Below are 224,982 nucleotides of genomic sequence, written 5' to 3' on the forward strand. Positions count from 1 at the left end.
CTTCGCCAACGTTGACCTGGAAACGGATGTAGCCTTCGATCTTGAGGCAGGTTTCGGTGCCCGGGATGTAGAAGTAGCCGGTGCCGTAAGCGTCGCAGACGCGAACATATTCAACCGGTTCCGGCTCAGCAGCAACAATAGCGTCAGCTGCAAGAACCGGCGTCGATGCAGCAAATGCTGCTGCTGATGCAAGCAAAACCATTCTGATGTTCATTTACCAATCCATTCCTTTGTCGATCGGGGCTGGCTTCAGATCGGGTAGTCGATTTGAAGCCGGCCCAGTTTGAACAGCCATCTCGGCGTGCGGATCGATCGAACCGCCAAACCGTCATCACATACAAGGCTCTATCAAGCAATTGCCGATATACGCCAGATGGGTTCTCACGGGCTACTTTCCCCGGCAACGTGATTTTTATACAACAATTTCAATTATTTATACGAAAAACATGCAAAACGGCTCCGCGACGGAGAACCTCCATCGCAAGCCGCACACGCTACACCCATTGTCAAATTCTCCACCGTCCGACCCCGTCGAACATACTGGTGAAGCGCATAAACTCTACCGCCGGCTAACAAGCACAAACAAGGTGGCGGTTTAGAACATAGTGTTCCGAATTCGATACCAATGAGACAAAATTATGACATATCGCCCACTGGTTTTATCGACCATAACCCCAGAATCCTTACCAGGCTATTCATTTTTCCAGGAATTTGGTTCGATTTGAGCGTTTTTTCGCTATTTTTGAGGCTTTTTCTTAGTCGGGGGACCGCACATCCCCAAACTCGGCCTTGCTAACTGGCATTCCACGTGCGGCCAGGATGTCACAAGTCGCCTCCAACGGGCATATCCGAGGTCGCAGACTCACGCCTGGCATGAGGCCGCGCTGGACTTTGCAGTGTCGCGTGCGGTCACGGCCGCAGGCTTGACCTCAATCCTCGTTGGATTTGGCATTATCGAGAATCATGTAGTCGAGCGGCAGCTGCGTCGAATACTTGATCTGCTCCATCGCAAAGGCGGAGGAAACGTCGCGAATCTCGATCTTGGCGATCATCCGCTTATAAAAGGCGTCATAGGCGGCAATATCGGGCACGACGACTCGCAAGAGATAATCGACATCACCGCTCATCCGGTAGAATTCCACCACTTCGGGGAATTCGGCGACCACCTCGGAAAAGCGGCGCAGCCATTCGATCGAATGGGTGGCAGTGCGAATCGACACGAAGACGGTGACCTTGGTGTTGACCTTCTCCGGATCGAGGATGGCGACTCGGCGCTTGATGACGCCGTCTTCTTCCATCTTCTGGATGCGCCGCCAGCATGGCGTCGTCGAGAGACCCACTTTCTTGGCGAGATCGGCAACGGCAAGTGTCGAATCTTCTTGCAGAAGACGCAGTATTTTTCGGTCGAGGCGGTCCATGCGCACAACAGTCCTTTCGAATTATTTTCTTTGTATAACTCGATTCCGCGCAACCAAAAGAATTTTGTTTCAGGAAAGCAGCGTTTTCGCCCGTTCCTGCAAGACCGGGAGTAATTCCTTCTCGAACCAGGGATTGCGCTTCAGCCAGCCGCTGTTGCGCCAGCTCGGATGCGGCAGCGGCAGCACGGCCGGCGATCGGTCGGACAGAAGGCAGTCACGCCATGCCCGCACCGTCTCGGTCATATTGTCCCGCTTTTCACCGGCCATATGCCAGGCCTGCGCATATTGGCCGATGACCAGCACCAGTTCGATTTGCGGCATGGCTGAGATCACCCTTTGCCGCCAGAACGGCGCACATTCGCGCCGCGGCGGCAGATCGGCGCCCTTGTCGTCATAGCCAGGAAAGCAGAAGCCCATGGGCACGATGGCGAATCGGCCGCGGTCGTAGAAGCTTGCCCTGTCAACGCCGAGCCATGACCGCAACCGGTCGCCCGAGGCATCGTCGAATGGCAGGCCGCTCTCATGCACCCGAAGCCCCGGCGCCTGCCCGGCGATCAGGATGCGCGCGCTCGACGAGATCACCGCCACCGGCCGCGGCTCGTGCGGCAGCCGGTGTTCAGGGCCTTTCGCCGGCGTGTCACAACAGATCCGACAGGAGGCGATCTCCCGCCGGAGCGTCTCTAGCATGGCTTCGTCGGTCATGACTTTACTCCCATCCGACGATCTGCGCGATGGAACGCAGGGCGCCGTCGAAACCCGACCTCTGATGCGCATGATTGCGCACGTCGCGCGGCCGCTCGAAAGTTCCGGCCCAGAGGCCTATCTTCTGAGCCCTCGCCTCGGCCTCCTCTTTGCCATAATCGCCATAGGAAATGGCCATGCCCCGCCGCACCATGGTGGCATTGATGTCATCGCCTGCCCCGCTCCGGCAGATGACGAGCAGCCTGTCGTAGCGGTCACGCCGGCTGCCCCGACAGAGTGTTCCCGATGCCAGCACCATGTCCTGCAGCGCCTCGCGCGCCGCGCGCCCGCAGGCCCAGGCTTTCCCCGCCCGCTCGCAGCTCTGGTTGAGCTCCGGCGCATCGATGCCTTCGAGGCGCAAACGTTCGTCTCCCGATGTCAAACTGTCACCGTCGGCAGCATGAAAGGCGCCGGCGTGCTCGATTTTTGCTGCATCGTTGAGCTTGGCGGCGATCAGCGCCACGAGCGCCAGCAGGGCAAAAGCGGTCACGCCGTCGCGAATCAGGCGCAGGCACCGTGTCACGCTTTCGCCTCCTTAAAAAACAAATCCTTGGCAAAGATGGCAAACATCTTCTTAAGAATTGTCGGTTAAGCTCTTATCCACCCTGGGATGAAGTTTCAACGTGCACATGAGTACCGGCGTAAGCACATCGACCGACAAAATCATCGTCGACAGGTCGCGCAGCCACCGCAACAAGGCCGTTTCCAAGGCCGTGCGGCAGACGCGCGAACGTCTTCAGTCCGGTCACGCGTCCAATTCCTCCTTCGATCTTGACGTGCTCAAGATGTATGTGGCGTCGGTGCTGCAGAGCGCGACGATCATGCCCCTCTTCGTCGTCATCATCACCGCGCTTGGCGTCTATTTCACCCAGAACACGCAATTGCTCTTCTGGGCGCTGCTGACGCTCACCTGTCACGCCGGCAATATCCTGCTCGCAAGGCGCGCGCGCCGGCAGGAGATTACCTCCGAGAGCGCCCGCAAATGGCGCCGGCTGCTGCTGCTCGGCCAGTTCCTCCTCGGCTGCTGCTGGGCCGTCTTTGCGCTGCAGGGCTGCGATACCTGCGAGCCGTCGAGCTTCATCCTCTATAAGGGCGCGACGCTGCTGATTGCGCTCTCCGTCACGGCGATGTCGAACTTCATGCTGACGCCGGCCGTGCTCGCCGCCTTTTCACCTGCGGTCCTGGCACTCGTCGCCAAGAGCGGCCTGTCACGTGACCTCCTCGAAATCAGCCTGACGGGGGCCTTCACCACCACCCTCGTCTTCTTCAATTATATCAGCGACCGGCTCTTCAAGTCGAACCTCAGGATTCTCTCCTACCAGTCGGAGAAGGACGACCTGATCGCCGAGCTGGAAGTGGCGAAATCGATGTCGGACGAGGCTCGCCGCCGCGCCGAAGAGGCAAACCTCGCCAAGTCGCGCTTCCTTGCCTCGATGTCGCACGAGCTCAGGACGCCGCTCAACGCCATCCTCGGCTTTTCCGAGGTGATGTCGGCCGAAGTCATGGGACCGCTCGCCAATCCGACCTACAAGGAATATGCCGGCGATATCCACCGCTCCGGCCAGCATTTGCTCGATCTCATCAACGAGATCCTCGACCTGTCGCGCATCGAGGCTGGCAAATACGAACTGAGCGAAGAGGCGATTTCGCTGCTCGATATCACCGAAGATTGCATCGGCATGGTCCAGCTGCGCGCCCGCGCCAAGAACATTGCCATTTCGGACCAGTTCGAGCGGCAGCTGCCGGCCATCTGGGCGGATGAGAAGTCGATGCGCCAGGTGGTGCTCAACCTTCTATCCAATGCCGTCAAGTTCACGCCGCAGGGCGGCGAGATCCACGTCAAGGTCGGCTGGACAGCTGGCGGCGGACAGTACATCTCGATCAAGGACAACGGCCCCGGTATTCCGGAAGAAGAGATTCCCGTCGTCCTGTCGGCCTTTGGCCAAGGCTCGATCGCCATCAAGAGCGCCGAACAGGGTACAGGCCTCGGCCTGCCGATCGTCCAGGCGATCCTTGCCAAGCATGACGGACAGTTCCTGCTGAAATCGAAGCTACGCGAAGGCACCGAAGTTATCGCCATCCTGCCCGGCAAACGCGTGCTCCAGAGCCTGCCGGCCGTCGAGGAGGCCCAGGCCGTCGCGCGCAAGCGCAAGAGTTTTGCCTGATTCAGCTGAAGCATGATGCCGAAAAGTGTGAGCAGTTTTCGGGCAACATCATGCTCCAATTTTTAGACTTGGATCCGCATGACTACGGGCGGATCCAGCGTGAAATCATCCAGATCCAAAGAACAGGTGCTTGCCGAGGACGAAGCCGAGATAAAGGCAGCAGGCGGCGATCATGCAGGACACCGCGAAGGAGCCGAGATCCTTGGCATGTTTGCCGACGATTGAAATTTCCGGCGAAATCCGGTCAATCACCTCTTCAACGGCGGTATTCATCGCCTCCATCGAAAAGAGCCCGAGAAACAGAAGTACCGCGACGACGATCTCGCCCGCAGTGGCTCCCACCAGCGCCAGCGCCGCGATCGAAACGATGAAGAAGCCAAGTTCCTGGCGGAAGGCCGCCTCTTTCAGCACCCGCAGGAAGCCCGCCCAGGAATAGCTGGCGGCGGCGATGAAATGCCGAAGTCCGGTCTCTTTCGTCACCGCAGGCTTCGTCAAGATGCCCTCTCCTCTTCCCGTTGCATCACCGACCGGGAGAGGCTTTGCCGTCTCCTCTTTGATGAGCGAATACGCAAATACCGAATCCACTTGAGGCGCGCAAGCGAAGGCGTACGGATCGACGGCGCCCACCGCGACCTTAATGCTTATTCGACACACCGGCCTGAGCGAAGGTCGCCATGCCGGAATGACAGGCCGCAGCCGCCTTGACGATACCGGCGGCAAGCGCCGCACCGGTGCCTTCGCCGAGCCGCATGCCGAGCGCCAGAAGCGGCGTCTTGCCGAGCATCTCGATCGAACGCAAATGTCCGGGCTCGCCGGAGACATGGCCGATCAGGCAATGATCGAGCGCCGATGGATTGGCGGCTTTCAGGATCGCCGCCGCCGCGGTCGCGACATAACCGTCGATCAGTACCGGGATGCGCTCCATGCGGGCGGCAAGAATGGCGCCGGCCATCGCCGCGATCTCACGGCCGCCGAGCCGGCGCATGATCTCAAGCGGATCATCGAGATGGTCACCATGCAGTGCCACCGCCTTTTCCACCGCCGCGATCTTGCGCTCCAGCATCTCGCCTTCCGAACCGGTGCCGGGTCCCACCCAGTCGCGCGCCGAACCGCCGTACAGCGCATAGTTGATCGCCGCCGCAATCGTCGTATTGCCGATGCCCATCTCGCCGATGCAAAGCAGGTCGGTGCCGCCGGCAATCGCCTCCATGCCGAAGGCCATGGTGGCGGCGCAATCGCGCTCGGAAAGCGCTGCCTCTTCGGTAATGTCGCCGGTGGGATAATCGAGCGCCAGGTCGAAGACTTTCAGCCCGAGATCATAGGCAACACAGATCTGGTTGATCGCAGCACCGCCGGCCGCGAAGTTCTCGACCATCTGTTGCGTCACCGTGGGCGGAAAGGGCGTGATGCCCTGTTTGGTGACACCGTGATTGCCGGCAAATATCGCTACCAGCGGCCGATTGACGGCGGGTGTGCGGCCCGTCCAGGCGGCAAGCCAGAAGGCAATCTCCTCGAGCCGTCCGAGCGCGCCCGGCGGCTTGGTCAGCTGCGCGTCGCGTTCGCGGGCAGCCACCAGCGCGCGGGCATCCGGCCCCGGCAGGTCGCGGAGCAGGGTACGGAAATCGTCGAACGGCAGGCCTGAAACGCTCATTTGTGCGGTTTTCCTATGAATCCGGGTATTCTTGTCTTTTCCACGCAAATCAGCTTCCTTGCGGGTGGCAACTCTCTTAAAGCGGGCGGACGAGGCGAACAACTCCAAAAGCGCCGCCGCGACCATAAGCCGAGGCCTCCGGCCGGAACGAAGTAGAATGAAGATCAAGGATCATGCGGTCGATACCGCCCGCGCCGTCGCCTTCCTGAGCCGCATTCCCCTGCCGCAATCGCTGTTCAAAGGCTATGACGGCAGGCTTGGCCGGCTGGTGCGCGCCTTTCCCCTCGCAGGCATCGTCATCGGTTTCGTCCCCGCGCTCGCCCTCCTCCTGCTTTTGGGGCTGCGCGCCGATCCGCTGATGGCGGCCCTGATCGCGCTTTCCGTTCAGGTCATCGTCACCGGGGCGCTGCACGAGGACGGCCTGGCCGATGCGGCCGATGGCATTGGCGGCGGCAAGAGCCGCGAGCAGAGCCTCCTCATCATGAAGGATAGCCGGATCGGCACCTATGGCGCGATAGCGCTGATCCTCTCCTTCGCGATCCGTGCAGCCGCGCTTGCCGCTATCGCCGGCCATTCCTCGCCGCTCGCTGCCGCCCTTGCCATTCCCGCCGTCGCGGCCCTCAGTCGCGGCGCCATCGCCTGGCACTGGCAACGGCTGCCGCCGGCAAAGGCCGATGGCGTAGCCGCCTCGACCGGCCAGCCGGACGAAGCGGCGATGCAGTTTGCGCTCGCCTCGGCCGGCCTCGTCGCAGCGCTTCTGATCTGGCCGGCTTTCGGCCTGCGGCCGCTTATCGCAAGCCTGCTCGCCACCGGTATCGCAGGTCTTGCCTTCACCGCTTTCATCCGCCGCAAGCTTGCCGGCCACACCGGCGATACGCTGGGCGCGACACAGCAGATTTGCGAGATCGCCACTCTTTGCGCCCTTGCCACGGCTCTTTGAAATTCCGATATATCCTTCATGCAAACACCCTGCATTCACCTCTGCTCCCTCGTTTCCGCCACCGGATTTTGCGCCGGATGCGGCCGGACTCTTCAGGAAATCGGCAGCTGGATGAGCTACTCCGACACCGAGCGAAGACGGATCATGGCACTGCTGCCGGCAAGGCTTGCAGGTCCCGCCACGGTGTCGAACCATATGAAATCAAGCCTCGTCGCCGGGCCGGAGCGGCCTTTATGATTCGTTTGACTGTCTTCCTCGTCGTAATCGGCATCGGCCTTGCCGTGCTGATCGTCAACAATGACAGCAGCCGCATCCTCGGCCTGCAGACTGATGACTTCGGCCGTGTCGTCTACCTGCTGCCGATCGCGCTGATGCTATCGGCCGGCATCTGGGCGAGCCGGCGCAGCGTCGGCGAAACGATGCGATATATGATGATCTGGCTGGTCATCATCCTGGCACTCGTGACCGTCTATCTCTATCGCCAGGAAGCGCTCGGCGTCGGCAACAGGCTGCTCGCCGGCCTCGTTCCCGGCCGTGCCGTTGTCGTCACGACAAGCGAGGGCGGCCAGGAAATCATTCTGCACAAGCTGCTGAACGGCCATTTCGAAGCCGATGTCGCTGTCAACGGCCAGACGATCGAGATGCTCGTCGATACCGGCGCCAGCATGGTGGCGCTGTCGCGCGAAGATGCCGAACGGATCGGCATCGATCTCTCCCGCCTCACCTATTCCATGACCGTCATGACCGCCAACGGCCGCGGCCGCGCAGCACCCGTCACCCTCGACCAGGTGGCGATCGGCCCGATCGTCCGCAACAATGTCGCAGCCAGCGTCGCCGAGGACGGCCGGCTCGACCAGAGCCTGCTCGGCATGAGCTTCCTGGAAACGCTGGGCTCGCTGCAGATACAGACCGACGAACTCCGCATGCGCGACTAATTGCGGCTCCGCCGATTTACGACAGCAGGCGGATCTGTCACCTTCAAGCGCAACAACAAGACCACAAAGAGCAAAAAGAAACTCCTGCCGCATAATTCCTTAAATCGGAATCGATTTAAAGAATTATGCAACAATTCAAAGTGCTGCAGCGTCCTTTGCGCGTCTGAAGAGACGCGCGGCGCTGTAGTCTGGTGGCACCGCATGTTCGGCCGGCCTTTGCCCGAGCCGAGGCCTTGACCCATGGGTGCGACAGGAGCTTCTCAATGAATTCACTCTGGCCGATTGTTATCGGCGGCGTTCTGCCCGGGCATCACCGCCATCTTCTAGAAGCAGAGCGCCACGTCAGCCACCGGCTCCGCCGTCTATCTGATCGCCTTCGGCGCCGCCTGCGCTCTCGCCGGCCTGATCGCCGCCCTGATCTGGCGCCCAGCCTCCTGGACCGCCGAGGGCTTTGGCTTTGCCGCCACATCAGGCGCCTGTTTTGCCGTCGGCACCGGCCTCATCAGCTTTACGCTTTTCACTTATGGTGTCCCCGTCTCGAAACTCGCCCCAATCTGGAGCTGCAACGTGCTGGTGACACTGGCGATCGGCGCCGTCTTTCTCGGCGAAGCCTCCGAGCTCGACATGGTGAAGCTCGTCGCCGGCACGCTGCTCATCATATCGGGCGCGTTGCTCGTCAGCAGCGCCTGAGCGGAATCAGTAAGAGATGAGGACTTCACCGATCCTCGGGCGTCGCCTCACAACCAGCAGAGTCGTGATACCAGAGTCAGCCTCACCGGACAAAATATCGACAGTCGCTCGCCGACCGGAGAAATCGATTCGCGATCGCGAGTTCTGAAAGGAGCAAGGATTGGGCGAGCAATAGATGCCCAATTCACCATGCGCTCCTGATCCCGAATACAACGTGATCGTGAGTTCGATGCTGGGATCGGTTTGGTCGGCGAGGTGGCAGGGGCTATCTGGAAGGCATGACACCTCGGCAGAAAAAGGCCCCTTTCGCTCGACCACCACAGCAAAGGTAACCTTGATGGGGTGGGCGGCCTCCTTCGACAGACTTTGCTGCGGGGCTAGGCAATGGACGGAGGCGATTGCGAGACATCCAAGCACATTGCTGTTGACCATTGATTGCCCCTTGACCGATGACGTCTTGCTGAGCAATCTTTCATGTTGAAATTGCGGCGTTCTTCAGGGCCGGCTCAGTTCCGCAGCCGGTAGCCGGTCTTGAATATCCAGCCGAGTGTTCCCAAGCATATCATCAGGAACACCGTGATCATCGCCAGGCTGATCGCCGGGTTGACGTCGGCGATCCCGTAAAAACTCCAGCGGAAGCCGCTGACGAGATAAAGCACCGGGTTGAGGTGGCTGACCGCCTGCCAGAACGGCGGCAGCATGCTGACGGAATAGAAGCTCCCGCCGAGGAAGGTCAGCGGCGGCACGACCAGCATGGGAATGAGGTTCAGCTGCTCGAAATTACCGGCCCAGATGCCGATCATGAAGCCGAACAGGCTGAAGGTGATCGCCGTCAACAAGAAAAATAGGATCATCATGAAGGGATGCTCGATCCTGACGTCGACGAAGAGATTGGCAGTCAGGAGGATGATGAAGCCGATGATCATGCCCTTGGTCGCCGCAGCCCCGACATAACCGAGCAGGATCTCAGTCATCGCCACCGGCGCCGAAAGCACCTCGTAGATGGTGCCGGTGAATTTAGGGAAATAGATGCCGAAGGAGCCGTTGCTGATGCACTGGCCAAGCAGCGTCAGCATGATCAGGCCGGGCGTGATGAAGGCGCCGTAGGACACGCCCTCCACCTCCTGGATGCGTGATCCCACAGCGGCACCGAAGACGATGAAATAGAGCGAGGTTGAGATCACGGGCGAGATGACGCTCTGCAGCAGCGTGCGGCGCGTGCGCGCCATCTCGAAGAAATAGATGGATTTGACGGCCTCGATGTTCATTTGCTCGCTCCCACCAGCGCCACGAAGATGTCCTCGAGCGAGCTTTGCCGCGTCGAGAGATCCTTGAAATGGATATTGTTCTCGCCGAGCCGGGTCAGCAGAGCTGCAATGCTTTCCTGCTCGTCGTCAGTGTCGAAATCATAGGTCAGCCGGTTGCCGTCTGCTTCCAGCGTCAGTCCATTGCCGGCAAAACAATCCGGCAGCCGGTTGAGCGGTTCGGTGAGATCGAGGATGAGCTGCTTGCGGCCGAGCTTGGCCATCAGCGCCGCCTTGTCCTCAACGAGCAGCAATTCGCCGCCATTGATGACGCCGACGCGGTCAGCGATTTCCTCGGCCTCTTCGATATAATGGGTGGTCAGGATGATGGTGACGCCGGAGGCCCGAAGCTCTTCGACGACATGCCACATGTCCTTGCGCAGCGTCACGTCTACGCCGGCGGTCGGCTCGTCGAGGAAAAGAATATCCGGCTCATGGGATAGCGCCTTAGCGATCAGCACCCGCCGCTTCATGCCGCCTGAGAGCTGGCGCAGCATATTGTCCTTCTTGTCCCACAGCGAGAGCGCGCGCAGCACCTTCTCGATATGGGCAGGATTGGCTTTCTTGCCGTGCAGACCGCGCGAAAAGCTCACCGTATTGAACACCGTTTCGAACTGATCGGTGGTCAGCTCCTGCGGCACCAGCCCGATCATCCCGCGGGTGGCGCGGAAATCCTTCACGACGTCGTGGCCGGCGACCAGCACCCGGCCGCCGCTCGGATTGGCGATGCCGCAGATGATCGAGATCAGCGTCGTCTTGCCGGCACCGTTCGGCCCGAGCAGCGCCAGAATCTCACCCTTTTCGACGTCGAGATTGATGCCCTTCAGGGCCTCGAACCCATTGGAGTAGGTCTTGGTGAGGTTCTGAACGGAAATGATGGGGGCCATGCGGGACTCTTGCGGATTCTCGGAAGTTACTTCGGCCCGCTATATAGTCCCTTTGTAACGCTTTAACATCCTTAAGCGCATGAACACTGCATTCGCGTGCTGCTAACACAGTTGGCCCGCCGAAGCGGTCGGCGAAAGAAAAGCAGCGACCGGCTTCAGATGTCATCATCCGTCCGATAAGAGAGCCGAGGTCAGCACCGGCATCCGCCCCGCCGCCCACCCCTTTGCGGAGCCGTCTCGGGTGTTCTCGTTGCGCCCCTTTTTTGCTGCCTCGGCTTATAGTGAAAGTTATTGTTCAGTCACGAAGTGCTTCGAACCGGCCAGTATCCCCTGTTCAGCCGCGTTCGTCTTAGCCGGCCCTGTGCCGGCTTCTTTTTTTCGTATCTTCCGCACCTCGCTCTTTCCGTAGCTCGCTGCGGATGAAAGTGACCAAGGGTATGCCTCACAGCTCGTCGTAATTGAACCAGTCGAAATCCGCAGCCTTCGCCCGACCTGACGTATCGAAGGCAAACACGCCGGCGAAGGCGCCGGTGAAGGAGCCGTGTTCGCCGCGTCCGCCCTCGTCTGAGATCACGCCGGCATCGAGGACCGGGCCGATCGGTTGCCAGGCGCCCCTGCCTTCGGTCTGCCAGAAGAATTGCAGGTCGTTCTCCCGGATTTCCATGGCGAGCTGGACACGGCCCTCAGCGGCAATCGCCACGCCGCTGTCGGCGGGAAAGCTCAGGCGTCCGTTCGGGTAGTCGCCGTTGCAGGAGAGGATCGTCACACAGCGACCGAGTGTCTCGTGCAGCGTCACGGCGACGGCGTGGAATTTGTGGCGGTTGTAGTAATGCGTCAGCCCCGCCACCTGCTGGTAGGTGTCGGGCGAGAATTCGACCACGGTCTCGGCACGGAAACTGTGATGCTCCTGGCGGCGGGCAACCAGCGACTGTTCGAACCAGGAGCCGATGCTTTCGCGCGCAATCAGGCGCAGATGGCCGGGACGATCCGTCAGGTTGAAGATGCGCGCGGACTCTGGCGTGCGCAGCCACTGGAAATCGGCGGGCAGCGTGCCGCCATCGAAGCCGTAGTCGCTGCGCATCGGCTTTTCCACCGGCACCGCGCCAAAGAGACCCGGCACATCAACATCGGGCACTGAGGTGCCGTTTTCAAGATAGAGCCAGTCATCGTCGCGCCAGAGGCACTTCTGTAAGGACGTCTCGCGCCCCAGCGTACAGCGCCGTTTGGGTGGCAGCGGCCGGCCGCAAAGATGGGTGTGATAGGCCTCCCCCTCCGGCGTCTCAACATATTGGCCATGCCCTGCCCGCTGCAGCACTGCGCCCGGATGATCCTTGGAGGTGATGAGATGCAGGTTCGGATGCATCTCATAGGGTCCGTCGATATCACGCGACCGCGCCATGGTGACGGCATGGTCGTAGCCGGTGCCGCCCTCGGCGGTGGTCAGATAGTACCAGCCGTTGCGCTTGAAGAGATGCGGGCCTTCGACGAGGCCGAGCGGGCTGCCGGCGAAGATGTTCTTGATCGGACCCTTCAGCGCCTTTGTCGCCGGATCCCATTCCTGCAGCAGGATGCCGTCGAAGGCCGGCGATTTCGGCGAGCCGCCATAGCTTTCGGTGCGGTGGTTCCACTGCATGTTGATGAACCATTTCCGGCCGTCATCGTCGTGGAAGAGCGAAGGGTCGAAGCCGGAGGAATTGACATAGACCGGCTCGGACCATTCGGCCTCGATCGTGGGCGCCGTGACGATATAGTTCGGCGCATCCTTGAAATTGCCGTCGTAGCGCTTGACGTCGGTATAGACCAGCCAGAACTGCCCGTCGGCATGGGACAGGCACGGCGCCCAGATTCCGCAGCTATCCGGATTGCCGCGCATGTCGAGCTGCGATCTGCGCTCCAGCGGCCGGCGCACCAGTGTCCAGTTCACCAGGTCGCGCGAATGGTGGATTTGTACACCCGGAAACCATTCGAAGGTGGAGGTGGCAATGTAATAATCAGCGCCGACGCGGCAGATCGACGGATCGGGGTTGAACCCGGGCAGGATGGGATTGCGGATCATGACAGGGTCTCCTCCGAGCGGCGGTGCTTCTTTGCTGTACGTACATCAGATTATAGCAGAAAAAGGCCCGGAAGACCTTGCCACCGGGCCGACGTGACTATTCGCGTTCGGCGGACTTGGCCCAGAGGTTGATGTCTGCCTCGCGGGCATAGACGTCGATCTCGGCAAGCTCCTCGACGCTGAAGTCGAGATTGTCGAGCGCCTTGACGCAATCGACGATCTGCGATGAGCGGCTGGCGCCGATCAGCGCCGAAGTCACACGGCCGCCGCGCAGTACCCAGGCGATCGCCATCTGCGCCAGAGTCTGGCCGCGCCTTTCGGCGATCTCGTTGAGCTTGCGGATATTGTCGATGATCGAGGGGCGGATGTAGTCGCGCTTGAGAAAGTGGTTCTGCGCCGCGCGGCTGTCTTCGGGAATGCCGCTGAGATATTTCGTCGTCAGCATGCCCTGGGCAAGCGGCGAGAAGACGATGGAGCCCATGCCGACATCATCCAGCGTATCGAGCAGCCTGTCGTCCTCGACCCACCGGTTGAGCATCGAATAGCTCGGCTGGTGGATCAGGCACGGCGTACCGAGCTCCTTGAGGATTGCGGCGGCTTCGCGCGAGCGCTGCGAATTATAGGAGGAGATGCCGACATAGAGTGCCCGGCCGGAACGGACGATATGGTCGAGAGCGCCGCAGGTCTCTTCCAGCGGTGTTTCCGGGTCGAAGCGGTGCGAATAGAAGATGTCGACATAGTCGAGGCCCATCCGCTTCAGGCTCTGGTCGCAGGAGGCGATCAGATACTTGCGGCTGCCCCATTCGCCGTAAGGGCCCGGCCACATGTCGTAGCCGGCCTTGGATGAGATGATCAACTCGTCGCGAAGCCCGACGAATTCGGTGCGCATGATTTCGCCGAAAGCGGTCTCGGCACTGCCGGGAGGCGGGCCGTAATTGTTGGCGAGGTCGAAATGGGTGATGCCGAGGTCGAAGGCCGTGCGGCACATATCAATCTTGCGGTCATGCGGCGTGTCGCCGCCGAAATTGTGCCAAAGGCCGAGGGAGACGGCCGGCAGCTTCAGGCCGGAACGGCCCGTGCGGTTATATTTCATTTTCGAATAGCGGTCTGCGGCCGGTTGCCAGCTCATCTGAATGTCTCCTCAACTTATAAAAATTGCTTCTCTTTCGTATCCGCCTAGAGCGGCGGTCGAAAGCTAAAAACGTCACCGCCCTCATGTCAGGCCGAGCGCGTCGGCACTATTGGATCAAGCGCATCCGTACGGCAAGCATATGGCGCATGTTCTCGACAACTTCGCGTACTGACATTGCCTGGTGGCAGGCCCTGCCCTCAAACACCGTCATCCCCGGGCTTGTCCCGAGGATCTGCCGCGCCATCAGTAGATCCTCGGGACAAGCCCGAGGATGACGACATTGGCGTGGTGCCCTGATGATGATCCGGGACCGGCTTTAGCCAAGCCCCAAACCAAGCCTCACCTTACTTCAAAAGCGCCTGCGCTTCTTCGATGCCGAGGGCGGCCGGTTGCGTGCAGGTCGTGATCAGTTCGATGAAACGGCCCTCTTCGCCCGATTTCAGGATCGAGGTCATGACGTCGACGCCGTGCAGCGTGCGGTCGAGCGAGCAGCGCGCATCGCGGCCCTCGATCAGCGACATCGCCATATCGGCAAGGCCGGCGGTGCGGTAATTGGCGCGCGATCCGTTCGGGCTTTCCTGATTGATCTTGCCGAATGGATGCTCCCAGGCATCGAGCGGCTTGATGTCCTTGTCGCGGCCGCTTGCCTCGACGGTGCCGCCGAAGAAGTTCGGATCCGGCACGTAGAGCGAACCGTCGGTGCCATAGAGTTCCATATTGGCATGGCGGTGCGACCACACGTCCCAGCTCGCCGTCAGCGTCACTGTGGCGCCGTTGACGAATTCGAGCAGCGCCTGGATCGTCGTCGGCGTCTTGACCGGGATGATCTCGCCGTTGCGCGGCTGGCTGGTGATGGTGCGGGTCGGCGACGCCATCGAGGTCATGCCGCCGACACGTTTGACCGGGCCGATCAAGTTGATCAGGTTGGCGATGTAATAGGGGCCGAGATCGAGGATCGGGCCGCCGCCCTGCAGGAAGAAGAAATCCGGGTTCGGATGCCACATCTCCATGCCGGGGCTCATCACGTAGCAGGCGCCCGAAGTCACCCGGCCGATGCCGCCGTCATCGAGGAACTTGCGGGCAAGCTGATGGGCGCCGCCGAGGAAAGTGTCGGGCGCGCAGCCGACGGCAAGGTTCTTTTCCTTGGCGATGCGGCGAAGCTCCTCGCCCTCTTCGAGCGAAAGCACCAGCGGCTTTTCGGAATAGACGTGTTTTCCGGCCTCGAGGATCGCCTTCGATACCCGGAAATGCGCATCCGGGATCGTCAGGTTGACGACGACGTCGATCTCGTCATTGACGAGAAGCTCGTCGATCGTCTGCGCTTTGACGCCATATTCCTTGGCGCGCGCCTCGGCCGCCTGCACATTGATATCGGCGCAAGCCAGCACCTTCAGCCCCTTGAAGAGCGGTGCCAGCGAAAAGTAAGTGGTGGAGATGTTCCCGCATCCGATGATGCCGACGCCAAGTTCCCTGGTCATGATGAAGCCTCAGTAGGTCTGGAAGGATGCGATCGAGCGGCTGATATTGCGGTCGATGTCATTCGGGTTGTCATGTTCGACGACGTAGTGCTTGGCCTTGGTGGCGCGCAATGCCGTCATCAGCCTGGCCCACTCGACCTTGCCGTGACCGACATCGGCCCAGCCGTCCTCGTCCTTCGCTTCGCCGGCCGGCGCGATGTCCTTGACGTGCACGGCGGTGATGCGGGACCCAAGCTTCTCGATCCAGGCGAAGGGATCGGCGCCGCCGCGGATAACCCAGGCGATGTCGGCTTCCCAGGAAATATCGGACGCGCCTTCGAAGATACGCTCGATCGGCCGCGAGCCGTCCTGCAGCTTGAAGAATTCGAAATCATGATTGTGCCAGCCGAATTCGTAGCCGGCAGCCTTGTAGGGCTTGGCTATCTCCTGCAGACGCTTGCCGAAGGCGACCCAGCCGGCGGCGTCGGAGGGCCGCTGGTCAGCGGCTAAATGCGGCGCATAGATCGAATCCATGCCGAGAATCTTGGCAATGTTCAGCGACTTCTCGACTTCCTTCTCCAGAAAATCGGGGCTGAAATGGCCGGTCGCCATGACCAGGCCATTCTTGTCGAGGTCGGCGCGAAGGCTCTTCAGCCCGGCATCGTCGAGATCGGCATAGATGCCGCCGAAGCCCTCGACTTCGGCATAGCCAGCCTTGCCGAGCTTTTCGAAGATCGCCGAATAGGGCTGGAAGTTGCGGGCGCTATAGAGCTGGTAGCTGAGTTTCGTCATCATGTTCTCCTTGGGCCTCGTGCCCATTCTTGCAAGATCAATCCGCCGACTGGCAGGAATACAAATCGTAGAACCGGAACTCCGGCAGCGCGCCGCGATCAAGCGGCCGCGCCGGGCTAAAGGTGATGCGGCGGCTCTCGCCGGCCGCAAGATCGAAGGCGTTGTCGGAATATTTGCCGTCGGTCTCGGTTTCGATCATCATGAAAAGCGCAAGTCCCCTAGCGGTGACGTTGATGTCGACGGAGCCATTCTCCTCGACATATTCGTGGGTGACAGCAAGCCCCGCAGGTTCCAGCTCCAGCGCCTTGTAGGTACCGTTGACATGGTGCCCCTCGCCGCCCGTGCCGTTCGATGCGGTGAAACGCCAGGCAAGCAACGTTCCCTCGGGAATATCGGAAACGTCGATGCTCGTGGCAGTGACGGCCGCATCCGGCGAACATATGGCCTGTACGTCTCTCAGGTGCCGGCGCTCGCCCTTCGTCGTCAGCAGCGATATCGAAAGGTCGACGCTGACATCGGCAAGTGTGTCGTTGACCAGCGAGAAGCGGATCGTCTTTCCGTCGTCGGAAGGAATGGCCGCGACCGCGACCGGCTGGAAGAAGCGCTTCACGAGATAGTGCATCGCCTTCCAGCGGCCGCCATAATCGAGGCTCGACCAGGAGGCGACCGGCCAGGTGTCGTTGAGCTGCCAGTAGATCGTGCCCATGCAATGCGGTTTGAGCGACCGCCAGTATTCCACCGCCGTCTTGATCGCCAGCCCCTGCTGGATCTGAGAGAGATAGACGAAGTTCGGAAAATCCTTGGGAAATCGGAAATAACGGAACATTGTGCCGGCGATACGCTCGTTGCCGCCGGCATTCTTCTGGTGCAGCTCCATGACCGGGGAAGCGACGTTCATGTCTTTCGCCTCGGCATAGGTCTTGATCACAGGCAGCGACGTATAGGATTGGAAGCCGAATTCCGAGCAAAAGCGCGGACGCACCGAGCGGTAATTGTCGAACGACTTGTTCTCGTGCCAGACCGACCAGTAATGCATGTCGCCGGACCCATCCGCATGCCAGGCATCGCCGAAATCGAGATAGCCGGACGCCGGGCTCGACGGCCACCACAGCGCGCCGGGAAGCGCCTTCTTCACTGCCTGCTCGATCGTGCGGTTGAGGCGATCATAGGAAACGAGATAGCGGTCGCGGTCCTTCCTCGATTCCTCGAACCAGGTGAGCGCTCCGACCAGCTCGTTGTCCCCGCACCAGAGCGCGATCGAGGGATGCGAGGAGAGCCGGCGCACCTGGTAGTCGACCTCGATCGTCACATTGTCGAGAAAGTCCTCGGTCGAGGGATAGAGGTTGCAGGCGAACATGAAGTCCTGCCAGACCATCAGGCCCAGCCGGTCGCAGAGATCGTAGAAATGATCCTGCTCGTAGAAGCCGCCGCCCCAGACACGGATCATGTTCATGTTGGCGGCTTTGGCCGATTGCAGCAGGTCTTCGGTCTTCTCAGGCGAAGACAGCGAAAACAGCGCGTCGGCCGGGATCCAGTTGGCGCCGCGGCAGAAGATCTCGCGGCCGTTGACCTTGAAGGCGAAGCGGCTGCCGGCCGCATCCGGCGTGGTGATCAGCTCGACGGTGCGAAGACCGATCTGCTTGATCACCTCATCCGTCGGCAATTCGACGGAAAGCCTGTAGAGCGCCTGCTCGCCGCTGCCGGAGGGCCACCAGAGGCGTGGATTGTCGATATGGAAGAGGTGGTTGACATGGGTCTCGCCGTTGACGCCGACATCCAGGCGCACGCGTTCGCCATCGAGGTCGAAATAGACCTGGGCAATATCTGGCCCCTTGGAAAACAGCGTCGCCGTCACTTTGAGATCGACCGAACCGTCATTATTGTGGGTCTGGCGGGTGACGACGTGTTCGATCCGCGCCGTTTCGAGCTTTTTCAGCGCGATCGTCCCGTAAAGGCCGAGCGGGGCAATGGCAATGTTCCAGTCCCAGCCGAAATGGCATTGCGGCTTGCGCAGCATGTTGCCGTCGGGGATCGGCGAATTGCCCGTGCTGTAGGGAATGTAGAAGGGCTGCTGCTTCTGTCGCGCAGCGCCGACAGCGATGTTGGAGGCAAAGACGATGCGGATGCTGTTATCGCCTGATTTCAGCATGCTGGAGACATCGGGCCGGTAGCGGCGGAAGCTGTTGTCGGCTTCGAGCGCCAGAAAGCCGTTGACGTGGACGCTGGCGACCGTGTCGAGATAGTCGATATCGAGATACCAGTCGCCCTCGACCTCCTGAAGCGTGAAGCTGCGCTCGACTGCCCATTCACGCTCGGCGACCCACTGCACCTTTTCCTCGTTGCGGCCGAAATAGGGATCGGGGATCAGTCCTGCCCGGTGCAGCGCCGTGTGCACGTCGCCCGGCAGCATGATCGCGGTGCGGATCTCGCCGTCGACGGAGGCGAGCTGCCACGAACCGGAAAGGTCGATGTTGGGAGTAGTTGATCGATGCGTCACGATATCGTTTCCGATTTATGATTTTGAAAGAGACGGCGTTTGGTCGCTGTCCGGTCGTTGTCGTTCGTCAGAGAGGCACCTTCCTCCCGCCCCATCCTCCGTCATCCTCGGGCTTGACCCGAGGATCTACACCGCATCCGCCAGCAGCAGCGGGCATGGATCCTCGGGTCAAGCCCGAGGATGACGGAGAGCGGGGTTGGCCTTTTCGCCAAACTCGCCCTGGCCTAATGGCCCCGCCCTAGAACCTTTCTAGAGACGCAGCTCGCTTTCGGCGTCGAAGACCGAGGCGACCGTCATGTCGAAGCTGAGCTTCACCTTGGCTCCGACATTGAAGCGGCGCGCGCCGTTGACACGTACCGACATCGTGTGACCAGCGTGTTTCAGCCACAGCAGATTGTCCGCGCCCATCGGCTCCTCGATATCGACGGTGGCGTCATGTTCTTCGCCGCCGGTATTCTCGTTGACCTTGATGTGTTCTGGACGAACGCCGAGCACCACCTTGCGGCCGGGTTGCAGCATCTCGCTAGCGTCGTAGGCAGCGAGCGAGAAAATGACGGCGTTGGCCGAAAAGGCAATGCCGTCGCCTGATTTGACCAGCTCGCCGTGCAGGAAATTCATCGACGGCGAGCCGATGAAGCCGGCGACGAACAGATTGCGCGGCCTATTGTAGATCGTCGTCGGATCGTCGAGCTGCTGGATGATGCCGCTCTTCATGATGGCGATGCGGTCGGCAAGGGTCAGCGCCTCGATCTGGTCGTGGGTGACGTAGATCATCGTGTTCTTCAGCGACTGGTGCAGGCGCTTGATCTCGACGCGCAGCTCCGAGCGGAGTTTGGCGTCGAGATTGGACAGCGGCTCGTCGAACAGGAAGACGTCGACATCGCGCACCAGTGCCCGTCCGATCGCCACGCGCTGTCGCTGGCCGCCGGAAAGCTCGGCCGGCTTGCGCTTCAGGAGCGGCTGAATCTGCAGGATTTCGGAGGCACGCGCCACGCGCTTGTCGATCTCTGCCTGCGGCACCTTAGCGACGCGAAGACCGAAGGACAGGTTCTTCTCGACGGTCATCTGCGGATAGAGCGCATAGGACTGGAACACCATGCCGATGCCGCGGTCCTTAGGCTCTTCCCAGGTAACGTTCTTGCCCTTGATGAAGATCTGCCCTTCCGAGGCATCGAGCAGGCCGGCGATGCAATTCAGCAAGGTCGACTTGCCGCAGCCGGACGAGCCGAGCAGCACCAGGAATTCGCCGTCATTGATGTCGAGGTTGAGATCCTTCAGCACGCTGACCGAGCCGAAGTTCAGGGACAGATCCTTGATGGAGACGCTTGCATTCATATTCATGAGATCAACCCTTCACTGCGCCGGCGGCGATGCCGCGGACGAAAAGCCGTCCCGACACGAAGTAGACGATGAGCGGCACGAGACCCGTCAGGATCGTTGCCGCCATGTTGACGTTGTATTCCTTCACGCCCTGGACGGAATTGACGATGTTGTTGAGCTGCACGGTCATCGGATAGGTATCCGGCCGGGTGAAGACCACGCCGAACAGGAAGTCGTTCCAGATGCCGGTCACCTGCAGGATCATCGCGACCACGAAGATCGGCAGCGACATCGGCAGCATGATCCGCAGGAAGATCTGCCAGAAGCCCGCCCCGTCGACACGCGCCGCCTTGAACAGTTCCTCCGGCAGCGACACGAAATAATTGCGGAAGAGCAGCGTCAGGATCGGCATGCCGAAGATCGAATGCACGATGACGAGGCCGGTCAGCGTGCCGTAGATGCCGATTTCGCGCAGGATGATGACTATCGGATAGATCATTACCTGATAGGGAATAAATGCCCCGATGATGAGGATCGAGAAGAAAAGCTCAGAGCCTCTGAAGCGCCAGTTTGCCAGCGCGTAGCCGTTCACCGAGGCGATCGCGATCGAGATGATGACCGACGGCACCGTGATGCGTACCGAATTCCAGAAACCGCGCGACAGGCCATCGCAGTTGAGCCCGGTACAGGCCTGCGCCCAGGCTTTCACCCAGGGTTCGAAGGTGACCTCCACCGGCGGCGAAAAGATGTTGCCGAGCCGGATTTCCGGCATGCCCTTCAGCGAAGTCACCACCATCACATAGAGCGGCAGCAGGTAGTAAAGCGCTGCGACGATCAGCGTGCCGTAGAGCATGATGTTGCGCCCCGACAGTGCCGGGCGTGGCCGGGGGCCGCTGGGGCCTTCGCCGAGTTTAGCCCCGACGGCGTCGATGGCGGCAGCGGTGGTGTTGAGAGTTCCTACTTCAGCCACGCTTGCGCCCTCCGCCGAATTCCAGATAGGCCCACGGAACGATGATGATCGCGACTGTGACGAGCATCATGGTCGAGGCAGCAAAGCCCTGCCCCAGGTTCTGCGCCTGGAACATGTAGTCGTAGACATATTTCGCCGGCACTTCCGAAGAAATGCCCGGTCCGCCCGATGTCTGCGCCACCACGAGGTCGTAGACCTTGACGATGCCGGAGGCGATGATCACGATCGTGGTGATAAAGACCGGCCGCATCATCGGGATCACGATGAAGAGATAGGTCCTCCACATCGGAATGCCGTCCACGCGCGCCGCTTTCCAGATGTCCTCGTCGATCCCACGCAGGCCGGCAAGCATTAGGCACATGACGAGACCCGTTCCCTGCCACAGCGCCGCGATCAGAATGCCGTAGATGACGATTTCAGGCGTATAGAGCGGATTGAAGGTGAAACTCGTCCACCCGATCGAGCGCACCACCGCCTGAATGCCGAAATCGGGGTTCAGAACCCATTGCCAGACGAGGCCCGTCACGATGAAGGACAGTGCGAAGGGATAGAGAAAGATGGTGCGGAAGGTGTTTTCGAAGCGGATTTTCTGGTCCATCAGCGCGGCGAGCATGAAACCGATGACCAGGCTGAAGATCAGCGAGAGGATGCCGTAGACAGCCAGATTCTCGATCGCCGTCACCCAGCGGGGTGCCGCCCAGAGGCGCTGGTACTGATCGAAGCCGACAAAGCTCAACCGCGGAAGGAGCTTGGAATTGGTGAAAGAATAAAAGACCGTCCAAAACGTGCCGCCGACAAAGATCACCAGCGCTGTCAGGATCATCGGGATAGACGCAATCTTGGCATTCAGATTGCGCAGTAACTTGTTTGGCCGGCCTGCTCGCGCTTGACCCGTCATAAACACTTCTCCTCAATCGCACTGCGACAACTAACAGAACGGCAAGGCGCCGCCTGTCGTCTCCACCTCTGAAACCTGCTGAAGATACCAGAGAGACGCCGCCGCCCGCCGGACCATCACCGACCGTTCGGAACGATCCGGCCCCGATGGGAGCCGGACCGCGAGGGCAACGAATCTGCTGATCAGTCAGCAGAAGCGATGATCCCGGCGAAACGCTTCTGAGCGTCTTCCGGCGTCATCGATGGATTGGCGAAGAATTCGGAGAAAAGGTCTTCCTTCTGCTTCTGGCTGTCGGCCGAAAGCAGCTGGTCGGTGCCTTGGATCACGTTGCCCTTGGCCAGGATGTCGAGACCCTTCTTCATGCAGTCGTTGGCGGCGGCGAGATCGACGTCGCTGCGAACAGGCAGCGAACCCTTCTTCAGGTTAAAGGCAACCTGGGTCTTGGGATCGAGCAGGGTCTTGGCAAGCACCGCCTGCGCCTTGGACTTTTCTTCGTCCTTCAGCAGCGGGAAGTAGAAGGCATCGCCGCCGGTCGAGATGATCTCGTTCACGCCGAGGCCCGGCAGGCAAGTATAGTCGGTACCGGCCTTCTGACCGGCGAGCGCGAACTCACCCTGTGCCCAGTCGCCCATGATCTGGCCGCCGGCCTTGCCTGTGATGACAAGGTTGGTGGCCTGGTTCCAATCCTGGACGTTGCTGCCTTTGGCCATGCGCCGAGCGTCGTCGGCCGCCTTGAACACCTTGGCGATTTCAGGACCGGCGGCAACTTCTGCATCCTTGTCCTTGAAGACTTTGTTGAAGGTATCCTTGCCGGCGACCGCAACCATCAGCACGTCGAAAGCGCCTGTCGCCTGCCACGGCTGACCGCCGACGGCCAGCGGAATGATGCCGGCCTTTTCGAGAGCCGGAGCCGCAGCGACAAACTCATCCCAGTTCTTCGGAACTTCGACGCCGGCCTTCTTGAAGGCGGCGTTCGAAAGCCACAACCACTGCCAGGAGTGGATGTTGACGGGAGCGCAGTAGATCTTGCCGTCGATGGTGCAGGAATCGAGCAGGCTCGACGGACGAATGATATCCTTCCAGTGCTCGGCAGTCGCCACATCGGTCAGGTCGCGCATCAGGCCGGCCTGAACGAGTTCCTCGGCCTGGCGGCCATGGTTGAACTGAGTGGCGCCCATCGGATCGCCGCCGGTGATGCGGCTGATCATGATCGGACGGGCAGTGCCGCCGGAACCGGCGATAGCACCGTCGACCCAGTGGTTGCCGGTGGCGTCGAATGCCTTTGCCAGCTCGGCGACGGCAGCGGATTCACCGCCCGAAGTCCACCAGTGCGTGACTTCGAGATCGGTGGCGTTGGCGGCGCCGAACGGAAGCGCGACCGAGGCGGCAAGCACGGCCGCCAATATACGGATTTTCATGAGTTCTCCTCCCTCACTGAAACGTTGCCGGAAAAACTTAGATCAATCGATTTCTCCACGCAACTACCTGCAGGCAAATTTTTCCGCGATGACGGGAATTGCTACTTCTGCCTGTTTCCATCAGAGGCGTCGGATCCCCTGAAGCGATATTCAGTCGGCCGTTCTCGCAAATGCGTTTTCAATTTATCTGTTTGAATTTACATCATAATTTTACATGAAAAATTCAGCCGAGCGATTTGGCCTCTTCGCAATTGCAAAAAAACAGAGCACGAATTGCCGATTCAACCTATGCGTATGATGCTGCAATGCACACAACAAAAACCGCTCGACATTTCTACTGTATCGTTACAGATTGCATTCTTCAGGGAGGTGCGATTTTGGCATGCGGCGGGCTTACGACGCTGGAAAAAGCCTCTATAAGCGACACCAATTCGCGCAGGACGGCCTAAAGGGATGGAAAACAAGGGAAATTTCGGGAACGCGGCATCGACGCCGGCAGCGCGCGAGCGCCCGACGTTGAAGACGATCGCCTTCATGACCGGCCTTGGCGTGACGACGGTGTCGCGCGCGCTGAAGGATGCGCCGGATATTGGGGCGGAAACCAAGGAGCGCGTGCGCATGGTCGCCCGCCAACTCGGCTACCAGCCGAACAGGGCAGGTGTGCGCCTGCGCACCGGCAAGACCAACGTCATCGCCCTCGTTCTCAGCATCGACGAGGAGATCATGGGCTTCTCGAGCCAGATGGTCTTCGGCATTTCCGAGGTGCTATCCGGCACGCCCTATCATATCGTCATCACGCCGCATTCCCACAGCAAGGACCCGATGCTGCCGGTGCGCTATATCCTCGATACCGGTTCGGCCGACGGCGTCATCATCTCCCGCATCGAGCCGGACGATCCGCGCGTGCGGCTGCTGAGCGAGCGCGGCATGCCCTTTGCCACGCATGGGCGCACCGATGCGGGTCTCACGCACCCCTTCCACGATTTCGACAACGAGGCCTTTGCCCACCAGGCCGTGGAAAAGCTGGTCAAGCGCGGCCGGCGCCGCATCGCCCTGCTGCAACCGCCAAGCAAGCTCACCTACTACGCCCATATCCGCATCGGCTTCCAGACCGGCCTGCATGATTACGGCGCCGAGGAAGTGCCGTTGCGCGTCAACACCGACGCACCGCTCGCCGACATCCGCGACATCGTCGAGGTGATGATGCGCTCGGCCAACGCCCCCGACGGCATCGTCTGTTCGGCCGGCAGTGCTGCAATCGCCGTCAATGCCGGCATCGAAGCCGCCGGCAAGGCGCTCGGCCGCGATCTCGACATGGTCTCCAAGCAATCGGTTCCGATCCTGAACTGGATCCGCCCCGAGATCATCACTGCCCAGGAAGACGTGCGCCAAGCCGGCCGCGAAATGGCCAAAGCCGTCATCGCCCGCATCGACGGCGTCGAACCGGAACTGCTGCAGAGCGTAAGCCAGCCGACCTGGCCGGAGAGCGGCAGGTAGGCAGTCGGTTGGGGGAACGGATCGTCGGGCCCAAATCCCGGCGATCGGCTTTGGATCATCACAGGTCGTCGACGACGAAATTCACCAGTCGCCCCGGGACCAGAACTTCCTTGACCACCGTTTTGCCGTCGAGCAAGGCCATGACGGAAGGTTCGGATCGCGCCGCTGCAAGCAGCGCCTCGCCGAGATCGGCGGCGGCTTCGAAGCGGTGGCGAACCTTGCCGTTGATCTGCACGACATATTCGCGGGTCTCCATCTCGATCATTGCAGGATCGAAGGTGGGCCAGGAAACCCATGTCAGTGTTTCCCCGTGACCAACCTTGCTCCATAACTCCTCCGCGATGTGAGGCGCAAAGGGTGCGAGCAACAGCACGAATGTCTCCACCACTTCGCGCGGACGCACTGCTTCCGCCGTCAGTGCGTTGGCCAGTTCCATCAGCCGGGAAACCGCGGTATTGAACCGAATTGCTTCGATATCCGCCGTCACGGTCTTCACCGTCTGGTGGCGCAAGCGCAGAAGCTGCGGGCTGGGGGCCGCCTCCAGCACCAGTGGAGAGAGGCCGTCGCTCTCGTCGCAGACAATACGCCAGGCACGCTCCAGAAACCGACGCACGCCGATCACGCCAGCGGTCTGCCAGGGTTTTGCCGCGTCCAGAGGTCCCATGAACATCTCGTACAGGCGCAAGGCGTCGGCCCCGAACTGATGGACGACATCGTCGGGGTTAACAACGTTCAGCCGGGACTTCGACATCTTCTCGACGGCACGCTGCACTTCGACCGTCTCAGCGAACCATCTGCCCTCCTCTTCGACGACGGAAGACGGCGCGCAATACCTGCCCGCCGCATCGCGGTAGGAATGAGCAAGGATCATGCCTTGGTTGAACAACCGCTGGAACGGCTCTTCCGTCGAAACGACGCCGATGTCGTAGAGCACCTTATGCCAGAAGCGGGCATAGAGCAGATGCAGTACCGCGTGCTCGGCGCCGCCGACATAGAGATCGACCGGCATCCAATAGCGCTCGGCCTCGCGCCCGACGGGTTCGCTGGTGTTCTCCGGATCGAGGAACCTGAGATAATACCAGCAGGAGCCCGCCCATTGCGGCATCGTGTTGGTCTCCCGCCGTGCCGGAATGTCGGTGCCCGGCACGATCGTTTCGACCCAGGCCTGCGCACGGGCAAGCGGCGGTTCGCCATCCGGCGTCGGAGCGTAGTCGTCCAGTTCAGGCGGCAGCAGCGGCAGGCATTCCTCGGGCAGCGGCATCACCGAGCCATCTGCCAGATGCAGCACCGGGATCGGCTCACCCCAGTAGCGCTGGCGGGAAAACAGCCAGTCGCGCAGGCGATACGTGACCTTCGGCCAGCCCGCGCCGTTCGCCTGCAGCCAGGTGATGATGGCGGATCTCGCCTCCGGCGAGCCCAGGCCACTCAGGAAGCCGGAGTTGACCATCGCCCCCTCACCCTCAAACGCCGCCTTTTCAATATCATCCTCGCTGTCGATCACGCGAATGATCGGCAGCTCATGCGCATGGGCAAAAGCGTGGTCGCGCGCGTCATGAGCCGGCACCGCCATCAGGGCGCCGGTGCCGTAGCCAGCCAGCACGTAATCGGCCACCCAAACCGGCAGCCGGGCTCCGTTGGCAGGGTTGATCGCATAGGCGCCGGTGAAGACGCCCGTCTTCTCGCGCCCGGCATCGGCCCGCGCCGTCTCTTCCAATCCTTCAGCCTCGGCAATATAGGCGGCCACCGCCTCGCGCATTTCCGGCTCGACGATGGCGGCAACTGCAGGATGCTCCGGCGCGAGCACGATATAGCTTCCTCCGAAAAGGGTCTCGGGGCGCGTCGTGAAAACGGTAGTGACCTCTTTGCCGTGCTCGAGCGGAAACCGGATTTCGGCGCCTTCGGAGCGTCCGATCCAGTTGCGCTGCATGGCTTTCAGGCTTTCGGGCCAGTCGAGGCCGTCCAGTCCCTGCAGCAGCCGATCGGCATAGGCCGTGATGCGCAGCATCCACTGGCGCATCCTGCGCCGAATGACGGGATCACCGGTCTCGACATAACGCCCGTCCTTGACCTCCTCGTCGGCAAGCACTGCGTTCTGTACCGGGCACCAGTTGACCGCGACCTCGGCCTGATAGGCGAGGCCCGTCTCGAACAGCTTCAGGAATATCCACTGCGTCCAGCGCACATAGGCGGGGTCGGTCGTGGCAAACTCGCGGCTCCAGTCATAGGAGAAACCCAGCCTCTGCACCTGCCCGCGAAACGTCTCGATATTACGCTTCGTCATGATATCGGGATGCACACCAGTCCGCATCGCGTGGCGCTCCGCCGGCAGGCCGAAACTGTCCCATCCCATCGGATGCAAGACATTGAAGCCGCGCATGCGTTTGTAGCGGCACATGATATCAGTGGCCGTATAGCCGAGAGGATGGCCTACATGCAGGCCCGCACCGGACGGATATGGGAACATGTCGAGTGCGTAGAATTTCGGTCTGGCCGGATCGATTTCCGCTCGGAAGATATAGTGGTCGGCCCAATGGGCCTGCCACTTCGGTTCGATCTTTGTGGGATCATATGGCATCAATTACTCCTCGCGCCGACCGGCTTTTGCGGCGGCGTGTCCTGAAAAATGGAGGCGTTCTTTGGTTCAGGAGCAGCTACGGCTGCCGGTGCTCCGGTGACGTCTGGCAGCCGCGGCTAAGTCGAAATCCGCGCGGAGTTGCGGCACGGAATCTCAGTACCGCCTGCAGGACGGAAAAGGCACAATATGGCTTGGGAAACGATCTGATGTCCATGGATGGTAACTCAGGCAAATAAACGGAAAGCAAACGACAGCGTCGACCCGGCTCCGATCAGGAGGCCGTGGTGATAAGTCGTGCACCGCTTCCGCGGGCAATTGGTGCTTGAGTTGCCATGGTCATAGGCCAAGAGTGCCCGATATGATCGCTTATGCCAAGAGAGTATTCGCACGAAAAGCTCCGATCAGATCCCCCAGCGCGTTCCTTACCAGCTGATCGACACCGCCGAGATCTTCGGGTGGCGGCCCTCGCCGTGCCATGTCACGGCATGGATACCGCGATAGGCGGTCGCCAGCGGCTTAACGACCAGGGCGTGCCGCATCGGTTCGAAAAAAGCCAAGATTGCCCGCCATCTCAGAAACGAGCCACGGGGGATTCGACAGGATGCAGCAGAGCGGCGTGCCCTATTTCAGCCAATGGGAAACACCCGGTATGACACTGCCGGTGCTTGCCGAGGGATCGCAGGCGCTGCTTGGCGATCCGCTCTGGCGCCATTCGGGAGCCGCGACGATCGAGGAATATGCGCGCTGGGCGGTCAATGTCTGCGGCATGGCCTGCCTGAAGATGATCCTTGCCGCCCGCGGCGAGATCCATCCGACTCTCGAGCTTGCCCGCGCCTGCACTGCCTATGGCGGTTATGTCGTCAACGAGATCGACGCCTCGATCAAGGGGCTGATTTACGCGCCCTTCGTCCGCTTCGCCGCCGAGCGCTTCGGACTTAGCGCGGAGACGATCACCTGCGTCAAGACGCCAGCCATTCCCGAGCTTCTGTTGAAGCGCCGGTTCTTCATCGCCTCGGTGAACTCGGGCATCCGCTGGCCGGAGCGCGAGCCGCCGTCGAAGGGCGGACACTTGGTGCTGGTGACGGCAGCCAGCGACGAGACAATCCGCTTTCACAACCCGTCCGGTCATGACGAAGCGAGCCAGGCCGATGTGACGCTGCCGCTTGCCATCTTCGACCGTTTCTTCGCCAATCGCGGCATATCGGTCGACGCCTGACCCTTTTCAACACCAGATCGTTTCGGAGGCTTTCATGACCCCATCCCCAAACAGGCTGCGCATTGCCGTGCTCTTCGGCGGCCGCTCGGCCGAGCACGAAGTTTCCGTGCTCTCGGCAACCAATGTCATGGGCGCGCTCAAGCCCGAAAAATACGACGCCATCCCTGTTTTCACCAACCGAAAGGGGCAATGGCTGCTGAGCAGTTTCGAGGACGGCGTGCTGGCGACGCCTTCATCAGGCATGGAAATCTGCCTGGTGCCAGGTGGGCGCGGCCGGGTGCTGGCGATCCCAACTCATGGCACGCCCTATGAGTTGGCGCAGATCGACATCCTGTTTCCCATGCTGCACGGCCAGCATGGCGAGGACGGATCGGTACAGGGCGCGGCGGAGGTGGCCCGCGTTCCACTCGCCGGTTGCGGCATCCTCGGCTCCGCCGCAGCGCTCGACAAGGACATCGCCAAACGCTTGCTAAGGGCGGCGGGCCTGCCGGTGGCGCGCGCGGTGACGATCCATGAGGGTGCCGCCCCTTCACTGGCAGCCTTGGAAGGCGAGCTCGGCCTGCCGCTCTTCATCAAGCCTGCGCGCCAGGGATCGTCGGTCGGCGTTGCCAAGGTCCATGCCAGCCAGGAATTAGCGCCCGCCCTTGCTGAGGCCTTCCGCCACGATCGCACGCTGCTCGCCGAGGAATTCGTGCGCGGCCGTGAGATCGAATTCAGCGTCTTGGAAGATGCCGCAGGAGAACTCTTCGTCTCCCGGCCGGGCGAGATCGTGCCGACCGAAAGCCACGGCTTTTATAGTTACGATGCCAAATATATTGACGAGAAAGGTGCGGCGCTGAAGGTGCCGGCAGAACTGCCGCAGGAGGTCGAGACCGCCATGCGCGACGTAGCCGCAAGAGCCTTCAGGGCGGTCGGCTGCGATGGCATGGCCCGCATTGACTTCTTCCTGACCGACGACATGCAGTTCCTCGTCAATGAAATCAATACCATCCCCGGCTTCACCGATATCAGCATGTATTCCAAAGCGATGGCGGCAAGTGGCGTCACCTACGCCGAAATCATCGACCGCCTGGTGGACCACGGCCTGGCGCGCGCCCGACGGTCCGCCTGAGACCGGAGCTTGATCATGAACAGATCGGTCTTGATTTCCGGATGTTCCGGCGGCGGAAAATCGACGCTGCTTCAGGAGCTTGCCGCCCGCGGTCATGCTGTCGTCGAAGAGCCCGGCCGACGGATCGTCAAGCAGGAACTCGAGGGCGACGGCGCAGCCCTACCCTGGGTCGACATGGTGGCCTTCGCTCGTCGCGCAATTGAGATGGCGATCGCCGATCACGCGGCGGCGCCTGAGCAGTCCAGTTGGACGTTTTTCGATCGCGGGCTGATCGATGCGGCGGCAACGCTGCAGCACCTGACCGGAGAACCGGTCCTGGAAAAATTGAGCGCCGCCCACCGCTATCACCCGAGGATTTTTCTCACGCCGCCATGGCCCGAAATTTACACGACCGACCCCGAGCGGCGCCATGGCTTCGACGAGGCGGTCGCCGAATATGATCGACTTGCCGCCGTCTATCCCATGCTCGGCTACGACGTCGTGATGCTGCCGAAAATCGCGGTCGCCGACCGGGCGGATTTCATCCTCGACTGCCTCTCTCGGGAACCGAGGCAGCAGTAGACGAGATCGTTAGCGCCTGCGAAAGACGCACCACTGGAACGACTGCCGGCCGCCGCCGGGTGTCGTGTGTTCCTCCCGCCAGTCACGCTGAAGCACGAAGGTGGACGAGAATTCGGTCGCAAGCGCCACCGCGTCGTAACGCTGGACCGGCAAGCCGCTGCACCGTTCCGGCCCGTCCGGCGCGAAGGTCGCGATGATCACGACGCTGCCCGGCGCCGTGCCGGTTTCGAGTGCGCGGCGATAGGCCAGCCGCTGCTCTGGTTCGGTGAGGAAGTGAAAGACAGCGCGGTCGTGCCACACATCGTAATGGCGGTCGGGCTGCCACGACGTGACGTCGGCAACCACCCAGGCGATGCGGACGGCTTCATCCCGCAGCCGCGCCTTGGCGACCTCGAGCGCCGCCGCGGCGATGTCAAGGACGGTGAGGTCGGACCACCCGCGCTCAACAAGACGGTCGGCCAGGTTTGATGCGCCGCCACCCACATCGATCAGCGAGGCCGTGACCGGCAGTTGCAGCTCGTCAAGCGCCCATAAGGAAGGCTTAGGTGTCGGCTGATACCAGCTGACACTGTCGGCAGATTTCGTGCGGTAGACCTCGTCCCAGTGTTCCTGTTTCCCGCCTGTCATCCGATATCCCCATCTCTTGCCGAGCCCGATATCCTACAGCGCCAAGCGTCGTTTCAGACGCGCAAAGGACGCTGTAGCGCTTTCAAGTATGCAGTAGCTGATCAACATGTAAGAACTGAGACGTCTGCAACCAATCGCAGTGCGCCCAAGACCATGTTCCGCGTTTCAGGACGCGAGGTGACGGTAAACGAGATCGGCAGGCTCTGTTCGGGGTGCTGCGGGATCGAGACGCGCGCCCAGCCGCTCCGCAACGCCAACGGATGCGGCATTGCCGGGAGCGATATAGCTGACGAGCGACGGCAATTTGAGCGTCGCGAAGGCCCAGTTGCGTAGCGCGAACGCCGCTTCGGTCGCATAACCTCTACCCTCGTATCCCTCGTAGACGAACCAGCCCAGTTCCTTTTCGGGAAAGAGCGGTCCGTGATTGATCCCCACCTGGCCGACGCATTCGCCGGTTTCGCCAAGCTCTATCATCAGCGCTCCGTGCCCGAAAAGCTGCCAGAGCGCGACGTCGTGACAGAACATCCCCCACGCCGCGTGCAGATCGAACGGGCCACCCATTCCGACAGATCGCGGCGACGCCATGATCTCAGCATAGGCGGCGAAATCGCCGATATCAGGCATGCGGAGCTTGAGACGCTCGGTTCGAATGGTCATCGCGCCCGCTTCGGACATGTCGTCGCCTTCCCGGTTAGGTTGGTTTTGAAGTTTCGGCCGTTGAACGGAATATTCTAGCTTTCAAATGCCGGAGCGAATTGCAACGTCCCGCTTGGCGAAGGTCCGCGAAAGACAATCCGCTGCACGAGCGACGTATCGAGGTCGAGATACTTCAGTTGTCCATCGCTGCTGAAACCGACACGGTGGTAGATCTCGGGATTACCGATCAGGGCGCATCCGCTGGCGCCCATCCCCTTCAGCAGTTCGAGACCCCTTGTGATCAGCACCTTGCCGATCCCCTGCCGCTGTCTCTCCGGCTTGACCGAGATTGGACCCAATCCGAACCAGCCTTCATGCATGCCGTTGATCGTCACCGGCGAAAACGCGACATGCCCGAGAATCTCGCCATCCTGCTCGGCGACCAGCGATATCTTGAGATCGCCCGCCGCGCGAAGCCTTCGGACAATCTCCGCTTCCGTACCGTCGCTGTAGGGCATCAGCCTGAAGGCGGTCGAGGTCAGATCATGGATCGCATCGATATCATCAGGCGTTTCGTCTCGGATAAGCATCTCAGTCAATTCCTCAAGCGCGATAGCTCACAGGTGCTATGCAGGGAAAGTCGAAGACCAGCAAGCCGGGCTCCTCCAGCGGCAGCTGCGCCACGACCTGCCCCTCTGGGCTCAGCACGGCGGGCGGTCCCCAGGCGATACGCCCGTCGCGTTCACCGGTTACGTCGGACGATATCAGCCACAGGCCTGTCTCGCGGCATCTTTCACCTCGAACGGCATTATGCAGCTGCTTGAATATTTCCGCCTTTTCCCGTGGCATCATGTTGTTAGACAGGCATAGGATCAGCGACGCGCCAGATGCGGCGACCTTTGCCGCTGCTTCCGGAAAATTGGTCGTAGCAGATGTTGATCCCGAAGCGCAGGGCACCGATCGCAAAGAGCGGACTGTCCTTTCCTGCCTCGAAAGCCCCTTCGCCGCGCAGCAGGTGGGTTTTCCGGTAGCGGCCGAGGAGAACGCCGCGCTCGACGACAACGGCGGTGTTGAACAATCGCCCGCCATCGATCTCGATCAGCCCTACGACCAGCACCGGTCCCGACTTCGGCAATCGATCGAGGACCGCCGCGAACTCGGCCGATGCCAGATCGAGGGCAACGCGCCGCGCTGATGGTTCATCGGTCAAGTAGCCCTGGAGAAAACCTTCGGGAAAGACCAGCAGGGCAACACCCTCAGCTTCGGCACGAGCGGCGATCCCGCAGGCATAATCCAGTGCCGCCTCGACATTCTCCCGAAACTCCGGCGCCTGGGCGGCGGCTATCCGAATGCTATTCACCGTGATCTCCGGGTTCTCGGCCGCGGCATCTCAGCAAAAGGCCCGGCACTGTGGCCGGGCCTCTCCTTGAAAATCGGTAAACCTCAGAAGGTCGACGCACCGCTGCCCCAGGGGCCGTGGTGGAAATCCTTGCCGTCCAGCCGGTCGAAGCCGTGGGCGCCGAAGAAGTCGCGCTGTGCCTGGATGAGGTTTGCCGTTCCCCTGCCCTGGCGATAGGCGTCGAAATAGGTCAGCGCCGAGGTCAGCGCCGGAACCGGCAGGCCAGCGGCAATCGCGGCGCCGGCGACGCGGCGCAGCGCCGGGATCGATTCCTTGACCATGTCGGAGAAGGCAGGCGTGACGATCAGGTTGGCAGCGTCAGGCGCCTTGGTGAAGGCCGAGGTGATCTCGTCGAGGAACTGCGAGCGGATGATGCAGCCGGCGCGCCAGATCCGGGCGATGGTCGGCATCGGAAGCGACCAGTTGAACTCGCGCGAAGCTTCCGCCATCACCGCGAAGCCCTGCGCATAGGCACCGATCTTGGCGGCAAACAACGCCAGTTCCAGATCCTTGTTCAGCGCGGGGCCGTAAGCGATCGGGAAGGACACAGCCTGCGTGCCGAAGATCTTTTCGGCGGCTTCGCGCTGCGACTTCATCGAGGAGAGGCTGCGGGCGGCGACCGCGGCTTCGATCGCCGTTGCCGGAATACCCATGTTCTGCGCCTCGATCGCCGACCACTTGCCGGTACCCTTCTGGCCGGCCTTGTCGAGGATCATGTCGACCATCGGTCCGCCGGAGACCGGATCGGTGGCCGCAAGCACCTTCTCGGAGATTTCGATCAGGTAGGAGTTCAGCCGGCCCTTGTTCCATTCGCCGAAGATGCCGGAGATTTCGGAGGCGCTCTTGCCGAGGCCGTCGCGCAGGATGCCGTAGATTTCGGCGATCATCTGCATGTCTGCATATTCGATGCCGTTGTGGATGGTCTTGACGAAATGGCCGGCGCCGTCATTGCCAAGCCAGGCGACGCAGGGCTCGTCATTGTAGCGGGCGGCAATCGAGGTCAGCACCTTCTCGACGCGCCTCCAGGACTCTTCGGTGCCGCCGACCATGATTGACGGGCCATGGCGCGCACCTTCTTCGCCGCCGGAAACACCCATGCCGATGAAGGTCAGATCGGTATTCTTCAGCCGGTCGAAGCGGGCGACGGTGTCGCGGAAATTGGCGTTGCCGGCATCGATCATGATGTCGCCCTTGGAGAGATGCGGGCGCAGCAGCTCCATCTGCTGGTCGACGGGCTCGCCCGCCTTGATCATGATGATGATCGGACGCGGTGGCCGGATCGCATCGACGAACTCTTCGATGGTTTTGCAGGGAATAATCTGCTTCTTCAGATCGCCGGCGCTTTCGTAGAATTCGTCGGTTTTCTCCGGCGTGCGGTTGAACACCGCGATTTTATTGCCTTTCTCCGCGATGTTGAGCGCCAGGTTGGAGCCCATGACCGCAAGGCCGATCAGTCCGATTTCTGCCTTTTCCACGACAAACCTCCGATGTGTCATTTGGACCGGTGTTGTGGCACTGTCTCGGTCAAACGGCAAGTCTCGCAAGGGTCTAATCGGTTCGCAAAAGCCAATGAAATGAGGCTTGCAATATCCCCGCTTGTCCGACAACCCACCAGCTGCCGCTTAATGCGAAGCCGCAAGTTTTTCGCGCGTCCCGCCCGCAATGCCCTATCTCATGGTATCATCAGTGCCTCGGGAGATATCGCATTGGCATTGGGAAAACGAAAAGAGACGGCTCTCCTGGCGGCCCGCGCCGGCTGCTATCGTGAGTCTATGCCGCCGCCGACGCTGCGACGCCATTTCAGCCGCCTCTGGTCGCATGCGCTCCATGACGGACCGCCGGCAATGGTGGCGATCGTGCCGGACGGTTATTGCGATCTCCTCTGGATCGACGGCCGGCTCGTTGTCGCCGGTCCCGACAGGACGGCGGCCTTTCCCGTCATTCGGCCGGGCGCGACTGTCATAGGCGCACGTTTTGCGCCCGGCGCCGCAGCATCCTGGCTGAAGACGCCGCTCTCTGCGCTGGTCGGCTGCTCGGTACGCCTCGATGACATCGGCCGGAAGGACACTGCCGAATTCGAGGCGCGGCTTGCGGATTGTCCCGACCCCTCAGCCGCCACGGCGCTGTTTGGCCGCTTGCTCGAAGAGGCCGCGCGCCATGAGGAAGAGCCCGCCCGAGAGGCTGCCGTGATCTTCGCCGCCGCCAACAGCGGTCGCCCGGCATCCGGCCTGCTCGACAGGCTCGGCACGAGCGAAAGGCAGCTGCGCCGCCGCTGCCACCACCATTTCGGCTATGGCGCAAAGACGCTGGAACGGATCCGCCGGTTCCAGGGTTTCCTCGACATCTGCCGCAGGTCGGACACGATGCCGCTTGCCCGCCTTGCGCTCGAAGCGGGCTTTGCCGACCAGCCCCACATGACGCGCGAGGTCGGCGAACTCTCGACGCTGACGCCCGCGGTCATTCTCGACCAGCTCAGCATGCGGCGGCAAAGAGCCGACTGACCGTTTTGTTCAAGACGCTGCCGGCAGGTCTGTTATTCTGACGAAACCAAATGACAGGGACCTGCAGCCGATGACGACAATGCCCGCGAAAATCATCCACCTGTCGATCGAGCGCGACTGGCGCGACGTCTATGATTTCGCCGGCAAACCGGAGAACATGCCGCTCTGGGCTTCCGGCCTTGCGACCGGCCTCGAACCGCACGGCGCCGACTGGATTGCCCACGGCACTCTTGGCAGCGTCAAGGTGAGCTTCGTGCCTGCCAATGAATTCGGCGTGATCGACCATACGGTAACGATCGAATCCGGCCTCAGGGTTTATAATGCCTTGCGCATCGTGCCGAACGGCGATGGCTGCGAGGTCATGTTCACGCTGCTGCGTCTGCCCGGCATGACCGACGCGCAGTTTTCCGCCGATGCCGCCCATGTCGAGAAGGATCTCGCCATGCTGAAAGCCCTGATGGAGAGATAGATGGCCGAGAAGACAGAAAACCACGATCGCCGTATCGACTATGTCGAATTCAACGTCGCCGACATCGCTGCCGCCAAAGCCTTTTACGGCTCGGCCTTCGGCTGGCGTTTCACCGATTACGGCCCGAACTATTGCGAATTCGACGATGGCCGGCTGAAGGGAGGCTTTACCGATTTCGGACCGGTGCGAACGGGGGGCGGCCCGCTGGTCGTCGTCTATGCCAATGATCTGGAAGAAGTGCTGACCTCAGTCGAAAGAGCCGGCGGCACGATCTGCAGGCCGATCACCGATTTCCCCGGCGGCCGTCGCTTCCACTTCCTCGACCGCGACGGTTACGAGCTCGCCGTCTGGGCGGCTGCCTAACCAGACTGTCTAAGGCAGCCGAGTTGGTCAGGCTGCCTTAGGCCGCCGACCGGGATCAGGCAGCCTGCGACAGCCGATCGAGATCTTCCATGACGAGCACGGCGCCGATCACCGTGCCGCCCGCATCGCGCAGCGGCGACATGCGACAGCGCACCTGCCGCGACCCGCCGCTGCCGTTTGGGCGCTCATAGGTATAGTCGATCTGGTCACCGGCAAAACAGGCGTCGAGCTTGTGCTTGGCGCATTCGGCAAACCGCTCCTCGCCGATGAACTCGGAAAGGTGGCGGCCGATGAGCTCCATCGGCTTCCTGTTGAGATGGGCGCTGTTGGCCGGATTGGAATAGAGGTAGCGATAGTCCCTGGTCAGCACCGCCACGCGATCCGGCAGGCTTTCGAGGATTACCGCGTTGAGGAACTGGCCATTGTCGGTATCAGGCACATAGGCGGGCGGCGGCTCGATGCGCACATCCTGCGGCGAAGGCACGCGCCAGTCCGGCCCATGCGCCCCGAAATAGCGGTCGAGCAGATAGGAAAGCACCGACGTGTGCTCCGTAACGCTGGCGCTGTCGTCGGCATCCTGGCTAATCAGGTGGCTCACAAACTGCAGTTGCATGTAGACTTCGAGCAGATTGACTGCCCTGCAGGCGAGGATTGCCTCGACCAGCGGCTCGACATGGCGGTCGAGCGCCGTGACGCGCTGGTCGTCGCCCAAGCGTATGGCTACCTCGATTTGCACGCAACGCAAGGAAAAAGCTCGAAAAAGCTCCAGCAAGACGCCACCACTCCCATTGTCCCAAGAGACGAGTCCGAAACCTCACATGGCTGCATTTCCCAAAAATGCGCCTTCCGGTAGACATTATTCGCGTCTTGGTGGTGACGGGTAACATGAAGTGCCCTCAGTTTCAACCCGAGAGCACCTGCCGCTTTTCACCGCTGATAAATGAGGGTGGACGTTTTTGCAGCATGATGCCGAAAGTGTGAGCGGTTTTCGCGCGACATCACGCTCCAACTATTATTTTAGATCATCCTATTCTAAGGCGCGAGCGTCTGTTTGATCTGCCAGCGGTCGTGATACCAGAGCCACTGTTCCGGATATTCCCGCACCCAGCTTTCCACCTTGTCGTTGAGCAGCTGGGCCGCGGCCGGCAGGTCGAGATTGCCTTTAGCGTCGCGCGGCATGTCCAGCCGCGGCTCGATTTCCAGCCGGTAGCGATTTCCGGGCAGACGGATGCAGCGCGCCGGATAGACCTCGCAGTCGAACTGGCGCACCAACTTCGGCAGCAGAGGATTGGTCTTGACCTCGCGTCCGAAGAAGGTGCCCTTCAGCCCTTTCCGGAATTTCTGGTCGACCAGCACGCCCACGCCCTGTCCTGCTTCGAGCTGACGGGCAAGCGCGAAGGAGGAGCCGGCATGCGACGGCACCAGCCTGCCCATGCGGGCGCTTCTGAAGTCGAACACCTTCCTGGCGACATAAGGATTGTTCGGCGGCCGAAAGAGCACGGTCACGGTGAGCCCGAAGGCGGCACCCGCCACCGGAAGCAGCTCGAAATTGGCGGTATGGCCGGTAAAGACGATGAAGGGGCGCGGATTGTCGCGCAGGTCGAGGAAGATCGGGACGCCCGAAACCTCCACCCTGCCCGGCTCCGACTTTTCGGGATCATAGTCGAACAGCTGGTCGAGGAAGACGTATTCGGCCGCAAGCCGGCCCATATTGCCCCAGCTGGCGAGCGCGATCTCCCCGATCTCGGCCTCGCTCTTCTCAGGGAAGGCATTGCGCAGATTGGTCAGCATCAGTCTGTGGCGGCTGGTCAGCCGGCCGAGGCGGCGCATCATCCTGTCGGCGAAGCGGATCGCGCCATCGGCCGGAAACAGCTTCAGGAAATTCAGGAAGCCGAACATCACCTGAGCCACCAGCCATTGCTGGAAATTCCTGAGCGCCAGAACGATCCGGGTGATGAACAGCTTCACGCGGTCAATCCATCTTCAGGATGATCTTGCCGAAGATCTGGCGCGATTCCATCCGCTCCAGCGCCCGATCGATATCGCTGAAGCTGACCTCGGTATCGATGACGGGATGGACGAGCCCGCGGCCCATCTTCTGCATCGCATCCGCCATGTTCTCCATGCGGCAGCCGAAGGAGCCGAAGAGCTTCAGCTGCTGCTGGAACAGCATCATCAGGTTCATCTCTGTGGAAACACCCGAGGTCGAGCCGCAGGTGACGAGGCGTCCGCCGCGCTTCATGCAGAGCATCGAGCCTGCCCAGGTGTCCTTGCCGACATGTTCGAAGACGACGTCGACGCCCTTCTTCTTGGTGAGTTTGCGCACCACGCCTTCGAAACGCTCGGTGCGGTAGTTGATGACGTGATCGGCGCCGAGCGCCTTTGCCTTTTCGATCTTGTCGTCCGAACCGACCGTGGTGATGACGGTGCACCCGATCTTCTTGGCAAGCTGGATCGCAGCCGTGCCGATGCCGGAGCCGCCGGCATGGACGAGGATCGTTTCACCCGGCTCAAGCTTGGCGTTGTCGAACAGCATGTGCTCGACCGTGCCGAAAGTGACCGGAGCAAGCGCCGCGCCGATCGCATCGACACCGGGAGGGGCAGGCACCAATAGGCGCGCCGGCAGGTTGACCTTCTCCTGCGCAAAGCCGTCGAGATGGAAGCCGTGCACGCCGGAGACATGTTCGCAGAGATTGTCGCGGCCTTCGCGGCAGGGGCGGCAGAGGCCACAGGTGCGCGCGCCATAGATCGCCACCAGCTGGCCGGGCAGCACGTTCGCCACGCCGGGTCCGATCGCTTCGACAACGCCGGAAGCTTCCGCACCGATAACCAGCGGCATCTTGCGCTTGGCAAACGCCATGCCGCGCCAGCCCCAGACGTCGATATGGTTGAGCGCCACCGCCTTGACGCGCAGTGTCACCTCGCCGGCACCAGGAGCGTCCGGTTCCGGCAGATCGGTGATCTCAAGCTTGCGGTCGTCGATCAGTTGCAAAGCGCGCATGGCAATATCCTTCGCCTTGAAAGGCGTTCTTCTTGTCATAAAAATTGTCGGGAACCGCTTAAGCCGGTTCGAGCGCCATGACAAGGCTGGCATTCTGCCCGCCGAAGCCGAAGGAGTTGGAAAGCACCGCTGAAACCTGAGCTTCCCGCTTCTTGTTCGGCACGACATCGAGAACGATCGACGGATCGGGGTTGTTGTAGTTGATGGTTGGCGGCAGCGTTCCGGTCAACATCGTCTGCAGCGAGAACACCGCCTCGACGGCGCCCGCCGCCGTCAGAGTGTGGCCGATCATCGACTTGTTCGACGAAACCGGAATGCCGACGATCCGTTCGCCGAAGACGGCCGACATCGCCCCATATTCCATTTTGTCGTTCTCCGGCGTCGAGGTGCCGTGCGCATTGATGTAGCCGATGCCGCTCTCGTCGATGCCGGCATCGGCAAGCGCCGCGCGGATCGTTGCGATCGCCGGGCCACCATCGGGCGAGGACCGGGTGCGGTGGAAGCTGTCGGCTTTGTCGCCGGCGCCCTTCATGATGCCGAGTACCTTGGCGCCGCGGGCGACTGCTGATTCCAGCGATTCCAGCACCAGGGTCGCCGCACCTTCGGCGATGACGAAGCCGTCACGATCCTTGCTGAATGGCTTGGAAGCCTTGGTCGGCGGATCGTTCTGCGTCGAAAGGGCTGAGAGCAGCGAGAAGCGGATCAGCGCTTCGGCACTAAGCGACCCGTCGGTCGCGACCGTCAGCGCGCGATCCGTGCGGCCCTGGCGGATTGCCTCGATGCCGAGCTGGATCGCCGTGACGCCGGAGGCGCAGGCGGTCGACAGCGTGACGGGCAGGCCGCGGGTGCCGAACCGGTCGGCAAGGCGCTCGGAAATCGCGCCGAACAGGGCTGCTTCATGGAAGGCCGGGTCCGGACGCTGGCGCAGCGCCGTCAGGAAGCGCTCGTAGGCGTCACCCGGATGGTCGGAGGCCGGCGAACGATCGGCAAGTTCGAAGCGCGCGCTCCACTCTGGCTCGATCGGCGGAGCGGCGAGGAATAGCGGGCCATTGAAATCGCCGGAAAGGCCGGCATCGGCGAGCGCCTCGATCGTCGTTTCGCGGGCAAAGGCATAGGAGCGCTCGACGGCGTTCGGCACCGGAATTCCGATGAAATCGACGGTGCCGGCGATCCGCGTAGACAGGCCCTCGGTCGGGAAGCGGTTGATCTCGTGGATGCCGGACGTGCCTGACGAAAGCGCTGCCCAGTTGTCGCTGAGGCCCTGGCCGAGCGAGGTGATGATGCCCATGCCGGTAACAGCCACGATCGGCCGGCCGAGGTGATCTCTATAAACGGAAGCTGTCATATCTCTCACTCCTCACGCATCTGCGGAAAGAACGGCAACGCCCTCGCCGCGCTGGTGTCCGACCGTGGTCACGACGGCGGCGGTGGCGCCTGCCCGCATCGGCGCCTCATGGGCGGCATCGAAAGGTGGAACCTTGGCCTTGCCATCGACGGCTAGGGCTGCGAGCGCCAGACCCAGCGTGAACTGCGTCTCGATCGTGTGGCCGGTAACGCCGCCGAAGCCACGGATCGCAACGTCCGGCAATTGATGTTCGAGCACCGCCCGCTCGCGGGCGGCCAGATCGTGCATGCCGGTCGATCCGGAAAAGATCGCCGTGCTCTCAGTGGCAAGCCCGGCAGCCGGTGCCAAAAGCCGCTCCAGCCGGACTTCGAGATTGCCGGAATTGCGGTTGCCGCGATCACCCTCGACCGCGTCTATGACGGCATAGATATGGGCGCCGCGGGCGCTAGCATGTTTGCGCGATTCGAGCACCAGGAAGGCGCCTGCCGAACCGGTGATCATGCCGCCGCCGTCGCTCGACTTGCGCGACCAGAGCGGCACCCAGTCGCCGCGCGCATGGGCGCCGATCGCCTCGGTGAGCAGGATCATGTCCGGCCGTTCGGCCGCGAAGGCGCCTCCAACAAGCGCATGCGAGGATTCGCCTGACTTGATACGGTAAAAGGCGGTCTCGACGGCGGATATGCCGGCTGCTTCCTCGCCCATGAAGGTGCGCGACGAGCCGGTAACCTTGTGCACGATCGAGATATTGCCGGCGAGCAGGTTGGAAAGCTGGGCGAGGAACAACGTCGGCCTCAGCTCGGTCGTCAGCTTCTCGTTGAGCAGCAATTCGCGGTCATTGCGCTTCAGCGCCTCATCGACGATCAGTGTGTCGACATTGATATCGCGCTCGCCGCCGCCGGCTGCCACGATCATGTCCATCGTGCCGCAGGCCTCGATATCGTCCTTGAAGCCGGCATCGTCGAGCGCTAGGCCGGCGGCGAAAACGCCGATGCGCTGCCAGTTCTCCATCTGGCGCTGGTCGCCGCGTTTGGCAATCTGCTGCGACCAGTCGATCTCGGGTAGCGAATGCACCGGATAGGGCTTGAACTTTTCGGTCTCGACGATCGCTTTCGGCGCACTGGCAGCCGAAAGCAGCGCGATATGCGCATCCTTGCCGACGCCCTGACAGGTGACGATGCCGATGCCCGAGATGACGACGTCGTTTGCAGCCTTGCTCATCCAATCACTCCCTGCGCCGCGATCGCTTCGAGAAGCCCGATCTCGCCGGCACGTTTCTTCACGATGTCGCCGAGCGGCACCTCGGAAAACGGCATGGTGCGCAGTTTCAGCTGCGCATCGCAGACCTTCTTGCCGCCGCTGGTGATCTTAGCCTTGGTGACTGCGAAACCAGAACCGTCATGCTCGAGCACCGCCTCGATGTCGAGCACGGCTTCCGGTTCGACGAATGTGCGCATCTTGGCGCCGTCGACTGTCATCAGGAAGGGCATGGCGGCAAAATTGGTGACGGCAAGCACCAGCATGCCGGAGGCCTGCGCCATGGTCTCGATCAGCAGCACGCCGGGAACGAGCGGCAGGCCGGGAAAATGACCCTCGAAGACGGGGCTCTTGGCCGGCACGACGGATCGCGCCTTAAGCGTGCCCTTCTTCAGGTCCACCGCTTCGACGCGGTCAATCATCTGGAAATATTCCAGCAGCATTCGGATCCTCCGGCCCGACAGGCCAGATCCGCCCGCCGGTGACGCCTAAAGCGCGTCTGGTTCGCACTTTAGGTCTTTGTTTTTATGCATGCCGTTGTCCCAAAACCGCTGCGCACTTTTGGGCGGCATGCACTAGTTAGGAACGAAACCGCCCGGCCGCCATATTCAGGGCGGCAGGGCGTTCAAAAAAGACGGTAATGTCGCTCAGGCCTTGGCTGCTTTGAGCTCGTCGATCTTGGCGCAGAGATTCTTCAGCACGAAGTATTCTTCGGTGGAAACCTTGCCTTCGTTGACTTCCTGCGTCCACTTTTCGAGCGGGATCTTGATGCCGAATTCCTTGTCGATCGCAAAGACGATGTCGAGGAAATCAAGGCTGTCGATACCGAGGTCGTCGATCGTATGGCTCTCCGGCGTGATCGTCGCGCGGTCGATCTCGCTGGTTTCTGCAATAATGTCGGCAACTTTATCGAATGTAGCGGTCACGCGCTGTACCTCATGAAATGACGATTTAAACCCCCTCATAGGCAAATCCATTTCAAAAGCCAATGCTTTCGTCCCGGCGTTGCGGCAATTTGCCGGCTGGTGTTGCCTAAACAGCAATGGAATGCCGGCATTTGCCATCACCAGGGCGCGAGGCGATGCCGCTTTAGAAAGCCCGCCCCGCCGACGGGGCGAAGAAGCCGTCCGAATCATAGCCGCGGACGGTCTGGGGTCGACGCAGGCGCTTCAACAACAGCAATGGCACGGAAACTTTGATCTGGATCAAATCGCGATCCCGGCGAAATTGATAATGATCAAGCCGCGCTGGAAGAAATCGGGATAGCCGAACCCGCAATCGCGGCGTAATCGTCTAGGGTATACCCAACATGCCGGCATGCGCAGCTACGCCCGGCATGCGCGGATTTCGAAGGAATCACGATATGGACGTTGCACGCAGTGAGGTTCTTGACGCCGGCACTCTCGTCGCCTGTCGTTCCTGCCAGGCGCGGCACGGCGTCGTCTGCGGCGCCTTGTCCAGCAGCCAGCTCCGGGAGCTCGGCCGCCACTCGCTGCGCCGCACGGTCGACGCCGGCAGCGAGATCATCGCTCAAGGGGCGGAAAGCTCTTTTTATTCGAACATCATGCGCGGGGTGGTGAAGCTCTGCAAGGTGATGCCGGACGGGCGCCAGCAAATCGTCGGCCTGCAATTCGCCCCCGATTTCGTCGGCAGGCCATTCGTGCGCGAAAGCACGCTGTCGGCCGAGGCTGCGACCGATGCTGAAATCTGCGTCTTCCCGCGCAACCTGCTCGACCGGATGATATCGGAGGCGCCGGAACTGCAGCGCAGACTGCACGATCAGGCGCTAAAGGAGCTGGACGCCGCGCGCGAATGGATGCTGACCCTCGGCCGGCGCACCGCAGGCGAGAAAGTCGCAAGCCTGCTTTACCTGATCGCCACACACGCCGAACCGCAGACCGCCACGAGCACCGATTTCGAACTGCCGCTGTCCCGCGCCGAGATCGCCGATTTTCTCGGGATGACGATCGAAACCGTCAGCCGCCAGATGACCAGGCTGCGCAAGAGCGGCGTCATTCGCATCGAGAACTTCCGACATATCATCGTGCCCGACATGGATGAGCTGGAGCGAATGATCAGCGCATAGAGCGGAATCAACTGCGAATATCGGGGTCAGGCGCTGATCCGGGATCAGCGCGTGATCACGACGCGGGTATTGGCGAGGCCAGCCTGTCGCGCCAGCGAGAAGAACTGGGCGGCATTATCGGGATGCAGGCGAACGCAGCCATGCGAGGCTGGCCTGCCCAGACGCTTCAAATCGAAGGTGGCGTGAACAGCGTAACCGCCGTTGAAGAAAACCGCAAACGGCATCGGCGCATTGTCGTATTTGCGCGAGCGATGATCGCGCGACAGCCACTTGGCGCTCCACGAACCGGTCGGCGTGACATAGCCGTTGCGCGCGGTTGAGACCTTCCAGCGATACTTGACAAAGCCGTTCTCGGAAACGGTCATCATCTGCTTGCCGATGCTAATATTGGCGACCAGCGTTGCTGCCTGAGCGGCAACGGGAGAAAACTGCAGCAATAAATTTGCGGCCGCAGCCGCCAAAATCGTCTTCATCATAACCCCTCTTCGAACTCGCGCAGCTTAATTGCGCTCTCACGAAAGAGAGACTACGGCAATACTTATTATATTGCTTTAATCCGAATGGTAATCACAATTTTAACGAGCCAAAGCGGGAGCTGGCGCCGGAAGATAGCGGCACCTGCCTCACTGGAGTTTGCGCGCCGCCGAAGGTTTCTTGAGCCCTTGGTAGGCCTTGTTCATCTTCTCGCGGATCGAGGCCATCGTGCCGAGATTATGCCCGCAGGCCGCACAGGTGATGATGTCGGTCTCCCGGATCTCGGGCCGCTCGAACTTCATCTTGGTGCTCTTGCACTTCGGGCACGGTAATTCAACCTGAACTGTCATCGCTCTGCTTCCGGTCTGATGGAGATATGAGGCGGTCGGAATAAACGTTTGAGTGGGAGCTGTCTACCGGGCAGCTTGGGTGTGCCGTGTCGCCCCCTCTGCCCTGCCGGGCATCTCCCCCACAGGTGGGGAGACTGGCTGGGCGCAACGGTTTCCCCAAACAACGACGGCATTGCCATTCTCTGCCGGCAGAAAGTGACCGACGATCCAACCTCCTGCCGATCTCCCTCCTTGTGGGGGAGATGCCCGGCAGGGCAGAGGGGGGGTGCCGCGGCACAACCCTACATCCCGCCCCATGGATCAAACTACAGAAAACACAAAAACAGCCCGAAGGTGACCCCGGCGAGTACCATGCAACCGGCGTAGAATACCGATACGCCGTCCTCGATGTCGCCCGACGTCGCCATGTCGCGGCCGGTGTCGTTGATCATCGGTTCGCGCACGATGACGCCGCCATAGATGCGCGGCCCGGCGAGTTGGACGTTCAGCGCCCCCGCCATGGCCGCCTCCGGCCGGCCGGAATTCGGCGAGCGGTGCAGGGCCCCGTCGCGCATCGCCACGCGTATCGCCTCACGGCCGGCGCTTGTTCCCCGCCGGATCCAGGCGCCGGCGGCAATCAGCAGGATGGAGAGGCGCGCGGCCGGCCAGTTGGCGACATCGTCGAGTCGGGCGGCAGCCCAGCCGAAGTCGATGTATTTTTCCGACTTATGGCCGATCATCGAATCCGCCGTGTTCAGCATCTTGTAGGCGAAGAGCCCCGGCAGGCCGAAGACGGCATACCAGAGCGCCGGCGCGACGACGCCGTCGGAGAAATTCTCGGCGAGGCTTTCAATCGCCGCGCGGCAGACGGCTGGCTCGTCCAGCGTCTCGGGATCGCGTCCGACGATGCGGGAGACGGCGGCCTGCCCACCGGCAAGCCCCTCGTCGCGTAGCGCGACGACGACGGCCGCGACGTGATCGGCAAGGCTTTTCTGCGCCAGGAAGATCGCCACCAGCCCGGTCTCCAGCAAGATGCCGACAAGGCCAAACAGCGCGAAGAACCGGTTGAACGCGAAGCCTGCGGCCAGCGTCAAAAGAAGCAGCCCCACGATGGCGGCGATACCGTTCATTCGGCGTTGCGAGCCCGAGAGGCTTGCTGGGTTGAGCTGCCGGTCGGCATAGGAGATTGCCGCGCCGAAGACGACGACGGGATGCGGCATCCGCGACCACAGCCATTGCGGATCGCCGGCGATCCGGTCGAGCAGCAGCGCCAGAAGCAGTACGAGAAGGTTTTCGTCGATCGTCATCGCTCAAATCTCTGAAGGGCTTCGCCAAGCCGCCTGTCTGCCGCCGGATCGGGCGTCAGCCCGAAACGCAGCCAATTCGGCGCATAGTCGAACTTGCGGACGAGAATATGATGGCGGCAGAGATGCGTGTAAATGTCGCCGGCTCTCGCATCGGCGACAAGGGTGAAGAGTGCCGTTCCTCCAGCCATCCGCAACCCCGCGCCGTTCAGCATTGCATGCAGGCCGGTGCAACGTTCATTGATGCGGCTGCGGATAGCAGAAACGTCCGATCGCAGCAGCGAACCTGCAATCGAAAGGGCCGGTCCGGAGACCGCCCAAGGTCCGAGCCAGTCTTCGAAACGCGCGAGAATATCGCCGCGCGCAATCGCAAAACCGAGCCGGAGGCCGGCAAGTCCAAAGAACTTGCCAAAGGAGCGGAATATGATGAGGTTCGAAAGCTGCGGCGCACGGGATGCAAGGCTGAGCGCTGGATCGGTATCACCGAAGGCTTCATCGACGACAAGAAACCCGCCTGCTGCCTTCATCCTGCCATGCAGGGCAATCAGCATTTCGGCCCGCCATGCCAGCCCATCAGGATTGTTCGGATTGACGATGACAGCCAGCCTATGCCCGGCTCCGATCGCAGCAATATCGTCGACCGCATCGACGGCAAAACCGGCCGAGGCGAAGGCGCGCGCATACTCGCCATAGGTCGGCGATATCACGGCAACCTTGTTGTCCGTCACGGCGATGCTATCGTCCGTCACGGCGATCCTGTTGTCCGTCATATCGACTCGCTCGCCCGTGACGCCAACCAGCCTGCCCGCCTCGACCAGACGTGGCAGAAGCTGGATCACCGATTGTGTGCCGGGCACTGGTAGTGGCAGAATCTCGCCGCTGCCGTAGTGGTCGCGCGCCGCGCGCCTTGCCTCATCGACGAGGTGCCTGTCCGGCAGGCGGTGCCAGGCTCGCGCCGGAATGTCAGGCAGCGGGACGGGGCACGGATTGATGCCTGTGGAAAGATCGAGCCAGTCTTCCGGGCTGCCGCCGAACGCGGCGGCGGCCACGGCGATGCCACCGCCATGGGTGATCGGTGTGCTCATGCGGAGGCTCCGGCCAGATCGATCAGATGCATGTAGGAGCCCGCCACCTGCTCGCGCCGCAGCCCGGCCATGCCGAGATCGGTTCCGAGCGCATCCTGCACTTGAAAAAGCCGCTTGCCCTCGCCCTCTGAGACGACGCTGGAATAGTGGAATTCATGGGCCGTCATCATCCGCGCGAAGAAGGCGCCGTCGAGCGGCACAACACGGCGATAGCCGAGATGGCGCTTTCGCTCCGCATAACTGGTGACGACGGGCAGCAGGCCGAGCATTTCGTGGCGCTGCCCCTCCGCATCGATCAGCCCGTCGCCAAGCACCATGTAGCCGCCGCACTCGCCATAGATCCGGATGTTGCGCGCTGCCGCATCGAGCATGCCGGCGCGGAAATTCTGCGCCTCTGCAAGTCGTCCGGCATGCAGCTCTGGATAACCGCCGGGCAGATAGATCGCATCAGCATCCAAAGCCGGCGCCTCGTCGGCGAGCGGCGAGAAAAAGGAGATCGCAGCACCCCGGCGGCGCCAGCCGAGCAGCATATGCTCGTAGGAAAAGGCAAAGGCGACATCGCGGGCCACGGCGATGCGTGCGCCCAGCGGCGGCAACCGGTCGATATTGGCGGCCGACGGCCGGTTGAGCCCCTGCTTTGCGATGCGCAGCAGGAACTCAAAATTGCATTCCTCGGAGACCGCATCCGCCGCATGGTCGATGAATGCGTCGAGCCTGGCATGTTCGCCGGCCTGGACCAGCCCGAGATGGCGCTCCGGCAGGGAAAGCCGTTTGTCGTTGCCGATGACGGCGATGACGGGCATGCGGATAGCCTCCAGCGCCTGCCGCAGCATCGCCTCGTGGCGGTCGCTGCCGACCTTGTTGAGGATGACGCCGGCAACGCGGACATCGGCACGGAAACCGGCAAAACCGGAAACCAGCGGCGCCACCGATTGCGACATGCGCGAGGCGTCGACGACGAGCACCACGGAAAGGCCGAGCTGGGCGGCAAGATCGGCTGCCGTGCCCCGCCCGTCGGCTGCTCCGTCGAAAAGCCCCATCATCGCCTCGATGACGAGAATGCGGTCGCCGGAGCGGTGAAGGGCGGCATTGGCCGAGATCAATTCCCCACGCATCGCCCAGGGATCGAAATTCAGGCAGAGCGTGCCACTCGCCGCCGCATGGAAGGCGGGATCGATATAGTCGGGGCCGGCTTTGCCGGGCGCGACCGCAATGCCGCGCCGGCGAAGCGCTCGGAGCAACCCGAGCGTTACCGTCGTCTTGCCGGCACCGGAGGAAGGGGCTGCGATCAGGAGGCCGCTCATGCTCGCACCCTGCCGGACCGGCGAAACGGATCGGGTTGCAGCCGCCGTCCAGCGAGTGCGCCGAGCCAGTCGAGCGAGGCCCTCAGCCGCACCACCTCGCCGACGACGACCACCGCCGGCGGCTCCAGCCCGGAGACAGCAACGGCCTCGGTCGCCTCTCCAAGCGTCGTTTCCAGCACCTGCTGCCGGCCGGTGGCGGCATTGCAGACGAAGGCAACGGGTTCTGACGGCAGCCGGCCGGCGGCCATCAGGCGGGCGCTGATCTCGGCGATATGTTTCATCGCCATGTACATGACGATGACGGGCGAACCGCGGCCGATCGCCTCCCAGTTGATTCTGTCGGGCACGATGCCGGAGGAATCATGACCGGTGAGGAAGGTCACGGCATGGTTGATGTCGCGATGCGTCACCGGAATGCCGGCATAGGCGAGCCCACCGATACCGGCGGTGATGCCGGGCACGATGCGGAAGGGGATATTGTGTTCGACCAGCGTCAGCGCCTCCTCACCGCCGCGGCCGAAGACGAAGGGATCGCCGCCCTTCAGCCGCAGCACCCGCTTGCCGGCGCGCGCCAGTTCCACCAGCCGCAACGAAATGTCGCGCTGTTTCGCCGAAGGCTTGCCGCCGCGCTTGCCGGCATATTCCACCAGCGTTTCCGGCCGCGTCAGCCCCAGGCATTCCTCGTTGACCAGCGCATCGTGGACGATGACGTCGGCCTCGGAAAGCCCCTTGGCGGCAAGCAGCGTCAAAAGGCCGGGATCGCCGGGACCGGCGCCGACGAGCCAGACGTTACCCGGCTCAAGCACCGGAAGATGGGAGAATGCGGCATTGATCATCCCGCTGATCTAGGCCCCGTAAGGGGTAAGGTCAACGCCGTCAGCACCGCCTCACTCGAAGTTGCTGAGATGACCATGACTCACTTTGCGAGGAAGCGGAGTCAAATCCTCGGGAATTTCGAATAACACTATGAATTATTGTGGTATTGTCGCAGAGCCGGCTGCGCCGCAGCCGGCTCCCAAGCGGTCAGGCAGCAAGCAGCGTGTCGCGGATGAGGTCGATGACCTTCTCTGACTCGATGCCGGTGCAGACGATCTGGCTCGGCAAGCCGTCCCAGTCGCCCGGCGGAAAACGCCGGCCGTCCGGCCTGACGATCGTCTGACCGTCGGCGATGCCGCCGCAGACGACGCGCACCGCACCCGATATCGATGAGAACAGCTCCGGCACCACGACATAGACGCAGGCGCAGCTATCATGCACCATCATGCCGTCTTCAACCGCGTGTTTGTAGAAATCGATGTAGGACTGCGAGAGTGCGTCGAGCTGCTTGACTGCCTTGTCACCCCTGGCCGCCATCTCGCCGAGATAGCTGCGGCTCATCGTGGTGATCGCGGTGACGTCGAGGCCAATGACGGCGACCTTCCAGGGCGCGGTCATGACGATGTCGGCAGCCTCAGGATCACCGTGGATATTGGCCTCGGCGACCGGCGAGACATTGCCCGGCACATAGAAATTGCCGCCCATGATGACGACGTCCTTGGCCAGCGTCGCAATCTCGGGATCTTCCTTCAGCGCCAGCGCCAGGTTGGTCATTCGGCCAACGGCGACGAGTCGCACTTCACCCGGATGGGCGCGGACCGTGTCAATGATAAAGCGATGCGCCGGGCGCGGATCGAGCGGCAGGTCGATCATCTCGGGCACGTCGATATCACCGAGGCCGTTGTCGCCATGCACCATGGCCGGCCACGGCCGCTCCGCGCGCGAGGAATCAATGGTGACGCTGGCGCCTTTGGAAACGGGTGCGGGAATATTCCATTCGCGCTTGAGGAAGAGCGCATTGCGCGTCGTCGTCTCGACCGAGGCGTTGCCGAAAACCGTGGTGATGCCGAGAAGGTCGATTTCGGGATGACGATGCAGGAAGAGAAGCGCCATGGCGTCGTCGACGCCAGGGTCAGTGTCATAGATGACCTTGTGCATGAGATATCCTCTAGATGTGAATCGTGAAGCAGCCGGGCGGCGCCGCGAACTGCGCAACCATAACGCCAGAGAATGATGCTGAAAAGTGTGAGCGGTTTTCAGACGACATCATGCTCTATTTTATTGATTTGATACGAATTCCGCGACCCGCTGTGCCAATGCCGCCGTCGCATGCGCAGATTTGATCTTGGCAACCGCAAGCTCGGCCGAGGCGCCCGCTGCCGCTAACGCTGCCGCCTCCGCAACGCCATGGCAGCCGACGCGGGCAAAGACGATCTCCGACGGGTTCTTCAGCCGCGGCGTCTCCCCTTCCAGCCGTGCGGCGCTAAAGAATACCGCCGGCACCGAGAAATGCGCCGCCACCGCAAGCACCGCCGGCTCGCTCCTACGGCTATCGATCGAGGCAACGGCCGCCAGCGCCTCCCCACTGACCCCGGCCCTACGAAGCGCCTGCTCGGCTAGCGCCAGCATCTCCTCTGCCGGCGTGCCACGCTCGCAGCCGAGCCCGAGCACGAGGCGCCGAGCGGTGTCGAATCGGATTTCATCCATGCCGAATAGCCAACCAAAATTCCAACGGACACTCTCTCACGTGAATGTTTAGAGGAGAGCGCGAGGCCCACAACGCTGCTGGCGCGCTTTGCCGACAGGAGCCGATCCTGATGTTCAGAACTCTACACCCGGCTGGCCCTTGATGCCGGAGCGGAAGGGGTGTTTGACGAGTTCCATCTCGGTCACCAGGTCGGCGATCTCGATCAGTTCCTCCTTGGCGTTGCGCCCGGTCAGCACGACATGCGTCATATGGGGCTTCTCGCTCTTCAGGAAAGCGACGACATCGTTGACGTCGAGATAGTCATAGCGTAGCGCGATGTTGATCTCGTCGAGCAGCACCATGGAATTGCGCTCGTCGCGGATCAGCTCCTTGGCCTTTTCCCAGGCGGCCGACGCTGCCGCGACATCGCGAGCGCGGTCCTGGGTTTCCCAGGTGAAGCCCTCGCCCATCGTGTGGAACTGGCAGAGATCGGAGAAATGCTTCTCGATCAGGTCACGCTCGCCAGTCCACATTGCGCCCTTGATGAACTGCACGACGGCCGACGGCTTGCCGTGGGCGATGTGACGGAAGATCATACCGAAGGCGGCGGACGACTTGCCCTTGCCCTTGCCGGTATGGACGATGATCAGCCCCTTGCCGTCCGTTTTGGTCGCCATGATCTTGTCGCGCGCGTTCTTCTTCTTCGCCATCTTCTCGGCATGGCGCGCATCGTCCTTGCCAACTCCGCCTCCTGCGATCTCGCTATCAGGGGTCTCGTCGCTCATTGGGTCACCTCATTCTGTTGTGTAGCAGCCAGGTCGAACCGGGCCGAATTGCTGCGCGGCGTCCAGAGGCTACGGTCGATCGCTTCGAGCAGCCGCTCCTTCATCTCGTCGAACGCCGCCGGGTTCTTCTCGATCATGAAATCGCGCACGCCGGGATCGCCAACGAAAGCCTGGTAAACCGCCTCGAAATGATGTTCGCCGACCGCACCTGTCGTTGCTGCGAAGGCGAAGAGATAATCGACGGTGGCAGCGATCTCGGCGGCACCCTTGTAGCCGTGGCGCATGACGCCCGATATCCACTTCGGATTGACGACGCGGCCGCGCACGACGCGCCCGATCTCCTCTTCCAACGAACGGATCACCGGCTTTTCCGGCCTGGAATGGTCGTTATGATAGATCGAAGGGCGCGCGCCGGCGAGCTGCTCGGCGGCGGCGGCCATGCCGCCCTCGAACTGGTAATAGTCGTCGCTGTCGAGCAGGTCGTGCTCGCGATTGTCCTGGTTCTGGATCACGGCCTGCACCGAGCGCAGCCGCTCCTCGAACAGGCCGCGTTCGGCCCTGCCCTCCTCGCCGGCGCCGTAGGCATAGCTGCCCCAGACGAGATAGGCCTCGGCGAGATCGGCGCGCCGCTCCCAGCCCTTTTCATCGATCAGCGCCTGCAGCCCGGCGCCATAGGCGCCGGGCCTCGAACCGAAAACGCGGTAGCCCGCCCGGCGCTTTGCCGAGACTTCGTCCAGGCCGGCGGCACCAAGCCTTGCCGCCTCGCCGCGCATGCGCTCGGCAATGGGATTGCCGGCAGCATCCTCCTCTAGCGCGCCGACAGCGCGGATCGCCTTGTCGAACAGTGCGATCTGCTCGGGAAAGGCATCCCGGAAGAAGCCGGAAATGCGGAGCGTCACATCAACGCGCGGCCGCCCGAGCATCGCCGGCGGAATGATCTCGTAGCCGGTGACACGGCGCGAGCTCATGTCCCAGAGCGGCTTGACGCCGATCAGCGCCAGGGCTTGGGCGATATCATCGCCGCCGGTGCGCATATTCGACGTGCCCCAGGCCGTCAGCCCGAAGGAAACAGGCCACTCACCGTGATCCTGCACGTAGCGGCGCACCAGCAGCTCCGCGGATTTCTTGCCGAGTTCATAGGCGGCCGGCGTCGGCACCGCACGGCTGTCGACGGAGTAGAAATTCCGTCCGGTCGGCAGTACGTCAGGACGCCCGCGCGTCGGCGCACCGGAGGGTCCGGGCGCGACAAAGCGGCCGTCGAGGCCCTTGAGCAGAGCTTCGATTTCGGCGGGGCCGCAGGCGAGGATGGAAGGCTTGAGGCGGGTTTCGATCTCGGACAGCACCAACCCGGTTTGGGACCAGAAGGCCGGGCACTCTATCTCTCCGGAGACGAACTTTGAGGCGAGCAGTTCGATGCGCTCGACCGTGTCGCCGTTCGTTCGCCATGGGGCATCGAGGATATCGGCGAGAATCTCAGGACGCGGACCGGCCCAAGGAGCGGCCATGTTGCAGTCGAGAGGGTCGAAGATGGAGGCACCCCCCTCTGTCCTGCCGGACATCTCCCCCACAAGGGGGGAGATCCGCAAGTCGCCTGGGTTTCCCGCAAAAAGAACGTTGGAGGATGCCGCAACTTCGGCCGTGGATATGGAGCGAGACCCTTCATCCCCGATCTCCCCCCTTGTGGGGGAGATGTCCGGCAGGACTGAGGGGGGTGACCCCCGCACGCCGCCGCCCACTCCCGCATCCGCCGCAATCGCCCGCTGCAGACTCGCATCCCCACCCTCACCCAGCCCACGCGGTACCCGCGCCAGCGCCACGGTCAGGTCCGTCAAGAGCCGCCCCTCGGGCGACACGCCGAACACATGCAGCCCATCGCGGATCTGCATTTCCTTGAGGTCGCAGAGATAGGCGTCGAGCTTCTTCAGCGCCTCGCCCTCGCTTTCGCCCTTGGCGATACCGGCATCCCGGTCGAGACCGATATCGGTCACGAGATCGAGGATCTGGCGGCTGAGCAGCCGGATGCGGCGGGGATCGCCGCCAGACGCCTCGTAATATTCGTCGACCAGCGCCTCCATATCCTTCAGCGGCCCATAGCTCTCGGCCCGGGTCAAAGGCGGGGTCAGATGATCGATGATCACAGCAGCACTTCGGCGCTTGGCCTGCGTGCCCTCGCCGGGATCGTTGACGATGAAGGGATAAAGGTGCGGCAGCGGCCCGAGAATAGCCTCGGGATAACAGCTTTCCGACAGCGCCAACGCCTTGCCCGGCAGCCATTCGAGGTTGCCGTGCTTGCCCATATGGATGACGGCATGGGCGCCGAATTCGCGGCGCAGGAAAGCGTAGAAGGCGAGATAACCGTGCGGCGGCACGAGATCCGGCGAATGATAGCTCTCTTTCGGATCGATATTATAGCCGCGTGCCGGCTGGATGCCGACGAGTACCTCGCCGAAACGCGCGAAAGGCAGGGCGAAGACGCCCTCGCGAAAATATGGATCGTCTTGCGGATTGCCCCAGCGGGCTCTCACCTCATCCTGAATCTTATTGGGAAGAGATTCCAGGAAGCTGTTGTACAGACTCAGGGAAAGCGTTTCGCGGATGATCTTTCCGTCGGAACCGGAATTGGTCGGCCCTTCCATCAGGTGGCGGATCAGCGCATCGCCGTCGGCGGGAATCTCGGCGACCGGATAACCTGCCGATCGTATGGCGCGAAGCACCTCGATGGTGCCGGCCGGCGTATCCAAGCCGACGCCGTTGCCGAGCCGACCGTCCCGGTTCGGATAATTCGCCATGATGAGCGCGATGCGCCGGTCGCGCGCTGACCTCTTCCGCAGCCGCGCCCAATTGGCGGCAAGCTCCGCAGTATAATGCACCCGGCCAGCATCCGGTTCGCTGGCGACAATATTCGTCTCGACCAGCGCATCGTAGCGCGCCGCCGTCTTGAAGGAGATCGCCCGCGCCAGCACCCGGCCATCGACTTCAGGCAGTGCCACGTTCATGCCGAGATCGCGCGCCGACAAGCCTTGCGAGGAAGAGAGCCATGCCTCCCTCGACGTGGCCGACAGGATCGCCTGCAGCACGACCGCCTCATTCGCCTCCAGCACCGTCGGCTGCCGGTCCGCCCCCGGTGCCGAGACGGCAAAGCCCGTCGTGTTGATGACGACATCAGGTTTCAGCGCCGAAAATACGCTTTCGAGAATGCCTGTGGAAACCGGATCCTTGAGGCTATAGGCAAAGACCGGCAGCGGGCGCAGGCCGAGTGTCGTCAACTCTTCGATCAGAGCTTCGATCGGCCCGGTCTCGCCGCTTTGGACGAGCGCGCGGTAGAAGCTGATGGCGACGATGGGGGAAGACGGTTCGAACGCCACCTCTTCCGCCGAACTTGAGATACCCCCCTCTGTCCTGCCGGACATCTCCCCCACAGTGGGGGAGATCAAGGATGAGAGGCCTCGCTCCATCTCATGCGCCGAAGGTGTTGAGGCATTTTCAAACGGTTCTTGTGCAGGAAGCCCAAGCGACTTGCCGATCTCCCCCCTTGTGGGGGAGATGTCCGGCAGGACAGAGGGGGGTGCCACACCCAAAGACATCTGTGAAGGTGTCGCAGCAACCCGCCGCCACTCCTCAACCCCAATCAACCCCCGCCCCGGCCACCAGATGCCGGCCTTCATCAGCGGCACCGCCGGCGCAGGCTTTTCGCCATCCGCCAGCATCGCCTCGGCATAGTCGAGAAAGGCCTGCGTATTGGCATCGCCGCCCTCGATCAGATAGGCCCAGAGCGCGTTGAGATCGTCCAGATCAACATTGGAGAACGGTACCAGCCCCGCATCCGGCCTGGCATCGCCCGGCAGCACGGCGATCAGCGCACCGGCGCGGGCGGCAGTCGCATGCAGCGCTTCCAGCGCATAGTGGAAATAGCTGGCGCCGCCGAGTGCGCGGACGATGATCAGCTTGGCATGCCGCGCCGTGCGCTCGACATAGGTATCGACCGACATCGGATGCTTGAGGCTCATCAGGCTGGCGAGCCTCAGCGAAGATACTGTCCGGCGATCGCGATGGGCGTCGGCGATCGCGGCAAGCTCGCTGTCGGCCGCCGACAGGAACAGGATGTCGCCCGGCGTCTGCCCGAGGTCGATTGCCTCCTCGCCGTCGCCGATCGTTCCCTGTTGAGCCAGAAGCAGATGCATCGGGTTACGCCAGCGCTTCGATCGCCGCCCTCACCACGCCCTGATCCATTTCGTGCAGGCCGATGACGACGAGGCGCGTGCCGCGCTTTTCACCGGGCGCCCAGGCGCGGTCGAAATAATGGTCGATGCGGCTGCCGACGGCCTGGAGCTGCAGGCGCATCGGCTTGCCTGACACATCGACGAAACCCTTGAGCCGCAGCACGTCATGGGCAGCAATGATACCCTTCAGCGCTTCGACGAAGCCAGCGGGATCGGCAATGGCTCCGAGCTCGACAACGAAGCTGTCGAATTCGTCATGGTCGTGCGGCGCACCGTCCTCGTGCTCCAGCTCGTGATGCGACTTGCGATTGGCGACATCGTCCTCCGTGCCGATGCCGAGGCCGAGCAGAATGCCGGCCGACACCTCGCCGTTCCGTGCCTCGATCATGACCGGCTTGCGGACGGTGCGGGAGGCGACCTCGTCACGCACCCTGATGAGGCCCGCCGCGTCGATCAGGTCGGTCTTGTTGAGCACGATGAGGTCGGCGCAGGTGAGTTGGTCCTCGAACAGCTCCTCGATCGGGCTTTCGTGATCGAGCGATTCATCCTCGGCGCGGCGCGCATCGACGGCATCAGGATCGTCGGCGAAGCGGCCGGCGGCAACGGCAGCACTATCGACCACCGTGATGACGCCATCGACGGTCACCTGGGTGCGAATGTCCGGCCAGTTGAAAGCAGCGACTAGCGGCTGCGGCAAAGCAAGGCCCGAGGTCTCGATGACGATATGGTCGGGCCGATGTTCGCGCTCGAGCAGCTTGGTCATCGTCGGAATGAAATCATCGGCGACGGTGCAGCAGATGCAGCCATTGGTCAGTTCGATGATGTCGTCCTCGGTGCAATTCTCCGCACCGCAGCCCTTCAGCACGTCGCCGTCGACACCGAGATCGCCGAATTCGTTGATGATCAGCGCAATCTTCTTGCCGCCGGCATTGGTGAGCAGATTGCGGATCATCGTCGTCTTGCCGGCGCCGAGGAAGCCGGTGATGACGGTTGCGGGAATCTTCTGCTGGTTCATGGACTTAACCCTTCATTTTCAGCGACAGGCCTGCCGCGATGAAATAAACTTCGGCGGCCTTCGCCGCGATCGATTGGTGCAAGCGGCCGGCATGATCGCGAAAATCCCGCGCCATGCGATTGTCGGGCACGATGCCGAGACCGACCTCATTGGAAACGAAAACGAGGCGCGCCATCGCGGCGGGCAGGAAATCGGCAAGGGCGCCAAACTCCGCCGCCATCTCACGCTCCTCCAGCATCAGATTGGTGACCCAGAGCGTCAGGCAATCAATCAGCACGATGCGGCCTTCGCCGTCGATGGCGGCGAGTTTGCCGACAAGATCGAGCGGCTCTTCATGCGTCGTCCAGGACGGGCCGCGGTCGAATTTGTGTTGGGCGATGCGCGCCTGCATCTCCTCGTCCCAAGCGCGGCCAGTCGCAAGGTAATGGCGGTCGAGTTCGGTAGCCGTCACGAGGTCTTCGGCAAAGCGCGACTTGCCGGAGCGCGCGCCGCCCAGGATGAAGGTGGCGGTCATATTCAAACGCCCCTCAGGGAGAGTGCGTAGCCGTGGCTTTCTCCGAGTGCATCTGTGTCGGTTACTGAGGGTGTGACACCCCCCTCTGTCCTGCCGGACATCTCCCCCACAAAGGGGGAGATTGAATCGCCGAGAGCTTTTCTCCAAACAATTGATGTAGGCCGACGGTCGTGCTGCTTGCCGATCTCCCTCCTTGTGGGGGAGATGTCCGGCAGGACAGAGGGGGGTACCCAGCATTCGACATAAGCGGCCGAAAGCGCTCCTCTTGCAGCGCTGCTTGGAGGCATCGCGCGGCGCCACCCACCACCCTCATTCCTGTGCTTGTCACGGGAATCCAGCCACGGCGCGTCCGCGCCGTGAATGTTTCCGTGCCGCCGAGAAATGATTCTCCTGTGCCCAAGGACTTGGGCACACTGGATTCCTGTGACAAGCACAGGAATGAGGGAGGAGAGGAAAGCGTCCCTCCATCGCGCCGCGCCAGGCCGCGCCGAATTCAATCGTTCAGCCAAGACAACCTCCGTGCTGGCAACGGGCATAGTGCCCAGGTGTGGGCTTCTCGCCCGGCACGCATGGCAGGTCTCCTGGCTCGCGGTTATCGGCCGCGATCGGGGCAGACCGGAAACCGGTCGCCCTGATCGTGCCAGCAGATCATCCTCGCCTTCCCGGCTGCATCAGTGAAAAGGTGGACGATTCGTAGACTTGAGAGGCGTCCGACCCCGGTTGATCACCATGCATATCCAGTGGCTTTTCCGGCATGTCGTCCATCCCGCCCGCTTGCATTATTGCAAGCCGCCGGCCGGAAGGGCTTAGTGCCGGATGGAAGACCCTGACCGCTCTACAGTCGCGGGGTCGGCTGTGATGAAGGCGCCCGGCTTGGGTCCGCCCCGTCACATTCCCTTTTCATCCGGAAGGGCGTAACACCGATCCGGAACCATCCGTTATGTCAGGATGGTCAGTCGACCATCCGTTATCGGGATGGTTAGGCAAGCGCAGGGGTGAAGTCAACCTGCCTTGGCGGTCGACCAGTTGACGGCCAGCCGGTATGCCCGCTCCAACACGACTTACTCTACCTAAAACATCGTCATTTATCAGAGACTTACGTCACAAATATTTATCCAAGCCGCCGGGTTTTCGCCGCAATTGCGTCGCAAGCGGACTGCGCCTTCGCCCTTGACCGGGCCTCTCCCTGCCTAGTTGTCTTGCCATGCTTATGAAATTGGATCGGCGCCGTTTCCGCGCGCTGCGTGTTTTCTTCGATCCGGGACGCCTGCGGGCGCTGACCCGCCGTAGCGAGGTCGGCCTGTCGCTGGCGGGCGCCGTCGTCGGCATCATCTCGGGTCTTGCCGTCACCGGCATGAGCTACGTCTCCAACGAGCTGCATCAGCTGGTCTTCGGCATCGCCGACAGCGAACGGCTGAGCGCGTCCGAGATCGAGAACAAGATGCTGCTGCTCACCGCCCCCGTCATCGGCGGCGCCCTGCTCGGCCTGTTGCTTTTCGTGCTGGCGAAACGGCGCAAGAAGCCGATGGTCGACCCGATCGAAGCCAATGCGCTGCATGGCGGCCGACTGTCCCTGACGGATAGCATCATCGTTGCCGTGCAGAACCTGATCTCCAACGGTTTCGGCGCCTCGGTCGGCCTGGAGGCCGGCTATACCCAGCTTGCCGCCGGCCTCGCCTCGAAATTCGGCCTGAAGCTGCAGCTTCGCCGCTCGGACCTGCGCACCCTCGTTGGCTGCGGCGCGGCGGGCGCTATCGCCGCCGCCTTTAACGCGCCGCTGACCGGTGCTTTCTATGCTTTCGAGCTGATCATCGGCACCTATACGATCGTCTCGCTGACGCCAGTCGTCGTCTCCGCCCTTGTCTCCACCCTGATCGCAAGGCTGCTTGCCGGCAGCGATTTCACCATCGATATCGGCAGCTTCGGCTCGGTCGTGCCGGCAGATTATATCCCGGCGCTGCTGCTCGGCGCTTTCTGCGCCGGTGTCGGCATCCTGATCATGCAGGGCGTCGCCTTTGTCGAGGAGCTGGCGCGCAAGAGTTCGATCGCCCCGCCCTTCCGCCCGGCACTCGGCGGCATCATCGTCGGGCTCTTGGCGATGATCTCGCCGCAGGTACTCTCGGCCGGCCACGGCGCGCTGCATCTCAACCTTTCCCGTGAGGTGGCAATCCCGACGCTGATCGGCCTCTTCCTCTTGAAATCCTTCGCCTCGGCGATCTCGATCGGCTCCGGCTTCAGGGGCGGGCTGTTCTTCGCCTCGCTGTTCATGGGCGCTCTGCTCGGCAAACTCTTCGCCTATTGTGGCCCCTATTTCGCCGATGCGACGCTGACGCCGGTCATCTATGCCGTGGTCGGCATGAGTTCGCTTGCCGTCGCCGTCATCGGCGGGCCGCTAACGATGACGTTCCTGGCCCTCGAAATCACCGGAGATTTTCCGATCACGGCACTGGTGCTCGCTGCCGTTATCACCTCCTCGCTCGTCGTGCGCTCGACCTTCGGCTACTCCTTCGCTACATGGCGCTTTCATCTTCGCGGCGAAAGCATCCGCAGCGCCCATGATGTCGGCTGGATCCGCAATCTGACGGTCGACAAGCTGATGCGCGCCGACGTCAAGACGGCAAGGACGGGCATCTCTCTGGAGGAATTCAAGCAGGCCTTCCCGATCGGTTCGACTCAGCGCGTCATCCTCGTCGAGGAGAGCGACAAATATGCGGGCCTCGTGCTGGTGCCGGAGATCTACGCCAACCCGACCGACGTGCAGGACGAGGGCAAGACGCTTGCCGATTTCATCCACTACCGAAACGATTTCCTGCAGCCGCAGATGAATGCCAGGCAGGCAGCGGCGATCTTCGACAAGAGCGAAAGCGAAGCACTCGCCGTCGTCAACAACCTGATCGAACGCAAGGTGATCGGCCAGCTCAGTGAAAGCTATACGCTGCGCCGCTACAGCGAAGAACTCGACCGTCGCCGCCGTGAGGTGTCAGGCGAGATCTGAGCCGCTATGATCCGGGGCCGGCGAGCTTGAACACCTCTGCTCGCTTCGAAACGCCGCGCAATTCAAACGAACCCAGATACTCGCAGGCCACAGCGCAGGTGGTCGCGAAGCTCTCCGACATCAGCAGGTCTTGCTCAAGCATGCCGCAGAGCTTTTCAAGCCGCGAGGCCTCGTTGACGGCGCTGCCGATGACCGTGAAATCAAGCCTGCCGCGCGCGCCAATATTTCCATAGAAGACCTCACCGAGATGCAGCACGGCATCGATGCCGATGTCAGGACCTCCATCATTCCTCCGCTGACCGTTCAGCACCTTGTTGGCTTCCAGGATATCCCTCGCGGAAGCCAGTGCGGCCATGCACGCCTTTTGCTGGTCTTCGGCATCGGTCGGAAAGATCGCCAACACGCTGTCGCCCATGAACTTGAGGATCTCACCGGAATTCTCCTCGACATGCCGACCGATCAGCTCGAAATGCTCATCCAGAAACCCGGCGATTTCGCCTGGCTGATAGACTTCGGTCAACGCCGTAAAGTTTCGCAGATCCGCAAGCAGGATCGCAGCATTGATGGAGCCACCCTTTCCTCTCTGGATCTCGCCTGCGAGGATGCGCGCGCTCGTCTTGGCGCCCGTATAGACGGCGAGGATATCCGCAGCGGTTTTCGAGGCCGCGATGCGGTAGCAAGCCAACCCCAGCGCCGGGAAGAGCTTCGCCATGATCGCCAGTTGATCGTCAGAAAATCCGCCCGGCCTGTCACTTGTGAGAGACAGACTGACCCCGCGCAGCGCGGCCTCCTTCGGGAACTCGAGCAGGCTGACCAGGTGATCCGTGCCGCCGCCATGCGCGAATTCCGCAAGCTGCGGGTAGTCATCGACACCCTCACCCTTGGCGATGTTCCAGCGACCTGACGTTTCGCCACGGCCCAAAAGAAAATAGATCGGGGTCTTCTCGAAATTCAGCACTCCGGCAGTGCCATATTCGGCATTCTCGATCGTGGTCGCACCGCCTCGCACGAAATTCGCCGAGACGCCGCCATACGTCGGATGAATAGACGGCATCGAAATGCTTCCCCGCCAAATCGGAAAGCCATCCGCGATCAGACGATCGCACAATCCCGCTATCAGCTCGCCAATATGCTCGGCTGTGATTCCTTTTTCTATAAGCCACTGAATATGAACGTTAATTTGAGAGCCTCCACACAGAATCGAGAGCCGCAGATAAGCGCCAAGAGAGCAACATCGCGCATCCCATTCATTAGACTGCTTCGCATCGTTATACCACTCCTGGGCGAGTGGAAGCGATGCGGAATCTATAGATGACAACGGGGAGCGCCAGTGCTTTTCCTCCACCGTTCGGCCTCACTTCGATATCTGAAGGGCTGCTCGGTTAGCGGAATCTGTTCCAGTCTCCGTCTCGCGAGGCGACGAACGGGATCTCGCCTCTCGACACCGCAATGTCCTTCAGCATGTGGTCCGACAACGCGCCAAGCCGATTTTCCACCGATCGCCGTCGTCGCCACAGCATGAGGCTAGGAGCCGGAGAAAACAGCCGCAGCACCGGTTTGCGCAGTCGCAGTTCGAACCCGCCTGACAAGAGCTTCTCGTTCATGATCGTCCCCGTGAAGTCGTGCGCCGATCACAAAGATCGGTGCGCCCTGTGAGCCGGTCGGCGCCTCGTCCGCCGGCCGGCTCCCGCGCCCCAAGCGCAGACCTCGAAATCGAGATCGGTTTGGTGAAAGGGCTATGCGCGGATTGAAAAGCGACAGAGCGTGGTTGGCACGCCCTATCGAACGCGACCTTAACGCGCGGCCGAATGAGGGCCGATGAGCGTGGTGATCTCTGTCACGCGGTCCGCCGGAAAGCCACCCTTTTCAGCGCGCCGATAGACCGCTTCGGCGCTCTCAGCCTCATGAACGCAGTACATCTTGTCCCCGGTCACATAGCTGGTGATCCAGGTATAGGGTTCGCCGAGGGCGGCCACGACGGCGTTGGATTTCGCGGAGATCTCGCGCAGGGTTTCCTTGTCCATGTCCCCAAGACCTGGAATGTTTCGTTCGACAACGAATTGCGGCATTGTTTTATCCTTTTGTCAGGCTCGTACATCACGGCCTCCGGCTTGGAGAGATCAACGGCCTCATTCTTGATGAGGTCGGCATTGACATAGTGGATGCCCATCGCGCCGCCATCGATGCCGCTGGTGCATGGGATCGGCGAATAGCCTTCCTTGACGGCCTGGTTGACGTCACGGAATCGCGCATTGGCCTCCCGGACCTGTTCCGGCAGGCCGGCGCCGAGCGCTGCAGCCGGAAGAACTGCCATAATGAGAGGCGCCGCGATTGGCGCTTTTGTCGCTTTCATAAACATTGCCTCCAATTTCTGGTTGTCCGAGCCGATTGGATTTCGGCTGACAGTGCGTTGTAAAAAATCTGCACGATCAAACATCTCCCGCGTGGGGGATGAAATCACTCGCAAATCCCGGAAATGAAGGCGCCACGGCCGGCAACAATTGACCGCGCAGGCCGGGCTGATGCAGGATTGTGATCATGGAACAGCAGCTGTCGGAAATTATCGGCGCTATTTATGATTGCGTGGCCCGGGAGGATGCCTGACCAAACGCTCTTCGTCTGATCAATGGTCAGGTGAATGGTTTTCTAACCACGCTTGCCGTCTTCGACACCACCACGCGGTCTGCACGGCTGGCCCAGATCGCCTGCGACGACGCAGAGGCCATCCGCACCCTCGTCGCGCATGCGAAGGACGTGCCGTTCTTCCACCTTCTCCACCGAATGGAAATCGATCAGCCGGATACGCTGGAGCGGATGTTTTCCCTCTATGGACCCGATGGCGAAGCCGTCTGGAAGAGCGGTGCGCTATACCGGAACTTTCATGCCAGATATGGGGTTCTAAACTCGATCGACATGGCCGTGCTGAAGCGCCCGACCCGTGTCGGGACGATCAACATTTCAGGGCAATACGAACCGAGCGAACGACGCGTCTTCGACATCGTCGGGCTGCTCGGTCCGCATATCCGCCGTGCCGTAACGATCCACGACATGTTCGAGATGGAGCGCGCCGAAGCCGCCGTCCTCAGGGAGGTCATCGGCGCCCTCGATCATGCGGTCTTCATCGTCGCCGAAGACATGACAATCCTCTTTGCCAATGAAGCCGCCGAAGCACGGCTGCGCGAGCAGCAGGTTGTCCACTCGCTTTCGGGCCGGCTGGCCGCTCGCTACGGATATGCAGGCGCCGCCCTTTCCAATGCCGTGGCGCTTGGCGCGCGCGACGAAATCAGTCTCGCAGCCGCCGGGATCGATGTTCCACTTGCCTCGGCGGAACGCCCCGCCGTCGCTCATGTTCTGCCGTTGCAGCGGCGCACAGAAAGGGGACGCTTTGAAAGCCGGACGGCTGCGGCGATCTTCCTCGCCGCGGCGGGAACGGTGATCCAGTCGGCCGTCGAGGCCGTTGCGGCCCTTTTTGCTCTCACGCCTGCCGAACGGCGCGTGGTCGGCTACGTGTCCGAAGGCATGACGCGATCCGAGATCGCAAATGCACAGGGCGTTGCCGACGGCACCGTGAAATCGCAACTGGCCGCCATCTACGACAAGACGGGAGCGGAAGACCAGCGCAGCCTGCAGCAGCTCGTACGCGAACTCAGCCCGCCTGTCAGGCGTGCGGAAGACGTCGACATTAAACCTCAGCCGATCGGCGGAAGACGCGAAAAGGCGCTGGCGCCGCCGAACCTTCGGGAATCGCCGCTTACATCCTGACCGTCATGCCGCCGCCGACCGTCAGCACATGGCCGTTGACGAAGGAGGCGGCGGCGCTTGCAAGAAACAGCGCCGCGCCGGCGATCTCATCCGGCCGTCCCCAGCGCTGGACCGGGATGCGCTGGCGCATGAAGGGCATCAATTCCTCGTCCGCAGCCATCGCCGCATTCGTCTCGGTGGCAAACCAGCCGGGCGCAATTGCGTTGCTGGTGATGCCGTACGGGCCGAACTCGACCGCCATGCCGCGCATCAGTCCGGTCAGTCCCTGCTTGGCTGCCGGATAGACGCAATCGCCGGGCATGACGACATGGCCGCTGATCGAGGTCACCGCGATCGCGGCCGTGATTGCGTCGCTTCATCAACACGGCAGCGTCGCGCGAAAGCGTCATGGCCGCCGCCAGGTCGGTGCGCAGCAGCTCGATAACAGCATCATCGTCGAATTCGGCCAGCGGCCGCCTGTCGCGGGCGCCGACATTGTTGATAAGAATATCCAGACGACCATGGATCTTGTCGATATCGGCCATCACAGCACGCTGAGCCTCGCGGTCGGCAATGTCGAATGCGGCGGCCTCCGCCGTGCCGGCCGCGGCACGGATGGTCTCTACGGCGCCTTCCAACGTCGCCGCCGTGCGTCCGTTGACGATGACATGCGCACCGGCCTCTGCAAGGGCGCGCGCCATCTCGAAGCCCAGACCACGCCCGCCGCCGGTCACGAGCGCCACCTGCCCTGCCAGTGAAAATCTATCCAATACGCTCATAGTTTTCGTCGCTCTCAGCCGGGTCCGTCGCGACAATTAATGTCAACTAATTTGGCAATAGCCGAACGACGGCGGTTCGAGGTGCGGCCTAACCGAGCAGCCCGGCCAGCCAGTGCGGATCGAGATGACATTCCAATTCCTCGGCGACGTCGTCGAGCGCCTGCTCGACGCTCTCGCGGTAATTCCTCGGCTCGCCTGATAGGCCGAAGCTTTGAAGCAGTCGGGCGCGATAGGCGTCGCTGCCGAAGAGCCCGTGCAGATAGCTGCCCATGATCCTGCCGTCGGCCGAAATCGCCCCGTCGGGCGCGCCGTCGATGATCGCCGAAGGCCGATAGCAATCCGGGCCGCGGGTGATGCCGAGATGGATCTGGTAGCCGGCAAGCGGCGTGTCGTATTCGGTCGAGCGGGCCTGGCTGTTGCGCACGGTTTTCTCCGATGCCATCTCGGTCTCGATGTCGAGCAGCCCAAGCCCCGGCATCTCGAGCGTCCCGCCCTCGATGCCGAGCGGGTCGCGCACCATGCGGCCGAGCATCTGATAGCCGCCGCAGATGCCGATCACCCGGCCGCCGCGCCTGACATGCGCCTGGAGATCTCGATCCCAGCCGTGGGCACGGAAGTCGGCGAGATCCGATATCGTCGATTTCGAGCCGGGAAGCACAACGAGGCTCGCATCGGCAGGTATCCGCTCGCCTGATCGCACGAAGACCAGCTCGACGTCCGGCTCGGTCTTCAGCGGATCGAGATCGTCGAAATTGGCGATACGCGGCAGCACCGGCACGGCGATCTTCAGCGCGCCCGTCCCGCCCCTCGCCAGCCGTTCGAGCACGGCCGAATCTTCGGCCGGCAGGCGCGCAGCCCCCCTCAGCCAGGGCACGACGCCGAAACACCGCCAACCGGTAAAACCTTCGATGGCGCGGATACCGTCGTCAAACAACGAGACGTCGCCGCGGAACTTGTTGATGATATAGCCCGAGATCATCGCCCGGTCGGTACTGTCGAGGATCGCATGCGTGCCGACCAGCGAAGCGATGACGCCGCCGCGGTCGATATCGCCGACAAGCACGACCGGCACGCCGGCGCGCGTCGCAAAGCCCATATTGGCGATATCGCCGGACCTGAGATTGATCTCAGCCGGCGATCCGGCGCCCTCGACGATGACGAGATCGGCGCCATCGGCCACTCTTTCGAAGCTTTCGAGCACAGCGCCGAGCAACTGAGGCTTCAGCCGCTGGTAATCGCGTCCTTTCGCCTGCCCAAATACCCTGCCCTGCACGATGATCTGGCTGCCATTTTCCGATTGCGGCTTGAGCAGCACAGGGTTCATGTGCACTGAGGATGGCGCGCGGGCGGCCAACGACTGCAGCCACTGCGCGCGACCGATCTCGCCGCCATCATCGGCGACCGCCGCATTGTTCGACATGTTCTGTGGCTTGAACGGCCGGACGGTCAGCCCGCGATTGGCCGCCAACCGGCAAAGGCCCGCAACCAGAACCGTCTTGCCGACATCCGAGCCGGTTCCCTGCAGCATGATCGCTCTTGCCATGATGGCCCGCATTCGCCTCTCGTTCAGGCGAGGCCTACAATGGGCGGCAACCTCGGGTCAAGCTTGACCCGGGTCAAGACCTGGCCCGGCGCTAGACTTGGCCCGGCGCTAGACTTAACTCGGTGCAAGTTCCCACACAAACGCGAAAACCGCGCATGGCCTTGGCTCTGCGCGGTTTGCCGAAAACTCAGGCGTCTTCGCCCTTACACGGCGAAGCTCGCTTTCTCCAGTACGCACTACCTGAACCGGAGAAGCGGCGGTCATTGCTGCCACGCCCCAACTGATAACGGCACATTCTTACCGGAGAGTTATTGAAGGCTTACGCAAATGTTAATTTTGATCTTTTTTGACATTCTTGCCAAAATTTCTGTCGAAGATCCGCCGCCGGTCGCGAAAAGCGTGCATTTCGCCGGAGGGCGCCATTTTCGGGATGCCGACATAAATTCTTCGAATTCAATAATTTAGTCACGCAACCATGAGCAGAAGATGGTTGATTTCTGCGAGCGAACGCGTAGGCTTCATCAAAATGCGCCATTGTTGAACAATGGCCTGCCCATGAACCGGAAAGTCTTGCCGTATCGCCCGGCAGGCACTGTCCCTTCGGGTGCCGGAGAGATTTGTCGGTGGATTTCAGAGCCTGCGCGTCCGCCTAAGAAGAATTCGGGGAATGACGATGAAGACGTTTCTGATTCCGGCCGTCTTTGCTGCGGCTCTTTCTACCGTCGCGCCGGCTGAAGCTGCCGAATGCGGCAGCGTTTCGATCGCCGAAATGAAATGGGCCTCGGCAGGCATTGCGGCGAGCTTCGACAAGATCATCCTGGAAAAGGGATACGGCTGTTCGGTCGCCATTGTCGATGGCGACACTCTGCCGACCTTCGCCTCGATGAATGAGAAAGGCACCCCCGACATCGCCTCGGAATACTGGATCAATTCCGTCAGGTCCCTGCTCGATCAGGCCGTCAACAGCGGCCGGTTGGTGCAGGGGGCCGAAATCCTGGCTGACGGCGCCGTCGAGGGTTGGTGGATACCGAAATTCATCGCCGACGCCCACCCCGACATCCGCTCGGTCGAAGGCGCGCTGAAACATCCCGAACTCTTCCCCGCCGAGGACGACCCGTCTAAGGGCGCAGTTTACAACTGTCCCGCCGACTGGAGCTGCCAGATATCAACCACCAACCTGTTCAAGGCGCTTGCCGCCGACAAGAAGAGCTTCGAGCTTGTCGAGACCGGCAGTCCCGAACGGCTCGATGCGTCGATTGCCCGCGCCTTCGACAACAAGATCGGCTGGCTTGGTTATTACTGGGCGCCGACTGCCATCCTCGGCAAATACGACATGACGCGCCTGAGCTTCGGCGTCGGCCACAACAAGAGCGAATGGGACCGCTGTACCGCGGTTGCCGGCTGCGCCAGGCCCGAGCTCAACTCCTACCCGGTCTCGCGCGCCTTCACACTGATGACCAGGTCCTTCGCCAGCCGCGCCGGGCCTGTCACGACCTATCTCAAGACCCGCAAATGGGACAATGCGACGATCAATCAGGTGCTCGCCTGGCAGGACGAAAACCGCGAAAGCAATGAGGATGCCGCGATCTATTTCCTTCGCAATTACGAGAGTCTGTGGACGAAATGGGTGCCAGTCGAGGTAGCCGAGAAGGTCAAGGCGAGCCTATAACGGCAAAAACACGATCAAGCATGGACGATTTGATGATTCCCTTTCCCGACCGCGATACCGTTGCGGAAAAGCTCGCCGCGCTATCGGAGACCGACAAGTCGTATCTGGCGCTACTCATGGAAAACGCTGCCCAGGACGACAACCTGCTCAACGGCCTGCGCCGCCATCTCGATCTTGCCGCCGGATCGCGTTTCCTGAACTCGCTGAAGCTCGAAAATTTGGGATTCTGGCTCGGAACCCAGGCGCCGGACCGGTTGCAGATCCGGCTGACGGAAACTGCCCGCTCCAGCCAGCATCCCGCCCACCAGGCCTTCCGGATCGGTCTCGACCGATCCGGCGGGCTGGAAAAGGCTTATCCCCCGGTCACCCCTTAGGATGATCCGAACTCGGTTATTTGATCCGGCTCCGGCCGATAGCTGATCCCGCGGTCAGTATCTGATCCGGCAATCCTCGGAAGAAAGCTGAACCGTTGTCACTTCTTCGCGGCGCGGTCGACCGAGCGGCCGGCATCCTGCGTGGCGTTCACGGTATTTGCCGTATCCTTTCCTATGCCGCGGATCGTGTTGCCGCAGGAAGAAAGGGCAAGCAGAACCATCAAGGCTGCGGCAATTTTGGCCGTTGTCGTCATCTCGGATATCCTTGTTTGAAATCAACCCCGAACGGCGACAATTGCCGTCCGCGCCGATAACGCGCGACAATCCAAAAGGTTCACTGGCCAAGTCGGCGCCTCAGGCGGCGACGGCCTTCGCTCTCTCGGCAAAGGCGCCGCGAATGCTGTCGGCCACCGTCTCGATCGGGCCTGACACCTGCGAGGCGGTCAGCAGGCGGATATCGAAGGCGCCGAGCTCCGGCAGCCCTTCCTGAGGTCCGAGGATCGCCATGTCCTCGTTGACATAGGACAGCGGCAGCGGCGCGATGGCGAGATCGGAAAGTACGGCCGCGCGCTGCGCCATCGTGTGACCGCTGAGATAGGCGACGCGATAATGCCGCTTGTTGCGTTCGAGCTGCGAGAGCGCTTCCTGGCGCCAGATGCAGCCATCCTCCCAGATCGAGATCGGCAGTGGATCGCGGCGATGCGCCGAGCCGCACTTGGCCCCGGCCCAGACCAGTCGCTCGCGGAACACGACCTCTCCGCCAGTCGGGAACGGCCGTGTCGCACAGTTGATCAACGCCAGGTCGAGCCGTTGCTCCTCCATGCGCTTCTTCAGCCCCATGCTCATGTCGATCGTCACGTCGACCATGATGCCGGGATAGCTCTCGGCGAAACTCTTCAGAATGCTCGGCAGCAGCCGTTCGCCGATATCCTCCGGCGCGCCGAGCCGCACGACGCCGCTGAGCTCCGGCATGATAAACCGCGACACCGCTTCGTTCGACAGCGCCAGGATGTTACGGGCATAAGACAGCAACATCTCGCCGTGGCGCGTCAGCGATACCGAGCGTGCATCGCGCAGAAACAGCGTCGCGCCGAGTTGTTCCTCGAGCTTCTTGATCTGCATCGACACCGCCGACGGTGTGCGGAAGACCGCCTCGGCGGCGGTCGAAAAATTGCCCGTCTCGGCGATAGCGACAAAGGTCCGCAATACATCGTTGTCAAGCAGCGGAATGGGACGGCGAAAGGGAATGCTCATCGTCGCATCTTTCAATTTTTCTGATTTATAACCCCATATCATTTTGTTTGATTGAATGTCAATTGAACCCGATATTTCGCGTGTCGGCAGCTAAATGCAGCCAAGGAGGCCCGACATGTCTCAAACAAGCATCTGGAATATCGTACAGGCCCTTTCCGCATTCAAGGCACAGAGGCGCAGGGATGCCAACCATGAGCATGCGCTTCGGGAGTTGAGGCGCTTCCCGCCACATCTGCTGGCAGATTGCCAGCGCGAGATGGAGTTGACCATCCCGGAGCGCCCCTGCGCCGCAGCGACCGACTGACAGCCGAACTGCGATCACATCCCGCCCAGCAATTTGAACGCGATGACCCACATCGTGAAGGCGACGAGCGTTTCCAGCAAACGCCAGGATGAGGGCTTCGAGAAGATCGGCCGCAGCCGTGTAGCGGCATATCCGAGCGAAAAGAAGAACAGGAAGGAGCCCGTCACCGCGCCTGCTGCAAAAGAAGCCTGCTGTCCCGGATATCGTGTCGATATCGTGCCGAGCAACACCACCGTGTCGAGATAGACGTGCGGGTTGAGCCAGGTGAGAGCGAGGCAGGTCGCGATCGTCTGCCGAAAGCTCGACGTTGTGGCTTCCCCGGCCGTGAGAGCGGCGGACGACCGCAAGGCGGAATAGAGGCTTCTTGCCCCATACCAGACCAGAAATACGGCCCCGCCGTAGCGCATGACAGGATCGAGCCAGGGCATGAACCTGGCGATTTGCTGGAGGCCGGTCACGCCAAGCACGATCAGCGCGGCATCCGATACCGCGCATGCGAGGCAGACGGCGAAGACATGTTCGTTGCGCAAGCCCTGGCGGAGGATGAAGGCGTTCTGCGCGCCGATTGCGACAATCAGGCTGAGGCCCATCATCAGGCCGGTTCCATAAATCGAAAAATTCATCGCTTCGGCCAACGCCCCTCATTTCGGTGAGGTTGCGCTATCGCGATTAGGAGAATTAGGCTAATTAATCCATCTTACTCCAATTAAGCAAAACTAATCCATGATCGACTATCCCGCTCTTCGCGCAGTTGCAACCATTGTCCAGACAGGTAGCTTCGAAAGAGCCGCGACCGTGCTGAACGTGACGCCTTCGGCCATTTCCCAGCGCGTGAAGCAGCTCGAGGAACGTCTCGGCGTCGTCCTCATCGTCAGGGGCGCGCCGTGCACGGCGACGGAAAAGGGAGAATGGCTCTGCCGCCATATGGAGAATGTCGGCATGCTCGAAGCAGAACTCTTCGGGCAACTGCCGGCCCTCGTCGATCCCGACGAACCACGTCAAAGGGTCACGCTTCAAATCGCGACGAATGCCGATAGTCTCGGGACGTGGTTCGTGGAGGCCATGTCGAATTTCGCCCGGGGCTCTTCCTATCTGCTGAACATCGCCGTCGACGATCAGGACCACACAGCCGAATGGCTGCAGCGCGGGCGGGTGATCGCAGCCGTCACCAGCGTGGAAAAGCCGGTCCGCGGATGCCGGCGTTTTGCACTCGGCGTTCTCAGATACCATGCGACGGCAACCCCCGACTTCGTCGCACGTCACTTTCCGCATGGCGTGACATCAGAGGCAATCCGCAGCGCCCCGGCGCTGACCTTCAATCAGAAGGACAGGCTGCAAAGCAGCTGGGTACGGCGGATGTTCGGACACGATCTCGACTACCCAACCCACTGGCTGCCGTCGCCGCAAAGTTTCGTCGAAGCCAGCCTCTCGGGCATGGGCTGGGGAATGAACCCGACCCAGCTGACCCGCGAGCATCTGTTATCGGGACGGCTGGTGGAGCTGGTTCCCGATACGCCGTTGGACGTCCCGCTCTATTGGCAGATAAACCGCCTTGCCGCCGATCGCTTGGCGGAGCTGACGCGTGAGGTCATCAAGATCGCGAAACGCAATCTCTGACGCTTCACTCATCTCGGGGACCGAGTGCGCTTTTGTCAGACGTAAGCCGTGCAGCTGCCGAACTTGCTGGTCTCTACGCGAATGCTCCTATGCGATGGCGATGATCTCCAGTTCCTGGCCCCCTGTCTCGACCATATCCCCAACAGCCTTGCCCATCAGGAGCCGCGCCACCGGGGAGACATAGGAAATGGACCCGGCCTTCGGATCGGCCTCGTCCTCTCCGACAATGCGATAGGTCTGCACACGCCCATCGTCACGACGGAAAGTCACCGTGCTGCCGAAGGCGACGGTATCGATTGACGTGGGGGCAGGCATGAGCTGGGCAGTGCGAAGTCTTGCGGCTAAGTAACGAAGATCACGCAAGGGATTGGCCGTCTGCCGCCGCCGTTCGTTCACGTCTTCGATGGGGCTTGCGGCATCATAGGCTTCGCGAGCCTGCTGGACCTGCAATTCCAGAGCCCTCAATCCCGCTTCCGTGACCAGGTTCGGATGCGGCGAAATCGGACGATCGGGCAGCAGGGTTTCCGAAGCGGTTTCGAAACTCTCTTCCTTGGTGAAAGCGACGGCCAATCTCGGACTCCGATTTAGTGCGATGAGGTCTTGTAGCTGATGGGCATTTGCCCCAGGCCTTTGTCGGAATCATACACCGGCTGCAGAAGAACCGCCAATCTGGCCCCATCGACAGCCGCTTTTACGGTTACCCCCATAGGCTGCGAGCGTTCGGAACGTCCTGCGCCGCGCGGCGTTTATACCACGGTGCGCCGTGGTGCATCCGGGTGCATCCTGGTGCAACGTGGCTGGAGCAGAAGCGAATGCCCGGTGAGAAGCGAGAGAGTCACCACATGATCGGGAAGGGAACATGTCTTCGTTCCTGACGGATGCCATGCCGCTGACACCAAGCTGGTGGGATATCGGCACGCGGATCATTCTGACATTGGTTGCCGGCGGCCTCATCGGCCTCGATCGCGAACGCGGCGGTCATGCGGCAGGCTTCAGGACCACGATCCTGGTGGCGCTTGCCGCCTGCCTGGCGATGATCCAGGCAAACCTTCTTCTGTCAGTATACGGAAAGACGCCCGGCTCGTTCACGCAGATGGATGTGCTGCGCTTTCCGCTCGGTGTCCTGACGGGCGTGGGCTTCATCGGCGGCGGAGCGATCCTCAAACGCGGCGACATGCTGACCGGGGTCACGACGGCGGCGACCTTGTGGTTCATGACGGTGGTCGGCCTCTGCTTCGGCGGCGGCCAGATCCTGACCGGCATCGCGGCGACCGCGGTTGGCTTTATCGTCCTGTCGCCGTTGAAGCGGCTGGACACATGGCTGCGCTGCGAACAGAAGGCAACGCTTGTCGTCCGCGCCTCGAACGGCAATATCCCCGACCTATCGCGAGTACTGAATCCGCTCAGATGCCATGCAGGCTTCCTGTCACGCCACCGAACCGCCGATAGCGGCGCCGAGGTGACGTTCGAGCTGCGATGGCTCGCCAGGGACCCCGACGCGTCGGCACGCGCGATCCTGAACGCGCTTTCCAACACGCATGAGGTCGCGGATTTCTCCATGAAGTCGATGACGACATGAGCTTGGCGGTAACACGCCAGCGGCGGTTCCACATCTCTCATTTCGAAACGTGCTGAGGTTTGCCCTTCCTCTTGGTTGAGGCAAATTCCTCGAGCTGTTTCTCGCTCATGGATTCGACCATCTGTTTCGAGGCGCCTTTGAGTTCGCTCTTGGGCGTCTCGCCACGCTTGGCCGAAAGTGCGGCGCCTGCCGCCTTCTGCTGGGCCTTGGACTTGGCTGGCATATCGATCTCCTTTTTGCTCGAACAACGGCCGCCGGCGTCAAAGCTTCCTGAGCTCGCCAGGTTTGTGGACGGCACGCTTTCCAGACGTGTCGCCCTCGACGATATGTTTCGGCTCGGCCTTCGATGCTTTCACGCTATGGCCTTTGATCTTCGTCGGACTGCTCTGCTTTTTGACCACCCTGCCCTCGGTCCTTCCCTGGCTGGTATTCCAGCTGACCTCATCGCCCCTCTTCAATTGCTTCGACATGGCAGGCTCCTGTCAGAGCATGATGCCGAAAAGTGTGAGCGGTTTTCGCACGACATCATGCTCCAATCATCCTCTTCTAACGAGGCTGCGACACGCAAGCCGCAGCCTCCCCGCTGTCAGTTGATGGTGGCCCACTGGCTTCGGACATCCCTGGCGTTCTTCGATAGGTGGACGTGGGCGTCCACGTGGTCGACCCAATCAAGCGGAATCAAGTGGTGCTTGCCATCCCCCGAGTCGGTCTTCGTCAGCTTGATGCGCGTGGGGCCGTCGAGATGATCGACTGTGCCGACATGGGGGCCGTCGGCAGCCCGAACTTCCATATGTTCACGGATCTGATCTGCGGAAATCATCGTTTCCTCCTTTGCATCATTGTCAGATACGAAGCGGCAACGATGTGGAGCGGACTTGGTTCCAAACACGAGCGACCGTGTTCAATCAGCAGTCACGTCCCAATTGTCGCCCGGGTTGAAGGTCCTGATGCCAGCAGCTATCTTTTCGGTCTCTCTGCCAAGATCGGCTTGGTAGACCGTGCCGTTCGCGTTCACTGCGAAGGTGTGCACGCCGGTTTCGCCATATCGGATCGGCCAGGCGATCAGTGCGAATCCTGCGATCATGTTGCCGTTGATTACATAATCGAACTTTCCGCCCGCGATATTCGACCCCTGGCCGTCCATGATCCTATAGCGATAGCCGTAATAGCCTTCGCCGGCCTTGGCCTTATCAAGGGCCGCATTGTCTTCGAGAGCGTTGCCCGCCGGGCTATCCCCCTCCCCAAGATCAGGCGACCAATAGAGACCATCGGTTTTGCCGTCGCTGCTGATCAGTTTCTGGGCATATTCAAGAACGCCGTCACCGTCGTGGTCAGCGGAAGAATATTCCTTTTGAGCGTCGACATAGGCCCGCATCGTGTCGATGGTCTGCAATTCGTTCTCGCCGACGCGACGATTGATGATCTCCTCAAACCCGGCATAGGTGTCGAAGCCCCATTTGCCATCGTCGCCCTTCGCGATCGGAAATGGCAGAGGCCATAATTTGTCGCCGATCTCGATGATCTTGCGGGCATCGACGTCCTTCACGACGATCTTCTTCTTCGTGCCGTCCCGGATCTGTGCGTAGGTGTCCATCACGCCTTCGTCTGCCTTCGCTTTCGCCGCATCAATTCCCAGCAGCGCCGTAAACTTGTCGAAATCATCAGCCGACAAGGCCGCCTTGAAGGCCTCGACGGCTTGTTCCGGCGTCTCGAATACCGGGGGATCGCTCTGCGAAGCGAAGCCCGAGATGACGGTCGCATCGGATGGCTCTGCCGCAGATGTCGGAACCGGATTGGTGGCGAGAGCCGCAAGAGCGAACACAGAACCCAGAAGCATGTTTCTGACTGACTTGGTCATCACTTTCCTCCTTCTTTCGGTCACCGACGACCGCCGCCGCGGCCACCACCTCCACCACCGCGGCCACCACCACCGCCACCGCGGCCGCCGCCACCGCCGTACATTGCTCTACCGCCGCCGCGATTGCTCCCGGCCATGGCCTGTCTGCCGCGGTTGGACTGCATCTGCGCGCGCCTGCCGCTGTCGACCTGACCGAGGGCTGATGGCTTTCTGGGCCGGTTGTCGACCCGGGCCGCTGGCTTCGGCTTTGCGACCGGACGTTTGGCGTTGGCCCCGGACCTTGCCTTTTCGCCAGCTCTGTTCGTCGTCCTCGCGTCGGGCCTGCGGTTCTGCGCGGCCTGCGCTGCCTTCCCGCCTCCAGGAGCCGCTCCCGTGTTGCCTGCCTTGTTGCGGGCAGCACTGATCCTTTCCGCATCGATCTTGCTCTTGCGGACATCGTTGACACTGATTTTGCCCGGCTGGTCGCGGATCGTGCTCTCACGGTCGTTGCCTCTAGCTCCGACCCTGTTGCCGGGATTCGCCTCGATACTGCTCCGGAAGGAACTGCGGTCCATCTTGTTGAACTGAGCGCCGTCGAACCCGATCTTGCTGCGATCGACATTCTTCCAGTCGACGTCGTTGATATTCACTTTGCCATTGATGTTGTTGAGGCAATTGTTGCAGTCGATGTCGACGTTGCCGTTCCAGCGCCCGCCCCATACGCCCCAGCGGTTCCAGTCGACGGCGGCGGCCCAAACCGCTCCCGTCACCACGCCCGCAAAAAAGGTGGCGGTCGGATAGTAGTAGTTCGGATACGGCTCTGAATAGTAGCCGATAGGCTCAGCCGCATAGCTTGATTCATACAGCATCTCCGGCGCATACTTCGGAACGTAGATCTTGTCAGGACTGGCGGAGACGATCACGACGTTGTCGTTCTCCTGGCTGACCTTGATCTTGTCGTCAGTCTTGATGATGCCGTCGGCGACCGCTTTGTCGCGCAGTTGCTGTATGGCGATCAGAACGTCCTTCTGCTGGACGGAGAGCGCCTCTCCGAGCGACTGCGTCCAGTCCAGATCATCACTCATCATCGTGACGATCTGGGGATAGTTCAGCAGCGATACGATGCTGCCGTCCCACGTCGTCTTCGGCTTGAGCCCGGGCTGCTTCTTCAAGGTTTCGAGAAACCGGGCTGCTTCCACGACCTGCAGCGGATAGAGCGACGCCGACGTGACGAGCGCGACCAGTTCGTCCGGATAAAGTGCAATGCGCGCCACCAGGATTTCGAGTTCGTCCTCGCTCAACGGCGCCGGCGCGTCGTCTTCCGCCGGGACGGGACTGGAAGCAGTCGGCTCCTGCGCGGCGGCGATCGGCGTCGGATGTGGCGAAAACGGGAAACCTGCAAAAGGCAGGAACAGGCCCGTGGCGAGTAACAATGCGTGAGGTCTAGCCATCTCAAATCCTCCTTGCGGTCAGACATGGTGTGTAGGCTGTCGACTATTGTATCTTCGCTCGTGCCGCATACTCCTCCTAGTGGAGGAGGATTGATAGCTAAACATCGGCCAAGCCGTCTTTTGCTCCAAATTTAAAGCAAAGACAGCTCCAGGCGTAGTCGCGGGACTGATTTAGGGCGTATGTTACAGTAACACACTTGCAAAAGCGGAGTTCAGCGCGCAAACTAAAATCGACCGCGGGCCGCTTGATCACGAAGTCATTGGCATGCCGAAAAACGCATCCGCGCCAACAGCATCGCCCCAGGCGCCATTCGCACGCCGACCAAGACCAGCGCGTGGCGAACCTCGGAAACTATGCCGACCTGATGAAGCTCATTCCGTACAAGCGCATCGGCGCGACGGAGGAGATCGGCCGGACGGCGGTGCGGCTTGCGCCTGATTTCACCGACTACATCGTCGCAGCGACGATCTATATCGACGGCGGAATAACGCTCTACCCCGGTTTCGAAACCGGTGCCTAACGTTCCATCTCGGCGCGGTGCCCTGCCGCCCCCGTTTGGCACGTCAATGAGAGATGGAGCCGACACGCTCCTGCTTCATGCATTTCGCTCATGCCGCATACTCATCCCAGTAGGAGGGTGTTGACGGCTAAAATATCGGCAGGCTGTAGGTAACCAGAACCTACAGTATCATATGGTCTAGTTTGACTTATCGATGCTGTAATATTTGGTCTTGGCCTTGGACCACTGGGAGGGAACGTCATGGCTGAAAGTGAAAAATCAAATCCTCAGATGCTTAGCGCGGAAGAATTGAGACAGAAAGCTCTGGAACTGCAGCTGGTAGAAATGCAGCGTGATGACAAAGTCAAAGCGCGTGAAGCAAAAAAACACGCGGAGTTCGTCGACGACTTCTTCCGCAAACACGTCGGCGACAAGGAACGTGACATTATCAGGCGCGTCGTCATGAAGGCAGCCGCCGACGGCAAATCCGAGGCCATGGTCTATAGCTTTCCGTCGAGCTTCTGCACGGATAGCGGCCGTGCAATCAACAGTGCCCGGCCGGAGTGGCCGACGACGCTTCAAGGAAAAGCCAAGGAAATATTTGATCTTTTCGTCGAGGTCGCCCGGCCTCACGGCTACAAGCTGAAAGCGATGGTCATCAGTTTTCCGGGCGGCATGCCGGGCGACATCGGCTTCTTCCTGAATTGGGAGGCACCAGTCGGCTAGGCCGCTGCGCAACTATGCGGTTCGTCAGCCATAGGTTCGGCCGGCGCATCAGCGCCCGCGGTCAACCCTTCGGCTGATGCTGCTGGCAAGACCACCTTCGTCAAAGCCCAAGCTGCGCCCAGTCTGGAGCGATCAGAGGCTACCCCACTGGTAGCCAGCCTGAGTTCGCTTCAGCAGATGAATGAATTCCGGGGGGAGTGGCATGCTTCAAAGTTTTCATATGCCGATATTCAGGGGATTGGAGGGATTTCGCGCGGACTGGCTGCGAAGCGATATTCCTGCGGGGCTGTCGATTGCAGCTGTCGGCCTGCCGAGTGCGATCGCTTATCCCGCCATCGCCGGCCTCCCCCCGGAAACCGGGATATATGCGAGTATCGTCGCGCCCGTTGCCTACGCTCTGTTCGGGCCGTCGCGGCTATTGGTGGTCGGGCCGGACGCCGGGACCATGGCGGTTCTCGCGGCGGTCATAGGAACTGTCATCGCCGCGCAGCCTGCCGGCACATCAGCCGATCCGGTTGCGATCGCGTCTGCCCTGGCGCTCGGCGTCGGAGCCTTCTATTTTGCAGCACGGCTGCTGCGGCTGGGTGTCCTCGCAAGCTTTCTATCCCGCCCGATTCTGGTCGGCTTCTTTGCCGGCGTATCCATCTCCATCCTTGTCGGGCAGATCGGCCGCTTTACCGGGGTGCGTATCGAGTCCGACGGACTCCTGCCGCCGATTGCCGAGATCATTCGCAAGAGTGCCTTGATCCATTGGCCGACATTGCTGTTCGGCCTCGCCATGTTCGCATTGTTGTGGATCGTGAAAGCCACACGGCTGCCTGTACCGGGACCCGTCGTCGTCGTCGTCGTTTCCGTCATTCTCTCCGCCATCTTCAACTTTGAAGCCGCAGGCATCCGCGTCGTTGGCGATCTCCCCACCGGGCTGCCGTCATTTTCCCTCCATGCATTCTCTCAAATGCCCATGGACAGCATCGTCCTTGGGTCGGCAGCCGTCTTTCTGATCAGTTTTGGCTCGAGTATCGTCGCCGCACGAAGCTTTGGGGCGCGCTCCGGCGAGGAGGTCGACGCCAACCAGGAACTGATCGGGCTGGGCGCGGCGAACATCGCCCCCGGTCTGTTTGGTTCATTTCCCATCGCCGTGTCCGACTCGCGTACAGCGATCAATCTTGCAGTCGGCGGCAGATCGCAGGCAGCCGGTCTCGTTTCCGCCGTGACCCTGATGGCGGCGTTGCTGTTCTTGAATGGCGCCCTGCGCATCCTGCCGATCCCTGCCCTGGCGGCGATCCTGGCGGCAGCCGCAATCAGCCTGATCGACGTCAGCGAGTTGAGAAAGATATGGCACATCAGCCGCGCTGAGTTCGTCTTCGCCCTCATCGCCATGTTCGGAGCCATCAGCTTCGGAGTCCTGAACGGCGTCATCGTCGCGATCGCCGCAACCCTGATCTATCTCCTGCGCAAGACGATGTTTCCGAAAGACACGCTTCTCGGCCGCATTGCCGGACGCGATGGCTTCTACGACATGCAGCGCTTTCCGGAGGCCCGGGGCATTCCGGGCATCGCCATATGTCTCGTCCAGGGCAATCTGCTGTTTTACAACGCCGATTATGTCCGGATCCGGTTGCGCACCGTCGCTGACGGCCTGCCAGCCGAAACACGCTGGTTCATCCTCGACGCCAGCGCCATTGCGCATATCGACAGCACCGGGGCCGCAGCACTTGATGCCGTGCAGGCTAACCTCTCCGGGCGGGGCATCGTCTTCGGCGTGGCTCACCTGAACGCCGAGGTCACGGAGCTGCTGGGCCGCGCCGGTGTAGTCGATGGCATCGGAGCCGGAAAGTTCTTTGGCGACACGGAGGACGCGCTGCGTGCCGCGCGCCTGGGGGAAGGAAGCGACCGGCCTTTGGCCGGAGGTCATCAGTAAAGGGTCATGGAGGAAGCGATGAACAAACGGCAGGACGACGACACAGAAGTGGACGACAAGAAAGGCAAGAAGTCCTGGAACTACGACAAGGAAATCGTAAAACTTCAGGTCGAGCTCGCGCATCTGCAGTCCTGGGTGAAGAAATCGGGCGCTCGTATCGTGATCATCTTCGAGGGCCGGGATGCTGCCGGCAAAGGCGGGATGATCAAGCGCATTACCGAGCGCGTCAGTCCACGGGTCTTTCGCGTGGTCGCGCTGCCGGCCCCGACCGATCGCGAAAAGACGCAAATGTACATGCAGCGCTACTTCGCACATATGCCCGCCGCGGGTGAAATCGTCATATTCGATCGCAGCTGGTACAATCGCCCCGGCGTCGACCGGGTGATGGGATTCTGCTCCGAGAAAAAGGCCCGGCGTTTTCTCGAGCTGGCTCCCGGTTTTGAAGCCTCGATCGTCGAAAGCGGCATCACCCTGCTGAAGTACTTCCTGACAGTCGGCGAGAAGGAACAGGATCGGCGCTTCAGGCGGCGGATCGAGGATCCGCTGCGGCAGTGGAAGCTCAGCCCGATGGATGTCGAGTCGTACCAACGGTGGTGGGATTATACGGTTGCTTACGACGAGATGATCCGGGCGACGGACCGCCAGCACGCCCCATGGTGGATCGTGCCCTCGGACGACAAGAAGCGCGCGCGCATCAACTGCATCTCGCACATCCTGAAGTCGATTCCGTACGAAACGATGAAGTTCAACGCACCGGACCTTGGAAAACGTCAAAAGCCGCCCGCTGACTACGTCGAAGACAAAAGCATCCGGCATGTTGTGCCGGATGTGGTCGCCGAGCAGATGCAATAATCGAAGCCGCGCGGGAACGACACCGCAATTTCAGGAGGAAGGCCCGCCCGGAACAGCACCGGCTGTCCGGCGCGGTGATGTCATCAATCAACAGGAGTGTGGGATGATCCATCCATCGATCCGTGTGCTGTCTGTCGCCATTACCTGCATTCTTCCCTTGGCCGGCATATCCGTTTCGCGAGCGCAGGCGGCCGAGCCGTTCGAACAATTTCCGATGGTCATAACCTGCGAATATAAAGGCCTGCACCAAGCCTTCTATTTCACGAGATTGGATGCAGATGGTATGGCCACCTACATCAACCCGAGCAAGCTTGCCGGAACGATATCGGTCGGCGGGACAGCCAAAGCGTTGGGTGAACCAATCGGCGGAAGTTGTTTGGGTAAAACACTTAAGGAGCTCAGGGCGTCGGGACAAGCTCGCGACCTAAAGCCATAGCAATCTTCCCTTCCGGATGTCCTGGATCCGCATGCCGCAATCGACGGCCCGATCCGGCAGGAGGGAGGCTGCACCTGCATACTCAATTCTAAAGATCGGACAGCGGGGCCTGGTCGGGAAGTCCGTCAAGCACCGTCATTGAGGTTCGTTGTGGTACGGAACGACAAAGGAGGGCAAGATGACCGCAGAGATTGAGCGAAAATATCTGGTCGTAAACGATAGCTGGCGGGACCACGCTTCCAAAGGCGCAGCATTCTGCCAGGGCTATCTGCTGGCGAGGAAAAACCGCTTCGTGCGGGTCAGGATCATCGATAAGGCACACGCCGTCCTGACCGTTAAACTCCGGACCGCGCGCCTGCGGCGCGAGGAGTTCGAATATGAGATTCCCTATGCCGATGCCCTCGAAATGATCGCCTTTGCAACGAGCGTGGTGGATAAGACCCGCTATGAGGTGAACCATCGTGGCTGCCTTTGGGAGGTAGACGTCTACAGTGGCGTCCACGACGGATTGGTTGTCGCAGAAATCGAGCTTGCCGACGAAAGCGATCAACCTCCCTGCCCGCCGTGGCTCGGCCCGGAAGTGACCGGAAATGCCGCATTTTCCAATCGTACGCTCGCAATGCTCGTGCAACGCAACGACTACCGCAGCCGGAATGTATCAAGGCTGCAACCTGATAGGCAGCCTTCGCAAAGGAGGGAACAATGAGTGTCTTGGTAACGGGCGGCAGTTCCTCCGTGCCCGGTTGCAAGCAAAGACCTGATGCTAACGCATCGGCAGTCAGCGCTGCAGGTCGTAGCACTGCGCCCTGCGGCTCCCGGTCTGGCAGGTCGGCGAGAAATGGAGGCGATAGCGCCTTTCTTTCATGCATTCGCTGAAGCCATTGGGGTCGGGCGGATCCTTCCACAGATGGGCGAGTTCGCAGTGCTTGCGGACATTGATGAAGTCTTCTGTTCTCTGGGTGGCGTCAGCTGAAGCCGCCGAAGCGGCTAACGCCAAGAACATCGAGGAACTCAAGGCAGCCGACGTCTTCAAGATAAGGTGCTCTCAGAGAACGCCTGAGTCATGCCGATATCCTCTTCGTTTCCCCCGTCCGCGGCCACAGGATGACGGCAAACAGCAGCGCGTAGATCAAGGCTGCTGCGACATAGACGATGCGGGTGGCGAAGGATTCTGCGGCGCTGCCGGGCAGAGGCGAGACCCCGAGGCCGAACAGAATCAGGAAGGTCGTCAGAGCGCCGGCAAATATCGGTGCGTCCTTCGAGCGGGCGGCCGCGCGCCCTCCGATGAGGAGGACCACGATGAGAACGATGAGGAAGATCGAGAAAAGATTGGGGCGCAGCGATAGCGCGGCATACGCAACGGAGGCGAGCACGCCGCCGAAGAGGTTGACGAGCACGAGCCCGATCGCCGCCCGCGCGCTCGCGGCAACGTCGAGCTGCCCGAGCAGCGACGCTACGGTTATCGGAATGACCGCCGCAGCGGTCAGGTTGTCGCTCGTCAGGCAAATCACGACGGAGCCCAGAAGGATGACCGTGTTGGCCAGTGCCCGACCCAAGGCCGGCGGCCGCTCTTCGATCGGCGCGGCCTCGATCTGTGGGGAGAACGGCTCGGGAAAGACCGCATGGGCAAACCACATCAGAACCGTGCCCGACAACACCCCGGCGACCAGGATGGACAGGATGGAGTTGGCGAGTTCCTTGTTGAGGATGCCGAGCAGAGGCACGATAATCGCGACGACGAGCACGAGAAAGACGGCCGGCCCTCCCTTTCCCGTCGACTGCGCGGCAAAACACACAAAATAGGTCAACCCCAGGACCAGAAGGAAGGGTGCGGGACGCTCGCCGAGGACGTCGGTCAGAACCATCATCGCCATCCCGGCGATCAGCATGACCATCGCCGCGCCAACCGTCTTCGCAAGCGGCATGGGCCGCGAACTACCGAGCAGAAACTGGGCGGCAAAGAGCGGACCGAGGAAGGGCACGATAGCTCCCGCATAGACTGCCAGCGTGAAGCCGATGGAGACTGCGAACGCGACCCGCAGCCCCTTGCGTTTCTGTTCCTCGATCGCAGGGCTCCTGTCAGTTGACATAGGTCAATACCGACATGATGCGGATCCAGAGTGATCCCCAGGCATTGGTGACCGGGTTGTCGCCGGTGTAGATGACGACCGTCACCTGCGAGCCGTAGCGCACGCCGCCGCCCTTGGGCCTCTGCGCCTCGTCGATGATGAGGCGCACTGGAAACCGCTGTGCCTCCTGAACCCAGCCGGTATCGCTTCTGATCGTCGGCAATCCCGTGTTCGGGTCCGTGCTGCCTTGCGATACGCCAAAGCCCACACTCTCGACTGTCGCTGGAAACAGTCGACCGGGAAGCGCGTCGAAAAGGATCTCCGCTCTGTTGCCGACGGCGACCTTCTCCAGGCTGTTCTCCTTGAATGCCGCGCTGATCCAGATGGTGCCGGCGTCGATGAAGGTCATCGCCGGCTGGCCGGCTGAGACCACCTTGCCGATGGTCAGCTGAAGGTTGGTGACGACGCCGGCCGAAGGCGCGCGGACGATCGTTCGCACCAGATCGAGCCGGGCCTTCTCCAATCCGGCAAGAGCTGCACGCAGTTCCGGATTATCGTTTCCCGCTGGGCCGAGCTGCTCTTTCGCCTTAGCAAGGTCGGCCTGCGCCCCTGAGACGGAAGCTTCCGCCTGCTCATAGGCGGACTTGGCGGTATCGAACCGGGCTCTGGAGAAGACGCCGCGCTTCACGAGTTCGGTGGCCCGCGCATACTGGTCGCGCAGATTGTCTCTGTCCGCCTGCATCTGGACGAGCTTGGCCTGTGCGGCATCGACTGATGCAGTCGATGCCCCGATCGACTGGCCGACGCTTGCAAGCGCAGCTTCCGCCTCGTCGACGGCGAGTTGATAGCGCTCGGAATCGATACGAAAGAGAACCTGGTCGGCCTCGACCCGCGAATTGTCGGCAACGCCCACTTCCACCACCCGGCCGGTGACTTCGGGCGCGATGCCGACGATATAGGCCTGGACCTGAGCCTGCGAGGTCGATGGCGTGCGCCGTTCCATGAAGATGGAGAGGACGAACAGGACGAGCGCCAGCAGGACGACGATGAGCGCTATCCTGCGGAGTGGATTCCGAGGCGTTGTGGAAATGGCAGGCTCGTCCAAGTTTTCGGAAACCACGGCAATATCCTTCGGAGGCGTTTCGTTTCGTGGAAGCGCAAAGTTTCAGCGCCGGACATCTGTCGCGATGGTCGTTACCCGGCGATGGAACGCAAGTAGGTAACCGTAACATACGCCTCTCGATGGCCTGCCACCGGCCTCGTCGCGTGCATCAGCGAGCCGGAGGCGGTACCGAGGCGTCGTTGAGTGCGCCCTCTATCTCCTTGGAAAGCTCTGCGATCAGCTCCCGGTATTCGGCGACACGCTCGTCGCGCTTCAGATCGGTTGAGAGGTTCCACTTCTCCAGCGCCGATTGGGCGTCGGCAAAGTCCCTGCAGATTTCCCGAAAGTCCTCATTGCGGGCAGAGAGGTCGTCGATCGCCTTGATCCTGGCTGGAAACTGCCGACGGACTGCGGTCACGCCTTCGTCCATGGTTCACTCCTTACCTGCATTCGAGACTTCGCTACTGCAACGTGTGCCAGATCCCGATCTTCATGGACGACGATCGGTTCGTGGAGTATGTTACCGTAACATACGGTCTGGCAGTGATATGACTCCATGGGGGATTGGGGACAGACATGCTGACGTCCATACCAGCAGAGGGGTCTGCGGCACCCATTTCCTCAAGGCCGGCGCCTCACGCCGACGACATCCGGGAACAACTGGAACGTGTCGTCTCCAGCCCTGAATTTCCAGGCGTCGGTCGCGCCGCCACGTTTCTCCGCTATGTCGTCTCGGAAACCCTCGAGGGCCGGGGCAGTCGGATCAAAGCCTATTCGATCGCCATCGAGGTGTTCGGCCGGGATCCCGGCTTCACCCAGGACGATCCGGTGGTCAGGATCGAGGCCGGACGGCTGCGGCGGTCGCTTGAGCGCTATTATCTCGTCGCCGGGCAGCATGACCGCGTCAGGATCGACATTCCCAAAGGCGGGTATGTTCCAACCTTCGCCTGGTTCTGTCCGGCATCGGTCGACATTGGAGGCGAAGACACTGGCGAAACATCGGCCTCTGAGGTCCGTTCCGGACGCTGGTGGCGCGCAACGCGGGTCTTGTGGCCGAGTGCTGCTGCGCTCGCTGCAGTGGCTATTTCGCTATACTGGATCGGGGCGCGATCTCCCGCTCCGTCGCTCGAACGCGCCGCAAGCCTATTGCCCAATCGCCCGGCCCTCGTGGTCGCCCCCTTTGCCAATCTCGGCGAAGGGCCGGAGGCGCAGCTCTACACTGCCGGCCTCACCGAGGAACTGATGACCATCCTGCCACGGTTCAAGGAGATCAAGGTCTTCGGTCGCGAAACGTCCAAGTCACTCCCGGCGGATGTGGGCGCATCGAAGATCCGGGCCGAATTCGGCGCACGCTATCTCCTTGCCGGCGGTGTCCGCACGTCGGGAAAGCGCCTTCGTGTGACGGCCAGATTGCTTGATACGTCGGACGGCGAGATCCTCTGGTCGGAGTATTATGACAACGATCTCGCATCGGGGGACCTGTTTGCGATCCAGACGGATGTCGCCAGAAAGGTCGCGACTACCATCGCCCAACCCTACGGAGTCATGGCACAGATCGACTCCGCCAGTCCGCCGCCTGATGATATCGGTGCGTATGAGTGCACTCTGCGCTTCTATGCCTATCGCTCGGAGCTGAGCGCCGAAGCGCATGCGCGCGTCCGGGATTGCCTCGAGGCTGCACTGGCGCGGTTTCCGAAATACGCGACCGCCTGGGCGATGCTGTCGATCGTCTATCTCGATGAGGACCGGTACAAGTTCAATCCGACAGCAGGCCAGGATACAGCCATACAGCGTGCACTCGATGCCGCCAGGCGCGCAACGCAAATCGATCCGAACAATACGCGCGGACTTCAAGCGCTGATGACGGCGCTGTTCTTCGACAGGCAGCTTGCTGAATCACTTCGCGTTGGCGAGCAGGCGCTCGCCACCAACCCCAACGACACCGAACTGATGGGCGAGTTCGGAACCCGGCTTGCGATCGCTGGCCAGTGGCAGCGCGGAGCAGACCTTCTGGACCAGACCATTGCTCTGAACCCAGGAAGTGGCGGCTTCCACCATGGAACGCGAGCCTTGGCCGCCTACATGCTCCGCGACAACCACACCGCCGTGCTGGAGATCAGACAGGCGAACATGCAGAAGTTCCCTCTCTTCCATGTTGTCGCCGCCATCATCTATGCGGAGGCAGGCATGATGGACGAAGCCCGGCGGGAAGGACAGGTGTTCGTCAGCATGCGTCCTGACTTCCTGCCGAACGTTGTAACGGAACTCGCAATGCGCAACATGCAGCCTGAAGATCGCGACCGTCTGATCGAAGGACTTCGCAAGGCGGGAATGACCGTGCCCGATCCGAATGCAATGGCGTCGACCGCCGACACCTCGGATCTGCAACCCCGCTGATGCTGCCTCCCCGACCGTAACATACCCGATCATACGGGTAAGGCATCTCATCTTCGCATAGTCTCGCCTTAGTGCCGACTTCGACAGCCATAGCGCGCGGCGTCGAGGCCTGCTCAAACTTGACGTGGCTACGAGGAACAGCAGTGAGCACAAGTTGTCGCGATGGCCGATCTCACCAAGGTCAAGGCGGGCGACAGGCTGAACCACGGAAAATTCGCGGAACCGCCTGAGGTCGTGCAGCTCATCGGGGCGCGGTCCTGTGGGTACGCCGCCGAAGGCATCCGAGTGCTCCGCCGCAGGCCGATCGAAGGAGTCGTGCAGGCAATAACGGTTCAGGAACCGGCAAATTGACATTCATAGAGATCAGGATAAACAATGCCCCTACTTTCCAAGATCCGCATGTTTAAACCACTTCTCACGGCGGTTGCCCTGGCTTCCGTTCTCCTTTGTGCGTCGATTGCTGTGGCGCAGAACGTGACGCCTGCGAGCCCACAGCCAGAAAGTGTCCAGCGCTTTATCGGCATGTTCTCGGATCCTGACGTCCAACGCTTCCTGCAGCAGCAGTCGGAAGCAGCCAAGACCGCGGCGGAACCGCCCTTGGAAACCCGGAACGCAGACCCTTCATTCTCGGAATTCACGATGCGATTCCGTGCCCATGCCTCAAGTCTTCTCGGCGCCATCCAGTCTTTTCCCCTGGAGACGATGCGTGGTGCGGCCATACTCGACCAGGACATCCAGGCGAACGGCGGGACGCGGCCGATCTTCCTGGTCGCTGCCTTCGTCGCCGTCGGGCTGGCCGCGCAATGGCTGTTCTGGTGGATCAGCGCCGGCTGGCGCTCATGGATGGCGCGGGCACCCTTTGCCACGGTTCGCGAGAGGATGATCGCACTGGCCGCGAGGCTTCTGTGGGCGGCATGTTACGTCCTTTCCTTCGGCCTCGGCAGCATCGGCTTCTTCCTGATGTTCCAATGGCCGCCTGTTATCAGGGAAATGGTCGTGGGATACCTCTTTGCGATCGTGATCTTCCGTCTGGCGAGCGCTCTTTTCGAGGTGTTTTTGGCACCAAAGGCCGAGGAAGAAAACCGGTTTCGTGTCGTGCCGATCACGAGGGACGCCGCCGGCCATTGGGCAAAACGCCTCGGTTACCTGGTCGGCTGGTATGCCTTTGGCTGGGTGACGATCCGACTGCTCGGCACGCTCGGCTTTTCCGACCCGGCCCGGCAACTCGTGGCCTATTGCCTCGGGCTCGTGCTCCTCGTCATCGGCATCGAAGCCGTCTGGAGACGTCCGTCCCAATTGTCTGCCGGCCAGACCAGCTGGATCGGACTGCGGGCGCGGAACTGGCTCTGGACGGTCTACTTCGCCGGCGTCTGGCTGCTGTGGGTTGTGGGAGCCATGAAGCTGTTTTGGATCGCGGTGGTTTGCGCCGCACTGCCCGGCGCCATCGCCCTCACCAAAGCGTCGGTCGACAATATCCTGCGCTCTTCCACGGACGAAGAGGGCGGCCATAAGAAAGGCACTGTGGTCTCGGTGATCGTGGAGCGCGGCATCAGAGCGGCGCTGATCGTCGGCGCCATCATCCTGCTTGCCGATGCGCTCGATATCAGGCTGACGCAAATGACGATGCAAGATTCGCCGCTTCTACGCCTCGTGCGTGGCCTTCTCAGCGCCGGGATCATTCTGCTTGTCGTCGATCTCGCCTGGAACGTCGTGAAAGTCCTCATCGACCGCAAGCTCGGCGACACCGAAGCCGTCCTCGAAATCGGCAGCGAGCGGGAGCGGCGGCGCACACGTCTCAGAACCCTGCTGCCGATCCTTCGCAATTTCCTCATGATCCTCTTCAGTGCCATCGCGATCATGATGGCACTGTCATCGCTGGGGGTCGAAATCGGTCCGCTGATCGCGGGCGCTGGCGTGGTCGGCGTCGCGATCGGCTTCGGGGCGCAGACTGTCGTCAAGGACGTGATCAGCGGGATGTTCTACCTGCTCGACGACGCCTTCAGAGTGGGCGAATATATCCAAAGCGGCAGCTACAAGGGCACCGTCGAGTCGTTCAGCTTAAGATCCATCAAACTCCGGCACCAGCGCGGCGCGGTCTACATCGTGCCCTTCAGCGAGCTTGGAGCAGTCCAGAATATGAGCCGTGACTGGGCGATCGAGAAGATGACGATCACCATCACCTACGATTCCGACATCGAGAAGGCCCGAAAGATCATCAAGAAGATCGGCCTGGAGCTGTTCGAGGATCCGGAGTTCAAACCGACGACGCTCGAGCCGCTGAAGATGCAGGGGATCGACAGCCTGGGGGACTCTGGCCTGCTCCTGCGCATGAAGGTCATGACCCTTCCCGGCCAGCAGTTCACGCTGAAGCGTCGAGCTCTGCGGATGATCCATGAGGCGTTCAACGAAAACGGCATCAAGCTCGCCGTGCCCACAGTTCAGGTCTCGGGCGGCAAGGACGACGCTGTCGCAGCCGCTGCCCAGCAGACGCTCGCAGCACACAACGCAGCTGCAGCCGCAGACCCGGCCTGAGGGCGGAATCTTCGAGGAAATGAACACACACGAGAGCAATTGGAGGAAATGAAATGAAGATCCTGGTTATCCCTACGCACATGCTGGCGACACTTGCCGTCATCATGACGGTCTGCGCACCCGTCCTCGTTCCTACCACCGCCGAAGCCCGTCGCGGCGTAGCGGCATGCGGCCCGAGAGGCTGCGGTGCTGCGGCCTGCGGACCGCGCGGATGCGCTGCAGTCGGAAGCACCCGTCCCGCCGTCCGGCCGCCCGTCCGGCGCGGCGTCGTGGTCGTCGCCCCTCGCCGCTACTGGCGCCCGGGTACGGCAATCGCCGCAGGTGCTGCCATCGGCTTCGTCGCCGGAGCTGCCGCCGTTTCACTGGCAGGCACGCCGCCGCAGTCCGGTCAATGCTGGTACTACACCTCGCCCGTCAAGACGACGGGCTTCTGGGACGTTTGCCCGCGCTGAGCGATCCGGCAGAAAAACTGCCAGCTCGTTAGGTTCGTCGCCCGCCCTCCCCGAGTGGGGAGGACCTCGATTTCCAGGTCACAAAATTCAGAGGGTACGTTCCATGGATTTCACAGTCATCGATGCCGCACTCGTCGGAAAACTTCTCCTGCTGCTTCTGGTCGGCCTGGGGCCGAAGATCGCCCTGGTGCCTTTTCTGGAGAAGACCCATGCCTTCGATACCGAAACCAAGGCGCGCATCGGCCGCCAGATGGTTTTAGTCGCAGTGGTCACAGCCTTGATCCTTTTTGCCACCGGCGCTCTGCTGATGCGGCTTCTCCATATCACGGGTGGCGCAGTCGCCGTCGCCGGCGGAATCATCCTCGCGCTGATCGCGATCAAAATGGCATCAGGACCAACAGAGAAGCCGCATGACGATATTGCGGCGCCCGTCGATCCCGAAAAGATCGCCGTCTTTCCGCTTGCGGTCCCTTACCTGCTCAATCCTGTCGGCATCACCGTCGTCATCATCGCCTCCGGCGAAGTCGTCTCGATTGCCAGCGCGGCACTCGTCATCGGCCTGATCCTGATCGTCGCTGCGTTGGATTATGTGGTGTTTACCAATATCGACGCGCTCGCCAAGCGCATGAAGCCTGCCAGTCTGATCGTCTCGGAGGTCGTCTTCGGCATTCTGCTGACCGCAGTCGCAGTCCAACTGGTCGTCAGCGGGCTTGGCAATCTTGGCATCATCACCCCGACCGCCGCGCATTAGATGCGGATTTGGGGCCGGCCGGCCCAAAAATCTGAACCCGCATTTAAATCAAAAAATAGCGCCGAAAGCCGCTCGGTTTTCGGCATCGTGCTCAGCGGTGGATTTACTGTCCCCCTGCATGAAAAGCCCGGGGATTAAGGTCGGGAACAGACGACAATGGTGTCGCCACCGACCGCCGGGCGCACCGCGATCATTCAATATCTCTGATGTTATCCATAAGTTCTATTCGTTGGAATGATGAGTTTTCAAAGCCCATATTAGGATCATGGACATGGACGAACCTCCCAATGACGACCATGTCCCTGGCCCAAGAAAGGAACCGGAAAATGACCACGCTCACCTATCGCGGTGGTGGTAAGTCCCTCACCTCCAGCGCAAGCCGCTTCGACCTGGCACATTATGCCCGTAAGCTCGCGCTCGCCTGGACGCGCTGGCAGACGGCCCGCGAAATCGAAGCCATGCCCTTCGACATTCGCAAGGACATCGGCTGGCCGAGCACGGACGACAGCAAACACCGGACCATGTAATGAATGCGACATTCCGCCCAAGATAAGGGGTGGCGTCTGCTATGTGCAACGCCGCCTTTTTCGTCTCTTGCCCCGTGTTTTAGATCTGTTTTCAGCGTTGAATTTCAGCCGTCTATCAGCCCGTCATCTGCCCTATCCGCGGCCATTCCGGTAGTCTGACCGGCCAAATCGCGGGCTATGTCGCATATTTGCTCTTTCCGGCCGCATTTTTCCATGCCAGTGTCGCTTTCAGGACATCGGCGCGACGCATTCCACGCGACGAATGTGTCATCGTCCCTCGAGCATGGATTTCGCTATGAACAGGATGCAGATCAAGAAGCGTTCGGTAGTCTTCTTTATGGTACCGCAATTCACCATGCTGCCCTTTTCGGCGGCCGTGGACACCTTGCGCATCGCCAATCGCATGCTCGGCTATCAGGCCTATACCTGGCGGCTGACCTCCGTCGATGGAGAAAAGGTCTATTCTTCCTGCGGCATCGGCGTCGAGGCCAATTCCTCGCTTGCCGAGGAGCGCCGTCATCTCGGCGGCGAAAACCGGCCGGGCATGGTGCTTGTCTGTTCTGGCATCGATGTCGAGCAGTTCAACAACAAGTCGGTCAATGCCTGGTTGCGTGAATGCTACAATCGCGGCGTCGCCGTCGGCAGCCTCTGTACGGGCGCGCATGTGCTTGCCCAGGCCGGTCTCCTGAACGGCAAGCGCTGCGCCATCCACTGGGAAAACCTGCCGGGCTTTTCGGAAGCCTTTCCGCAGGCGGAGGTCTATGCCGATCTCTACGAGATAGACGGCAATCTCTACACCTGCGCCGGCGGCACCGCCTCGCTCGACATGATGCTCAACCTCGTCGGCGAGGATTTCGGCGAAAGCCTCGTCAACCGCATCTGCGAGCAGCACCTGACCGACCGCGTGCGCAACCCGCACGACCGCCAGCGTCTGCCGCTGCGCGCCCGCCTCGGCGTGCAGAACGCCAAGGTGCTGTCGATCATCGAGCTGATGGAAGGCAATCTCGCCGAGCCGCTGTCACTGATCGAGATCGCTGACGGCGCCGGCCTCTCGCGCCGCCAGATCGAGCGGCTGTTCCGTCAGGAGATGGGCCGCTCGCCGGCCCGCTACTATCTGGAAATCCGCCTCGACCGTGCGCGCCACCTCCTGGTGCAGTCCTCGATGCCCGTCGTCGAGGTTGCCGTCGCCTGCGGCTTCGTCTCAGCCTCGCATTTCTCCAAGTGTTATCGCGAACTCTACCACCGCTCACCGCAGCAGGAGCGCGCCGAGCGCAAGATGACCATGGCGACGGCAAGGCAGGCGGTCGCCGCGTGAGACATTAAGAAAGGTCGTCGCCGCCGGCCACTTGGACCAAGCAACGGTCTAAAGGCAGCAAAAACGTCACTTCGGTTGTTGCTGCCCGGGTAGATCGTCGGGCCGAATGACCGGTGTCTTGCCTTCCTCAGGCGCGGGCTTGCTGAAATCGCTGTCCCCGGTCGGGGGCGGCTTCAGTACACCATTGCAATCGTCCATCTTTTGCGAAAGCGAACTGTCCTTGGCCGCCTTCCCGGCGTCCCCCGTTGCCGACTGATTGTTTTGATCTGCAGGCGATGCAGTGCAACGTTCCGAGTCGGCCGACGGTTGTTCTTTTGTCTGTCCAATAACGTTTGAACTCGAAAATGCGACCATCGCAAAGATCAATGCAGCTTGGATTCGCATTGGCTTTTCCCGTGCCGCTTCAGCCTCTCGCGCCACCGGTCTGGGAATGTGCGCCGCCCGGCCTGGAGATGTGGGAAAGTGCCGATGCTGCGGCACCATCACTGGATGTCACCGCGATGTCTCCAAGCGACAGGATGCCGACGAGCCGCTTGTCGCGATTGACAACCGGCAGGCGACGAATTTGTTGATCGCCGAGGTTCTCAAGCACGTCATTAACATCATCGTCTTCGAAGCAGTATTTCACATCGGCAGTCATCACATCCGCAATCTTGGCATCCGGCCCTTTGCCGCGGGCAACGGCGCGGACGGCAATGTCTCTATCCGTGATCATTCCCACCAGCCGGTCCCGATCGCCAACCGGAACCACACCCGCGTCAATGTCTGCCATCATTTGTGCGGCATCCTGGATTGACTGGTCGGGGCGAGCGACCAGAACGTCGCGCGTCATGGCTTCCCTGACTTGCATGATGAATCCTCCGTTTTTCGGTTGAATCCACTAAACTTGCGGCTCGAGCATTTTGTTCCACGTCGCCATCGTCAACAGGTTTTTGGAAACGAAGCCCAACGCGACGCCACCGGCACCGCCGACGCATTTCAGCTCGCGTTTCGGATAAGCGAGCTGAGAGATGAGGCGCGCGCTATTGCGCCGCCTCCTCCGTCATCTTGGCGTCGGAATAGACCTGGTTGCGGCCCCTATGCTTGGCCATGTAGAGGAACTGGTCGGCGGCGTTGAGGTAATTCTCAAAGGTCTCGTAACCGGCGATCTCGGCGATGCCGATCGAAATTGTGACGCCAAGTTCCTCGTCGTCGGCCGTGACCTTCAGCCGCGAAATGTCCGACCGGATCTCGTCGCAGAGCTTGGTGGCGGCAGCGGAATCCATCTGCGGAAAGAGGATGGCGAATTCCTCGCCCCCGAGCCGCGACAGAAGATTGTCGCTGCCCTCGAAGATCGTAAACAGCCTGTTTGCGACAGCCTTCAGCACCTTGTCGCCGATCTCGTGGCCATAGGTGTCGTTCAGCCTTTTGAAATGGTCGATATCGAGAATGGCGACGGAACTCGGCACCTTCAGCCGCAGGCACTCATTCACCAGCTTCGGGCCGTTGTCGTAGAAATAGCGGCGGTTATAGAGACCAGTCAGGTAATCGCAGGCCGCCGCCGCCCTCAGCTGCCGCATCTGCGCCAGCGTTTCGGCGTTGTTGGCGATGCGGCATTGCAGCTCCTCGGCAACGAAGGGCCGATAGACGAAATCGCTGGCGCCGGCCTTGAGGAAACTCGCCGAAAGCATGCGGTCGTTGGACGAGGAAACGCCGATGACACGCAGCCTGTCCGAACCGAAGCGATGGCGGATGCGCCGCGTCAGCTCATAGCCGCTCATATCGGGCATATGGTGGTCGGTTACGACGAGTTCGATATCGCTGTAGGCCTCGAGCGCCGCCAGCGCCTCGAGCCCGGAATTCGCCTCGACGACGAGATATTGCTGTGCCTTCAGCAGGTCGACGAGCACCTGGCGCGCCGAGACGACGTCGTCGACGACCAGCACCCGCGTCTTGCGGTTGGAGATCGCCCGCCGGACGGTGGCGACCAGATTGTCGAGCGCGAATTCATTGTCCTTCAGCACGTAATCGATGACGTTGCGCTCCATAATCTTGTTGCGCGTGTTGAGATCGAATGTCGCGGTGAAGACGATCGCCGGGATGTCGTGCTCGATCGTGCAGTCGAGCGCTTCACCATAGGGCGAATCCGGCAGGTTGAGGTCGACGACGGCCATGGTGTAGCCGTGACCGTCGTCGGCAAGTTCCTTGCGAAGAGCTTTCAGGGACGGGCAGGATTTGACGGCAAGGCCGAGTTCTGTCTGGAACCGATGACAGAGCACGGCGGAAAACATCCGGGAATCTTCAACCAGAAGTATCTTGAGCCCGCCGGAGCGCAGCCCGATGCCATCTCGCTGGAAATCCGCTTGAAAAGCCACAGCCGCTACTCCCCGATGCGTCCGATGGGCTCGACTCGGCCCGTTCCCCGGCGGGGACGATAACCGAGAGGCGTGTGCGCGTGAAGGGGACAAATAACGGCAACATTACCTGTAATTGCAGAAATCCTGCGACTGTCCCCGATCGTGATATCCGGCCCCCTGGCGATACCGATACTGGAAGAGCCGTCAGGCAACCGCCCGCTCCTTGCGCATCGATTGAATCTGCAGCAGTGTATCGAGGTTCTGGTTGACGCGGCAGTAGAACTCCTCGTCGATGAAGGGACGCAGCATGAAATCATTGCCGCCGGCCTTCAGGAATCGTGCCGAAAGCAGCCGGTTCGAAGAGGAGGAAACGCCGATGATGCGCAGCTCGTGCGAGCCGATATTGGCGCGGATACGCCGCGTCAGCTCGAAGCCGTCGATGTCGGGCATATTGTAGTCGGTGATGACAAGGCCGATATCACGGTTGGCCTTCAGGATTTCCAGCGCCTTGCCGCCGCTCTCGGCGACGCTGACACGGAAATTGTAGCGCTTCAGCCGGCTCGACAGCAGCGCGCGCGCAGTCGCACTATCGTCGACGATCAGCACGTGGTGGCGATGATTGGTGAGGAAGCGGCAGATCGATTCCGCCAGCAGGTCGACGGCGAAGATATTGTCCTTGAGGATATAGTCGACGATATCCTTGGCCATCAGCTTATCGCGCATCTTTTCATGGAAGGTGCCGGTGAAGACGATTGTGGGTATGGAGAGATCGACCAGATATTCGAGCGCTTCGCCATTTTCAGCGCCGGGCAGGTTGATGTTCGAGATCGCCAGCGTGATCGGATCGGCAGACTTGTCGTAGGAAACCTGCAGATCCTCGAAGCTGCGGCAAATCTCGACATCGATGTCGAACAGCTCCTTGAGGCGTTTGCTGATCATCGAGGTGAATACGTTGGAATCTTCCGCGACAAGAATACGCGCACCGGCAAACATTTCCCCGGAATATTGCATCCCCGAAATACCTAGAAACGCCATAGCAAACCTTTGATGTAAAATCTGACCCCGGATCAAGCTGATACATCAATTGATTTGAACAATTATTAATCGTCGCGCCCTGATATAAATGAAGAGCCGGCCCGATGGGGTCGCCTCCAACTTCTTTGCGGATATGATTAAGAAATCAGGCGCGAAGCGCCGCATTCTCGGCATCAACGGGCTCTCGCCGACCGTCGCATTGTGGGTCGACCCGAAGGATTTTGATCTTCAGCTTCGTGCCTTCCCCGGCTAGCGGCCGAACATGGCAAGCGCCAGCGCTTGCCGCGACCGCGTCGGATTTAGACGATTTCTCGCGCACCCCTTCGGCTGGCACCGCTTGGCCGAAGCGATTATAACAAACCATCCACCCCCACCCACCGACAGGTTCGCACCATGATCCAATCCGACTCGGTGATCGAATGGCTTCTCGACTCCGACCCATCGATCCGATGGCAGGTGATGCGCGACCTGCTCGATACCCCGGAGCGGGAGTGGATGGCCGAGCGGGCCAAAGTCGAGACCGAGGGTTGGGGCGCCAGGCTGCTCTCCTGCCAGGACGAAGACGGGCAATGGGCAGGCGGCGCCTTCCTGCCCGCCGGTTTCGACCCGCGCGAGTGGAAGGAGCGTGGCCAGCCGTGGACGGCCACGACCTTCTCGCTGTCGCAATTGCGCGAGTTCGGTCTTGATCCCGCCTGCGGCCGCGCCAGGCGCACCGTCGAACTGGTCGGCGCCAACGCCCGTTGGGAAGAAGGCGGCCAGCCCTATTGGGAAGGCGAAGTCGAGGAGTGCATCAACGGCCGCACCGTTGCCGACGGCGCCTATTTCGGGATCGACGTCTCGCCGATCGTCGACAGGCTGGCCGGCGAGCGTCTCGACGACGGCGGCTGGAACTGCGAGCGGGCTCGCGGCTCTGTCCGCTCGTCTTTCGCCAGCACCATCAACGTGCTGGAAGGTTTGCTGGAATACGAAAGATCGACCGGCGGCACGCATCGGTCTCGAGAGGCGCGCAGGACGGGCGAGGAATTTTTGCTGGCCCGCAACCTCTTCCGCCGCCTCGGCACCGGCGAGCAGGCCGACGTGCGCTTCCTGCGCCTCCTACATCCGAACCGCTGGCGCTACGACATTTTGCGCGCGCTCGATTATTTCCGCTCCAGCGCAATCCTGACCGGAACCGACCCCGATCCGCGCCTCGGCGAGGCAATCGACCACCTTCGTTCCAGACGCTTGCAGGGCGGTAGTTGGCCGCTCGACAACAGGCCTGCGGGTCGGGTGTGGTTCGAGGTCGATGACGGGCAAGGCAAGCCCTCGCGGTGGGTGACGCTCCGGGCGATGCGGGTGCTCAGATGGTGGGATGCCCAGCGCTCAGTCCGTCTCGATGACTGCAACACATCTCCGTGAGCCCGCTTCCAATTCCGGAACCTGCATGCCAGTATCCAGCCCATGATTTTCCGGCGGACCATCCATCGTCTGTTCCTTGCCATCGTTATGCTCGCGATCGTTATCGGTCCGATGAGCATCGGGTTGGCGAGCAGTGCAATGGCGTCTTCTGATCCGGCGATGACCGATGGCATGAGCGGCGCGATGGCCGGCATGCAGATGGCAGAGCAGATGCCGTGCTGCCCCGAACAGCAGCCCGTCAAGCCGGACTGCGCCAAGGGTTGCCCGCTATCCCTGGTCTGCACGACCTCGATCTTCGCCCACGCGCCCGACGTCCACAGCTGGTCATTTGCGATCTCCTGGCTGTCCCATCGCTATGACCTCGTTCTGGCGTCGCAACTGACGCCCGCCCATGTCGAGCCTCCGGCTCGACCTCCGAAAGCCTGATCTCAAGTCATTCCTGAAACACGTCTACGGTTCACGGCGGATGCTTAGCGCATCTTTCAGGGACCTACGAATTTATGACTGAGGATGCGCCCTGAGCGCCTATCCCAATGAGATCAGGTATCATGAACAAGACCGCCTTTTCCGCGGGAGCGATGCTCCTCGCCGGCGTGCTGATTGTCGGTTCCGCCACAGCGTCCTTCGCCGCATCACAAGACTACGAATTCCAGCCGGTTTCGGCCGACGTCAAGCAGGGTCAGGGATCGCCGGTCTCCGTCCGCCTGATCGACAAGCGGACGGGCAAGCCGGTTCCCGACGCCGTCATCTTCACCACCCGCATGGACATGGCTCCCGAGGGCATGGAGATGATGACGACCCCGGTCGAAGCGGCCAGCTCTACGGAACCCGGCGTCTACGCCTTCAAGTCCGACTTCACCATGGCGGGCGGCTGGCGGTTCAAGCTCGCCGCCAAGGTCCAAGGCGAGCTGGACACGGTCGAGGGCGAAGTCGTCCTCAAGGCAGCGCCTTGAACACGCCATTGCGGGTGACAGCCACGCTCTCCCTCGCCGTGTTGGTCGGCGGGGGAGGCTATTGGGCTGGCACGAACAACTTGGCGTCCGTCCTCGGACTCGACCTGGCCGAGAAGGCGCTCGCAACGCCCGCCCCACGCGGCCCCTCCCCGACCGGCGCGGTCATCTACTACCGCCATCCGGACGGCCTCCCGCAGTTCTCGGCGGCACCGAGGAATGCCGCCGACGGACGACCGTTCGTCGCCGTGCATGCGAGCGAGGACGTCAGCTTTGACGGCAATGCGAAGGCATCCGCAGTCGCTGAAGCCCCGCAGCCGGAAACCGAGGCCGCTCCTGCGAAGGGGAATATCCTCTACTACCGCAATCCGATGGGCCTGCCGGACACCTCGAAGGTGCCGAAGAAGGATTCAATGGGCATGGACTACGTTCCTGTCTACGAGGGCGAGCAGTCGGACGCCTCGACCGTCAAGGTCTCGCTCGGCAAGCTGCAGCGCACGGGCGTGAAGACCGCCTCCGCGGAGATGGCCAGCATAAGCCGCAAGATCCAGGTGCCTGGGACCGTCGCCCTGGACGAACGTCTCGTCAGCATCATCTCGATGCGCACGGATTCCTTCGTCGACGACGTCGCCGACGTCACGACGGGCGCCCGCATCGGAAAGGGAGAGAAGCTGTTCCGCTTCTATTCCAAGGAGATCGCCACGGCGGCGTCGTAATACGCCGCCGGCAGGAGCGAAGCGCGCGTCAACGGCGACGCCGGCCCGGCGCTGCGACTGAAGAACCTCGGCGTGCCGCAGGAGGTCGTCGACGATATCGCCCGGACCCGCGAGGTGCCGGCGAGCATGACCTACACCGCCCCGCGCGACGGCGTCGTGCTCGAGCGCTCGGCGACGACCGGGATGATGGCCAAGTCAGGCGACGTGCTGTTCCGCATCGCCGACATCTCCAATGTCTGGGTGATCGCCGACGTCCCCGAATACGATCTGACCTCCGTCCGGATCGGCGCATCGGCCGACGTCGTCGTCCGGAGCCTGCCCGGCAGAACATTCAAGGGCGTGATCGACCTGATCTATCCCGAAGTCGAGACGCAGACGCGGACGACGAAAGTCCGCATCGAGCTTCCCAATCCGGACAGCGTCCTCCTCCCCAACATGTACGCCGAGGTCCGGATCGAGGCCGGTGCGCCAAATCCGGTGGTGGCCGTGCCGAACAGCGCCGTCATCGACACGGGCGACCGCCAGGTCGTGTTCGTCGACAAGGGCGAAGGTCGGTTCGAGCCGAAGGACGTCACGCTCGGCGTCCGCGGCGAAGACAGGACCGAGATCACCAAGGGGATCGCCGCCGGTGACAAGGTGGTCGTGGCCGCCAACTTCCTGCTCGACGCCGAAAGCAATCTCAACTCGGCGCTGAGCGCCATGACTGAGGAGGCCAAGCCATGATCTCGCGTGTCATCGCTTGGTCCGCCCACAACCTCGTGCTAATCTTCGTCGGCGCAGCACTTTCCGTCGCGGGCGGTATCTATGCGTTGCGGTCCCTCCCCCTCGATGCCATCCCCGACCTCTCCGATGTCCAGGTTATCGTCTACACGGAGTTTCCCGGCCAAGCCCCGCAGGTGGTCGAAGACCAGGTCACCTATCCGCTAACTACGTCGATGCTGACCGTTCCAAAGTCAAAGGTCGTGCGCGGCTTCTCCTTCTTCGGGGTCTCATTCGTCTACGTGATCTTCGACGACGGCACCGATCCCTACTGGGCGCGTAGCCGCGCGCTGGAATACCTCAATGCTGCGCAGAGCCGTCTGCCGCAGGGTGTCACGCCGACGCTCGGCCCCGACGCAACGGGCGTTGGCTGGGTCTACCAGTACGCCGTCGTCGCCAAGGAGCTGTCGCTCGCTGAACTTCGGTCGCTGCAGGACTGGGTGGTGCGCTTCGCTGTCTCGAAGTCCGAAGGGGTGTCTGAAGTCGCTAGTGTCGGCGGCTTCGTGAAACAGTATTCTGTCGTCGTCGACCCCGCCCGGCTCAGGGCGCAGGGCATATCACTGAACGGTGTCGCCAACGCCGTCCGCGCTAGTAACACAGATGTCGGCGGCCGTACGGTCGAACTTTCCGAGTTCGAGTTCATGGTGCGTGGTCGCGGCTATCTCAAAGGCATCCCCGACATCGAGAACATCGTCCTGAAGAGTCGGAACGGCGTTCCGCTCAAGATCAGCGACGTTGCCAAGGTGGAGCTGGTTCCGGATGAACGGCGTGGCATCACCGAGCTCAACGGCGAAGGCGAAGTCGCCAGCGGCATCGTCCTGCAGAGGTTCGGGGCAAATGCTCTGACGGTCATCGACAACGCCAAGAAGAGTCTCGATACCATCAAGAGCAGTCTTCCGGCGGGCACGGAGATCGTCCCTGTCTACGACCGCTCGACGCTGATCGAGGCGGCGATCGAGACTCTGAAGGGTACGCTGGTCGAGGAATCCATCGTCGTCGCCCTTGTGACCATCGCCTTCCTTCTGCACGTCCGCAGCGCGCTCGTCGCCATCATCATGCTGCCCGTCGGCATCCTTATGGCCTTCATCGCCATGAAGCTGCTGGGCGTCGGCGCGAACATCATGAGCCTCGGCGGCATCGCCATCGCGATCGGCGCGATGATCGACGCGGCGATCGTCATGATCGAGAACGCCCACAAGCATCTCGAGCGGGCGCCGCCGGACAAGCCTCGGGTGGACATCCTCGTCGAGGCGGCAAGCGAAGTCGGCCCGGCGCTGTTCTTCAGCCTGCTGATCATCACCGTGTCGTTCCTGCCGATCTTCACGCTGGAATCGCAGGAAGGCCGCCTGTTCGGTCCGCTCGCCTTCACCAAGACCTTTGCGATGGCGGCGGCTGCGCTGCTGTCGGTCACGTTAGTGCCGGCGCTGATGATCCTGTTCGTCCGTGGCCGTATCGTCCCCGAGCACAAGAACCCGTTGAACAGGTTCCTGATCTGGATCTACCGCCCCGTCATCTCGGGCGTATTGCGGGTGAAGACGCTGACGATCTTTGCGGCCCTTGCGGTCCTCGTGGTCACCGTCTGGCCCGTGCAGCACATCGGCAGCGAGTTCATGCCCAATCTCGACGAGGGCACGCTGATGTACATGCCGACGACCCTGCCCGGCATCTCCGTCACCAAGGCGGCGGAGCTGATGCAGACGCAGGACCGCATCATCAAGTCCTTTCCCGAGGTCCAGAGCGTCTTCGGCAAGGCCGGCCGTGCTCTCACCGCGACGGATCCTGCTCCGACGGAGATGTTCGAGACGATCATCACCCTGAAGCCGAAATCCGAGTGGCGGCCGGGGGTGACCACCGACAGCCTTAAGCAGGAGATGGACGCCGCTATGCAGTTTCCGCGCGTCGCCAATGCCTGGACGATGCCGATCCGCGCCCGCATCGACATGCTGTCTACCGGGATCAGGACGCCGGTCGGGGTCAAGGTCTATGGCACCGATCTCGGGGAGATGGAGAAAATCGCCCGCCAGATCGAAGGCGTGCTGAAGACGATCCCTGGAACGTCGAGCGCCTATGCGGAACGGGTGATCGGTGGATACTACTTGGACATCGTTCCGGATCGCGTCGCGCTCGGGCGCTATGGGCTGACCATCAACGACATCCAGGACGTCGTCGGCATGGCGCTCGGCTCCGAGGTTGTCACCTCGACCGTCGAAGGCCGCGAACGTTACGGCGTGGCGATCCGCTATCCGCGGGCGTCACGAAGTGATCCGCAATCCATCGCCAGGGATGTGCAGATATCCCTGCCGGGCGGCGGCACCGTTCCTCTCGGCGAAGTCGCGGATGTCAAGCTGACCCGCGGTGCGACCACGATCCGCACGGAAAACGGCCAACTCGCCGTCTACATCTTCGTCGACATCGCCAACCGCGATCTCGGCGGCTATGTGGCGGAAGCCCAGCAGGCCGTCGCCAGGAGCGTGACGATGCCGCCCGGCTATTCCGTCGCCTGGAGCGGCCAGTTCGAATATCTCGAGCGGGCCGAGGCGCGGCTCGCCGTCGTCGTTCCGCTGACGCTGGCGCTGATCTTCCTGCTGCTCTACCTGAACTTCAAGAGGCTGACTGAAACCCTGATCGTCATGCTGTCATTGCCGTTCGCGCTAGTCGGCGGTATCTGGCTGATGTGGTGGATGGGCTTCAACGCATCGGTCGCGGTCGCCGTCGGCTTCATCGCGCTGGCTGGCGTCGCGGCCGAGACGGGGGTGATCATGCTTATCTATCTCGACCACGCGATGAAGGAGCAGCGCGAAGCCTGCGAAAAGGAAGGTCGAGCCTTCTCGAAGCTGGACCTAAACAGGGCGATCATGGTCGGCGCGGTCGAGCGCGTCCGGCCGAAGATGATGACGGTCGTCGCTATCATGGCCGGCCTTGTGCCGATCCTCTGGAGGACCGGGACGGGATCGGAGATCATGCAACGCATCGCCGTGCCGATGATCGGCGGCATGGTGTCGTCGACGCTGCTGACGCTGGTGGTCATCCCGGCGGTCTACGGCATGGTCAAAGGATGGCGGCTGCCGTCGGCATCCCTGTCCGATGCGTCCGTGGAGGAGAGCGACGACAAGCTCGAGGCGGCGGAATGAAAGGAGGATGCAATGATGAACGACATGATGGGCGGCGGCATGATGTGGGGCATGGGGCTGGCGGGTCTTCTCGGACTCATCCTGGTCGTCCTCGTGATCGCCGCGCTGATCAAGTATCTGTTCTACCGCTGAAACTTGCGCCCGCTTCGCGGACAGTCGTTCCACGACATAGGCGTCACGACGCGGCAGACGCCGTCACGGCTTGTGTTCGACGTATTTTAGCGTCATCTTCTCTACTGCCATGAAACGTTGGTCGGCTCGCAAGCTTGTCGCCTTGTTCCTCGCGGTTTTCGTCGCGGTAGGGATGAGCCTGTCCGTCGCTCAGACCGCCGGCATGTCGATGAAGATGGCGGCGGCCTCCGAGATGACCGGTTCGATGCATGACGGCTGCCCGGACTGCCCGGACGGCGGTGACGATGGCATGAAGGCGATGGTGTGCAGCGTCGTTTGCACGACGCCCGTCCTTGCCGTGCTTCCCGAGGGAGCATCCGTTCCGGTCGTCGAACAGCTCGCCTCGTTCCCCATAAGTAACTCGCTCGTCCGTGGCACGAGTGCGCCACCCGATCTCCATCCTCCGCGAACCACCGACATCGGCTGACGTTCCGGCGGTCGCCTGACGCGACCGAGCCGGGCAAGCGAACGCGTATGCGCCGTGTGTGGCACGTGTGTATTCACAACCACGAAGGCAGCGCGTTCCGCCATCAACGGTGATCGGAAGGATCGACTGTGAATACCGAATTCTATGGCCGCCTGTCGCGTCGGGGTTTTCTCCAGGCCGGCGTGGGCATCTTACTGGCCGCCGGGCCGCCGTCATCGCTGGTGCGTGCGGCAGACCCGAACGAGTACCGGATCGTCGCCGCGCAGGCCCGCGCACGTCTCGTAGGCCCGGATCGTCAGGAGACCGGCGTCTGGGCCTACGACGGAACCATACCGGGACCGCACGTGCGCCTGCGGCAAGGCGAACCCGCTCGGCTTGTCGTCGAAAACCGGCTCGACGAGGACACCACCGTGCATTGGCACGGCGTCCGCCTGCCGAACGTGATGGACGGCGTGCCGGGCCTGACGCAGCCTGCGATCAAGCCCGGCGAAAGCTTCGTCTACGCGTTCACGCCGCCGGACGCCGGGACGTTCTGGTACCACCCGCACGCCAACAGTCTCGAGCAGCTCGGCCGCGGCCTCGCCGGAGCCGTGATCGTCGAGGGACGCGACCCGGTCGCCGTCGATCGCGATCTCACGTGGTTCCTCGCCGACTGGCGGCTTAAGGACACGGGCGAGATCGCCTCCGGCTTCGGCAACCGGATGGAGGCTGCGATGTCTGGCCGCGTCGGCAGGACCGTCACCCTGAACGGCCAAGCCTCGGAGGGCGAACCGGTTCGCGCCGGCGAACGCGTCCGCCTCCGCCTTATCAACGGTTCGCTCGCGCGGATCATGGCGCTGCGCTTCGAAGGCCACAGGCCGATGATCGTCGCGATCGACGGCCAGCCCTGCGATCCGCATGAGGCCGGCCGCATTCTGCTCGGTCCGGCCATGCGCGTCGACGTCGTCGTCGACATGCAGGGGAAACCGGCACGGCGCTACGAAGTCGTCGACGACTTCTACGATGGCCTGTCCTATCGACTGACGCAACTCGCCTATGACCAACAGGCGCCCCTTCTCGGGCGTCCTCTCGACACCTCGCTTGACCTTCCGCGCACCCCCCTGCCGGAACCCGACCTCGGTACGGCCGAGCGTCATGACCTGACGCTCCAGGGCGGCATGATGGGCGGAGGAAAGTTGGCGGGAATGGGGGGAAGATGGGTGGTGGAATGATGCAGGGGATGATGGGCACGGACGGCGGCCCGGCCTGGGCGATCAACGGCATGTCGATGACCGGGGACGGCCATGCCGGCATGGAGCCTGCCCTCACGTTCCAGCGCGGACGCAGCGTGGTACTGATCCTGCGCAACCAGACCGCCTGGTGGCATCCGATGCACCTGCACGGCCACAGCATGCGGGTACTAAGCCGCAATGGTGCGCCGGTCCCGCACCGCCAATGGCAGGATACCGTGCTGATGGCGCCGAAGGACGTCGTCGAAGTTGCCTTGGTCGCCGGCAATCCCGGCGACTGGATGCTGCACTGCCACGTCATGGACCACCAGATGACCGGCATGATGACCGTGCTCCGCGTCACCTGAACTCAAACCTGATGAAAGGAAACTCTGATGCAAAGACGAACTTTTCTCCTCGCAGGCACCGCCGTCCTGCTCCTGCCGCTTCCCGCGACCGCGGCCAGCCCTGGTCGCGCAATGCTCTACAAGAACCCTCAATGCAGTTGCTGCGAAGGCTACGCCGCCTATCTGCGTGAGAACGGCTTCGAAGTCGACGTCAAGGCGACCAACGATCTCGCCGAGATCAGCCGCAAGGCCGGCGTGCCCGAAGATCTGGAGGGCTGCCACACCATGTTCATCGACGGCTATGTGATCGACGGGCATGTGCCGGTAAACGTCGTCCGCAAGCTCCTGTCCGAAAAGCCCGCCATTGCCGGCATCACATTGCCGGGAATGCCGATGGGCTCGCCCGGCATGGTCGGCACGAAGACAGGGACGTTCACAATCTACTCCGTCACGAAGGACGGCAAACCTCCGGCCGTCTACGCGACGGAGTGATCGAGGACATCGGAACATGTCCACGAACGATCCCATCGTTACTGGAGAAGCGTCATGAGACGGTTCCTCCTGACAGCGATCTTCATAGCCGCCCTGGCGTCCCCGGCCGCCGCCGGACCGCCGAAGAACTTCGTGTTCCGCGACGCGCCAGAGCCGGTGCCTGCGCTTCAATTCACCGACGACGCCGGCACGCCGCAGACGTTGGACATGTTCCGCGGCAAGGTCGTCCTCCTCAATATATGGGCGACATGGTGCCTGCCCTGTCGGCAGGAGATGCCAACGCTCGACCGAGTTCAGGCCATGCTCGGCGGCAAGGATTTCGAGGTAGTGGCGCTCGCGATCGATCGTGGCGGACCGGAGGCGGTGAAGAAATTCTATGCCGAATCCGGCATCCAGCATCTCGCCATCCACGTGGATGCGACGAGCCAGGCCGGGTTTGCACTTGCTTCCTTCGGCCTGCCGACGACGCTGCTCGTCGACCCGCAGGGGCGGGAGCTTGGAAGGCTCGTCGGACCGGCCGAATGGGACGCGCCGGACATGACTGCGTTCCTCCGATCGGTCATCGCCCTCAGAGAGGACGGACTCGTCCTCAAGCCGCAGAAGGATTAGCTCATGACCACTTCGACTTGGACTGCCGTTTCATTTTCCTCTTCTGCAGGAGCTGCGCAACGGGGCGGCATGACCTTCCTACGCTCCGTCTTGCTGGCAATTGCGCTGATGACAACGCTGATTACTCCCGTGCTCGCGCACTCGCTGGACGACGTCGACCAGAACTTGCGCGACAACGAGAAGTATTTCCAGCCGGCCGACAGCCCGGCGCCCGCCTTCGCGCTGGAGGATTCGGACGGCCGGGCCGTAGGTCTCGCCGATCTCCGCGGCAAGGTCGTGGTGCTCAACTTCATCTATACGAGCTGTCCGGACGTCTGCCCGCTGCACACGGAGCGCATCGGCCAGATCCAGGCCATGGTGAACCTGACGCCGATGAAAACGATGGTCACGTTCGTCACCATCACGACGGATCCGAAGCGCGACACTCCGCAGGTTCTCCGCGACTATGGCTCGGCCCATGGCATTGACCCGGTCAACTGGATCCTCCTCACCACCAAGTCCGACCAGCCGGAGGACGGCACCCGGACGATCGCCGAGGCATACGGTCTGAAGTTCGTTGCGGAGGACGGCGGCATGCAGATGCATGGCATCGTCACCTACGTGATCGACCAGGACGGCCAGTTGAGGGCACGGTTCCATGGCCTGAAGTTCGAACCGGTCAATCTCGTGACGTTCGTCAACGCGCTCACCAACAGATCGCAGAAACCCCATCCACATGGAGAGCCGAGCTTCTGGGACAAGGTCGAGGGATTGTTCAGATGATCGGCGGCGCAGCTTCCTTCGACTGGGAGAGGTCAAGGCAACGAGGAGCAGCATCCCGTTCCGACGTCGGCAGAGATCGGTCTGCTTTTTGAACGCCTCTCGAACCAGCGGCCGTCCCCTAGATTTAGAATTGAGCTGTTCAAAGTCGGGCGCGCCGCTATTTCTACGAAGTTCAAATGGAGAATCGCATGTTCCGCCTGGTAAGCCTCGTCGCCCTCTCCTTCATGCCACCTGGCAACGTCGGCGCTACGGATGACGGAGGCGTCCACACGCCCGGCGTCGTCACCCTGGAACAGGTGGACGTCGAGCGGACGGAAGATCAGAGGGCGGACGCCGCGTACCTCACCATCTGGAATGGCACCGATCAGGACGTTGTGGTGACCAACGTCTCCATGACCGGATACGAAGGCGTCGACATCGTAAGCACCGTGGGCGACGAAGTGCTCGACCAGCCTGCAAATGAGAGCCTGGTGACCATACCCGCCCGCACCGAAATTTCGATGAGCGACGACACCCTGTTCCTGCGCGCGGCACGAGGCAGGAGAAGCGGCGACCAGACGGCGGCGACCGTGTCGCTGTCCGATGGCCGCAAGGTCACCGCTCTGGCAGTCGTACGGGAGCTCCGACCCAATTGACGAGGCTCGCCGTCACGACTGAGACTGACGTGGGCCGGAGAAGTACTCCCCAACGTTTCACCCCCTACTAGACGTTGGCTCATACGGTCGGGTTCAAAATCTCGTGTTCGATCCCGTCGACGGTTACGACCGCATGAAATCGGGGTTTTTGTAAAGCGTTCGGGTTCTCGCGAAATTCCTGCTGACTCTTCTTGTCGTCGTGGTGCTGCTGCTGCAGGTGAAGGGAATGGTCTAGGTGGGAGTTGCGTCGCTTGGGACGACCATGTCGAACACCGACCTTTCGATCTCCGGCGCTCGCTCGTCCTCCATGCCGCTGGTGGCCTCGTCGTACTTGCCCGTGACGACGGCGCTGTCGGTATACAAGCCGCGCGGAGTGACGCGATACGGATGGCGCAGATATTATCGGCCACGACCGGGCGGCTAGTGAGCCGCCATTCCCCCTACTCGGTTCGACGTCCTGGCTGTCTTAGAACCCCAGCGGCGGCGCGTAGAAGCAACGCACCGTGTCTTCGTTGGGGAACAGGCAGAGGTGATAGGAGTCGTCTGGCGACTCCCTGGTTTCCGCTTGCGGAATTAGGAAGACGTGCCTGCGCGTCGCCAGCTTGTGGTCGCCGGGCAGAAGCGTCACTTCGTACCCTTTCTCGCGGAGGTGGACGGTCTTCGACGAAATGCTTTGGCAGTCGCCGCTGTCCCCGTCTCCATTGCAGCAATAGGGCTCGTAGGTGAAGCCCGACGGCGCATGATGGGCGTGGGCCGCAGTGGCGAACGCCATCCCGATCGCCGCTAGTATCATTCGCATGGGGTCCTCGCTTTCATGTCCAGAACGTGGGCAGCGTCCACGATCCGAGACAGGATTCGTCACTTGCTTCCGTCGAACGGATCGGCCAACGCTGCCACCGGGCGGCTGATCGGATACTTGATGACGGAGACCTTCTCCGCGAGCTTGACGTCGCCGTTTTCTTCAAGGAGCGCGCGGAAGCTCGGATGCATGCCTCCGTCCTGGTATGCGAGCGGCGTGTAGCTTTTGGCGGCCAGCTCCAGGTATTTCTGTTGGTCGGCGGACGCCTTCGCGACGACTGCCGGGTCGGATCGATCGAAGCGCTCCGGACACGCTGCGAGCGGATCGGCAGGGTCGCCGTCCTTGAATTCGGCGTCGAAGACGTACTTGCTCCCGCAGACGGCGACCCTCGGCTCGCGACGGCGAACATCGAAGATGTCGTAGCCCTCCTTGAGGTTCTTCCAGAAGGCGACATTCGGATCGTCGCGATGTGCCGCCAGATTCTGCGGCGTCATGCGGAACGGATAGGCCTGAACCTGGAACGCCTGCTGCCCGCCTTTCAAAGCCTTCTCGACGACGGCGTAGATTTCACCTACGCCCTGGTCGGTCAGTGCAAAACAGCCCGAGGACGAGCAGGCGCCATGTACCATGAGGGCTTCGCCGGAATAGCCCAGGGCCGCTTCCAGGCGATTGGGATAGCCGAGGTTGAACGAGAGATAGAACTGTGATTTTGGATTGAGGCCAGCCATGGAAACGCGGTAGAATCCTTCGGGCGCCTGTCGGTCGCCGGTCTTGGTCTTCGGACCGAGCTTGCCGGACCAGCGGCACATCGGATAGATCTTGAGCAGCGCATACCTTCCGCTGCCGTCGACCTTCCAGATCTCGAGCTCGCTTTCCATCTTGAAGATGCGGACGAGGACCGGACTCTCCGGCTTAATGCCCTTGGCCCGCATGCTCGCCAGCAGCTTCGGCGGTATGTCGTGAGAAGCCTCGCCGAGATCGCCGAGCGACTGCACGCAGCCGCTCAGGACCACGGCGACAAGGGCAAGCGCCACCCGGCGAAAGCGACGCCGCGCCCACTCAATTCGATTCAAACGATACAGCAACGAAAATAAACCGCCGACGTGGCTTGCAAACATAGACATGCGCAAGGTCATGCCCTTCCTTTTGGCCTGGATTCGAGCGAGCGGATTCAGACGGAAGCGATGGGAGGACGCTGCTCGACAGGGTCGATAACGCTCGCAAAGGCGACGGACGAGAAGACGCCAAACGCGACGACATCGGACTTCGAAGAACGGACTTCTGGAGCTTGTGCGACGATGCCGTCCTGCTGGCAGTGCGATCCCGAAACAAACCGGCCATCGCCGCGATGATGTCCGTCGGCGGTCGCAGGAACGCTGATGACGGCCGGGCCGGGGTGGCCGTGATCTGCAGGCGCGGCGATGCAGGGCGCGTCAAGCGAACCCAGCAGCATCATGGTCGCGACAAAGACGTTGATCAGTAGGCGCATCGATTCGTTCCTGCGCAGAGTCTTCTCTGTTTCGGCGGCGTCATAATGGTGAACTTCGCCTTTTCGGTCAACGCGAAGGCACTACTTTCCCATCGCGAGCTCTCTTGACCTTCCAACGGTGGCAGGCCTCAACCTGGCCTGATCGTCGTCATAGACGTCGCGGGCGGGCAGACCGGCTGACCGGCTGACCGATATCGCGATCCCCTCGCTTCCCGCCGCTTGCCAACGCGCGCACGGTCTTCCAATGTCTGTCCGCTGGGGCAGCCATGGGAGGATAAGATTTTGACCACAGGTACAGTGAAATGGTTCAATCCGGACAAGGGATTCGGCTTCATCCAGCCGGACGACGGATCGACCGACGCGTTCGTCCACATATCGGCTATTCAGCGTTCGGGTCTCTCCGGACTTCAGGAGGGCCAGAAGGTCAGCTACGAGATCGTTCAGGATCAGCGGTCGGGAAAGTCTTCCGCTGAAAACCTCAAGGTCCTTTAGGCGGGCGGACGTCGGCCGCTGAACGGCCGACGTCTTCCGCTGGGAGGCGGCCGTGTCCGGGAAGAAGAAGCGCGCCCGGGGTGCGCTCGCGTGTGTTGGAATAGGCCAACCGCCAGGTCGCGGTCATCGCGGGGGCCGTCGTCATCGCCTTCATCGCAGCCATCGTGCTTCACGCGCTCTTGCGTGGGTAGAAGCGGCGTCGCGGCGGGGGCGCCTGATGGTCTATTTCGAATAGCCGCGGTGCTTGCCATAGCCGGCGATCTGGCTGGCGTCGAGAAGCCGGGTCACCTCGAGATGCGCCGCAAGGTGAATGAACCTCAGCCGTGACCGGCTCGCCTCTGCAGCGGCGACCAGATCGCGAAGTTCGGATTCGGTAATGGCCCTGCTTCTGAACGCCGCGTCGAGCTCCCGCTCGGCCTCGACGAAGACCTGGCCCTCTTCAGACGCCCGAGCCTGCATGAGGTCGAAAGCCCTCTGCACTTTCAGGAGCTGATCGTCCGTCAGGCCTAGTCGGTCCTTCATCTGAAGCACATGCGAGGGACCGGGATAGCCGTTGAGCTCCGCCGGCTTCGCAAAGCCCCACCCGCCCCCTCTGGTCAGTTCGTCGACGTCCGTTTCCGACAAGGATTTGATATCCCGCGCCGCCTCCTGCGCATATGGGGATGTCACGTGATGCGCTCCCTCAGCCGAGGCCTGCGTCGAGAGAATTGAGAATGTAAAGGCCACGAGCAGGGATTTCATCGATCGGGTTCCAATTGAGGATGTGACCGCCACTATTGCTTGTCGTCCCCGTGTCGGACATGATCGAAATCATGTCCGACACCTTCATGGATTACATTCGCAGCCTGTCGACCAGAAGAAAGCCCTTCGGCTCCGGCCAGGACCTCTTCAACCAAGGCGACGACGTGGAAAGCCTGTATCTCGTGGAGGCGGGCGTCGTTCATCTCGTCCGGCATCAGGCCGACGGCAACGTCGCGGTGCTGCAGCGGGCGTCGCCGGGAGTGATCCTCGCGGAAGCCTCGGTCTTCTCCAGCGTCTACCATTGCGACGCCGTCGCGGTGACCGACGTGAACGCGACGTCGGTACCGGTCCAAGCGATCAGGCGCGCCCTGCGCAGCAATTCAGACTTCGCCGAAGGCTGGGCGTCCTACCTTTCCAGCCAGCTACAGCAGACGAGGAAGCGCGCGGAGATCGCCAGCCTGAAGACCGTCGCCGCTCGTCTCGAATCCTGGCTCGCATGGAACGACGGCGGACTGCCGTCGAAAGGCGACTGGAAGGCGCTGGCGGATGATATTGGGGTATCGCCGGAAGCGCTGTATCGGGAGCTGTCCAAACGGCGAAGGTCTTTCGTGCGGGATCGGCCTTGACCTTCCCATGGTTGGAAGCCCCATATCCGGGCGGTCTAACGATTGGAGACCACGATGTACGAATTCGAAATTCAGAACATGACCTGCGGCCATTGCGCAAGCACCGTGGAGAAGGCGATCAAAGCCGCCGATCCGGAAGCCTCCGCCAGCATCGATCTTGCGGTCAGGACTGCCAAGGTTGAAACCAGGCACGATCCCGCCGCGATCAAAACCGCCATTGAGAAGGCCGGCTATCCGTCCAGTTTCAAACAAGTTTGACCTCGGAGCGGAGCGCCAGCTTTGGCAAGCGTTCCGCGCCCCGCGGTTTCAAACCGTCAGCGCGGAACCTCATACGTCTGAGGCGACCGTCGATCCGCTTCTTCACACCGTGGCGAGCAAAACCACGGCCCGTCGAGGGCTCCCGCCTGTAGGATGAGTACGGCGCTGCATCTTGCACACCGGATCGATCCAGGTTGGTTCAGCAGACGGAGCAAGCTCGATCTCATAGAGAGGGACTTCCCCTGCTACCGATCTAAGCGCCACCATTCCGAGGTCCCGCACCAGGATGCCTCTGGCAATGACCGCCTCGGCAACGGGCCGGGTGGCGAGCAATTGGCCGGGTGATGCGAGCGCGGCGATTCGTGCCGCAACGTTGACCGTCGATCCAAAGAGATCGCCTGCCCTGCGGACGACCGGCCCGTGGTGTAGCGCCGTCCGAGTGAGCGGCAGTCGCGGCTGCTCACGGCAGGCCTGCAGCAGCGGTCCAAGTACCTCGATCGCCGTATCCGGTTCAGGAAATGATAGCATTGCCTCGTCGCCGATCCATTTGATCGGCGATCATAGCCGCTGAGGGCGTCGCGGACCATGCTCTCGAATACCTCAAGCACGTCGAGCGCGGCCTCGTCTCCATAAACGTCCGCAATCGCGCTGAATCCCGCGATGAACGCAACGGTAGCCGGTGCGGTAGCTAGATTCTCTCGCTGCCTCACATCGCTCTCCATCGCTCTCCATGGCTCTCCATGGCTCTCCATGGCTCTCCATGGCTCTCCATGGCTCTCCATGGCTCGAAGAGCTTCCGGCCGTCTACGGATTGGTCAAGGGGTGGCGACTGCCAGCCGCTTCGGAAAGCGCTGCTGCCAGCAGTCAATTGCGAGAACTGCAGGCGGCCGAATGAGATTGGAGGCAGCACCTGGCCGCTCGACGACAGCCCTGCAGGTCGGGTGTGGTTCGAGGTCGATGACGGGCAAGGCAAGCCCTCGCGGTGGGTGACCTCCGGGCTATGCGGGTGCTCAGATGGTGGGATGCCCAGCCCTCAATCAATGCCTGATGGCAGACCCAGCGCGCGCAGGAAATGCACCCATGACTGACTGGTGGTCAGTCAATATGATCCGATCTCACTGCTACCTGCCCTGCGCCGCGATCTTATGTGTCCTTACGCGCAGCAGCCGCTCGTTGCCGCTTGCGGCCCACAGCAGGCGGCCGCCTTGCTGTTTTCCTCCGCCAGCCACCGGTCGCGCGGCTTGCAGCTTGCCGGCCGTTGCGAAAGCGAAACAAGGACGGCACCGGCGCGAAGAATCGGCATCGCCGCGCAATAGAGCTCCATCGGCCGCACGCCGTCGCTGACTTCGAAGGTCAGCTTCGCCGAACCATCCAGTTGCACATGATCGGAAACCTTGCGGATGATGGAATGGAACTTGCCGGCCAGCATATGCGTGCGGTCGCCCTCCTCGATATCCCAGAGCTGGATGAAGATTTCCGCCCACGCTTCGGGATTGGCGCCGCAATCCAGGCCTGAGAATTGGCCGACCTTGACCTCGGTGACATGATAGCCAGGCTTCACCGCCTTGCCGTCATAATAGAAAATCAGCGGAGAATCCTTGGCGCCGGTAAGCACACTGAGCAGCAGGCCGAGATCGATGTCGTTCGCTTGAATTTTGCTGTTGTCGATGACGTTCATTTGCGCTAATCCTCGTTTCAATGATTCAAGGATTATTGAAATATGGATCAACGTCAAGCTCTCATCGCATTCGGCGCGCTCTCGCAGGAAACCCGCCTTCAGATCGTCCGCATGCTCGTGATTTCGGGTCCCGACGGCATGGCGGCAGGCGCGATCGCTGAGAAGGCGGAGGTCTCGCCCTCTAATATCTCCTTCCACCTGAAGGAGCTCGAACGGTCGGGCCTGATCGCGCAACAGCGTGAATCCCGGTCGATCATTTACACCGCGAACTACGAGGCGCTTGGCGGCTTGGTTCGCTTCCTGATGGAGGATTGCTGCGGTGGAAACCCTGAGATCTGCGCACCGGCTGCTGCCGTTGCCGCATGCTGTGCACCTGCAACCAAGGAGGAACTGCGATGACCACAGACCGCGTTTACAACGTGCTTTTTCTCTGCACTGCCAATTCATCCCGCTCGATCCTGGCGGAATCCATCCTGGAAACCGAAGGCAAGGGCCGGTTCAAGGCCTATTCGGCCGGCAGCCAGCCGAAGGGTGAGGTCAATCCCTATGCGCTGAAGGAGCTTGCGGCGCAGGGCTATCCCACGACCGGTTTCCGTCGAAGAGTTGGGACGAGTTCGCCGAACCGGGCGCTCCAGAGATGGACTTCATCTTCACAGTCTGCGACAGCGCCGCCGGAGAGGCCTGCCCGGTCTGGATCGGTCATCCGATGACCGCCCATTGGGGTGTCGAGGATCCCGCTGCCGTCGAGGGCAGCGAAGTCGACAAGGGCCGTGCTTTTGCGCAGGCCGCCCGCTTCCTCAAAAACCGGATCAGCGCCTTTTTGAGCCTGCCTCTTTCCTCGATCGACAAGCTCGCCCTGGAAACGCACCTGCGCCAGATCGGCGCCATGGAAGGCATGTCCACAAACCGGCGACGGCCGACTGATGGGGCCGTTCGATTTGCCGCGCCGTCTGGTCGCTGAGGCCCTCGGCACCGCCATGCTGGTCGCGACCGTCGTCGGGTCCGGCATTATGGCAACATCGCTGACTGAGGATGTGGGACTTGCCCTGCTCGGCAATACGCTGGCGACCGGCGCCATGCTGGTGGTGCTGATCACCGTTTTTGGGCCGATCTCCGGCGCCCACTTCAATCCGGCAGTCTCGCTGATCTTTGCGATGTCGCGCGTACTGCCGAAGCGCAACCTCGGCGGATATATCCTAGCGCAGATTGCCGGCGGCGTGATTGGGACGATCACCGCCCATCTGATGTTCGACCTGCCGCTGATCGAGCTGTCGAGCAAGGTTCGCACCGGTGGCGCGCAATGGTTTTCCGAAGGCGTTGCGACCTTCGGCCTGGTGGCGGTCATTCTTGCCGGCATCAAGTTCGAGCAGAAGGCGGTGCCGTGGCTGGTCGGGCTCTACATCACCGCCGCCTATTGGTTCACCGCCTCGACCTCGTTCGCCAATCCTGCCGTCGCCTTGGCCCGCTCGCTGACCGACACCTTCTCCGGCATTCGCCCGGTCGATCTTCCAGGCTTCTGGATCGCCGAAATCACAGGCGCGGTCACAGCCCTTTTCCTGTTCACCTGGCTGCTGCAGCCGGGCGCGTCTTCAACCCTGTCGTCAGAGGCAAAACTATGAACGTCACCATCTACCACAACCCGGCATGCGGCACCTCCCGCAACACCCTTGCGATGATCCGCAACGCCGGTATCGAACCTGATATTATCGACTATCTGGAAACCCCGCCGTCACGTGAGGAGCTGGTCAGGATGATCTCCGATGCCGGCCTCACCGTGCGCGATGCCGTTCGCCAGAAGGATACACCCTACGCCGAACTCGGCCTCGACAATCCCGATCTGAGCGACGATCAGCTTCTCGACGCGATGCTGAAAAACCCGATCCTGATCAACCGGCCCTTCGTCATCACGCCGCTCGGCACGCGTCTGTCGCGGCCGTCGGAACTTGTTCTCGAAATCCTGCCGGAAACGCATCAGGGCGCCTTCACCAAGGAAGACGGCGAGAAGGTGCTCGATGCCGGAGGCAAGCGCATTGTCTGATTTGCCTGCCATATCACCGATGCATCTGCGTCAACCGGATATGGACGCGCTCAGGCCGGCGTTCTCGACGCACAAGCCGCGCATCCTGATCCTTTATGGCTCGTTGCGAGCAGTGTCCTACAGCCGCTTCCTCGCACAGGAGGCCGCGCGGCTGCTCGAATATTTCGGCTGCGAAGTGCGCATCTTCAATCCGGAAGGTCTGCCGCTGCCTGATGCGGCGCCGGCGAGCCACCCGAAAGTTCAGGAGTTGCGCGAATGGTCGGCATGGTCTGAAGGCCAGGTGTGGGTCAGCCCCGAACGTCATGGCGCGATGACCGGCATCATGAAAGCGCAGATCGACTGGATTCCATTGTCGGTCGGCTCGGTTCGGCCGACGCAAGGCAAGACGCTGGCGGTGATGCAGGTCTCTGGCGGCTCCCAGTCCTTCAATGCGGTAAGCCAGCTCCGCATCCTTGGACGATGGATGCGGATGATCGCAATTCCCAATCAGTCCTCGGTTGCCAAAGCTTTCCAGGAATTCGACGCGGACGGCCGTATGAAACCCTCGTCCTATTACGACCGCGTCGTCGACGTATGCGAGGAATTGGTGAAGTTCACGCTGCTGACCCGTGACGCCTCGAACTATCTGACCGACCGCTACAGCGAGCGGAAGGAAGAAGTCGAAAAGCTCGAACAGCGCGTGAGCCTCAGATCCCTATGACCATCGCCAGCACCGAACGACCGCCGGTAGCGGCCATCGCCGCACTCGGGCTGACGCGGATCATCGGTTATGGATCGCTCTATTACAGCTTCAGCATCCTCGCCCCCGACATGGCCCGTGATTTGGGCTGGTCATCGGAATGGATCTTCGGCGCGCTCTCTGTGGCCCTTCTGATCGGCGGTCTGGCCGCACCTCTCATGGGCACGTGGATCGATGCCTTCGGCGCAGGCAGGATCATGACATCAGGCTCGGCGATTGCCGCCGCCGCCCTCGTCGCCTGCGCCTTCGCGCCGGGAAAGATCGCTTTCGTCGCGGCATTGATCGGTATCGAGATCGCCTCGAACCTGGTGCAATATGGCGCAGCCTTCGCCCTGCTCGTGCAGATCAGGCCGCAGGTCGCCCAGCGTAGCATCACTTATCTGACCCTGATCGCCGGCTTCGCCTCAACCATTTTCTGGCCGATCACCACGGCGCTGCATGCGCATCTCTCATGGCAGAACGTCTATCTGATCTTCGCCGCGCTCAATCTCCTGGTCTGCCTTCCCATTCATGCCTGGCTCTCCCGTGGCATCAGCCAAACCAGGAGACGGACCGGAGAGGAGGCTCCAAAACGCATCGAGCCGAGCCTTCCGCCGTCTGTGCGTAGGCCGGCCTTTATCCTGATGGTGACCGGCTTTGCTTTGGAAAGCTTTGTGAACTCAGCACTTCTGGTTCACATGGTGCCTGTGATGTCGGCCCTCGGCCTCGGCTCCATGGCAGTGGTGGTCGGAACGCTCTTCGGCCCGTCACAGGTGCTGAGCCGCCTCATCAACATGATCTTTGGCGAGAGGTTGTCGCAAGTGATACTGGCGATCATCTGCGCCATCCTGCTGCCGACAGCCCTTGTCATCCTCATTGCCACCGCACCCTCGGTGCCCGGCGCGCTGGTCTTCGCCGTCGTCTTCGGCCTCGGCTCGGGCCTTAATAGCATCGTCTACGGAACCTTGCCGCTCGCGCTCTTCGGAAGCGATGGCTACGGCCGGCGGCAAGGACAAATCATGTCGGTGCGTCTCGTCGTCTCCTCGATGGCGCCGTTCGCGCTCGCCTTCCTGATGGGCAATCTCGGCGTATCGTGGTCACTGTCGATCGCTGCATTGCTCAGCACCGTCGCCGTTGCCACATTCTTCGCCATCATGCGGCTGACGCGCCCGGTTGTTGCCCGGCCGGAAACTGTTCCCAATCCCGGAGAAGCTTGAGCGCATTAATCAGGACAGGCGCTACTTGACGACGGCCGAGCCCTTGACGATGTCGATCGTCTCGCCGCCGTCGAGCCCGATGCGGTCGCCGTCGGGCGTCGTCATAAAGCAGCCGGAACCACAGAGGTTTTCCGAAGCGCCGGCATCGACCACAACCTCGACGCGCTGGCCGCTCTCGGTGATGACGAGCACGACGGCGGCTGGATCGGTGTTGGTGATGGATGCCGCTTCAGCCGCGGGTGCGGCAAGCAGCGGGATAAGCAGAACGGCGGCAAATCTTGCCATCATGCGCGGCGGCGCTGGCGCGCCCTCCCCTCGAACGATCGGTGCTGCCCCCGGCAGCGATCCCGATAGTGGAGATCATGCACATATAGCTGTGAATGATGGCTGAATGACCCGTTCAGCCTTTCCGATTGCCGTCTGCCGTCTTGCTGCGCAATTGCCGCACCGGCTGCTCTTCCTGCTCCATGGGCGTGTCCGCCGCGTTTTCCTGCTCGTTGGGTTGATCCCTGCCCGCATCGGCAAGCGCGGGACGAGCCTCTCGATGGATGGTAAGATCGGTCTGTGGCAGCGGGATCTCGATGCCCTCGGCCTTGAAGCGCTTAAGGATCTCGATCCTGAGATTGTTGCGCACCGCCATGCCGTCACCCATGTCGGCGAGGAAGAAACGCAGCTCGAAATCCAGAGAATAGGGCCCAAAGCGCAGGAATTCGACATGCGGCTCCGGATTGCGCATGACGAGCGGTATCTTGGCCGTCAGTTCCAGCAGGATGTCCATCACCTGCTGCGGATCGGCGTTGTAGGCGACGGAAACCGGAATTTCCGAGCGGCCGATCTTGTTGCGGTGTGTCCAGTTGCCGACGAGGCCGTTGATCAACTCCGAATTCGGCACGATAATCGACTGCTTGCGGAAGGTCTCGATCTCCGTGGCGCGCACCGAAATGCGCTTGACGATGCCTTCGGCCGTGCCGGAAACGACATGGTCGCCGACCTTGAACGGCCGTTCGACGAGCAGGATCAGGCCGGAGACGAAGTTGGAGACGATGTTCTGCAGGCCGAAACCGATACCGACTGAAAGTGCCGAGGCGACGAGCGCGAAGCTCGACAGATCGATGCCGGCCGCCGAAACGCCGATGATCGCGGCGATGCCGACGCCGAGATAGCCGATGCCGGTCTTGACCGAATTGCGCACGCCGAGATCGACATGGCTTCTCGCCATCACATTGCCGTCGAGCCAGCGTTGCAGCCAGCGCGTCAGCAGGTAGACGCCGGCAAACAAGAGAATGCCGGTGCAGATGCCGAGCAGCGAGATGCTGATACCGCCGAGCCTGACCTCGGTGAATAGCCTATAGGCAAGAATCTGCAGGTCCTGCACATGGAAGCCCCACATCAGCAGGATCAGCGGGATGCCGACCAGAAGCGCCACCGCATAGATAGCAAGACCGACAAGCAGGCCGGCCTGGTCGATCGCCACTGGCCCCAGCTTGAAACGGCGCGTCAGGAAGCTTGCGAAGAAGGTGTCGCCGAAGCTTTCCTGCCTGGATATCGCCTTGCCGGAGAGTAGGCCGACATACATGGTGACGACGACGGCACCGGTGATGATGAGCTGCGTGGCGACGAAGCGCGCGAGCCCGACATAACCGGTGAGCGCGGTGAGGATGAGGCCGGCGCCGACGACCCGCAGGATGATCGCCATGCCGCGCGGCCAATGCCTTCCCGGCGCATCGGGATCGCCGTTCTTCGCCAGCATCGGTTTTCCGAACGAGACCGCGATCAGGATCAGGCCGATGATCAGCGCGGCAATCAGGCTTCTGACCACGGTCAGCACCAGCGGCGAGCCCATCGCCTCGCCGATCGTGCCGAACAGATAATCGAGCGCATTGACGATCGCCATCGCCAGCAGGCAGTAGCCGATCGAGCGCGCGCCGAGATTAGAAAGCCGAACGAGGCGCCAGCGCGGTTCGTGCGGCGCGAAGATGGCATTGACGAAGCGGCCGACGAAATAGACGAGGCCGATCGCCCCGAACAGCGCACCGATGACAGGTGCGATATCGGGCCTCAGCACATTGAACCCGTTAAGGAAAAAGAACGAGGTAACGAGTAGCACCGAGAGCGCCAGCGTGCGGATCAGTGTCGACCAGAAAGCGATCGACAACCGGCCGATATAGGACGGGTTCTCCACCGCTTCGTCGCGGCGCAGATACGAGCCGAACAACCTGTAACTGCCAGAGAGCAGGATCAGCGCCGAGGCGAGCGACAGGAAGATTGCGGCAAACATCGGGAAACGCTTGAATTTCCAGACGAAGGTGGCCCAACTGGATAAGGCCTGCGAGAATTCGCTGGCCTCGTGCACGAAGGCGCTGCCGGCATCGTCGAGCACCGAGACCGAAATCTCGGTACGCCTGAGCAGCGTATCGGCAAACAGCCGCCGCCGCATCTCGGTGATCTCGTTGACGAGCTTCGTCACTGTGATCGACAGGCTTTCGGCGTCGCCCGTCAGCGCGTTGATCTGGGCGCGTTCGGCGGCGAGCGCGTTACGCTCCTGGGTGACGATCTCGGCCTCCGGCGGCTGCCCGTCCTTCGGCGGATCGCCGATCTCGGCAAGCCGGTTCTTGATCTGGTCGAAACGCGGCCTGAGATTGACCGATATGGTGATGACGGCGCGGCTGAGCTCATCGGCCTTGGTCGCAAGCCCGACCAGAGCATCGTCATTGTCGGCATTCTGCTTGACGCCGTCCTGAAGCGCCGTCAGTTGGATCTTCGCCTTATCGATCTCCTTTGTCGCCTGGTCGAGCGGCGTATCGGCAAGCGGCGCCTGCGCGGACGCCGGTACCTGCGGCTCCTGTGCCAAGGCCGCAGCACCCTTGAAATGCGCGCCAGCAACCGCCAGCGTCAGCAGAAGAATGGTGCGAAGCAGGATCGGTCTCAGCCGCAAAGGTGCCTCCGGGAAAGGTTGTCATCGGAATAGAATGCCAGCTTGTCTTAGTAAAGAAAGGCGACAGAAAGGCGGAAGCTCCCTGGAAAGACTTAGAAACCAGCGCCGGGCTTGGAGAGATAGTCGCGTTCCCTCGCCGTCGACTCCCGCCCGAGCATGGCATTGCGGTGCGGAAAGCGGCCAAAGGCAGCGATCACGTCGCGGTGGCGGATCGCATAATCGAGATATTCTTCATCGCCAAGCGCGGTGAACAACGCTACCGATCGGTCCTGTTCGCCAAGGTCTTCGGCATGTTCGAAAGGCATGTAGAAAAAGGTGCGGCACGCGGCTTCTACCAACAGATCGGCGCCGGATGCCAGTGCGAGTTTGGCTTCGCGAAGCGCCAACCCGTCGGTCGCAACGGCAAGCGCCGTGCCGCGATAGATATTGCGGGGAAACTGGTCGAGCACGATCACAGCCGCCAGCCGGCTCTCCGCGTCCGCCCGCCATTCGGCGCCAACATCCGCGGCAAGGGCCAGATGGGTATCGCGAAACACTGTGCTGATCTCCGCGTCGAGGTCAGGCGTCGGGTGGAACCACAGCTCCCGGCCGCATCTGACGAACCAGAAATCATAGACTTCGCGTGGCGTACGGATAGTCGTCATGCTTTCTCCCCCCTAGCGTTAGGCTTGATGATGCAGTTTCGGTAAATTATTGTAGAAAAAGGGACAACACCGTACCGGTAGCCTCCTCATCCGGCTGCCGCCACCTTCTCCCCGCTGGGGAGAAGAGATTCGCGGCGACGTCTCCTTGCACCTTCTCTCCTTGGGGAGAAGGTGCCCGTAGGGCAGATGAGGGGGCCACACGACACACCCTAGGCTAAACTTTCTACTTCCCCTCATCCAACGAAAACACCAGCGTCGCCTTGGTTCCGTTGTGGCCTGGGTCATAGGCGAAATCCGATTTCAGGCTGGCGGCCATTGCCGTCAGAATGCGTGTGCCGAGGCCGGTTCCCCTGGCCGGGCTCGACGGGTCGAAACCGGCGCCGTCATCCTCGACGATGACGCGTAATGCGCCATCTGTCTGGTCGACAACGACCCGGATCTCGCCCGGCACGCTGTCCGGATAAGCATATTTGAAGGCATTGGTGACGAGCTCGCTGACGATCAGCCCGAGCGTAATCACCTTGTCGGTCGCCAGATTGACCGGCTGCGCGGTAAGCACGATGCGGTGCGGCCGCTTGTCGTCGCGCATCGAGGTCTCGAGTTCGGTGAGCAGGCTGTTCAGATATTCGTCGACCTGCACCGAGCCGACCTGCCGGTTGGTATAGAGCCGTCGGTGCACGCTGGCGATCGCGTTGATCCGCATCTGCGTTTCGTGCAGCGCGTCGATTGCAACCTGATCCGTGGTCATTGAGGATTGCATGCGGATCAGCGCGCCGACGAGGCCGAGGCTGTTGGCGATACGATGATTGACTTCGGCGAGCAGCATTTCGGCAAGGTCGCGCTGCTGGCGGATCACCTCCTGCGCCTGCACCATCTCGCGGCGAAAACGCGTCCGCTCCAAAGCCTGTTCGAGGGCGGCGGCGAGCAAGTCGAAATAATCGGCTGAGATCCCCTTCAGCATGTAATCATCGGCGCCGGCCTTCAGCGCCGCGACCGCGATGCTGATATCGTCCGAACCCGTCGCATAGATGACCGGCGGGTGATCCGGCATCGCCGCGATGCTGGGCAAAATATCGAGGCCGGTCTCGCCAGCCAGGACATGATCGAGCACGACGGCGTCGATACCGCCCTCGCCCAGTCTCGCAAGGCCTGCAGCGCCGCTCTCCGCACACTCGACCGAAAAGCCCCGCCGACGCAGGTTTTTCTGCATCAGTAGGGCAAGCCCCTCGTCGTCGTCGATATAGAGGATGTGGATCAGGGCATCCGCATCGCCGCTAGAATTGTTCATTCCGTCTCCCGGCGTTCTCTCGCAGCGACGACCGCCCGCAAGCGTCCGAGTCGTCCGCATAGCAATGTCGTATTGCATTGGCCGCCTGGGGTAAACAGCGGTTGTCCCTCGCTTTTGTCTTAGGCGGCGCGGAAGGAGGATGTCGGGAATCCGGCATTTTCAGAACATGACCTGGGCTGGCGAGCATCCCTATGGAAGCCGTTGAAGGAGATGGGAAAACGAAAACCTGAAATGAGATGCATTAACGCCAAGCGACCCGTTTGGTTCCGTGGATAAGCTAATTTTTCTGGAATTTCCGATGGCCCGATACTTCGGCTCCCGCCTCCGCCGGCAATTGCAGGAAGCGCAGCGACGAGACGACGCCGATTACGCCGACTACGATGAAAGCCCAGCGGAAATCGGCAAGGACGGGATTGCCGGCGCCCCTGAGAGCAGAGGCGATGTTGAGCACGGCCGCCGCCACTGCCACGCCGAGCAGCATCGATACCTGCTGCAGCATGCTCGACAGCGTCGAGGCCGAGCTTCGCTGCGCGGGGCCGATATCGGCGAAGGCGAGTGTGTTCAGAGCGGTGAATTCCATCGACCGCGAGAGACCGGCGAGAAAAAGCAGCGCATGGATGAAAAACGGCGGCGTCGCCGGCGACAGGAAACCGCAGGAGACGATCGAAAGCGCGGCGATCAGCCCGTTAACCCCAAGCACGGTGCGAAAGCCGAAGAAGCGCAGCAGCGGCGTCGTCACCGCCTTCATGCTGAAATTGCCGAGGAAATAGACGAGCAGATAGGTGCCGGCGGCAATCGAGCTCAGGCCGAAGCCGAGCTGGAAGAGCAGAGGCAGCAGGAACGGCGTCGCATTGATCGCCATCCGGCAGGCCGTGCCCGCCGACAGCGTCGACATCGAGAAGGTCTGGATGCGGAAGGCTGAAAGATCGAGCAGCGGATTGTCGACGGCGAGGAAATGCCGCGTCGCCATGACCGACAGCACGATGCCCGCCGCCAGCATTGATATGACGGGCAAAAGCCCGCCGTCCCATTTGACCGAGAGTTCGAGGGCGGCGAGCAGGAAGGTCAGCCCCGCGGCGCTCAGCACAAAGCCCACGAGATCCAGCCGCCCGGGATTGGTCTCGCGCTGCTCCGGCACGAAGCGCAGCACCAAGGCCATGCCGACAATGCCGATCGGGATGTTGATCAGGAAGTTCCAGTGCCAGCTGGCATAGGTGGTGATGAAGCCGCCGAGCACCGGGCCGAGCACCGGCGCCGTCAGCGCCGGCCAGGTGATCAGCGCGATCGCCTGGACGAGTTCCGACTTGCGGGCGTTCTTGAGCACGATGATACGCCCGACCGGCGTCATCAGTGCACTGCCCGCGCCCTGGACGGCGCGCCACAGCACGAATTCCGCAAGGCTGCCGGACAGCCCGCAAAACAGCGAGGCGCCGGTGAAGACGGCGATCGACATCAGGAAGATGCGGCGCGCGCCGAACCGATCGCCGAGCCAGCCGGACAGTGGAATGAAGGCGGCCATCGTCAGCATGTAGACGGTGATGCCGATGCTCATCGACACCGGCTGCACGTTAAAGCTTGCCGCCATTTGCGGCAGCGAGGTGGTGACGATCGTGCCGTCGAGGATCTGCATGAAGAAGGAAACGGCAACGACCAGTGCCACGATCTTCGCCTGGCGGCCGCCTGCGGCCTCTTGCACATTCTCGCTCGTCTCTGCCGTGGTCATCGATCTGCCAATAAAAATTCCGGATGACGCGGCAGGGAAACGGGAAGGAAGCCGATCGGAGATCTGCCGCGCGGGCGAGCGCGGACATGGAAAGCCGCGCACTGGCTGAATACGCCCGTTGCATCCGGCCGGAAAGGCTAAATCTCGCACTACGCAGGAATATTCCCGATTCGGCTGGATAGCTGACCGCTATCGACCCAAGAAAGGATTCAAGAAAAAGGCCCCACTGAAGCGAGGCCAAGCTTGAACCGCTCCGGGGAAAAACAGGGGCGGCGTGCAGTCCATACCGTGCGTTCGATGTCGCAGCGAGGCCAGATGTCGCTGCATCGGTACGCTCGCAAAAGAATTTTTCGAGATCTGCCGAAAAAAGATCGGCCCCCAAAACTATCCGCCCATGTAGTGCGACACTGTCGCAATGCAGCAACGATTGGCGCTTGCAATGTTTACAAAAATAGATATCACTAAACATATTGCTAAACATGATGATTGAGGAGTTCATGTGAGCATTCTCTGAAGTGGGTGAACATGCGACGCCGGCGGGGAGCCGGCCCTTGGTTCTGGGAGGAACTTATGCAGAAAACATCGAAAGCCCTTTTCGGGCTGGCCACGGCATTCGTCATGTCGTCGGCATTGCCCAATCTCGCCAAAGCCGATGAACTGACGCTGTGCTGGGCCGCATGGGACCCCGCCAATGCGCTCGTCGAGCTGTCGAAGGATTTCACCGCCAAGACCGGCACGCAGATGAAGTTCGAATTCGTTCCCTGGACGAGTTACGCCGACCGCTTCCTCAACGAGCTGAATTCACACGGCAAGCTCTGTGACCTCATCATCGGCGACAGCCAGTGGATCGGCGGCTCGGCCGAGAATGGCCACTACGTCAAGCTTAACGACTTCTTCGACAAGGAAGGCATCAAGATGGATGACTTCGTGCCGGCGACCGTCGTCGGCTACTCGGAATGGCCGAAGAACACCCCGAACTACTGGGCGCTGCCCGCCATGGGCGACGTCGTCGGCTGGACCTACCGCAAGGACTGGTTCGAAAAGCCGGAACTGCAGAAGGAATTCAAGGAGAAATACGGCCAAGATCTCGCAGCGCCGAAGACCTACGACGAGCTGAAGCAGATCGCCGAGTTCTTCCAGAAACGTCAGATCGACGGCAAGACCGTCTATGGCGCCTCGATCTATACCGAGCGCGGCTCCGAAGGCATTACCATGGGCGTGACCAACGTCCTCTACGACTGGGGCTTCCAGTACGAGAACCCGAAGAAGCCCTATGACATGGAAGGCTTCGTCAACTCGGACGACGCGGTGAAAGGCCTCGAATTCTACAAGTCGCTCTATGATTGCTGCACCCCACCCGGCAGCTCCAACGTCTACATGGTCGAATCCGCCGACGCCTTCAAATCCGGCCAGGTCGCCATGCAGATGAACTTCGCCTTCACCTGGCCCGGCCTTTACAAGGACGAGAAGGTCGGCGGCGACAGGATCGGCTTCTTCCCCAATCCGGCTGGAAAGGCGCACTTCGCTCAGCTCGGCGGTCAGGGCATCTCGGTGGTTTCCTATTCCAACAAGCGCGATGCCGCCCTGCAATACATCAAGTGGTTCGCCCAGCCCGACGTGCAGGCCAAGTGGTGGGAACTTGGCGGTTTTTCATGCCTGAATTCCGTCGTCAACGCGCCGGGCTTCGCCAAGAGCCAGCCCTATGCCCAGGCCTTCCTGGACTCGATGGCGATCGTCAAGGATTTCTGGGCCGAGCCGAGCTACGCCTCGCTGCTGCAGGCCATGCAAAAGCGCGTCCATAACTACGTGGTCGCCGGCAATGGCACCGCCAAGGAAGCGCTCGACGGTCTGGTGAAAGACTGGAGCGACGTCTTCAAGGACGACGGCAAGATCTGACGCGTGGCATCCCTGATGCGCGCCATCCTCGACAGGATGGCGGCCCGGATCGGCAGACGAGCCGGGCCGCCAGATCTCTCATACCCCAAAAGACCCCGTGCCCCAAAAATACCAGGTGAAGACTTGACCATTTCCCATTCCTCCATCGTCGAGAAGGCAGCCGATGCGACTGCAAGGGCAACGCCCTCCACGGTCGCCCGGCGCGTCCGCGGCCTCTCCGATAGGGCGATCGCCTGGCTGTTCATTGCACCTGCCATCACCCTGTTGTTAGCGATCAACATCTTCCCGCTGCTTTGGGCGGTCTATCTCTCCTTCACCAATTACCGCGCCAACCGGCCGAATGCGCCGGTCCTGGGTGTCGGCCTTGGAAATTATCAGCGCGTTCTCAACGATCCCGATATTTGGCAGGCAATGCAGACCACCGCGCATTTCGTCTTCTGGACGATCGTGCTGCAGACGGTGATCGGCTTTACGCTCGCCTATCTGATCGACCGCAAGTTTCGCGGCCATGCCTTCTGGACGACGATCATCCTGATCCCGATGATGCTCTCGCCCGCCGTCGTCGGCAATTTCTGGCGCTTCCTCTACGAGCCGCAGATCGGCCTCTTCGCCTATGCCGTCTCGCTGGTCACAGGCATTCCGACTTCGGATATCCAGATGCTCGGCAATGTTTCGCTGGCGCCCTGGGCGATCATCATCGTCGATACCTGGATGTGGACGCCCTATGTGATGCTGATCTGCCTTGCCGGCCTGCGATCGATCCCCGACTATATCTACGAGGCCGCTGAGGTCGACCGTGCCTCCTCCTGGCGGCAGTTCTGGTCGATCACCGTGCCGATGGCCCTGCCCTTCATCATGCTTGCGGTGCTCTTCCGCGGCATCGAGAATTTCAAGATGTTCGACATGGTGACGCTGCTCACCGGCGGCGGACCGGGCTCGGTCACAGAGGTCGCCTCGATCACGCTGAAACGCGCCGCCTTCGAAAGCTGGGCGACCGGCCGGGCCTCGGCCTTCGCCATCATCCTCTTCGTCGCGGTCTTCGGCCTCGCCAACATCTACGTCAAGGCACTGAACAAGGTGAAGCAACGATGAGCGCCGCCAACTCCGCCCATTCGGTCGTCGAACCGAGCCTGTCCAGCAAGCGCATCGCCGGCACCATCGTCGTCCTCTATGCGCTGATCACCCTGATCCCGCTCGTCTGGATCTTCCTGACCAGCATCAAGTCGCCGCCGGATTCGATCAGCTACCCCCCGAAGATCGTCTTTTCGCCGTCGCTCGAAGGCTATTGCAACCTGTTCACCACGCGCACGCGGCAGACACCTGATTATATCGCCTCGCTGCCGGCGCCGGTCGGCACCTGTGATGAGGTGACCCGCAAGCGCAACATGGTGATCGCCGGCCCGTCGAATTTTCTGCCGCGCTTCGTCAATTCGCTGGTGATTGCCTTCGGCTCCACTTTCCTCGCGGTCTTCCTCGGAACGCTCGCCGCCTATGGTTTTTCCCGCTTCAAGATACCGCTCGCCGACGACCTGATGTTCTTCATCCTGTCGACGCGCATGATGCCGCCGATCGCCGTCGCCATCCCGATCTATCTGATGTATCGCGAGCTAGGCCTGTCGGACACGGCGCTCGGCATGATCCTGCTCTACACAGCCGTCAACGTCTCGCTCGCCGTCTGGCTGCTCAAGGGTTTCATCGACGAAATCCCGCGCGAATACGAGGAAGCGGCGATGATCGACGGCTATACGAGACTGCAGGCCTTCCGCAAGGTCGTGCTGCCGCAGGCAACGACCGGCATTGCCGCGACCGCGATCTTCTGCCTGATCTTTGCCTGGAACGAATATGCCTTCGCCGCGCTTCTGACTTCGGGCGAGGCCCAGACCGCGCCGCCCTTCATCCCGACGATCATCGGCGAAGGCGGGCAGGACTGGCCGGCCGTCGCCGCCGGCACGACGATCTTCCTGATCCCGATCCTCGTCTTCACCATTCTCTTGCGCAAGCAGCTGCTGCGCGGCATCACCTTCGGAGCCGTCCGCAAATGAGCCATCTGATCGAAACATCAACCCCTGCCCGTCCGAAGCGGCCGTTCTTCCTGCGCCGCGGCCCGATGGAAACCATCGCCACCGTGCTGATCGGGCTCGGCTTCCTGATGCTGTTCCAGCCCTTCCTGCTGGTGCTCTACACCTATTCGCTGGTGACCCTGCTCATAGGCACCGTCATGTTCATCATCGTCTCGAAATTCCCGGAGTGAACCATGGCGGACATCCGGATCGAAAATCTGCGCAAGGAGTTCGGCAGCTTCGTCGCCGTCGAGGATTCGAGCTTCACCGTCCATGACGGCGAGTTCCTGGCGCTGCTCGGGCCTTCCGGCTGCGGCAAGACGACGACGCTTCGCATGATCGCTGGCCTCGAGTTGCCGAGCAGCGGCAAGATCTATCTCGACGGCGAGGACGTCACCTTCAACCGCGCCAGCGCCCGCGACATCGCCTTCGTCTTCCAACTCTTCGCGCTCTACCCGCATATGAACGTTCGTAGGAATATCGGTTTCCCGCTGCTGTCGCAGGGCATGCCCAAGGCCGAAATCCGTCAGCGCGTCGAAGAGACCGCGCGCCTGCTGCAGATCGACCATATTCTCAACCGATCGGTCTCCGGCCTTGCCGGCGGCGACCGGCAACGCGTGGCGCTCGGCCGCGCCATTGTCCGGCGTCCGAAATGCTTCCTGATGGACGAGCCGCTCGGCACGCTCGACGCCGAGTTCCGCGAGATCATGGTCCACGAGCTGCGCGAACTGCACAACCGCATCCACGCCACCACCGTCTACGTCACCCACGACCAGCACGAGGCGATGGCGATGGCCGACAAGATCGCCGTCATGAACCATGGCGTCATCGAGCAGTTCGGCACGCCGCAGGAGATCTACGCCAAGCCGGCGACCATGTATGTCGCCGATTTCATCGGCTCGCCGCCGATGAACTTCATGCGCTTCACCTCCGGCCTGAAAAGCGGCGATCGCTCCATCCTGCTCGACGGCGTCGATATCGCCGTTCCCGAGATCCACCAGGACATGGCCGAAAGCGAACTGGCGCTCGGCGTGCGGCCGGAGCATATCCGCTTCAGCGACGCCTCGGCCCTTCGTGGCGCCGTCTATGGCAGTGAATATCTCGGCACCAACCAGGTCGTGGCTGTGGAAACCCAGGGTGGGCTGATCAAGGCCCGGGTTCCCGCCAATCGCAGCTTCCAGATCGGCGAGAGGGTCGGCCTCGAATTCAACCCGGCGAAACTCGCGCTCTTCGACTGCACCTCGGGCCGCGCGGTGCCATCCCATCTCTATCAGGAGAACCGGCATGGCTGATGTCGTCCTCAGGAACCTCGCCAAACGCTTCGGCGACACCCAGGCTTTGGCCGACCTCGATCTTTCGATCCGCGACGGCGAGTTCGTCGTGCTGCTCGGCCCGACTGGCGCCGGCAAGACCACGACGCTGCGGCTAATCGCCGGCCTCGAAAAGCCCGATAGCGGCGGCATCGAGATCGGCGGCCGCAATGTCGCCACTGAGGCACCCGCCGAGCGCGACGTCGCCTTCGTGTTCCAGCAATATTCGCTCTATCCGCACATGACGGTTTACGAAAACCTCGCCTTCCCGCTGAAGGCACCGATCCGCAAGCTGAGTGCGGCGGAGATCGACCGGCGCGTGCGCGAAGTCGCGCGCATGGTGCGGATCGACCACAAGCTGGAGAACCGCTCGACCAGACTTTCCGGCGGCGAGATGCAGCGTGTCGCGATCGGCCGGGCGCTGGTGCGCCGGCCGGCGATCTATCTGATGGACGAGCCGCTGTCCTCGCTCGACGCCAAGCTGCGCGCCGAACTGCGCCTGGAACTGAAGCGCATCCAGAAGGAACTCGGCTCGACGATGCTCTATGTCACTCACGACCAGGTGGAAGCCATGACCATGGCCGACCGCATCGGCATCGTTGCCGAGGGACGGCTGATGCAAGTGGGAACGCCGCGCGAGATCTACGGCAATCCAGCCAACCTGCATGTCGCCGCCCGTCTCGGCCAGCCGCACATCAATCTTCTGCCGGCGGACCTGCTGCCGGGCGGCCAGCCGCCGGCCGGCACGAAGACCGTCGGCGCCCGCACCGAACATCTCGACATCATTGTCGGCAAGGATGCCAATGCCGAGATCGACTGGATCGAGCATCTGGGCGACCAGAACCATCTGCACATCAAGGCTGGCAATCACAAGCTCGTCACACTTGCAGATCCATATCTGGCGATCGCGCCGGGCGACCGGATCAGTCTGACGCTACGTGATCCGCTTTATTTCGATGCGGCTGGACAGCGCCTGTCCTGACCGGCAAACAGACTTGATGACGGCATGAAAAACAAACAGACGGGTCTCAATCGATGAAACATTTCTTCAACCGCAGGGAAAACATCGTCACCGAAGCCTTGGACGGTCTGCTTCTGACGAGCAGCAAGGGTCGTCTTGCCCGCCTCGACAGCTTTCCCGACATCAAGGTGATCCTGCGCGCGGACTGGGACAAGTCGAAGGTGGCGATCATCTCAGGCGGCGGCGCCGGCCATGAGCCCTCCCATGCCGGCTTCGTCGGTAAGGGCATGCTGACGGCTGCCGTATCCGGCGAAATCTTCGCCTCGCCGAGCGTCGATGCCGTGCTGACGGCGATCCGCGCCGTGACCGGCCCGAAGGGCGCCCTGCTGATCGTCAAGAACTACACCGGCGACCGGCTGAATTTCGGCCTCGCCGCCGAAAAGGCGCGCGCCGAGGGCTTCGACGTCGAGATGGTCATCGTTGCCGACGACATCGCCATTCCCGGCATCAACCAGCCGCGCGGCGTCGCCGGCACGCTATTCGTCCACAAGATCGCTGGTTATCATGCTGAAAGGGACGAGGACCTGAAGACCGTCGCAGCCCATGCCGCGGCAGCCGCCGGCGACATCATCTCGCTCGGCATGTCGCTCTCCACCTGCAGCGTGCCCGGCCAGGCGCATGAGGACCGTCTCGGCGCGGACGAAGGCGAACTCGGCCTCGGCATCCATGGCGAGCCCGGCGTCGAGCGCATCACGCTGCAACCGGTCGCCGATATCGTCTCCACCATGGTGGCGCGCCTGTTGCCTGCGCTGCGCGAAGGGGCAAGCCATTGCCTCCTCATCAACAATCTCGGCGCCGTGCCGCCGCTCGAAATGACCGTCATCGCCAAAACAGTGCTGTCTTCGCCGCTTGGCCGCCGCGTCCGGCTGATCATCGGCCCGGCGCCGATGATGACGGCGCTCAACATGAACGGCTTCTCTTTGTCGCTGATCCGGCTGGACGCCCTGCGCGAGGCAGCGCTGACGGCAGCGGTCGAGCCGCATGCCTGGACGCCGGCCGTCGAACGCCACGAGATCGAGGTCATCGCCGCACCGAGAACATCAGGCGGACTGAACGGCGCCAATAGCACGGCCGGAGAAAATGACCGCAACCGGCGCCTGATCACGGCGCTCTGCGAGCATCTGATCTCACAGGAAAGCGAACTCAACCGGCTGGACGGCCGCGTCGGCGATGGCGATACCGGCTCGACGGTAGCCTCAGGCGCCCGCAGCGTGCTGGCCCGCCTCGACACGCTGCCACTCGACCGGCCGGCGGCAACGCTTGCCTCGCTCGGCGATATCCTCGGCACCAGCATGGGCGGATCGAGCGGCGTGCTGCTGTCGATCTTCTTCACCGCCGCAGCAAAGGCGATGGCTGACAAGGCCGATATATCAGCCGCTCTTCTTGCCGGGCTCGACAGGATGACGTTCTATGGCGGAGCCGCGGTCGGCGACCGGACGATGGTCGATGCGTTGTCACCTGCCCTGCAGGCGCTTGCATCCGGCGATGTTGTCGCAGCGGCAAAGGCAGCGGCAGCGGGTGCCGAGTCGACGAAGACGATGATGAAGGCGAGAGCCGGACGCGCCTCCTATGTCGGCGAAAGGGATCTGGCGGGCGTTGCCGATCCCGGCGCCGTGGCGGTTGCCGGCGCGTTTGGCGTGGCGGCAAGCCTCGCCTGACCGGCGTGAAATTCTAGAGCCCGCAGGAGGCGCGGCGACAGGGAGGGATGGCAGTGCAGGCGGAACCGGTGCTTGTGGCAGGATTGATCGAGGTGTGCCGCGCGACGATCGCTGCAAACACCGATCACCTCTGCGCGCTCGATCGCGCGATCGGGGATGGCGATCACGGAACCAATATGCGGCGCGGCTGCGAGGCGGTGAGCGCCGAAGGCGAGAGCCTGTCCAGCCTGCCCTTCCCCGACGCCATGGAAAAGATCGGCCTGACGCTGGTGATGAATGTCGGCGGTGCGGCCGGGCCGCTCTACGGCACGCTGCTGATGGAGATCGGCCGCGAGCTTCGCAAAAGCGACGAGAAGGCCGATTTTTCGCAGGTGCTGAAACAGGCGATCGATGCCGTCGCAAGACGCGGTCGGGCGCATGCCGGCGACAAAACCCTGCTCGACGTGCTCTATCCCGTGCATGCGGCACTCGCCAGCCGCTCGCCGCTCGGCGCAATCGCCCGCAGGGCCGAGCGTTCCGCCAGTCGCACCGCTGACATGAAGGCGATGCGCGGGCGCGCCGCCTATCTCGGCGACCGCTCCATCGGTCATGTCGATCCCGGCGCGTCGAGCTGTGCGCTGCTGACCACGGCGATCTGCCGCTATCTCGGGGAGCACCGTCCGCAATGAATGGAAAGACCACAAATGTGGGCATCGTGATCGTCTCCCACTCGCCGCTGGTGGCAAGGGGGATCGCCGACATGGTGCGGCAGATGGTCGGCGACTGTGTGCCGCTCGCCTGGTCGGGCGGCAATGCCCATGGCGAGCTCGGTACCGATGCCGGCGGCATTCTGAGGGCGATCGAAGCCGCCTGGTCCGATGCCGGCGTCGCCGTCTTCGTCGATCTCGGCGGCGCCGAGACCAACAGCGAAATGGCGATCGAAATGCTGGGCCTTCCCCGCGCGGCTCTCGTCTCCATCTGCAATGCGCCGCTGGTCGAAGGCGCCGTCATCGCCGCCGCCGAGGCGTCGGGGGGTGCGTCGCTGGCCAAGGTCGTCGCCACAGCCGAGGAACTGTCCCCCTGATGACGAGCGGATTGCGTAGTGAAAAACAGGAGCCTCATCCATTGCACGTGAATTGCCAGACGGAGGTAGAAGTCAAGCACGGCGTCGGGCTGCATGCCCGCCCCTCCGTTACCTTCACGCGGCTTGCCAAGTCCTTCCCCTGTTCGATCGAGATCGCTGTCAACGGCAGCGACGTCTGGCTGAACGGCAAGAGCATCATCAAGATCATGGGCGCGAAAATCCGAAAAGGATCGATCCTCCGTATCCGCGCCGACGGCATTCTCGCCGAGGAGGCGATCCGCGCCCTGAAGGAACTCATCGAGCGCAACTTCGATGAGGAAAAGAAACATGGCCGCACCGCTTAGGTTGACAGCAAAGAGCGCATCCCCGGGCATCGCATCTGGCCCGGCCTTTGTGGCCGAGCGGCCGGACGCCCCCGCGCCCAGCACGGCCGGCGGATACGACGCGCTCGAGAAGGCGATCGACATCTCGATCGGCGAACTCGAGCGCCTTGCCGATGGAGCCGATGCCGAAAGCCGGGATATCATCGATTTCCAGATCGAGGTGCTGCGCGATCCGACCATCGCGGAAGCGACCGGCGCGCGCATGGAAGCCGACGAGAATGTCGTGTTTGCCTGGGTCGCCACCCTCGACGCCTATATCGGCGAACTCGAAGCGGCCGATGAAGAGCAGATGCGGGCACGCGCCGTCGATATTCTCGACATCAAGAACCGTGTGCTTGGGGCGCTCGCCGGCACCCCGATCGCCGATTTTCCGCCCGGTTCGATCTTCGTCGGCAAGGATATGGAGCCGAGCCGCTTTCTCGCCCATGACTGGTCGAAAGGCGGCGGCATCGCGCTGTTTTCAGGCAGCGCCGCCGGCCATGTCGCTCTGCTCGCCCGGGCGAAATCGGTACCGATGGTGGTCGGCGCCGGCCGCTTTTCGGCCGCAGACGGAGATCCTGTCAGCGTGGATGGCGACGCCGGTGCGGTCGTACTCAAGGCAGGCGGCATGCTGATCCCGCCACTCGCGCCTGCACAGGCGCCTACCGCCGACACGCAGAACGAAAGCGGCGAACTGCGCACGGCGGACGGCGTGCCGATCCTGCTCTCGATCAACATCAACGACCCCGCCGAGATCGACGCGCTCGATCCGGCAACGGCAGGCGTCGGCCTGATGCGCTCAGAATTTTCAGTCGCCTCGATCGCCGAGGCGGCCAATGAGGAACGGCAGCTGGCGATCTATCGCCGCGTGCTGGAACAGGCGGGCGACAGGCCGGTGATCATAAGAATGCTGGATATCGGGGGCGACAAGCCGCTCGCCGGCCTCGAAGACCTGCCGGCTCTCTCGGCCTCTGGCCTGCGCGGCATCCGACTGCTGCTTGCCCGGCCGGAAATCGCCCGCGTGCAGGCCCGCGCCCTGCTGCGTGCCGCCGTCTTCGGCAGGCTTTCGGTGATGCTGCCGATGGTGACCTTTCCCGACGAGATCGACAGGATGCGCGAATTGTTCCGCGAGGAAGCCGAAAAGCTCGGCCGCCGATCCCTGCTCCACCGGATGCCACCGATCGGCATGATGGTGGAGGTGCCGGCCGCAGCGTTGATGCTCGATACTTTCGGGTCAGCGGCATTCTTTTCGTTTGGCACCAATGATCTTACCCAGTATCTCGCCGCCTCCTCTCGCGACGATATCGACGCGGATGCCGGCAATGCGGCGCCTGCCGTGCTCCGGCTGCTTGCCCAGGCGGTGAAGCTGACCGCCGGCAAGCCAGTCAGCATCTGCGGCGACATGGCCGGCAATCCGCACTATCTGCCCGGGCTGCTCGCCGCCGGCCTCCGGCATTTTTCCGTGGCGCCGGCCCGGCGTCCCGCGATAAGATCGGCGATCATCGGCCTCAACGCCGATGGCACAAGGGCAGCCGGAGAGTAGAATGGCGCGCGAAGACACCGAAGACGCCATTATCGCCTACAAGTCCATTCTGGCGCAGATAATCGACAACAGGCCATCCGGCACGCGCCAGCGCCTGGCGACGGCGCTTGGAAAACATCGCAGTTTCGTCACCCAGATTACTAGCCCGACCTATGCAACGCCGCTGCCGGCGCGCCATCTCGCAACAATCGTCCGCGTCTGCCATTTTAGCGCCGCCGAACAGGAGCGCTTTCTCGAAGCCTATCAGGCCGCCCATCCCGGCAAGCTGCCGGACCTCGGCCATTCCGAGAAATTGCGGCACGTTTCGCTGATGGTGCCCGACTTCGGCGACGACAGGAAAAACCGCCTATTGGAAGAGGCGATCTCCGATCTGGTGCAGAAGATCGTCGCGATATCGGGTGCGGAATGACGAGTGCGCTGGTTGACGTAACGTAATGCTTTTGGCCCTGGGAGGGGCTTGATGAAGAAGTTCATGAACACTGCGGAAACCATGGTCGCCGAAAGCGTCGAAGGCTTCGTGCGCGCTCATGAGGCCTTGGTGGTGTTCGGGCCTGAGCGCAGATGTATCCGCCGCCGCCATCTCACCGCTGGCAAGGTGGCGCTTATATCAGGCGGCGGCGCCGGCCATGAGCCGATGCATATCGGCTTCGTCGGCCACGGCATGCTGGATGCCGCCTGCGTCGGCCATATCTTCACATCTCCGACACCGAGCCAGATCATCGCGGCGATTGAAGAGGCCGATACCGGCGCCGGCTGCATGCTCGTGGTCAAGAATTACGACGGCGATCTGATGAATTTCGAAATGGCGATCGAGATGGCCGGCGACCGCCACAACATCGACATGGTCGTCGTCAGCGACGATATCGAGACATCAAGGTCCGGCGAAGGCAATGGCCGGCGCGGTGTTGCCGGTACGCTAATCGTCGAAAAGCTCCTGGGTGCTGCGGCCGAACGCGGCATGTCGCTTGCCGAATTGAAGCTGCTTGGCCAGGGATTGAACACCCGCATCCGCTCGATGGGTGTCGCGCTGAACGGCGTGACGGTGCCGCAGACCGAACGCACGACATTTTCGCTCGGACCCGGCGAGATGGAAATGGGCGTCGGCATCCATGGCGAGCCCGGCCATGCCAGGCAGCCCTTCGCCGCCTCCGACGCCATCATCGGCCATCTCTGCGAAACCATCGCCGGCGATATCGCGGTGGCGCCGGGTACCCGCGCACTGCTCTTCGTCAACGGCCTCGGCGGCACGCCGCCCGCTGAACTCTACCTCGCCTATAATGGCGCCCGCCGCTTCATCGAGGAAAGAGGCATCCCGATCGCACGCTCGCTTGTGGGAACCTATGTCACCTCACTCGACATGCAGGGGCTGTCGGTCACCCTTGCCTTGCTGAGCGACGAGGAGATCGCGCTCTGGGACGCGCCTGTGGCGACGGCGGCTTTGCGTTGGCCGTGACGGCATCCCGAGGGTGTCAGTTGTAAAGCTTGCCATCTTCCGCCAGGCGCCGGCGCGGTGGGCGCGTCCATCCCAGACATGCAACTGATGGCCGACATTCTTGTCCGCGAGCAGCCGCCTGAGATAGCGGTTGTTGTCGAGGAAAGGGTCGGCGCGCCAATGGTGAGAACGATGTCGCGCTCACGCAGCCTGTCGAGCCGCCAGTCGCAGGCGAGCCCTGGAAGAAAATGCGCCGGCGTGTGGAAATAGACGCTGTCATCGTAATAGCCGTCGAACAGGTCGCCGAAGGATTCCACCTTCATCGTCAGGTCGTAGCGGCCGGAAAAGGCGACGAGCTTGCGGAAGAGATGCGGATGACGAGAGAACAGGTTCGCCGTCTGGAAGGCGCCGAGGCTGCAGCCGTGCACGATGGTGCAGTCACGCGAGTTCTTTGCCACCATCAACGGCAACACTTCGTGCAGGATATAATCCTCGAAGGCGCCATGCCGGCGGATGCGCTCGGCGGGGTGATGGTGGAAGGCATAGAAGGTCTCGGCTGCCAGGCCCTCGATGCAATAGAGCTGAAGTTGGCCAGCCTCGAGCTTGTCGGCAAGGCTTCCGACTAGGCCGAGCTGCTCATATTCGAAGAAGCGCCCGTCCCGCGTCGGAAAGACCAGCACCTTGGCGCCGGCATGGCCGAATACTACAGCGCCGCGCGTCTTCAGACGCGCAAAGGACGCTGTAGCACTTTGAATGGCTGAATAATTTTGTCCTTAAATCGATTCCGACTGAAGGAATTATGCAGCGACATCTCGATGTCTCGATACAGCCGCTGACTGTACCAGCGCCGATATTCGCGGTTCATGGCACCCTGAAAAACTGACCGATCTTGTCGCGGAGAACCGCCTCTTGCTCAGCGCTGCCAGGATAGTCGAAATGCCCCGCGTCCAGGATGAAGATTTCATTAGATTTTGGTAGCGCATTTGCGACAGCGAACTGGCAAGGTGGCGCGACGGAAGGATCGAAAAGGGCGACGGCCGTCAGCATCGGCACCTTGATCCGGCTGGCGGCGGTCGCCGCATCGTAGAAGCGCAGCGTTTCCAGCACGTTTCCATGTTCAGCCTGATATTCCTGCACCGATTCCGCACTGCCGACGCTCGGCAGCATCAGCCGCGGCGGCTGATGCCCGAAACTCGGCAACGCCAGATGGCCGCGATCGATGCGATCGTCGTAGGCGATCGCCATCGCCCCGACACCGCCGCCGAAGCTGATTCCGCTATAGCCGATATGCCCTGAAAGCCAGGGATAAAGTGCCGTAAGCGTCGAAACGGCGAGCCAGGTATCCTCGACGCAGCCGCCGATGATATAGGCCTCCGGCTTATCGATATCGTGCAGCACATGCCAGGACGGGTTCTCGGAGATCGGCGGATGCGCGCTGAGCGACAGCCCCGCGGCAGCAGGGAAAGATGAGCGCCGTTTCCTCGACCGGCAGCTCGAAATCAGGACGATCGCGTCCGCCGTAACCGTGTCGGACGACGAGGCCGCGCCGCACCTCTCCCTGACGCGGCAGGATGAGCCAGCCACCGATCCTGAATGAACCGGTCGAGATATAGACGAGATCAAGCACATGCCAGTCGAGATGGGCGATCTTGCTCCGCCGCAGCACCGGCTGCGGATCGACCGCCAGCGCCTTGAGATAACGCGCCTTCCAGAAATCATCGAAGCCAGCGGGCGCCTCGGGCGGCTTGACCGCGAGAAGCTCCTCGATCTGCATGCCGTAGGTTGGATCGAAGTCGAAGGGATGTGTAGTCGGAATAGTCATCCAAGGCTTTTCTCGTGAAAAAGCCAACGGCGCAAGGCTTCGCCTGCGCCAACCGATAAACCTTGCTTGTATGCCGGACACCTTCACGCCGCATCCGCCGCCTTGGATCGCCCGGATGCCTTGAAGAGTCTGCGGCCGATGGTACGCGCCGCCTCGAGATGGGCGGTCGCTTGGTCCGGTCCGGCTTCGAGCATCAGCTCGGATGTCACAACGCGGGCGCCGCAATAATCGAAGATCCCATGATCGATCTGCGTCTTTATCGCGGCGAAATATTCGTGCCGCGCATAGGTCCCGGCGTCGGCGCCGCCGAGGCCGACCAGATGCACCGGCAGACGGCCAAGTAGCTTCACCACCCCGGCATCCGCACGATCGTCATAAGCCCAGCCATTGGTGAACACCCGATCGATCCATCCCTTGAGCAGCCCCGGCATCGACCACCAGTAGACGGGATAGACAAGCACCAGCGCATCGGCGCGGTCGATCCTTGCCTGCTCGGCGGCAACGTCGGCGGGCAGCACCCCTTCCCTCAGATGCAGGGCGATATCGGCCGCAGTGAACCGGGGATCGAAGCCCTCGGCCGCGAGATCGGCGATCTCGACGGAATGGCCGGCGTCGGAGAGCGTGATACCATCGGCAAGATGCACGGCGACGCCATGGGTGAGCGACCGGGGATCGGGATGCGCGACGACGATGAGCGCGTGCATGGCAAAAACTCCTGCTGAATGATTGCGGACGGAAGACGCAGCCTGTACCTTTGGTAAGCTACTTTCAGTAAGTTACTTTTGGTATATAGTGATGTCAAGCGCCGAAACAACACATCAGCCGACCGATCCGCAGCGGCGCCGCCGCCTGTCGCGACAGGACCGGCTTCGCCAGCTTCTCGACGTCGCCTGGCAGATCGTCCGCGATGAGGGAACGGAAGCGCTGACCCTTGGCCGGCTTTCCGAGCAGGCGGGCGTGACGAAACCCGTGGTCTACGATCATTTTGAAACCCGCCCCGGCCTGCTCGCAGCGCTCTACCGCGAATTCGACGCCCGCCAGACGACAGTGATGGACGCAGCCCTTGCGGCAAGCCAGCCATCTCTCGCCGACCGGGCCGCGGTCATCGCCGCCTCCTATGTCGACTGCGTGCTTCTCCAGGGCCGCGAAATCCCCGGCGTCATTGGCGCGCTCGCTGGCTCGCCGGAACTCGAAAGGATCAAGCGCGAATACGAGGCGGTCTTCATCGAGAAATGCCGCATTGCGCTTTCGCCCTTCGCCGGCGCCGGCACGATCGCCGCAGCCGGCCTCTGGGCCATGCTCGGCGCTGCCGAAGCCCTCTCCTATGCCGCTGCGTCAGGCGATATCACCGCCGTCGAGGCAAAGGACGAACTCTTCGAAACCATCGTCGCGATGGTGACGAGAAGTGCGTGTGGCGGTGCTGGCGGTAATGTTGAAGCGGGTTGATTGCGCGGCTACCGCGCGGCCTTGAACCTCCTGCCTCGCTCCTTGCGTTGGCGGGTTGCTGGCCAATAGCTGCACCGAATCCACCGACCGCTTCGCCATGGAACTCGGCTATCGCGTGACCCTGGTGAGCTACGCGACCGCCGCCTTCTCTCTTACGGATTCCAGCCGCCGCTGCCATAGGGACGCGTGATGATTTCGAGCAGATGGCCGTTCGGATCTTCGAAATAGACGCCGCGCCCACCGTCGTGGTCATTGGTCTCATCAGGCATCCGCTGACCGGGGTCGGCCCAGTAGCTCAGGTTCCGCTCGCGAATTCGATTGAATATCGCCTCGAATTCAGCGTCACCGACCAGGAAGGCGTAGTGTTGGCGGCCGATCTGACCTTCCGTTTCCATATAGTCGAGATTGGCGTCGTTGTCGGTCGTGACCATGTGGAACGGCCCCCAGCGCCGCGGCGCCGGCAACCCTAACATATCGGCCAGGAAATCTGCCGAGGCCTTGCTGTCGTGAGCCGACAGGATGGTATGATTGAAGTAGATGGCTATGGTGGTTTCTCGCAAACGAGGAGCCGCAAACTCGATGCAGGCTCGCCGGGTTAACACCCGCGGCCGCCTCTTGTTCCGAACTTCGACCGCGCCTCTCCGCCTTCAAATCTCTCTCGAAACGAGGTAGACTCCACCGGTGGAGGGGCCGCGACAAATGGTACGAAACACGCTCCCCATGCGCTGGAATTCCAGGGGCTAGGAGACCGGAGGGGGGTAGCATGAACGACGCGAACGGCAATTTGCGCGACAGTTCAGGCGCGGCGGTGCGGCCGCCGATCGCCTGGGCGCTGACCGTCGCCGCCGGGCTTGCGCTCGACTGGCTCTATGCGCTGCCGTTCCTGCCTGCGGCCATGCCTGCCGGCGGGCTGGGCGGCATCGTGTTCCTCGCCGGCCTGGCGCTGCTGATCTGGGCGGCAACAACCTTCCGCCGGGCGGGGACGCAGGTCCACCTCAGCCGTCCGACGACTGCGATCGTCGACGAAGGCCCCTATCGCTTCACGCGCAATCCGATCTATATCGGCATGTTCCTCGGCCTCATCGGCCTCGCCGTCGCTTTCGACAGCCTATGGCTCATCATCCTGTTGGTGCCGTTCTACCTCGTCATCCGCTACGGTGTGGTCGCTCGCGAGGAGGCCTATCTCGAGCGGAAATTCGGTGACGTCTATCTCGCCTACAAGGCCCGCATCAGGCGGTGGCTGTAGCGAGACGAAGAAGCGTCGACCTGCTGAAACCCGAATGACGGAAACGGGTCGAGACACGACCCTCGCGACAGCATGGCATCGCCAAAGCAAGCCGGCGAACGGCATCGCCGCTTTGCCGGCCGCTGGGATCAGTCCGCACTCTGCCCCGCCGCATCGAGGATCAACCGGGCGATCTCGTCGGGGTGGGAGATCAGCGAGAGGTGGCTGGCCTTCACCTCTATCGTCTTCGCCCCCATGCGCTTGGCCATGAAGCGTTCGAGATCGGGATTTATCGTCCGATCCTCGGTTGAAACGGCATACCAACTCGGCTTCGAACGCCAGGCCGCCTGCGTCGTCTTGCCTGTCAGCAGTGCCTTCTGGAACGGTTCCTGCACGGCATAGAGAACTTTCGCCTTTGCCTCCGGCAGGTCGCCGGCGAAATCGTGCAGGAAGGCTTCCTCGCTCAGCCGACCTTCGTCGCCGTCGAAGACGATGCCGGCGGACGCCGGCGGCGTCGGGAAGGTCTTGGCGAGAGCGGTATAATCCTCGCCCGCATCCGGCGCCCGCGCCGCGACATAGACGAGCGCCGAAACGTCGGGGTGCACGCCGGCCTCGGTGACCATCATGCCGGAAAACGAATGTCCGACCAGAACCGTCGGACCATCCTGTCGGTCGAGCACCCGCTTCACGGCAGCGACGGCCTCGGGCAGCGTCGTCAGCGGGTTCTGCACCGCGGTGGCATCGAGCCCGGCCGCCTGCAGGCGCGCGATCACCTCGGTCCAGCACGAGCCGTCGGCAAACAGCCCGTGCGCCAGCACGACGTTGCGCGCTTTAACGGCAGCGGATGTCGCGGCCATACCGCGGGTAGCAAGCAGAGAAGCGGCGGCGCCGGCAACAAGGGCAGCCGAGAAAGTCCGTCTGTTCATCATCATGATCTGGTTCCTTGTGCGTCCAGGAATTGAAGGATCGAAAGCATGCTGGTTCGGGACCGAAGAACCGAAGCCAAGTCAAAATCGGTTGGTCTGTGATGCCAATGTCGGCACGGTTCGCTTTGCCCAGCGCGAGGCACTGGCCTTCGTCGCGTTGCGAGCTCCGGTCGTATTCATATTCGGTATTTGAAGCGGCTTCCTGTATGCAGAAGCCTGCTTGCTGGAGATTTATGTATTCCCATCCGATATAAAGTCAATTATTGAATACGTAACACCTTCGTGATGTCATCAGTGTATACGCGAGGCGGTACGTCAATCGCATTTGCATACACAATCGATCGAGCCGTCGGTGTTGAAACAGATCGGAGATAACGGAATGGCGAGTGGTTTCGAAACCGAGGATGACGGCGATGATCGCGGATTGCTCTCCGATCGCATTCGCAACGCCCTGACGGACGAGATCGCCACCGGCACGCTGGCGGCGGGTGCTGCGCTAGACGAACAGCAGCTCGCCGACCGCTTCGGCGCCTCCCGCACGCCGGTTCGCGAAGCATTGCGTCAGCTGGCGGCGGGCGGCCTCGTCGAGCTTCGCGCCCGGCGCGGCGGCGTCGTCGCCCGTATGACGCCGGAGCGCATCATGGAGATGTTCGAAACGGTGGCCGAGATCGAGGCGGTATGCGTCAGGCTCGCCACCTACCGCATGACACCGCTGGAGCGGAGCCATCTGATCGAACTGCACGATCTCTCCCAGCCGATCGTCGAAGCCGGAGACTTCGATGCCTATGACAGCTTCAACCGCCAATTCCATGAAGCCATCTATCACGCGACCCACAATGGCTTCCTTGCCGAACAGGCGATCGCCGTGCGCAACCGCCTGAACGCCTTCCGGCGCACGCAATTGCGCCAGGGCGAACGGCTGCGCCGATCCCGGGACGAACACGAGGCGATCATGCAGGCGATCGCCGAAGGCGACGGCGAAATGGCATCGCGGCGTATGCGCGCCCACATGCTGAATGCCGCCACCTCGCTACGCCGTTTCATCGAAGCCAACAAGCCGACATAAGTTTGAGGTTCTAACCGCTGATCGGCCGATCATTGCCCAACCGGAACGGCGCCGGAAAGTTAAACTTTGGCAATCATCGCCCTTGTTGGTTCCCTTGCGGTTGCACATGCCGCCGTCGTCGGCTACATCATGCCGTCAATGGCCGGGTCACCCGGCCACGTAAGCGTTAACGTCACTCAACGCGTATGATCGAACGGCTCTGCGGCTGCGATCTGCGCGACTGTGTCCTGCGGATCGAGCTTTGAAGCCCCGGAAGGACACATGGACAACAATCAATTCAAAGATCAGATTTCACCGGCCCCCGGCATCGAACGGGTCCGCCATGACACGCGACGGCGCACCCTGGCGGTCGAAAGCGTCGTCGACATCACCCCCGGCATGCGCCGCATCACATTGTCCGGCGACGTTCTTGCCGATTTCATCAGCCTTGCGCCCGACGACCACATCAAGATTTTCGTACCGGCCGCCGATGGCGGCGAAGAACGCCGTGACTACACGCCGCGACGCTACGACAATGCCGAACAAAAACTGACCATCGACTTCGCCTTGCATGAGGCAGGCCCGGTCACCCAATGGACGATCAATGCGCGCGCCGGCGACAGGCTAGAGATCGGCGGACCAAGGGGCTCCGCCGTAGTGTCGAAGACCGTAAAACGGTGGCTGCTGATCGGCGACGAAACGGCACTGCCGGCGATCGGCCGCCGGATCGAGGAGAGCGGCGCCGGAACCGTCATCACCACAATCGCAGCCGTCACCGGCCCGTTGGAAGAACAACTCTTCGAGACATCAGCCGAGCTGCACCTCCACTGGGCGCACCGGCCTCTTTCTCAAGCAACCGATGCCGCAGCGCTGCTGAAACTGTTGAGTACAGTCGATATCCAACCGGAAACCTTCGTCTGGGTCGCGGCGGAAGCCTCGGTAACACGCGATATCCGCGCCTACCTGCTGGAGCGGGGTTGCCCGCTCGGCTGGATCAAGGCATCCGGCTACTGGGTGTTCGGCAAGGCCGATACAACGGAGAAGTTCGGCTAGGCGGCAAGGCGCCGACACTGACCGCCACTCCGGAAACTGGGGGCGACGGGCCGGATAGGCTGTCCAAAAACAGATGTCGATTCAGTTGCGATTTAATCGTATACGATATATACAAGTCCTAGCATTCAGAGCCTACTAGGATGAACCCATGCCCGCATCTAAAATCGCAAGACAGACTGGCAGCCCCGCGCCCGCCTCCCCGCCAGTGGGCAAGGAAGGCAGGAAACTTTCGAATTTCCTGTGCTTCGCGGTCTATTCGGCAAATCTCGCCTTCGGCCGCGCCTATAAGCCGATCCTGGACGAGCTTGGCCTGACCTATACCCAATATATCACCATGGTGGCTCTCTCCGAAGAGGATGAACAGACCGTCGGCGCATTGGGGGAAAAGATGTTCCTCGAATCCAACACGCTGACGCCCATCCTCAAGAAGCTGGAGTTGAATGGTTATATCACCCGTCACCGCGATCCCGCCGACGAACGGCAGGTGCGGGTCAGCCTGACGCCGGCAGGGCGCCAACTCGTTGAAACCGATCCCGGCGACGCGCTGCTTGGCGCCATCGGCCTTGGCGACGACTTTCCCGTCGTGCAGAAATCGGTGACGACGCTGCGCGACAACCTGCTGCGGTCAACGCAGGGAGAAGCGGAGAAACCGTGATCGCGGCATCAGTCGCCTGAGGCCGCCTGGGTCTACTGCCGCAGCGGCCGGAACGCCGTCCTGAGCTCGGCAGTGAAAGCCATCGGCTGTTCCCAGGCGGCGAAGTGACCGCCCTTCGGCAGCCTGGCGTAGTGGATGAGCTTCGGATAGGCCTTCTCCGCCCAGCTCTGCGGCGCCTGGTAGATCTCATCCGGAAAAGCACTGACGGCAACCGGGATCTTGATGCCCCTGGGGTCGAAGAACCCGCCCGACGGATGGTGCGCGTTGTCCCAATAGAGGCGTGCCGAGGAGATTGCGGTGTTTGTCAGCCAATAGAGCGTGACGTTGTCGAGGATATCGTCCTTCGTCAGCCCCTCGGGCTCTCCGTCGAAAACACGGGCGATCATCCGGTAACTGCGGATGTCGTGATCGAGCATCCACGATGCAAGCCCGACCGGCGAGTCGACAATCCCGTAGAGCGTCTGCGGCCGATTGTTCATCTCGATCGCATAGCCCAGTCCGTTCTTGTAGAAATCGTCGAGCTGATCGAAGGCGCGCCTTTCGTCCGGCGAAAGGTCGGCCGGCGGCATGCCGCCGGCGGCAAGAGCCTTGGCGATGTCAGCCGGAACCGTGGCCGCCATGTTCGTATGGATGCCGAGCAATCCCGGCGGCTCCTGCACCGCCATCAATTCGGTCACCGCATTGCCCCAGTCGCCACCCTGCGCCACGAACTTCGTGTAGCCGAGACGTTCCATCAGCGTCACCCAGGCGTGCGCGATGCGTGGCGGGTTCCAATTCCCCGACCCCGTCGGTTTCCCGGAAAAGCCGTAGCCAGGCAAAGACGGGATCACCACGTCAAATGCGTCCTCTTCGCTCCCGCCATGCGCTGTCGGATCGGTGAGCGGTTCGATGATCTTCAACTGCTCGATGATGGAGCCAGGCCACCCATGTGTGACGATCAGCGGCAGTGCATTTTTATGCTGGGAGCGCACGTGAATGAAGTGGATATCCAGCCCGTCGATCTCGGTGATGAACTGCGGCAGCGCATTGAGCCGCGCCTCCATCTTGCGCCAGTCGTAATCCGTCGCCCAATGCTTCGCGAGTTTCTGGATCGTTGCGAGCTGCACGCCCTGCGTATCATCCGCGACGGTCTCCTCGTCAGGCCAACGGGTGGCCGCGACGCGCCGGCGCAGATCGTCAAGCTGATCCTCGGGGAAATTGACGCTGAAAGGGCTAAGCCCGTCGCCGTTTGCCTGAGCGCTACGCGTCCCGGCAAACATGCTCATGGCTCCGGCGGCGGCCGTGGCCGCAAGCAGTTCGCGCCGCGTGGGCGTTGACAGGGATGTGGGTGGCATGACGCTCTCCTCTCCGTTTGATCTGTTCGGAAACGGACGAAGATCGACTGACCGACCTCGTTCGCATCAGCAGGTCATTCGCGTCTGTCCGGGGACTATGCTCCCGGGCAACGTCGGGGGTCAACCTACACGGTCAGGCTATGCCTCGACTGTCTCGATGGACGACTGGTCATTGCAAAAAGCCGTGGCTGCGGGCAGCATCGGCGCGAGATCGAGGAGGCAGAGGAGAATGCATGCCCGACATCGCGATGGGCGTCTTGAGCCGGAACGGAACCGTTCTTCTGGCCAGGCGCAGTTCCAAGCGCAAGGTGCACCCGGATCGCTGGAGCCTCCCGGGCGGCCATGTCGAAGAGGGCGAAGACGCCGAGACGGCAATGTGCCGGGAACTGATCGAAGAAATAGGCGTGACGCCGGAGTTCTGGCAGTTTGCAGGACGGTTCACCTCGGAAGACCCGCCCGAAGCATCCGCGACATTCCATGTCTATCACGTCATTAAATGGCACGGCTGTCCGCGACTGATCGGTGACGAACACACCGAGCTCAGATGGTTCACCGCCACCGCGATAGAAAAAGAAGCCGAATTGGCGCCGCCTCAGCTCACTGAAATTCTCGCAAACCTCGCCATGCGGGAAACAGGCACGCCCACTTAGGTCCCTTGGCGGTCAAGGCGGTCTCGCCGCCTGAACGGGTCCTCAGAGAACATGATGCTGGACGTCGCCAAGCGCACCAGCCTCCATCATCTCGGCGGCCCTTGCATAACCGCCGCCCATTCCGCCGAGGAAATGCAGGTGCGAATCCGGGCTGCCTGATGGCACGAGGCAGGTCATCAGCGCATGCGATTGGCGGTGCAGTCCGAAGTTGATCTCACCGCGCGCCCTTGCCAGAAGAAGCATGGTTTCGACCCTATCGATCTGTTCGCGCGTGCAGTCCAGCGTCAGGCGCAAACCGTCATCGAATTTGCGGAAATCCGAATGGGAAGCGACCTCCAACCAGCCTTTCGCATCGACCTGCGTCCCGCTGTCCCTGGGGATAGCCATATCGCCTGCAACCGGATGAGACCGATGCGATGGTGCATCAAAAACGCCAAGCACGCGCTTTGCCAGTGCTGCAAAAACCTCCGGGCTCGTATCGTCATTCGGCTCCACCAGCAGCGACAGGATCTCGCCCCGCTGGCTCGGGAACGGCGTCCAGTCGCAGCTCAGTCCGGTCAGATCCGGCTTCGTCGCGTAGCGTCCCGGCTTGACCAGATACCGGCCGCTCTTGATCTGCTGCTCTGCCCACTTGAGCCCTCCCCCTGCAAACATCGCATAGGTCGCGTTTTCCGAAGCCGCATAGAGCGCAACTCTTACGTCGCACCCACTGTTGCGGATTTCGCGCACAGTGAGCAGCCCGATACGAAGGGTGAGATCGAGATCGCTTCTTGCAAAGCTCGCGACCTGCCGCAACGCCGAGGTCGCGGCCATGATGCCGCGCGGCGGCAAGGCGAATGCCGCACCGTCTCCACGAAACACGAAGGGGAAATCGAACGAACCCCAGGCATTGCCGAGAGCGGCGATAACAGATGCGCCTGCGAAGTTGACATCTTCATAGCGCCCCGACTTGATTGCCGGCGTCGAGCTGACGACATCGGTGATGCCGATCAGCCAGTCATCGGGCAACGGCTCATAAACGGCGGGGTCGAGCACGAGCGAAAACTCGTCATAGGCCTGGTGTGGCTGGGCGTGGCTATTGATCACGGCATGTTCTCCAGATCGGCAAGGTTCCGGTGCCTGCTACCTCAGGAAGGGGTCGGCCGGCCGATCGGCAGTCCCTCCGCATCAAATCCTCTGGCGGTGAGGTCCGCCCTTCCCCGCTCAGGCAAGTGTGGCCTCGACGTCGATATTGCCGTGTGTCGCCTTGGAATAAGGGCAGATGCCATGGGCTGCCTCGATCAATTGCTGCGCAACCTCGCGATCGATGCCGGTCAGGCTGACATTGAGGCGCGCCCTGAGGAAGAAGGAGCCGTTGTCGGCGTTGAGAGTGATCTCCGCATCGACCTCGGGGCTGGCGGGCAGCGTGATCTTCCGCTGCGAAGCAGCAAGTTCGATGGCGCCGATATAGCAGGCCGACCAGGCGATGCCGAACAGGTTTTCGGCAGCCGGATGCGGTTGCGGCAGCTTGATCTCGATCATGCCGTCGCTGCTGCGTGCCGAGCCGTTGCGGCCGCCGGAGATGTGGGTTTTGCCGGTAAAGAGAAGCTTCTCGGTCATGGTGATGTCCTTTCGGTTTAATTATCACATGTCCGATTAAATCGGATGCGCTTTAATATGTCACCACAAAACCAATGTCAACAATATTACGATTTAATCGGATGCGATTGGTTTCTTCGGCCAAACCCATCACATCAAGATAATCCTCAACGGAAGCTGTGCGAGCAGGCCGACCCGCTGCGCAAAGTCACGTCTTGCCAGGGAACAGAGCCCTCTATAGGCTCTGCCGGGAAGCGCGAGGTGGCGCCGATGAAAAAGCCCGGAGAGATGCCATGTCCTCCATAACGGCAGACAATGCGGGACAGTATGGCGACAGCCGGAAGCTCGCCGCGCGGGCTCGACTGCATAGCCAACACACCATCGCCGAGACGGCCTGGTTTCCATGGGTTGCAACGCAGTTGTCCCTGAAGCCGGGCGATCGTGTCCTCGACGTCGGCTGCGGACCGGCCTGGTTCTGGGCAGCAACGGCAGGTCTGCTGCCGGAGAATCTTGACCTGGCGCTCGCCGACCTTTCGCAAGGCATGGTCAACGAGGCGGTGGCGCGCTGCAGCACCCTGCCGTTCGGCTCCATCCGGGGTTGCCAGGCCGACGCCGCCGCGCTCCCCTTCAAAGATGACGCCTTCGATGCCGTGGTCGCGATGCATATGCTCTATCACCTGCCCGACCCGGCCGCGGGCATCGCTGACATGTTGAGAGTGCTGAGGCCGGGTGGCTTACTCGCGGTCACAACCAACGGCGCCGGCAATATGCGCGAGATCTACGCGCTGACGACCGTATTCGGCAGTGCCCCATCCGATCCGGCCGCCGAAGCCTTCGGATATGACGCTGCCGAACGATTGATGCGGTCGCAGTTTGGAAACGTGACCATGTCGCAGCATCCGGCAAGCCTGCGGATCTCTGAGCCCGAGGATGTATTCCTGGCGCTCACCTCCTATCCGCCCGGCGATGGCGCCTGCGAAACTCAACTCACCAGGTTCCGTCAAGCCATTGCCGATGCGTTCAGGCAATGCAACGGCGTGCTTGAGGTCCGCAGGGAGACCGCGCTGTTCCTCAGCAGAAAGGCGGCCTGATCCGCATCGCGGTGTCTGCTGCGCCCTTACGACCGCGGCCGGCCGTCGTCGAACAGCGTGGCAAGCCATTGGTAGTATCGTGGCTGCTTCTCCCGCATTTGGTTGCGCGAATAAGGTGGCCGATCGATGTCGCCGAACAGGTAGACGCTGGCCGTGACCGCGAAGTATTCGTGACTATTGCTCATCATGTAGGAATCGCCCGGCCAACCCCGCCTGCCGATATCGAAGAATTGCTCGACATCGGTATTGCCGAATCCGCCCGGAAGCATCCGGTCGTGATAGGCATGCAGAAGTTCGTGCAGGATGATCGGCTTGTCGGGCGCAAGACTTTTGACACGCAGGTCGATCCCGGTCTTGCTGCTGTAGTGGCCGGGCCCCGCTTTAGCGGCGGCGGGGTTGGCCCAGATCCTGATCGTGCGCATGAAGGTGAGGACATCGGGTTTCAGATTGACATGCTCGACGATATCGAGCTGCCGCTTGACGGCCGCGGCCATCTCCCGACCGGGCTCCGCGCCCTTGGCGTTGGTGAGATCGACCTGCCATCCATGATAGTTGAAAACCAGCGGATCGGCCGCCGCCGTTTCCGTGGCCGCGATCATGAAGATAATGGCGGCGCAGAGCGCCAGGATTTTCGAAATCGGTCTCACGGCCCCTTCTCAACATGTCCCAGGCGGACTGTTGCACAGGCAAACTGAAGGCACAATCACATCACGTCGGCGTTGATGTCGTGCGCATAAAGTCGGAAAATGCTGATGTCGCCGGGGGAGCGTTCAGACCTTCTCTTTCTTCCTGATTTTTTCCTTCGGTTCCACCGGCGCATCGGGCGTCGGGGCCAGAAGCTTGCGCAGCGATCCGATCTTGTCCTTCACCAGTGGCCGGAAACGCGTCGCGCGATAGGGCATGTCGGCCGCCCCATAACCTTCCGGCCCGTCGTCATTGCCGCGATGAATTTCAGCGAGCTTCACCCCGATGAACGTGCCGTCGATATAATGGGTATATTCGCCCACCCAGCGGATCGTATAGATCTCGCCTTTGCGGATGAGCTGGTCGATGCTGACATGCTTGAAGGTATCGTTGATGCAGACGACCTTCTGGCCGACATGGAAATCATAACTCATGGATCAAACTCTCGAAACGGCAATCCGCTTGGCCGATCTATAGCGTGCCCTGCGGCGGGGATGAACCGTTTTCTCGCAGCCAGGCCCCGATTGCTGCGGCACCAGCCGCACCCATGCCGCACGCTTTAAGGTGGCATGCATCAGTCGCAATAGGCCTTGCCGCTCTTGCGGGAGCGAAGATCGAAGTGGAAGTGGTTCCAGTGTTCCGGGTTGCTGCCCGGCCCGAGTACGGTGTTGAAATAGCGGCAGCTGTCGCTGCGCACCGCCTTTAGCAGCCGCCCCTCGCGCAGCGAGAACAGGCCCTTCTTGCGCACGTCGATCTCGTGGCCGTTCTTCAGCACGAACTTGCCGACGTCGATGGCGTTGCCGCGAGCGTGTTCCGACATCGGATTGTATTTCTGCCGGCTGTTGTTCATGCGCCGGCAGGAATAGCCGCCGAGCGGCTGGATCGTCTTGATGCCGGACCAGTAGCGATAGCGGGCGGACGGTGCCAGCTCGTTCTTCACCCATTTGGCGAAAGCGAGCGTCACCTGGCAGTTCAACGTCACGGCCGGACGGACGCCGATATTGCCGGAAAGCCCCTTCAGCGACACCGGATAAGGCACCTGGCAGGCCGGCCCGTTCGAAATCGGCGGCTTGTCGTCGAAGAGGACGCCCATGCGTTTCAGCTCGCGCCGGCAGGCAAGCTCGGAGGACGGCATGACGCTGGGATCGACGGGCGCCGCCGGTTCGCTCATCATCGGATTGTTCGGCCGCAGCATCGCGACCTCTTCGCTCTCGTCCTCTTCGGGAACACGGGTCGGCGCCACCACAGGGCTGCCGTCGTTCCAGGCGGGCGCCCGGCTCATCTGTGCCTCGGCCGCCGGCTGCGGCATTGGCTGCTGCGGGGGCTGGCGCATGGGCTGGTTGAGCTGCGTCGGATTATCGGTGCCGATGCCGTCGACAACCGGTTCGGTGGCATTGCCCTCGGCGATCTGTTGCTGTTGTTCCTGCGCCAGCCCGACAACCGGCTCGGCCCCGAGATCGTCATCCATGTTGACGCCGCCGGACGGGATCGCAAGCGCTTGCGTGCCGCCCCAGTTCTGGTTCTGCTGCGCTAACGCCTCGTCGCTGTCGATCATCGGCAGTTTGCCCCGCCGCGCCTGTGGCGCGGCTCGGGCGGCATGGCCGGTGCCGGCAAGGTTTGGCGTGTCGAGATAATCGACGGAGCCCTGGCTATTGCCGACGGGCGCGCTGGAAGCCGGATAGGAGGCCTGGCTCTCCACCGGCACCATGCGCACGGCGGGCGCCATGCGCGCGGCCCCCCGCGACGGCGAGATCGAGCTGACCCTGGTGCCGTTGTCGACATTGGCCGGCGGCACCAGTCCGTCGCTGATCGAACAGGTCGTAAGCGCCGCCGAGAGGATAACGGGCAAAAGGGTTCGCCGAGGAAAGGAAACAAACGCCATACTCTTATCGCTTCCGCAGGCTGGCTGGGCAGTGACCGAAAAAACTCACTCCAAATTTAATAAAAAACGGTGAACGAAAGCTTACCCGCGCAATCTGAAGGCGATGAACGCGAAAAAGGCCGCTTTCGCGGCCTTTTCAAGGTTGAGTCACGAGGCCCAGCGCAGTTTCGCGCTGCGCGAGATCGGCTACCCGTTCGTGAAGTTGATCAGATCGGCCATGGTGAAATGACCCGCCACAGCGCTCGGCAATGTCGGCCGCCACTTCGGCCATTGCGCCAGGAACGAGTGGCGATCCTCGCGGATGAGGCCGGCGATGACCTCGGCAATGATCGTGCCGCCGACCGGTCCGAGATGCTGGCTGTTCCCTGCTATCTCCGCCTCACGCAGGATGTAGAACCAGAGCGGCGCGTTGCCGTTGAAGATGCCGGGATGATCGATCAGCAATTTGCCACGCGCCTCTTTCCTGTCGGCATCCTCGCTGCCGAACAGCTGTTCGTCCGACAGCGCCTCCATTTCCATGTGGCGGGCGACCGCCTGGCCAGAAGGCAGTCCGAGGCGCCAGCCGCGCAAAAGGTTCAAGGCGGCGAGCGCCCTGCGGATCCTGATCGGCTCCCTCTGATGATCCGGCAGGCTGGTCAACGGATCGACCAGCAGCGTATCGAGCTTGTAGGAGGGTTGCGGCAGAATGGCGCCGGCGGGCGGCGCTCCATCCGGAGCGACCCCGTCGAAGAAGAAGGCCCAATCGATCGACCAGAAGTCGGGAAGCTCGCGGAACCCGTTCAAATTCGCCAGCGGCTCCTGCGCCACGCCGGTCAAGGAGAATATCGGAATGCGGTTGAACTTTGCCATTTTTCCATTGAATGGCTGCTCGTCGGGCCTGGCCTTCATCACGATCCTGTTGAGGGAATAGCTCGGCCTCACCATCGTATGGCCATATCGGTAAGCCGCGACCGAGAATTCGACCGGGATAAAGGCATACCGGCCCTGCGGATTATAGAAACGAATGACAGGCTTTTCGCCTCGTCCGACGATGACGCGCTCATAAGTCTCCTGACCGATTATCCTGGGCAGGAAATCATGCAGGACGATCCACTGGTAGTGCCAGCGCACCGTCTGCTGACAGAGCTCGAAATCGTGGGTACCCAGTGTATCCACCACCTTGTTGTGGAATCTGAGGAAGGTGGCGTGGAGCTGCGAGACGATCAGGTTTTCATCATTGCGCTTATCGCCAAGCAGTGCGCGCCGGATCGAGGCATTGTTCCTCGGCAGATCGGGACGGTTGTTTCGCGCCTTGTCGAAATCCTTGTCCGTCCCGAGAAGCATGTGAAGCTCGTCGTCGTCATAGAGGAAAGGCTGGTCGGCCGGGCCGGAGCCATAGACCGAATCCAGGTCGAGACGTGGCGTGCGGAAATCCTGCAGGGCATTGGGATCATTGAATCGATCAAGCGACGAGGCTGGATCGAAGGTGATGTCATGATCGAGAAACTGTCCGAAATAGGTGAAGCCGGCAGGAATCGCCGGGTTTTCGTCTTCAGGCTCCCTCTCGTTGAGCGCAACATCGACGGGCTCGTGATCCTTGATCTTCTCCGCGAACTCCCCCTGGAACATCGTTTTCGCGAGATCGACGAGCGCCGATTCGGTAAATGCGGCGGACGGCAGGTTGCGGAACATCCTCCCGAACCTCTGATCGCGAACACTCGAATGCGCGACGTTATCCATACCTCTCACAGGCGAACCATGCTTGCTCTGAGCCATTTCGGGCCTCCCTCGGTTGCAAAGCTGGAATGCGGTGACGGAAACCCCTTGAGATTTCCGGCAGCGGAGTGATTGAGGGCAGCGGCATTCGATGTGGGCGACTGCAGGCGGCAAAATATCGGTTTCATCGATCCCCCAATGCAGGGGAACGGGCAGCGGCCATGCCAAAGCCGCCGGGACTGTGGTCTCGGATATTCAGAGAAATTGGAGAATTGTGTTGGCTTCCGTTACGGTAGCTATCGCTAGCTTCGAAATGCCCCGTCCCTCAAGTACAACCTGAATGAAGCATATTAGCAGACCAATTGCAATTACATTCGCTTACTGATTGAATCCACTGCTCTTTACCAAGAACTGCCGTAACGTATAGTCCTCTGAAAAGCTTGAGATTGCTGCCAAGCTCGATCGTCTATAGTCGGGAGCGAGTATAGAGGAGAGCTGCAACGACTATGACTGCTGACAAAGTCCGCCTACCCTTCGTCCGTCATCCTCGGCCTTTGTGCCGAGCATCTGCTGCACCCGCTGCAGATGCTCGGGACAAGCCCGAGCATGACGAAAGAGGAGTGGCCGGCTCAACAAAAAAGAGCCGTCGCGACGGCTCTTTTCCTATGCGGTTTAATTTTGAAGTGCGGACCGTTCGACACCGCCGACAGGCCGTCTGTACGTCTCACGCAGCCCGCGTGTAACGCTGGGCCTGAGGTTCGCCGCCGCGCAGGCGGAAATTCGCGAGTAGCGTTTTCAGCTGGGTGCTTTCGTCGGCAAGCGTGCGGCTTGCCGCCGTCGTTTCCTCGACCATGGCGGCGTTCTGCTGTGTCATCTGGTCCATATGGTTGACGGAGCTATTAATCTCGTTCAGCCCGGTCGACTGCTCGCGCGCCGCCGTGGCGATCGACACGACGTGATCGTTGACGCGGTTGACCAGGGCCTCGATCTCCAACAGAGCGTCACCGGTCGAGCGCACCAGCGCCACGCCGCCCTCGACTTCGGCCGCCGAGCGGCTGATCAGCGCCTTGATCTCCTTGGCCGCATTGGCGGAACGCTGCGCGAGTTCGCGCACCTCCTGGGCGACGACGGCAAAGCCTCGACCCGCCTCGCCGGCACGGGCGGCCTCGACACCGGCATTCAGCGCCAGCAGGTTGGTCTGGAAGGCGATTTCGTCGATGACGGAGATGATCTGGCTGATGCGGTTGGAGGATTCTTCGATCCGGCCCATCGCGGTGACCGCATTGCGAACGATCTCGCCGGATTTTCCGGCGCTCGCCTTCGTCTCAGTCACCATCTCGCGGGCCTCGTTTGCGCGCTCGGATGCGGTCTTGACGGTCGCGGTGATCTCGTCGAGCGCTGCCGCGGTCTCTTCGAGTGCGGCCGCCTGCTGTTCCGTACGCTTCGACAGGTTGCCGGTCGCCTCGCTGATGTCGGAAGCACTTTCGTTGACGACATGGCTCGATTCGGCGATCGCATGGATCACGCCGTTCAGCGCGTCGACGGCGGCGTTGAAATCGCCCCTCAGCTTGGCGTAATCCTCGCCGATATCGCCGATCGCAACCGTCAGGTCGCCGCTCGCAAGCTTCTCCAGGCCGACGCCGAGCACCTGCATCGCTCGGGTTTGCCGCTCGGACGCGGAACGCAGGCTTGCCTCGTTGCCGCGACGCTCTTCCTCGATCTGCTGCTGCCTTTCATCTTCCCGCCCGCGCAGCGCGCTACGCTCGTCGACGGAATCACGCAGCACCAGCAGCGCCTTGGCCATCTGGCCGATCTCGTCGCGACGGTCGCTGCCCGCGATCTCCACCGATGCTTCTTCGGCCGCAATCGCGTTCATCGCCGCCTTCAGCCGGGCGATCGGTGACGTGACACTGCGCACGATGGCATAGGCGATGGCAATCGTGGCGGCGGCGCCAAGCAGGCAGAGCAGTGCGGCCCACATCGCGTTCTGGCGATAGAGCGAGGCAAGGTCATCCGCATAGACACCGGTGCCGACGATCCAGCCCCAGGGCTCGAAACCGGCGACATAGGAATATTTCAGCACTGGCTCATCGGCACCCGGCTTCGGCCAAAGATAATCGACGAAACCCTTGCCGTCCTTCTTCACCTTGTTGACGAACTCGACGAACAGGAACTTGCCCGTCGGATCCTTCATCTGGGAGATATCGGTACCATCAAGCTGTGGCTTGATCGGGTGCATCACCATGGTGGGATGCATATCGTTGATCCAGAAATAACCGTCGACGCCGTAGCGCATTGCGCCGATCACATCCTTGGCAGCCGCCTGCGCCTGTTCGCGGGTCATCGTGCCCGCTTGTTCCATCTTGTAATATTTGTCGAAGATGCCGAGCGCCGTCGCCTCCATCTTCTCCAGTCCCGCCTTCCGCTCCGCTTGCAGCTCGGAATAGGAATAGTTCAGAAAAAAGACCATCGTTGCCGCAAGCACGGCAAGCGTGAATCCGACGAGGCAGTAAAGGCGGGTGGAAATCTTGACGTTGCGCATGAGGTTCCCGGCGATTCTTGTATTTGAGATCGATCGCATTCTGAATTGCCGGAATTACTGGAGCGTAAAGCTTATTTAGAAGATTATTAAATAACGTTAGGTAAGGCCTAAACGGCAGAAATCAACTATTTGAAATAAAACGAAATTTCAATCCACAACGGCTGCAACATTTTTCCCGTCGGCTGCCTTCAGCGCCCAGCCTTGCCGTCTTTTACAGCTCAAAGCCTTTGCACTAGGGTGCTCCCCAGTGAATCGCCGGTCCACGGCCCACACCAGATGGAGAAGACTTGATGACCGATGCCGCCAAGCCGAGAGGCGAACTGACGCTCAGGACGCTTGCCATGCCGGGCGATGCCAATCCGGCTGGCGATATCTTCGGTGGCTGGGTCATGGCGCAGATGGACCTTGCCTCAGGCATCCGCGCCGCCGAGCGCGCCAAGGGCCGCGTCGTCACCGCCGCCGTCAAGGAGATGGCCTTCGAGCTGCCGGTCAAGATCGGTGATACGCTTTCCGTTTATACCGATATCGACCGCGTCGGCCGCACCTCGATCACGCTCTGCGTCGAAGCCTGGGCGCACCGCGCGCGTTACGCCAAGATGGAAAAGGTCACGGCCGGCACCTTCATCATGGTAGCGCTCGACGAAGAGGGCAAACCGAAGCAAGTCCCCGAGGAGTGACAGGCCAAGGATCGAAAGCATGGAAACGGTCAGCTCGCCGGAGGTCTTCCTTCATATCAAGGTGGTGATGGGCATGGTCATCAGCCTTTCGCTCGCCAGGGTGCTCACCGGCCTTGCCGGCATCGTCCAGCATCCTGGGAAGGCCAAGGTCTATCCCATCCATCTCGGCTGGGCACTGTCGATGTTCCTGTTCATCATCCATATCTGGTGGTGGGAATATCGCCTGCAGTCCGTGCCGGCCATCGGCTTCGGCATCTATCTCTTCCTCGTCTGCTTCTGCAGTCTGTTCTTCCTGCTCTGCGCCCTGCTCTTTCCTGCCTCGCTCGACGAATATGGCGGCTACGAGGAATATTTCATCTCCCGACGCAAATGGTTCTTCGGCATCCTCGGCCTCACCTACGCCGTCGATATTCTCGACACGGCGATCAAGGGCCATGAGCGCATCCTCTCGCTCGGCTGGGAATACCCAGCCCGCAACATCATCTACCTCGTCCTCTGCGCCATCGCCGCCTGGACTCCCAACCGACGCTTCCACGCGACCTTCGTCATCGCCAACCTGATCTACCAGACAAGCTTCATCTTCAGGCTCTATGATGTGCTGGGGTGAGTTGCGGTCGGGCGCAGCCCGAGCAATCGATCCAGTGAATCGATTGCAGCAACGAACGCCCTGAGCCATGCGAAGGGCCGGGAAGCGGCAAGCTCCCTGGTCAGACAGGAGAGGACCTTATTCTTGCCCTTCGCTTACGCTCCGTGCCTTCGCGGCCCCACCCCTCACGCCTTCAAAAACTGCGATCCCTTGTCGAACCCCAGCCCCGGAAAAATCTTCCCCGTCAAATCATCCGCAGACACATCGAACTGCCGGTAAAGCATCGCCGCGGCGAGCTCGCGCACGTCGGCGGTCGGCATCAGGTCGCGGCCGTCGAGCAGCTGGCCGTCGCCAATGCCCGGCCAACGGCCGAGGATGCGGCCGCCGTTGATCGCGCCCCCTGCAAGCAGCGCGCAGCCGCCGGTGCCGTGGTCGGTGCCGGCTGAGCCGTTCTGGCGGACGGTGCGGCCGAACTCGGTCATAGCAAGCACCACCGTTTTTGCCCAGATCTCGGGCCCGAGCGTGGTCTTCAACATATTGATCGCCTGCGAAAGGTCCTGCACCGGCCGCTTGAACTGGCCGGCCTGGCCGATATGCGTATCCCAGCCTGATATCGAGAAGCTGGCGATGCGATAATCGCCTTTCAGCATGTTGCCGGCGAGCGCCGCCACGTCGGCGATCTTTGCGCCGTGCTCGCCCTCCGGCTCGACCATCATCGAGGCGGTGTCGGCCCGCGTCGCCTCGGCAAGCGCCTCGGCGAACGGCGGATCGCCGGCATAGAGCCGTGCCAGGAACTGCATCTCGTCGCGCGCCGGCGTCAGATTGGAATCCGACGCCCAGACGTCGACATTGTTCGGCCCGGAGAGGATCAGTTCCGTCGAGGTGTTGATGTCGATCGCCTTGCGCCCGTCCGAGCGCGGGATGACGGCGAGCGCCCGGTTCAGCCAGCCGGTCTTTTCCTCGGCGACATGCTCGCCGCCCGATTCCAGCATGTCCTGCCCGTCGAAATGGCTGCGCTGGTCGCGATAGGGCGTCGACACAGCATGCACGAAGGCGAGCTCCCGGTTCTTCCAGAGCGGCATCAGCTCGACCGCCGCTGGATTGAGGCCGAAATGCCCGTCGAGATCGAGAAGCCCGTTATCGGGCGTAAGCGCCAGTATCGGCCTGAGCGCCGCAAAACCGGCATCGCCATAGGGCTGCACCAGATCCAGCCCGTCCATCGCGCCGCGCAGCACGATGGTGACGAAACGGTTGTCACTCGGCATCGCCGCGAAGGTGACGGGCGTGAACACGGGCGCGGCGGCAAGACAGCAGGCCGACGTCAGAAAGCCGCGGCGGGAAAGCGAAATCCGGTTCATGGGCGGGGCCTCCTAAGCAGGTCCTGGAAAAGTGTCCAACGGTTTTCCGGCCAGAACCTGCGATAAAACAAAGGAGCTAAGCAGACGAAGCGATGGCTTGCCAACGAAAGTCTGCTTAGCGGCGGTTGAATTCGGGCGATGCCAGCACCAGCGTCAGCCCGCTGATCTTGTTCGGCGCCTGCGACACCACGCGGATCGTCTCGTCGCGCGCCGCATCGGCAAGCGTCGATTTCAGGAATTCGCGCGGATCTTCGTCCCGGCCGAATTGTGCTGCGGCCCGCCTCGCCCAGGCCAACCGCTCGGCAAGCTGGCTGCCGGTGATCCAGGCGGAGAAGCCTTCCTCGAAACCGGCCGGGCTCGGCGGCAGCCAGGTCGGCTGGCCCATGCGCCTGAGTGCGCCCTGCCCCAGCGCCCGCGCCGTCCGGAAGGCTTTGAGGCGCTTCTCCCTCGCCTCGCCGGCGGGATCCGTCGGCACCGGGGATCCTGCCATGCCAGGCGTGTTCGCCGCCATGTCGCCCTCGTCCGTACCCTGCTGGTTGGCCGCCAGGAAACTGCCGACAACGCCGTTGACGGGTCCCGCATTCAGCGCCCTCAGGCCGGCGACGACATAGTCGAAAGGCTGGCGCGCCTTGGCGCCCTCGTCGCGCCAGGCGGCGGGATGGTCGAGCATCGCGGTGTAGACGGCGGTCAGGTCGCCATCCGTCTTCTTCCAGGCTTCGGCCATATCGGACACCATCCCCTCGTCGGGCTGGTCGGAGATGAAATGCACCGCGAGCTTCCGGCTGATATGCGCCGCCGTCTTCGGATGCAGCGCGAGATCGTCGAGCATGTCGAGATAATCGTCGCGCGAGCGCCTGCGCCCGCCATAGCCGACGCCCAGCACCTCATGCACGCCGGGCTCCGAAATATTCGGCCGGAAGGCGATGTCCATCTCCTTGCGGTCGATGGTGAGGCCTGTCAGCACCATGGCTGCCGCGGTCACATCCGCCTGGGTATAGCCGCTGCCGGAGCCGAGCGTGTGCAGTTCAAGCAGTTCCCGGCCGAGATTTTCGTTCAGTCCCTTGTTGCGCTTGATGCCGCCGGTCGAATCCGGACCGAGCGAATCCGCCTGGTCGAGATAGATCAACATGGCCGGATGGGCGGTGGCACTGCGCAGGAGATCCCCGAACTTGCCTGATATGAAAGGCCGGATCGCCTCCGCCTCGTAGAGCGGCACGATGAGGCGCATCGGCAGGCTCTTGTTGGCGCTGGTGGAGAAATGATCGGTCCAGAAGGTCGCCAGCCGCTCGTAGAAGCCGTACGGCGACAGCACCGCCTGCATCAGCCGCAGGTTCGCATCATGTTGAAACTGCTGCTGCGCCTGGCGCTGGACCCCTTTGCGCATCTCGCGCTGCGTTGCATCGTCGGTTACCGTCTTGGCGTCCTGCCGGATCTGCTGCAACTGCGCCTGCAGGCTGAGAATCGCCTGGTGGCGGGTGTCGGGGCCGCCAAGGGGAAAGTCCGGCGTTGCCGCCACCCCCTTGCGCAGCTGGCCGATGAGCTCGTCCTTGCTGTCCGGCGGCGCCTCACCCGGCCGGAAGCCATAGCCGAACCGGATCGCCACCATCGTCGGGAAAGACAGGCTCATGGCAGATCACCTCCTGATCACTGCTAAGCAATTCCAGCAAAAGTGCGTCGCGGTTTTGCGTCCGGAATTGCGCAAACAAAAAGTCAGAGCATTTCAGTGACTCGGAGAAAACAGAAATGCGTGAGGTGACAGGCTGCCAGCCGATTGCGACGCCAATCTGTAGGAAATGTGGCGATATGTAGACATGGACAATTTGTAATCTATTGAAAAGGCTAAGTTTATGCACGAAAGATGAGGGATGCCCCGATCGCGATCAGGGCGAAGCCGATCGCATGGTTCCAGGTCAGGTTCTCGCCGAGCCAGAAAATCAAGAAGCCGGAAAAGACGATCAGCGTGATCACCTCCTGCATCGTCTTCAGCTGCGCCGTCGTATAAACCGCCGACCCGATCCGCCTGGCCGGCACCGCCAGACAATATTCGAAAAAGGCGATACCCCAGCTGACGATGACGGCGATGAAGATGGCGCTGCTCTTATGCTTGAGATGCCCGTACTAGGCAAAGGTCATGAAAATGCTGGAGGCAAACAGCATGACGACGGGCCAGACGGCGGCGGGAGAAAATAGCATGGGTAACTCGGGGCTGTGGAAGGAACGGTTTATCCGGCAGCAGGGGATCATGCCAGCAGCCCTTACCTAGCATGACGGCGTTCGGCGATAAGTCCCGCGATGCCAGAGAACAGTCGGCATATCGTCACGCCACCGAGGCGAAGCGGATGGCCGGCAGGTTGCGCCGCGGTCGCCGTCCGGCGCAGAAATTGCACTGGGGCTGGACCGGACTCGCAAGATGCTGAAACGAATCGTGCTGGAACATAGAGGGCGACATGGACACCACACTGCAGATGCCGCAAAACGTCACTTTGCCGTCCCACTTCTGGCGACGCTTCGCGGCCTATGCCGCCGACATCATCATCTTTCAGGCTGCCATCCTCATAGCCGTCTACTACTTTTCAACGATTTCCCCCTTGGACTTCCTATTAAACGGCCGGACGTCCATGCAATGCATCGAGGCGGTGCCCGATCAGCTTGCACAGCGAATTGACGCAGGATGGCCGTTGCGACCCACAGAAACTCGCACCAGTGAGATTTGCGAAGTAAGTCGAATTGGCTCGGGAAAGCAGAGATACTTGCAAATAGATGTTGCCAGCGAGCCATGGGATTACGTGACGCCAGCGCAGGTGCTGACCATCCCCGTGGATGCAGACAGCAATCCCGTGACCAAAACCATACCTGGATACACTAGCTTGATGTCAAGCATAGCCAACACCGCGCTCATCGCGCTGGCTTTCGCCGGCTTTTCCGCGAATGACCGCCGCACCTTCGGAAAGGCGGTTTTCTTCCTGAGAGTCCGGTCCGTCGACGGTAAAGATCCCAACTTCGGCACCGCGTTTAAACGCGAGATCCTGAAATTCAGCCCGAATCTCCTTCTCAGCCTTGTCGTTTTCGCAATCTCTCTGTTTCCGGTCTATCCGACGGAAGACTTCGATGCGTTGCTTGGAATGTTCCGGAACGGATACACTCCTGAGGACAATGGCACCGCTATATCGTACTTCATCTGGACGATAGCCGTCATGGCTTGGTGGGGCTGGCCCTTCATCGTCTGGAAGGGGCAGACATTTTACGATCGCATCTGCACCTGCAAGGTAGTGAGTGCCTGAAAGGCATCTCCGATCGGGTGGCAGAACGCAAGGAAAGGCCGGCGACGTCAGCCGCTAGCCTTCATAACCGCGGGCAGCGCTAGATTCGCATCGCGCCATGCGCTTCCCTAGCCTCCTCCGTGCCGAAGCGGACATCCTTCTTCTCGTAGCCGAAGCCGGCAAGGGCCGCGACGATGAGCGCCACCACGGCCGCGACGATCAAGAGCGCATAGGCATAGTCTCCGTCCCAGCGGGCAGCGAGCCCCGCCTGCAGCGTCGCATTGCCTGACGCCAGCAGGTTGCCGAGCTGGTAGGCAAAGCCGGGGAAGGTGCCGCGCACTTCATCCGGCGACAACTCATTCAGATGCACCGGCACGATGCCCCAGGCGCCCTGGACGAAGAACTGCATCAGGAAGGCGCCGATGGCGAGCAGCACCGGCCCGGGCGCATAGGCCCAGAGCGGCGCGACGGGCACGGCGATCAGCGCGGCAATGACGATTGCCTTTTTCCGGCCGATCCGCTGCGACAGCGCCCCGAAGAACAGCCCGCCGCAGATCGCCCCGATATTGTAGACGATAGCGATGGCGCCGACCGTGTAGCTCGAATAGTTGCGCTGCGTCTCAAGGAAGGTCGGGTAGATATCCTGCGTGCCGTGGCTGAAGAAGTTGAACGCCGTCATCAAAAGCACCGCCCAGATGAACAGCGGAATATTCTCGCGCAGCACCGTGAGGAAAGGCCGGCGCCCCGTAGCTTGTCGCTTCAGGAAGGCCGGGCTCTCCTCGACATTGCGCCTGATGTAGAGCACCAGCAGCGCCGGCAGCGCGCCGACGAAAAACATGCCGCGCCAGCCGATCACAGGGAAGAGCAGGAAGAACACGACCGAGGCGATCAGATAGCCGGAGGGATAACCCGCCTGCAGTATGCCCGAGACGATGCCGCGGCTCTGCTCCGGCACCGTCTCCATCACAAGCGAAGCGCCGACGCCCCATTCGCCGCCCATAGCGATGCCGTAGAGCGCGCGGAGGACCAGGAACATGGTGAGCCCGGTGGAGAAGCCGGTCAGAAATTCGAATATCGAATAAAGCAGCACGTCGGCCATCAGCGTGATGCGCCGTCCGTAACGGTCGGCCGCAAGCCCAAAGATCAGCGCGCCGAGCGCCCGCATGGCGAGCGTCAGGAAGATCGCCACCGAGACGGCGGGAACGTCGGTGTGGAATTCCTCGGCAATATATTTGAGAACGAAGACGAGAATGAAGAAATCGAAGGCGTCGAGCGTCCAGCCGAGATAGCTGGCGATGACGGTATTGCACTGCTGCGGCGTCAGCCGGCGCAGGCTTTCCAAAGCGGACATCTGATATTCCTCCGTCCGAAAGCGGCGGCGAGGCGGGCAATTCCGGATGCCGTCGGAAGGGGTGCCCGAACCGGGCGGTGATGCTGTTGCGGCTGCGTTTGCAGTCGGAGACAGCGGGCAATAACGTCAGCAATGCTGCCCGTGTTCCATCACGATTGCCGTGATCGGGTGGCACCTCCAGCGCCACCATTGCGGGCATGGCACTTTCCCCGGCACCGTATCTTGGGCGCGGCATCCTCCAACATCCCTCATCCTGAGGCGCCGAGCCCGTAGGGCGAAGCCTCGAAGGACACGCCGCAATGCCGCTCCTTGCGTCCATTTGACGCCGGCGCGCCCGCCTCCTCCTTCGAGGCCCCTACGGGGCGCCTCAGGATGAGGCTCTCTTGGGCGTGGCGCAAACTCGCTGTCCATCAATAGCAGCCGGCAACACACTGCTATCCGCCGTCCGGCACCCTGCCCCGGCACGCCCACGCCACCGATGCGAACGATCGCGGGCCATTCGGCTCGCCAGCCTCGTAAGCGGCCCTGACGGCGGCATCGACGGCATTTCGCCTCGCAGGGTCCAGACCGGCAACATATTTGCCGAGCGGTCCCTCGCCGGCGGCGATCGGATCCCAATAATCCTCGAAGGAAAGATATTCCATCCGGATCAGCAGCGAGGTCTCCTCGACGTCGGCTAGGCCCTGCGCGATGAAGCTCTCCTTCATTTCCCCCGGCCGCATCATCGGCTGGAAACAATATCTGCGGCGCATTGCCAGCGCGTTCTCGTCGAGCATCGCCACCGTATCCCACATCATCCGCATGCCGGACATGCCGCCATAATGGTCCCAGACGGCGGCCGCGACCACGCCACCCGGGCGCACCACACGACGCATCTCGGATACCGCCTTTCCCGCCTCCGGCACGAAATGCAGCACGAGCAGCGACATCGCCCGGTCGAAGCGGTTATCCTCGAAGGGAAGCACACAGGCATCGGCCTGCCGGATCGTTACGCGCGGATCGGTGTTGCGTCGCGTTGCGGCCTCGACGAAAACCGGCGAATAGTCGACGGCGGCGATCTCCTGCAGGCCCGGCGTTTCCGCCAGCGTAAACGCCAGGCTGCCGGTGCCGCAGCCGACATCAAGCACGCGCTCGCCATCCGCGAGACCAGCGAAATCGACCAGCATCGGCGCCAGCTTCCGGCTCCAGCGCCCCATCAGCCGTTCGTAACCATCTGCACTTTCGACATTGAAACTCGACGGCATTGAAGTCTCCCCTCAAGGACACAGGTCTTCGATCAAACAATAGCGTTCGCCGGCGACTGTGCAAGCGGGATACCATGGGGTGGATCCTCGGCTCGAGGCCAATGATCCCGGGAAGTTGGCTATTGCTGCCTCTTTTCCAACGCGGCTATGAGGCGAGCGCCGGCCGATCCGCCTCCATCAAAAATCACCGGTCGGCGACACGATCACGTCGCCGACGCCAGCACCCCGACCGGCGGCCTGCATGTCGTCTATCCCAGCTGTCGGCACCTGCCGCCCTTGGTCAAGGGCGTTCATCGAACTGGCCGTCAGACGGCTGAACGCGATAACCGGCAACAGCGACGATTACGTGATCGTATCGCGGTAGCTCTCGCGCCGTCACACCTCCTTCAGCACCACCTTGCCGTCGAGGCTTCCGATCAAGGTCGCGCTCGCCTGGTTGAGGCCCGCGACCTCCACGGCGATGCCGTGCGCCCCGAACCGCTGCACGACCTTGTCAAGCGCGGCTACGGCGGTGATGTCCCAGAAATGCGCCTCGGACACGTCGATCAATACGGCCTTGCCGAGTGCATCCCGAACGTCGAAGGCTTCGACGAAGACGTCGGCGGAGGCAAAGAACACCTGGCCGGACACGCGATAGCTCAGCCGTCCGGCGGCTTGGTCGGGCGCCACGTCGACACGCAGCAGGCTGGCGACCTTGAAGGTGAAGAACACGCCGCTGAGCAGCACGCCGACCGTTACCCCGAGCGCCAGGTTGGCAGTGAAGACGGTGACGAGGACGGTTGCCACCATGACGGCGCTCGACATCCGGGGATGGACGATAACCGCTCTCAGCGACGACCAGTCGAACGTATCGATCGACACCATGACCATGATCGCCACCAGCGCAGCGACGGGAACCTCGGAGACCCACGGCTTCAACAGCACCATCAGGATCAGCAAAAAAGCGCCGGCAAACAGGGTGGAGAGCCGGCCGCGCCCGCCATATTTCACGTTGCTCACCGTCTGGCCGATCATGCCGCAGCCGGCGATGCCGCCGAACAGGCTGGCGGCCGCGTTGGCGAGGCCGAGACCGGTGCATTCGCGGTTCTTCGAGCTCGGCGTATCCGTGAGATCGTCGACGACGCTCGCCGTCATCATCGATTCCAGCAGTCCGACCATCGCAATGGCAAGCGCAGGTCCGGCAATGATCCGAAGCGTTTCCAGCGTCAGCGGCACGGCCGGCCAGGCGAAGACGGGCAGCGAATCCGGCAGTTTGCCGAGGTCGGCAACGGTGAGAACGGGGAGCCCGAACGCTATCGAGGCGACGGTCAGGATCAGGATGCAGATCAGCGGCGACGGAATCGCGGTGGTGATCCGCGGCGTCAGGTAAATGATGACGAGCCCGGCTATCAGCATGGCGTATTCCATCCAGCCGGCACCGATAATATGTGGCATCTGCGCGGCAAAGATCAGGATGGCGAGTGCATTGACGAAGCCGGTGCGGACGGATTTCGACACGAAGCGCATCAGCACGCCAAGCCGCAGCAGGCCGAACACGATCTGCAGCAGCCCCGCCAGCAGCCCGGCCGCGAAGAGATAGGGCAAGCCGTGAGCATGCACCAGCGGTGCCGCCACCAGCGCCACCGATCCGGCAGCGGCCGAGATCATCGCCGGGCGTCCGCCGGTAAACGCAATGACGATGCTGATGACGAAAGAGGCGAACAGGCCGACCTCGGGGTCAACCCCCGCCGCAAAAGAAAAGGCAATCACCTCGGGGATGAGGGCGAAGGTCGCCACCGCTCCGGCAAGCATTTCGCGCATGGGATTGGCGGACCAATCACGACGGATGGAGGAAAGCAGCATAGGAAGGATACTCGCAAAGCATGGCCGGACCCACTCTGTCGAGCGGTCGCGTGATGGCATGCGGGTTTTGCGTTGTCTGGCGGATCGGCGGCCAGAAGAGCCACCCGGGATCTCACCGGGTCCGTGGTGAATGCCTGCGGTATAGACGGGATCTTTACTGCAGCGCAACATTCAATTGCGAAGGGACGAAAAAGCGCAAGCAGATACGCAACGCCTTGAGATAATCGGAGCGCACGCACCTTGCGCCCAGGCGGATTGCGGAGCCCCTCACTGCCAGAGGAAGTCCGGCCCCGTGCTCTGGGATGTGAGCTTGAGCGTCCCGTCCGGCTGGACGACATAGGTCTCGAACACACGGTAACCGAAATCGCCAAGGAAGGTATTCTTGACCACCGTTCCCGGACGATAGGGCGAACGCAGGACCTTTCCGCCATAGGTGAGGCTGCCGGGAAGAGGCTGCGGATCCCCTGCGCTGGCGCAGCCCGATAGAGCGAAGAGAGCGAAGAGAACGGCAATGAGCCCGTGTTTCATCCGGACTATCTCCTCGGGTTGGGCACCGGCAGCCTGAATGACGTCGATCTCCTTCTTATCACAACGGCAGCTTGCTGCGGTTCACAAAGCAGCCTTGCTGCTGTCGAAATTTTTACGTCGCTCCTCCGCCCGCGAGAGAGCGCTGGCGATCCTCTCGTCGGTAAAAGGCTTGGAAATCACATCGAGCGCCCCTTCGATACCGTGACCGACGTTCTCGGGACTGCCGGTCACGAAGATGACGTCAACCCCATGGCGGTCGATCAGCCGGCGCGCGAGCAGGGCGCCGCTCAGCCCATCGGAGAGGCTGAGATCGACGAGCGCGACATCGCTTCTTTTTGCGTAGGCGAGAGCCTGCTCCACCGTCGAAACCGGCCCGATGGTCTGGTGTCCTGCCTCTTGCGCAATGCGCTCGAGTTCCAGAGCGATAAAATTTTCATCTTCGACGATCATGACTTTCATGAATAAGCCTCCTCATAGACGGGCGGTCAGACGCACTACCGGTAGTGGGTACAACGCAACCGCCACCGGAATGTTTCCACCTTGAGAAGAATATGTTGGCAACCGGCGAGATATTAATTTGACTTTGGGACGTCAGGCCGCGGCGCTTCGGCCATGCGGCAGCCACTTGAGGTTCAAGGGCCGTCGTGATCGGCAACATTACTCCGCCCGCGAAAACAACGCCCGGTCGCGGGCGCGGATGGGGTCGGTCCAGTCGCGTTCGAACCAGGGTGTGCCGCCGGGCTGGGGCGGGCGTTTGAGCTCCAGCGGGCGGGCGACGCCGTCATTTTCTTCGGAGGCGACGCGGAAGATGTAGTGATCGTACATCCGCAGCGCCTCGATCATGTAGCTGGTCGCCACCGTCCGGTCGCGGACGACGACGAGGTTCTCGCCGTTCTCGTCATCGGCGGGCTCGGAGAAATTGTAGGAGCCGAGATAGACGCGCGCCGTCGGCTTGTCGAAGTCGAGCACGACGAACTTGTGGTGCATGCGCGTGCCGCGCTGGTTGCCGTCGACACCGGCAAGGCCCGAAGGCTCGGTCAGAAATGGCGGCGGCACGTTGCCCGTCAGCGCTGCCGCTCGTACCACCCGCCGGCGATTGTTCGGGGTCAGCACGTTCAGGCCGAGATTGCCGGCGCGCACCTCGGCATCGGCGATGCCCATGACATGCACCTCGGGGCGTTCGAGCGCGCGGCCGAGCGCCGGGCCGATCGCCCCCTTCGTCATCTGGCCGAGGAAGGCGAGCGAGAAGAGCACGCTGGACTTTGCGGCATCGATATCGGCGCCGATCTCGTCCAGCCGGCCATTGATATCGCTGTGCGGGGAGAAAGCGACCTTGGCATCGACGCCGTCGAGGCCGAGGTCGATCCAGCCGGCGGAACTTGGCGAGGTGCGGAAATCGTCGGCGCGTTTGGCTTTGAAATAGCTCTCGAAGGCGGCGAAATAATCGTCGATCGCCTTGTCGCTGTGGACGGCGAGGCTATTGTTCGACTGCACATAGAGGCCGCGCCAGCTGAGATTGGTCGAGCCGTAAAGCACGGTCGAGATGCCGCCGCCGCGGACCGCGATCGATTTCTGGTGCTGCAGGTTGGCCATGTGCTGGCGCTTGACGTTGGTGCCCCCCGCCGAGGCGATCAGCCGCTCCGCCGCCCTCGTCTCCGGCGAATTCGGGCGGCCGTGGCCCTTGGTGTGGTCGCTGTCGTCGATGATGATCTTGAGCTTCGGCCCCAGCGCCTCCAGCCGGGTGACCACCTCGGGCAGGTTGAGGTCATAGGCGATGGCACGCACCTCGGCGCCTGCTGCACGCGCCCTGTCGAGCAGATCGAGCGTTTCGGCCCGCGCCTCGAATCCCATCCAGGCCAGCGCCCGCTCGGCATCGGCATGGGTCGGCACGAAGTCCAGCCCCTGGTCACCATCCGGTGGCGCCAGGGTGCTGATCGTCGGCTCGTCGGGGGCAAAATTGCGCACGAAGGCCTGCGACGAGACGAAGCCGCGGGTGAAGGCGATGTTTAGCTTGCCGGGGATGGTTTCGCGCATCAGCGCCAGCTCCGCCTCCTGCGCCTCGCCCGAGGTCAGCGCGCTAGTTGCGTCCATGAACTTTGGCGTGACGCGATAGGTGAACTTGCCGGGCAGATCGGCGTTGAAGGGAAAATGCACCCAGCGGAACCTCTGGATCGGCGCCTCGGTGGTGCGGATGCCATCTTCCGGAACCGGCTGGCCGGCAAAGCCGATGCGGTTATGCACCGTCTTGAAGAAATCCGTGCCCGGCTCGCGATACTGGATGGCGAAGCCGACGAAATCGACCGGCGGCCGGCCGTCCTTCCAGTCCATGCCGAGCAGCACCATGCCATCGCCGCGATGGATGGTCAGCGCAAAGAGCGCAGCCACATTCCCGCCGGTCACACGAAAATCCGTATCCATGCCCGCCCCCCCTCAAAATCGGAGGAAATCTAGCATGCTTCCATGACAGTAAGGAGATATATCGGTGAAATTTTGCGCGCAGAAGGTGCAGGAGGCGACGGCACGGAGCAAGCGCCAGCGGCGCCACGACCTGCTCAGCTGATGCGTCGTCATGAATGGGGATTTGCGGTTCGCCAGACTTTCAAACGGACCGCCGTACCCTCCTGCCCGGCGGGACGGAGGATACGGCCGGACCAACCCTACGGCTTCTCGTTTGCGCTCTCGGCCCTGAACGCCGCCTCGCCGGCATCGGAGACCTCGACCCATTTCTTGTCGGGCTCGGCGTCCGGCACGTAACTGTCGTGCCAGTTCCACCACTTGTAGGTCGGGGTCTGCGGATAGCCCTCGGGCGAATCCTCCCAGACTTCCTGGCGGCCGAGCGGCGTGATGTCGAGGTAGTTCCAGGTGCCGCCCATCTGCTCGTCGCCGCGGTTGTTGATGAAATAGGTGCGGAAGATGCGCTCGCCGTCGCGGTAGAAGACATTGGTGCCGTGCCACTCGTCGACGCCGAAGCCCTTGTCGAAGCTGTCGGTAATCGTCACCCACGGCATCGTCCAGCCCATCCGGGCCTTCAGCCGTGCAATGTCCGCCTGCGGCGCGCGGGAGGCGAAGACCAGCGTCGTGTCGCGGGCGTTGAGATGGGCGACATGGGCAACCTGATCGGCCACCATCGAGCAACCGCGGCAGGCATGTTCGGGCCAGCCGAACACGCCGGGCTCGTAGAAGGCGCGGTAGAGGATGAGCTGGTGTCTGCCTTCGAACAGGTCGAGCAGGCTGACCTTGCCCCGAGGCCCTTCGAACGCATAGGCCTTCTCCACCGCCATCCACGGCATGCGCCGGCGCTCGGCGGCCAGCGCGTCGCGGGCGCGGGTCTCAGCCTTTTCCTTCACGAGCAGTTGCGCGCGGGCCGCCTCCCAGGCCTGCGGCGACACGACCGGTGGCTTGTGCATGGCTTGTCCGCTTTTTCCATTCTCGGCTGAAGCAGTCATGGTTTTCAATCTCCTCATTGAGGCGATTTCCCAGGCTTGGACGCCCGGTTCATCGCGCATTGGTCTGAGATAGTTTCGCATCGGAAATCGAACAGGGGGAGTAACAAGTGTGACCGTATTCCTTGGAACCGTCGGTCGCAGACTTAGCGCGCGAGTGGTGTTGGCCCGGAGCGCGTCCATTAGCGTAATCTTGTTTACGCATTGCACACGTGCTACAACGCCACAAAACGGCGCATACGAACCCTGATCAAACCGAGATCGTGCCCGTGAATATTTTTATCGCGACTGTTGCTGCGCTTGTCATTGGCGTCCTGCCGGCATCGGCAGGTCCTTTGCATCAGGCGGCCAAGGACGGCGATATTGCCCGTGTCACACAGTTGCTGGACCAGGGCACAGATCTGTCGGAACTCGATGAGGCGGGCGAGCCGGCGCTGATTATCGCGTCATTGGCCGGCCATGCCGATGTCGTCGCTCTTTTTTTGGATCGCGGCGCCGACATCGAAATTCGCAACAAGGGCGGGCTGACGGCACTGCATGCGGCAGCCTATGCAGGAAATCTGGAGGTGGTGAAACGGCTTGTCGCCGAGGGAGCTGATGTCAACGACAGGAAGAATTTCTATCAGATGTCGCCGCTGCACGGCGCCGCCGAAGAGGGCCATACCGAGGTAGTGGCTTTTCTGCTGGCTGCGAATGCGGATGTCGAAGCGACGGAAAGAAATGGGTACACGCCTCTCACTCAAGCCGGGTGGCGGGCGCATTGGGATACGGCCACATTACTCATGGAAGCCGGTGCTGTTTGCCAGAAAGCCGAGCTTGTGGGCGAACCGCTCTACAAGGAATGTACCAAACGGCAATAGCATTTCGCTGGAGTAACGGACCGCGTCCGAGAACGGAGCTTGTTATGTCTTATCGTGTACAAACATGCGGAAGCCGGCTGGGCGTGGCTGTGGGCGCAGCGGTCATGCTGCTCTCCTTCCTTCAGCCTGCGGGAGCCGAGGAATTCGTCAATACCGGCTATTTCGGCGATGTCGCGATCAAGGGTTATGACCCGGTCGCCTACTTCACAGAAAACCAGGCCGTCGAAGGATCCGAGACATATTCCCACCATTGGCTTGGCGCGACCTGGTATTTCGCCAGCGCCGAAAATCGCGATCTCTTCAAGGGCGATCCATCCAAATATGCACCGCAATATGGCGGCTATTGTGCCGATGGCGTGTCTTTCGGGACAGTGACCACCAATATCGATCCCAAAGCCTGGCGGATCATCGATGGCAAACTGTATCTGAGCTATGACCCCGGCGCGGCCGAAGGCATGGAGAAGAATCCGACCAAGGTGACCGACTCGAAGAAACATTGGTCCGAAGTTCAGCAGACCCTGATTTCGGAAAAGATGCACACCGTCTGGCAGCAACCGGCTACGAAATGAGGCCGCAACGCCTGGCCCCTCAGGGTGCGGGTGCAAAGAACGTCAAGGCGCGCGGCGTGACGTGTATGTATGGCCGGTCACGCTGCTCGTCGGATGTATTGCGGTAAACATATCCGCACACCATCCGGTCCAGGAAATAGCCGTCGAATTTTTCGCAGATTCTGTCGCCCCGCACCTCGACGACGCCGGTGATGTTGGTATTTGCGCTGCGATAGGCGGTGTTTCCAGCCTTGTCGAAATACTGGATGAAATCCGTGCCGTTCTTGTGCTTGCCGGTCCACGTCTTGCCGTCGACGAGATTGCGCAGCTCAGCCTCGCCGAGCCGGTCGGTTTGCTTGCCTGTAAAACCGAAGGGCCATTCGGGGATGCCGGCCTTTCGCAATCCGGCCAGATGACGCTGCAGATCGCTGTCCCGCCAGTAATCATAGAGATAGCCGTAATAGGTGAGATTGCTTTCCGGGAACAGCTCCAGCAGCTTTGCCGTCTCCGCTGCAGCCTTGGTTTCATTGCCCCGGTCGGCATAGGCCGCCGCCAGATATTCGCTCGCCGGCTCGACCTTCGGCAGGCTGTCGAGAGTCGGCTCTATCAGGGAAATCGCCCGCCGATCGTCGCCTGCAGTATAGAAGACGATCCCCGCCAGCAGCTGAAAGCTGGACGCCGGTGATGGGTCGAGCCGCAAAGCCCTTTCCATCTCGGCGACGGCCTGCCCGCTGCTTCCGGTGTGGACCAGGATGAGAGCGAGGTTGGCGGCAGCCTCCGCATCGTTCGGCTGCATCGCAACCGCCATGTTGGCGGAGTTTCTGGCCTCCGTCTCGCGCCCATCCACCCATTGCAGTAGCGCAAGGACGGTGTTTGCCCTGGCATTGTTGGGATCGAGCTTGAGCGCCTGCCCGGCGGCGTCATAGGCGATCTTGCGGGCGACGGCGGCCGACCAGAGGTAGTTATAGTCGTTGCGCCAGACATCGACGGCCACGCGGGCGATTCCCGCATGGGCGTTGGCAAAGCCCGGATCGAGGTCGATCGCCTTCTGGTAGAAGGACAGGGTCCGGCGATAGGTATCGACATCCCTGAAGATGAAGCCCTCCTGCTCGGCCCTCATGTAATAATCGTAGGCTTCGAGATTTTCGGTCGGGATCCGGGCAAGCTGGTCGCGCTCGCGCGCGCTGAGCTTGACAGACAGGGCCGAGATGATCTTGCCGATCACATCGTCCTGAACGGCGAAGAGGTCGGCATATTGGCGGTCGTAGCGCTCGGCCCAGAGCGACAGGCCGGTGCCCGCGTCGATCAGTTTGACATTGATCCGCAGCCGCGGACCGGCGCGCTGCAGGGTCCCTTCGAGCACATACTGAACGCCGAGTTCGGCGGCCACATCCTGGATCTTGCCGACGGTGTCCTGGATGGCGAAGACCGAATGGCGGGCAATGACGAAGAGACCCGATACTTTGGACAGCTCGGTGATCAGGTCGTCTGTCAGACCCTCTGCGAGATGGTCGTGCTCGGTGTCGCCGCTGACATTGATGAAGGGCAGAACCGCGACCGAGGGCTTGTCCGGCAGCGGATAGGCGAAACGTTCACTGGGACCCGGCGGTTTTGCCGGCATCCACGGCTGCCACCAGAGTGCTGCGCCGGCAAAAGCAAGGATAACGGCCGCTGCTATGCCGGCAACGAGGCGGCGTCTCGGCAGACGCCTGCGGGTCTTGACGGTTTTGCCGGCGGCAGTCGGGTCAAGCAGGACACGATAGACCCGGATCGGTTCGGCGATGCTCTTCAACCGCTGTTCGCCGAGCGAAGCAAAACCGACCGGGACTTTCGATTTCACCTGGTCGTATGTTGTGCCCGATATAGCGATACCCCCCGGCTCCGCCAGCGCCTGCATTCGATCGGCGATATTGACGCCGTCACCCTGGATGTCTTCGCCCTCGACGATGATATCGCCGAGATTGATGCCGATCCGGAACTCGAGCCGATGCTCCGGCAGCGCCGCGGCACTCTGCGTGGCCTTCAATTGCTGAATCTCCACCGCGCAGCGCAAGGCATCGACGACACTGTGAAATTCGACCAGCAGACCATCGCCCATGGTTTTGACCAGCCGGCCGTGATGACGCTCGATCGCCGGCTCGAAGACGTCATTCTGGTCTGTCTGAAAACGCGCGCGGATGCCCTCTTCGTCGATCTGGCTCAATCGACTGTAACCGACGACATCAGCGATTAGGATTGCTGCAAGACGGCGCTCCATCCCCGGTCTTTCCTGGAGAGCGAATGTATTGTTAACAATATCCTACAGTATGTCCCAGCGCGATGCTATCGTCGGGCGAGGTGATATTCAATTTGGCGGCGATCTGATAAGGATGGCGCCCGACGAAAAATACTTCAACCCATCGTCACACCAGATCATCAGCAGAGTTGCCAAAAGCAGGCAAGTGTCGGAAGCTCATTTTTTGCTATCAGGCGATGGATTGCGAGATATGACGACAGCCTCATCCATAGAGCCGGCCAGGCACGGCAGCGCCAGGATCTGCCGCGGCTGCTGGGACCAGATGCATATGCCGATCCCGATCGGCGGTCCGTTTGCCCTGCCCTTCCGTGCCTTCGGCATCACCCGCAGCAAGATGAACCCCGATATCTGCACGATCTGCGAACGCTCCTTCCAATATGTCAAGAAGCAGCGCCAGATCACCGTCGACGCCACCATCCTGTTTGCCGATATCAGGGGCTTCACGGATCTGTCGGAGCGCATCGAGGCGGTGCAGCTGAGCGAGATCGTCAGCCTGTTCCAGGATCGCTGCGCGCAGGCGATCTGGGCACATGATGGCATCGTCAACAAGCAGATGGGCGACGGCCTGATGGCGATCTTCAATTTCCCGATCGTCAGAAAGGACCACGCCGGCGCTGCGATCCTGGCCGCACGGGAGATCCAGCAAAACTGCGCCGCCGCCCTGAACGGCCTGGCGCTCGAGGCATTGCCCGGCCGCACCCTCGGCGTCGGCGTCGGCATTCATTCCGGCGAGGTCCAGATCGGCGAATTCTCGAGCTTTCGCAGCGATTTCACCGCCATCGGCGGCGTCGTCAACCAAGCCGCAAGGTTGGAATCCCACGCCGCCGCCGGCGAGATCCTGATCTCGGCCGAAACGGCGGCGAAGGCCGTCGACCTCACCGCAGGCGCCGAAGCCCGCATGCTTGTGCTCAAGGGCATCGAGCAGCCGGTGCAGGCACGGGTGCTGGCCAAGCGCTGAGCGATTGCGCCAAGGGCCTTCTTCGAAGCATCATCCCGCCTCAACATGGAAGCTACCGTTTCTCACGCTGCGATTGCCGAACACATCGAATTGCAAGCCGGTTAATCCTCTAGAAACGACCATAGCTTATCTCTATGCCATTCAAATCGTTGGGGTATCTCATGGGTAGTTTTTCTCTCATCCACTGGCTGGTCGTCTTGATAATCCCGGCGGCGTTGATCTTCATCCTCCGAAAACCGCCCGCCGGGCCGAACCGCTTCGGCGGCCCGCCTGACGCAATGGGTTTCGGCCAGGCGATCAGCAGCTATTTCAGGAAATATGTGGATTTCACCGGCAGAGCCAGCCGATCGGAGTTCTGGTTTTCGACGCTCTTCGTCGTTCTCGTTAGCATCGCCTTATACCTTGTTGATCGAACCGCAACATTGAACGGGATCTGGTCGCTGGCAACGTTTGTTCCCTCGATCGCCATGGCCGCCCGGCGTCTCCACGACATCAACCGAAGCGGATGGCACCAGCTTCTTGGGCTGTTATTTCCCATTGGAACGATTGCCGTCCTTGTATGGTATTGCAAAGCGCCGTCCGTGGATGACTCCAGGGCGTCCGTTTTCTGAGTATGGTGCGCCGGCGAGCGTGGGGATGGTTCTCACGGTTTGAGCAGGACGGCGGCCGGAAGGTGATCGCGAGGCTGCCAAGCGCCTCGCCTCTCTCTCAGTATTTCATGTTACGCAATTCCGGAAAATCATAGTAACGCAGCCGTTCGTCGTGGCAGCGATAGTCGTTCTTTTTCAGGTACAGTATCATGTTGTGTTGCAAGCCCAGGCCGATATAGGACCAGTTTGGGTAGGCACGTTCGGTCGTGCGCGTGCAATAAGCATATATCTGCTTTTCCGGATTAAGCAGAACCACGCTGGAAATCTCGGCCTTCACGAAGTTCCCCGCTTTAATGGTTGCCCTCAGAGCGTCGACGTACTCGCGTCGAACCGCGCTGGAAGGCGGCCGCTGGGAATCTAGAACGGACTGCGGCGCCGGAGTCTGGCAGCCAGCCAGTGCCAGCGGGACAGCGCAAACAAGGAATTTGATTTTCATTCAGATGAATCTCCAAAGAATCAGAGCGCCGTAACGTGGCGTATTTCCTACAAACATAGCGGGAATAATATTTGCAATACATGAAAGGAACATGTTGACGCCGCGTGACGCGTGGATATAGCCGGCGTCGCTCCAGCTATACCGCAGGGTTCAAGGCGGAGGCTTCTGCGCCGTCTTCATCATCATTGATCGTAACGCCGGCTTCCAGCGCGGCCAGGATGAAGGCCTGCCGCACCGTCTCGGCCGGCATGCGCCCGGCAAGCCAGGCGCGGCAGAAATCGATCGCCCTCTGCTGATGGACGCCGCCATTGACTGGCCAGTCCGAGACGAGTGCATAAAGCGCATCCTGCGGTGAGCGGAGAACCAGGCGTTCGCCGGTATCAAGGTCGATCGAGATCGTTTTTTTCCAGAAGGCGGAATGGTCGCTAATGGCAGTTGCACCTGAACCTGAAGTTACAGGAAACTAACTGCGGAAGACCAATTTCGGTTCCGATACGAGGGTTCGGACGATCGCGCGCGGCATTTCACGAAGGCCGTCGAGCTTTTGGCGAAGAAACAACGGGTGGTGGCGAATGGATATTGAAAGCGGGATCGCCGGCCAACGCCCCACTTTTGGCCGGGCCGATTTTGATGGTTGCCGCCCCGGCCGTCAGCCGGGCAGCTTGCAGCCCTTGCTCATTCCAGCGGATTGCATGGCCGAAACCTTACCTTTGGACGCGGCAATTTCGCCTTCCTTGTCTCCCCCGGCGACGCTGCCGATCGGGACGCCGACCAGGAAGACACCGAAAGCATCACCGTTCGCTGCGCTGATCTGCTGCTTGGACAGGTCGTCGAGCTTGGCCTTCTCTTTCTTGTGTTCCACTGCGAGCGCCTCGCAACTGAGGTTCGCATAGGCCGCCATCGGAATATCGACCTGGACGATGGCGTCAGGACGCTTGGCGCAGCCGGCCACCGCCGCGGCGGCCGCGAATGCAATGATTATCTTGTTCATGAATGGTCCCCAATTCCCGCAGCAGCTGTAACATCGGCGCCCGCAATGCGGGAGCCGGCAGAGCCTTCAACCACAGACTTTTTTTATCGGGACACTTCCGGTTTCGGATTGGCATTGCTGACATGCCCCCATTGATATCCGGAGTTTGCATGATAGCCGCACGCCGACCGCCGTTAGTTTCCGCGCTTGATCTCCGCGCACGGCCTCTACCTAAAAGTCCGAATGCTATGCAAAGGAGGCTCCGGTGTCGGTACCCATTGAGGACTACGCGCTCATCGGCGATTGCGAAACCGCCGCACTCGTCTCGAAGAACGGCTCGATCGACTGGCTCTGTTTTCCGCGCTTCGATTCCCCCGCCTGTTTTGCCGCCCTGCTCGGCGGCGAGGATAACGGCTTCTGGTCGCTGTCACCGTCAGGTGAAAATGTCCGTGTCACGCGCCGCTACCGCAACGATACGCTCATTCTCGAAACCGAGTTTCAGACCGAGACCGGCACCGCCGTTCTCATCGACTTCATGCCGCTTCGCGATAGCACGAGCGATCTGATGCGCATCGTCGAGGGCAAGAGCGGCACTGTCGCCTTCGATATGGAACTCAACCTTCGCTTCGATTACGGCCGAACCGTTCCCTGGGTCACGCACGGTGAGGATGGTGGCATCACCGCCATTGCCGGCCCGGACAGGCTAACCCTGAATTGCGCCGTCCCGCTCGAAGGCCGCGGCCTGAGCACGGTCGGCTCCTTCCAGGTTGCCGCTGGCGAGAGCCAGATCTTCACCCTGACCTGGTCCCCCTCGCATATTCCGCAGCCGGTTCAGCGGCAGGTGGAATATGCGCTGCCGGACACGGAGGAATTCTGGCAATCCTTTGCCGCTGCCTGCCCGAAAGTGGGCCGGTGGACGGAACAGGTCAAACGCTCGCTGATCACGCTCAAGGCACTGACCTACATGCCGACGGGCGGCATCGTCGCCGCGGCGACGACCTCCCTGCCGGAAAAGATCGGCGGGCCGCGCAACTGGGACTACCGCTATTGCTGGCTGCGCGACGCGACGCTGACCCTGCTCGCCCTGATGAAAATCGGCTATTACGAGGAAGCCAGTGCCTGGCGCAACTGGCTGCTGCGCGCGGTCGCCGGCGTCCCGGCGCAGATGCAGATCATGTATGGCGTCGCCGGCGAGCGTAATCTGCTGGAATGGCAGGTTCCCTGGCTGAGTGGCTACGAGGGCTCGACACCTGTACGCATCGGCAATGCCGCTGCCGAACAGGTGCAGCTCGATGTCTATGGCGAGGTGGCCGACGCCATGCTGCAGGCCCGCAAGGGCGGGCTTCCGCCGCATCACCGCGAACGCGAACTGGCGGCGGCCATTCTGCCCTTTCTCGAAAAAATCTGGGCGGAACCCGATGAAGGCATCTGGGAGGTGCGCGGCCAGCGCCAGCATTTCACCTATTCGAAGGTCATGGCCTGGGTGGCCTTCGACCGCGCCGTCCAGATTGCCGAGGCGGACGGCGAGCCCGAGGCCGCCGCACGTTGGCGCACGCTCGCAGATCACATCCATGCCGAGGTTTGCGAGAAGGCTTTTGATCCCGAACTCGGCTGTTTCGTGCAGGCCTACGGCTCCAAGGCGCTTGATGCCAGCCTGCTTCATCTGGGCATGGTCGGCTTCATCGCGCCTGATGATCCGCGCTATGTCGCGACAGTCGAGGCGATAGAGCGCAAGCTGCTGCGCGATGGCCTGCTGCTGCGCTACGAGACGCAGGAGGTGGACGACGGCCTGCCGCCAGGCGAAGGCGCGTTCCTCGCCTGCAGCTTCTGGCTCGTCGACGCCCTCGGCATGATCGGCCGCCGCGACGATGCGCTGCGCCTGTTCGAGCGGCTGCTTCATATCTGCAACGATGTCGGGCTTCTGGCGGAAGAATATGATCCCGCCACCCGTCGCATGCTCGGCAACTTCCCGCAGGCCTTCAGCCATGTCGGGTTGATCAACAGTGCGTTGAACCTCGCGCCCCTGGAGGGGCCGGCGGACCAGCGTTCGGCTTGTTGAGTGTAGAACCGCAGAAGAAAGCCCCCTCCCCAACCCCTCCCCACAGGTGGGAGGGGCTAATCCGGCGGCACCGCCTTGCCTCTTCCGAAACGTTGAGGATTTGGAAAGCCGGCGCGGCAGGTAACGCCCCTCCCACTTGTGGGTTTGGGCGGGGTCTTTTAGTATCACGCGACCGGCAGACTATTCAAAAATCCGAACGATTCATTCGTTTCCCTTTTGTACTCTTCCCTCTTCACTTTCGCGCTGACTCTCTCCATATTCGCCGCATGGCCAAATCTCCGAAGAAATCCCCCGCCCCGAATGGCTTCGAGGAAGCTCCCCAATCGTCTTTTGAGGGAACCCCCCTCTCAGGCTCGGTTGCCGATTGGGTGAAGCAGCTGGAGGCCGATGCCGAAGCTTCGGGCGTCGAGACCCAACGCCAGATCGCCTCCAAGGCCGGCAAGCACCGCAAGAAGGTGGAAATCGCCGCCAGGGCGAAAACCAGCGACGGCGGCGTTAGCGCCTCGAAATCGGCGCGCGGCACTTCCATGGGCGGCTCGACCGACCCGAAGACGCGCGCGGCGGCCGGCCTCAATCCGGTCTCGGGCATGGATACGACGCTGGAGGAGGCCTCGTCGCTGCAGGCCGGCACCGCCGTCACCGCCACGGTCGAGGCTCTGTCGGCGCTGATCGAGAGCGGCAATCCGCTGCACAAGAACGGCAAGATCTGGACGCCGCACCGCCCTGCCCGCCCCGACAAATCCGAAGGCGGCATCGCCATCCGCATGCAGTCGGATTATGAGCCGGCCGGCGACCAGCCCACAGCCATCCGCGATCTCGTCGAGGGGCTGGAGAATGGCGACCGCAGCCAGGTGCTGCTCGGCGTCACCGGTTCCGGCAAGACCTTCACCATGGCCAAGGTGATCGAAGCAACGCAGCGCCCGGCCGTCATCCTGGCGCCGAACAAGACGCTGGCCGCCCAGCTCTATTCCGAATTCAAGAATTTCTTCCCCGACAATGCGGTGGAATATTTCGTTTCCTACTACGATTATTACCAGCCGGAAGCCTATGTGCCGCGCTCCGACACCTATATCGAGAAGGAATCCTCGATCAACGAGCAGATCGACCGCATGCGCCACTCGGCGACACGCTCGCTGCTCGAACGTGACGACTGCATCATCGTCGCCTCGGTCTCCTGCATCTACGGTATCGGCTCGGTCGAGACCTATACGGCGATGACCTTCCAGATGTCGGTCGGCGACCGGCTTGATCAGCGTCAGCTGCTGGCCGACCTCGTCGCCCAGCAATACAAGCGCCGCGACATGGATTTCACCCGCGGATCCTTCCGCGTGCGCGGCGACACGATTGAGCTCTTCCCCGCCCACTTGGAAGATGCCGCCTGGCGCATCTCGATGTTCGGCGACGAGATCGACGCCATCACAGAATTCGACCCGCTCACCGGCCAGAAGGTCGGCGACCTGAAATCCGTGAAAATCTACGCCAATTCGCACTATGTCACCCCGCGCCCGACGCTGAACGGCGCCATCAAATCGATCAAGGAGGAGCTCAGGCTTCGCCTCGCCGAGCTGGAAAAGGCCGGCCGCCTGCTGGAGGCTCAGCGCCTGGAGCAGCGCACCCGCTACGATATCGAAATGCTCGAAGCCACCGGCTCCTGCCAGGGCATCGAGAACTATTCGCGTTATCTCACCGGCCGCGACCCCGGCGATCCGCCGCCGACGCTGTTCGAATATATCCCCGACAACGCCCTCGTCTTCATCGACGAAAGCCATGTCACCGTGCCGCAGATCGGCGGCATGTACCGGGGCGACTTCAGGCGCAAGGCGACGCTGGCCGAATACGGCTTCCGCCTGCCCTCCTGCATGGACAACCGGCCGCTGCGCTTCGAAGAATGGGACGCCATGCGCCCCGACACCATCGCCGTCTCGGCCACCCCCGGCGGCTGGGAAATGGAGCAGTCCGGCGGCGTCTTCGCCGAACAGGTGATCCGCCCGACCGGCCTGATCGACCCGCCGGTCGAGGTCCGCTCGGCCCGCGCCCAGGTCGACGACGTGCTCGGCGAGATCCGCGAGACATCGGCCAAGGGTTACCGCACGCTCTGCACCGTGCTCACCAAACGCATGGCCGAGGACCTGACCGAATATCTGCATGAGCAGGGCGTGCGCGTCCGCTACATGCACTCCGACATCGACACGCTGGAGCGCATCGAGATCCTCCGCGATCTTCGCCTCGGCGCCTTCGACGTTCTCGTTGGCATCAACCTTCTGCGCGAAGGCCTCGACATTCCCGAATGCGGCTTCGTCGCCATTCTCGACGCCGACAAGGAAGGTTTCCTGCGCTCGGAGACCTCGCTGATCCAGACGATCGGCCGCGCCGCGCGCAACGTCGACGGCAAGGTCATCCTCTATGCCGACCAGGTCACCGGCTCGATGAAGCGGGCAATGGAGGAAACCAGCCGCCGCCGCGAAAAGCAGATGATCTATAACCAGGAACACGGCATCACCCCGGAATCGGTCAAGGCCAGGATCTCCGACATCCTCGACTCCGTCTATGAACGCGACCACGTCCGCGCCGATATATCCGGCGTCTCGGGCAAGGGCTTTGCCGATGGCGGCAACCTCGTCGGCAATAACCTGCAGACCCATCTCAACGCCCTCGAAAAGAGCATGCGCGACGCCGCCGCCGATCTCGACTTCGAAAAAGCCGCCCGCCTCCGCGACGAAATCAAACGCCTCAAGGCCGCCGAACTGGCGGTTATGGATGACCCGATGGCACGCGAGGAGTCGAAGGCGATGGAAGGCGTCAGACGGAACGCCAAAGCGACCCGCGAGTCCCTTCTCCCAGCCGGCGAGAAGGTGCCCGGCAGGGCAGATGAGGGGGCCACCGCCTCCTACTTCTCAAGGCCCAGCCTCGACGACATGGGCCCAGGCACCGACACCACCACTCCTCTCTTCCGCAAACCCGCCTTGGATGAGATGGGCCGCGACATCGCCGACCCCGCCAAGAAGACCCTCTTCCGCAAAAACGACCTCGACGAAATGACGGTCGGCCGAACCGAAAAGCCGGTCATCGGCGCGCTGCCGGAAAAGCCGGAGGCCGCCAAAAGCACGAAGCGGTTTTCACCGCTGCTCGAAGGCCAGCCGGAGCGGGACGACGTGCGGCCGGTCGTGCGCGGGAAGACGGGTGTGGGGAGCTATGAGGACCCGGGCGAGCAGAAGCGCAAGAGCAGGACGAAGGGGAAGACTGGGCGGCCGGGGCGGTAACGACAAACCGCCCAACCAGGCGGGCTGGCTTAAAGTGATTTGTGTGTCACTGGGTCAGCGGCTGCTTCCCAATCGGCGCGGTTGGCGAATCTCGGATGCTAACACCATGGGCGCGTGTCTAGGCAATCGCTTTCGAGACACTATGGGCGATTTTTGGATCAGCCTCTCTGGCTTGCTGCGCCTCACAGAATGGAATTCCAATGCCAGAAATTCGCATTGACCCCTTCCCCTCCGCCACCGAACTGAACGCCCTTTTTTCCGCCGCCTGGGGCAGCCCCCACAGCCGCGATTTCACCGCCATTCTGCCCCGTAGCCTCGCCCATATCGGCGCCTATCAGGACGACCGGCTCGTCGGCTTCGTCAATGTCGCCTGGGATGGCGGCATCCATGCCTTCATCCTCGATATATCGGTCCATCCCGAGATGCAGAGGCAGGGAATCGCGACGCGGCTGGTCGGGGAAGCGACGCGGGTTGCGCGGGAGCGCGGCGCCGAGTGGCTGCATGTCGATTTCGAGCCGCACCTGACCCGCTTCTACCACGCCTGCGGTTTCAGACCGACCAAGGCAGGGATCATCAAGCTCGTGTGAGGCCTCCCGCACGGGAAGCCGGGAACAAGTCGAAGCCACCACCAACCTACGATAGTGGCGAATGGTTGCGCGGCGCAGCATTATCGAAGAACGCGCTGAAAACACAATTTTGGCGAGAGCGTCCCACTATTTACGAAACCAAAGTATGGCTTTGAGTTCTCAAATAAAAATTCGTTTCCTAGTATTTCATCCTTAGTTTTTCATTAAAAAGCAATGAAAAGACACAATTTTGCATTGAAAACTTAATCGAGGATTGGCATAGATCCCCGAGGGGTTGTCGTCCGCTGAGCAATAAAACAGTTCGCGGATGTCTCATATTGCCGAGTACAACGCATCTTTTGGGGAAAGATATATATGGCCTTGAATATTCTGGACACGAACGGCGCCACAGTTACCAAAACCGGCGCTGAGTTCGAAGCCTACGATGTTATCCGCGACTCTGAAACCAGCCCTTCCGCACCTGTCTCTCTCACTGTCTCCGATTCCTCGGCGGCAGATCTGGCCGACGAGTTGGGCTTGGTATCGGCGAACGTGACGGTATCGAGCGGCGGCAGCACGGTCACGACGGGCGCCGGCAACGATGTGATTTCGGGCGGCGACGGCGCAGACACGCTGAGCGGCGGCGGCGGCGACGATACGATCTACGGTAATGCCGGCAACGACAAACTGATCGGCGGTGACGGCAACGACAGGATCACTGATGGTGGTTTTGGCTTTGTGTCCGGACCTGATGGCAGCCTCCAGCCAGAAATCGTCGACATTGACGGCGGCGACGGCGACGATTTGATAGCCATTGAGAGATTCGCTCCACGAATATCGGGAACGATCGATGGCGGTGCCGGGATCGATACGTTGCGTGTCTCGGCGCTCCGGGGCCTGACGATCAAGAACGTCGAAGTGCTTGAATTGGCAGATTTCCAGGTGAGCGGTTCGAGTTCACAGTTCGAAAGCTTCGACAAGATCGCCAGATCAACCGATCCGGTCTTCAGTTTTGATCCCTCGCTGGTAGTGACGGATAGCGCCCACCTCGATCTTTTCGACGAACTGGGAGATCTCGGGACCCTTGTCCGCGGCTTTTCCGGCATTGACGTCAAAACCGGCGACGGCGACGACGAGTTTGCGGGCAGCGACGTCAACGACATTTTCGACGGCAGCGGCGGCAGCGACCTCATCAATGGCAACGACGGCGATGATAAACTGACCGGCGGCGCCGGCAACGACACCATCAATGGCGGCGCGGGCATCGACACGGCTGCATTCACAGGCAATTTTGCCGAATTTTCCTTCGAGATCGACAATGGCAGCCGTGTCGTGACGAGCGCGCTCGAAGGCACCGATAGGCTGGCAGACGTCGAATTCGCGCGCTTTGCCGATGGCGTTTACGACTTCGCGACGGAAACCTTCACGCCCAACAGCACCGAGCCGGGTACTCCGCTGAATATCCTGGACACGAACGGTGCCACGATTACCAAGACCGGCGCTGAGTTCGAAGCTTACGACGTCATCCGCGACTCCGAGGTCAATCCTCTCGTCGCGGTCAACCTGGTCATCTCGGATTCCAGCCCGGTAGACCTTTCCGACGAACTGGGCTCGGGCTCCGCAAATGTGACGGGCTCAAGCGGCGATAATGCGATCACGACAGGCGCAGGCAACGACACCATTGCAGGCGGTGACGGCGCAGACACGCTGAACGGTGGCTCCGGAAACGATGCGATCCAGGGCGGAAATGGCAATGACACGCTGAATGGCGGCGATGGCAACGACCTGCTCTCGGGCGATGTCGGAAACGACGTCATCAGAGGCGGCGCGGGTAACGATACGATCTCCGATGGTCAGCTTTTTGGCCTTGCCTCTGAAGTGGTTGATATCGACGCGGGCGACGGAAACGATGCCGTAACTCTTGAGACATTCGCTCAAATGAATTCCGGAACGATCGATGGCGGCGCCGGGATCGATACGCTGCAGATAAGCTCGCTCCAGGGCCTGACGATCAAGAACGTCGAGATTCTTGAAACGGCCGGATGGTCGGTTGCCGGTTCAAGCGCGCAGCTCGAAAGCTTCGACAAGATCGTCTGGTCGACCGATCCGTTCGGCGATTTTCGCGCCTCAGTGACACTGACGGACAGCGCCCATCTCGATCTCTCCGACGAGCTGGGAGATCTCGGATCTTTCATCGCCGGCAATGCCTTTGGCATCGACGTCAAGACCGGCAACGGCGACGACGAGTTCACAGGCACCGACGGCAACGACATTTTCGACGGCAGCGGTGGCAACGACATCCTCAATGGCAATGCCGGCAATGACAAATTGACCGGTGGCGCCGGCGACGACACCATCAATGGCGGCGACGGCATCGATACGGCAATCTTCTCCGGCAATTTCGCCAATTATTTCTTCGCGCTGAATAATGGCGATCACATCCTGACGAGCGCTGGGGAAGGTACGGATACGCTGACAGACGTCGAATTGGCGCGCTTTGCCGACGGCGTCTACGATTTCGCCACGGAAACTTTTACGCCGAAGGGTAATGCCGCGCCGACCAATATCCAGCTTTCGAAGACCGCCCTCTCCGAGGATACGCCGATCTGGACCACGGTTGGCCTGCTCAGCGCCAAGGACGCCGATGGCGACGCCCTCACCTATACGCTGCTCGACGGGGCGGACGATCACTTCCGGCTCAATGGCAATCGCATCGTCACCTCGAAGTCGCTGGATTACGAGACGGACAAGTCGCACACGATCAAGGTGGCTGTTTCGGACGGCAAGGTCACGGTCGAAAAGGACATCACGATCAATGTCCTCGACGTCAACGAGACGCCGGTCAACAAGGCGCCGACCAATCTCGCCTTCTCGCGCGGCTCGGTCTCCGAGAATATCGCGATCGGCAGCTCGGTCGGGCTCCTGTCGGCGGTCGATCCGGAAGGCGGCACGGTAAAATGGCGGCTGACGGACGATGCCGACGGCATCTTCAAGCTCGTCGGCAACAAGATCCAGACGAAGGCTGCGATCGATTTCGAAAGCACCCATAGCCTGACCTTCACCGCCGAAGCCTATGACGCGGCCGGAAACGTCACCAGCCACGATTTCACGCTCGCCGTGAAGGACGTCTTCGAGCCGACGGTTTCGAGCCTGCTGCACGATGCGCTCATCTAGCAACGACCTGTCGCGGGACGCAGGAATGCGTCCCGCGACAGGGGCAGGATGCGCCGCGTGCCCGCTTAAACAAGCACCCGGCGCTGCCATTGCCCCGAGTTCCAATCTGCGGTTGCCGCTTTCCGAATAAGGTGGCTGCCGCCTCCGACACGAACCTTCTCCACCCGGAACGGCAGAAAAGACACAATCCATTCTTGCAGAATCCACCTTCTGGAAAGTTTAAACATGGCCTTGAATATTCTGAACACGAACGGCACCACGCTTACCAGGACCGGCGCTGAATTCGAAGCATACGACGTTATCCGCCATTCCGATGCCACTCCCCTCGCCGCCGTCACTCTGGTCGTCTCCGATTCCGGCGTGGCAGATTTGGCCGATGAATTGGGCTCGGTGTCGGCGAACGTGACGGGCTCGAGCGGCGACAGTGTGATCGCAACAGGCGCAGGCAACGACACCATTTCAGGTGGCGACGGCGCAGACACTCTGAGCGGCGGCGCTGGCGACGACACGATCTATGGCGGAGCTGGCAATGACACGCTGAATGGCGGCGACGGCAATGACAGGCTCTTCGGCGACGCTGGCAATGACGTCATCAAGAGCGGTGCAGGTAACGATGTGATTGTCGACGAAGGTTATACCAACGACGTCTTCAATATTGATGCAGGTGAGGGCACGGACCTCGTATCGTTGTCACAGGGTTTTAGCAGTACGCCATCCGGAAAAGTCGATGGCGGTCCTGGAGTCGACACGCTGCAAGCCAACAATTTGAGCGGCTTGACGATCAAAAGCTTCGAAATCCTCGACACGCATGGATTCGATGTTGTCGGATCGGCCGCGCAATTCGAGAGCTTCGAGAAAATTATTCCCGGCACTGTAGGTCCGTCCCCCACCACCACCTTGCGGTTGACGGACGGCGTCCATGTCGACCTCTCACAGGAGCTGGGTCCCGGCCTGATCTACATCTCTCCTGACAATTACGCCACCGGTATCGACGTCACGACCGGCGGCACTAGAGATTACCTGACCGGGTTGGGCGGGAATGACATTCTCGACGGCGGCGCCGGTGACGACCACATCTGGGGCAACGAGGGAGATGACCGGCTGACCGGTGGAGCCGGCAACGACACCATCGAAGGCGGCGCCGGAAACGACGTCATCAGGGGCGGCATCGGCAACGACAAGATCGTCGATGGCGAAATGATTGCCGTTAACCCCGAAACCTTCGACATTGATGCCGGCGACGGCAATGACTTCGTGATCTTGCAGAACGACGACACCACGCTTTCCGGAATAGTCGATGGTGGTGCTGGCACTGACAAGCTGCAAGCCAGCCATCTGAGTGGCCTGACGATCAAGAACTTCGAAACCCTTGACACAGCGGGATTAGCGGGTGTCGGCTCGGCTGCGCAATTCGAAAGTTTCGATACGATCATCAACTCGAATACGACCAATGCCGTCGTCCTGAGATTGACGGACGGCGCCCATCTCGATCTCTCCGACGAGTTGGCTGGCCGTCAGGCACAGATATACGGCAACGTCTCTGGTATCGACGTGACGACGGGCGGCGGCAACGACCAGTTGGAGGGTACCGACGGCAACGACACCTTCGATGGCGGCGCAGGCAACGACACCATCAACGGCTATGCCGGCAATGACAAGTTGACCGGCGGAGACGGCAACGACCAGATCTTCGGCGGCGTTGGAAATGACGTTGTCAGGGGCGGCGCGGGCGACGACAAGATCACCGATGGGGATAATGTTTCCACCGCTCCTGAGACCTTCGATATTGACGCCGGCGATGGCAATGATGCCATCAACCTGCAGACACATTCTTCCGCGATTTCCGGGGTGATCGACGGTGGCGCAGGCACCGACACACTGCAAGTTATTAAGCCCACGTTGGGCCCTGGCATGGAATTCATCGGGCTTGCCGGCCTGACAATCAAGAACGTCGAAATTCTTGCAACGGCGGGAGCCGAGGTTCTCGCTTCGGCTGCCCAGTTCGAAAGCTTCGACAAGATCGTCATTTACGACAAGCCAGGCTACGAGAACAATGTCCTCGCACTGACATTGACGGACAGCGCCCATGCCGATCTCTCCGACGAGCTGGCCAACCGCCACGTCGACATTTTCGGCACCGCCTTCGGCATCGACGTCAAGACCGGCGGCGGCGACGACTATTTCTTCGGAACCGGCGGCAATGACAGATTCGAAGGCGGCGCCGGCAATGACGTGCTTTTGGGCGGTGCGGGCATTGATACGGCGATCTTCTCAGGCAATTTCGCCAACTACTCCTTCGCGTTGAACAATGGCAGGCATATCCTGACGAGCGTCCTGGAGGGCAAGGATACGCTGACCGATATTGAATTCGCCCGTTTTGCCGACGGCGTCTACGATTTCGCCAAGGCAAAATTCACGCCCGACGGCAGCAACAGCGCGCCCACCAACATCCAGCTTTCGAAAACCTCCCTGTTGGAGAGCACGCCGATCTGGACCACGGTCGGCCTGCTCAGCGCCAAAGACGCCGACGGCGATACGCTCACCTATACGCTGATCAACGGGGCGGACGATCACTTCCGGCTCAATGGCAATCGCATCGTCACCTCGAAGTCGCTGGATTACGAGACGGACAAGTCGCACACGATCAAGATCGCTGTTTCGGACGGCAAGGTCACGGTCGAAAAGGACATCACGATCAACGTCCTCGACGTCAACGAGACGCCGGTCAACAAGGCGCCGACCAATCTCGCCTTCTCGCGCAGCTCAATCTCCGAGAATATCGCGATCGGCACCTCGGTCGGCCTTCTCACGGCCGTCGATCCTGAAGGCGACACGGTGAAATGGCGGCTGACGGACGATGCCGACGGCATCTTCAAGCTCGTCGGCAACAAGATCCAGACGAAGGCGGCGATCGACTACGAAAGCACCCACAGCCTGACCTTCACCGCCGAAGCCTATGACGCGGCCGGAAACGTCACCAGCCACGATTTTACGCTGGCCGTGAAGGACGTCTTCGAGCCGTCATTTGCGCTGTCGCATGAGGCGTTGATCTAGCCGCGACAGAATTGCCGGGCACCGAGGTGGGACTTGCAGTCGTGCAAGCCCCACCGATGGGTGGCCGCGCGAAATCAGGCATGCATCAGTCAAACCGCTCGTCGATATGCTCCACCTGAGCGGAAATCACATTGTCGATAACGACATGCGACAGCAGCGTCGGGCCGGCGGCCCATAACTCACGCATGTGGTCCGTATCCTCGTGCCGGCGATGCGCTTCCTCGCTGGTGAAGGCCTCGGCCAGCAGGATCTTGTCGGGATGCTCGGGCATCGGTACCAGCTCGATATAGAGACAATCCGGGTCGAGCCGGCTCTGATCGAGATGGTTCTGCGCCGCGGCCAGATAGGCATGGCGCTTTCCAGGCTTGGTCATGAAGAATCCGACGATGCATTTCATCTCACCCTCCCCAGCTTGATTTGGAAGTCTCGCCCGGGCGCCTGTCACAAGCAAGCGTGGGGCGTGGTCATTGGAACGGGGCAGATGACCACGGCAGATCCTGACAACCAGCCCCTAAAATGCCGCTCCACCTCCGCGCCCGATTCCGCTATGATTCACCGCTCATCCGAGGAGAGCCCGCATGCGCCTGCCCACATTCATCCTCGCCCTCACCGTGTCGGCGGTCGCAGCCTTGCCCGCGTTGGCGCAGACCTACAAGACGCCGAAGGCGCTGCTCAAGGCGCTCTATAGCTACGACACCGACAACAGCGACGCCGAGGCGCCCTCGCCCTATTCGACCTTCTTCTCCGACCACCTGAACAAGCTCCTCCAGACCGATCTCGACAACACGCCGGAAGGCAATGTCGGCGCGATCGACTTCGATCCCGTCATCGCAGGTCAGGACGGCGCGGCCAGCGACGTCAGGATCGGCCAACCGATCCTGCTGGATGACAAGGCCGAGGTGGAGGTGGAGTTCGAAAACGGCGAAGAGGTGACGCTCTTCTATACCTTGGTACGCGAACACGGCGGCTGGAAGGTCGACGACATCGCCAACCAGAAGGGAGATAATCCGTGGAGCCTCGGCGCTTTGCTGGGAGATGCGCAGTAAGTTGCAGGTGCTACCTTTCCTGCCTCATTCCTTTGCCCGTCATAGGAAACCAGCCACGGCACGTCCGGAAGTCTCCCCTCGCGCGCCGAGGCTCACGAGGCAATATAGACGAGACCAATCGTTTCCTTGAGGCGAGGCCATCACGAGGCAGTCTGGGCCGAGACATGAGGTGCCGATGAACCTTCCACTTCAACTGTATCCCAGCTCCTAAACCCCAGAGCTGTTATCGTCAAAACGATGATGCCGATGGAGCCTGGGCTGACCGGAAGCTGAATGAATGCACTTGCGAGGGCGCCGGAGACAAGCAGCAGGATCTGGATGAAGGCGATAATGCTTGCAGTCGCGGCCAGACGAATATTCGCCCCATTCTTGACCTCAAGTCGCCTGACATAGGCGAAAACGATCAGCGGGATCAGGATCGATGCCATTGCGAGAGCGATGATTTGCAAAGGCAACCCTTGAGCCGCAGCAATGACATTTGGAGCAATGAAGGCGAAAGAGGCCAGCACATAACCTGCAACGGTGATGGCCAGCACCGGCGGCCAGATGAGAATTGCCCCTGGCTCGACCGTCTTTTCTGCGATGACGCAGGCCTCGTGACATGCCGACCTCCACAGGAAAGCCGTGACGACCACCGCGGCGACCGACAAGACGAGATAAACCGCGACAATCAGCCATTGCGTCGAAGGCACGGCTCCGGTTCTCGTCATTTCGACTGAAGCGATCACATTGTTTGGCAGGCTCAATAGGATCGGGATCGAGTATAATGGCCAGAGGCCGTCGCGCAGGCCTGCGATCCCTATGCGATCGGAGAGGAAGATCGTGAGCGCCGTCGCGCCCACGCAGGATGCGATCGTGAGCATGGTGAAGTTAGTCATATTATCATCGACGAGGCGCGCCGCACCCAAGCCGCCTGACATGGCGTAAGCCTGCACTGCAGCAATAGCCAGCGCGATCACAACGACGATAGCACCCCCCGGCAAGGCGCTTCGATCTTGCTCATCCTTCTGCTTGAGCCAAGGGAAAGCAATCAATCGTGCAATTTCCGCAAGTCCCAGCGCGGCGAAAAGAGGCGTCGGTCCAAGGAGTAGGATCGATATACGAGAGAGCATATCGGAATTGGCAGTGTATGCCAGGCTAGCAAAAGCATCCAAATCGATCCCGGGAAGCGGGATGTGCAAAGCCAGTGTATAAACGATGCCGATCAGCGCGAAGGTGATGATCATTTGCCGCGAATCCATTCGATTTTCCCCGGGTCACCGATCTTGATGGATCGCATCTCGCTAGTGCGGACCGCAGCGTTTAATCTCAAGTTGAATCGTGCGAAGTCAAGAGCTGTCGGATAGGGCTCATAGGTATCTTGCCGGTGCCGCCCCAAACCGCTTCCTCTACAAAATCCCTGATCCGGCTATCGAATCCGCCAGTCATCCCGTTTCGGCACGGAATCCCGATATGGCACACAGGCGGCAAGAAACCGTTAACCCATAGTCAAGTATCTGAATCTTCGGCATTTCCCGACATCGATGCGGGCATGCCACAATAATCCCGCTTGCTTTTTGCCCGAAATGCTGGCACGAATTGACTTACTCGGGCATTTGCATGCCGGTGACTGGACTGATGTGGTAATCCCTTCCGTTTGGAAGGCGGCGCGGGACTACCCGCCTACGTAGACGTTCTTTCCCCGTACGTGACTTCTCCGACTGACCCTTCGTTCCCAATCGATCGGGGCGAAAGCTAAAGCCGTCCGCTTCCTCTCGGGGGCGCGGATACTACACAGACTAAGGGAAAAGGACGATCCCAATGGCCACCAAGGGCACCGTAAAATTCTTCAACCAGGACAAGGGTTTTGGTTTCATCACGCCGGACGGCGGCGCAAAGGACGTTTTCGTCCATATCTCTGCGCTGCAGGCTTCTGGCATCCAGTCGCTGCGCGAAGGCCAGCAGGTTACTTTCGACACCGAGCCAGATCGCATGGGCAAGGGCCCGAAGGCTGTCAACATCTCGGCTTCGTAAGTCAGACTTCCGCTCACGCGGCATGAACGGCGCTCCGCAAGGGGCGCCGTTTCTGTTTGCGGCGCTGCCATCATTTGTCGATCGCACCGGCAAGTGTTATATGCGCGGTAATGGATGATCCCGCCCATTGCGGCGGTGACGGCCCCGCATTGCGGCGCCTGGGAATAAGGAACAATGGAACGTCGATGACGCAGAAGAGGCCGATTTTTGCGGTCGCCCCGATGATCGACTGGACGGATCGGCATTGCCGCTATTTCCACCGACAGATCAGCCGCGAGGCGCTGCTCTATACCGAGATGGTGGTGGCCGATGCGATCATCCACGGCCCGCGCGACCGGCTGCTCGGCCATGACGCCGCCGAGCATCCGCTGGCGCTGCAGCTCGGCGGATCGGACCCGGCAAAGCTTGCCGAGGCGGTGAAGATCGCCCAGCCCTATGGCTATGACGAGATCAACCTCAATGTCGGCTGCCCTTCCGACCGCGTGCAGTCGGGCACTTTCGGCGCCTGCCTGATGCTGACGCCGGAGACGGTGGCCGCATGCGTCGCTGCTATGAAGGCCGTCGCGACCGCGCCGGTGACGGTGAAATGCCGGATCGGCGTCGACGAGCAGGAGCCGGAACAGGCGCTGCCCGAGCTGATCAGCCGCGTTCTCGATGCCGGCGCCGACGCGATCTGGATCCATGCGCGCAAGGCCTGGCTGAAGGGCCTGAGCCCCAAAGAAAACCGCGAGATCCCGCCGCTCGACTACGAGATCGTCTATCGGATGAAGCAGCGCTGGCCCGACGTCTTCATCGGCATCAACGGCGGCATCCGCACGCTCGACGAGGCCGCAGCCCACCTTGCCCATGTCGACGGCGTTATGCTTGGCCGCGCCGCCTATCAGAATGCCGCGATCCTTGCCGACATCGACCAGCGCTTCTTCGGCGCGCCGGCGAGCGCGCCGGATTGGGAGGCGCTGCGTGACCGGATGATGGCCTATGCCGAACGCCACATCATGAGCGGCGGCCGGCTGCAGCACGTGGCCCGCCACATGGTCGGCCTCTTCACCGGCCTGCCCGGCGCAAGGCGCTACCGCCAGATCCTCTCCACCGATGCCGCGAAAAACGGCGCCGGGCCGGAGGTACTGGCGGCAGCTTTTGCGGCGGTGGATTTTTCGGGGACGGAGCAGGAGGCGGTCAGCGCCTGACGTAAGGTGATGTCTTTGTCATGGCGCCGAAGTGTGGCGTCAGGACCGGGCCATCGGCAGCAAGATCTTCTTCTCGATCCGGCCGGCCACCGAAAAGACCAGGATTTCCGTATCCCTGCCGATCCTGCTGCCATCCATCAATCGGACGATATCATCGACGCCGCCAACCGGGCTGCCGTCGATGGCGAGGATATAATCGCCCTCCTGCAGCCCTCCCTTCGCCGCTGGCCCCTCCGGCTCGACGCGGCGGATGCGCACGGAGGTCGTCTGCACCGTGCCTGCCGCCAGGGCCACCCGGCGCGGCAGCACGATCGTATCGCCTGCTATGCCGATGAAGGCGCGCCTGACCTGACCATAGCGGAGAATCTCCGAAACCACGAAATTGGCCGTGTTCGCCGCCACGGCAAAGGCGATGCTCTGCGCGCCCTGGATGACGGCAGTGTTGACGCCGATGACCTCCCCGCCCGAAGACACCAGCGGCCCGCCCGAGTTGCCGGGATTGAGCGCCGCATCGGTCTGGATCACATCCTCCATCAGCCGGCCGCTGGCCGCCCGCATCGACCGGCCGAGCGCCGAGACGATGCCGGCGGTAACAGTCCACTCGAAGCCGAGCGGGTTTCCGATCGCGATCGCGATATGGCCCCTGCGCAGGCGCTGGGAATCTCCGAGCCTCGCCCAGGCGCCGGTGCTTGTATTGGCGCGAATGAGGGCGATGTCGGTATCCACATCCCGGCCGAGCACGCGGCCCTCGGTAACGACGCCGTCGGGCGTGGTGATGCGAACGACCTTGGCGTCATCGACGACATGGTTGTTGGTGATGATCAGGCCGTCAGGCGAGACGGCGAAACCCGACCCGTGCCCCTGCCGGCCGCCCACCCTCTCGATCCGGCTGACCGCCGGCCCGACGATGTCGATTGCTGCTGCGATCGATTGCGAATAGGCATCGATCAGCGCCCCGTCATTCTGAGGCGCGATATTTTTATCCATGTAACCCATTATTTGATCCTCAGGCGGCAATAACGGCCGTCCCGCCGCCGGCAAAGCCGTCGCGGCTGCGACGGTCCGCCATGGCGCTGTTGTATGAGGATTAGATGGTTGGGCGATGAACCGCGTTCAAGTGAGCGCCGGCAGCTGCCTGCACGGCAGAACGGGAGCCCACCTACCCCGGACAGATATATTGAACTAGCCGGACGGATATATTGAACGAATATCAAAAAAATGGCTCATTACAGACGTTCGCCGTTAAATCAGTCCCTTCGCTACGCCCCTGACGAACTAGCCTGAGACGGCCAACAGCCAAGATACTGTGGATCAAAAGAATGTTTGCAGCGCAAAGCAGCCATGCGAAATGGGCGGGTTCACACCCATCCTCGTGGAAACATACAAACGTTTGTCATATCAATAGAATAGAAAGAGGCATTCGATAAGCACATCAACATATTCGGGTTGATCAGACGCGACCTTCTCGCCCCTAGCCCCCGGCCCAGCGGCGCTCGTGGTTTTGTCAATTCTGCAGGCAACAGCGCAAACTTCTGAACGCATTAATCCAACCAACCCCACCAACGGAGCCAAAAGATGAGCACGGTTACCACCAAGGACGGCGTCGAGATCTTCTACAAAGATTGGGGGCCGAAGACTGCCCAGCCGATCATGTTCCATCACGGCTGGCCGCTATGCTCCGACGACTGGGACGCCCAGATGCTGTTCTTCCTTGAGAAGGGCTACCGGGTCGTCGCCCATGACCGGCGCGGCCACGGCCGCTCGACCCAGGTGGGCGACGGTCATGATATGGACCATTACGCCGCCGATGCCGCAGCCGTCGTCGAGCATCTCGATCTCAGGAACACCGTTCATGTCGGCCACTCCACCGGCGGTGGCGAAGCGACCCACTACGTCGCCCGCCACGGCCAGCCTCAGGGCCGCGTCGCCAAGCTCGTCATCATCGGCGCCGTGCCGCCCATCATGGTCAAATCGGATGCCAATCCCGGCGGCCTGCCGATCGAGGTCTTCGATGGCCTGCGCAAGCAGCTCGCCGACAATCGCGCACAGTTCTATCACGACCTGCCGGCCGGTCCGTTCTACAGCTTCAATCGGCCGGGCGCGAAGGTCCTGGAACCGGTCATCAACAATTGGTGGCGCCAAGGCATGATCGGCGGCGCCAAGGCGCATTACGACGGCATCAAGGCCTTTTCGGAGACCGACTTCACAGAAGACCTGAAGATCATCACCGTGCCGACCTTCGTCATGCACGGCGATGACGACCAGATCGTGCCGATCGCCGACTCCGCCCTGCTCTCGTCCAAGCTCCTGCAGAATGCCACGCTGAAGGTTTACGAGAAATTCCCGCACGGCATGTGCACCACCCATGCCGACATCATAAATCCCGACATCCTCGCCTTCATAAAAGGCTGATCCGCAATGTTGCCGGGCGCCGACGAGGCGCCCGGTTGCTATTATGGCTGTGACTCCAGACGTAGGCACGCCGGCCATGTCGATCGATTGACAGCCAGTGACGCATTTTCCCATGAAACCGTTTTCGCCGATTTGCGTTTAGCGGCCATGAAAAGAGAACGTGAACCCTCATCAAAGGCTTACCGGCAGGATCGTTTCGAAAACACCGAGCGAGCCGCCAAGGAAACCATCGAGGCCGAGCAGCAGGCCCGTCGCGAAAAAACCAAGCGGCTGAAAGAGCTGCGCCTGGCGCAACAAAGCGGCCAGGGTCCCGCAACCAAGTAGATCTCACGCTCGCACCATGCGTTCGGCCGATGACTTGATCGGTCTCATCTCGTGCCGCCGACCGCGCCCGTATCTTCCCGCGCGGTCAAAATTGTTTTTGAATTTCCGACCTTCGCCCATCTTGCAGAGCAAAGATCGCGAAATTATCTTTTTTCCACGAAAGCGATTCACGGCATCCAAAAAGGGCAGATTGCGATGTCAGACAAGCTGTTTAGCACACGTGACGAACCGCTCGCCTCCGAAGATCTGCACGTCTGCAGACGTGTCCACGAAGCCCTCTGTAGTAGGCTAAAGATCGACAGATCAGGCAAGGAGGCCGACCGTCTTGGCGCCCTCATAATCGAGCTTTACCGCCAGGGTGTGCATGACGAAAGCCAGCTCCGACTGCTGGCCGGCGGAAGGTGAGCCTGATAACGCGCCTTCATGTTCAAAAGACCTTTCACCAATCCCGTCCGCTCGCCAATGCCTTAGCCACGGACCTGGCCGGCACCTGCGCCGTCCGGTGAGGGCCAGCAGGCTGTCGTAGCGGCGAGTTCGAGCGGGCCGACATACATACGCAACGCCCGGCAACGAAGCCGGGGTCTGAAGCCCGCGGGCAGTTGCACGGCGGCAGTGGTGACACAGTGTATGTCGCCAACGACAAGCAGCATTGCCCCGTCGTCGGAGGGGCAATGAATTCGGCAAATCCCGAAGGTTCCTCAAGGAGGATTACGGGCTCGTTGTCGTCTTGGTGCTTGTGGCAGAGGTCTCGGTTTCGTCAACACTTTGGGCGGCTTCAGTGGTGTCCGCTGTGCCTTCCATTCCAGGCTCAGAGGTTTCCTCAGCCGCGACCGGGTCTGTCGTCGCGCTCCCGTCGGCCGTCTCGCCGATCGCTGTCTCGGTCTCTGCTGCCGGGATTTCCGGTGTCGGGGCGGCCGCCGCCAAGGCGTCTCTCATCTGGTCGATCGTCCCGACAGCTGTTCCGACACCGAGCGTCTCCTGTGCCCAGCCCAAAGCCTCCGGCGTGACCGTGCCTGTTTTGGTTGCGGCGGCCAGCGCCGCAGTCAGGGCGGCATCGCCCAATAGCGGATCGTCGGCCGGTGGCGCTACTCCGTTTGTGAGTTCATATTGAGCGTACGCCGTGCTGAACGCGGCAATCGCGGCCATCCGAGGATCGGCCGTTTTCATGAGAGCATGGAAGTTGCGCTTCAGCGAATTGAGACCGGCGAGCTCTGCTGCTGGCTTCTTTGCTGGTTTTATCGCAGGCGCTTTGGCGATGGTCGTCTTTTTGGACGTGCCCTTCGTACTGACAGTCTGCTTGGCCGATTTCGTCTTGGCGGCCTTGCCCGTGCTTCCGGTCCGGCCATTTTCTGTCTTCCCCCTCGAGCTGGCGCCGCCCTTTCCGCCGCCGCTATTGCTGCTGCCGCCTCCATGACCTCCGCCGCTGTTTCCGCCGCCGTGGCCACCACCACCGCCACCACCAGCGCCACCGCCACCGCCACCGTTGCCACCACCATTGCCGCCGCCGTTGCCGCCCTTGGCGAAAGCAGGCGACAAATCGGTGAAGATGATGTTGAAAGGTGCAATCGCCAAGCTCATCGAGAGACAGAGAACACCGAAAATTCTGGAGAGCCGCATGCTAATCCTTCCGACATGCACAGGAGTGCTGCTACATCTCGGTCATTGATGCAGCCCATCCATAAAGATCTAATTGACCATCTACTTTCAATTTGAACTTGTTGCTGAATTTCTCAAAATGAACCATTCCCCTTCCCCTGCGTTATGCCCTTGATACATTCGTTTACCCAAGGTGAGTGAAATGAACAGAATCGCCATCATTGCCCTGTCGATAGCGACGGCCTTCTCCGGAACGCCGGCCTCGGCAGGCCCGGCCTTCATGCCGAGCCCGGTGCAATCGGCGCAGCTGGCGCCTCAAAGCACCGATGCCCGCGTCATGACCGTTGGCTGCAATAACTTCACCAACTGCCCGGGTCAGTTCGGCAATAATCGCATTTGGTATCGCAACCGCCACCACTATCGCAACCGAGACTACTACCGCGACCGGGACTACTACCGCGACCGGGACTACTACCGCGACGACCGCTATGGCTGGGATCGGCGCTATGATCGCCGGTATCGCCGTTATGACAACACCGGCGCCATCATCGGCGGCCTGGCGGCCGGCGCCATTATCGGCGGCATCATCGCTTCGCAGCCGCGCGCACGTGCCTATGGTTCGCACGCCGACTATTGCTACAGCCGCTACCGGTCATACCGCGCCTATGACAATACCTACCAGCCGAATTACGGCCCGCGCCGCCAGTGCCAGTAATTCGGCTCGTCCATCGGAGCAAGCCTCGCATGAAGATGCGGGGCTTTTTTTTGATGGCAGAAATCCCGTTGCACGGCTTCCAATCGCCGGTCGGGCGTGCTTGTCTGCACGGCCAAGATTGGTCGGCTAGGCGACACGAAACTGGGTGCGAAATGACATCTGGAGATCCAGCAAAGCCCGGCACCCGCATCGTCCTGCTTCCCCCTGATCTGGAAAACCTGTCGGGTTTTGAAGCGGCGCTCGCCGCCGGCTGGTCTCCCGATCCGCGCCGCGCGGGCGATGAAGCCTATGTTCACGGTGAGCTTCAGCGGCTGCGCCAGGACAGATCAAGGTTTCTCGGCGATCTCATTCCTGATGGCAGGCGGCGCGCCGGATCCGGACCGCCGCCTCTCACCACCCGTCTGTTCTGGATCTGGGACGGCGAATTCTGCGGCAGCATCAGCCTGCGCTTTCAAGCGGGCAGCGAGGAGCTGCCGCCCGAGCTGCCGGGCCATGTAGGCTACTCCGTCGTGCCGTGGAAACAACCCGATGGCCGCGCGACGGCCGCCCTGAGCCTTTTGCTAACCGTTGCGGCGAAGGAAGGCCTCGACCGCCTCGTCACCCTCTGCAACGAGGACAACGATGCCTCGCGGCAGGTGATCGAACGCAATGGCGGCGAATTGTTCATGCGCGGCCCGCATCCCTCCGACAGACCTGATCAGATCAAATTGTATTTCTGGCTGACGCCCGGAACCGCCGGCTGACGTGAAGCGCGACGGATTTCAAGACGGACGGAGCAAAGCCTTGCCTGCCTTTGCTCCGTCCGTCCCGTCAGCCTGGGGCGAGGCTGAGTGCTGGTCGCGCGGCAGCTGTCGGCGTCGCCGCGCATCACCTCCTAATAGGTCGCCGCTGGTTTTGGCTTCTTCTCGGTCCACTGCGGCGGCGCGCCGTATTTGGCGGCCACGGCCCCCATCAGTCCGGGCGGCCGGCCGAAGGCGTCGCAGGCGGCGTATTTCGGTTTGCCGCCGAGCCAGGATTTCATCCGCTGCCCTGAGGGCAGCGAGATATCCAATCCCTTCGGCTCCTTGCCTTTGATCAGCATGCGGGAAAACTCGCTGCTGAATTTAGAAGCCAGGCTATAGGCATCGCCGACTTCGGAAACGCGGGGGTTATTCTGCAGCGAGTTTGCCCCGCGCGACCAGACGATTGCAGCCCGCTGCACGCCACCGCTGTCGACGGCCTCCGCCTCGACCGCCAGTCCGCCAAGGCCGGCCGGCAGCCGCGGCACGCTGACGGGCAGTACGAAACCGGTGCCGACGGTCACGACGGTCGAAACACCCGCCATCGCCTTGTTGGTCGGCACGATGTCGGTGACGACCGAGCGGATTGTCAGGTCCGCCGGCTGACCGGCAGAGACCAGCTGATATTTGTCGCTGAGCGAAATGCAGAGCGCCCGGTCCAGCGCGTTCGCCACCATCACACGGTCGGCGTCGGATCTGACGCGGGTCGCGGCGCTGAAGGCGAAGGTCGTCGGCACGATGCTCACCGTCTTTGCCGGGCTAAGGCGCGGCCCGTCGACATAGACGCGCGATTTCGACAGCTTGCCCTTCGGCGCGCCGAGATTGCCGTAGGAGGAAAGCGTGCCGGCCTCCTTTAGCGGCACCGAGCTGCACCCGGCCGCGGCCATGGCGAGCGCCACCGGCAGAGCAAGGGACAAGCCTCTCGACGCCACAGGGAAGGAAAATAGGAATGGATTGCTGCGCACGCTGTCTGGCCTCCGTCGCCGATGAACTCGGGCGAAAGTGGCGGTCGACAATTGCCGCAACATTACAGATCCAGAGCCTTTCCTGATCAGAACCAGGAAAGGCTCGGGGGCGGATACTGCTCAAGCAGGCCCGACCTTTATGCGAGTTCGATCGTCACCCGCGTCCCTGCAGCACTGCTCTCGATGCTAACCTCGCCGCCATGATTTGCGACGATCTGCTTGACGAGGCTGAGGCCGAGACCGGCGCCCTTGCTCTTCGGGGTGACGCGATAGAAGGGCTCGAAAACCAGTTCCCGGTGTTCAGTCGGAATGCCCGGCCCTTCGTCGGTGACCGTGATCCGCTCGCCGCCGGAAGGTGAACCCGACACAGAAACCGCGATCATGCCGCTGTTGCCTCCGTGGTCGATGGCATTGCGCACGAGGTTGCTCACCGCCCTCGGTAGCGCCGACGGGCTGCCTTTGCGTTCGAGCCTCTCGACCTCGCTTTGAAACGAAATTTGGTAGCCGGCGACAATCGCCAGCGGCGCGAGATCGGCAACCGTCATTCGGGCGATCTCGACGAGATCGACCGGTTCGTCGAGGTCAGCCGCCTGATCGTTGCGCTCGAAATCGAGCAGTTGCTCGGCCGCCTGCCCAAGCCGCGCCACGTCATCGAGCAGCCGCTGCCGCTCGCGCCCGTCGGGCATGCCGTCGATCCGCGTCTGCATGATGGCGATCGGGGTCCGGAGCTCATGCGCCGCGTCGAGCAGGAAGCGCTGACGTTTCTTAAACTCGTTCTCAAGCCGCTCAAGCGTTCCGTTAAAAGCAATCACCAATGGTGCGATTTCCGCGGGAATACCATCCACCGGCAATCGGGCTCCTTGCCGGCGGGGTTCGATTTCCGATGCCTTGCTCGCAATATCCTTCACGCCGGCCAAAGCGCGCGCCACGACGCGGGGGATCGTTAGAAAAACCCCGGGCAAAGCGATGGCCAAAAGTGGTGTGTAAATGAGGTAGGTTTTGCCGAGTATTGCCAGAAATGCGGAGCTTCTGCTGGCGTTTCCGCCGTACATCACTCTGTACTCGCCTTCTGCCGTGTCGACACGGTCGATGGAGGCGACCTCGGTCGTACCAGACGCCCCTCGTATGTCGGCGTCTTTGATGAGGTAGACGTACCGGGCTAGGTCCGCATAGGGCGCCGGTATTACGCCGTAGGAGGCCGTTTCACCACTTGGTGTTGCGACGAAAAACCAGAGCCTGTTGTTCTCCGCCTTCAAAGACCTGAGACGCGGGCCATCAGCTATGGCGATCCTGCCCTGCGAGTCACGCATAAGAGCTTCTTCGAGGGCCGCAGTCAGCTGAGCCTGCATTCCTTCATTGGGCGAGAGGATGCTGGTGGCGTAAATGCAAAGCCCGATGATCACAGTCGCAACAACAGCCACGAAAACGATACTGAGCTGCCAGCTGAGCGTCCACCAGAGTGAAAGGTTCGACTTGGTCGCCGCGCGCATCACTCCTCCTTCATGAGATAGCCGACGCCACGGATATTATGGATCGCGACGCCGGCGCCTGCATCGATCAGCCGCTTGCGCAGCCGCGAAATATGCGCGTCGAGCGCATTCGACTGGATTTCCTCCTCGTAGTTATAAACCGCCGCCTCCAGCGTCGAGCGCAGCACGGTCTTCTCTATGCGCCTGGCAAGGGCTGCCAGCACCAGAAGTTCGCGCCGGGGCAGATCGAGCGGCACAGCATCGACGGTGACGCTCAGATGCAGCGGGTCGATCACCATCCGCCCGGCCGTGATCTTGAGTTCGGCCAGTTCAGGCGATCGCCGCAGCACGGCCCTGAGCCGCGCCATCAGCTCCTCGACCAGGAACGGCTTGCCGAGATAATCGTCCGCCCCGAGGTCGAGGCCCTCGATCCGCTCCTTCGGTTCGTTCAGCGCCGTCATCACGATGATCGGCGTATCCTTCCCCGTTAGCCTGAGCTCGGGAATGAAGCTCAGCCCCTCTCCGTCGGGCAGGCGCCGGTCGAGCAGGATCGCGTCGTAGAGGTTCTGCCGCGTCAGCTCGACGGCGTCGGCCAGAATCACCGTGTGGTCGGTGACGATCCCATGTTTGCCGAGAGCGGCCGACAGCGCCTCGGCCAGCTCCCTCTCATCCTCTATCAGCAGTATCCGCATCGCTTGTCCATTGTCTCGCACTCCCCTCTGTCCGCCACAAGGGTTGCGGCAGCATTGCGGAGCTTGCAAGGCAGCCGGTCATGCTGCCGCAATTGTTGAGGTCCAGCACAAAGAATATTCGCGGCAGCTGGAGATCAAGATGATCCGACCTATCCTCCGTCTTCTGACGAGACACTTCCTCTCCGCCTTCATCCTCGCCGCGCTGCTCGCAGCCCCGCTCGTCATTCTGCACACGCTTCACGAAAAGACGACGTTCGAGAACGGCCTCCTGATAGATGTGCGATGATGCTGCGAGCGGACCTCAGGCGATTTTGCTGTCTGCCATGCAATAGGCCGAGAATGCCTGGAGATAGGCCTGGACCCTGGAACGGTTCTCCGCTGCCTCGACCGCCTTGAACACCTCGGCCGGCTCCAGTTTCATGAGAGGAAGCCTGAGGAAAATATCGCCCGCGAACCGGTCGGTGATGGTCGCAAGGATAGTGCGAAGGCCCGCCAGCATATCATCACCTCGATGCGATGCGTGCAGAAGGGCGATCGGCTTATGGACGATCTCATCTCCCGATACGAGCCAGTCGATCGCATTCTTGAGGCCGCCGGGGATGGATCGGACATATTCCGGGCTGGTAATGATCATCCCGTCGCTCTGAGCGATCACATCGATGAAATCCCGCACCGACTCCGGTAGCCATTCTCCCTCGAGATCCGGCGAGAATACCGGCAACCGCCCGACGCCGTCGAAGATCGAAACCTCGATATCGCTAGGCGCTATGGCACGGATCGCCCGCAGCATAGCCGTGTTGGTGGAATTGAGCCGAGCGCTGCCGGATATTGCGAGAATCTTCATGACCCTAACAAATCGATTGATCATGGCTGTCAACGCAAAAGGCTAGGCTCGGTGCGATTGAGTTGTGCCAAAAAAGCGACTTTTGCTTGAACTGGCCAAGCCCCGCGTTAGCCTGGATGCTGCTGCCGAATCGGCTGGAATTACCCTCGAGGAATACACATGACGGCTTTGATCGAGGCGCGGGGCGTCAGCAAACGCTTCCGGCAGCACAAGCGATTTCCGGGCATCCTGGGCGCGCTGAAGACGTTGGTGACCAACGAATATACGGAAGTTCTGGCCGTTTCCGACATTGGTTTCGACATCGCGGCGGGCGAAGCCGTGGGCTATCTCGGCCCCAACGGCGCCGGCAAATCGACGATGATCAAGATGATGACCGGCATCCTGGTGCCGAGCGCCGGCACGCTCTCGGTGCTCGGCCGGACACCGCATCTGAAGCGAATGGACAATGCGCGCGAGATCGGCGTCGTTTTCGGCCAGCGCAGCCAGCTGTGGTGGGACCTGCCGCTGGTCGACAGTTTTACCTTGCACCAGCGCATCTATGATATCTCCGTTGCCCGCTATGCGGATAATCTCCGGCGCTTCAGCGAGTTGCTTGATTTGACGCCCTTTCTCGACCGCGCGGTGCGCCAGCTCAGCCTGGGTCAGCGCATGCGCGCCGAGATCGTGATGTCGCTGCTGCACGATCCCAAGATCCTCTTTCTGGACGAACCGACCATCGGGCTTGATGTGGTCGCCAAGGATGCCGTGCGGCGTTTTCTCGCCGAGATCAACCGCGAGCGCGGCGTCACCATCATCCTCACCACCCATGACCTGCAGGACATCGAGACCATCTGCCCGCGGCTGATCATGGTCGATCATAGCAGGCTCATCTTCGACGGTGAGTTGAAAAGCCTGCGCGCGGCATTGGGCTCGGCTCGGCGGCTGACACTCGAATTTGCCAACGACCCTGGACCGCTGCCATTGCGCACCGCGGCTCTCGTCAGCGACGAGGGCCTGCGCAAGAACTATCTCATCGAGCGTGAAGACGTATCACTGGTCGCAATCCTGTCGGAGGTCGGCAGCGGGCGCGGCCTCAAGGATGTGGCGCTGCACGAGCCCGACATCGAAGAGGTCATCCGCACCTTCTACCAGCGGCGCAATGCCAAGGCTCTGGCATCATGAGCGCCTATTTCGCCTTCGCGCGCAGTTCCTTCCATTCGCAGCTCGCCTACCGCAACGAAGTATGGGCCAATATCTTCGGCAAACTCGTGCAGGTCTTTGCGCGCGTCGCCATCTGGCAGGCGGCCTATGCCGGCATCGGCGGCATCGTGGTCGACGGCGTCTCCCTGCAGCAGATGGTGACCTATGCGCTGCTCGGCGGCGCGGTGATGGGTGCAACCCGCCCTGAAAGGATCATCGGCGAGATCGGCCGGTCGCTCAAGACAGGCGATATCGCGGTCTGGCTGCTCAAGCCCTTGTCCTATCCGCTCTATCTCTTCGCCAACGAATGCGGCAGCTTCGGTTATCGCCTGATGACCCAGGTCATTCCGACCATCGCCTTTACCGCGTTGTTTTACGGCATGCTGCCGCCGGCAAGCCTGTTCGATGGCCTGATGTTCATCGCCTTCTGGGCGCTGTCCTTTACGCTGCTGTTCCTGATGTCGGCGCTCTTCGGCCTCGTCGCCTTCTGGCTGATGACGAGCTTCTCGCTGGACTGGATCCTGGGCGCCCTGTTGCAATTGTTCTCCGGCCTGCTGGTGCCCTTCTGGTTCTTCCCCGAACCTCTCGCCACGATTGCCCGTCACCTGCCCTTTGCCTGGGTGGTCTATTACCCCAATGCCGTCTATCTCGGCAGGCTTTCCACCGCCGAAGTCTGGCTCCATCTCGGCCTGGGCCTTGCCTGGGCCGCGTTATTCCTTACTGGCGTCCTTTGGCTGTGGCGCTGCGCCTCCGGCCGCATCACCGTGCAGGGAGGTTGATCATGCTCATGCGTCACCTGCGCGTCCTGCAGCTGCTGGTCCGGATGCATGTCCGCTCCCAGATGGAATATCGCGGCGCTTTCTGGCTCGATCGTCTTGCGCAGATCCTTTCCTATGGCAGCGTCTTCGCCACCATCGGCATCCTGGTCGCCCGCTTCGATACGCTTGGCGGCTGGACCTGGCCGGAGCTTGCGCTGCTGTTCAGCTTCCAGCTGCTGGCTTATTCGCTCGGCGCTGCGATGAGCTTCGTGCAGTTGCGCGAACTCGAAGAACTGGTGCGGCTTGGCACTTACGACACGCTGTTGGTCAAGCCTTTCAGCCCCTGGGCCTATCTGGTCTTTTCCGGCCTTAATATCGGCTATGCCGGCCACATCATCCTCGCAGTGGCGCTGATGGCTTGGGCCGTTCTGTCCGTCGAGTTCGCCTGGTCGGCCTGCTCCGCGTCATTCTTCATTGCTGCGCTTATTAGCGCAACGCTGCTGACGGGTGCGCTCATCACCATGATCGGCGCCACGGCATTGATCTGGGTGCGGTCCAACCATCTGTTCTCGATCTTCTTCGGCTTTTGGGAATTGACGCGCTACCCGCTCAATATTTTTCCGGGCGGCATCCAGACCATCCTCATCACCGCGGTCCCGTTGGCCCTCACCAGCTCGGTCCCCGTCGGCGCTCTGCTTGGCAAACCCATCCCGATCCTCGGGGATTGGGCCGGGCCCGTGGCTCTCCTTGCCGGCCCGATCTGGATGTTGATAGCAATCGCCCACTGGCGGTATGCCACCGGCAAGTACCAGGGCGCCGGCGGCTGATCGGGCGGGCCGACCTCCCTCGTTATCAGGATGCCTGCGACAGCGATCTCGCGCGGACATCGAGGAACGCCGCCGTCAGCTTGGCCAGTACCGGCGAAGTGCATGTACCATTGGCGCCGCCGATTGGATCGATGATGTGGATCTGCCGGAGATCCTCCATGAATTCCTCCCACAGCGGCGGCCCGCCTTCTTCGAGAAGCTGCGCGCGAATGCTCAGCTCCTCGCTCACAGGCATATGTCGCCGCCCCCACGCACCGATCATGGCGAAGACGGGCACCAGCTGGATCGCCGGCTCCGCCAGGCTGTAGATCGCTTTCTGACTGTGGCTCGGGTCGTCCCGCTTGCTGATGAATCCGAGCGAGAGCAGACGCTTCAGCCTGGCGGCCAGAATGTTGGAGGCAATCCCCTCCTCCGAATGGGTCAGAAGATCGCGGAAATGGCGGCGGTTGCCGAACATGATGTCCCTGATGATGATGAGGCTCCACCGATCGCCCAGCACTTCCATCGTCAGGTTGATCGGGCAACCCGACCGCAGTTCAATATCCACGAATTCTCTCCTTAAAACTGGTTGCAATATAGGATCACTTATGCGTCAACGCAACTAGTTTCGGTCCGCAATCAGATGGAGGAGAGCAACATGCCTGCCAGGGGCTGTAAGTTTTGGGAGTTACCTCGCCCGCGTGCGCTCGCCTGCAGCCGGCTACCTCTCAATGCCATTCGAAGAGGATATCGAGCTGTCGATGCGGACCTGATGACGCCAAGCCGTTGCCCGGCCGCGCGCGTGCCGATCGGGCAACGGCGCGTTCTATTGTCGGAGCGTTACCGCTGTACAGCGCCGTAGCGTAGCCCGTCGACCAGCAAGGAAACCATACGCCGGGCTTGTTCGGGCCCTTGGGCGTAGGCATGCATGCTGAGGCTTGCGGCCGCATTCAAAAGATCCTCGGCGGCGATATCGGTGCGGACCTCGCCGGCGGCAGCGGCGGCGTCGAGAAGCGAGCGAAGGGCCGGCTGCAGCCGTTGCTGGAAGTAGGCGGGCAAGGCATCGAAGGCTGGGTTGCCGGAGTGCAGGGCCGCCGCAAGCCCGCGCTTGGCCGCGATGAAATCCACGAAACGCTGCATCCATCTGGCCAGCGCTTCGCCCGGCGCATGTTCGGCGGCAAGGATCGGCGCGGCGTCGGCGCAGGCATCGATTTCGCGGCGGAAGACGGCGACGACGAGGTCGGAACGCTCGGGAAAATGCCGGTAAACGGTGCCGATGCCGACACCGGCCTTCTCCGCGATCTCACGCACCGGGGCGTCGACGCCGGAGGTCGCAAACACCGTCAATGCCGCCTGAAGCAGCCCGTCGAGATTGCGCTTGGCGTCGGCGCGCACGCGCCTGTCCGCCCTTTCCCCGGGCTTCAAGCCGTCTTCCTGCGCTTTTCTCGCGTCGCTCATTATTCACTCACTTGCAAAACGGAACATTGTTCCGTATATAAACGGAATAAGGTTCCGTTTATGCAAGTTAACATAGCGCGACGGTGTTGGCCACATCGATGCGCACGAAGTCCGCCTCCACAATAAAAGGAACAGACCATGCAATATCGCACGTTTGGAAGAACCGGAATCAAGGTCAGCCCCTATTGCCTCGGCGCGATGATGTTTGGCGCTGCCGGCAATCCCGACCACGAGGATTCGATCCGAATCATCCACAAGGCTCTCGATGCCGGCATCAACTTCATCGACACCGCCGATATCTACAGCCGCGGCGAATCCGAGGAGATCGTCGGCAAGGCGCTCAAGGGCCGGCGCGACGACGTCGTGCTTGCCACCAAGGCACATCTGCCGATGGGCGACGACCCGAACCGGCAGGGCAATTCGCGCCGCTGGTTGACGCGGGCGGTCGAGGATTCGCTCCGCCGCCTGCAGACCGACCATATCGATCTCTACCTGATCCACCGGCCGGCACCCGATACCGACATCGAGGAGACACTATCGGCCCTCACCGACCTGATACAGGCAGGCAAGGTGCGTGCCGTGGGATCGTCGACCTTCCCCATCTCGGAAATTATCGAGGCGCAATGGGTTTCCGAGCGCCGCGGCCTGGCACGTTTCCGCGCCGAGCAGCCGCCCTATTCGATCCTCAACCGCAGTATCGAACGCGAGGTTCTGCCCGCCTGCGAGCGTTACGGAATGGGCGCGATGGTATGGAGCCCGCTGGCGATGGGCATGCTCACCGGCAAATACCGCAAGGGCGCGCCGCAGCCCGACAGCGCCCGCGCCAAACGCTTCCCCAGGCAGATGAACGACGAGCGCCGGCTGGACGCAGTCGAACGGCTCATCCCACTTGCCCAGCAGGCAGGGCTTTCGCTGGCCCACATGGCGATGGCCTTCGCCATCGCCCATCCCGCCGTCACCTCGGCAATCATCGGCCCGCGCACGATGGAGCACTTCGACGATCTGCTTGCCGGCGCGGGGGTGAGTTTGACGGACGAAATCCTCGACCGGATCGACGCGATCGTCCCGCCGGGCACCGACACCGGCCCGTTGGAGGCGGCCTATAACCCGCCTGCGGTAACGCAGCCGAACTTGCGCCGCCGCCCGATAGCGGAGCGCTTTGCCGCCTGATTCTCAGGGGTGAGGCCCGGTCCTGCGAAGCAGGAGTGATCGATCCAGTGTATCGATCGCAGGGCCGAACGCCCGGAGCCTGCGAAGGGCCGGGCAGCGGCGGCGCCTCGCCCTCCCTCATTCCTGTGCCTGTCACAGGAATCCAGCCACGGCGCGTCGGCGCCGTGAATGACTCTCATCCTAGCAACAAACTCTCTCGCGTCCAAGGACTTGGGCGCACTGGATTCCTGTGACGTCCCTCGGGCAAAGCCCGAGGAAGGGAATGACGGAGAAGAGGTGGGCACCTCAAAGCGACCTTCACTTAGAGGCGTTTTTCAAAGAACGTGTCCGGGTATGGGTCGTCATTGAAACGCTCGATCTCACTCCAGCCGGTTCCGCGATAAAGCTGTGTTGCCTCGGACAGCGCGCTATTCGTGTCCAGACGCAGGAGCTTGATGGATAACTCGCGGGCGATGTTCTCGGCGGCCGTCATAAGGCGCGTTGCGAGCCCAAGGCAACGCGCAGACGGGGCGACCCAGAGCCTTTTGATCTCCGCGACCTCGCCGCCATTGCCCTTCAGCCCGACACAGCCGATCGGCAGGCCATCCGACATGGCCACCAGGAACGCACCGCGCGGGCGGATCATATCCTTGGCATCGGGATCGCGAGAAAGCGATACATCGAAACCCTTCTCGAAGCGGCGTGCAAGTTCGCCATAGTATTCGCGCAGACAATAGCTGGCGTCCTCGTGCCGCGGGTCTTTCTCCTCGAGCACGATCTGCTCACGCCTCAGCGAAGAAGCGACGATATCCATGGCGCGCAACAGTTCGTCCGGGCGGCGATGGCGCGCCAGAAACGATTTCGCCTGCGCGTTGGAAAGCGCTTCATAGGCCTGAAACTCGCAATGGCCGGCTTCCGCCAATCGCGCAACGCGGCGGCGCGCGTCCTGAGGGTTCGGCACCGTCTCGATGAGACCTTCCTCTTCCAGACTGCGCAGCAGACGGCTCATCAAGCCGGAGTCGAGACCGAGATAATCGCGGATCACCGCAACATCCGATTGCCCCCGGCCGATCGAATTGAGGACACGGGCAGCGCCCAGCGGACGGCCGCGTCCGAGGAAAGACGTATCGAGAGCGCCGACTTCGGAGGTGACGGCACGGTTGAAGCGTCGGACACGAGAGACAGGATCGTAGGTCATATTGTCTGACTTTAGTCAGATGATTTGATCCTGTCAATTCAAAGCACTCCAGGGGACGCGCAAATGAGCCGCGCATCCCGCCATCCGCCTTGCGCGCCACCATCGCCTCGCCTATGGGAATGGCAGCACTTCCAAGGCCTTCCCGTGTTCCGTTTTACCCTTCACCTCCTGATCGCCCTCATCCTGACGCTGCTGACGCAGATCGGCGGCATCGCCTATCTTGTGGCGCTGGCCGCCTCCCACGCCTGGGGCTTGCGGCAGTTTCTGGCAAAGCTTGCGATCTTCCTGCTTTGTTATACCAGCGCCACCTTTGCCGCGAGCCTTGCGGCGCCGATCTTCGGACGAGTTCCCCTCTCCTGCGTCGCCGGCGTGACAGACCGGCTCGTAGTCCGCTCCCCGATCTACTGCCTGCTGAACCGCAACTACGTCGCACCAGAGCTGCGCGATCTGGCAAAGGCGCTTGCCGCCCACATGGAGAGGGAATTCCCCGGAACCGTCACCGTCGCGCTGGATGCGAATTTCCCCTTCGTGAACGGCTTCCCGCTGCTGCCTCATCTGTCGCATGCCGATGGGAAGAAGCTCGACTTCGCCTATTATTACAAGGATGCGGACGGCACCTTCCTGAATGGCGCCACCCGCTCCCCCATCGGCTATTTCGCCTTTGAGCAACCCGCCCTCGGCGATGAACTGCCATGCGAAGGGCGCAACGACTGGCTCACCACCCGCTGGAACTTCGATGCGCTGCAGCCTCTCTTTCCGGCCTATCGGATCGAGGAGCAGCGCACATCGGCCGCAATCGGCTGGTTGACGAGTGAAGGCGTGACGCGCTTCGGCCTGCAGAAGATCTTCATCGAGCCGCATCTGAAGAACGCGCTCGGCATCACCGACAGCCATATCCGCTTTCAAGGCTGCCGCGCTGCCCGCCACGACGACCATATTCATATCCAGGTCGACTAATGGTCTGCCTCTAAGGAGCGTCGCCGTGCGATATAGATCGCCGTCGTCATGTTGCGTTCAACGCGTCCGCCAAATCGGGATGCGGCAATGGCTTCCAGAGCATCGAGCAGCGCGCTGCGCTCGGCCGGCGGCAGTGTGGTCACGTTGGAATAGGTTGCGTAGAGCCTGCGGACGGCTGCCGGATCGAGCGTCAGCGTCCACCAAAGAAATTGCGGCTCGTCGGCAATGAAGCCGGTGGCGGCCAGTTCCGCGACACGGGCGCCAGTGTCCAGCCCGTGAGGCAATCGCTCCGCATCGCCGCTCGACAGGCTCGACGGATGACTCGCGAACAGATGCACCGTTTCGTCGTGGAAGGCATCCGGCCGGCCTGCATCGCCGAAGACGTTCCACCACAGGGCGACGGCTCCGCCCGGCCGAAGCAGACCATGGATCTTCTTCAGCGAAGCTTTCGGATCAAGCCAGTGAAACATCGTCGCGGCAGCGACCAGATCGAAGGAGGCCGGCTTGAGATCGGCGGTCTCGAAAGGAGCCTCCACGATATCGAGACAGGGATCGTCGATCGAGGTGCGAAGGTAATCCGCAAGCCGGCCATCGGGCTCGACGGCAACGAGGCTGCGCGGCCGGTGACCGAGCAGCGCCATCGTCGCCAGCCCCGAACCGGCGCCGATCTCCAATATATCGATGCCGGCCCTGAGACCGGCGCGCTCGCGCAGGGCCGCCCAGGTCGCTTGCGGATAAGCCGGTCGCGCGCGGTGATAATTGGCAGGATCATCGCCAAACGCTTCGCGGCCAAACAGCTGGTCAAGCTTTATCCTTTTCATCGCGGACTCCATTCGGCCGAGGCGCTGTGGCACCCTAGATCTCAAGAATGACTGATTTCGGCAAGGAGCCAATCACGAAATGCCTTCACCTTGCGTTGGTGGATCGCGCGCGGCGGATACACCACGAAGTACTGCGACGCGGATGTGAGCGCCTGTCTGAAAGGCCTGACCAGTCGGCCCGCGGCAAGGTCGGCGGCGACGAGCATCGTGCGCCCCAAAACCACGCCTTCTCCCTGTACTGCGGATTCGACGGCGAAGGTAGCAGAGTCGAAGGTCAGGCCGCTCTTCGGATCGACATCCCTGACAGCCTATGCCGGCTAATGCATGTCGCCCAAAGTGTGCGGCGGTTTTGGGATGGCGATATGCATCACAGAGAGACTAAAGCGCGGCGCGCTTTAGTCCCATTGAACTCTTGGCCGGCATTGGCAATTGCACCACCCACAAGCATACTGCTACCCGGGATGCCCCCTTGAAATTGAGGGTGATCGATGGAGACTGCGGTCAGGAACCTGTTCGCGCGATATCAGCGGTTCTTCAATCGCGCGCTGAATGGTGATGTGGACTTGGATGCGAGCGCGTCGTTCTACGCTTCCGCGTTCATCGCAGCCTCGCCCGCCGGGGTCATGGCCGGAAAAAACGACGATCAACTCGGACGGCTCATGGAGCAGGGCTATGAGCAGTACCGAGCGACAGGAACGAAAGAAATGCGGATACGCGATCTCCGGCTCTCCCCGATCGATGAGTGTCATTGCGTGGCTCACATTGCCTGGACGGGGATCTACTCTCGACGGGATGAGCCGGATATCTCGATAGATTTCGATGTCCATTATCTCGTTCAGAAGCTGAATGGAGAGCCGAAGATATTTGGTTGGGTTTCCGGCGATGAGCAGGCGCTCTTGAAAGAATACGGAATCGTCTGACACAGCGCGTCGGCAATTGCGCAAAAACAAAAAGTTAGACCACCTCCGTGCAACGGAGAACCAGGAATGATCTAGCCTCCGCGACGACGATACGATCCCTCGCCCGTCAGTGCCCGCCTTCGGTCTTGGCAAGCAGCCTGGCCAGTTCTTCGAGCTCTCCGGCCGAAAGGTGCCGGAGTTCCACCGGCGGGCGATAGTGCTCCGCCAAAAGCTCATCCTTGGTGGCTGCGCCCTTCCCGGTCAGTTGTACCAGCTTGACGCGGCGGTCGTATTCCGGCGTCACGCGTTCGGCAAGGCCCACTCGCTCCAGCCGATCGACGAGCCACGTCGCAGTCGAGGCGTCGCATCCCCATTGACGGGCGAGCGCGCTGATCGGCTCTCCCTCGCCGTGCAAGGTGAACAGAGCCCTGGAATCGTTTGGCGTCAGCCCCCTCGCCTGAAGGCTTTCCAGCCGCTCCGGCGCCGATTTCATCAAGAGATCGAACATCATCCGCCACGCCGAGGCGGCGGCTTTGGCATGGCGGTCGGAGGCAGAAGGCATCAAATATCCCCGCAACACACTTGAAAAATAGTTTTATTACTCAAATTATCGTATCGATCAAACCTTATTGGCGATTTCCCCCGGAAGGCCCATTGGGCGTCCACCTTGCCAAGGAGCCATGCCATGCGTTCAGCCGTCGCGATCCTCTTCCTGATCGAAACCTGTCTTTATGCCATTGCCTCGCTCACCCATGCCGGGTTCGTCCTCGAAGGCCACGAACACCGGCAGGCGATGATTGCCGAAGCGGTGATATCAGCTGTCCTCCTTCTCGGCCTGATCTCGCTCGGCCTTGACCGATCGTGGAGCCGAACGGCTGCGATCTTTGCCCAGTCCTTCGCCCTCCTCGGCACTCTCATCGGCGCCTTCACCATCGCCGTCGGCGTCGGCCCGCAAACCACGCTCGATTACATCACCCATGCCGTGATGATCCTGCTCCTGGTCACTGGCCTCGTCTGGCTGGCAAGGAGCCGGAGCGCCTCTTCTCTCGGATAGGGATCATGCCCCGCTGCGCCGAGCTGATCTACAACGGCTTCTGGTTCGCTCCCGAGCGGGAAATGCTGCAAGCGCTGATCGACCACAGCCAGGCTTTCGTCAGCGGCGAAGTGACGCTCAGGCTCTACAAGGGAAGCGCCTCGGTCATCTCCCGCGCCTCCCCCTGCTCACTCTACTCCGCTGACCTCGTCACCTTTGAAGAAAGCGCCATCGCCTTCGATCATCACGACGCGGAAGGCTTCATCAGGCTCAACGGATTACGGCTCAGGAGCTGGGCGGCCCGCAACGGCAGATGACCGCCGATCTTACGTCAGCCAGCGTACTTAACGCTCATGGCGCTCCAAAACGCCTTCCCCGGCAACTTCGACCGACGGAAACCGGACGAAACGAGCCCGTTCGGATCTTAACGGATAGGTCAATGCCCACGTTGACGGCATCTCCCCTCGCGGCTGGCCGAAGCAGTCAAGGCATCCATGCAGAAGCCCCGAATCCAATTTCAAACGGTTTTTAAATACCCCCTCCGAAAGCTAATCGATTTTAATTTTATCGTTAAAATTTTCTTGTTGCAGCGCAAAAGAATTTAGACATTAATTTGTGCGGATGCTCAGTTTATTCGTTGGAGAACTCGCATGACTGTGACATTTCCGCTGACCGAAAAGCGTGACGCCGAGACATTGCTGAAACACTTGACGTCGCACAATCTCAGCGTTCCGGGAAACTGCGTCGTGTCGCTTAAGGCGCACGTCGCCCAGGTCTCATCCTCTCATACGACCGCGCTCGGCACCGCCCGTACCGCCTGGTAGGGATTGAATGTCCCGGCATCGCCGTCCACAATAGGATCGATGCGATCCTGGGTGGATCGCCTATGCGGGATGGATAAAGCCGGCGCGTGTTATCTCGCGGCAGGCAGCCCCATGCCCACGAGCTTCAGGATATCCTCGACCTTCGCGTCGGGGTCGGCACCGGGTTCGACCTGACCGTCGATCATCAGCAAGGCAAGGCCATGCGTCAGCGACCAGAGAAAGAGCGCGGCGTTCGGCACGTCTCCGGGTGTCAGTCGCTTTTCCAGGTCGTCCTTCATCTCCGATAGACCTGCATCCGCAGGGCGCGTATCGCCTCGTTTCCTTTGGAATAGGCTTGAAAGCCCTCCCCGAACATCAGCCGGTAGAGACCTGGATTCGCGCGGGCAAAGGCGACATAGGCGATGCCGCCGGCCAGCAGATGACGCCGAGGACCGGCTAGCGCTGCATCGATGCCTTCGCTGAGTTCGGCAAATCCTTGTTCGGCGAGTGCCGCCGCGATGGCGTCGAGGCTGTTGAAATAATGGTATGCCGCCGGAGCCGAGACGCCGGCGCGGCGGCCGATCTCCCGCATGCTCAGCGCCGCCGGGCCCCTTCCTCCAACAGCGCCCTCGCCACGGACAGCAGTGTGGGGCGCAAATTGCCGTGATGATAGCGGGGCGATCCGTCGTGTGTGGCCATGTCTCAATCTAATCTTTACAGCGTTAAAATCATGCTCTAGTCTTCCGGCGATGACAAGGTATCCGCTGCGGTTCGTGCACTGCGCAATCCCCACACCGGCCTGAAGGTCTTCGAAGTCGATCACCCGGCGACGCAGAACTGGAAGCAGATGCGGCTTGACGAGACCGGACTGACGCAAAGCCTGCCGATATTCGTTCCTGTCGATTTCGAACATCAGGATTTGAAAACGCGTCTCGTCGATTCCGGCTTCGAGCCCGAGGCGCCCTCCTTCTTCATCTGGCTTGGCGTCGTGTCATATCTCACGGAGGCGTCGGTCTTTACGCTGTTGCGCTTCGTCGCCGGCCTGCCGAGCGCATCCATCGTCTTCGACTACAGCGAACCCCTCGAAAACTATTCGCCCGAACGCCGTGCCCGCGCCGCGGAAATGGGCGCGCGCACGGCCGCGGCCGGCGAGCCATGGCTGACGCACTTCGATCCCGAGGATCTTGCGAACCGATTGCTGAGCCTGGGCTTCACATCCCTGGAGGATATCGGCCCGACCGAAATGGCAAGACGCTTCTTCGGCCTGCCCAGGGATGCGCCGGATCGCGGCGCCGGTCCCCACGTCATATTCGCCGAGAAATAGGGAAATCCCCGCGACGTCGAGTTGCGGCAATCGAGTTGGCGTCAGCTATCGCAGACGACAGCAATCTTGTTTCCGGCGGGGTCACGCACGTAAGCGGAATACCAGTTCGGCCCGTAGTGCGGACGTAAACCAGGTGCGCCTTCGTCCGTTCCGCCGTTGGTCATGGCAGCATCGTAAAAAGCATCCACCTCGGCGCGGGACTTGGCCATGAAAGCGACCATCGAGACATTTTCGGCGCTCGCCGGTTCGCCGTTGAACGGTTCGCAAACCCACAGAACGAAACCTTCACCCTTCCCGCCTTCGGAATAAGCGCTCCATCCAGGAAGTTCCCTATGTTTGCTCCAACCGATCGTTGCCAGGGTCGCATCATAAAAACCATTCGATTTGACGGAATCGACTGCACCGACGGTTGCGTAGACGCTCATGATCTTCCCTTTTGCTGCTCCAAGATCGGAAGAATTCATACCGCAAACATGCGAACACAACTGGCCGCATTTTCCGCAGAAGGTCAGCGACCAATCGCATCGGACGGTTATTGCCGTGTCTGCAAAAATTCCTATTCTGGGCAGCGCCGCTGGCGACAAAAACCTGAGGCTTCATGGCTATTTGCGACAGGAAATTTGGATCACATCATGACGACTCTGAGCCGCCCCGATCTCAGCGACATCCACCGTGGCGACTGGGTGGATCGCCGGCTGCCCATCGCATGGCGGCCATATGCGCGGTTGGCGCGGCTGGATCGCCCGGTCGGAATTTGGCTGACGCTCTTCCCGTGCTGGGCCGCCCTTATCCAGGCATCGCACGGTCACCCGGATCTCAGGCAATTGGCGATCTTCTCTCTCGGCGCTCTTCTGATGAGAAGTGCCGGTTCGACGGTCAACGACATCGCCGATCGGAAATTTGATGGCCATGTCGAGCGGACCCGCTTTCGACCTCTGGCAAGTGGAGAGATCGTCACGCGACAGGCCTTTATCTTCCTGACCGTTGAATTCGCACTGGCGGCTTCGCTTCTGTTTTTCCTGACGCCCCACACGCGCCTCATCGCGATATGTGTCCTGCCGCTTGTCTTCGTCTATCCACTCTGCAAGCGTTTCACCCACTGGCCCCAGGCCGTCCTGGGCGCGGCGTTCAACTGGGGGATCCTGATGGCATGGGCCGAGGCTGCAGGACATATCCCGGTGGGCGCCCTGCTGATGTGGGCCGGGGCCATCGCCTGGCAGATCGGCTATGATACGATCTATGCCTATGTCGATCTGAAGGACGACGCCCGCCTTGGCCTGAAATCGACGGCAATCCTGTTCGGCCGGCACGGCCAGTCCTTGATCGGCCTGTTTTATGCCCTGGCGGTCGGCGCGTGGTCGCTCGGAGGCTGGCTGTTGGAAATGTCGCCGCCTTATGCGATCGGAATGCTGGTGATCGCCATCCATTTTGCCTGGCAGACCCGGCGGATCGATCTTGCCCGCCCGGAGCTGAATTATCGCCTGTTCCTGGCGAATATCCTGACCGGGGTGCTGCTCGCCTGCACGGCTTTGTCAGGCACATGGTAAGCAGCTCGAGGACGTGACACTATGATCCATCTCAAACACGGCATATTCGCCGCGGCCATCATGCTGGCAGCAACGATGACATCCCTGCATCAGGCGCATGCGCAACCATGCGAGCAGGAAGGCTTCGAAGAAGCGAAATACGTCGTCTGCACGCTGGAACCAGGCAAAGCCGATCTGCGATTGTTCTGGAAAAACGCCGAAGGCGCGCCGTACCGCACTTTTTCAAGCCTGGCCGAAGCCGTTCGCGCCAAGGGGCGAACGCTGGCCCTGGCCGTCAACGCCGGGATGTACCGGGCCGATTTTTCGCCGATGGGACTCTATGTCGAGAACGCCAGGGAATTGCAGCCCGCCAATACGACGGAGGTCGAAAGCTCCGCCGGTCAGGTGCCGAATTTCTATAAGAAGCCGAACGGCGTGTTCTTTCTGGGTGAGGCAGGTGCCGGGATACTCCCGACCGATGAATTTCTGAAGCGTCGGCCCAAGGTGCAGTTCGCCACGCAATCCGGCCCGATGCTTGTCATCGCCAACAAGCTGAACCCGATCTTCATCGTCGGCTCGACGGACCGAACCCGCCGCAACGGTGTCGGCGTCTGCGAGCATGGCACGGTTCGTTTCGCGATCAGCGAAGACGGCGTGAATTTCCATGATTTCGCACGGCTCTTCCGCGACCATCTGAAATGCCCCGATGCCTTGTTTCTCGATGGCGGACGCGGTGTCGGACTTTACAATCCGGCAATGGGCCGCAACGACCGATCCTGGCACGGCGGCTACGGCCCCATCTTCGGGCTTATCGAGTAGCGCACCTGGGCAGGTGCCCACGATTTCGTCAGCCGGCCTTTGCATTTGGCCGGACGTCGAGATCGACCATGACCCCGTAGTGATCGCTTGGCCATATTCCATCCACCGGCCGATCGAGGACGCATTCGACCGACTGGATCTCTGCCCGACCCTTGGGATGCGCATCCCACGATCCGACCAGCACGTAGTCAAATCGTCGATGATAGTTTCTCTGTCCGATGATCCGTTCGGCGCCAGCCAGGGCGTTCGGGTTGACGCCGGTCCAGGTTTTTCCGGTCCCGATACCGGCTATTTCCCAGGCGTCGTAATAACAGACGCTTCTTCCCTCGAGTGATTGCCGCCCGGTCAGGAACCGTATAGATGCGGCATCCGGTTCTGCATTGAGGTCGCCGGCAATCAAGGTCGGCAGGTCTTGCCGATGCCTAGCGTCGAGATCGCTGATCGCAACTGCATGACGCTCGCGCGCGACCTCGGCAGCCGGGCGCCAGGCCGCAGTCGTCGCAATGAAGAGCAGGCTGCCAACATCCCCAAGATTCACGACAGCGGCAAGGGTCGCCCAGGGCACATCAGGCGCCTGTGGCATCCTTGGATCGAGCACCTCGACAACCCTGTGCGGCCAGCGGGTCGCGATCGCCGTGCCGCCATATCTGTCGGAATAAGCCGGCTGGAAAGCCTGCACGTCCTGTTGGTGCGTGATGTGCATGTCGAGCCCGTCGACGATGGTATCGAGGCTCGCCTTCTCGCGCGTTTGAATGACCTCCTGCAATGCCAGAAGATCGGGCTTCAGACGGCGAAGCTCCTTATTGATAATCTGATGCCGCCGGCTGTCGCCCTCGACATTCCAGACATTGAACGTGATCACCCGCACGTGCATGGCTTTGGACCTGCTCACTTGGAATGCGAGTCAAAGCAGCGGAGGGCGGATATGTTCCCTCCACTGCATAATTCTTGAAATCGGAATCGATTGAAGGATAAAATTATGCAGCAATTCAAAGCGCTACTTCCAAGGGCTGCCCCCGACAGCGGCAAGCCGTCGTCTTCACAGCAAGACTAGCCCCTCCCCGCACGCGCCATTTCGGCGCGCATCCAGCTCGAGTCTCCCCAGGTCGAGAGCCAGATCATCAGGTCGGTCAGGGCGCCGACGACGGGCAGCAGCAGGGCGTGGCTGAGCCCCTGCCCTTTCTGGCTGCTTTCGGCCGTCCTGAGATGCGCCAGTTCCTGTTCCTGGATCGACGCGATGAGGGCGTGAAGCTCGGGATCGCGCTTTGCAAGGAAAGCCAACTGGTCTTCGAGATGGCGATGAACCGTGCTTTCGATTGCCTCGGTGCAAATCCAGATCATGTTGCGCCCGGCAAGCGCCGTCAGGAAGCCGAGCACAGAACCGCCGAGGCTCCAGAATTCCATGACACGACAGGGCTTCGCGCACCTTGCAGGCATCGCCTCGCGAAACAGGCGGCAATGGTCGATCTCGTCCCGACGCATCTCTTCAAGTGCCGGCACGATGTCGGGAAACAGCCGCCGAGCCACCAGAATCTGGGCGCCATAGATCCTGATAGCGCCGAACTCGCCCGCATGGTTGACCTTCAGAATGCGACGGATGGTGACATCGGGGTCGCGCCTGCCCGATAGATTGATCATGACCACCCTGCCCTCGGTTCCCTTGCGCGCAATAGGCAGGACAGCCGCCGCGAACGTCACGGGGTGCGGCGACGGAGAAGGTCCGGTCCCCTACGCTTTGGGCGCCGGTCTGCTCAGTCTGCCGCGGCAAAATGAGCGATCTGGTCGGCATGCGCCTTTGCGAAAGATGGGCGGGCCGTGGCGCGCGCGACATAATCACGGCAGGCGGGATATTCCGCCAATCCGTCGAACCGGTTGATGAGGCGCAGCACATCGGCCATGAGGATATCGGCGACGGAGAAGGTGCCCGCCAGCCATTCGCGCCCTGCCAGGACCGGCTCCATGTGCTTCAGCCGGTGGTCCTTGAGAAACGAGTCCATAAGCCCATATGCCGGCGCATCACCCGTGATGCCGGAGAAGATCAATATCGACCAGGGCAGGCTTGCAGCCTCGACGGAATTCAGCGCTGCAAACAGCCATTCCAAAACTTCGGCGCGACCGCGCGGATCGGCGGGCATCAGCGCGTCGCTGCGATTGCCGAGATGGAGCAGGATGGCGCCGCTCTCGAAAATCGAGATGTCGCCATCGGTCAACCACGGCACCTGGCCGAAGGGCTGGTGCACGAAATGCTCGGGCTTGCGACCGCGAAACGGTACGCTCTCGACACGATAGGGCAAGCCGCTCTCTTCCAGCGCCCAACGCACACGCAGGTCACGCACATAACCCCTGGGAGGCTCGGGGACCCAGTCGAAGGTGGTGAGGGTAAGGTTGCCCATCCGGCATCTCCACTTTGTTTCACGGACAAAGGACGGGTGAACGACCCGCGTTCCGACATCACCGACAAATTCTTTCAGTCAGATGGTCAGGTCGCCGGCGAGGCCGGCAAGGGCTCATCGATGTCTTCGGGAATGAAGCCGCCGGTCTGGCGTTTCCACAGGCGCGCGAACAAACCGTCGCGTTCGACCAGCTCATCCGGCCTGCCCTCTTCCACGATGCGCCCGCGATCGAGTACGACGATCCGGTCCATCCTGGCGATGGTCGACAGGCGATGTGCAATGGCGATCACCGTCTTTCCCTCCATGACGAGGTTCAGCCTTTCCTGGATGGCGGCTTCGGATTCGCTGTCGAGGGCGGAGGTCGCTTCGTCCAACACGAGGATCGGCGCGTCCTTCAGGAGAACGCGGGCGATAGCCACGCGCTGACGCTGGCCGCCGGAGAGTTTGATGCCGCGGTCGCCGACGAAGGCATCATAGCCGCTGCGGCCTTCGCCGTCGGAAAGATCGGCGATGAAGACATCGGCGCTTGCCATCTTCGCCACCGCTTCGATCTCGCCCCTCGTCGCCTCCGGCCGGCCGTAACGGATATTGTCGCCGACCGAACGGTGCAGTAGCGCGACGTCCTGCGCGATGACCCCAATGGCGCGGCGAAGGCTTGCCTGCGTGATCTCGCGGATGTCCTGCCCATCGATCAGGACCGCACCATCCTCTATGTCGTAAAAACGCAGCAGCAAGCTCACCAGCGTCGTCTTGCCGGCACCGGAGAGGCCGACGAGCCCTACCTTTTCGCCGGGCCGAACCGTCAGCGACAGGTCATCGATGACAGGCTTGCCCGACTTGTAGGCGAAGCGGACGTTCTCGAAACGGATCTCCCCGCGGCTGACCGTCAGTTCAGTCGCATCCGGCCGGTCTGTGATGGTAGGCGGTGTTGTCATGACCGGCATCGCATCCTTGATCGTGCCGAGCGCGCGGAAGACCTGCTGTCCCATTTGCAGGAATGTGAAGGACCCTGCCGAGAGGCGTTGAAGGATGTAAACCGTTGCGGCGAAATCGCCCACGGTCAGGAATCGGTCAAACAGCCCCCAGAAGCTAATGCCGAGCATGACGAGCCAGAGCACCATGTTGAGGCTGATGACGACGAGTTCGGTTGTCCGGTAGATCCGCTGCTCGTGGTGAAGCGTATCGACCCCGGCGGACATGATCTTTCTCAGCGCACCCGCCTCGCTATCTTCTGCTGCGAACTGCTTGACCATCTGGATATTGCCGTAGATGTCCGTCAAAGCGCCGGAGATGAGGCTGTTCTGCTTTGCCGAGCGGCGGGCGCGTTCCGTGAAATCAGGAACGACCTTGATCGTAAAGAGCACGTTGAAGGCAACCCAGACGATGACTGGCAGCGCAAGCTGCCAGGAGAGCGCGAGCAGAAGAACAACGGAGCCGATGATCTGAAGCAGGAAGCGGGGTGCCGTCTGGAACGCGATCAGGATCTGTTGCTGAACGGCACTGGCGACCTGACCGAGTCGGGATGCGACCTGGCCGGCGAAGAGATCATGGAAGAAGGCGAGGTCCTGCCGCTCGACCGCCTTGTGCCCCTGCCATTGAATCGCAACGGGCAGGCTGATGCCGATCGTGTGCGAGTTGAGGATATTGGTGATGTAGAAAAGAACGGGCATCACGGGAAAAAGCAGAAAGGCGAGGACTGCCAGCAGCCGGAATTTACTGTCGACGAAGAGCTCCACGCCTTGTGTCGTCACTCCGTCGACAATCACCGAAAGACCCCAGATGATCGTAAGGTTGATGGCTTCGATGGCCATCGAGGTCAGCGCCATGGTAATGATGACGCCCCGAAACATCACGATGAAGTGCAAAAGAACCGCGACAGGTCCCTTGGTGGGCATCGGCCGGTAGGGGATGTCGAGCGGCCGGATCAAGGTTTCGAAGGGACGGTAAATCGCATCTGAAATCGACATGGGCCACTCGGATCAAAATCGGGAGGAGGCGTGGACTCAGCTACGCTGGGTCGCAGAAAATCATCTTCGTGCTGCAATCTCAAATAGAAATTTCAGAAAGTCCTAAGAAGCCTGACGTATCGCGAACGCCGGTTAGAAAGCCAGAGAAGCAAGCGGAGACGGAAAGCGCCAATTGCGGTCATCGCGCGAGTGGGGCAGGATGTCGAACTTGAACGGGGAACAGGATTGAACCGACGCTCATGCTGACGGGCTCATGTCATTGCGGCAAGGCAAGCTGGACACTCGAAGGTGATCCGGGCTCGATCACCGCCTGCAACTGCACGCTTTGCCGGCGCTACGGCACGCTGTGGGCCTATGACTACGAAGGAGAGCGCATCGCTCTCGCCGGTGAGACTGCCTCCTACACCCGCGCCGACAGGGACGAGCCGTCTCTCGAAATCTTGTTCTGCCCATCCTGCGCCTGTGTCTTGAGCTGGCGCAGCCTGCGGCTTGGAAAGGATGGCCGCCGGCGCATCGCCGTCAACATGCGGCTTGCGCCGCCGGATCTCGTTCAGCATCTGCCTATCGATCATTTCGACGGCCTGGACACGTTTGAAGACCTTCCATCCAAGGGGCGCTGCGTGCACGATCTCTGGTTCTGAGTCGATTGCGGGGATCGAAACGCGGCCGGACCCCTCCAGATGCGAGACCCGGCAAAAGATCGTTCTGCGCAAGGCCACCTCAGCCGCGCCGGGCCGCCTCGATCGCCGCAATGTCGATCTTCCTCATCGTCATCATCGCGTCAAAAGCACGCTTTGCCTGGCCACCGCCTGCCGAAAGGGCTTCGGAGAGGGCGCGCGGCGTAATCTGCCAGGACACGCCCCACTTGTCCTTGCACCAGCCGCACTCACTTTCCTGACCACCATTGCCGACGATCGCGTTCCAATAGCGATCGGTTTCTTCCTGAGTGTCCGTTGCGATCTGAAAGGAGAAGGCTTCGTTGTGTTTGATCGCGGGACCGCCGTTCAGGCCGATGCAGGGAATACCCGCAACGGTGAATTCAACAACCAGGACGTCTCCCTGCTTGCCGTCAGGATAATCTCCCGGTGCACGAATGACAGCACGCACGGCGCTGTCGGGAAAAGTCGCGGAATAGAAGCGGGCGGCGGCCTCAGCGTCTTTGTCGTACCATACGCAGATCGTGTTCTTTGCCATTGCGCGGTCCTTTCGCACTTCGTTTCGCATTCCCCGGTGAAATAAGAAGCAAACCGTCTTTCTCCAGCCCATGGAAGCGATTTCACGCGGACGATTGCCGAGCGCTGCTAAATGGTTGAGGCCATTGGGATGACCGCTGACACCATTCGGGTTCAATGCGAGGACTTCCGGACAAGCAGCTATGAGACGATTGCGGAACCGCTGGTACGGTTCCGCAAGTGCTTATAGCATCGGCTACATTCAATTTGCCGGAGTGCCGCCGACACGACGCGGCTCTAAAACATATCCCGTCCGTCGCTGCGCGGGTCGCCGTCAACCCGATGCGGCTCGTAGAGGCCGCTCCGCGCCTTGCGCCGCCACCGCCGAGAAAGATCGCCGGGATTATCGTCGATATCGGCAATCGATATCGCAGCCGTTCCATCCGCAGGGCATTGCGCTGCCCATCGGCCGCCGGGCGCGACGATCCCGGAAGAGGCCGGATCAGCCTGACCGGGATGGGCAAGGATCGAGAAGCTGACCCAGTAGCTGTTGCTTGCCGCATGCCCTTGTGCCTCGGCAGCAAAGGACGGCTCGTTGGCCGGCGAGCCGCCTGTCGTCGAGAACAGCACACAGTGGACGTCGAGCCGCTCATATTCGCTGAAAATCTCCGGATAGTGGCATTCCATACCAAGCGCACAGCCGAAACGGATGCCGTCGACCTCGAAGGTCACGGGAATCGAACCCGGCGTGTACATGAAGGAGATCTTGGTGTTCGACAGCAGGCGCTCATCGTAACGCGTCACCAGTTCGCCGCGGTCGGAGACGACATAGAGGCTGTTGTGCGGCCGATGCGGCGCCGTCAGCGGATGCACTGAGCCGATGACCGTCCAGAGCCCCAACTCGCGCGCCAGCTTGCGCGTTGTATCCAGTTCCTCACGCAACACGGCCCATTCGAACCGCCGCCAATCGGACGGCCCGATCTCTCTCGGCCCGATTTCCGACATGATGCGCTTGTTCGGCGATGATGTCGTTCCTTCGGGAAAGTGGATGAGCCGCGCGCCTGCCTCTCGCGCTCGCCGCATCAGCAGGCGTATTTCCTGTCCACTCTGGCGAAGCTTGTCGGCATCGCGGGGATCGTCTGCATGGGTGGTCTGGGCCACGGCCAGACGCAAGCGTCTTGCCGCAGGCAGTGCATCGTTCGCCGACCTGGGAAGAACATGCATGCGGGCGGCGGTGTAGGATTCACCCGTCTTGGCGGCGCGCGCACGCACCCGCCGCTTGAAATTTCCATTCTCAGTCATATCAGGGCCTCTCACGTTCCGGACATCGTTCCCCAGCAACAGGCCCGAAACATCAGGACCAAGGTTCACGACCTGAGACGAAAGTCCCTTTGCCTCCAGTTGAAGACCTAGCTGGGGAAGGTCCTGGGAGGTTCGGCGTTAGGCCACGCCGAGCCAAAGATGCCGAGGCGGCCGCGATTCGTCAATTCGGGGAATGGCCGGGATCGGCTGCCGAGCACCTACCTCAAGCAGGCTTAGCTTGATCCACCCGCCACGGCGGATCGAGGCGGTTCGAACCGGCGAAATAAAGGATGATGCGGTTGCCGCCGGGGTCGAACAGCTCCGCCTCGCGCCAGAGCCAACTCTTGTCCTCCGGTCCGGTGACGAAACGAACACCAGCCTCGCTGAGACTGCCGACCGTCTCGTCCAGCTTCTCGCACTCGAAATACACCGTGGTGCCGCCACCGCCGCCTTCGCCCTGATGCAGGGAGAAGGTGCTGTCCCCGTCCGGGCA

At 61.6% G+C, this 224,982-nt stretch carries 219 protein-coding genes, 20 pseudogenes, 1 riboswitch and 1 other annotated feature (1 of these 241 only partly in view); of the genes and pseudogenes, 112 read left to right on the plus strand and 127 right to left on the minus strand.

Going from position 1 to position 224,982, the window contains the following annotated elements:
* From HFO99_RS03330 to HFO99_RS03345, 4 genes are all read right to left on the minus strand, one after another.
* Positions 1-214: porin (locus HFO99_RS03330; RefSeq protein WP_222359271.1), on the minus strand; the 214-nt coding region annotated here is incomplete at its 3' end.
* Between the two features lie 715 nt (positions 215-929).
* Positions 930-1,418, minus strand: coding sequence for an Lrp/AsnC family transcriptional regulator (locus tag HFO99_RS03335; RefSeq protein ID WP_003540387.1), 489 nt, complete (start codon positions 1,416-1,418; stop codon positions 930-932).
* A 69-nt stretch (positions 1,419-1,487) separates the two neighbouring features.
* Entirely contained in the window at positions 1,488-2,120 is a 633-nt protein-coding gene (locus HFO99_RS03340) for a uracil-DNA glycosylase family protein (RefSeq protein WP_222359273.1), read from the minus strand.
* Between the two features lie 4 nt (positions 2,121-2,124).
* Positions 2,125-2,682 (minus strand): thermonuclease family protein, encoded by a 558-nt coding sequence (locus tag HFO99_RS03345; protein WP_222359275.1) that lies wholly within the window; start codon positions 2,680-2,682, stop codon positions 2,125-2,127.
* 106 nt (positions 2,683-2,788) lie between these two features.
* Here HFO99_RS03345 and HFO99_RS03350 point away from each other — a divergent pair, with 106 nt between their 5' ends.
* The gene (locus HFO99_RS03350) at positions 2,789-4,324 is read left to right on the plus strand and encodes a sensor histidine kinase (RefSeq protein WP_222359277.1); all 1,536 of its coding nucleotides are present in this window, start codon (positions 2,789-2,791) and stop codon (positions 4,322-4,324) included.
* A 105-nt stretch (positions 4,325-4,429) separates the two neighbouring features.
* On the opposite strand, the gene HFO99_RS03355 is transcribed toward HFO99_RS03350, so the two are convergent.
* A complete protein-coding gene (locus HFO99_RS03355) occupies positions 4,430-4,819 on the minus strand; it encodes a diacylglycerol kinase (protein WP_222359279.1) in 390 nt (129 codons plus the stop codon).
* 139 nt (positions 4,820-4,958) lie between these two features.
* A complete protein-coding gene (cobT, locus tag HFO99_RS03360; RefSeq protein WP_222249937.1) occupies positions 4,959-5,975 on the minus strand; it encodes a nicotinate-nucleotide--dimethylbenzimidazole phosphoribosyltransferase in 1,017 nt (338 codons plus the stop codon).
* A 157-nt stretch (positions 5,976-6,132) separates the two neighbouring features.
* On the opposite strand from cobT, the gene HFO99_RS03365 reads away from it, so the two are divergent.
* The 4 genes and pseudogenes from HFO99_RS03365 (at position 6,133) to HFO99_RS03380 (ending at position 8,540) form a co-directional block, all read left to right on the plus strand.
* The gene (locus HFO99_RS03365; protein ID WP_222359281.1) at positions 6,133-6,915 is read left to right on the plus strand and encodes an adenosylcobinamide-GDP ribazoletransferase; all 783 of its coding nucleotides are present in this window, start codon (positions 6,133-6,135) and stop codon (positions 6,913-6,915) included.
* An 18-nt stretch (positions 6,916-6,933) separates the two neighbouring features.
* Positions 6,934-7,152: a DUF1289 domain-containing protein gene (locus HFO99_RS03370; RefSeq protein WP_222336561.1), complete on the plus strand. Its 219-nt coding sequence runs from the start codon at positions 6,934-6,936 to the stop codon at positions 7,150-7,152.
* On the plus strand, positions 7,149-7,850 hold the full coding sequence (locus HFO99_RS03375; RefSeq protein ID WP_222359283.1) for a TIGR02281 family clan AA aspartic protease: 702 nt from the start codon (positions 7,149-7,151) through the stop codon (positions 7,848-7,850). The genes HFO99_RS03370 and HFO99_RS03375 overlap by 4 nt, the downstream gene beginning before the upstream one ends.
* Before the next feature lie 263 nt (positions 7,851-8,113).
* Positions 8,114-8,540 (plus strand): annotated as a pseudogene (locus tag HFO99_RS03380) (hypothetical protein).
* 506 nt (positions 8,541-9,046) lie between these two features.
* Here the strand turns inward: HFO99_RS03380 and HFO99_RS03385 are convergent.
* The 11 genes from HFO99_RS03385 to HFO99_RS03435 all read right to left on the minus strand — a co-directional run bounded on the left by HFO99_RS03385 (position 9,047) and on the right by HFO99_RS03435 (position 23,271).
* Positions 9,047-9,808 (minus strand): ABC transporter permease, encoded by a 762-nt coding sequence (locus HFO99_RS03385; RefSeq protein WP_164578035.1) that lies wholly within the window; start codon positions 9,806-9,808, stop codon positions 9,047-9,049.
* The gene (locus HFO99_RS03390) at positions 9,805-10,731 is read right to left on the minus strand and encodes an ABC transporter ATP-binding protein (RefSeq protein ID WP_222359285.1); all 927 of its coding nucleotides are present in this window, start codon (positions 10,729-10,731) and stop codon (positions 9,805-9,807) included. Before HFO99_RS03390 ends, HFO99_RS03385 begins: the two co-directional genes overlap by 4 nt.
* A 442-nt stretch (positions 10,732-11,173) precedes the next feature.
* Positions 11,174-12,787 carry a glycoside hydrolase family 43 protein gene (locus tag HFO99_RS03395; RefSeq protein WP_222359287.1) on the minus strand — a complete coding sequence of 538 codons (1,614 nt, stop codon included), beginning with the start codon at positions 12,785-12,787 and terminating at the stop codon, positions 11,174-11,176.
* A 97-nt stretch (positions 12,788-12,884) separates the two neighbouring features.
* A complete protein-coding gene (gene mgrA / locus HFO99_RS03400) occupies positions 12,885-13,916 on the minus strand; it encodes an L-glyceraldehyde 3-phosphate reductase (RefSeq protein ID WP_222336553.1) in 1,032 nt (343 codons plus the stop codon).
* 347 nt (positions 13,917-14,263) lie between these two features.
* On the minus strand, positions 14,264-15,397 hold the full coding sequence (locus tag HFO99_RS03405; protein ID WP_222359289.1) for a Gfo/Idh/MocA family protein: 1,134 nt from the start codon (positions 15,395-15,397) through the stop codon (positions 14,264-14,266).
* Positions 15,398-15,406: 9 nt separating this feature from the next.
* The gene (locus HFO99_RS03410; RefSeq protein WP_222359291.1) at positions 15,407-16,168 is read right to left on the minus strand and encodes a sugar phosphate isomerase/epimerase family protein; all 762 of its coding nucleotides are present in this window, start codon (positions 16,166-16,168) and stop codon (positions 15,407-15,409) included.
* Positions 16,169-16,205: 37 nt separating this feature from the next.
* Positions 16,206-18,665, minus strand: coding sequence for a beta-mannosidase (locus HFO99_RS03415; protein ID WP_222359293.1), 2,460 nt, complete (start codon positions 18,663-18,665; stop codon positions 16,206-16,208).
* Between the two features lie 249 nt (positions 18,666-18,914).
* On the minus strand, positions 18,915-20,006 hold the full coding sequence (locus HFO99_RS03420) for an ABC transporter ATP-binding protein (RefSeq protein ID WP_222359295.1): 1,092 nt from the start codon (positions 20,004-20,006) through the stop codon (positions 18,915-18,917).
* Between the two features lie 4 nt (positions 20,007-20,010).
* Positions 20,011-20,955: a carbohydrate ABC transporter permease gene (locus HFO99_RS03425; protein WP_222249921.1), complete on the minus strand. Its 945-nt coding sequence runs from the start codon at positions 20,953-20,955 to the stop codon at positions 20,011-20,013.
* The gene (locus HFO99_RS03430) at positions 20,948-21,853 is read right to left on the minus strand and encodes a carbohydrate ABC transporter permease (protein WP_017964644.1); all 906 of its coding nucleotides are present in this window, start codon (positions 21,851-21,853) and stop codon (positions 20,948-20,950) included. The genes HFO99_RS03425 and HFO99_RS03430 overlap by 8 nt, the downstream gene beginning before the upstream one ends.
* A 182-nt stretch (positions 21,854-22,035) precedes the next feature.
* Positions 22,036-23,271: an ABC transporter substrate-binding protein gene (locus HFO99_RS03435; protein ID WP_222249919.1), complete on the minus strand. Its 1,236-nt coding sequence runs from the start codon at positions 23,269-23,271 to the stop codon at positions 22,036-22,038.
* 453 nt (positions 23,272-23,724) lie between these two features.
* Between HFO99_RS03435 and HFO99_RS03440 the strand changes: the two genes are divergently transcribed.
* The gene (locus HFO99_RS03440; RefSeq protein WP_018074623.1) at positions 23,725-24,768 is read left to right on the plus strand and encodes a LacI family transcriptional regulator; all 1,044 of its coding nucleotides are present in this window, start codon (positions 23,725-23,727) and stop codon (positions 24,766-24,768) included.
* A 58-nt stretch (positions 24,769-24,826) separates the two neighbouring features.
* Here the strand turns inward: HFO99_RS03440 and leuS are convergent, their stop codons facing one another.
* Positions 24,827-27,343, minus strand: coding sequence for a leucine--tRNA ligase (leuS, locus tag HFO99_RS03445; RefSeq protein WP_222359297.1), 2,517 nt, complete (start codon positions 27,341-27,343; stop codon positions 24,827-24,829).
* Between the two features lie 422 nt (positions 27,344-27,765).
* Positions 27,766-27,900, minus strand: a complete 135-nt coding sequence (locus HFO99_RS33250) for a hypothetical protein (protein WP_261322979.1) — start codon at positions 27,898-27,900, stop codon at positions 27,766-27,768.
* Between the two features lie 44 nt (positions 27,901-27,944).
* Between HFO99_RS33250 and HFO99_RS03450 the strand changes: the two genes are divergently transcribed.
* Genes HFO99_RS03450 through HFO99_RS03460 form a run of 3 tightly spaced genes read left to right on the plus strand, consistent with a single transcriptional unit; the run spans position 27,945 to position 30,231 of the window.
* Positions 27,945-28,559 carry a C39 family peptidase gene (locus HFO99_RS03450; RefSeq protein WP_222359299.1) on the plus strand — a complete coding sequence of 205 codons (615 nt, stop codon included), beginning with the start codon at positions 27,945-27,947 and terminating at the stop codon, positions 28,557-28,559.
* A 34-nt stretch (positions 28,560-28,593) separates the two neighbouring features.
* On the plus strand, positions 28,594-29,670 hold the full coding sequence (locus HFO99_RS03455) for a D-alanine--D-alanine ligase family protein (protein WP_222359300.1): 1,077 nt from the start codon (positions 28,594-28,596) through the stop codon (positions 29,668-29,670).
* A gap of 15 nt (positions 29,671-29,685) precedes the next feature.
* A complete protein-coding gene (locus tag HFO99_RS03460) occupies positions 29,686-30,231 on the plus strand; it encodes an AAA family ATPase (RefSeq protein ID WP_222359302.1) in 546 nt (181 codons plus the stop codon).
* Positions 30,232-30,240: 9 nt separating this feature from the next.
* Here HFO99_RS03460 and HFO99_RS03465 read toward each other — a convergent pair whose 3' ends face one another.
* The 5 genes and pseudogenes from HFO99_RS03465 to gndA form a co-directional block, all read right to left on the minus strand.
* Positions 30,241-30,858: a class I SAM-dependent methyltransferase gene (locus HFO99_RS03465; protein WP_222359304.1), complete on the minus strand. Its 618-nt coding sequence runs from the start codon at positions 30,856-30,858 to the stop codon at positions 30,241-30,243.
* 165 nt (positions 30,859-31,023) lie between these two features.
* Positions 31,024-31,533, minus strand: coding sequence for a GNAT family N-acetyltransferase (locus HFO99_RS03470; protein WP_222359306.1), 510 nt, complete (start codon positions 31,531-31,533; stop codon positions 31,024-31,026).
* Positions 31,534-31,589: 56 nt separating this feature from the next.
* A complete protein-coding gene (locus HFO99_RS03475; RefSeq protein WP_222359308.1) occupies positions 31,590-32,084 on the minus strand; it encodes a GNAT family N-acetyltransferase in 495 nt (164 codons plus the stop codon).
* Positions 32,085-32,097: 13 nt separating this feature from the next.
* Positions 32,098-32,854: pseudogene (locus tag HFO99_RS03480) on the minus strand (carbon-nitrogen hydrolase family protein).
* Positions 32,855-32,937: 83 nt separating this feature from the next.
* Positions 32,938-34,389 carry an NADP-dependent phosphogluconate dehydrogenase gene (gene gndA, locus HFO99_RS03485; RefSeq protein ID WP_222359310.1) on the minus strand — a complete coding sequence of 484 codons (1,452 nt, stop codon included), beginning with the start codon at positions 34,387-34,389 and terminating at the stop codon, positions 32,938-32,940.
* Between the two features lie 210 nt (positions 34,390-34,599).
* On the opposite strand from gndA, the gene HFO99_RS03490 reads away from it, so the two are divergent.
* From HFO99_RS03490 to HFO99_RS03500, 3 genes are all read left to right on the plus strand, one after another.
* Entirely contained in the window at positions 34,600-35,394 is a 795-nt protein-coding gene (locus HFO99_RS03490) for a helix-turn-helix domain-containing protein (RefSeq protein WP_222359312.1), read from the plus strand.
* Between the two features lie 70 nt (positions 35,395-35,464).
* Positions 35,465-35,863: an SRPBCC family protein gene (locus HFO99_RS03495; RefSeq protein WP_164578022.1), complete on the plus strand. Its 399-nt coding sequence runs from the start codon at positions 35,465-35,467 to the stop codon at positions 35,861-35,863.
* Positions 35,864-36,226: a VOC family protein gene (locus HFO99_RS03500; protein ID WP_017964658.1), complete on the plus strand. Its 363-nt coding sequence runs from the start codon at positions 35,864-35,866 to the stop codon at positions 36,224-36,226.
* Positions 36,227-36,281: 55 nt separating this feature from the next.
* Here the strand turns inward: HFO99_RS03500 and HFO99_RS03505 are convergent, their stop codons facing one another.
* The 7 genes from HFO99_RS03505 to HFO99_RS03535 form a co-directional block, all read right to left on the minus strand.
* Positions 36,282-36,998, minus strand: a complete 717-nt coding sequence (locus HFO99_RS03505) for a PAS domain-containing protein (RefSeq protein WP_222359314.1) — start codon at positions 36,996-36,998, stop codon at positions 36,282-36,284.
* A gap of 260 nt (positions 36,999-37,258) precedes the next feature.
* Positions 37,259-38,194, minus strand: a complete 936-nt coding sequence (locus HFO99_RS03510; protein WP_222359316.1) for a lipid A biosynthesis lauroyl acyltransferase — start codon at positions 38,192-38,194, stop codon at positions 37,259-37,261.
* Positions 38,195-38,198: 4 nt separating this feature from the next.
* Positions 38,199-39,227 carry a zinc-binding dehydrogenase gene (locus HFO99_RS03515; protein ID WP_222359318.1) on the minus strand — a complete coding sequence of 343 codons (1,029 nt, stop codon included), beginning with the start codon at positions 39,225-39,227 and terminating at the stop codon, positions 38,199-38,201.
* A gap of 58 nt (positions 39,228-39,285) precedes the next feature.
* On the minus strand, positions 39,286-40,572 hold the full coding sequence (locus tag HFO99_RS03520) for a beta-ketoacyl-ACP synthase (RefSeq protein ID WP_017964662.1): 1,287 nt from the start codon (positions 40,570-40,572) through the stop codon (positions 39,286-39,288).
* Positions 40,573-40,584: 12 nt separating this feature from the next.
* Positions 40,585-41,790: a beta-ketoacyl-ACP synthase gene (locus tag HFO99_RS03525; protein ID WP_222336068.1), complete on the minus strand. Its 1,206-nt coding sequence runs from the start codon at positions 41,788-41,790 to the stop codon at positions 40,585-40,587.
* Positions 41,787-42,269 carry a 3-hydroxyacyl-ACP dehydratase FabZ family protein gene (locus HFO99_RS03530; protein ID WP_222359320.1) on the minus strand — a complete coding sequence of 161 codons (483 nt, stop codon included), beginning with the start codon at positions 42,267-42,269 and terminating at the stop codon, positions 41,787-41,789. Before HFO99_RS03530 ends, HFO99_RS03525 begins: the two co-directional genes overlap by 4 nt.
* A gap of 204 nt (positions 42,270-42,473) precedes the next feature.
* Positions 42,474-42,752 carry an acyl carrier protein gene (locus HFO99_RS03535; protein ID WP_003540486.1) on the minus strand — a complete coding sequence of 93 codons (279 nt, stop codon included), beginning with the start codon at positions 42,750-42,752 and terminating at the stop codon, positions 42,474-42,476.
* Between the two features lie 437 nt (positions 42,753-43,189).
* Between HFO99_RS03535 and HFO99_RS03540 the strand changes: the two genes are divergently transcribed.
* Positions 43,190-43,912: a Crp/Fnr family transcriptional regulator gene (locus tag HFO99_RS03540; RefSeq protein WP_222359321.1), complete on the plus strand. Its 723-nt coding sequence runs from the start codon at positions 43,190-43,192 to the stop codon at positions 43,910-43,912.
* 44 nt (positions 43,913-43,956) lie between these two features.
* Here the strand turns inward: HFO99_RS03540 and HFO99_RS03545 are convergent, their stop codons facing one another.
* The 12 genes from HFO99_RS03545 to cobU all read right to left on the minus strand — a co-directional run bounded on the left by HFO99_RS03545 (position 43,957) and on the right by cobU (position 57,445).
* The gene (locus HFO99_RS03545; protein WP_222359322.1) at positions 43,957-44,388 is read right to left on the minus strand and encodes a L,D-transpeptidase; all 432 of its coding nucleotides are present in this window, start codon (positions 44,386-44,388) and stop codon (positions 43,957-43,959) included.
* A gap of 147 nt (positions 44,389-44,535) precedes the next feature.
* Positions 44,536-44,736 (minus strand): hypothetical protein, encoded by a 201-nt coding sequence (locus HFO99_RS03550; RefSeq protein WP_018074603.1) that lies wholly within the window; start codon positions 44,734-44,736, stop codon positions 44,536-44,538.
* Between the two features lie 305 nt (positions 44,737-45,041).
* The gene (gene cbiB, locus HFO99_RS03555; RefSeq protein WP_222336071.1) at positions 45,042-46,022 is read right to left on the minus strand and encodes an adenosylcobinamide-phosphate synthase CbiB; all 981 of its coding nucleotides are present in this window, start codon (positions 46,020-46,022) and stop codon (positions 45,042-45,044) included.
* Entirely contained in the window at positions 46,019-47,104 is a 1,086-nt protein-coding gene (locus HFO99_RS03560; protein ID WP_222359323.1) for a threonine-phosphate decarboxylase, read from the minus strand. Before HFO99_RS03560 ends, cbiB begins: the two co-directional genes overlap by 4 nt.
* On the minus strand, positions 47,101-48,408 hold the full coding sequence (locus HFO99_RS03565; RefSeq protein WP_222359324.1) for a cobyrinate a,c-diamide synthase: 1,308 nt from the start codon (positions 48,406-48,408) through the stop codon (positions 47,101-47,103). Before HFO99_RS03565 ends, HFO99_RS03560 begins: the two co-directional genes overlap by 4 nt.
* Positions 48,405-49,244, minus strand: coding sequence for a uroporphyrinogen-III C-methyltransferase (gene cobA / locus HFO99_RS03570; RefSeq protein ID WP_222359325.1), 840 nt, complete (start codon positions 49,242-49,244; stop codon positions 48,405-48,407). Before cobA ends, HFO99_RS03565 begins: the two co-directional genes overlap by 4 nt.
* A gap of 187 nt (positions 49,245-49,431) precedes the next feature.
* Positions 49,432-50,382: a nucleoside hydrolase gene (locus HFO99_RS03575; protein ID WP_222359326.1), complete on the minus strand. Its 951-nt coding sequence runs from the start codon at positions 50,380-50,382 to the stop codon at positions 49,432-49,434.
* A 120-nt stretch (positions 50,383-50,502) separates the two neighbouring features.
* On the minus strand, positions 50,503-50,931 hold the full coding sequence (locus HFO99_RS03580) for a cobalamin biosynthesis protein (protein WP_222359327.1): 429 nt from the start codon (positions 50,929-50,931) through the stop codon (positions 50,503-50,505).
* 114 nt (positions 50,932-51,045) lie between these two features.
* The gene (cobO, locus tag HFO99_RS03585; protein ID WP_222359328.1) at positions 51,046-51,696 is read right to left on the minus strand and encodes a cob(I)yrinic acid a,c-diamide adenosyltransferase; all 651 of its coding nucleotides are present in this window, start codon (positions 51,694-51,696) and stop codon (positions 51,046-51,048) included.
* Positions 51,693-55,877: a cobaltochelatase subunit CobN gene (cobN, locus tag HFO99_RS03590; protein WP_222359330.1), complete on the minus strand. Its 4,185-nt coding sequence runs from the start codon at positions 55,875-55,877 to the stop codon at positions 51,693-51,695. Before cobN ends, cobO begins: the two co-directional genes overlap by 4 nt.
* A 4-nt stretch (positions 55,878-55,881) precedes the next feature.
* Positions 55,882-56,931 (minus strand): cobalamin biosynthesis protein CobW, encoded by a 1,050-nt coding sequence (gene cobW / locus HFO99_RS03595; RefSeq protein WP_222359332.1) that lies wholly within the window; start codon positions 56,929-56,931, stop codon positions 55,882-55,884.
* A gap of 4 nt (positions 56,932-56,935) precedes the next feature.
* Positions 56,936-57,445 (minus strand): bifunctional adenosylcobinamide kinase/adenosylcobinamide-phosphate guanylyltransferase, encoded by a 510-nt coding sequence (gene cobU / locus HFO99_RS03600; RefSeq protein ID WP_222359334.1) that lies wholly within the window; start codon positions 57,443-57,445, stop codon positions 56,936-56,938.
* Between the two features lie 553 nt (positions 57,446-57,998).
* Positions 57,999-58,396: riboswitch (cobalamin riboswitch) on the minus strand.
* A 253-nt stretch (positions 58,397-58,649) separates the two neighbouring features.
* Between cobU and HFO99_RS03605 the strand changes: the two genes are divergently transcribed.
* Positions 58,650-60,440, plus strand: coding sequence for a chloride channel protein (locus tag HFO99_RS03605; protein ID WP_222359337.1), 1,791 nt, complete (start codon positions 58,650-58,652; stop codon positions 60,438-60,440).
* Positions 60,441-60,444: 4 nt separating this feature from the next.
* Here HFO99_RS03605 and HFO99_RS03610 read toward each other — a convergent pair whose 3' ends face one another.
* The 4 genes and pseudogenes from HFO99_RS03610 to HFO99_RS33255 form a co-directional block, all read right to left on the minus strand.
* Positions 60,445-61,653 (minus strand): adenylate/guanylate cyclase domain-containing protein, encoded by a 1,209-nt coding sequence (locus tag HFO99_RS03610; RefSeq protein ID WP_261323018.1) that lies wholly within the window; start codon positions 61,651-61,653, stop codon positions 60,445-60,447.
* Between the two features lie 169 nt (positions 61,654-61,822).
* Complete coding sequence (locus HFO99_RS03615) at positions 61,823-62,044, minus strand: DUF1127 domain-containing protein (RefSeq protein ID WP_222359339.1); 222 nt, start codon at positions 62,042-62,044, stop codon at positions 61,823-61,825.
* 189 nt (positions 62,045-62,233) lie between these two features.
* Positions 62,234-62,509, minus strand: a complete 276-nt coding sequence (locus tag HFO99_RS03620) for a DUF4242 domain-containing protein (protein ID WP_222359341.1) — start codon at positions 62,507-62,509, stop codon at positions 62,234-62,236.
* Between the two features lie 2 nt (positions 62,510-62,511).
* Positions 62,512-62,793, minus strand: a pseudogene (locus tag HFO99_RS33255) (hypothetical protein); the annotation flags it as partial.
* 281 nt (positions 62,794-63,074) lie between these two features.
* Here HFO99_RS33255 and HFO99_RS33780 point away from each other — a divergent pair.
* A complete protein-coding gene (locus HFO99_RS33780; protein ID WP_315860466.1) occupies positions 63,075-64,202 on the plus strand; it encodes a helix-turn-helix transcriptional regulator in 1,128 nt (375 codons plus the stop codon).
* On the opposite strand, the pseudogene HFO99_RS03635 reads toward HFO99_RS33780, so the two are convergent.
* A pseudogene (locus HFO99_RS03635) lies at positions 64,192-64,960 on the minus strand (SDR family oxidoreductase). The gene HFO99_RS33780 and the pseudogene HFO99_RS03635 sit on opposite strands and share 11 nt — an antisense overlap.
* 88 nt (positions 64,961-65,048) lie before the next feature.
* Positions 65,049-66,503 (minus strand): cobyric acid synthase, encoded by a 1,455-nt coding sequence (locus HFO99_RS03640; protein WP_222359887.1) that lies wholly within the window; start codon positions 66,501-66,503, stop codon positions 65,049-65,051.
* 667 nt (positions 66,504-67,170) lie between these two features.
* Between HFO99_RS03640 and HFO99_RS03645 the strand changes: the two genes are divergently transcribed.
* Both HFO99_RS03645 and HFO99_RS03650 read left to right on the plus strand, forming a co-directional pair.
* Positions 67,171-68,172 carry a glycine betaine ABC transporter substrate-binding protein gene (locus tag HFO99_RS03645; RefSeq protein ID WP_222359345.1) on the plus strand — a complete coding sequence of 334 codons (1,002 nt, stop codon included), beginning with the start codon at positions 67,171-67,173 and terminating at the stop codon, positions 68,170-68,172.
* A 20-nt stretch (positions 68,173-68,192) separates the two neighbouring features.
* Positions 68,193-68,546 carry a hypothetical protein gene (locus HFO99_RS03650; RefSeq protein ID WP_222359347.1) on the plus strand — a complete coding sequence of 118 codons (354 nt, stop codon included), beginning with the start codon at positions 68,193-68,195 and terminating at the stop codon, positions 68,544-68,546.
* A 98-nt stretch (positions 68,547-68,644) separates the two neighbouring features.
* Here HFO99_RS03650 and HFO99_RS03655 read toward each other — a convergent pair whose 3' ends face one another.
* Together HFO99_RS03655 and HFO99_RS03660 are read right to left on the minus strand one after the other, a co-directional pair.
* On the minus strand, positions 68,645-68,800 hold the full coding sequence (locus HFO99_RS03655) for a hypothetical protein (protein ID WP_003540537.1): 156 nt from the start codon (positions 68,798-68,800) through the stop codon (positions 68,645-68,647).
* Between the two features lie 100 nt (positions 68,801-68,900).
* Positions 68,901-69,842 carry a LysR family transcriptional regulator gene (locus tag HFO99_RS03660; RefSeq protein ID WP_018074580.1) on the minus strand — a complete coding sequence of 314 codons (942 nt, stop codon included), beginning with the start codon at positions 69,840-69,842 and terminating at the stop codon, positions 68,901-68,903.
* A gap of 73 nt (positions 69,843-69,915) precedes the next feature.
* On the opposite strand from HFO99_RS03660, the gene HFO99_RS03665 reads away from it, so the two are divergent.
* Positions 69,916-70,104 carry a hypothetical protein gene (locus tag HFO99_RS03665; RefSeq protein WP_222359348.1) on the plus strand — a complete coding sequence of 63 codons (189 nt, stop codon included), beginning with the start codon at positions 69,916-69,918 and terminating at the stop codon, positions 70,102-70,104.
* 14 nt (positions 70,105-70,118) lie between these two features.
* On the opposite strand, the gene HFO99_RS03670 is transcribed toward HFO99_RS03665, so the two are convergent.
* Positions 70,119-70,727, minus strand: a complete 609-nt coding sequence (locus tag HFO99_RS03670; RefSeq protein ID WP_222336085.1) for a LysE/ArgO family amino acid transporter — start codon at positions 70,725-70,727, stop codon at positions 70,119-70,121.
* Between the two features lie 100 nt (positions 70,728-70,827).
* Here HFO99_RS03670 and HFO99_RS03675 point away from each other — a divergent pair, with 100 nt between their 5' ends.
* The gene (locus HFO99_RS03675) at positions 70,828-71,721 is read left to right on the plus strand and encodes a LysR family transcriptional regulator ArgP (protein WP_222359350.1); all 894 of its coding nucleotides are present in this window, start codon (positions 70,828-70,830) and stop codon (positions 71,719-71,721) included.
* An 87-nt stretch (positions 71,722-71,808) separates the two neighbouring features.
* Here HFO99_RS03675 and greA read toward each other — a convergent pair whose 3' ends face one another.
* On the minus strand, positions 71,809-72,291 hold the full coding sequence (gene greA, locus HFO99_RS03680; RefSeq protein WP_222359352.1) for a transcription elongation factor GreA: 483 nt from the start codon (positions 72,289-72,291) through the stop codon (positions 71,809-71,811).
* Between the two features lie 289 nt (positions 72,292-72,580).
* Between greA and HFO99_RS03685 the strand changes: the two genes are divergently transcribed.
* Positions 72,581-73,300, plus strand: coding sequence for an MgtC/SapB family protein (locus HFO99_RS03685; protein ID WP_222359354.1), 720 nt, complete (start codon positions 72,581-72,583; stop codon positions 73,298-73,300).
* Positions 73,301-73,337: 37 nt separating this feature from the next.
* Here HFO99_RS03685 and HFO99_RS03690 read toward each other — a convergent pair whose 3' ends face one another.
* From HFO99_RS03690 to HFO99_RS03710, 5 genes are all read right to left on the minus strand, one after another.
* The gene (locus HFO99_RS03690) at positions 73,338-73,523 is read right to left on the minus strand and encodes a DUF3008 family protein (protein ID WP_003560205.1); all 186 of its coding nucleotides are present in this window, start codon (positions 73,521-73,523) and stop codon (positions 73,338-73,340) included.
* Between the two features lie 37 nt (positions 73,524-73,560).
* On the minus strand, positions 73,561-73,770 hold the full coding sequence (locus HFO99_RS03695; RefSeq protein WP_222249859.1) for a DUF2945 domain-containing protein: 210 nt from the start codon (positions 73,768-73,770) through the stop codon (positions 73,561-73,563).
* Positions 73,771-73,886: 116 nt separating this feature from the next.
* A complete protein-coding gene (locus HFO99_RS03700) occupies positions 73,887-74,120 on the minus strand; it encodes a DUF2171 domain-containing protein (RefSeq protein WP_222359356.1) in 234 nt (77 codons plus the stop codon).
* Positions 74,121-74,201: 81 nt separating this feature from the next.
* Positions 74,202-75,158, minus strand: coding sequence for a DUF2950 domain-containing protein (locus HFO99_RS03705; protein ID WP_222359359.1), 957 nt, complete (start codon positions 75,156-75,158; stop codon positions 74,202-74,204).
* A gap of 20 nt (positions 75,159-75,178) precedes the next feature.
* Positions 75,179-76,588, minus strand: coding sequence for a DUF3300 domain-containing protein (locus HFO99_RS03710; protein ID WP_222359361.1), 1,410 nt, complete (start codon positions 76,586-76,588; stop codon positions 75,179-75,181).
* Between the two features lie 335 nt (positions 76,589-76,923).
* Here HFO99_RS03710 and HFO99_RS03715 point away from each other — a divergent pair, with 335 nt between their 5' ends.
* From HFO99_RS03715 to HFO99_RS03740, 6 genes are all read left to right on the plus strand, one after another.
* Positions 76,924-77,109 (plus strand): SDR family oxidoreductase, encoded by a 186-nt coding sequence (locus HFO99_RS03715; protein WP_222336092.1) that lies wholly within the window; start codon positions 76,924-76,926, stop codon positions 77,107-77,109.
* Positions 77,110-77,349: 240 nt separating this feature from the next.
* Positions 77,350-77,814 (plus strand): hypothetical protein, encoded by a 465-nt coding sequence (locus HFO99_RS03720; protein ID WP_222359363.1) that lies wholly within the window; start codon positions 77,350-77,352, stop codon positions 77,812-77,814.
* Between the two features lie 202 nt (positions 77,815-78,016).
* Positions 78,017-79,735 (plus strand): SulP family inorganic anion transporter, encoded by a 1,719-nt coding sequence (locus HFO99_RS03725; protein WP_222359365.1) that lies wholly within the window; start codon positions 78,017-78,019, stop codon positions 79,733-79,735.
* Between the two features lie 6 nt (positions 79,736-79,741).
* Positions 79,742-80,587, plus strand: coding sequence for a polyphosphate kinase 2 (ppk2, locus tag HFO99_RS03730; RefSeq protein ID WP_222249850.1), 846 nt, complete (start codon positions 79,742-79,744; stop codon positions 80,585-80,587).
* Positions 80,588-80,690: 103 nt separating this feature from the next.
* Complete coding sequence (locus tag HFO99_RS03735; protein WP_064250879.1) at positions 80,691-81,023, plus strand: hypothetical protein; 333 nt, start codon at positions 80,691-80,693, stop codon at positions 81,021-81,023.
* 178 nt (positions 81,024-81,201) lie between these two features.
* Positions 81,202-81,729, plus strand: a complete 528-nt coding sequence (locus HFO99_RS03740) for a CYTH domain-containing protein (RefSeq protein ID WP_222249849.1) — start codon at positions 81,202-81,204, stop codon at positions 81,727-81,729.
* A 72-nt stretch (positions 81,730-81,801) separates the two neighbouring features.
* Here the strand turns inward: HFO99_RS03740 and HFO99_RS03745 are convergent, their stop codons facing one another.
* The 4 genes from HFO99_RS03745 to HFO99_RS03760 all read right to left on the minus strand — a co-directional run bounded on the left by HFO99_RS03745 (position 81,802) and on the right by HFO99_RS03760 (position 84,624).
* Positions 81,802-82,056 carry a hypothetical protein gene (locus tag HFO99_RS03745; RefSeq protein WP_261322980.1) on the minus strand — a complete coding sequence of 85 codons (255 nt, stop codon included), beginning with the start codon at positions 82,054-82,056 and terminating at the stop codon, positions 81,802-81,804.
* A gap of 28 nt (positions 82,057-82,084) precedes the next feature.
* Entirely contained in the window at positions 82,085-83,113 is a 1,029-nt protein-coding gene (locus HFO99_RS03750) for a DUF2955 domain-containing protein (RefSeq protein WP_222359367.1), read from the minus strand.
* Positions 83,103-84,212: an HlyD family secretion protein gene (locus tag HFO99_RS03755; RefSeq protein WP_222301390.1), complete on the minus strand. Its 1,110-nt coding sequence runs from the start codon at positions 84,210-84,212 to the stop codon at positions 83,103-83,105. Before HFO99_RS03755 ends, HFO99_RS03750 begins: the two co-directional genes overlap by 11 nt.
* A gap of 151 nt (positions 84,213-84,363) precedes the next feature.
* Positions 84,364-84,624, minus strand: coding sequence for a hypothetical protein (locus tag HFO99_RS03760; protein ID WP_222249846.1), 261 nt, complete (start codon positions 84,622-84,624; stop codon positions 84,364-84,366).
* Between the two features lie 146 nt (positions 84,625-84,770).
* Between HFO99_RS03760 and HFO99_RS03765 the strand changes: the two genes are divergently transcribed.
* From HFO99_RS03765 to HFO99_RS03795, 7 genes and pseudogenes are all read left to right on the plus strand, one after another.
* Complete coding sequence (locus HFO99_RS03765) at positions 84,771-86,591, plus strand: adenylate cyclase (protein ID WP_222359369.1); 1,821 nt, start codon at positions 84,771-84,773, stop codon at positions 86,589-86,591.
* 156 nt (positions 86,592-86,747) lie between these two features.
* Positions 86,748-86,919, plus strand: a pseudogene (locus HFO99_RS03770) (alpha/beta hydrolase); the annotation flags it as partial.
* A 47-nt stretch (positions 86,920-86,966) separates the two neighbouring features.
* On the plus strand, positions 86,967-89,123 hold the full coding sequence (locus HFO99_RS03775) for a mechanosensitive ion channel family protein (RefSeq protein ID WP_222359370.1): 2,157 nt from the start codon (positions 86,967-86,969) through the stop codon (positions 89,121-89,123).
* A 53-nt stretch (positions 89,124-89,176) separates the two neighbouring features.
* Positions 89,177-89,575, plus strand: a complete 399-nt coding sequence (locus tag HFO99_RS03780; RefSeq protein WP_222359372.1) for a hypothetical protein — start codon at positions 89,177-89,179, stop codon at positions 89,573-89,575.
* Between the two features lie 103 nt (positions 89,576-89,678).
* Complete coding sequence (locus tag HFO99_RS03785; RefSeq protein WP_222336102.1) at positions 89,679-90,326, plus strand: MarC family protein; 648 nt, start codon at positions 89,679-89,681, stop codon at positions 90,324-90,326.
* Positions 90,327-90,652: 326 nt separating this feature from the next.
* Complete coding sequence (locus HFO99_RS03790) at positions 90,653-90,853, plus strand: hypothetical protein (protein WP_222336103.1); 201 nt, start codon at positions 90,653-90,655, stop codon at positions 90,851-90,853.
* A 295-nt stretch (positions 90,854-91,148) separates the two neighbouring features.
* The gene (locus HFO99_RS03795; RefSeq protein WP_003540607.1) at positions 91,149-92,168 is read left to right on the plus strand and encodes a GlxA family transcriptional regulator; all 1,020 of its coding nucleotides are present in this window, start codon (positions 91,149-91,151) and stop codon (positions 92,166-92,168) included.
* Positions 92,169-92,234: 66 nt separating this feature from the next.
* Here HFO99_RS03795 and HFO99_RS03800 read toward each other — a convergent pair whose 3' ends face one another.
* The 4 genes from HFO99_RS03800 to HFO99_RS03815 form a co-directional block, all read right to left on the minus strand.
* Complete coding sequence (locus HFO99_RS03800; RefSeq protein ID WP_222359374.1) at positions 92,235-92,552, minus strand: hypothetical protein; 318 nt, start codon at positions 92,550-92,552, stop codon at positions 92,235-92,237.
* 19 nt (positions 92,553-92,571) lie between these two features.
* Complete coding sequence (locus tag HFO99_RS03805) at positions 92,572-93,018, minus strand: CBS domain-containing protein (protein ID WP_064250889.1); 447 nt, start codon at positions 93,016-93,018, stop codon at positions 92,572-92,574.
* 172 nt (positions 93,019-93,190) lie between these two features.
* Positions 93,191-94,522, minus strand: coding sequence for a diguanylate cyclase (locus HFO99_RS03810; protein ID WP_011652402.1), 1,332 nt, complete (start codon positions 94,520-94,522; stop codon positions 93,191-93,193).
* 186 nt (positions 94,523-94,708) lie between these two features.
* Positions 94,709-95,539 (minus strand): response regulator, encoded by an 831-nt coding sequence (locus tag HFO99_RS03815; RefSeq protein ID WP_222249839.1) that lies wholly within the window; start codon positions 95,537-95,539, stop codon positions 94,709-94,711.
* 393 nt (positions 95,540-95,932) lie between these two features.
* Here HFO99_RS03815 and HFO99_RS03820 point away from each other — a divergent pair, with 393 nt between their 5' ends.
* The 11 genes and pseudogenes from HFO99_RS03820 (at position 95,933) to HFO99_RS03870 (ending at position 107,144) form a co-directional block, all read left to right on the plus strand.
* Positions 95,933-96,937 carry a squalene cyclase gene (locus tag HFO99_RS03820; RefSeq protein WP_222359376.1) on the plus strand — a complete coding sequence of 335 codons (1,005 nt, stop codon included), beginning with the start codon at positions 95,933-95,935 and terminating at the stop codon, positions 96,935-96,937.
* Between the two features lie 138 nt (positions 96,938-97,075).
* Complete coding sequence (locus HFO99_RS03825; RefSeq protein ID WP_261322981.1) at positions 97,076-97,363, plus strand: hypothetical protein; 288 nt, start codon at positions 97,076-97,078, stop codon at positions 97,361-97,363.
* A 107-nt stretch (positions 97,364-97,470) separates the two neighbouring features.
* Complete coding sequence (locus tag HFO99_RS03830) at positions 97,471-97,890, plus strand: FixH family protein (protein ID WP_222359380.1); 420 nt, start codon at positions 97,471-97,473, stop codon at positions 97,888-97,890.
* A pseudogene (locus HFO99_RS03835) lies at positions 97,887-99,326 on the plus strand (efflux RND transporter periplasmic adaptor subunit). Before HFO99_RS03830 ends, HFO99_RS03835 begins: the two are co-directional and overlap by 4 nt.
* Positions 99,323-102,493 (plus strand): efflux RND transporter permease subunit, encoded by a 3,171-nt coding sequence (locus tag HFO99_RS03840; RefSeq protein ID WP_222359382.1) that lies wholly within the window; start codon positions 99,323-99,325, stop codon positions 102,491-102,493. Before HFO99_RS03835 ends, HFO99_RS03840 begins: the two are co-directional and overlap by 4 nt.
* A 304-nt stretch (positions 102,494-102,797) precedes the next feature.
* Positions 102,798-103,091: a hypothetical protein gene (locus tag HFO99_RS03845; protein WP_261322982.1), complete on the plus strand. Its 294-nt coding sequence runs from the start codon at positions 102,798-102,800 to the stop codon at positions 103,089-103,091.
* A gap of 128 nt (positions 103,092-103,219) precedes the next feature.
* Positions 103,220-104,667 (plus strand): annotated as a pseudogene (locus tag HFO99_RS03850) (multicopper oxidase family protein).
* 27 nt (positions 104,668-104,694) lie between these two features.
* The gene (locus HFO99_RS03855) at positions 104,695-105,138 is read left to right on the plus strand and encodes a DUF411 domain-containing protein (RefSeq protein WP_222359386.1); all 444 of its coding nucleotides are present in this window, start codon (positions 104,695-104,697) and stop codon (positions 105,136-105,138) included.
* A gap of 54 nt (positions 105,139-105,192) precedes the next feature.
* A complete protein-coding gene (locus HFO99_RS03860) occupies positions 105,193-105,747 on the plus strand; it encodes a TlpA family protein disulfide reductase (RefSeq protein WP_222359388.1) in 555 nt (184 codons plus the stop codon).
* 69 nt (positions 105,748-105,816) lie between these two features.
* Entirely contained in the window at positions 105,817-106,509 is a 693-nt protein-coding gene (locus HFO99_RS03865; protein WP_222359892.1) for an SCO family protein, read from the plus strand.
* Positions 106,510-106,697: 188 nt separating this feature from the next.
* Entirely contained in the window at positions 106,698-107,144 is a 447-nt protein-coding gene (locus HFO99_RS03870; RefSeq protein ID WP_222359390.1) for a hypothetical protein, read from the plus strand.
* Positions 107,145-107,610: 466 nt separating this feature from the next.
* On the opposite strand, the gene HFO99_RS03875 is transcribed toward HFO99_RS03870, so the two are convergent.
* The 3 genes from HFO99_RS03875 to HFO99_RS03885 are packed head-to-tail and all read right to left on the minus strand — an operon-like array spanning position 107,611 to position 109,432.
* Positions 107,611-107,943 carry a hypothetical protein gene (locus HFO99_RS03875; protein WP_222249813.1) on the minus strand — a complete coding sequence of 111 codons (333 nt, stop codon included), beginning with the start codon at positions 107,941-107,943 and terminating at the stop codon, positions 107,611-107,613.
* A gap of 59 nt (positions 107,944-108,002) precedes the next feature.
* Complete coding sequence (locus tag HFO99_RS03880; protein ID WP_409994928.1) at positions 108,003-109,061, minus strand: hypothetical protein; 1,059 nt, start codon at positions 109,059-109,061, stop codon at positions 108,003-108,005.
* A 53-nt stretch (positions 109,062-109,114) separates the two neighbouring features.
* Positions 109,115-109,432 carry a hypothetical protein gene (locus tag HFO99_RS03885; protein ID WP_222359394.1) on the minus strand — a complete coding sequence of 106 codons (318 nt, stop codon included), beginning with the start codon at positions 109,430-109,432 and terminating at the stop codon, positions 109,115-109,117.
* Between the two features lie 282 nt (positions 109,433-109,714).
* On the opposite strand from HFO99_RS03885, the gene HFO99_RS03890 reads away from it, so the two are divergent.
* Positions 109,715-109,924 carry a cold-shock protein gene (locus tag HFO99_RS03890; RefSeq protein WP_222249807.1) on the plus strand — a complete coding sequence of 70 codons (210 nt, stop codon included), beginning with the start codon at positions 109,715-109,717 and terminating at the stop codon, positions 109,922-109,924.
* 222 nt (positions 109,925-110,146) lie between these two features.
* Here HFO99_RS03890 and HFO99_RS03895 read toward each other — a convergent pair whose 3' ends face one another.
* Positions 110,147-110,665: a Spy/CpxP family protein refolding chaperone gene (locus tag HFO99_RS03895; protein WP_261322983.1), complete on the minus strand. Its 519-nt coding sequence runs from the start codon at positions 110,663-110,665 to the stop codon at positions 110,147-110,149.
* Between the two features lie 59 nt (positions 110,666-110,724).
* Between HFO99_RS03895 and HFO99_RS03900 the strand changes: the two genes are divergently transcribed.
* Together HFO99_RS03900 and HFO99_RS03905 are read left to right on the plus strand one after the other, a co-directional pair.
* Entirely contained in the window at positions 110,725-111,291 is a 567-nt protein-coding gene (locus tag HFO99_RS03900; RefSeq protein ID WP_222359396.1) for a Crp/Fnr family transcriptional regulator, read from the plus strand.
* A gap of 54 nt (positions 111,292-111,345) precedes the next feature.
* Positions 111,346-111,549: a heavy-metal-associated domain-containing protein gene (locus HFO99_RS03905; RefSeq protein WP_222359398.1), complete on the plus strand. Its 204-nt coding sequence runs from the start codon at positions 111,346-111,348 to the stop codon at positions 111,547-111,549.
* Between the two features lie 102 nt (positions 111,550-111,651).
* Here the strand turns inward: HFO99_RS03905 and HFO99_RS03910 are convergent, their stop codons facing one another.
* Positions 111,652-112,077 (minus strand): adenylate/guanylate cyclase domain-containing protein, encoded by a 426-nt coding sequence (locus HFO99_RS03910; RefSeq protein ID WP_261322984.1) that lies wholly within the window; start codon positions 112,075-112,077, stop codon positions 111,652-111,654.
* A gap of 380 nt (positions 112,078-112,457) precedes the next feature.
* Between HFO99_RS03910 and HFO99_RS33265 the strand changes: the two are divergent.
* A pseudogene (locus HFO99_RS33265) lies at positions 112,458-112,597 on the plus strand (squalene cyclase); the annotation flags it as partial.
* Positions 112,598-112,702: 105 nt separating this feature from the next.
* On the opposite strand, the gene HFO99_RS03915 reads toward HFO99_RS33265, so the two are convergent.
* On the minus strand, positions 112,703-113,227 hold the full coding sequence (locus tag HFO99_RS03915; RefSeq protein WP_222359400.1) for a DUF6428 family protein: 525 nt from the start codon (positions 113,225-113,227) through the stop codon (positions 112,703-112,705).
* Positions 113,228-113,269: 42 nt separating this feature from the next.
* Here HFO99_RS03915 and HFO99_RS03920 point away from each other — a divergent pair, with 42 nt between their 5' ends.
* The 6 genes and pseudogenes from HFO99_RS03920 (at position 113,270) to arsK (ending at position 117,200) form a co-directional block, all read left to right on the plus strand.
* Positions 113,270-113,626, plus strand: a complete 357-nt coding sequence (locus HFO99_RS03920; RefSeq protein ID WP_222359401.1) for an ArsR/SmtB family transcription factor — start codon at positions 113,270-113,272, stop codon at positions 113,624-113,626.
* Positions 113,623-114,188: pseudogene (locus tag HFO99_RS03925) on the plus strand (arsenate reductase ArsC). The gene HFO99_RS03920 and the pseudogene HFO99_RS03925 overlap by 4 nt, the downstream one beginning before the upstream one ends.
* Positions 114,151-114,846, plus strand: coding sequence for an MIP/aquaporin family protein (locus HFO99_RS03930; protein ID WP_222359403.1), 696 nt, complete (start codon positions 114,151-114,153; stop codon positions 114,844-114,846). Before HFO99_RS03925 ends, HFO99_RS03930 begins: the two are co-directional and overlap by 38 nt.
* The gene (gene arsC, locus HFO99_RS03935; protein WP_222359405.1) at positions 114,843-115,265 is read left to right on the plus strand and encodes an arsenate reductase (glutaredoxin); all 423 of its coding nucleotides are present in this window, start codon (positions 114,843-114,845) and stop codon (positions 115,263-115,265) included. Before HFO99_RS03930 ends, arsC begins: the two co-directional genes overlap by 4 nt.
* The gene (arsH, locus tag HFO99_RS03940; RefSeq protein WP_033182205.1) at positions 115,240-115,965 is read left to right on the plus strand and encodes an arsenical resistance protein ArsH; all 726 of its coding nucleotides are present in this window, start codon (positions 115,240-115,242) and stop codon (positions 115,963-115,965) included. The genes arsC and arsH overlap by 26 nt, the downstream gene beginning before the upstream one ends.
* Entirely contained in the window at positions 115,962-117,200 is a 1,239-nt protein-coding gene (arsK, locus tag HFO99_RS03945) for an arsenite efflux MFS transporter ArsK (protein WP_222359407.1), read from the plus strand. The genes arsH and arsK overlap by 4 nt, the downstream gene beginning before the upstream one ends.
* Positions 117,201-117,221: 21 nt before the next feature.
* On the opposite strand, the gene HFO99_RS03950 is transcribed toward arsK, so the two are convergent.
* The 5 genes from HFO99_RS03950 to HFO99_RS03970 all read right to left on the minus strand — a co-directional run bounded on the left by HFO99_RS03950 (position 117,222) and on the right by HFO99_RS03970 (position 123,790).
* The gene (locus HFO99_RS03950) at positions 117,222-117,488 is read right to left on the minus strand and encodes a hypothetical protein (RefSeq protein ID WP_222359409.1); all 267 of its coding nucleotides are present in this window, start codon (positions 117,486-117,488) and stop codon (positions 117,222-117,224) included.
* A gap of 112 nt (positions 117,489-117,600) precedes the next feature.
* Positions 117,601-120,135 carry a mechanosensitive ion channel family protein gene (locus HFO99_RS03955; protein WP_222359411.1) on the minus strand — a complete coding sequence of 845 codons (2,535 nt, stop codon included), beginning with the start codon at positions 120,133-120,135 and terminating at the stop codon, positions 117,601-117,603.
* Between the two features lie 92 nt (positions 120,136-120,227).
* Entirely contained in the window at positions 120,228-120,779 is a 552-nt protein-coding gene (locus tag HFO99_RS03960; protein WP_222359413.1) for a DUF924 family protein, read from the minus strand.
* Between the two features lie 223 nt (positions 120,780-121,002).
* Positions 121,003-122,067: a sensor histidine kinase gene (locus HFO99_RS03965; RefSeq protein WP_222359415.1), complete on the minus strand. Its 1,065-nt coding sequence runs from the start codon at positions 122,065-122,067 to the stop codon at positions 121,003-121,005.
* Between the two features lie 277 nt (positions 122,068-122,344).
* A complete protein-coding gene (locus HFO99_RS03970) occupies positions 122,345-123,790 on the minus strand; it encodes an MFS transporter (RefSeq protein ID WP_222359417.1) in 1,446 nt (481 codons plus the stop codon).
* Positions 123,791-124,360: 570 nt separating this feature from the next.
* Between HFO99_RS03970 and HFO99_RS03975 the strand changes: the two genes are divergently transcribed.
* From HFO99_RS03975 to HFO99_RS04035, 13 genes are all read left to right on the plus strand, one after another.
* Positions 124,361-125,686, plus strand: a complete 1,326-nt coding sequence (locus HFO99_RS03975; protein ID WP_222359419.1) for an ABC transporter substrate-binding protein — start codon at positions 124,361-124,363, stop codon at positions 125,684-125,686.
* 123 nt (positions 125,687-125,809) lie between these two features.
* Positions 125,810-126,778 (plus strand): carbohydrate ABC transporter permease, encoded by a 969-nt coding sequence (locus tag HFO99_RS03980; RefSeq protein ID WP_222359421.1) that lies wholly within the window; start codon positions 125,810-125,812, stop codon positions 126,776-126,778.
* Entirely contained in the window at positions 126,775-127,728 is a 954-nt protein-coding gene (locus HFO99_RS03985; RefSeq protein ID WP_017994415.1) for a carbohydrate ABC transporter permease, read from the plus strand. The genes HFO99_RS03980 and HFO99_RS03985 overlap by 4 nt, the downstream gene beginning before the upstream one ends.
* Positions 127,725-127,937, plus strand: a complete 213-nt coding sequence (locus HFO99_RS03990) for a hypothetical protein (protein WP_064250907.1) — start codon at positions 127,725-127,727, stop codon at positions 127,935-127,937. The genes HFO99_RS03985 and HFO99_RS03990 overlap by 4 nt, the downstream gene beginning before the upstream one ends.
* A 3-nt stretch (positions 127,938-127,940) precedes the next feature.
* Complete coding sequence (locus tag HFO99_RS03995) at positions 127,941-129,038, plus strand: ABC transporter ATP-binding protein (protein WP_222359423.1); 1,098 nt, start codon at positions 127,941-127,943, stop codon at positions 129,036-129,038.
* The gene (locus HFO99_RS04000) at positions 129,031-130,038 is read left to right on the plus strand and encodes an ABC transporter ATP-binding protein (protein WP_222359425.1); all 1,008 of its coding nucleotides are present in this window, start codon (positions 129,031-129,033) and stop codon (positions 130,036-130,038) included. Before HFO99_RS03995 ends, HFO99_RS04000 begins: the two co-directional genes overlap by 8 nt.
* A gap of 53 nt (positions 130,039-130,091) precedes the next feature.
* Positions 130,092-131,735, plus strand: a complete 1,644-nt coding sequence (locus tag HFO99_RS04005; RefSeq protein WP_222359427.1) for a dihydroxyacetone kinase subunit DhaK — start codon at positions 130,092-130,094, stop codon at positions 131,733-131,735.
* Between the two features lie 47 nt (positions 131,736-131,782).
* On the plus strand, positions 131,783-132,403 hold the full coding sequence (dhaL, locus tag HFO99_RS04010; RefSeq protein WP_222359429.1) for a dihydroxyacetone kinase subunit DhaL: 621 nt from the start codon (positions 131,783-131,785) through the stop codon (positions 132,401-132,403).
* Positions 132,400-132,798, plus strand: coding sequence for a dihydroxyacetone kinase phosphoryl donor subunit DhaM (dhaM, locus tag HFO99_RS04015; RefSeq protein WP_222359431.1), 399 nt, complete (start codon positions 132,400-132,402; stop codon positions 132,796-132,798). The genes dhaL and dhaM overlap by 4 nt, the downstream gene beginning before the upstream one ends.
* Positions 132,798-133,142, plus strand: coding sequence for an HPr family phosphocarrier protein (locus HFO99_RS04020; protein ID WP_018480882.1), 345 nt, complete (start codon positions 132,798-132,800; stop codon positions 133,140-133,142). Before dhaM ends, HFO99_RS04020 begins: the two co-directional genes overlap by 1 nt.
* Entirely contained in the window at positions 133,126-134,703 is a 1,578-nt protein-coding gene (locus tag HFO99_RS04025) for a putative PEP-binding protein (protein ID WP_222359433.1), read from the plus strand. The genes HFO99_RS04020 and HFO99_RS04025 overlap by 17 nt, the downstream gene beginning before the upstream one ends.
* Position 134,704: 1 nt before the next feature.
* Complete coding sequence (locus tag HFO99_RS04030; RefSeq protein WP_222359435.1) at positions 134,705-135,112, plus strand: hypothetical protein; 408 nt, start codon at positions 134,705-134,707, stop codon at positions 135,110-135,112.
* A gap of 51 nt (positions 135,113-135,163) precedes the next feature.
* Positions 135,164-136,156 (plus strand): dihydroxyacetone kinase subunit DhaK, encoded by a 993-nt coding sequence (locus HFO99_RS04035; RefSeq protein WP_222359437.1) that lies wholly within the window; start codon positions 135,164-135,166, stop codon positions 136,154-136,156.
* A 27-nt stretch (positions 136,157-136,183) separates the two neighbouring features.
* Here the strand turns inward: HFO99_RS04035 and HFO99_RS04040 are convergent.
* The 3 genes and pseudogenes from HFO99_RS04040 to HFO99_RS04050 all read right to left on the minus strand — a co-directional run.
* Positions 136,184-137,000 (minus strand): annotated as a pseudogene (locus HFO99_RS04040) (esterase family protein); the annotation flags it as partial.
* Positions 136,997-137,957, minus strand: a pseudogene (locus HFO99_RS04045) (acetylxylan esterase). The pseudogenes HFO99_RS04045 and HFO99_RS04040, both read right to left, overlap by 4 nt.
* A gap of 83 nt (positions 137,958-138,040) precedes the next feature.
* Positions 138,041-138,661: an NAD(P)H-dependent oxidoreductase gene (locus HFO99_RS04050; protein WP_222359439.1), complete on the minus strand. Its 621-nt coding sequence runs from the start codon at positions 138,659-138,661 to the stop codon at positions 138,041-138,043.
* Positions 138,662-138,752: 91 nt separating this feature from the next.
* Here HFO99_RS04050 and HFO99_RS04055 point away from each other — a divergent pair, with 91 nt between their 5' ends.
* The gene (locus tag HFO99_RS04055; RefSeq protein WP_222359441.1) at positions 138,753-139,403 is read left to right on the plus strand and encodes a TetR/AcrR family transcriptional regulator; all 651 of its coding nucleotides are present in this window, start codon (positions 138,753-138,755) and stop codon (positions 139,401-139,403) included.
* Positions 139,404-139,449: 46 nt separating this feature from the next.
* Positions 139,450-139,554: pseudogene (locus HFO99_RS04060) on the plus strand (cysteine hydrolase); the annotation flags it as partial.
* 1 nt (position 139,555) lies between these two features.
* Here the strand turns inward: HFO99_RS04060 and HFO99_RS04065 are convergent.
* Positions 139,556-139,948: a VOC family protein gene (locus HFO99_RS04065; RefSeq protein ID WP_222359895.1), complete on the minus strand. Its 393-nt coding sequence runs from the start codon at positions 139,946-139,948 to the stop codon at positions 139,556-139,558.
* 218 nt (positions 139,949-140,166) lie between these two features.
* On the opposite strand from HFO99_RS04065, the gene HFO99_RS04070 reads away from it, so the two are divergent.
* Positions 140,167-140,649 (plus strand): methyltransferase family protein, encoded by a 483-nt coding sequence (locus HFO99_RS04070; protein WP_222359443.1) that lies wholly within the window; start codon positions 140,167-140,169, stop codon positions 140,647-140,649.
* A gap of 128 nt (positions 140,650-140,777) precedes the next feature.
* On the opposite strand, the gene HFO99_RS04075 is transcribed toward HFO99_RS04070, so the two are convergent.
* Positions 140,778-141,560 carry an alpha/beta fold hydrolase gene (locus HFO99_RS04075; protein WP_222359445.1) on the minus strand — a complete coding sequence of 261 codons (783 nt, stop codon included), beginning with the start codon at positions 141,558-141,560 and terminating at the stop codon, positions 140,778-140,780.
* A 373-nt stretch (positions 141,561-141,933) separates the two neighbouring features.
* Between HFO99_RS04075 and HFO99_RS04080 the strand changes: the two genes are divergently transcribed.
* The 3 genes from HFO99_RS04080 to HFO99_RS04090 all read left to right on the plus strand — a co-directional run bounded on the left by HFO99_RS04080 (position 141,934) and on the right by HFO99_RS04090 (position 144,307).
* Positions 141,934-142,620, plus strand: coding sequence for a GntR family transcriptional regulator (locus HFO99_RS04080; RefSeq protein WP_222359447.1), 687 nt, complete (start codon positions 141,934-141,936; stop codon positions 142,618-142,620).
* Between the two features lie 261 nt (positions 142,621-142,881).
* Entirely contained in the window at positions 142,882-143,652 is a 771-nt protein-coding gene (locus HFO99_RS04085; RefSeq protein WP_222359448.1) for a siderophore-interacting protein, read from the plus strand.
* Positions 143,653-143,800: 148 nt separating this feature from the next.
* Complete coding sequence (locus tag HFO99_RS04090; RefSeq protein ID WP_222359450.1) at positions 143,801-144,307, plus strand: MarR family winged helix-turn-helix transcriptional regulator; 507 nt, start codon at positions 143,801-143,803, stop codon at positions 144,305-144,307.
* Between the two features lie 32 nt (positions 144,308-144,339).
* Here the strand turns inward: HFO99_RS04090 and HFO99_RS04095 are convergent, their stop codons facing one another.
* Entirely contained in the window at positions 144,340-145,641 is a 1,302-nt protein-coding gene (locus tag HFO99_RS04095) for an epoxide hydrolase family protein (protein ID WP_222359452.1), read from the minus strand.
* A 233-nt stretch (positions 145,642-145,874) separates the two neighbouring features.
* On the opposite strand from HFO99_RS04095, the gene HFO99_RS04100 reads away from it, so the two are divergent.
* Positions 145,875-146,291 (plus strand): NUDIX hydrolase, encoded by a 417-nt coding sequence (locus tag HFO99_RS04100; protein ID WP_222359454.1) that lies wholly within the window; start codon positions 145,875-145,877, stop codon positions 146,289-146,291.
* Positions 146,292-146,333: 42 nt separating this feature from the next.
* Here the strand turns inward: HFO99_RS04100 and HFO99_RS04105 are convergent, their stop codons facing one another.
* Together HFO99_RS04105 and HFO99_RS04110 are read right to left on the minus strand one after the other, a co-directional pair.
* A complete protein-coding gene (locus HFO99_RS04105) occupies positions 146,334-147,377 on the minus strand; it encodes a DUF3095 family protein (protein ID WP_222359456.1) in 1,044 nt (347 codons plus the stop codon).
* Positions 147,378-147,494: 117 nt separating this feature from the next.
* Complete coding sequence (locus HFO99_RS04110; protein ID WP_222359458.1) at positions 147,495-147,890, minus strand: Ohr family peroxiredoxin; 396 nt, start codon at positions 147,888-147,890, stop codon at positions 147,495-147,497.
* A gap of 272 nt (positions 147,891-148,162) precedes the next feature.
* Here HFO99_RS04110 and HFO99_RS04115 point away from each other — a divergent pair, with 272 nt between their 5' ends.
* A complete protein-coding gene (locus HFO99_RS04115) occupies positions 148,163-148,960 on the plus strand; it encodes a class I SAM-dependent methyltransferase (RefSeq protein ID WP_222359459.1) in 798 nt (265 codons plus the stop codon).
* Between the two features lie 26 nt (positions 148,961-148,986).
* On the opposite strand, the gene HFO99_RS04120 is transcribed toward HFO99_RS04115, so the two are convergent.
* The 5 genes from HFO99_RS04120 to HFO99_RS04140 form a co-directional block, all read right to left on the minus strand.
* The gene (locus tag HFO99_RS04120; RefSeq protein WP_222336137.1) at positions 148,987-149,607 is read right to left on the minus strand and encodes a hypothetical protein; all 621 of its coding nucleotides are present in this window, start codon (positions 149,605-149,607) and stop codon (positions 148,987-148,989) included.
* Between the two features lie 123 nt (positions 149,608-149,730).
* Positions 149,731-150,078, minus strand: coding sequence for a CAP-Gly domain protein (locus HFO99_RS04125; RefSeq protein WP_222336138.1), 348 nt, complete (start codon positions 150,076-150,078; stop codon positions 149,731-149,733).
* Between the two features lie 140 nt (positions 150,079-150,218).
* Positions 150,219-151,526: an extensin family protein gene (locus tag HFO99_RS04130; RefSeq protein ID WP_222359461.1), complete on the minus strand. Its 1,308-nt coding sequence runs from the start codon at positions 151,524-151,526 to the stop codon at positions 150,219-150,221.
* A 186-nt stretch (positions 151,527-151,712) separates the two neighbouring features.
* Positions 151,713-153,281, minus strand: a complete 1,569-nt coding sequence (locus HFO99_RS04135) for a peroxidase family protein (RefSeq protein ID WP_261322986.1) — start codon at positions 153,279-153,281, stop codon at positions 151,713-151,715.
* A 664-nt stretch (positions 153,282-153,945) separates the two neighbouring features.
* Positions 153,946-155,763: a methyl-accepting chemotaxis protein gene (locus tag HFO99_RS04140; RefSeq protein ID WP_222359464.1), complete on the minus strand. Its 1,818-nt coding sequence runs from the start codon at positions 155,761-155,763 to the stop codon at positions 153,946-153,948.
* A gap of 290 nt (positions 155,764-156,053) precedes the next feature.
* Here HFO99_RS04140 and HFO99_RS04145 point away from each other — a divergent pair, with 290 nt between their 5' ends.
* Together HFO99_RS04145 and HFO99_RS04150 are read left to right on the plus strand one after the other, a co-directional pair.
* A complete protein-coding gene (locus HFO99_RS04145; RefSeq protein WP_003540707.1) occupies positions 156,054-156,440 on the plus strand; it encodes an acyl-CoA thioesterase in 387 nt (128 codons plus the stop codon).
* A gap of 19 nt (positions 156,441-156,459) precedes the next feature.
* Positions 156,460-157,047, plus strand: coding sequence for a hypothetical protein (locus HFO99_RS04150; protein WP_222359466.1), 588 nt, complete (start codon positions 156,460-156,462; stop codon positions 157,045-157,047).
* 164 nt (positions 157,048-157,211) lie between these two features.
* On the opposite strand, the gene HFO99_RS04155 is transcribed toward HFO99_RS04150, so the two are convergent.
* The 3 genes and pseudogenes from HFO99_RS04155 to HFO99_RS04165 form a co-directional block, all read right to left on the minus strand.
* Positions 157,212-158,384 carry a DUF1501 domain-containing protein gene (locus tag HFO99_RS04155; protein ID WP_222359468.1) on the minus strand — a complete coding sequence of 391 codons (1,173 nt, stop codon included), beginning with the start codon at positions 158,382-158,384 and terminating at the stop codon, positions 157,212-157,214.
* A gap of 115 nt (positions 158,385-158,499) precedes the next feature.
* The gene (locus HFO99_RS04160) at positions 158,500-160,011 is read right to left on the minus strand and encodes a DUF1800 family protein (protein WP_222359470.1); all 1,512 of its coding nucleotides are present in this window, start codon (positions 160,009-160,011) and stop codon (positions 158,500-158,502) included.
* Between the two features lie 218 nt (positions 160,012-160,229).
* Positions 160,230-160,577 (minus strand): annotated as a pseudogene (locus HFO99_RS04165) (DMT family protein).
* Here HFO99_RS04165 and HFO99_RS33270 point away from each other — a divergent pair.
* Positions 160,516-160,647, plus strand: a complete 132-nt coding sequence (locus HFO99_RS33270) for a hypothetical protein (RefSeq protein ID WP_261323035.1) — start codon at positions 160,516-160,518, stop codon at positions 160,645-160,647. The pseudogene HFO99_RS04165 and the gene HFO99_RS33270 overlap by 62 nt on opposite strands.
* A 184-nt stretch (positions 160,648-160,831) precedes the next feature.
* A complete protein-coding gene (locus tag HFO99_RS04170; protein WP_222359472.1) occupies positions 160,832-161,665 on the plus strand; it encodes an RDD family protein in 834 nt (277 codons plus the stop codon).
* A gap of 79 nt (positions 161,666-161,744) precedes the next feature.
* On the opposite strand, the gene HFO99_RS04175 is transcribed toward HFO99_RS04170, so the two are convergent.
* Together HFO99_RS04175 and HFO99_RS04180 are read right to left on the minus strand one after the other, a co-directional pair.
* Positions 161,745-162,995, minus strand: a complete 1,251-nt coding sequence (locus tag HFO99_RS04175; protein WP_222359474.1) for an MFS transporter — start codon at positions 162,993-162,995, stop codon at positions 161,745-161,747.
* Between the two features lie 434 nt (positions 162,996-163,429).
* On the minus strand, positions 163,430-164,239 hold the full coding sequence (locus HFO99_RS04180) for a class I SAM-dependent methyltransferase (protein ID WP_222359476.1): 810 nt from the start codon (positions 164,237-164,239) through the stop codon (positions 163,430-163,432).
* Between the two features lie 219 nt (positions 164,240-164,458).
* Here HFO99_RS04180 and HFO99_RS33275 point away from each other — a divergent pair.
* A pseudogene (locus HFO99_RS33275) lies at positions 164,459-164,603 on the plus strand (LysR family transcriptional regulator); the annotation flags it as partial.
* A gap of 11 nt (positions 164,604-164,614) precedes the next feature.
* On the opposite strand, the gene HFO99_RS04185 reads toward HFO99_RS33275, so the two are convergent.
* From HFO99_RS04185 to HFO99_RS04205, 5 genes are all read right to left on the minus strand, one after another.
* Complete coding sequence (locus tag HFO99_RS04185; RefSeq protein ID WP_222359478.1) at positions 164,615-166,081, minus strand: SulP family inorganic anion transporter; 1,467 nt, start codon at positions 166,079-166,081, stop codon at positions 164,615-164,617.
* A gap of 70 nt (positions 166,082-166,151) precedes the next feature.
* Positions 166,152-166,207, minus strand: a sequence feature (sul1 is cis-regulatory element that is thought to sense ions involved in sulfur or methionine metabolism; They are found in Alphaproteobacteria).
* Positions 166,208-166,348: 141 nt separating this feature from the next.
* Entirely contained in the window at positions 166,349-166,609 is a 261-nt protein-coding gene (locus HFO99_RS04190) for a hypothetical protein (RefSeq protein ID WP_222359480.1), read from the minus strand.
* Between the two features lie 81 nt (positions 166,610-166,690).
* Complete coding sequence (locus HFO99_RS04195) at positions 166,691-167,068, minus strand: response regulator (protein WP_222336147.1); 378 nt, start codon at positions 167,066-167,068, stop codon at positions 166,691-166,693.
* A 198-nt stretch (positions 167,069-167,266) separates the two neighbouring features.
* Positions 167,267-169,027 carry a phospholipase D-like domain-containing protein gene (locus HFO99_RS04200; protein ID WP_222359482.1) on the minus strand — a complete coding sequence of 587 codons (1,761 nt, stop codon included), beginning with the start codon at positions 169,025-169,027 and terminating at the stop codon, positions 167,267-167,269.
* Positions 169,028-169,266: 239 nt separating this feature from the next.
* The gene (locus HFO99_RS04205) at positions 169,267-170,055 is read right to left on the minus strand and encodes a DUF899 domain-containing protein (RefSeq protein WP_222359484.1); all 789 of its coding nucleotides are present in this window, start codon (positions 170,053-170,055) and stop codon (positions 169,267-169,269) included.
* A gap of 209 nt (positions 170,056-170,264) precedes the next feature.
* Here HFO99_RS04205 and HFO99_RS04210 point away from each other — a divergent pair, with 209 nt between their 5' ends.
* Entirely contained in the window at positions 170,265-170,912 is a 648-nt protein-coding gene (locus HFO99_RS04210) for an ankyrin repeat domain-containing protein (protein ID WP_222359486.1), read from the plus strand.
* A gap of 44 nt (positions 170,913-170,956) precedes the next feature.
* Positions 170,957-171,481 carry a YHS domain-containing (seleno)protein gene (locus HFO99_RS04215; protein WP_222336151.1) on the plus strand — a complete coding sequence of 175 codons (525 nt, stop codon included), beginning with the start codon at positions 170,957-170,959 and terminating at the stop codon, positions 171,479-171,481.
* Positions 171,482-171,500: 19 nt separating this feature from the next.
* Here the strand turns inward: HFO99_RS04215 and HFO99_RS04220 are convergent, their stop codons facing one another.
* Positions 171,501-173,717 carry an adenylate/guanylate cyclase domain-containing protein gene (locus HFO99_RS04220; RefSeq protein WP_222249716.1) on the minus strand — a complete coding sequence of 739 codons (2,217 nt, stop codon included), beginning with the start codon at positions 173,715-173,717 and terminating at the stop codon, positions 171,501-171,503.
* A gap of 229 nt (positions 173,718-173,946) precedes the next feature.
* On the opposite strand from HFO99_RS04220, the gene HFO99_RS04225 reads away from it, so the two are divergent.
* Together HFO99_RS04225 and HFO99_RS04230 are read left to right on the plus strand one after the other, a co-directional pair.
* Positions 173,947-174,714, plus strand: coding sequence for an adenylate/guanylate cyclase domain-containing protein (locus tag HFO99_RS04225; protein WP_222359488.1), 768 nt, complete (start codon positions 173,947-173,949; stop codon positions 174,712-174,714).
* 161 nt (positions 174,715-174,875) lie between these two features.
* Positions 174,876-175,325, plus strand: a complete 450-nt coding sequence (locus HFO99_RS04230) for a DUF805 domain-containing protein (protein ID WP_222359490.1) — start codon at positions 174,876-174,878, stop codon at positions 175,323-175,325.
* A 97-nt stretch (positions 175,326-175,422) separates the two neighbouring features.
* On the opposite strand, the gene HFO99_RS04235 is transcribed toward HFO99_RS04230, so the two are convergent.
* From HFO99_RS04235 to HFO99_RS04245, 3 genes and pseudogenes are all read right to left on the minus strand, one after another.
* A complete protein-coding gene (locus tag HFO99_RS04235) occupies positions 175,423-175,800 on the minus strand; it encodes a hypothetical protein (RefSeq protein ID WP_222359492.1) in 378 nt (125 codons plus the stop codon).
* Between the two features lie 250 nt (positions 175,801-176,050).
* Positions 176,051-176,230, minus strand: a pseudogene (locus tag HFO99_RS33280) (DUF982 domain-containing protein); the annotation flags it as partial.
* A gap of 219 nt (positions 176,231-176,449) precedes the next feature.
* Positions 176,450-176,791, minus strand: a complete 342-nt coding sequence (locus HFO99_RS04245; protein ID WP_222249707.1) for a hypothetical protein — start codon at positions 176,789-176,791, stop codon at positions 176,450-176,452.
* A 244-nt stretch (positions 176,792-177,035) separates the two neighbouring features.
* On the opposite strand from HFO99_RS04245, the gene HFO99_RS04250 reads away from it, so the two are divergent.
* From HFO99_RS04250 to HFO99_RS04270, 5 genes are all read left to right on the plus strand, one after another.
* Positions 177,036-178,829 carry a glycoside hydrolase family 15 protein gene (locus HFO99_RS04250; protein WP_222301286.1) on the plus strand — a complete coding sequence of 598 codons (1,794 nt, stop codon included), beginning with the start codon at positions 177,036-177,038 and terminating at the stop codon, positions 178,827-178,829.
* 266 nt (positions 178,830-179,095) lie between these two features.
* Positions 179,096-182,089, plus strand: coding sequence for an excinuclease ABC subunit UvrB (gene uvrB, locus HFO99_RS04255; protein WP_222359494.1), 2,994 nt, complete (start codon positions 179,096-179,098; stop codon positions 182,087-182,089).
* Positions 182,090-182,289: 200 nt separating this feature from the next.
* Positions 182,290-182,676: a GNAT family N-acetyltransferase gene (locus HFO99_RS04260; protein WP_222336157.1), complete on the plus strand. Its 387-nt coding sequence runs from the start codon at positions 182,290-182,292 to the stop codon at positions 182,674-182,676.
* A gap of 354 nt (positions 182,677-183,030) precedes the next feature.
* Positions 183,031-185,829, plus strand: coding sequence for a metal-binding protein (locus HFO99_RS04265; RefSeq protein ID WP_222359496.1), 2,799 nt, complete (start codon positions 183,031-183,033; stop codon positions 185,827-185,829).
* A 225-nt stretch (positions 185,830-186,054) separates the two neighbouring features.
* Positions 186,055-188,883, plus strand: coding sequence for a metal-binding protein (locus HFO99_RS04270; RefSeq protein WP_222359498.1), 2,829 nt, complete (start codon positions 186,055-186,057; stop codon positions 188,881-188,883).
* Positions 188,884-188,968: 85 nt separating this feature from the next.
* On the opposite strand, the gene HFO99_RS04275 is transcribed toward HFO99_RS04270, so the two are convergent.
* Positions 188,969-189,280 (minus strand): putative quinol monooxygenase, encoded by a 312-nt coding sequence (locus tag HFO99_RS04275; RefSeq protein WP_222359500.1) that lies wholly within the window; start codon positions 189,278-189,280, stop codon positions 188,969-188,971.
* A gap of 181 nt (positions 189,281-189,461) precedes the next feature.
* On the opposite strand from HFO99_RS04275, the gene HFO99_RS04280 reads away from it, so the two are divergent.
* Positions 189,462-189,929: a DUF3828 domain-containing protein gene (locus HFO99_RS04280; RefSeq protein ID WP_222331727.1), complete on the plus strand. Its 468-nt coding sequence runs from the start codon at positions 189,462-189,464 to the stop codon at positions 189,927-189,929.
* Between the two features lie 140 nt (positions 189,930-190,069).
* Here HFO99_RS04280 and HFO99_RS04285 read toward each other — a convergent pair whose 3' ends face one another.
* The gene (locus HFO99_RS04285; protein ID WP_261322988.1) at positions 190,070-191,155 is read right to left on the minus strand and encodes a preprotein translocase subunit SecY; all 1,086 of its coding nucleotides are present in this window, start codon (positions 191,153-191,155) and stop codon (positions 190,070-190,072) included.
* A 574-nt stretch (positions 191,156-191,729) separates the two neighbouring features.
* Between HFO99_RS04285 and HFO99_RS04290 the strand changes: the two genes are divergently transcribed.
* Both HFO99_RS04290 and dusA read left to right on the plus strand, forming a co-directional pair.
* Positions 191,730-191,942: a cold-shock protein gene (locus tag HFO99_RS04290; protein WP_003540801.1), complete on the plus strand. Its 213-nt coding sequence runs from the start codon at positions 191,730-191,732 to the stop codon at positions 191,940-191,942.
* A 185-nt stretch (positions 191,943-192,127) separates the two neighbouring features.
* A complete protein-coding gene (dusA, locus tag HFO99_RS04295; RefSeq protein ID WP_222331725.1) occupies positions 192,128-193,129 on the plus strand; it encodes a tRNA dihydrouridine(20/20a) synthase DusA in 1,002 nt (333 codons plus the stop codon).
* Between the two features lie 39 nt (positions 193,130-193,168).
* Here dusA and HFO99_RS04300 read toward each other — a convergent pair whose 3' ends face one another.
* Positions 193,169-194,125 (minus strand): S1C family serine protease, encoded by a 957-nt coding sequence (locus HFO99_RS04300; protein ID WP_222359504.1) that lies wholly within the window; start codon positions 194,123-194,125, stop codon positions 193,169-193,171.
* A 579-nt stretch (positions 194,126-194,704) separates the two neighbouring features.
* Here HFO99_RS04300 and HFO99_RS04305 point away from each other — a divergent pair.
* The 3 genes from HFO99_RS04305 to HFO99_RS04315 all read left to right on the plus strand — a co-directional run bounded on the left by HFO99_RS04305 (position 194,705) and on the right by HFO99_RS04315 (position 196,270).
* Positions 194,705-195,541, plus strand: a complete 837-nt coding sequence (locus HFO99_RS04305; protein ID WP_222359507.1) for an alpha/beta fold hydrolase — start codon at positions 194,705-194,707, stop codon at positions 195,539-195,541.
* An 87-nt stretch (positions 195,542-195,628) separates the two neighbouring features.
* On the plus strand, positions 195,629-195,865 hold the full coding sequence (locus HFO99_RS04310) for a hypothetical protein (RefSeq protein ID WP_222249966.1): 237 nt from the start codon (positions 195,629-195,631) through the stop codon (positions 195,863-195,865).
* Positions 195,866-196,060: 195 nt separating this feature from the next.
* The gene (locus HFO99_RS04315; RefSeq protein ID WP_222249965.1) at positions 196,061-196,270 is read left to right on the plus strand and encodes a hypothetical protein; all 210 of its coding nucleotides are present in this window, start codon (positions 196,061-196,063) and stop codon (positions 196,268-196,270) included.
* A 303-nt stretch (positions 196,271-196,573) separates the two neighbouring features.
* Here the strand turns inward: HFO99_RS04315 and HFO99_RS04320 are convergent, their stop codons facing one another.
* On the minus strand, positions 196,574-197,482 hold the full coding sequence (locus HFO99_RS04320; RefSeq protein WP_222359509.1) for a hypothetical protein: 909 nt from the start codon (positions 197,480-197,482) through the stop codon (positions 196,574-196,576).
* Between the two features lie 181 nt (positions 197,483-197,663).
* Here HFO99_RS04320 and HFO99_RS04325 point away from each other — a divergent pair, with 181 nt between their 5' ends.
* A complete protein-coding gene (locus HFO99_RS04325) occupies positions 197,664-198,176 on the plus strand; it encodes a BA14K family protein (RefSeq protein WP_222331722.1) in 513 nt (170 codons plus the stop codon).
* A 152-nt stretch (positions 198,177-198,328) separates the two neighbouring features.
* Positions 198,329-198,919, plus strand: a complete 591-nt coding sequence (locus HFO99_RS04330) for a GNAT family N-acetyltransferase (protein WP_222359511.1) — start codon at positions 198,329-198,331, stop codon at positions 198,917-198,919.
* Between the two features lie 131 nt (positions 198,920-199,050).
* Here the strand turns inward: HFO99_RS04330 and HFO99_RS04335 are convergent, their stop codons facing one another.
* From HFO99_RS04335 to HFO99_RS04345, 3 genes are all read right to left on the minus strand, one after another.
* Positions 199,051-199,983 carry a DUF3313 domain-containing protein gene (locus HFO99_RS04335; RefSeq protein ID WP_261322989.1) on the minus strand — a complete coding sequence of 311 codons (933 nt, stop codon included), beginning with the start codon at positions 199,981-199,983 and terminating at the stop codon, positions 199,051-199,053.
* A gap of 74 nt (positions 199,984-200,057) precedes the next feature.
* The gene (locus tag HFO99_RS04340) at positions 200,058-201,410 is read right to left on the minus strand and encodes a sensor histidine kinase (RefSeq protein ID WP_222359515.1); all 1,353 of its coding nucleotides are present in this window, start codon (positions 201,408-201,410) and stop codon (positions 200,058-200,060) included.
* A complete protein-coding gene (locus tag HFO99_RS04345) occupies positions 201,410-202,081 on the minus strand; it encodes a response regulator transcription factor (protein WP_222359517.1) in 672 nt (223 codons plus the stop codon). Before HFO99_RS04345 ends, HFO99_RS04340 begins: the two co-directional genes overlap by 1 nt.
* 139 nt (positions 202,082-202,220) lie before the next feature.
* Between HFO99_RS04345 and HFO99_RS04350 the strand changes: the two genes are divergently transcribed.
* On the plus strand, positions 202,221-202,367 hold the full coding sequence (locus HFO99_RS04350) for a hypothetical protein (protein WP_196767192.1): 147 nt from the start codon (positions 202,221-202,223) through the stop codon (positions 202,365-202,367).
* Positions 202,368-202,382: 15 nt separating this feature from the next.
* Here the strand turns inward: HFO99_RS04350 and HFO99_RS04355 are convergent, their stop codons facing one another.
* On the minus strand, positions 202,383-202,925 hold the full coding sequence (locus tag HFO99_RS04355; protein WP_222359519.1) for an NADPH-dependent FMN reductase: 543 nt from the start codon (positions 202,923-202,925) through the stop codon (positions 202,383-202,385).
* Between the two features lie 159 nt (positions 202,926-203,084).
* Between HFO99_RS04355 and HFO99_RS04360 the strand changes: the two genes are divergently transcribed.
* Genes HFO99_RS04360 through HFO99_RS04370 form a run of 3 tightly spaced genes read left to right on the plus strand, consistent with a single transcriptional unit; the run spans position 203,085 to position 205,689 of the window.
* On the plus strand, positions 203,085-204,086 hold the full coding sequence (locus HFO99_RS04360; RefSeq protein WP_222359521.1) for an ATP-binding cassette domain-containing protein: 1,002 nt from the start codon (positions 203,085-203,087) through the stop codon (positions 204,084-204,086).
* Entirely contained in the window at positions 204,083-204,883 is an 801-nt protein-coding gene (locus tag HFO99_RS04365; protein ID WP_222359523.1) for an ABC transporter permease, read from the plus strand. The genes HFO99_RS04360 and HFO99_RS04365 overlap by 4 nt, the downstream gene beginning before the upstream one ends.
* 2 nt (positions 204,884-204,885) lie before the next feature.
* The gene (locus HFO99_RS04370) at positions 204,886-205,689 is read left to right on the plus strand and encodes an ABC transporter permease (RefSeq protein WP_222359526.1); all 804 of its coding nucleotides are present in this window, start codon (positions 204,886-204,888) and stop codon (positions 205,687-205,689) included.
* Between the two features lie 25 nt (positions 205,690-205,714).
* Here HFO99_RS04370 and HFO99_RS04375 read toward each other — a convergent pair whose 3' ends face one another.
* The gene (locus HFO99_RS04375) at positions 205,715-206,236 is read right to left on the minus strand and encodes a winged helix-turn-helix transcriptional regulator (RefSeq protein WP_222359528.1); all 522 of its coding nucleotides are present in this window, start codon (positions 206,234-206,236) and stop codon (positions 205,715-205,717) included.
* A gap of 121 nt (positions 206,237-206,357) precedes the next feature.
* On the opposite strand from HFO99_RS04375, the pseudogene HFO99_RS33285 reads away from it, so the two are divergent.
* Positions 206,358-206,441, plus strand: a pseudogene (locus HFO99_RS33285) (O-methyltransferase); the annotation flags it as partial.
* 67 nt (positions 206,442-206,508) lie between these two features.
* Here the strand turns inward: HFO99_RS33285 and HFO99_RS04380 are convergent.
* Positions 206,509-207,126 (minus strand): TetR/AcrR family transcriptional regulator, encoded by a 618-nt coding sequence (locus HFO99_RS04380; protein WP_222359529.1) that lies wholly within the window; start codon positions 207,124-207,126, stop codon positions 206,509-206,511.
* Positions 207,127-207,264: 138 nt separating this feature from the next.
* On the opposite strand from HFO99_RS04380, the gene HFO99_RS04385 reads away from it, so the two are divergent.
* Positions 207,265-208,296, plus strand: a complete 1,032-nt coding sequence (locus HFO99_RS04385) for an aldo/keto reductase (protein ID WP_222359531.1) — start codon at positions 207,265-207,267, stop codon at positions 208,294-208,296.
* Positions 208,297-208,597: 301 nt separating this feature from the next.
* On the opposite strand, the gene HFO99_RS04390 is transcribed toward HFO99_RS04385, so the two are convergent.
* The gene (locus HFO99_RS04390) at positions 208,598-209,473 is read right to left on the minus strand and encodes a bifunctional helix-turn-helix transcriptional regulator/GNAT family N-acetyltransferase (protein WP_222359533.1); all 876 of its coding nucleotides are present in this window, start codon (positions 209,471-209,473) and stop codon (positions 208,598-208,600) included.
* A gap of 63 nt (positions 209,474-209,536) precedes the next feature.
* Here HFO99_RS04390 and HFO99_RS04395 point away from each other — a divergent pair, with 63 nt between their 5' ends.
* On the plus strand, positions 209,537-210,430 hold the full coding sequence (locus HFO99_RS04395) for a hypothetical protein (protein WP_222359535.1): 894 nt from the start codon (positions 209,537-209,539) through the stop codon (positions 210,428-210,430).
* Here HFO99_RS04395 and HFO99_RS04400 read toward each other — a convergent pair.
* Positions 210,427-211,263, minus strand: coding sequence for a class I SAM-dependent methyltransferase (locus HFO99_RS04400; RefSeq protein ID WP_222359899.1), 837 nt, complete (start codon positions 211,261-211,263; stop codon positions 210,427-210,429). The two genes, HFO99_RS04395 and HFO99_RS04400, sit on opposite strands and share 4 nt — an antisense overlap.
* A 29-nt stretch (positions 211,264-211,292) precedes the next feature.
* Positions 211,293-211,556, minus strand: a pseudogene (locus HFO99_RS04405) (LysR substrate-binding domain-containing protein); the annotation flags it as partial.
* 183 nt (positions 211,557-211,739) lie between these two features.
* On the opposite strand from HFO99_RS04405, the gene HFO99_RS04410 reads away from it, so the two are divergent.
* Positions 211,740-212,171, plus strand: a complete 432-nt coding sequence (locus HFO99_RS04410; protein ID WP_222359537.1) for a nuclear transport factor 2 family protein — start codon at positions 211,740-211,742, stop codon at positions 212,169-212,171.
* A gap of 106 nt (positions 212,172-212,277) precedes the next feature.
* On the opposite strand, the gene HFO99_RS04415 is transcribed toward HFO99_RS04410, so the two are convergent.
* Positions 212,278-212,712 carry a MarR family winged helix-turn-helix transcriptional regulator gene (locus HFO99_RS04415; protein WP_222359539.1) on the minus strand — a complete coding sequence of 145 codons (435 nt, stop codon included), beginning with the start codon at positions 212,710-212,712 and terminating at the stop codon, positions 212,278-212,280.
* A gap of 123 nt (positions 212,713-212,835) precedes the next feature.
* Between HFO99_RS04415 and HFO99_RS04420 the strand changes: the two genes are divergently transcribed.
* The 3 genes and pseudogenes from HFO99_RS04420 to HFO99_RS04430 all read left to right on the plus strand — a co-directional run bounded on the left by HFO99_RS04420 (position 212,836) and on the right by HFO99_RS04430 (position 214,007).
* Complete coding sequence (locus HFO99_RS04420; protein ID WP_222359541.1) at positions 212,836-213,204, plus strand: hypothetical protein; 369 nt, start codon at positions 212,836-212,838, stop codon at positions 213,202-213,204.
* 2 nt (positions 213,205-213,206) lie between these two features.
* Positions 213,207-213,500: pseudogene (locus HFO99_RS04425) on the plus strand (argininosuccinate synthase); the annotation flags it as partial.
* A gap of 333 nt (positions 213,501-213,833) precedes the next feature.
* Positions 213,834-214,007 (plus strand): hypothetical protein, encoded by a 174-nt coding sequence (locus HFO99_RS04430; protein WP_003540843.1) that lies wholly within the window; start codon positions 213,834-213,836, stop codon positions 214,005-214,007.
* Between the two features lie 89 nt (positions 214,008-214,096).
* Here HFO99_RS04430 and HFO99_RS04435 read toward each other — a convergent pair.
* Positions 214,097-214,685 (minus strand): annotated as a pseudogene (locus tag HFO99_RS04435) (TetR/AcrR family transcriptional regulator).
* Positions 214,686-214,761: 76 nt separating this feature from the next.
* On the opposite strand from HFO99_RS04435, the pseudogene HFO99_RS04440 reads away from it, so the two are divergent.
* Positions 214,762-215,310 (plus strand): annotated as a pseudogene (locus HFO99_RS04440) (class I SAM-dependent methyltransferase); the annotation flags it as partial.
* A gap of 41 nt (positions 215,311-215,351) precedes the next feature.
* Here the strand turns inward: HFO99_RS04440 and HFO99_RS04445 are convergent.
* Positions 215,352-215,735, minus strand: a complete 384-nt coding sequence (locus tag HFO99_RS04445; protein WP_222359901.1) for a VOC family protein — start codon at positions 215,733-215,735, stop codon at positions 215,352-215,354.
* A gap of 207 nt (positions 215,736-215,942) precedes the next feature.
* Here HFO99_RS04445 and ubiA point away from each other — a divergent pair, with 207 nt between their 5' ends.
* Together ubiA and HFO99_RS04455 are read left to right on the plus strand one after the other, a co-directional pair.
* Entirely contained in the window at positions 215,943-216,857 is a 915-nt protein-coding gene (ubiA, locus tag HFO99_RS04450) for a 4-hydroxybenzoate octaprenyltransferase (RefSeq protein WP_222359543.1), read from the plus strand.
* Between the two features lie 21 nt (positions 216,858-216,878).
* Entirely contained in the window at positions 216,879-217,655 is a 777-nt protein-coding gene (locus HFO99_RS04455) for a phosphodiester glycosidase family protein (protein ID WP_222359545.1), read from the plus strand.
* Positions 217,656-217,683: 28 nt separating this feature from the next.
* Here HFO99_RS04455 and HFO99_RS04460 read toward each other — a convergent pair whose 3' ends face one another.
* From HFO99_RS04460 to HFO99_RS04475, 4 genes are all read right to left on the minus strand, one after another.
* Positions 217,684-218,547 carry an endonuclease/exonuclease/phosphatase family protein gene (locus HFO99_RS04460; protein ID WP_315860467.1) on the minus strand — a complete coding sequence of 288 codons (864 nt, stop codon included), beginning with the start codon at positions 218,545-218,547 and terminating at the stop codon, positions 217,684-217,686.
* 158 nt (positions 218,548-218,705) lie between these two features.
* Positions 218,706-219,293: a demethoxyubiquinone hydroxylase family protein gene (locus HFO99_RS04465; protein ID WP_222359547.1), complete on the minus strand. Its 588-nt coding sequence runs from the start codon at positions 219,291-219,293 to the stop codon at positions 218,706-218,708.
* 113 nt (positions 219,294-219,406) lie between these two features.
* Positions 219,407-220,048 (minus strand): glutathione S-transferase family protein, encoded by a 642-nt coding sequence (locus HFO99_RS04470; protein ID WP_222301227.1) that lies wholly within the window; start codon positions 220,046-220,048, stop codon positions 219,407-219,409.
* Between the two features lie 86 nt (positions 220,049-220,134).
* Positions 220,135-222,015, minus strand: coding sequence for an ABC transporter ATP-binding protein (locus tag HFO99_RS04475; protein ID WP_222359549.1), 1,881 nt, complete (start codon positions 222,013-222,015; stop codon positions 220,135-220,137).
* Positions 222,016-222,254: 239 nt separating this feature from the next.
* Between HFO99_RS04475 and HFO99_RS04480 the strand changes: the two genes are divergently transcribed.
* On the plus strand, positions 222,255-222,656 hold the full coding sequence (locus HFO99_RS04480; protein WP_222359551.1) for a GFA family protein: 402 nt from the start codon (positions 222,255-222,257) through the stop codon (positions 222,654-222,656).
* Between the two features lie 79 nt (positions 222,657-222,735).
* On the opposite strand, the gene HFO99_RS04485 is transcribed toward HFO99_RS04480, so the two are convergent.
* The 3 genes from HFO99_RS04485 to HFO99_RS04495 all read right to left on the minus strand — a co-directional run.
* On the minus strand, positions 222,736-223,209 hold the full coding sequence (locus HFO99_RS04485) for a VOC family protein (protein WP_222359553.1): 474 nt from the start codon (positions 223,207-223,209) through the stop codon (positions 222,736-222,738).
* A 275-nt stretch (positions 223,210-223,484) separates the two neighbouring features.
* Positions 223,485-224,489, minus strand: a complete 1,005-nt coding sequence (locus HFO99_RS04490) for a carbon-nitrogen hydrolase family protein (RefSeq protein ID WP_222359555.1) — start codon at positions 224,487-224,489, stop codon at positions 223,485-223,487.
* A gap of 223 nt (positions 224,490-224,712) precedes the next feature.
* Positions 224,713-224,982: the 3' portion of a VOC family protein gene (locus tag HFO99_RS04495; RefSeq protein ID WP_222359557.1), read on the minus strand. 117 nt of this gene lie beyond the right edge of the window; the window shows 270 of its 387 coding nt (coding positions 118-387); the start codon falls outside the window, past its right edge — the gene reads right to left on this strand; the stop codon is at positions 224,713-224,715.

Origin of the sequence: Rhizobium leguminosarum (assembly GCF_019798305.1) — a bacterium.
Taxonomy (GTDB): domain Bacteria; phylum Pseudomonadota; class Alphaproteobacteria; order Rhizobiales; family Rhizobiaceae; genus Rhizobium; species Rhizobium leguminosarum_U.

Coding starts and splice junctions, on each gene's coding strand:
- HFO99_RS03335 (WP_003540387.1), bottom strand. CDS start 1,418: ATGGACCGCCTCGACCGAAAAATACTGCGTCTTCTGCAAGAAGATTCG.
- HFO99_RS03340 (WP_222359273.1), bottom strand. CDS start 2,120: ATGACCGACGAAGCCATGCTAGAGACGCTCCGGCGGGAGATCGCCTCC.
- HFO99_RS03350 (WP_222359277.1), top strand. CDS start 2,789: ATGAGTACCGGCGTAAGCACATCGACCGACAAAATCATCGTCGACAGG.
- cobT (WP_222249937.1), bottom strand. CDS start 5,975: ATGAGCGTTTCAGGCCTGCCGTTCGACGATTTCCGTACCCTGCTCCGC.
- HFO99_RS03365 (WP_222359281.1), top strand. CDS start 6,133: ATGAAGATCAAGGATCATGCGGTCGATACCGCCCGCGCCGTCGCCTTC.
- HFO99_RS03370 (WP_222336561.1), top strand. CDS start 6,934: ATGCAAACACCCTGCATTCACCTCTGCTCCCTCGTTTCCGCCACCGGA.
- HFO99_RS03375 (WP_222359283.1), top strand. CDS start 7,149: ATGATTCGTTTGACTGTCTTCCTCGTCGTAATCGGCATCGGCCTTGCC.
- HFO99_RS03385 (WP_164578035.1), bottom strand. CDS start 9,808: ATGAACATCGAGGCCGTCAAATCCATCTATTTCTTCGAGATGGCGCGC.
- HFO99_RS03390 (WP_222359285.1), bottom strand. CDS start 10,731: ATGGCCCCCATCATTTCCGTTCAGAACCTCACCAAGACCTACTCCAAT.
- HFO99_RS03395 (WP_222359287.1), bottom strand. CDS start 12,787: ATGATCCGCAATCCCATCCTGCCCGGGTTCAACCCCGATCCGTCGATC.
- mgrA (WP_222336553.1), bottom strand. CDS start 13,916: ATGAGCTGGCAACCGGCCGCAGACCGCTATTCGAAAATGAAATATAAC.
- HFO99_RS03405 (WP_222359289.1), bottom strand. CDS start 15,397: ATGACCAGGGAACTTGGCGTCGGCATCATCGGATGCGGGAACATCTCC.
- HFO99_RS03410 (WP_222359291.1), bottom strand. CDS start 16,168: ATGACGAAACTCAGCTACCAGCTCTATAGCGCCCGCAACTTCCAGCCC.
- HFO99_RS03420 (WP_222359295.1), bottom strand. CDS start 20,006: ATGAATATGAATGCAAGCGTCTCCATCAAGGATCTGTCCCTGAACTTC.
- HFO99_RS03430 (WP_017964644.1), bottom strand. CDS start 21,853: ATGACGGGTCAAGCGCGAGCAGGCCGGCCAAACAAGTTACTGCGCAAT.
- HFO99_RS03435 (WP_222249919.1), bottom strand. CDS start 23,271: ATGAAAATCCGTATATTGGCGGCCGTGCTTGCCGCCTCGGTCGCGCTT.
- HFO99_RS03440 (WP_018074623.1), top strand. CDS start 23,725: ATGGAAAACAAGGGAAATTTCGGGAACGCGGCATCGACGCCGGCAGCG.
- leuS (WP_222359297.1), bottom strand. CDS start 27,343: ATGCCATATGATCCCACAAAGATCGAACCGAAGTGGCAGGCCCATTGG.
- HFO99_RS03450 (WP_222359299.1), top strand. CDS start 27,945: ATGCAGCAGAGCGGCGTGCCCTATTTCAGCCAATGGGAAACACCCGGT.
- HFO99_RS03455 (WP_222359300.1), top strand. CDS start 28,594: ATGACCCCATCCCCAAACAGGCTGCGCATTGCCGTGCTCTTCGGCGGC.
- HFO99_RS03460 (WP_222359302.1), top strand. CDS start 29,686: ATGAACAGATCGGTCTTGATTTCCGGATGTTCCGGCGGCGGAAAATCG.
- HFO99_RS03465 (WP_222359304.1), bottom strand. CDS start 30,858: ATGACAGGCGGGAAACAGGAACACTGGGACGAGGTCTACCGCACGAAA.
- HFO99_RS03470 (WP_222359306.1), bottom strand. CDS start 31,533: ATGTCCGAAGCGGGCGCGATGACCATTCGAACCGAGCGTCTCAAGCTC.
- HFO99_RS03475 (WP_222359308.1), bottom strand. CDS start 32,084: ATGCTTATCCGAGACGAAACGCCTGATGATATCGATGCGATCCATGAT.
- gndA (WP_222359310.1), bottom strand. CDS start 34,389: ATGACACATCGGAGGTTTGTCGTGGAAAAGGCAGAAATCGGACTGATC.
- HFO99_RS03495 (WP_164578022.1), top strand. CDS start 35,465: ATGACGACAATGCCCGCGAAAATCATCCACCTGTCGATCGAGCGCGAC.
- HFO99_RS03500 (WP_017964658.1), top strand. CDS start 35,864: ATGGCCGAGAAGACAGAAAACCACGATCGCCGTATCGACTATGTCGAA.
- HFO99_RS03515 (WP_222359318.1), bottom strand. CDS start 39,227: ATGCGCGCTTTGCAACTGATCGACGACCGCAAGCTTGAGATCACCGAT.
- HFO99_RS03520 (WP_017964662.1), bottom strand. CDS start 40,572: ATGACAGCTTCCGTTTATAGAGATCACCTCGGCCGGCCGATCGTGGCT.
- HFO99_RS03525 (WP_222336068.1), bottom strand. CDS start 41,790: ATGAGCAAGGCTGCAAACGACGTCGTCATCTCGGGCATCGGCATCGTC.
- HFO99_RS03530 (WP_222359320.1), bottom strand. CDS start 42,269: ATGCTGCTGGAATATTTCCAGATGATTGACCGCGTCGAAGCGGTGGAC.
- HFO99_RS03540 (WP_222359321.1), top strand. CDS start 43,190: ATGGACGTTGCACGCAGTGAGGTTCTTGACGCCGGCACTCTCGTCGCC.
- HFO99_RS03545 (WP_222359322.1), bottom strand. CDS start 44,388: ATGATGAAGACGATTTTGGCGGCTGCGGCCGCAAATTTATTGCTGCAG.
- HFO99_RS03550 (WP_018074603.1), bottom strand. CDS start 44,736: ATGACAGTTCAGGTTGAATTACCGTGCCCGAAGTGCAAGAGCACCAAG.
- cbiB (WP_222336071.1), bottom strand. CDS start 46,022: ATGACGATCGACGAAAACCTTCTCGTACTGCTTCTGGCGCTGCTGCTC.
- HFO99_RS03560 (WP_222359323.1), bottom strand. CDS start 47,104: ATGAGCACACCGATCACCCATGGCGGTGGCATCGCCGTGGCCGCCGCC.
- HFO99_RS03565 (WP_222359324.1), bottom strand. CDS start 48,408: ATGAGCGGCCTCCTGATCGCAGCCCCTTCCTCCGGTGCCGGCAAGACG.
- cobA (WP_222359325.1), bottom strand. CDS start 49,244: ATGATCAATGCCGCATTCTCCCATCTTCCGGTGCTTGAGCCGGGTAAC.
- HFO99_RS03575 (WP_222359326.1), bottom strand. CDS start 50,382: ATGCACAAGGTCATCTATGACACTGACCCTGGCGTCGACGACGCCATG.
- HFO99_RS03580 (WP_222359327.1), bottom strand. CDS start 50,931: ATGGATGAAATCCGATTCGACACCGCTCGGCGCCTCGTGCTCGGGCTC.
- cobO (WP_222359328.1), bottom strand. CDS start 51,696: ATGAGCGACGAGACCCCTGATAGCGAGATCGCAGGAGGCGGAGTTGGC.
- cobN (WP_222359330.1), bottom strand. CDS start 55,877: ATGCATCTGCTTCTGGCTCAACAGGGAACGATCGGCGACGGCGAGGAG.
- cobW (WP_222359332.1), bottom strand. CDS start 56,931: ATGAACCAGCAGAAGATTCCCGCAACCGTCATCACCGGCTTCCTCGGC.
- cobU (WP_222359334.1), bottom strand. CDS start 57,445: ATGACCGCCACCTTCATCCTGGGCGGCGCGCGCTCCGGCAAGTCGCGC.
- HFO99_RS03605 (WP_222359337.1), top strand. CDS start 58,650: ATGCTTATGAAATTGGATCGGCGCCGTTTCCGCGCGCTGCGTGTTTTC.
- HFO99_RS03615 (WP_222359339.1), bottom strand. CDS start 62,044: ATGAACGAGAAGCTCTTGTCAGGCGGGTTCGAACTGCGACTGCGCAAA.
- HFO99_RS03620 (WP_222359341.1), bottom strand. CDS start 62,509: ATGCCGCAATTCGTTGTCGAACGAAACATTCCAGGTCTTGGGGACATG.
- HFO99_RS03640 (WP_222359887.1), bottom strand. CDS start 66,503: ATGGCAAGAGCGATCATGCTGCAGGGAACCGGCTCGGATGTCGGCAAG.
- HFO99_RS03645 (WP_222359345.1), top strand. CDS start 67,171: ATGACGATGAAGACGTTTCTGATTCCGGCCGTCTTTGCTGCGGCTCTT.
- HFO99_RS03650 (WP_222359347.1), top strand. CDS start 68,193: ATGGACGATTTGATGATTCCCTTTCCCGACCGCGATACCGTTGCGGAA.
- HFO99_RS03655 (WP_003540537.1), bottom strand. CDS start 68,800: ATGACGACAACGGCCAAAATTGCCGCAGCCTTGATGGTTCTGCTTGCC.
- HFO99_RS03660 (WP_018074580.1), bottom strand. CDS start 69,842: ATGATATGGGGTTATAAATCAGAAAAATTGAAAGATGCGACGATGAGC.
- HFO99_RS03665 (WP_222359348.1), top strand. CDS start 69,916: ATGTCTCAAACAAGCATCTGGAATATCGTACAGGCCCTTTCCGCATTC.
- HFO99_RS03670 (WP_222336085.1), bottom strand. CDS start 70,727: ATGAATTTTTCGATTTATGGAACCGGCCTGATGATGGGCCTCAGCCTG.
- HFO99_RS03675 (WP_222359350.1), top strand. CDS start 70,828: ATGATCGACTATCCCGCTCTTCGCGCAGTTGCAACCATTGTCCAGACA.
- HFO99_RS03685 (WP_222359354.1), top strand. CDS start 72,581: ATGTCTTCGTTCCTGACGGATGCCATGCCGCTGACACCAAGCTGGTGG.
- HFO99_RS03690 (WP_003560205.1), bottom strand. CDS start 73,523: ATGCCAGCCAAGTCCAAGGCCCAGCAGAAGGCGGCAGGCGCCGCACTT.
- HFO99_RS03695 (WP_222249859.1), bottom strand. CDS start 73,770: ATGTCGAAGCAATTGAAGAGGGGCGATGAGGTCAGCTGGAATACCAGC.
- HFO99_RS03700 (WP_222359356.1), bottom strand. CDS start 74,120: ATGATTTCCGCAGATCAGATCCGTGAACATATGGAAGTTCGGGCTGCC.
- HFO99_RS03705 (WP_222359359.1), bottom strand. CDS start 75,158: ATGACCAAGTCAGTCAGAAACATGCTTCTGGGTTCTGTGTTCGCTCTT.
- HFO99_RS03710 (WP_222359361.1), bottom strand. CDS start 76,588: ATGGCTAGACCTCACGCATTGTTACTCGCCACGGGCCTGTTCCTGCCT.
- HFO99_RS03720 (WP_222359363.1), top strand. CDS start 77,350: ATGGCTGAAAGTGAAAAATCAAATCCTCAGATGCTTAGCGCGGAAGAA.
- HFO99_RS03725 (WP_222359365.1), top strand. CDS start 78,017: ATGCTTCAAAGTTTTCATATGCCGATATTCAGGGGATTGGAGGGATTT.
- ppk2 (WP_222249850.1), top strand. CDS start 79,742: ATGGAGGAAGCGATGAACAAACGGCAGGACGACGACACAGAAGTGGAC.
- HFO99_RS03735 (WP_064250879.1), top strand. CDS start 80,691: ATGATCCATCCATCGATCCGTGTGCTGTCTGTCGCCATTACCTGCATT.
- HFO99_RS03740 (WP_222249849.1), top strand. CDS start 81,202: ATGACCGCAGAGATTGAGCGAAAATATCTGGTCGTAAACGATAGCTGG.
- HFO99_RS03750 (WP_222359367.1), bottom strand. CDS start 83,113: ATGTCAACTGACAGGAGCCCTGCGATCGAGGAACAGAAACGCAAGGGG.
- HFO99_RS03760 (WP_222249846.1), bottom strand. CDS start 84,624: ATGGACGAAGGCGTGACCGCAGTCCGTCGGCAGTTTCCAGCCAGGATC.
- HFO99_RS03765 (WP_222359369.1), top strand. CDS start 84,771: ATGCTGACGTCCATACCAGCAGAGGGGTCTGCGGCACCCATTTCCTCA.
- HFO99_RS03775 (WP_222359370.1), top strand. CDS start 86,967: ATGCCCCTACTTTCCAAGATCCGCATGTTTAAACCACTTCTCACGGCG.
- HFO99_RS03780 (WP_222359372.1), top strand. CDS start 89,177: ATGAAGATCCTGGTTATCCCTACGCACATGCTGGCGACACTTGCCGTC.
- HFO99_RS03785 (WP_222336102.1), top strand. CDS start 89,679: ATGGATTTCACAGTCATCGATGCCGCACTCGTCGGAAAACTTCTCCTG.
- HFO99_RS03790 (WP_222336103.1), top strand. CDS start 90,653: ATGACCACGCTCACCTATCGCGGTGGTGGTAAGTCCCTCACCTCCAGC.
- HFO99_RS03795 (WP_003540607.1), top strand. CDS start 91,149: ATGAACAGGATGCAGATCAAGAAGCGTTCGGTAGTCTTCTTTATGGTA.
- HFO99_RS03800 (WP_222359374.1), bottom strand. CDS start 92,552: ATGCGAATCCAAGCTGCATTGATCTTTGCGATGGTCGCATTTTCGAGT.
- HFO99_RS03805 (WP_064250889.1), bottom strand. CDS start 93,018: ATGCAAGTCAGGGAAGCCATGACGCGCGACGTTCTGGTCGCTCGCCCC.
- HFO99_RS03815 (WP_222249839.1), bottom strand. CDS start 95,539: ATGGCGTTTCTAGGTATTTCGGGGATGCAATATTCCGGGGAAATGTTT.
- HFO99_RS03820 (WP_222359376.1), top strand. CDS start 95,933: ATGATCCAATCCGACTCGGTGATCGAATGGCTTCTCGACTCCGACCCA.
- HFO99_RS03825 (WP_261322981.1), top strand. CDS start 97,076: ATGGCGTCTTCTGATCCGGCGATGACCGATGGCATGAGCGGCGCGATG.
- HFO99_RS03830 (WP_222359380.1), top strand. CDS start 97,471: ATGAGATCAGGTATCATGAACAAGACCGCCTTTTCCGCGGGAGCGATG.
- HFO99_RS03840 (WP_222359382.1), top strand. CDS start 99,323: ATGATCTCGCGTGTCATCGCTTGGTCCGCCCACAACCTCGTGCTAATC.
- HFO99_RS03845 (WP_261322982.1), top strand. CDS start 102,798: ATGAGCCTGTCCGTCGCTCAGACCGCCGGCATGTCGATGAAGATGGCG.
- HFO99_RS03855 (WP_222359386.1), top strand. CDS start 104,695: ATGCAAAGACGAACTTTTCTCCTCGCAGGCACCGCCGTCCTGCTCCTG.
- HFO99_RS03860 (WP_222359388.1), top strand. CDS start 105,193: ATGAGACGGTTCCTCCTGACAGCGATCTTCATAGCCGCCCTGGCGTCC.
- HFO99_RS03865 (WP_222359892.1), top strand. CDS start 105,817: ATGACCTTCCTACGCTCCGTCTTGCTGGCAATTGCGCTGATGACAACG.
- HFO99_RS03870 (WP_222359390.1), top strand. CDS start 106,698: ATGTTCCGCCTGGTAAGCCTCGTCGCCCTCTCCTTCATGCCACCTGGC.
- HFO99_RS03875 (WP_222249813.1), bottom strand. CDS start 107,943: ATGCGAATGATACTAGCGGCGATCGGGATGGCGTTCGCCACTGCGGCC.
- HFO99_RS03880 (WP_409994928.1), bottom strand. CDS start 109,061: ATGTTTGCAAGCCACGTCGGCGGTTTATTTTCGTTGCTGTATCGTTTG.
- HFO99_RS03885 (WP_222359394.1), bottom strand. CDS start 109,432: ATGCGCCTACTGATCAACGTCTTTGTCGCGACCATGATGCTGCTGGGT.
- HFO99_RS03895 (WP_261322983.1), bottom strand. CDS start 110,665: ATGAAATCCCTGCTCGTGGCCTTTACATTCTCAATTCTCTCGACGCAG.
- HFO99_RS03900 (WP_222359396.1), top strand. CDS start 110,725: ATGATCGAAATCATGTCCGACACCTTCATGGATTACATTCGCAGCCTG.
- HFO99_RS03905 (WP_222359398.1), top strand. CDS start 111,346: ATGTACGAATTCGAAATTCAGAACATGACCTGCGGCCATTGCGCAAGC.
- HFO99_RS03910 (WP_261322984.1), bottom strand. CDS start 112,077: ATGCTATCATTTCCTGAACCGGATACGGCGATCGAGGTACTTGGACCG.
- HFO99_RS03915 (WP_222359400.1), bottom strand. CDS start 113,227: ATGAACGTCATCGACAACAGCAAAATTCAAGCGAACGACATCGATCTC.
- HFO99_RS03920 (WP_222359401.1), top strand. CDS start 113,270: ATGGATCAACGTCAAGCTCTCATCGCATTCGGCGCGCTCTCGCAGGAA.
- HFO99_RS03930 (WP_222359403.1), top strand. CDS start 114,151: ATGGGGCCGTTCGATTTGCCGCGCCGTCTGGTCGCTGAGGCCCTCGGC.
- arsC (WP_222359405.1), top strand. CDS start 114,843: ATGAACGTCACCATCTACCACAACCCGGCATGCGGCACCTCCCGCAAC.
- arsH (WP_033182205.1), top strand. CDS start 115,240: ATGCCGGAGGCAAGCGCATTGTCTGATTTGCCTGCCATATCACCGATG.
- arsK (WP_222359407.1), top strand. CDS start 115,962: ATGACCATCGCCAGCACCGAACGACCGCCGGTAGCGGCCATCGCCGCA.
- HFO99_RS03950 (WP_222359409.1), bottom strand. CDS start 117,488: ATGATGGCAAGATTTGCCGCCGTTCTGCTTATCCCGCTGCTTGCCGCA.
- HFO99_RS03960 (WP_222359413.1), bottom strand. CDS start 120,779: ATGACGACTATCCGTACGCCACGCGAAGTCTATGATTTCTGGTTCGTC.
- HFO99_RS03965 (WP_222359415.1), bottom strand. CDS start 122,067: ATGAACAATTCTAGCGGCGATGCGGATGCCCTGATCCACATCCTCTAT.
- HFO99_RS03970 (WP_222359417.1), bottom strand. CDS start 123,790: ATGACCACGGCAGAGACGAGCGAGAATGTGCAAGAGGCCGCAGGCGGC.
- HFO99_RS03975 (WP_222359419.1), top strand. CDS start 124,361: ATGCAGAAAACATCGAAAGCCCTTTTCGGGCTGGCCACGGCATTCGTC.
- HFO99_RS03985 (WP_017994415.1), top strand. CDS start 126,775: ATGAGCGCCGCCAACTCCGCCCATTCGGTCGTCGAACCGAGCCTGTCC.
- HFO99_RS03990 (WP_064250907.1), top strand. CDS start 127,725: ATGAGCCATCTGATCGAAACATCAACCCCTGCCCGTCCGAAGCGGCCG.
- HFO99_RS03995 (WP_222359423.1), top strand. CDS start 127,941: ATGGCGGACATCCGGATCGAAAATCTGCGCAAGGAGTTCGGCAGCTTC.
- HFO99_RS04000 (WP_222359425.1), top strand. CDS start 129,031: ATGGCTGATGTCGTCCTCAGGAACCTCGCCAAACGCTTCGGCGACACC.
- HFO99_RS04005 (WP_222359427.1), top strand. CDS start 130,092: ATGAAACATTTCTTCAACCGCAGGGAAAACATCGTCACCGAAGCCTTG.
- dhaL (WP_222359429.1), top strand. CDS start 131,783: ATGGCAGTGCAGGCGGAACCGGTGCTTGTGGCAGGATTGATCGAGGTG.
- dhaM (WP_222359431.1), top strand. CDS start 132,400: ATGAATGGAAAGACCACAAATGTGGGCATCGTGATCGTCTCCCACTCG.
- HFO99_RS04020 (WP_018480882.1), top strand. CDS start 132,798: ATGACGAGCGGATTGCGTAGTGAAAAACAGGAGCCTCATCCATTGCAC.
- HFO99_RS04025 (WP_222359433.1), top strand. CDS start 133,126: ATGGCCGCACCGCTTAGGTTGACAGCAAAGAGCGCATCCCCGGGCATC.
- HFO99_RS04030 (WP_222359435.1), top strand. CDS start 134,705: ATGGCGCGCGAAGACACCGAAGACGCCATTATCGCCTACAAGTCCATT.
- HFO99_RS04035 (WP_222359437.1), top strand. CDS start 135,164: ATGAAGAAGTTCATGAACACTGCGGAAACCATGGTCGCCGAAAGCGTC.
- HFO99_RS04050 (WP_222359439.1), bottom strand. CDS start 138,661: ATGCACGCGCTCATCGTCGTCGCGCATCCCGATCCCCGGTCGCTCACC.
- HFO99_RS04055 (WP_222359441.1), top strand. CDS start 138,753: ATGTCAAGCGCCGAAACAACACATCAGCCGACCGATCCGCAGCGGCGC.
- HFO99_RS04070 (WP_222359443.1), top strand. CDS start 140,167: ATGAACGACGCGAACGGCAATTTGCGCGACAGTTCAGGCGCGGCGGTG.
- HFO99_RS04075 (WP_222359445.1), bottom strand. CDS start 141,560: ATGATGATGAACAGACGGACTTTCTCGGCTGCCCTTGTTGCCGGCGCC.
- HFO99_RS04080 (WP_222359447.1), top strand. CDS start 141,934: ATGGCGAGTGGTTTCGAAACCGAGGATGACGGCGATGATCGCGGATTG.
- HFO99_RS04085 (WP_222359448.1), top strand. CDS start 142,882: ATGGACAACAATCAATTCAAAGATCAGATTTCACCGGCCCCCGGCATC.
- HFO99_RS04090 (WP_222359450.1), top strand. CDS start 143,801: ATGCCCGCATCTAAAATCGCAAGACAGACTGGCAGCCCCGCGCCCGCC.
- HFO99_RS04095 (WP_222359452.1), bottom strand. CDS start 145,641: ATGCCACCCACATCCCTGTCAACGCCCACGCGGCGCGAACTGCTTGCG.
- HFO99_RS04100 (WP_222359454.1), top strand. CDS start 145,875: ATGCCCGACATCGCGATGGGCGTCTTGAGCCGGAACGGAACCGTTCTT.
- HFO99_RS04110 (WP_222359458.1), bottom strand. CDS start 147,890: ATGACCGAGAAGCTTCTCTTTACCGGCAAAACCCACATCTCCGGCGGC.
- HFO99_RS04115 (WP_222359459.1), top strand. CDS start 148,163: ATGTCCTCCATAACGGCAGACAATGCGGGACAGTATGGCGACAGCCGG.
- HFO99_RS04125 (WP_222336138.1), bottom strand. CDS start 150,078: ATGAGTTATGATTTCCATGTCGGCCAGAAGGTCGTCTGCATCAACGAT.
- HFO99_RS04130 (WP_222359461.1), bottom strand. CDS start 151,526: ATGGCGTTTGTTTCCTTTCCTCGGCGAACCCTTTTGCCCGTTATCCTC.
- HFO99_RS04135 (WP_261322986.1), bottom strand. CDS start 153,281: ATGGCTCAGAGCAAGCATGGTTCGCCTGTGAGAGGTATGGATAACGTC.
- HFO99_RS04140 (WP_222359464.1), bottom strand. CDS start 155,763: ATGCGCAACGTCAAGATTTCCACCCGCCTTTACTGCCTCGTCGGATTC.
- HFO99_RS04145 (WP_003540707.1), top strand. CDS start 156,054: ATGACCGATGCCGCCAAGCCGAGAGGCGAACTGACGCTCAGGACGCTT.
- HFO99_RS04150 (WP_222359466.1), top strand. CDS start 156,460: ATGGAAACGGTCAGCTCGCCGGAGGTCTTCCTTCATATCAAGGTGGTG.
- HFO99_RS04155 (WP_222359468.1), bottom strand. CDS start 158,384: ATGAACCGGATTTCGCTTTCCCGCCGCGGCTTTCTGACGTCGGCCTGC.
- HFO99_RS04160 (WP_222359470.1), bottom strand. CDS start 160,011: ATGAGCCTGTCTTTCCCGACGATGGTGGCGATCCGGTTCGGCTATGGC.
- HFO99_RS33270 (WP_261323035.1), top strand. CDS start 160,516: ATGAAAATGCTGGAGGCAAACAGCATGACGACGGGCCAGACGGCGGCG.
- HFO99_RS04170 (WP_222359472.1), top strand. CDS start 160,832: ATGGACACCACACTGCAGATGCCGCAAAACGTCACTTTGCCGTCCCAC.
- HFO99_RS04175 (WP_222359474.1), bottom strand. CDS start 162,995: ATGTCCGCTTTGGAAAGCCTGCGCCGGCTGACGCCGCAGCAGTGCAAT.
- HFO99_RS04180 (WP_222359476.1), bottom strand. CDS start 164,239: ATGCCGTCGAGTTTCAATGTCGAAAGTGCAGATGGTTACGAACGGCTG.
- HFO99_RS04185 (WP_222359478.1), bottom strand. CDS start 166,081: ATGCTGCTTTCCTCCATCCGTCGTGATTGGTCCGCCAATCCCATGCGC.
- HFO99_RS04190 (WP_222359480.1), bottom strand. CDS start 166,609: ATGAAACACGGGCTCATTGCCGTTCTCTTCGCTCTCTTCGCTCTATCG.
- HFO99_RS04195 (WP_222336147.1), bottom strand. CDS start 167,068: ATGAAAGTCATGATCGTCGAAGATGAAAATTTTATCGCTCTGGAACTC.
- HFO99_RS04200 (WP_222359482.1), bottom strand. CDS start 169,027: ATGGATACGGATTTTCGTGTGACCGGCGGGAATGTGGCTGCGCTCTTT.
- HFO99_RS04205 (WP_222359484.1), bottom strand. CDS start 170,055: ATGACTGCTTCAGCCGAGAATGGAAAAAGCGGACAAGCCATGCACAAG.
- HFO99_RS04215 (WP_222336151.1), top strand. CDS start 170,957: ATGTCTTATCGTGTACAAACATGCGGAAGCCGGCTGGGCGTGGCTGTG.
- HFO99_RS04220 (WP_222249716.1), bottom strand. CDS start 173,717: ATGGAGCGCCGTCTTGCAGCAATCCTAATCGCTGATGTCGTCGGTTAC.
- HFO99_RS04225 (WP_222359488.1), top strand. CDS start 173,947: ATGACGACAGCCTCATCCATAGAGCCGGCCAGGCACGGCAGCGCCAGG.
- HFO99_RS04230 (WP_222359490.1), top strand. CDS start 174,876: ATGGGTAGTTTTTCTCTCATCCACTGGCTGGTCGTCTTGATAATCCCG.
- HFO99_RS04235 (WP_222359492.1), bottom strand. CDS start 175,800: ATGAAAATCAAATTCCTTGTTTGCGCTGTCCCGCTGGCACTGGCTGGC.
- HFO99_RS04245 (WP_222249707.1), bottom strand. CDS start 176,791: ATGAACAAGATAATCATTGCATTCGCGGCCGCCGCGGCGGTGGCCGGC.
- uvrB (WP_222359494.1), top strand. CDS start 179,096: ATGGCCAAATCTCCGAAGAAATCCCCCGCCCCGAATGGCTTCGAGGAA.
- HFO99_RS04260 (WP_222336157.1), top strand. CDS start 182,290: ATGCCAGAAATTCGCATTGACCCCTTCCCCTCCGCCACCGAACTGAAC.
- HFO99_RS04265 (WP_222359496.1), top strand. CDS start 183,031: ATGGCCTTGAATATTCTGGACACGAACGGCGCCACAGTTACCAAAACC.
- HFO99_RS04270 (WP_222359498.1), top strand. CDS start 186,055: ATGGCCTTGAATATTCTGAACACGAACGGCACCACGCTTACCAGGACC.
- HFO99_RS04275 (WP_222359500.1), bottom strand. CDS start 189,280: ATGAAATGCATCGTCGGATTCTTCATGACCAAGCCTGGAAAGCGCCAT.
- HFO99_RS04280 (WP_222331727.1), top strand. CDS start 189,462: ATGCGCCTGCCCACATTCATCCTCGCCCTCACCGTGTCGGCGGTCGCA.
- HFO99_RS04285 (WP_261322988.1), bottom strand. CDS start 191,155: ATGATCATCACCTTCGCGCTGATCGGCATCGTTTATACACTGGCTTTG.
- HFO99_RS04290 (WP_003540801.1), top strand. CDS start 191,730: ATGGCCACCAAGGGCACCGTAAAATTCTTCAACCAGGACAAGGGTTTT.
- dusA (WP_222331725.1), top strand. CDS start 192,128: ATGACGCAGAAGAGGCCGATTTTTGCGGTCGCCCCGATGATCGACTGG.
- HFO99_RS04300 (WP_222359504.1), bottom strand. CDS start 194,125: ATGGGTTACATGGATAAAAATATCGCGCCTCAGAATGACGGGGCGCTG.
- HFO99_RS04305 (WP_222359507.1), top strand. CDS start 194,705: ATGAGCACGGTTACCACCAAGGACGGCGTCGAGATCTTCTACAAAGAT.
- HFO99_RS04315 (WP_222249965.1), top strand. CDS start 196,061: ATGTCAGACAAGCTGTTTAGCACACGTGACGAACCGCTCGCCTCCGAA.
- HFO99_RS04320 (WP_222359509.1), bottom strand. CDS start 197,482: ATGCGGCTCTCCAGAATTTTCGGTGTTCTCTGTCTCTCGATGAGCTTG.
- HFO99_RS04325 (WP_222331722.1), top strand. CDS start 197,664: ATGAACAGAATCGCCATCATTGCCCTGTCGATAGCGACGGCCTTCTCC.
- HFO99_RS04330 (WP_222359511.1), top strand. CDS start 198,329: ATGACATCTGGAGATCCAGCAAAGCCCGGCACCCGCATCGTCCTGCTT.
- HFO99_RS04335 (WP_261322989.1), bottom strand. CDS start 199,983: ATGTTGCGGCAATTGTCGACCGCCACTTTCGCCCGAGTTCATCGGCGA.
- HFO99_RS04340 (WP_222359515.1), bottom strand. CDS start 201,410: ATGCGCGCGGCGACCAAGTCGAACCTTTCACTCTGGTGGACGCTCAGC.
- HFO99_RS04345 (WP_222359517.1), bottom strand. CDS start 202,081: ATGCGGATACTGCTGATAGAGGATGAGAGGGAGCTGGCCGAGGCGCTG.
- HFO99_RS04350 (WP_196767192.1), top strand. CDS start 202,221: ATGATCCGACCTATCCTCCGTCTTCTGACGAGACACTTCCTCTCCGCC.
- HFO99_RS04355 (WP_222359519.1), bottom strand. CDS start 202,925: ATGAAGATTCTCGCAATATCCGGCAGCGCTCGGCTCAATTCCACCAAC.
- HFO99_RS04360 (WP_222359521.1), top strand. CDS start 203,085: ATGACGGCTTTGATCGAGGCGCGGGGCGTCAGCAAACGCTTCCGGCAG.
- HFO99_RS04365 (WP_222359523.1), top strand. CDS start 204,083: ATGAGCGCCTATTTCGCCTTCGCGCGCAGTTCCTTCCATTCGCAGCTC.
- HFO99_RS04370 (WP_222359526.1), top strand. CDS start 204,886: ATGCTCATGCGTCACCTGCGCGTCCTGCAGCTGCTGGTCCGGATGCAT.
- HFO99_RS04380 (WP_222359529.1), bottom strand. CDS start 207,126: ATGAGCGACGCGAGAAAAGCGCAGGAAGACGGCTTGAAGCCCGGGGAA.
- HFO99_RS04385 (WP_222359531.1), top strand. CDS start 207,265: ATGCAATATCGCACGTTTGGAAGAACCGGAATCAAGGTCAGCCCCTAT.
- HFO99_RS04390 (WP_222359533.1), bottom strand. CDS start 209,473: ATGACCTACGATCCTGTCTCTCGTGTCCGACGCTTCAACCGTGCCGTC.
- HFO99_RS04395 (WP_222359535.1), top strand. CDS start 209,537: ATGAGCCGCGCATCCCGCCATCCGCCTTGCGCGCCACCATCGCCTCGC.
- HFO99_RS04400 (WP_222359899.1), bottom strand. CDS start 211,263: ATGGAGTCCGCGATGAAAAGGATAAAGCTTGACCAGCTGTTTGGCCGC.
- HFO99_RS04410 (WP_222359537.1), top strand. CDS start 211,740: ATGGAGACTGCGGTCAGGAACCTGTTCGCGCGATATCAGCGGTTCTTC.
- HFO99_RS04415 (WP_222359539.1), bottom strand. CDS start 212,712: ATGCCTTCTGCCTCCGACCGCCATGCCAAAGCCGCCGCCTCGGCGTGG.
- HFO99_RS04420 (WP_222359541.1), top strand. CDS start 212,836: ATGCGTTCAGCCGTCGCGATCCTCTTCCTGATCGAAACCTGTCTTTAT.
- HFO99_RS04430 (WP_003540843.1), top strand. CDS start 213,834: ATGACTGTGACATTTCCGCTGACCGAAAAGCGTGACGCCGAGACATTG.
- HFO99_RS04445 (WP_222359901.1), bottom strand. CDS start 215,735: ATGAGCGTCTACGCAACCGTCGGTGCAGTCGATTCCGTCAAATCGAAT.
- ubiA (WP_222359543.1), top strand. CDS start 215,943: ATGACGACTCTGAGCCGCCCCGATCTCAGCGACATCCACCGTGGCGAC.
- HFO99_RS04455 (WP_222359545.1), top strand. CDS start 216,879: ATGATCCATCTCAAACACGGCATATTCGCCGCGGCCATCATGCTGGCA.
- HFO99_RS04465 (WP_222359547.1), bottom strand. CDS start 219,293: ATGATCAATCTATCGGGCAGGCGCGACCCCGATGTCACCATCCGTCGC.
- HFO99_RS04470 (WP_222301227.1), bottom strand. CDS start 220,048: ATGGGCAACCTTACCCTCACCACCTTCGACTGGGTCCCCGAGCCTCCC.
- HFO99_RS04475 (WP_222359549.1), bottom strand. CDS start 222,015: ATGTCGATTTCAGATGCGATTTACCGTCCCTTCGAAACCTTGATCCGG.
- HFO99_RS04480 (WP_222359551.1), top strand. CDS start 222,255: ATGCTGACGGGCTCATGTCATTGCGGCAAGGCAAGCTGGACACTCGAA.
- HFO99_RS04485 (WP_222359553.1), bottom strand. CDS start 223,209: ATGGCAAAGAACACGATCTGCGTATGGTACGACAAAGACGCTGAGGCC.
- HFO99_RS04490 (WP_222359555.1), bottom strand. CDS start 224,489: ATGACTGAGAATGGAAATTTCAAGCGGCGGGTGCGTGCGCGCGCCGCC.